Annotated in this window: 145 protein-coding genes, 3 pseudogenes and 2 riboswitches (1 of these 150 cut by a window edge); of the genes and pseudogenes, 50 read left to right on the plus strand and 98 right to left on the minus strand. The window is 71.4% G+C overall.

The features are described 5' to 3' along the window. The 3 genes from ACFYW8_RS16655 to ACFYW8_RS16665 all read right to left on the minus strand — a co-directional run. A protein-coding gene (locus ACFYW8_RS16655; protein WP_355855928.1) for a glutamate synthase subunit beta crosses the window boundary here: on the minus strand, positions 1-167 show its 5' portion. Its footprint begins 1294 nt before the window's first position; only the first 167 of its 1461 coding nucleotides appear in the window; the start codon lies at positions 165-167; the stop codon falls past the left edge of the window. Next, complete coding sequence (gltB, locus tag ACFYW8_RS16660) at positions 160-4755, minus strand: glutamate synthase large subunit (RefSeq protein WP_389074613.1); 4596 nt, start codon at positions 4753-4755, stop codon at positions 160-162. Before gltB ends, ACFYW8_RS16655 begins: the two co-directional genes overlap by 8 nt. Positions 4756-5174: 419 nt before the next feature. Continuing rightward, positions 5175-5906 (minus strand): VIT1/CCC1 transporter family protein, encoded by a 732-nt coding sequence (locus ACFYW8_RS16665; RefSeq protein WP_365874198.1) that lies wholly within the window; start codon positions 5904-5906, stop codon positions 5175-5177. Between the two features lie 272 nt (positions 5907-6178). Between ACFYW8_RS16665 and ACFYW8_RS16670 the strand changes: the two genes are divergently transcribed. From ACFYW8_RS16670 to ACFYW8_RS16700, 7 genes are read left to right on the plus strand one after another with little or no spacing between them, the layout of a single operon-like run. After that, complete coding sequence (locus ACFYW8_RS16670; protein WP_389074620.1) at positions 6179-7309, plus strand: ADP-ribosylglycohydrolase family protein; 1131 nt, start codon at positions 6179-6181, stop codon at positions 7307-7309. Beyond that, positions 7306-8958: an ADP-ribosylglycohydrolase family protein gene (locus ACFYW8_RS16675; RefSeq protein WP_389074624.1), complete on the plus strand. Its 1653-nt coding sequence runs from the start codon at positions 7306-7308 to the stop codon at positions 8956-8958. The genes ACFYW8_RS16670 and ACFYW8_RS16675 overlap by 4 nt, the downstream gene beginning before the upstream one ends. A 7-nt stretch (positions 8959-8965) precedes the next feature. Then, positions 8966-10135, plus strand: coding sequence for an ADP-ribosylglycohydrolase family protein (locus ACFYW8_RS16680; RefSeq protein WP_389074627.1), 1170 nt, complete (start codon positions 8966-8968; stop codon positions 10133-10135). Then, entirely contained in the window at positions 10123-11487 is a 1365-nt protein-coding gene (locus ACFYW8_RS16685) for an ADP-ribosylglycohydrolase family protein (protein ID WP_389074632.1), read from the plus strand. Before ACFYW8_RS16680 ends, ACFYW8_RS16685 begins: the two co-directional genes overlap by 13 nt. Beyond that, positions 11484-12377 (plus strand): ribokinase, encoded by an 894-nt coding sequence (rbsK, locus tag ACFYW8_RS16690; RefSeq protein WP_389074638.1) that lies wholly within the window; start codon positions 11484-11486, stop codon positions 12375-12377. The genes ACFYW8_RS16685 and rbsK overlap by 4 nt, the downstream gene beginning before the upstream one ends. After that, entirely contained in the window at positions 12374-13576 is a 1203-nt protein-coding gene (locus ACFYW8_RS16695) for a CaiB/BaiF CoA transferase family protein (RefSeq protein ID WP_389074643.1), read from the plus strand. The genes rbsK and ACFYW8_RS16695 overlap by 4 nt, the downstream gene beginning before the upstream one ends. Continuing rightward, a complete protein-coding gene (locus ACFYW8_RS16700; protein ID WP_389074648.1) occupies positions 13573-14412 on the plus strand; it encodes an HpcH/HpaI aldolase/citrate lyase family protein in 840 nt (279 codons plus the stop codon). Before ACFYW8_RS16695 ends, ACFYW8_RS16700 begins: the two co-directional genes overlap by 4 nt. 113 nt (positions 14413-14525) lie before the next feature. On the opposite strand, the gene lgt is transcribed toward ACFYW8_RS16700, so the two are convergent. From lgt to hisI, 11 genes are all read right to left on the minus strand, one after another. Next, positions 14526-15671: a prolipoprotein diacylglyceryl transferase gene (gene lgt / locus ACFYW8_RS16705; RefSeq protein ID WP_389074653.1), complete on the minus strand. Its 1146-nt coding sequence runs from the start codon at positions 15669-15671 to the stop codon at positions 14526-14528. A gap of 162 nt (positions 15672-15833) precedes the next feature. Beyond that, positions 15834-16610: a thioredoxin domain-containing protein gene (locus ACFYW8_RS16710; RefSeq protein ID WP_365874179.1), complete on the minus strand. Its 777-nt coding sequence runs from the start codon at positions 16608-16610 to the stop codon at positions 15834-15836. Positions 16611-16832: 222 nt separating this feature from the next. Beyond that, positions 16833-17648 carry a tryptophan synthase subunit alpha gene (gene trpA, locus ACFYW8_RS16715; RefSeq protein ID WP_365874177.1) on the minus strand — a complete coding sequence of 272 codons (816 nt, stop codon included), beginning with the start codon at positions 17646-17648 and terminating at the stop codon, positions 16833-16835. Continuing rightward, positions 17645-18937 (minus strand): tryptophan synthase subunit beta, encoded by a 1293-nt coding sequence (gene trpB, locus ACFYW8_RS16720; RefSeq protein WP_389074662.1) that lies wholly within the window; start codon positions 18935-18937, stop codon positions 17645-17647. Before trpB ends, trpA begins: the two co-directional genes overlap by 4 nt. Positions 18938-19228: 291 nt before the next feature. Continuing rightward, positions 19229-19459: a tryptophan biosynthesis modulator TrpM gene (trpM, locus tag ACFYW8_RS16725; protein ID WP_389075131.1), complete on the minus strand. Its 231-nt coding sequence runs from the start codon at positions 19457-19459 to the stop codon at positions 19229-19231. A gap of 304 nt (positions 19460-19763) precedes the next feature. Further along, positions 19764-20573, minus strand: coding sequence for an indole-3-glycerol phosphate synthase TrpC (trpC, locus tag ACFYW8_RS16730; RefSeq protein WP_389074665.1), 810 nt, complete (start codon positions 20571-20573; stop codon positions 19764-19766). Positions 20574-20738: 165 nt separating this feature from the next. Beyond that, the gene (locus ACFYW8_RS16735; RefSeq protein ID WP_389074670.1) at positions 20739-21191 is read right to left on the minus strand and encodes a DUF2752 domain-containing protein; all 453 of its coding nucleotides are present in this window, start codon (positions 21189-21191) and stop codon (positions 20739-20741) included. A 93-nt stretch (positions 21192-21284) separates the two neighbouring features. After that, on the minus strand, positions 21285-21533 hold the full coding sequence (locus tag ACFYW8_RS16740) for an HGxxPAAW family protein (RefSeq protein ID WP_389074675.1): 249 nt from the start codon (positions 21531-21533) through the stop codon (positions 21285-21287). A gap of 237 nt (positions 21534-21770) precedes the next feature. Further along, positions 21771-22424, minus strand: coding sequence for a TIGR02234 family membrane protein (locus tag ACFYW8_RS16745; protein ID WP_365874165.1), 654 nt, complete (start codon positions 22422-22424; stop codon positions 21771-21773). A gap of 246 nt (positions 22425-22670) precedes the next feature. Continuing rightward, complete coding sequence (locus ACFYW8_RS16750; RefSeq protein WP_389074680.1) at positions 22671-24158, minus strand: anthranilate synthase component I; 1488 nt, start codon at positions 24156-24158, stop codon at positions 22671-22673. An 11-nt stretch (positions 24159-24169) separates the two neighbouring features. Then, positions 24170-24583, minus strand: coding sequence for a phosphoribosyl-AMP cyclohydrolase (gene hisI / locus ACFYW8_RS16755; protein ID WP_365874161.1), 414 nt, complete (start codon positions 24581-24583; stop codon positions 24170-24172). A gap of 142 nt (positions 24584-24725) precedes the next feature. On the opposite strand from hisI, the gene ACFYW8_RS16760 reads away from it, so the two are divergent. Beyond that, positions 24726-25361 (plus strand): TIGR03085 family metal-binding protein, encoded by a 636-nt coding sequence (locus ACFYW8_RS16760; RefSeq protein ID WP_365874159.1) that lies wholly within the window; start codon positions 24726-24728, stop codon positions 25359-25361. Between the two features lie 59 nt (positions 25362-25420). Here the strand turns inward: ACFYW8_RS16760 and ACFYW8_RS16765 are convergent, their stop codons facing one another. The 13 genes and pseudogenes from ACFYW8_RS16765 to hisD form a co-directional block, all read right to left on the minus strand. Next, a complete protein-coding gene (locus ACFYW8_RS16765) occupies positions 25421-26683 on the minus strand; it encodes an MFS transporter (protein WP_389075136.1) in 1263 nt (420 codons plus the stop codon). 70 nt (positions 26684-26753) lie between these two features. Then, positions 26754-27341 (minus strand): ArsR/SmtB family transcription factor, encoded by a 588-nt coding sequence (locus ACFYW8_RS16770; protein ID WP_389074689.1) that lies wholly within the window; start codon positions 27339-27341, stop codon positions 26754-26756. An 80-nt stretch (positions 27342-27421) separates the two neighbouring features. Continuing rightward, the gene (locus tag ACFYW8_RS16775) at positions 27422-28870 is read right to left on the minus strand and encodes a PucR family transcriptional regulator (protein ID WP_389074694.1); all 1449 of its coding nucleotides are present in this window, start codon (positions 28868-28870) and stop codon (positions 27422-27424) included. A gap of 113 nt (positions 28871-28983) precedes the next feature. Further along, positions 28984-30660, minus strand: coding sequence for a LuxR C-terminal-related transcriptional regulator (locus tag ACFYW8_RS16780; RefSeq protein WP_389074699.1), 1677 nt, complete (start codon positions 30658-30660; stop codon positions 28984-28986). 750 nt (positions 30661-31410) lie between these two features. Next, positions 31411-32388, minus strand: a complete 978-nt coding sequence (locus tag ACFYW8_RS16785) for a dienelactone hydrolase family protein (protein ID WP_365874151.1) — start codon at positions 32386-32388, stop codon at positions 31411-31413. Between the two features lie 380 nt (positions 32389-32768). Continuing rightward, positions 32769-33524 (minus strand): imidazole glycerol phosphate synthase subunit HisF, encoded by a 756-nt coding sequence (gene hisF / locus ACFYW8_RS16790; RefSeq protein ID WP_365881947.1) that lies wholly within the window; start codon positions 33522-33524, stop codon positions 32769-32771. Between the two features lie 134 nt (positions 33525-33658). Beyond that, a pseudogene (locus ACFYW8_RS16795) lies at positions 33659-34039 on the minus strand (RidA family protein); the annotation flags it as partial. Further along, positions 34036-34761 (minus strand): bifunctional 1-(5-phosphoribosyl)-5-((5-phosphoribosylamino)methylideneamino)imidazole-4-carboxamide isomerase/phosphoribosylanthranilate isomerase PriA, encoded by a 726-nt coding sequence (priA, locus tag ACFYW8_RS16800; RefSeq protein ID WP_365881951.1) that lies wholly within the window; start codon positions 34759-34761, stop codon positions 34036-34038. The gene priA and the pseudogene ACFYW8_RS16795, both read right to left, overlap by 4 nt. Further along, the gene (gene hisH, locus ACFYW8_RS16805; protein ID WP_389074712.1) at positions 34758-35399 is read right to left on the minus strand and encodes an imidazole glycerol phosphate synthase subunit HisH; all 642 of its coding nucleotides are present in this window, start codon (positions 35397-35399) and stop codon (positions 34758-34760) included. Before hisH ends, priA begins: the two co-directional genes overlap by 4 nt. Then, a complete protein-coding gene (locus ACFYW8_RS16810; RefSeq protein WP_365881956.1) occupies positions 35396-35560 on the minus strand; it encodes a hypothetical protein in 165 nt (54 codons plus the stop codon). The genes hisH and ACFYW8_RS16810 overlap by 4 nt, the downstream gene beginning before the upstream one ends. Then, positions 35557-36150 (minus strand): imidazoleglycerol-phosphate dehydratase HisB, encoded by a 594-nt coding sequence (hisB, locus tag ACFYW8_RS16815; protein ID WP_365881958.1) that lies wholly within the window; start codon positions 36148-36150, stop codon positions 35557-35559. The genes ACFYW8_RS16810 and hisB overlap by 4 nt, the downstream gene beginning before the upstream one ends. Next, positions 36147-37283: a histidinol-phosphate transaminase gene (locus ACFYW8_RS16820; RefSeq protein ID WP_389074720.1), complete on the minus strand. Its 1137-nt coding sequence runs from the start codon at positions 37281-37283 to the stop codon at positions 36147-36149. The genes hisB and ACFYW8_RS16820 overlap by 4 nt, the downstream gene beginning before the upstream one ends. Continuing rightward, entirely contained in the window at positions 37280-38629 is a 1350-nt protein-coding gene (hisD, locus tag ACFYW8_RS16825; RefSeq protein WP_389074725.1) for a histidinol dehydrogenase, read from the minus strand. The genes ACFYW8_RS16820 and hisD overlap by 4 nt, the downstream gene beginning before the upstream one ends. Positions 38630-38803: 174 nt before the next feature. On the opposite strand from hisD, the gene ACFYW8_RS16830 reads away from it, so the two are divergent. The 4 genes from ACFYW8_RS16830 to ybaK all read left to right on the plus strand — a co-directional run bounded on the left by ACFYW8_RS16830 (position 38804) and on the right by ybaK (position 42846). Beyond that, complete coding sequence (locus ACFYW8_RS16830; protein ID WP_389074730.1) at positions 38804-40384, plus strand: oxidoreductase; 1581 nt, start codon at positions 38804-38806, stop codon at positions 40382-40384. Between the two features lie 150 nt (positions 40385-40534). Then, the gene (locus ACFYW8_RS16835; RefSeq protein ID WP_389074735.1) at positions 40535-41575 is read left to right on the plus strand and encodes a hypothetical protein; all 1041 of its coding nucleotides are present in this window, start codon (positions 40535-40537) and stop codon (positions 41573-41575) included. An 11-nt stretch (positions 41576-41586) separates the two neighbouring features. Continuing rightward, positions 41587-42327 (plus strand): LON peptidase substrate-binding domain-containing protein, encoded by a 741-nt coding sequence (locus ACFYW8_RS16840; protein WP_365881968.1) that lies wholly within the window; start codon positions 41587-41589, stop codon positions 42325-42327. Between the two features lie 18 nt (positions 42328-42345). Then, positions 42346-42846 carry a Cys-tRNA(Pro) deacylase gene (ybaK, locus tag ACFYW8_RS16845; RefSeq protein ID WP_365881970.1) on the plus strand — a complete coding sequence of 167 codons (501 nt, stop codon included), beginning with the start codon at positions 42346-42348 and terminating at the stop codon, positions 42844-42846. Positions 42847-43218: 372 nt separating this feature from the next. Here the strand turns inward: ybaK and ACFYW8_RS16850 are convergent, their stop codons facing one another. From ACFYW8_RS16850 to ACFYW8_RS16865, 4 genes are all read right to left on the minus strand, one after another. Further along, positions 43219-43920 carry an AAA family ATPase gene (locus tag ACFYW8_RS16850; protein ID WP_389074744.1) on the minus strand — a complete coding sequence of 234 codons (702 nt, stop codon included), beginning with the start codon at positions 43918-43920 and terminating at the stop codon, positions 43219-43221. Positions 43921-43954: 34 nt separating this feature from the next. Next, on the minus strand, positions 43955-44776 hold the full coding sequence (locus ACFYW8_RS16855) for an ABC transporter permease (protein WP_389074748.1): 822 nt from the start codon (positions 44774-44776) through the stop codon (positions 43955-43957). A gap of 85 nt (positions 44777-44861) precedes the next feature. Continuing rightward, positions 44862-45836 (minus strand): ABC transporter ATP-binding protein, encoded by a 975-nt coding sequence (locus ACFYW8_RS16860; protein ID WP_389074752.1) that lies wholly within the window; start codon positions 45834-45836, stop codon positions 44862-44864. Positions 45837-45985: 149 nt separating this feature from the next. Further along, the gene (locus ACFYW8_RS16865) at positions 45986-47203 is read right to left on the minus strand and encodes an NYN domain-containing protein (protein ID WP_365881979.1); all 1218 of its coding nucleotides are present in this window, start codon (positions 47201-47203) and stop codon (positions 45986-45988) included. A gap of 224 nt (positions 47204-47427) precedes the next feature. On the opposite strand from ACFYW8_RS16865, the gene ACFYW8_RS16870 reads away from it, so the two are divergent. Beyond that, a complete protein-coding gene (locus ACFYW8_RS16870) occupies positions 47428-47607 on the plus strand; it encodes a hypothetical protein (protein ID WP_261709820.1) in 180 nt (59 codons plus the stop codon). Positions 47608-47722: 115 nt separating this feature from the next. Here the strand turns inward: ACFYW8_RS16870 and dnaE are convergent, their stop codons facing one another. Further along, entirely contained in the window at positions 47723-51262 is a 3540-nt protein-coding gene (gene dnaE / locus ACFYW8_RS16875) for a DNA polymerase III subunit alpha (RefSeq protein WP_389074760.1), read from the minus strand. A 266-nt stretch (positions 51263-51528) separates the two neighbouring features. Between dnaE and ACFYW8_RS16880 the strand changes: the two genes are divergently transcribed. From ACFYW8_RS16880 to ACFYW8_RS16900, 5 genes are all read left to right on the plus strand, one after another. Further along, positions 51529-52857, plus strand: coding sequence for a DUF2252 domain-containing protein (locus tag ACFYW8_RS16880; RefSeq protein ID WP_389074764.1), 1329 nt, complete (start codon positions 51529-51531; stop codon positions 52855-52857). A 119-nt stretch (positions 52858-52976) separates the two neighbouring features. After that, a complete protein-coding gene (locus ACFYW8_RS16885; protein ID WP_389074769.1) occupies positions 52977-53663 on the plus strand; it encodes a hypothetical protein in 687 nt (228 codons plus the stop codon). A 177-nt stretch (positions 53664-53840) separates the two neighbouring features. Continuing rightward, a complete protein-coding gene (locus tag ACFYW8_RS16890; RefSeq protein ID WP_389074774.1) occupies positions 53841-54659 on the plus strand; it encodes a thioredoxin domain-containing protein in 819 nt (272 codons plus the stop codon). 92 nt (positions 54660-54751) lie between these two features. Next, complete coding sequence (locus ACFYW8_RS16895) at positions 54752-56410, plus strand: alkaline phosphatase D family protein (protein ID WP_389074778.1); 1659 nt, start codon at positions 54752-54754, stop codon at positions 56408-56410. A 101-nt stretch (positions 56411-56511) separates the two neighbouring features. Continuing rightward, on the plus strand, positions 56512-56862 hold the full coding sequence (locus ACFYW8_RS16900; protein ID WP_365881990.1) for a hypothetical protein: 351 nt from the start codon (positions 56512-56514) through the stop codon (positions 56860-56862). A gap of 120 nt (positions 56863-56982) precedes the next feature. On the opposite strand, the gene ACFYW8_RS16905 is transcribed toward ACFYW8_RS16900, so the two are convergent. After that, positions 56983-57552 (minus strand): dienelactone hydrolase family protein, encoded by a 570-nt coding sequence (locus ACFYW8_RS16905; RefSeq protein ID WP_365881992.1) that lies wholly within the window; start codon positions 57550-57552, stop codon positions 56983-56985. Positions 57553-57826: 274 nt separating this feature from the next. Here ACFYW8_RS16905 and ACFYW8_RS16910 point away from each other — a divergent pair, with 274 nt between their 5' ends. Continuing rightward, on the plus strand, positions 57827-58978 hold the full coding sequence (locus ACFYW8_RS16910; RefSeq protein ID WP_389074786.1) for a mechanosensitive ion channel family protein: 1152 nt from the start codon (positions 57827-57829) through the stop codon (positions 58976-58978). Between the two features lie 47 nt (positions 58979-59025). Here the strand turns inward: ACFYW8_RS16910 and ACFYW8_RS16915 are convergent, their stop codons facing one another. The 5 genes from ACFYW8_RS16915 to ACFYW8_RS16935 form a co-directional block, all read right to left on the minus strand. Then, positions 59026-60612 carry a Na+/H+ antiporter gene (locus tag ACFYW8_RS16915; RefSeq protein ID WP_365881997.1) on the minus strand — a complete coding sequence of 529 codons (1587 nt, stop codon included), beginning with the start codon at positions 60610-60612 and terminating at the stop codon, positions 59026-59028. Between the two features lie 79 nt (positions 60613-60691). Beyond that, positions 60692-61162 carry a GNAT family N-acetyltransferase gene (locus ACFYW8_RS16920; protein ID WP_389075142.1) on the minus strand — a complete coding sequence of 157 codons (471 nt, stop codon included), beginning with the start codon at positions 61160-61162 and terminating at the stop codon, positions 60692-60694. Between the two features lie 38 nt (positions 61163-61200). Beyond that, positions 61201-62145 carry an RluA family pseudouridine synthase gene (locus ACFYW8_RS16925; RefSeq protein ID WP_389074793.1) on the minus strand — a complete coding sequence of 315 codons (945 nt, stop codon included), beginning with the start codon at positions 62143-62145 and terminating at the stop codon, positions 61201-61203. Between the two features lie 174 nt (positions 62146-62319). Next, the gene (lspA, locus tag ACFYW8_RS16930) at positions 62320-62943 is read right to left on the minus strand and encodes a signal peptidase II (protein WP_365882001.1); all 624 of its coding nucleotides are present in this window, start codon (positions 62941-62943) and stop codon (positions 62320-62322) included. Positions 62944-63068: 125 nt separating this feature from the next. Continuing rightward, positions 63069-63938 (minus strand): TraR/DksA C4-type zinc finger protein, encoded by an 870-nt coding sequence (locus tag ACFYW8_RS16935; RefSeq protein WP_389074800.1) that lies wholly within the window; start codon positions 63936-63938, stop codon positions 63069-63071. Positions 63939-64520: 582 nt separating this feature from the next. Here ACFYW8_RS16935 and ileS point away from each other — a divergent pair. Further along, on the plus strand, positions 64521-67664 hold the full coding sequence (ileS, locus tag ACFYW8_RS16940) for an isoleucine--tRNA ligase (RefSeq protein ID WP_389074803.1): 3144 nt from the start codon (positions 64521-64523) through the stop codon (positions 67662-67664). Positions 67665-67980: 316 nt separating this feature from the next. Here ileS and ACFYW8_RS16945 read toward each other — a convergent pair whose 3' ends face one another. From ACFYW8_RS16945 to rsmH, 16 genes are all read right to left on the minus strand, one after another. Beyond that, positions 67981-69285: a DivIVA domain-containing protein gene (locus ACFYW8_RS16945; RefSeq protein ID WP_389074808.1), complete on the minus strand. Its 1305-nt coding sequence runs from the start codon at positions 69283-69285 to the stop codon at positions 67981-67983. Between the two features lie 55 nt (positions 69286-69340). Continuing rightward, on the minus strand, positions 69341-69628 hold the full coding sequence (locus ACFYW8_RS16950; RefSeq protein ID WP_365880094.1) for a YggT family protein: 288 nt from the start codon (positions 69626-69628) through the stop codon (positions 69341-69343). Positions 69629-69682: 54 nt separating this feature from the next. Further along, the gene (locus ACFYW8_RS16955; RefSeq protein WP_365880092.1) at positions 69683-70324 is read right to left on the minus strand and encodes a cell division protein SepF; all 642 of its coding nucleotides are present in this window, start codon (positions 70322-70324) and stop codon (positions 69683-69685) included. A gap of 129 nt (positions 70325-70453) precedes the next feature. Then, positions 70454-71173, minus strand: coding sequence for a YggS family pyridoxal phosphate-dependent enzyme (locus tag ACFYW8_RS16960; RefSeq protein WP_365880090.1), 720 nt, complete (start codon positions 71171-71173; stop codon positions 70454-70456). A gap of 6 nt (positions 71174-71179) precedes the next feature. Further along, the gene (gene pgeF / locus ACFYW8_RS16965; RefSeq protein ID WP_389074818.1) at positions 71180-71887 is read right to left on the minus strand and encodes a peptidoglycan editing factor PgeF; all 708 of its coding nucleotides are present in this window, start codon (positions 71885-71887) and stop codon (positions 71180-71182) included. Positions 71888-71913: 26 nt separating this feature from the next. Further along, on the minus strand, positions 71914-73107 hold the full coding sequence (gene ftsZ, locus ACFYW8_RS16970; RefSeq protein WP_261706882.1) for a cell division protein FtsZ: 1194 nt from the start codon (positions 73105-73107) through the stop codon (positions 71914-71916). Between the two features lie 274 nt (positions 73108-73381). Then, entirely contained in the window at positions 73382-74167 is a 786-nt protein-coding gene (locus tag ACFYW8_RS16975) for a cell division protein FtsQ/DivIB (RefSeq protein ID WP_389074822.1), read from the minus strand. Positions 74168-74192: 25 nt separating this feature from the next. Beyond that, on the minus strand, positions 74193-75284 hold the full coding sequence (gene murG, locus ACFYW8_RS16980; RefSeq protein ID WP_365880084.1) for an undecaprenyldiphospho-muramoylpentapeptide beta-N-acetylglucosaminyltransferase: 1092 nt from the start codon (positions 75282-75284) through the stop codon (positions 74193-74195). 6 nt (positions 75285-75290) lie between these two features. Continuing rightward, positions 75291-76652, minus strand: coding sequence for a putative lipid II flippase FtsW (gene ftsW / locus ACFYW8_RS16985; protein WP_389074828.1), 1362 nt, complete (start codon positions 76650-76652; stop codon positions 75291-75293). Between the two features lie 68 nt (positions 76653-76720). Next, positions 76721-78148: a UDP-N-acetylmuramoyl-L-alanine--D-glutamate ligase gene (gene murD, locus ACFYW8_RS16990; RefSeq protein ID WP_365880080.1), complete on the minus strand. Its 1428-nt coding sequence runs from the start codon at positions 78146-78148 to the stop codon at positions 76721-76723. Next, entirely contained in the window at positions 78130-79203 is a 1074-nt protein-coding gene (mraY, locus tag ACFYW8_RS16995; protein ID WP_365880078.1) for a phospho-N-acetylmuramoyl-pentapeptide-transferase, read from the minus strand. Before mraY ends, murD begins: the two co-directional genes overlap by 19 nt. Beyond that, complete coding sequence (gene murF / locus ACFYW8_RS17000; RefSeq protein WP_365880076.1) at positions 79200-80606, minus strand: UDP-N-acetylmuramoyl-tripeptide--D-alanyl-D-alanine ligase; 1407 nt, start codon at positions 80604-80606, stop codon at positions 79200-79202. Before murF ends, mraY begins: the two co-directional genes overlap by 4 nt. Before the next feature lie 4 nt (positions 80607-80610). Then, complete coding sequence (locus ACFYW8_RS17005) at positions 80611-82131, minus strand: UDP-N-acetylmuramoyl-L-alanyl-D-glutamate--2,6-diaminopimelate ligase (protein ID WP_389075146.1); 1521 nt, start codon at positions 82129-82131, stop codon at positions 80611-80613. Positions 82132-82334: 203 nt separating this feature from the next. Continuing rightward, on the minus strand, positions 82335-84287 hold the full coding sequence (locus ACFYW8_RS17010; protein ID WP_389074840.1) for a peptidoglycan D,D-transpeptidase FtsI family protein: 1953 nt from the start codon (positions 84285-84287) through the stop codon (positions 82335-82337). A 5-nt stretch (positions 84288-84292) separates the two neighbouring features. Then, positions 84293-84865 carry a septum formation initiator family protein gene (locus ACFYW8_RS17015; RefSeq protein ID WP_365880072.1) on the minus strand — a complete coding sequence of 191 codons (573 nt, stop codon included), beginning with the start codon at positions 84863-84865 and terminating at the stop codon, positions 84293-84295. Between the two features lie 215 nt (positions 84866-85080). Then, positions 85081-86088 (minus strand): 16S rRNA (cytosine(1402)-N(4))-methyltransferase RsmH, encoded by a 1008-nt coding sequence (gene rsmH, locus ACFYW8_RS17020; protein WP_365880070.1) that lies wholly within the window; start codon positions 86086-86088, stop codon positions 85081-85083. Between the two features lie 425 nt (positions 86089-86513). Here rsmH and ACFYW8_RS17025 point away from each other — a divergent pair, with 425 nt between their 5' ends. The 4 genes from ACFYW8_RS17025 (at position 86514) to ACFYW8_RS17040 (ending at position 92051) form a co-directional block, all read left to right on the plus strand. Beyond that, positions 86514-87062 carry a carbonic anhydrase gene (locus ACFYW8_RS17025; protein ID WP_365880068.1) on the plus strand — a complete coding sequence of 183 codons (549 nt, stop codon included), beginning with the start codon at positions 86514-86516 and terminating at the stop codon, positions 87060-87062. Between the two features lie 263 nt (positions 87063-87325). Further along, entirely contained in the window at positions 87326-88360 is a 1035-nt protein-coding gene (locus ACFYW8_RS17030; RefSeq protein WP_365880066.1) for a MoxR family ATPase, read from the plus strand. Then, positions 88360-89724 carry a DUF58 domain-containing protein gene (locus ACFYW8_RS17035; RefSeq protein WP_389074852.1) on the plus strand — a complete coding sequence of 455 codons (1365 nt, stop codon included), beginning with the start codon at positions 88360-88362 and terminating at the stop codon, positions 89722-89724. The genes ACFYW8_RS17030 and ACFYW8_RS17035 overlap by 1 nt, the downstream gene beginning before the upstream one ends. Then, entirely contained in the window at positions 89721-92051 is a 2331-nt protein-coding gene (locus tag ACFYW8_RS17040; protein WP_389074858.1) for a transglutaminaseTgpA domain-containing protein, read from the plus strand. The genes ACFYW8_RS17035 and ACFYW8_RS17040 overlap by 4 nt, the downstream gene beginning before the upstream one ends. 323 nt (positions 92052-92374) lie before the next feature. Here ACFYW8_RS17040 and ACFYW8_RS17045 read toward each other — a convergent pair whose 3' ends face one another. The 3 genes from ACFYW8_RS17045 to ACFYW8_RS17055 all read right to left on the minus strand — a co-directional run bounded on the left by ACFYW8_RS17045 (position 92375) and on the right by ACFYW8_RS17055 (position 94650). Then, the gene (locus ACFYW8_RS17045) at positions 92375-92773 is read right to left on the minus strand and encodes a DUF3040 domain-containing protein (RefSeq protein ID WP_365880060.1); all 399 of its coding nucleotides are present in this window, start codon (positions 92771-92773) and stop codon (positions 92375-92377) included. A gap of 274 nt (positions 92774-93047) precedes the next feature. Next, positions 93048-93818, minus strand: coding sequence for a methyltransferase (locus ACFYW8_RS17050; protein WP_389074866.1), 771 nt, complete (start codon positions 93816-93818; stop codon positions 93048-93050). A 277-nt stretch (positions 93819-94095) separates the two neighbouring features. Then, a complete protein-coding gene (locus ACFYW8_RS17055) occupies positions 94096-94650 on the minus strand; it encodes an SAV_6107 family HEPN domain-containing protein (RefSeq protein ID WP_365880056.1) in 555 nt (184 codons plus the stop codon). 150 nt (positions 94651-94800) lie between these two features. On the opposite strand from ACFYW8_RS17055, the gene ACFYW8_RS17060 reads away from it, so the two are divergent. The 5 genes from ACFYW8_RS17060 (at position 94801) to ACFYW8_RS17080 (ending at position 101446) form a co-directional block, all read left to right on the plus strand. After that, positions 94801-95838, plus strand: coding sequence for an ATP-binding cassette domain-containing protein (locus tag ACFYW8_RS17060; protein WP_389074872.1), 1038 nt, complete (start codon positions 94801-94803; stop codon positions 95836-95838). Continuing rightward, a complete protein-coding gene (locus tag ACFYW8_RS17065; RefSeq protein WP_389074877.1) occupies positions 95825-97909 on the plus strand; it encodes a YhgE/Pip family protein in 2085 nt (694 codons plus the stop codon). Before ACFYW8_RS17060 ends, ACFYW8_RS17065 begins: the two co-directional genes overlap by 14 nt. A gap of 35 nt (positions 97910-97944) precedes the next feature. Further along, entirely contained in the window at positions 97945-98574 is a 630-nt protein-coding gene (locus tag ACFYW8_RS17070; RefSeq protein WP_389074881.1) for a TetR/AcrR family transcriptional regulator, read from the plus strand. 552 nt (positions 98575-99126) lie between these two features. Next, on the plus strand, positions 99127-99765 hold the full coding sequence (locus ACFYW8_RS17075; protein WP_389074885.1) for a DUF4126 domain-containing protein: 639 nt from the start codon (positions 99127-99129) through the stop codon (positions 99763-99765). Positions 99766-99895: 130 nt separating this feature from the next. Beyond that, positions 99896-101446, plus strand: coding sequence for a phytoene desaturase family protein (locus tag ACFYW8_RS17080; RefSeq protein WP_389074889.1), 1551 nt, complete (start codon positions 99896-99898; stop codon positions 101444-101446). Positions 101447-101608: 162 nt separating this feature from the next. On the opposite strand, the gene ACFYW8_RS17085 is transcribed toward ACFYW8_RS17080, so the two are convergent. The 6 genes from ACFYW8_RS17085 to ACFYW8_RS17110 form a co-directional block, all read right to left on the minus strand. Beyond that, positions 101609-102640, minus strand: coding sequence for a hypothetical protein (locus ACFYW8_RS17085; RefSeq protein ID WP_389074893.1), 1032 nt, complete (start codon positions 102638-102640; stop codon positions 101609-101611). A gap of 56 nt (positions 102641-102696) precedes the next feature. After that, positions 102697-103620, minus strand: a complete 924-nt coding sequence (gene metF, locus ACFYW8_RS17090) for a methylenetetrahydrofolate reductase [NAD(P)H] (RefSeq protein ID WP_389074897.1) — start codon at positions 103618-103620, stop codon at positions 102697-102699. A 168-nt stretch (positions 103621-103788) separates the two neighbouring features. Further along, complete coding sequence (gene thiE, locus ACFYW8_RS17095) at positions 103789-104448, minus strand: thiamine phosphate synthase (protein ID WP_389074903.1); 660 nt, start codon at positions 104446-104448, stop codon at positions 103789-103791. 91 nt (positions 104449-104539) lie between these two features. Then, complete coding sequence (locus ACFYW8_RS17100; RefSeq protein ID WP_365880038.1) at positions 104540-104911, minus strand: Rv2175c family DNA-binding protein; 372 nt, start codon at positions 104909-104911, stop codon at positions 104540-104542. 64 nt (positions 104912-104975) lie between these two features. Further along, positions 104976-106214: an NAD(P)/FAD-dependent oxidoreductase gene (locus tag ACFYW8_RS17105; protein ID WP_389074910.1), complete on the minus strand. Its 1239-nt coding sequence runs from the start codon at positions 106212-106214 to the stop codon at positions 104976-104978. Positions 106215-106246: 32 nt separating this feature from the next. Further along, positions 106247-106624 (minus strand): hypothetical protein, encoded by a 378-nt coding sequence (locus tag ACFYW8_RS17110; RefSeq protein ID WP_365880034.1) that lies wholly within the window; start codon positions 106622-106624, stop codon positions 106247-106249. A 52-nt stretch (positions 106625-106676) separates the two neighbouring features. Then, a riboswitch (TPP riboswitch) is annotated at positions 106677-106790 on the plus strand. On the opposite strand from ACFYW8_RS17110, the gene thiO reads away from it, so the two are divergent. The 6 genes from thiO (at position 106788) to ACFYW8_RS17140 (ending at position 113003) form a co-directional block, all read left to right on the plus strand. Further along, positions 106788-107954 (plus strand): glycine oxidase ThiO, encoded by a 1167-nt coding sequence (gene thiO / locus ACFYW8_RS17115; protein WP_389074916.1) that lies wholly within the window; start codon positions 106788-106790, stop codon positions 107952-107954. Its footprint overlaps the riboswitch before it by 3 nt. Next, positions 107951-108151, plus strand: coding sequence for a sulfur carrier protein ThiS (gene thiS / locus ACFYW8_RS17120; protein WP_355850470.1), 201 nt, complete (start codon positions 107951-107953; stop codon positions 108149-108151). The genes thiO and thiS overlap by 4 nt, the downstream gene beginning before the upstream one ends. Before the next feature lie 3 nt (positions 108152-108154). Beyond that, complete coding sequence (locus tag ACFYW8_RS17125) at positions 108155-108949, plus strand: thiazole synthase (protein WP_389074923.1); 795 nt, start codon at positions 108155-108157, stop codon at positions 108947-108949. Between the two features lie 361 nt (positions 108950-109310). Next, entirely contained in the window at positions 109311-111248 is a 1938-nt protein-coding gene (gene pknB / locus ACFYW8_RS17130) for a Stk1 family PASTA domain-containing Ser/Thr kinase (protein WP_389074927.1), read from the plus strand. A gap of 181 nt (positions 111249-111429) precedes the next feature. After that, positions 111430-112299 (plus strand): deoxyribonuclease IV, encoded by an 870-nt coding sequence (locus ACFYW8_RS17135; protein ID WP_365880026.1) that lies wholly within the window; start codon positions 111430-111432, stop codon positions 112297-112299. Positions 112300-112382: 83 nt separating this feature from the next. Beyond that, positions 112383-113003, plus strand: coding sequence for a DUF4396 domain-containing protein (locus ACFYW8_RS17140; protein ID WP_389074931.1), 621 nt, complete (start codon positions 112383-112385; stop codon positions 113001-113003). A 52-nt stretch (positions 113004-113055) separates the two neighbouring features. On the opposite strand, the gene ACFYW8_RS17145 is transcribed toward ACFYW8_RS17140, so the two are convergent. Then, complete coding sequence (locus tag ACFYW8_RS17145; RefSeq protein WP_365880024.1) at positions 113056-113688, minus strand: sulfite oxidase-like oxidoreductase; 633 nt, start codon at positions 113686-113688, stop codon at positions 113056-113058. Positions 113689-113843: 155 nt separating this feature from the next. Here ACFYW8_RS17145 and bfr point away from each other — a divergent pair, with 155 nt between their 5' ends. After that, entirely contained in the window at positions 113844-114323 is a 480-nt protein-coding gene (bfr, locus tag ACFYW8_RS17150; RefSeq protein ID WP_266757830.1) for a bacterioferritin, read from the plus strand. Here bfr and ACFYW8_RS17155 read toward each other — a convergent pair. From ACFYW8_RS17155 to ACFYW8_RS17165, 3 genes are all read right to left on the minus strand, one after another. Next, positions 114320-114607, minus strand: coding sequence for a bacterioferritin-associated ferredoxin (locus tag ACFYW8_RS17155; RefSeq protein WP_389074937.1), 288 nt, complete (start codon positions 114605-114607; stop codon positions 114320-114322). The genes bfr and ACFYW8_RS17155 overlap by 4 nt on opposite strands. 160 nt (positions 114608-114767) lie before the next feature. Then, on the minus strand, positions 114768-116120 hold the full coding sequence (locus tag ACFYW8_RS17160) for a class II 3-deoxy-7-phosphoheptulonate synthase (RefSeq protein WP_389074941.1): 1353 nt from the start codon (positions 116118-116120) through the stop codon (positions 114768-114770). A 124-nt stretch (positions 116121-116244) separates the two neighbouring features. Next, complete coding sequence (locus ACFYW8_RS17165) at positions 116245-117462, minus strand: glycoside hydrolase domain-containing protein (RefSeq protein ID WP_365880018.1); 1218 nt, start codon at positions 117460-117462, stop codon at positions 116245-116247. Positions 117463-117613: 151 nt separating this feature from the next. Between ACFYW8_RS17165 and ACFYW8_RS17170 the strand changes: the two genes are divergently transcribed. Both ACFYW8_RS17170 and ACFYW8_RS17175 read left to right on the plus strand, forming a co-directional pair. Further along, positions 117614-117670 (plus strand): trp operon leader peptide, encoded by a 57-nt coding sequence (locus ACFYW8_RS17170; RefSeq protein ID WP_351867684.1) that lies wholly within the window; start codon positions 117614-117616, stop codon positions 117668-117670. A 109-nt stretch (positions 117671-117779) separates the two neighbouring features. Further along, a complete protein-coding gene (locus ACFYW8_RS17175) occupies positions 117780-119681 on the plus strand; it encodes an anthranilate synthase family protein (protein ID WP_389074948.1) in 1902 nt (633 codons plus the stop codon). Here the strand turns inward: ACFYW8_RS17175 and ACFYW8_RS17180 are convergent. From ACFYW8_RS17180 to ACFYW8_RS17200, 5 genes and pseudogenes are all read right to left on the minus strand, one after another. Continuing rightward, complete coding sequence (locus ACFYW8_RS17180; RefSeq protein ID WP_365880012.1) at positions 119633-120628, minus strand: 2-hydroxyacid dehydrogenase; 996 nt, start codon at positions 120626-120628, stop codon at positions 119633-119635. The two genes, ACFYW8_RS17175 and ACFYW8_RS17180, sit on opposite strands and share 49 nt — an antisense overlap. A gap of 102 nt (positions 120629-120730) precedes the next feature. After that, on the minus strand, positions 120731-121759 hold the full coding sequence (locus ACFYW8_RS17185) for a 6-phosphofructokinase (RefSeq protein ID WP_365880106.1): 1029 nt from the start codon (positions 121757-121759) through the stop codon (positions 120731-120733). A gap of 143 nt (positions 121760-121902) precedes the next feature. Next, positions 121903-122550 carry a response regulator gene (locus ACFYW8_RS17190; protein WP_389075156.1) on the minus strand — a complete coding sequence of 216 codons (648 nt, stop codon included), beginning with the start codon at positions 122548-122550 and terminating at the stop codon, positions 121903-121905. A gap of 73 nt (positions 122551-122623) precedes the next feature. Beyond that, positions 122624-123847, minus strand: a complete 1224-nt coding sequence (macS, locus tag ACFYW8_RS17195) for a MacS family sensor histidine kinase (RefSeq protein ID WP_389074956.1) — start codon at positions 123845-123847, stop codon at positions 122624-122626. A gap of 240 nt (positions 123848-124087) precedes the next feature. Then, positions 124088-124852, minus strand: a pseudogene (locus tag ACFYW8_RS17200) (lysophospholipid acyltransferase family protein); the annotation flags it as partial. 159 nt (positions 124853-125011) lie between these two features. Here ACFYW8_RS17200 and ACFYW8_RS17205 point away from each other — a divergent pair. After that, entirely contained in the window at positions 125012-125821 is an 810-nt protein-coding gene (locus tag ACFYW8_RS17205; RefSeq protein ID WP_389074961.1) for an alpha/beta hydrolase, read from the plus strand. Continuing rightward, a complete protein-coding gene (locus tag ACFYW8_RS17210; protein ID WP_389074965.1) occupies positions 125814-126596 on the plus strand; it encodes a hypothetical protein in 783 nt (260 codons plus the stop codon). The genes ACFYW8_RS17205 and ACFYW8_RS17210 overlap by 8 nt, the downstream gene beginning before the upstream one ends. A 51-nt stretch (positions 126597-126647) precedes the next feature. On the opposite strand, the gene ACFYW8_RS17215 is transcribed toward ACFYW8_RS17210, so the two are convergent. From ACFYW8_RS17215 to ACFYW8_RS17240, 6 genes are all read right to left on the minus strand, one after another. Then, positions 126648-127412 (minus strand): endonuclease/exonuclease/phosphatase family protein, encoded by a 765-nt coding sequence (locus ACFYW8_RS17215; RefSeq protein WP_365880004.1) that lies wholly within the window; start codon positions 127410-127412, stop codon positions 126648-126650. Positions 127413-127541: 129 nt separating this feature from the next. Then, entirely contained in the window at positions 127542-128495 is a 954-nt protein-coding gene (locus tag ACFYW8_RS17220; RefSeq protein ID WP_103552096.1) for an ROK family glucokinase, read from the minus strand. A gap of 54 nt (positions 128496-128549) precedes the next feature. Next, positions 128550-129035, minus strand: coding sequence for a DUF5304 domain-containing protein (locus ACFYW8_RS17225; protein WP_389074976.1), 486 nt, complete (start codon positions 129033-129035; stop codon positions 128550-128552). Positions 129036-129127: 92 nt separating this feature from the next. Next, entirely contained in the window at positions 129128-130297 is a 1170-nt protein-coding gene (locus ACFYW8_RS17230) for an ArsA family ATPase (protein ID WP_389074981.1), read from the minus strand. Between the two features lie 480 nt (positions 130298-130777). After that, on the minus strand, positions 130778-131218 hold the full coding sequence (locus tag ACFYW8_RS17235; RefSeq protein ID WP_389074985.1) for an SRPBCC family protein: 441 nt from the start codon (positions 131216-131218) through the stop codon (positions 130778-130780). A gap of 124 nt (positions 131219-131342) precedes the next feature. Then, positions 131343-132140 carry a metallophosphoesterase gene (locus tag ACFYW8_RS17240; RefSeq protein WP_389074989.1) on the minus strand — a complete coding sequence of 266 codons (798 nt, stop codon included), beginning with the start codon at positions 132138-132140 and terminating at the stop codon, positions 131343-131345. A gap of 294 nt (positions 132141-132434) precedes the next feature. On the opposite strand from ACFYW8_RS17240, the gene ACFYW8_RS17245 reads away from it, so the two are divergent. Continuing rightward, entirely contained in the window at positions 132435-134231 is a 1797-nt protein-coding gene (locus tag ACFYW8_RS17245; RefSeq protein WP_389074993.1) for an AMP-dependent synthetase/ligase, read from the plus strand. A 326-nt stretch (positions 134232-134557) separates the two neighbouring features. Here the strand turns inward: ACFYW8_RS17245 and ACFYW8_RS17250 are convergent, their stop codons facing one another. Further along, positions 134558-135700, minus strand: a complete 1143-nt coding sequence (locus tag ACFYW8_RS17250) for a glycosyltransferase family 4 protein (RefSeq protein WP_389074998.1) — start codon at positions 135698-135700, stop codon at positions 134558-134560. A 143-nt stretch (positions 135701-135843) separates the two neighbouring features. On the opposite strand from ACFYW8_RS17250, the gene ACFYW8_RS17255 reads away from it, so the two are divergent. Then, the gene (locus tag ACFYW8_RS17255) at positions 135844-137085 is read left to right on the plus strand and encodes a glycosyltransferase 87 family protein (RefSeq protein WP_389075001.1); all 1242 of its coding nucleotides are present in this window, start codon (positions 135844-135846) and stop codon (positions 137083-137085) included. Here the strand turns inward: ACFYW8_RS17255 and ACFYW8_RS17260 are convergent. Then, positions 137046-138422 (minus strand): MATE family efflux transporter, encoded by a 1377-nt coding sequence (locus tag ACFYW8_RS17260; protein ID WP_365879990.1) that lies wholly within the window; start codon positions 138420-138422, stop codon positions 137046-137048. The two genes, ACFYW8_RS17255 and ACFYW8_RS17260, sit on opposite strands and share 40 nt — an antisense overlap. A 102-nt stretch (positions 138423-138524) precedes the next feature. On the opposite strand from ACFYW8_RS17260, the gene ACFYW8_RS17265 reads away from it, so the two are divergent. Next, a complete protein-coding gene (locus ACFYW8_RS17265) occupies positions 138525-139049 on the plus strand; it encodes a PadR family transcriptional regulator (RefSeq protein WP_389075007.1) in 525 nt (174 codons plus the stop codon). A 13-nt stretch (positions 139050-139062) separates the two neighbouring features. Here the strand turns inward: ACFYW8_RS17265 and ACFYW8_RS17270 are convergent, their stop codons facing one another. From ACFYW8_RS17270 to ACFYW8_RS17290, 5 genes are all read right to left on the minus strand, one after another. Then, positions 139063-140259 (minus strand): hypothetical protein, encoded by a 1197-nt coding sequence (locus tag ACFYW8_RS17270; RefSeq protein ID WP_389075012.1) that lies wholly within the window; start codon positions 140257-140259, stop codon positions 139063-139065. A 75-nt stretch (positions 140260-140334) separates the two neighbouring features. Then, positions 140335-141357 carry an NlpC/P60 family protein gene (locus tag ACFYW8_RS17275; RefSeq protein WP_389075017.1) on the minus strand — a complete coding sequence of 341 codons (1023 nt, stop codon included), beginning with the start codon at positions 141355-141357 and terminating at the stop codon, positions 140335-140337. Between the two features lie 239 nt (positions 141358-141596). Beyond that, entirely contained in the window at positions 141597-142631 is a 1035-nt protein-coding gene (locus ACFYW8_RS17280) for an NlpC/P60 family protein (protein WP_389075161.1), read from the minus strand. 431 nt (positions 142632-143062) lie between these two features. After that, positions 143063-144412 carry an NYN domain-containing protein gene (locus tag ACFYW8_RS17285; RefSeq protein ID WP_365879982.1) on the minus strand — a complete coding sequence of 450 codons (1350 nt, stop codon included), beginning with the start codon at positions 144410-144412 and terminating at the stop codon, positions 143063-143065. Between the two features lie 35 nt (positions 144413-144447). Beyond that, positions 144448-144687 (minus strand): hypothetical protein, encoded by a 240-nt coding sequence (locus ACFYW8_RS17290; protein WP_351539939.1) that lies wholly within the window; start codon positions 144685-144687, stop codon positions 144448-144450. A gap of 153 nt (positions 144688-144840) precedes the next feature. Here ACFYW8_RS17290 and ACFYW8_RS17295 point away from each other — a divergent pair, with 153 nt between their 5' ends. Together ACFYW8_RS17295 and ACFYW8_RS17300 are read left to right on the plus strand one after the other, a co-directional pair. Then, positions 144841-145596, plus strand: coding sequence for a rhomboid family intramembrane serine protease (locus tag ACFYW8_RS17295; RefSeq protein ID WP_389075026.1), 756 nt, complete (start codon positions 144841-144843; stop codon positions 145594-145596). Between the two features lie 42 nt (positions 145597-145638). After that, positions 145639-145920, plus strand: coding sequence for an Lrp/AsnC ligand binding domain-containing protein (locus ACFYW8_RS17300; protein WP_326788250.1), 282 nt, complete (start codon positions 145639-145641; stop codon positions 145918-145920). Positions 145921-145971: 51 nt separating this feature from the next. Here ACFYW8_RS17300 and ACFYW8_RS17305 read toward each other — a convergent pair whose 3' ends face one another. The 6 genes from ACFYW8_RS17305 to ACFYW8_RS17330 all read right to left on the minus strand — a co-directional run bounded on the left by ACFYW8_RS17305 (position 145972) and on the right by ACFYW8_RS17330 (position 153210). After that, the gene (locus ACFYW8_RS17305; protein ID WP_389075032.1) at positions 145972-147333 is read right to left on the minus strand and encodes an aminotransferase class V-fold PLP-dependent enzyme; all 1362 of its coding nucleotides are present in this window, start codon (positions 147331-147333) and stop codon (positions 145972-145974) included. Positions 147334-147521: 188 nt separating this feature from the next. Further along, positions 147522-147638, minus strand: a riboswitch (SAM riboswitch). Positions 147639-147768: 130 nt separating this feature from the next. After that, the gene (trpD, locus tag ACFYW8_RS17310; RefSeq protein ID WP_365879976.1) at positions 147769-148833 is read right to left on the minus strand and encodes an anthranilate phosphoribosyltransferase; all 1065 of its coding nucleotides are present in this window, start codon (positions 148831-148833) and stop codon (positions 147769-147771) included. Positions 148834-149004: 171 nt separating this feature from the next. Beyond that, positions 149005-150645, minus strand: coding sequence for a cytochrome bc complex cytochrome b subunit (locus ACFYW8_RS17315; protein WP_389075039.1), 1641 nt, complete (start codon positions 150643-150645; stop codon positions 149005-149007). Then, positions 150642-151718, minus strand: a complete 1077-nt coding sequence (locus ACFYW8_RS17320; RefSeq protein WP_389075043.1) for a Rieske 2Fe-2S domain-containing protein — start codon at positions 151716-151718, stop codon at positions 150642-150644. The genes ACFYW8_RS17315 and ACFYW8_RS17320 overlap by 4 nt, the downstream gene beginning before the upstream one ends. After that, positions 151715-152524, minus strand: coding sequence for a c-type cytochrome (locus ACFYW8_RS17325; protein ID WP_389075047.1), 810 nt, complete (start codon positions 152522-152524; stop codon positions 151715-151717). Before ACFYW8_RS17325 ends, ACFYW8_RS17320 begins: the two co-directional genes overlap by 4 nt. 65 nt (positions 152525-152589) lie before the next feature. Next, positions 152590-153210 (minus strand): heme-copper oxidase subunit III, encoded by a 621-nt coding sequence (locus ACFYW8_RS17330; RefSeq protein WP_365879968.1) that lies wholly within the window; start codon positions 153208-153210, stop codon positions 152590-152592. A gap of 202 nt (positions 153211-153412) precedes the next feature. On the opposite strand from ACFYW8_RS17330, the gene ACFYW8_RS17335 reads away from it, so the two are divergent. Then, positions 153413-153814 carry a hypothetical protein gene (locus tag ACFYW8_RS17335; RefSeq protein WP_365879966.1) on the plus strand — a complete coding sequence of 134 codons (402 nt, stop codon included), beginning with the start codon at positions 153413-153415 and terminating at the stop codon, positions 153812-153814. A 29-nt stretch (positions 153815-153843) separates the two neighbouring features. On the opposite strand, the gene ACFYW8_RS17340 is transcribed toward ACFYW8_RS17335, so the two are convergent. From ACFYW8_RS17340 to coxB, 4 genes are all read right to left on the minus strand, one after another. Next, a complete protein-coding gene (locus tag ACFYW8_RS17340; protein WP_389075056.1) occupies positions 153844-155115 on the minus strand; it encodes an Ig-like domain-containing protein in 1272 nt (423 codons plus the stop codon). Positions 155116-155245: 130 nt separating this feature from the next. Then, positions 155246-155644, minus strand: a complete 399-nt coding sequence (locus tag ACFYW8_RS17345; RefSeq protein ID WP_365879962.1) for a cytochrome c oxidase subunit 4 — start codon at positions 155642-155644, stop codon at positions 155246-155248. Continuing rightward, positions 155641-157377: a cytochrome c oxidase subunit I gene (gene ctaD, locus ACFYW8_RS17350; RefSeq protein ID WP_365879960.1), complete on the minus strand. Its 1737-nt coding sequence runs from the start codon at positions 157375-157377 to the stop codon at positions 155641-155643. The genes ACFYW8_RS17345 and ctaD overlap by 4 nt, the downstream gene beginning before the upstream one ends. Further along, complete coding sequence (gene coxB / locus ACFYW8_RS17355; RefSeq protein ID WP_389075067.1) at positions 157374-158372, minus strand: cytochrome c oxidase subunit II; 999 nt, start codon at positions 158370-158372, stop codon at positions 157374-157376. The genes ctaD and coxB overlap by 4 nt, the downstream gene beginning before the upstream one ends. Positions 158373-158640: 268 nt before the next feature. Between coxB and ACFYW8_RS17360 the strand changes: the two genes are divergently transcribed. Further along, positions 158641-160023: a cysteine desulfurase/sulfurtransferase TusA family protein gene (locus ACFYW8_RS17360; protein ID WP_389075072.1), complete on the plus strand. Its 1383-nt coding sequence runs from the start codon at positions 158641-158643 to the stop codon at positions 160021-160023. 129 nt (positions 160024-160152) lie between these two features. On the opposite strand, the gene ACFYW8_RS17365 is transcribed toward ACFYW8_RS17360, so the two are convergent. After that, on the minus strand, positions 160153-161127 hold the full coding sequence (locus ACFYW8_RS17365; RefSeq protein ID WP_365879956.1) for a carbohydrate kinase family protein: 975 nt from the start codon (positions 161125-161127) through the stop codon (positions 160153-160155). Positions 161128-161261: 134 nt separating this feature from the next. Here ACFYW8_RS17365 and ACFYW8_RS17370 point away from each other — a divergent pair, with 134 nt between their 5' ends. Together ACFYW8_RS17370 and ACFYW8_RS17375 are read left to right on the plus strand one after the other, a co-directional pair. Then, a complete protein-coding gene (locus ACFYW8_RS17370; protein ID WP_328555959.1) occupies positions 161262-161483 on the plus strand; it encodes a hypothetical protein in 222 nt (73 codons plus the stop codon). Positions 161484-161691: 208 nt separating this feature from the next. Further along, positions 161692-163902 (plus strand): hypothetical protein, encoded by a 2211-nt coding sequence (locus ACFYW8_RS17375; protein WP_389075081.1) that lies wholly within the window; start codon positions 161692-161694, stop codon positions 163900-163902. 182 nt (positions 163903-164084) lie between these two features. Here ACFYW8_RS17375 and ACFYW8_RS17380 read toward each other — a convergent pair whose 3' ends face one another. Then, positions 164085-164441 carry an iron-sulfur cluster assembly accessory protein gene (locus ACFYW8_RS17380; RefSeq protein ID WP_261706957.1) on the minus strand — a complete coding sequence of 119 codons (357 nt, stop codon included), beginning with the start codon at positions 164439-164441 and terminating at the stop codon, positions 164085-164087. Between the two features lie 339 nt (positions 164442-164780). Here ACFYW8_RS17380 and nadA point away from each other — a divergent pair, with 339 nt between their 5' ends. Beyond that, on the plus strand, positions 164781-165965 hold the full coding sequence (gene nadA, locus ACFYW8_RS17385; protein WP_389075089.1) for a quinolinate synthase NadA: 1185 nt from the start codon (positions 164781-164783) through the stop codon (positions 165963-165965). Positions 165966-166039: 74 nt separating this feature from the next. Here the strand turns inward: nadA and ACFYW8_RS17390 are convergent. Beyond that, a pseudogene (locus ACFYW8_RS17390) lies at positions 166040-166126 on the minus strand (chitinase); the annotation flags it as partial.

Genomic DNA, 166126 nt, shown 5'->3' on the forward strand with positions numbered 1-166126 from the left:
TGGCAGAACGGGATGCCGCAGTCCATGCAGCGCGAGGCCTGCTTGGAGATGATCGGGAGCAGTGAGCCCGGAACGTAGACCTCGTTCCAGTCCTTGAGACGCTCCTCGACCGGCCGGGACCTGGCGACCTCACGGCCGTGGTTCAGAAAGCCCTTGGGATCAGCCATTGGTCGCCGCCTCCATCATCTTCTCGGTGATCTCGGACTCGTTGAGTCCGGCTCGCTCGGCGGCGTCCTTGGCGGCGAGCACTGCCTTGTACGTGCTGGGAATGATCTTGCTGAAGCGCTCCACGGCCACGGGCCACTCGGCGATCAGCTTCTCGGCGACCGTCGAGGAGGTCTCCTCCGCGTGGCGGCGCACGACGTCGTGCAGCCACTGCTTGTCGGTGTCGTCGAGTTCCTCGACGGCGTCCACGTTGCCGATGTTCACGTTGTCGCGGTCGAGGTCGATCACGTACGCGACACCGCCGGACATGCCGGCCGCGAAGTTGCGGCCCGTCTCGCCGAGGACGACCGCGCGGCCGCCGGTCATGTACTCGCAGCCGTGGTCGCCCACGCCCTCGGAGACCACCGTCGCGCCGGAGTTGCGGACGCAGAAGCGCTCGCCGGTGCGACCGCGCAGGAAGAGCTCGCCGCCCGTCGCGCCGTACGCGATGGTGTTGCCCGCGATGGTCGAGTACTCGGCGAGGTGGTCGGCGCCCCGGTCGGGACGGACGATCACCCGGCCGCCGGAGAGTCCCTTGCCGACGTAGTCGTTGGCGTCGCCCTCCAGGCGCAGCGTGATGCCGCGCGGCAGGAAGGCGCCGAAGGACTGGCCCGCCGAGCCGGTGAAGGTGATGTCGATGGTGTCGTCGGGCAGGCCCGCGCCGCCGAACTTCTTCGTCACCTCGTGGCCGAGCATGGTGCCGACCGTGCGGTTGATGTTGCGGATCGCGACCTGGGCGCGGACCGGCTGCGCGTCGGCCTGGGAGTCCGCGGCGAGCGCGTCGGCGGCCAGCTTGATCAGCTCGTTGTCGAGCGCCTTCTCCAGGCCGTGGTCCTGCTCGATGACCTGGTGCAGGGCCGCGCCCTCGGGCAGTTCGGGCACGTAGAAGAGCGGGGACAGGTCCAGGCCCTGCGCCTTCCAGTGGGTGATGGCGCGCTCCACGTCGAGGTTCTCGGCGTGGCCGACGGCCTCCTCGATGGTGCGGAAGCCCAGCTCGGCGAGGATCTCGCGGACCTCTTCGGCGATGAACTTGAAGAAGTTGACGATGTACTCGGCCTTGCCGGCGAACCGCTCGCGCAGCACCGGGTTCTGGGTGGCGATGCCGACCGGGCAGGTGTCCAGGTGGCAGACGCGCATCATGACGCAGCCGGAGACGACGAGCGGCGCGGTCGCGAAACCGAACTCCTCGGCGCCGAGCAGCGCGGCGATGACGACGTCGCGGCCTGTCTTGAGCTGGCCGTCGGTCTGGACGACGATGCGGTCGCGCAGGCCGTTGAGCAGCAGGGTCTGCTGGGTCTCGGCGAGGCCGAGCTCCCAGGGGCCGCCCGCGTGCTTGAGGGAGGTCAGCGGGGAGGCGCCCGTTCCGCCGTCGTGGCCGGAGATGAGGACGACGTCCGCGTGGGCCTTGGAGACACCGGCGGCGACCGTGCCGACGCCGACCTCGGAGACCAGCTTCACGTGGATGCGGGCCTTCGGGTTGGCGTTCTTGAGGTCGTGGATCAGCTGGGCCAGGTCCTCGATGGAGTAGATGTCGTGGTGCGGCGGCGGGGAGATCAGACCGACACCCGGGGTGGAGTGACGGGTCTTGGCCACCCACGGGTAGACCTTGTGGCCGGGCAGCTGGCCGCCCTCGCCGGGCTTGGCGCCCTGCGCCATCTTGATCTGGATGTCGTCGGCGTTGACGAGGTACTCGGACGTGACGCCGAAGCGGCCGGAGGCGACCTGCTTGATCGACGAGCGGCGGGCCGGGTCGTACAGCCGGTCCGCGTCCTCGCCGCCCTCACCGGTGTTGGACTTGCCGCCCAGCTGGTTCATGGCGATGGCGAGGGTCTCGTGCGCCTCCTTGGAGATGGAGCCGTACGACATGGCGCCGGTGGAGAAGCGCTTGACGATCTCGGAGACGGGCTCGACCTCGTCGAGGGAGATCGGGGTGCGGTCCGAGGTGAAGCCGAACAGGCCGCGCAGCGTCATCAGGCGCTCGGACTGCTCGTTCACGCGGTCCGTGTACTTCTTGAAGATCTCGTAGCTGCCGGAGCGCGTCGAGTGCTGGAGGCGGAAGACCGTCTCCGGGTCGAACAGGTGGGGCTCGCCCTCGCGGCGCCACTGGTACTCGCCGCCTATGTCCAGGGCGCGGTGCGCGGGCGCGATGCCGGAGGCCGGGTAGGCCTTGGCGTGCCGGGCGGCGACCTCCTTGGCGATGACGTCGAGGCCGGCTCCGCCGATCTTGGTCGTCGTGCCGTTGAAGTACTTCTCGACGAAGGCCGTCTCCAGGCCGACGGCCTCGAAGACCTGGGCGCCGCGGTAGGAGGCGACGGTCGAGATGCCCATCTTGGACATGACCTTCAGGACGCCCTTGCCGAGGGCGTAGATCAGGTTGCGGATGGCCTGCTCGGGCTCGATGCCCTGGAGGAAGGTGTCGGCGCGGACCAGGTCCTCGACGGACTCCATCGCGAGGTACGGGTTGACGGCGGCGGCGCCGAAGCCGATGAGCAGGGCGACGTGGTGGACCTCGCGGACGTCTCCGGCCTCGACCAGCAGGCCCACCTGGGTGCGCTGCTTGGTGCGGATGAGGTGGTGGTGGACGGCCGAGGTGAGCAGCAGCGAGGGGATCGGCGCGTGCTCGGCGTCGGAGTGGCGGTCCGACAGGACGATCAGCCGGGCGCCGTTCTCGATGGCGGCGTCGGCCTCGGTGCAGATCTCCTCGATGCGGGCGGCGAGGGACTCGCCGCCGCCGGAGACCCGGTACAGGCCGGACAGCGTCGCGGCCTTCATGCCGGGCATGTCGCCGTCGGCGTTGATGTGGATGAGCTTGGCCAGCTCGTCGTTGTCGATCACCGGGAAGGGCAGGGTGACGCTGCGACAGGAGGCGGCCGTCGGCTCCAGCAGGTTGCTCGCCGGACCGAGGGAGGAGCGCAGGGAGGTGACCAGCTCTTCGCGGATCGCGTCCAGCGGAGGGTTGGTGACCTGGGCGAAGAGCTGGGTGAAGTAGTCGAAGAGCAGCCGCGGGCGCTGCGAGAGCGCGGCGATCGGCGAGTCGGTGCCCATCGAGCCGATCGGCTCGGCGGCGGCCTTGGCCATCGGCGCGAGGATGATCCGCAGCTCTTCCTCGGTGTAGCCGAAGGTCTGCTGGCGGCGGGTGACCGAGGCGTGGGTGTGCACGATGTGCTCGCGCTCGGGGAGGTCGGAGAGCTCGATCTCGCCGGCTTCCAGCCACTCGGCGTAGGGCTTCTCGGCGGCGAGGCCGGCCTTGATCTCGTCGTCCTCGATGATGCGGTGCTCGACGGTGTCGACGAGGAACATCTTGCCGGGCTGGAGGCGGCCCTTGCGGACGACCTTGGCGGGGTCGATGTCGAGGACGCCGACCTCGGAGCCGAGGACGACGAGGCCCTCGTCGGTGACCCAGTAGCGGCCGGGGCGCAGTCCGTTGCGGTCGAGGACCGCGCCGACCTGGGTGCCGTCGGTGAAGGTGACGCAGGCCGGGCCGTCCCAGGGCTCCATCATCGTGGAGTGGAACTGGTAGAAGGCGCGCCGGGCCGGGTCCATGGAGTCGTGGTTCTCCCACGCCTCCGGGATCATCATCAGCACGGAGTGCGGGAGCGAGCGGCCGCCGAGGTGCAGGAGTTCGAGCACCTCGTCGAAGGAGGCCGAGTCGGAGGCGTCGGGCGTGCAGACGGGGAAGATCCGCTGCAGCTTGTCGTTGTCGCCGAAGAGCTCGGAGGCGAGCTGGGACTCGCGGGCGACCATCCAGTTGCGGTTGCCCTTGACCGTGTTGATCTCGCCGTTGTGCGCGACGAAGCGGTACGGGTGGGCGAGCGGCCAGCTCGGGAAGGTGTTGGTGGAGAAGCGGGAGTGCACGAGCGCGATCGCGGAGGCGAAGCGGCGGTCGGACAGGTCCGGGAAGAAGGGCTCCAGCTGGCCGGTGGTCAGCATGCCCTTGTAGACGATGGTCCGCGCGGACAGCGAGGGGAAGTAGACGCCGGCCTCGCGCTCGGCGCGCTTGCGCAGCACGAACGCGGTGCGGTCGAGGTCGATGCCCTGGCTTTCGCCGTCGCTCACGAAGATCTGGCGGAAGGCGGGCATCGTCGAGCGGGCGGTGGCACCGAGGAGTTCGGGGGCGACCGGGACCTCACGCCAGCCGAGGACGGTGAGGCCCTCTTCGGCGGCGATCGTCTCGATGCGTGAGACGGCGTCGGCCGTGCCGTCCTCGGGGAGGAAGGCGATGCCCACCGCGTACGCGCCGGCTGCGGGAAGTTCGAATCCGGCCACCTCGCGGAAGAAGGCGTCCGGGACCTGGGAGAGGATGCCCGCGCCGTCACCCGAGTCGGGCTCGGAGCCGGTGGCACCGCGGTGTTCCAGGTTGCGCAGAACGGTGAGCGCCTGCTCGACCAGCGCGTGGCTCGCCTCGCCGGTGAGGGTGGCCACGAAGCCGACGCCACAGGCGTCGTGCTCGTTGCGGGGGTCGTACATACCCTGCGCAGCAGGGCGAGCATCCATGAAGGACCACTTCTGGTCGTTCACGGAATGCTGGGACGGCTGGCGCGGCGTACGCATCGGCTCTCCCGTCGTCGTCGGGGCGGGGGGTCCCTCCCAGGCTCTTGATGCTCAGGGGGGAGACAGCTGCCGAGGGACGACGTTGGCCCTCTGTTGGTGCAAAATTTCGTGCAGGTTACATGATGGAGCGATTCTCGGGAACCGGATACCGCGTTCCAACATGCGGACACCACGGGGTCGCGGCGGGGTACCGCGCTCGGCGGTGGAAGGTACGGGAACCCGAGTGGGACCTAAGCGGGGCCTAAGCGGACAGATCAATGACCGTCGGCCGGTTCGCGGCAGAGATCGTGATCCGCCGCGAGAAAGTGCGGAGCAGGCGTCATTGCCTGCGGCGCTTACGGCTCATGCCCAGTGGTTAAGGAATCGAAACCGCCGGGTAACGACTACTTATGCAGTCCCGTGCATAGGTGATCGAGGCCTCATCCTACGGCCGCGCCGAACAGACTGCCCAGGGCGTACGTCACACCCGCCGCGGCACCGCCGAGAGCGAGCTGCCTCAGTCCGCTGAACCACCAGGACCGCGCCGTCACCTTGGCCACGACGGCACCGCACGCGAAGAGCCCGAGCGCGGCGAGCAGCAGCGCCGGCCACAGGACGGTCGCGCCCAGCAGATACGGCAGTACGGGGAGCAGCGCGCCGAGCGCGAACGAGCCGAAGCTGGACACGGCGGCGACGGCCGGGGAGGGCAGGTCGCCGGGGTCTATGCCGAGTTCCTCGCGCGCGTGGATCTCCAGGGCCTGCTCGGGATCGCGGGAGAGCTGCCGGGCGACCTCCTGGGCCAGCTCGGGGTCGACCCCGCGGGACTCGTACAGCGCGGCCAGCTCGCGCTCCTCGTCCTTGGGGTGCTTGCGCAGCTCGCGGCGCTCGACATCGAGTTCCGCCTCGACGAGCTCGCGCTGCGAGGCGACGGAGGTGTACTCGCCGGCGGCCATCGAGAAGGCGCCGGCCGCGAGGCCCGCGAGTCCGGTGATGACGATCGTCTGCTGGGAGACGGACCCGCCGGCGACACCGGTCATCAGGGCGAGGTTGGAGACCAGGCCGTCCATCGCGCCGAACACGGCGGGGCGCAGCCATCCGCCGTTCACGTCACGGTGGGTGTGGTTGTCCCGGTGCGCCACGTGCAGCGCGGCCTCGGTCTCGATGATCGCCATGCGGGTCCCCCGGAGTACTTGATTGGACTGTTTCCACTTTTCGACAACTCCGAAAGTACGCCTCGAAATTCCTCGCCGCCAGCAAGGAAAGGCTGCGCTAACCTGCGCTTTTACCTCTCGACGCTCATCCGTAGCATGTCATGCACATATGTCGACCGGGTGACAGTGCGGTCCGTAAGGCTCCTGTCAACCGCCAAGGTGGGACAGATTCGCAAAGGGTTCCGCGCTCCGCACTCCGCGCTCCGGCAGGGGCCCTGAGAGGAGAGGCACGTATGGCTTCCATCGCCTGCATTCCCTCGGCCCCGGCACCCGGGAACGCCGCCGGTCTCCGCGACCGTGCCCGCGGCGCACTGCTCGGACTCGCCGTCGGGGACGCGCTGGGCGCACCCGCCGAGAACATGCTGCCGTCGGAGATCCGCGCCAAGTGGGGCCGGATCACCGGATACGTCGCCGAGCATCCGGCCGGGACGGACGACACCGAGTACGCGATCTTCTCCGGGCTGCTGCTGGCACGGCACGGCTCGGCGCTGACCGTGGCCCACGTCGAGTCGGCCTGGCACCAGTGGATCGCGGACCGCGACGAGGGGCCGTTCCGCGGGGCCGGATTCAGCGAGCGGGGCACGCTGGAGAACCTCCGACGGGGGCTCGTGGCGCCGATCTCCGCCCAGCACCGGCACGCCTGGAGCGACGGTCTCGCCATGCGTGCGGCGCCCTTCGGCGTGTTCGCGGCGGGCCGGCCCGCCGAGGCGGCCAGGCTCGTGGCGATCGACGGCTCGGTGAGCCACGAGGGCGAGGGCATCTACGGCGGCCAGGCGGTCGCGGCGGGGGTCGCCGCCGCGATGGCGGGGGCTCCCACCATCGCGGTCGTGGCCTCGGCCCTGGCCGTCGTCCCGGACGACTCGTGGACGGCCCGCTCGCTGCGCCGCGCGGTCGCGGTGGCCCACCGCGGCGAACGCGCGGTGCGCTCGGCCGTGGTGATCGGCGGCTACCCGTGGACCGACCTGGCACCCGAGGCCGTGGCCCTCGCCTTCGGGGCGTACGCGGCGGCGGACGGGGAGTTCACCGAGGCGGTGCTCACCGCGGTGAACATGGGCCGCGACGCCGACACGACGGCCGCGGTGGCCGGAGCGCTGGCGGGCGCGACCCGGGGGATGTCCTCGATCCCCGCCGACTGGGCGGCGGGGATCGGACCGGCCCGCGGCAGCTGCCTCCCCTCGATGGAGGGCCACCACATCCTGGACGTGGCGGAACTCCTGACCCCGGAGAACGAGGAGAAGTGGGGCGCCGGGGGACGCGTTCTTCCGGCCCCGGACGCCTGCGCCGTGCCCGCCACGCACACCTGCGTCCGCCCGGACACGGACGACCGCGAGCCGGCCGCCGGTGGCGACGCGGTGTGGTCATGAAGCCCGGCCTGGCCGGCGACGAGTCCGGCCCGACACCGGGCGAGGGCGCCTCGTCGGCCTCGTCCCCCGAACTGGCACCGCCCGACCCGGCGGAGGCCTGCGGACCGTCCCGAAGCACCCTCGCGACGCACACACCGACACCCGTCGGCCCGTCGGCACCGGCGGCACCGGCGGCACCGGCGACACCCGCCGAGGGCACCCGGAAGCAGGGGCTGGTGGGACCCTCGACAGTGACGGCACCGACGGCACTCGCCGAAGGCGGGGGGCGTGTGGCACTCGCCAACGGCGGGGGGCCTGCCGCAGCCGCAGAAGGCAGGATCCCCACGGCACTCGCCGAAGGCGGGAGCCCCACGGCACTCGCCGAAAGCGGGGGGCCCGTGGGGTCTGCCGTACTGGCCGCCGCGTGGCCGGACCCGGTGGTGGTCGGCCGGGCCGCGGAGTGCCTGGTGCTCGCGGAGGGGGCGCAGGGGCTGGGGATCTCCTCGGTGGAGGTGCCCGCGGGTGCTGGTGCGCGCCGCATCGAGGGGCTGCTCCTCGGGCTGGCCGCGGGGGATGCCGCGGGGTGGCCCGCCGCGCGGCACCGGGCCGCGCGGATGCCCGAGTGGACCCGGCGGCTGACCCGCGAGCTGGACACCTTCGCGGAGCAGAACGCGACGACGACCCTGCCCGTGCCGATCGCGCTGAACCAGCCGCCGGAACCGTTGCGGCTCGGCCCCTCGGACGACGCCGAGTGGGCGGCGTTCGCGGCGGAGGCCGTGCTGCGGGCCGGGGAGACCACCGCACTCGGCGACCTGAGCCTCGAACGCAGGATGCGCGCCTCCATCGACCTGTCCTGGAACGCAGTCGCCAGCGAGGTCGCCGCCGCCGCGGACCGCGCCCCCGAGGTCGAGTCCGCCCTGCTCCCGCTGCGCGCCCGGATCTCCGTGCGCGCCGGGCTGGGCAACCTCGCCACCGGTCTGCGCCCGCCCGCCACCGGCCACGACAACCCGCACTACTTCGACGACGCGGCCTGCGTACGGGCCTGCGTCCTCGCCGTGGCACACCCGGGAGACCCCCGACTCGCCGCGGAACTGGCCGAGTTCGACGCCCGCTACACCCAGGACGGCGACGGGGTGCACGGCGCCCGCGCGATGGCCGCGGCGGTGGCGCTCGCCCTCGCCGGGCACGGCGTCGACACCTGTGTGGGGGCGGCCCTGGCCGAACTGCCCGCCGCGACGGAGATCGGCCGCAACGCCCGGCACGCCCTCGCGCTGGCGGAGGGCAGCGAGAGCACCTTCGCCCTGGTGCCCCTGCTGGAGCACCAGATCGTCGACCACGTCTACAGCTACGGCATCGCGGCCGCCGAGACCGTCCCCGTCGCCCTGGCCCTGGCGCTGGCCGCGCGCGGCCGGATCGCCGAGGCCGTGCCCGCCGCCGCGTGCCTGTCCCGCGTCGCCGACTCGGCCCCCGCGCTGGCCGGCGCGCTCACCGGGGCCCTCGGCGGCGCCGCCGCGATCCCCGCCCCCTGGCGCGACGCCTGCCGCACCCTGTCCGGCTGCGCGCTGCCCCGGCTGACCGGGACGGATCTCATCGCGCTCGCCGAACTCCTGGAGGCGGCAGGACTCGCCGACCCGCTCGATTCCCCGGAACCGGTGACCCCGGAGGGATGATTCGGGCATGACGCCCAAAGGAGAAGGAACGGGAACCCTCGACGAACGGATCAGCGGAGCCCTCGTCGGGGCCGCCGTCGGCGACGCCCTCGGCGGCCCCGTCGAGGGGTACTCCCCCGAGCAGATCACCGAACGCCACGGCGGCCGGGTGCACGGCGTCGTCGGCCCCTGGAACGGCGACGACTGGCCCACCGCCCGCCCCATCGCCCCGTACCACAAGGGCGACGGACACGTCACCGACGACACCCTGATGACCCACGCTCTGGTACGGGTGTACGCCACCGTCCGCGACCACCTCGACGCCTACGCCGTCGCCGAGCACCTGGTCCCCGACCTGATGACGACCCCCCGCTGGATCCCGGAACTGGAGGCCGAGGCCCTCCCCCTCCAACGGATCTTCCTCGCCGAGAAGTGGCTGGTCGCCCGCCTCCACTACGGCCATGTCGACCCCCGGGAGGCCGGGACCGGCAACATCGTCAACTGCGGTGCCGCGATGTACATGGCCCCGGTCGGCCTGGTCAACGCGGCCAACCCGGCGGGCGCGTACGCCGAGGCGCTCGACATCGCGGGCGCCCACCAGTCCTCGTACGGCCGCGAGGCCGCGGGCGTCTTCGCGGCGGCGGTGGCGGCGGCCTGCTCACCCGGCGCGACCCCCGACTCGGTCGTCGCCGCGTGTCTGTCGCTGGCCGAGGACGGCACCCGCGCCGCCGTCGAGGCGGTCTGCGAAGTCGCCTCCCGCCACACGGACTTCGAGTCGGCGCTTCTCCCGCTGCGCCGGGCGGTGGCCCCGTACGACACGGTCGGACCCGACTACCGCTCCCCCTCCCTCGGCGCCCGCCGCCCCTCCCGGCTCCACTCCATCGAGGAACTCCCCGTCGCGCTCGGCATGTTGGTCGTCTCCGGCGGCGACTTCCGGCACGCGGTGCTCGGTTCGGTGAACTACGGCCGCGACTGCGACTCGATCGCCACCATGGCCGGCGCCCTCGCGGGCGCGCTGGGCGCCGGGGTACCCCATGACTGGGCCAAGACGGTGGCGGAGTCCAGCCGCCTCGACCTGGACGCCCCGGCGCGTACGCTCGCCGAGGTGACCCGGGAGATCTTCGGCCGCGACGTCCACCGCCGCCGGGCCCACGAGGCGGCGTACGCCGCGCTGGCGGGAACACCGTGCTCCGACTGACCTGGGTCCAGCCCGAGGACCTCCTCGGCCACGAGCTCCACCAGGCCGTCCAGGACGGCCGCGAGCCGGCCCGCGTCGCCGCCCGCTGGCACGCGGCGGGCGGCAGGCCCGCCCCGCTGCGCGCGGGCGCCTCGGCGACCCCGGCCTCGCCGTCCCTGCGCTGGCTCGCGGCCGATCTCCTCGACGAACTCGCCGCCCTGCCGGGCGGGTTGGCGGACGACGAACCGACGGATCTGGCACTGATCAAGGCGCAGTGCCCCGCCTGGCCACCCCCGCGGTACGCGCCCGTACCCGCTCCCGACCGGGCCCGCCTCGAAGCGGCGTGGCTCGGCCGGGCCGTGGGCTGTCTGCTGGGCAAACCCGTGGAGAAGCTCCCCCTCGACGCGATCCGGGCACTGGCCGGAGCCTGCGGCAACTGGCCCCTGCGCACCTGGTTCAGCGAGCGGGGCGTACCCCGGGAACTCCTGGACGCCCACCCCTGGAACCGGCGCTCCGCCGCCACCTCCCTGGCCGAGAACATCGACGGCATGCCGGAGGACGACGACCTCAACTACCCTCTCCTGAACCTGCTGCTGCTCCAGCGGTACGGCCGGGACTTCACCACCGCGGACGTGGCCCGCCTCTGGCTGGACGAACTCCCGGCCGGCCGCACCTTCACCGCGGAGCGCGTCGCCTACCGCAACCTCCTCAGCGGCGTCGAGCCCCCGGACACCGCCCGCCGTCACAACCCGTTCCGCGAGTGGATCGGCGCCCTGATCCGCGCGGACGTGCACGGCTGGACCAACCCGGGCGACCCGGCGCGGGCCGCGGAACAGGCGTACCGCGACGCCGTCCTCACCCACACGGCCAACGGCGTCTACGCGGCCATGTTCACGGCGGCCGCCATCGCCGAGGCGGCCACCGCGACACGTGACGTCCACGACTGCCTGCGCGCCGGACTGAGAGTCGTCCCGCCCGGCTCCCGGCTGGCCCGGGCGGTCCGCCACGCGATCCGGCTCGCCCGTACGACAGCGGACTTCGACACGGTGGTCGACGAACTGCACGCCACCCACCGCGACTGCCACTGGGTCCACGCCGTCCCCAACACCGCGCTGATCGCCGCCGCCCTCACCCACGCCGACGGCGACTTCGGCGGCTCGATCTGCCGCGCGGTGTCCGGCGGTCTCGACACCGACTCGAACGGCGCGACGGCCGGAAGCATCGCCGGCCTGCTCACGGGCGACCCCGCCAGACTGCCCGACCGCTGGACGGGCCCCCTCAAGAACCGGCTCGCCACCTCCGTCGCCGACTTCAACGGCATCGGCTTCGACGCCCTCGCCCACCTCACACAACGGGAGACCGTTCGCCCATGACCCATATCGCCGTGCTCGGCAGCACGAACATGGACCTCGTCGCGTATGTCGCCAAAGCCCCACAGCGCGGAGAGACCGTCACGGGACGGGAGTTCCGAACGATCCCCGGTGGCAAGGGCGCGAACCAGGCGGTGGCCGCCGCGCACGCGGGCGCCGACGTCTCGCTGGTCGGCGCGGTGGGCGCCGACTCCTTCGGCAGCCAGCTCCGCTCCACTCTGGAGCACTTCGGCGTGAACACCGACCATCTGCGCACCACCGAGGGCCCGTCGGGCACCGCGCACATCGTGGTGGACGACGAGGGCGGCAACGCGATCGTCGTCATCCCCGGCGCCAACGGCACCGTCACCTCCCTCGCCCCGGGCGACGAGGGCCTCATCGCCAGCGCGGACGCGCTTCTCCTCCAGCTCGAAATCCCGCTGGAAGCCGTGCTCGCCGGCGCGGAGGCCGCACGCCGGCACGGCGTCCGGACGATCCTGACCCCGGCGCCGTCCCAGTATCTGCCGCCCCAACTGCTCGCCACCATCGACCTGTTGGTGCCCAACCAGCACGAGGCCACCGCGCTCACCGGCTTCACCGACCCGCGCGGTGCCGCCGCCGCGCTGCTCGAACAGGTCCCCGAGGTCGTCGTCACACTGGGCGCGGACGGCAGCCTGTACGCGGCCCGGGGCGCCGAACCCATCACGGTTCCCGCGCCGAAGGTGACCGCCGTCGACTCCACCGGAGCGGGCGACACCTTCGTCGGCACCCTCGCGGTGGCGCTCGCCGAGGGCCGGGAGATGTCGGAGGCCATGGTGTGGGCGTCGGCCGCGGCCTCGATGTCGGTACAGCGGCCCGGAGCGACGTCCTCGATGCCGTACCGCTCCGAGATCGACACCCAGGCCGGCGCGTGAACGGGCACACCGGGGGCGGCTCCCTCGGCGGCCTGCGCGTCCTCGACCTCGCGACCCTGTTCGCGGGACCGCTCGCCGCCACCCTGCTCGGCGACTTCGGCGCGGAGGTCGTCAAGGTCGAGCACCCCGCCCAGCCCGACCCGTCCCGCGGACACGGCCCCTCGAAGGACGGCATCGGCCTGTGGTGGAAGCTCCTCGGCCGAAACAAGCGCACGATCACGCTCGACCTCTCGAAGCGCGGCGGCCGCGAGACCCTGCTCCGGCTCGCCGCCGACGCCGACGTGATCATCGAGAACTTCCGTCCGGGCACCCTGGAGAAGTGGGACCTCGGCTGGGAGGAACTGTCCGCGGCCAACCCTCGTCTGATCCTCGCCCGGGTCACCGCCTTCGGCCAGTTCGGCCCGTACGCGCACCGCCCCGGCTTCGGCACCCTCGCGGAGGCGATGAGCGGCTTCGCGGCGATCACCGGCGAACCGGACGCACCACCGACCCTCCCGCCGTTCGGCCTGGCCGACTCGATCGCCGGACTGGCCACCGCGTACGCCGTGCTGACCGCGCTGACCGCGCGCGAGCGCACCGGCGAGGGCCAGGTGATCGACATGGCGATCATCGAGCCGATCCTGACCGTCCTCGGCCCGCAGCCGATCTGGTACGACCAGCTGGGCCATGTCCAGCCCCGCACCGGCAACCGCTCGGCCAACAACGCGCCCCGCAACACCTACCGCACGGCGGACGGTTCCTGGGTCGCGGTCTCGACGTCGGCGCAGTCGATCGCCGAGCGGGTGATGCGGCTGGTGGGCCGCCCGGACGTGATCGACGAGCCGTGGTTCGCGACCGGCGCGGACCGGGCGCGCCACGCCGACGTCCTGGACGGGGCTGTCGGCGCGTGGATCGCCGAACGCTCCAGGGACGAGGTCCTCGCCGCCTTCGAGAAGGCGGAGGCGGCGATCGCCCCCGTCCAGGACGTCCGGGACGTCATGACCGACCCGCAGTACCAGGCCCTGGACACGGTCACCACCGTCGACGACCCCGAACTCGGCCCGCTGCGCATGCAGAACGTCCTCTTCCGGCTCTCCGCCACACCCGGCGCGATCCACTGGGCGGGACGCCCGCACGGCGCGGACACCGACGCCGTGCTCACCGAACTCGGCCTGACGGGGCCCGAGATCGAGACGCTGAGAGCGGAGGGCGCGCTGTGACCGCGGACCTCCTGCCCCTCACCTGGCTGTACGCGCCGGGTGACCGCCCCGAGGTGGTGGCCAAGGCCCTGGCATCCGGCGCGGACGTCGTCCTCGTCGACCTGGAGGACGCGGTCGCGGCGCACCGCAAGGAGTACGCCCGCTCCGCCACCGCCGACCTGCTCGCCGAAGCGCCGCCCGTCCCGGTGCACGTCCGGGTCAACGCCCTCGACGGACCCTTCGCCGACGCCGACCTGAAGACGCTCTCGCCGCTGCCCGGCCTGTCCGGCCTGCGGCTGCCGAAGGTGACCTCGCGCTCCGACGTCGTACGGGTGGCGGAGAGCGCGACCCCGGCGGAGGGCGGCGCGATCCCGCTCTACGCCCTGCTGGAGACCGCTCTGGGCGTGGAGCAGGCCTTCTCCATCGCCTCGTCCCATCGCTCGCTGCGCGGTATCGCGCTCGGTGAGAGTGATCTACGGGCCGATCTCGGCGTCCGCGACGAAGCGGGCCTGGACTGGTCCCGGGCCCGCCTGGTCGTGGCCGCCCGAGCCGCCGGGCTCCCGCCGCCGGTCCAGTCGGTCTACCCCGACATCCGCGATGTGGAGGGCCTGGCCTCGTCCTGCGCGCACGGCCGCGTTCTCGGCTTCCTCGGACGCGCGGCGATCCATCCCCGTCAGCTTCCCATCATCGAGCGGGCCTACCTCCCCACCCCCGCCGAGGTCGACTCCGCCGAGGCCGTCATCCGGGCGGCCGCCGCCGATCCGGGTGCCCAGGCACTGCCGGACGGCCGCTTCATCGACGCGGCGGTGGTCACGGGCGCCCGCCGCACCCTCGCTCTCGCCCAGCGCCTGGCCTGAGACGGGACGGCCTGAGGGACGGTCCGAGGGACGGCCTCGTTCGTGACGGCCCGGGACAGCACGAAGGGGGCGCCGCGTCCCGGACGCGGCGCCCCCTTGTACGACGGGAGAACTCAGCTCTTCTTGGCCGACCCGGCCTCGTCCCGCGACACGGACTCCGTCCCGGACTCGGCGTGGGTCTCGGTCTCGGATGCCGGCTCGGACGCCGCCTCGGACGCGGATCCGGCGGACTCCGGGGACTCGGCGGACTTGCCGGACCCGGCGACGGCCGGCTTGCCGAGGTCGACGGAGTCGCCCTCGGCCCCGGCGACGGCAGCGCCCTCGCCCTCGCCCTGGTCCCCGCTCTCGCCCTTGTCGTCGGCCTTGTCGTCGGCCTTGTCCTCGGCCGCGTCCTTGTCCTCACCGGAGGCGGTCTCGTCGCCCTCGGACGACGCGTCCTCGTCGGCGTGCGGCTCCACGATCTCCTCACGCCCCGGACGCAGCCGGGCCGAGAGCACGAAATAGAGCACCGCGAGGAGGAAGACCACCAGCGCGGTCCAGTCGTTCAGACGCAGGCCCAGGATGTGGTGGGCGTCGTCGACACGCATGTACTCGATCCAGCCCCGGCCGACGCAGTAGGCGGCGACGTACAGGGCGAAGGCGCGTCCGTGGCCGAGCTTGAAACGGCGGTCGGCCCAGATGACCAGGAATCCGACGCCGACGCACCACAGGGACTCGTACAGGAACGTCGGGTGGTAGTAACCGGGGACCCGCCCGTCCGTGGAGGACGTGATGTGCAGCGCCCACGGAAGGTCCGTGGCCCTGCCGTACAGCTCCTGGTTGAACCAGTTGCCCCAGCGCCCGATCGCCTGCGCGAAGGCGATGCCCGGCGCGAGGGCGTCGGCCCAGGCGGGCAGGGGGATACCCCGGCGACGGCACCCGATCCAGGCGCCCAGCCCACCGAGGGCGATGGCGCCCCAGATACCGAGCCCGCCCTGCCAGATCTTGAAGGCGTCCACCCAGTCACGGCCCTCGCTGAAATACAGCTCGTAGTCCGTGATCACGTGGTAGAGCCGGCCGCCGACGAGACCGAAGGGCACGGCCCAGACCGCGATGTCGGCAACAGTGCCGGTCCGCCCTCCCCGGGCGATCCAGCGCTTGTTGCCGAGCCAGACGGCTACGAAGACGCCGATGATGATGCAGAACGCGTAGCCGCGCAGCGGAATGGGGCCGAGGTGCAGCACACCGTGCGACGGGCTGGGAATGTAGGCAAGTTCCATGGCAGGGTCGACGCTACCGTGCCGGACGCCGCCGACGGCGGGCAGCCCCGCAACGGGTCCATAACGTGCGGCGCCCCCGGGCTGTGAACAGGCGGGGACGCCGACCTGTGAACAGGCCGGGCGCCGGAGCGCGCGGACGGGTGGCCGGAGCGCGCGGACGGCTCAGCCCTTGTTCGCCGCCTCCACCATCTGCTTGAGCTTGGCGGGGGTCATCGTCTGGTCCGCGGAGATGGTCTTGCCGTCCAGGAGCACGGTCGGGGTGCCCGTGAGGCCGTTGCTCTGGAACGCGGCGTGCGACTTCTGGACCCAGCCGTCGTGCGTACCGTTGTTGACACAGCTGCGGAAGGCCGGGGTGTCCAGGCCGCCGACCTTGCCGGCGAGCTCGATGAGCTTGGCGTTGTCGGCGAAGGCGTCGTCGGTCTCCTTGGGCTGGTTCGCGTACAGCACGTCGTGGTAGTCGCGGAACTTCCCGGCGTCCTGCGCGCAGGCCGCGGCGTTGGCCGCCTTGAGGGAGCCGCTGCCGCCCAGGTTCCCGTCGATCAGCGTGACGAGGTGGTACTCGGCCTTCAGCTGTCCGGAGTCGGTCAGCTCGTGGATCGTCGGTCGGTAGGCCGTCTCGAATGCCTGGCAGGCCGGGCAGCGGAAGTCCTCCCACACCGTGAGGGTCGACTTGGCGCTGTCCTTGCCGACGGGGATCGCGAGGCTGTCCTTGCCGGTGGCGCCCGAGGGCGACACGACCGGGCCCGAGGCGCCGCTCTTCTTGTCCTTGCCTGCGTTGGCGGCCACCACGCCGATCACGGCGGCCAGACCGAGGACGCAGACCACCGACGCCCCCACGATCAGCGCGCGACGGCGCTTCTCCCCGGCCTTCTGCTTCTCTCGCTCGACCGCCAGCCGCTCGCGGGCGTTGCGCTTTCCGTCACGGTTCTTCTCGCTCACATCCGGCAGAACGAACCGGGGAGGCACAGCGCGCCTCCCCGGTCCAAGGTCCACTCGTTCGGGTGAGCGGATTGTCCGGTACATACCGGATCCGCGTGGGGCGTACGCACCGACCCGCGCGGGGGCGTACGTACCGACCCGCGCGGGGGCTACGCGCGGATCCGGGCCGTGGCGTACGCGCGGATCCGGGCCGTGGCGTACGTACGGATCCGCGTGACGGCTCTACGCCGTTCCGCGCACGCCCTTCGCGAGGTCGGCCGCGAGCGCCCGTACGGCTTCGAGGCCGGCCGCCTCGTCCGGGGCGTCCAGCATCCGCTTCACGAACGCCGAGCCGACGATCACGCCGTCGGCGAAGCCGGCCACCTCGGCGGCCTGCGCGGCGCTGGAGACGCCGAGGCCGACGCAGACGGGCAGCTCCGTGGTGGCCTTGGTGCGCGCCACCAGGTCCTGGGCCTGGTTCCCGACAGACTCCCGGGTTCCGGTGACCCCCATCAGCGAGGCCGCGTACACGAACCCGCTGCCCGCCGCGGTGATCTCGGCGAGCCGGGCGTCCTTGCTGCTGGGCGCGACGACGAAGACGGTCGCGAGGCCGTGCTTCTCCGCGTGCTCCCTCCACAGCCCCGACTCCTGGACGGGCAGGTCGGGCAGGATGCAGCCCGCGCCGCCCGCCTCGGCGAGCTCGGCGGTGAAGCGCTCGACGCCGTAGCGGTCGATCGGGTTCCAGTACGTCATCACGAGGACGGGCTTGCCGGTGGCCGCGACGGCCTCCCGGACGGTCCGCATGACATCCGCGATCTTGACGCCGCCGCGCAGGGCGATGTCGTCGGCGGTCTGGATGACAGGACCGTCGAGGACCGGGTCGCTGTGCGGCAGTCCGACCTCGACGATGTCGGCGCCGCCGTCGAAGACGGCCTTGACGGCGGCGATGCCGCCGTCGACGGTCGGGAACCCGGCGGGCAGGTACGCGATGAGGGCGGACCGCCCCTCCGTCCTCGCCGCGGCGAGCGTGTCGCTCAACAGCCGGATGTTGCCGCTCACTTGGCGTCCCCCTCGATCTCGGCGTTCTCGCTGTCGGCGTCCGCGGCGACGACGGCGTCGACGCCGTTGTCGTAGAGGCCGAAGTAGCGTGCGGCCGTGTCCATGTCCTTGTCGCCGCGTCCGGACAGGTTGACGACGATCAGCCCGTCCTTGCCCAGTTCCTTGCCGACCTCCAGGGCCCCGGCGAGCGCGTGGGCGCTCTCGATCGCCGGGATGATGCCCTCGGTGCGGGAGAGCAGCCGCAGGGCCTGCATCGCCGCGTCGTCGGTGACCGCTCGGTACTCGGCGCGGCCGCTGTCCTTGAGGTAGGAGTGCTCGGGGCCGATGCCGGGGTAGTCGAGTCCGGCCGAGATCGAGTAGGGCTCGGTGATCTGACCCTCCTCGTCCTGGAGGACGTACGACCGTGATCCGTGCAGGATGCCGGGCTCGCCCGCGGTGAGGGTCGCCGCGTGCTCGCCGGTCTCCACGCCGTGGCCACCGGGCTCGCAGCCGATCAGGCGGACACCGCTGTCGGGGATGAAGGCGTGGAAGAGGCCGATGGCGTTCGAACCGCCGCCGACACAGGCGACGGCGGCGTCGGGCAGCCGGCCGGCGCGCTCCAGGATCTGCCGCCGGGCCTCGACGCCGATGACCCGGTGGAAGTCGCGGACCATGGCGGGGAAGGGGTGCGGGCCCGCGACGGTCCCGAAGAGGTAGTGGGTGTGGTCTACGTTGGCGACCCAGTCGCGGAACGCCTCGTTGATGGCGTCCTTGAGGGTGCGGGAGCCGGACTTCACGGCGATGACCTCGGCGCCGAGCATACGCATCCGGGCCACGTTCAGCGCCTGGCGCTGGGTGTCGATCTCGCCCATGTAGATGGTGCATTCGAGGCCGAAGAGCGCGCAGGCGGTGGCCGTGGCGACGCCGTGCTGGCCGGCGCCGGTCTCCGCGATGACGCGGGTCTTGCCCATGCGCCGGGTGAGCAGGGCCTGGCCGAGCACGTTGTTGATCTTGTGCGAGCCGGTGTGGTTGAGGTCCTCGCGCTTGAGGAAGATCCGCGCGCCACCGGCGTGTTCGGCGAAGCGGGGCACCTCGGTGAGGGAGCTCGGGCGTCCGGTGTAGTGGACGAGCAGGTCGTCGAGCTCGCGGGCGAACTCGGGGTCCGCCTTGGCCTTGTCGTACTCGACGGCGACCTCGTCCACGGCGGCGACCAGCGCCTCCGGGATGAACTTGCCGCCGAACGCGCCGAAGTAGCCTTCGGCGCTGGGGACTTGACCGTCGGAGTCGGGAATGAAGAACTCGCTGGGCATACGGATACCTCGCAGGGGCGACAGCCCCGGTTACGGGATCGGACAGGGGTCACGGAAAGCCGGACGCACCCACGCTCCGCGGTGACCGACGGACCTGTCGGTGACACCGCCCGCCCTGCCGCCGGTCCGCCCGGGGCCGCGACGGACGTGCCGTCGCGAGGACCGGGGTGTGCCGGACTCGGCTGGATCCCCCGTGCCAGGTGGATCCGGACCGGCCCCTCGGGGGGTCCGGACGGGTGCACGGGTGGAGTCGAGTGGAGTCGACCCGGTCCGGTCCGCCCGAGAGCGGGACTAGGCCGGGGAGGGCGTGAGCGCGCGTACGCGCTCGGGCCATCGCATGCCGTTGACCTGACCCGGCTCGTCGCCGATGACGTAACGGACCCGGCGCCCGTGCACACGGCGTGCGGGCGCCCGGCAGCCGCGCGGGCGGCAGCCGCGGGCGAGCCGGGCGTAGGGATCACGCGCCGCCGAGGGCACCGGGAGCGCTGCGGCGGGCGGCACACAGGGGCGCCCGGCGTACAGGCCCCCGGGCAGGGAGAGGTGGGCGCCGGACGCGACGGGCGGGTACGAGTACCCGCAGTCCACCCTCACCGCGGGCGATCCGGCACGCGACGACGGGACCGGACCTCCCGAAGCCGGTACGGCCGGAGCCGTGGGTCCTGAAGCCGGTACGCGTACGGCCGGACCTGGCACAGCCGGAGCCTGTTCGGCCGGACGGGATACGGCCGGACGGGGTACGGCCGACCCCGCGCGCGCCGGTACGCCGTCGGGGCGGTGGCCCGGACGGGGTACGGCGGGGGCGAGGGTCGGGACGGACACCGGCAGGTCAGTCCCGTCCGTGCCGCAGGGCCGGGTGGGCGCCTGCCGCGACCAGGTCGGAGACGGCGGTCTTCGGGTCGCGGCCGGTGACGAGGGACTCGCCGACCAGGACCGCGTCGGCGCCCGCGTTGGCGTACGCGATGAGGTCGTGCGGGCCACGGACACCGGACTCGGCGATCTTGACGATGCCGTCGGGGATCTCGGGGGCGACCCGCTCGAAGGTCGTACGGTCGACCTTCAGCGTCTTCAGGTTGCGCGCGTTGACACCGATGATCTTCGCGCCGGCGTCCACCGCCCGCTCGACCTCGTCCTCGTCGTGTACCTCGACGATCGGCGTGAGCCCGATGGACTCGGCACGCTCGATGAGGGACTCCAGGGCGGGCTGTTCGAGGGCCGCGACGATGAGCAGCGCCAGGTCGGCGCCGTACGCGCGGGCCTCCCAGAGCTGGTACGACGTGACGATGAAGTCCTTGCGCAGCACCGGGACGTCCACGCGGGCGCGGACGGCCTCCAGGTCGGCGAGCGAACCGCCGAAGCGGCGCTGTTCGGTGAGGACGGAGATGACGGCCGCGCCGCCCGCCTCGTAGTCGGCGGCCAGGGCCGCCGGGTCGGCGATCGCGGCGAGCGCGCCCTTGGACGGGCTGGACCGCTTGACCTCGCAGATGACCTTGACGCCGTCACCGCGCAGGGCCGCCACGCCGTCCTTGGCCGCCGGAGCCTTCGCCGCGCGCTCCTTGAGCTCGTCGAGGCTGACGCGCGCCTGCCGCTCCGCGAGGTCGGCACGGACTCCGTCGATGATCTCGTCGAGCACACTCACGCGAGCGGCCCCCTTCCTGCGGTGGACGGTTGAAGCTGTCGGGCATCCGACCCGGGTTCGCTGTCCCTGACGGAAAAGTCGGGTCACTGCGATGGTATCCGGAGGAAGGCGTAGGCCTCGCATCCGGTTGACGCCGGTCCCATTACCTGGACATTTGTCATTTGATCAAGGGTGCAGCCAGCCGCCGGACGGCAGGTTCCGGACAACGGTGAAGACCAGCACCAACGCGCCCAGACTCCACAGGTGGACCGGTCCGAGATCGAGCCGCGCGGGCCGTCCGCGCACCGCGCGGATCACCCAGACGGCCCACAGCACCGCGAAGGCCAGGTAGCCGCCGACGGCGAGCGCGTTGTCCGTGAGGGCGGTGGCGAGGTCCCCGTGCACGAAGGCGTGCGCGCTGCGCAGACCGCCGCAGCCGGGGCAGTACACGCCCGTGAGGCGCAGCAGCGGGCAGACGGGGTAGTGGCCGGGCTGGTTGGGGTCGACGGCCCCGACGTACGCGAAGGCCCCGGCGACGGCCGCGAGTGTCCCGCCGGGAGCGGTGAGCCGCCGCAGCAGGACGACGGCGCCCGGCCCGGCCTGCGTCACCCTCTGGGTTTCGGCGTTCACGCGACGCATTCTGCCTCGCGCGCGGGGCGGGCGCTCGCCCGGGTACACGGAAGGCGGCCCCGGCGGGTGTGCCGGGGCCGCCTTCCGTGAAGCCTCAGTGGGTCAGGCGTCGGCGCTCACGGTCGAGCGCGTCGTGTTCGCGGGGTGCGCCTCGGAGGTCTTCGGCTGGCCGAGACCCATGCTCCGCATGACCATGCCCACGACACCGCCGAGGACGACGACGACCATGCCGGCCCAGAAGCCCAGCGGTTCGGCCATCACCATGTAGGCACCCGCGATGCAGAAACCGATGAAGGCGATGATGACACCGGTCCAGGCGGCCGGGGTGTGACCGTGGCTGCTGCCCGCCATGACTTGCTCCTCGTTGCTGTATGCGTGTGTGAGTCGGACGCTCATCGTCCATTGTCCCGTACGCGCGGGCCCGCCGTGAGCGGGGGGTCGCCCCTCGCGCGTCGGTCGGCCGGGCGGGACGGGGACCCGGGCCACGGAACAGCGTGGGCGCCGGGGCAAGGGCGTGTCCGCCGATTCCCGCCGGGTCCGCGGCGCCCGGCGCCGGGGACCGATCCGACGCGAAGGGGCGGCCGGGCCCTAGGTTCCGGCCGGGTCGGGACCGGTGGGGTCCTCGCCGCGGTCGAGTGCCTTCCAGATGTCCTCGGGGCGGTCCGGGTCGACCGGCTTGACCTTGCGGGGCCGGGGCCTGCCGTCCCGCTCGTAGCGGCCGGACATGGCGGGCCACAGGCGTCCGTAGCGCAGGGCGAGCAGCCCGGCGAACAGGATGAGCGCGCCGCCCGCCGCGGCCGCGTACGGCCAGACGGTGTGGCCGATCCCGGCCGCGGTGGCGGCGGTGTTGCCGGAGGCGGCGGCGGCCCGCTCGTCGAGGGCGGAGCTGTCGCTCGCGCCGAGGACGGCGGCGACGACCGTGCCGGCGCCGGAGAGCGCGAGCAGCGCGGAGACCAGGAGGCGGCCGGAGCGGCGGACGGCGAAGACGGCGACGAGCGCGGCGAGGCCCACTATCGCGAGCGCCGCGGGCACACCCGTGATGTCGCTGCCCTTGACGGTCAGCGGGAAGGCGCCGCCGGCCACGGTCGCGGTCCCCTGTGCCCAGTTCTGCCGGGTGGACAGCAGGGCCACGGCCGCGCCGAGCGCGCCGCTCAGCAGGGTCACAGCGAGGCTGCGGCGGCCGGACCGGGAGGGTCCCGCGGCTTCGGATCGGGGGTGAGGTACAGCAGTCACAGACCCCACTATCGCCTGAACCCCGGCCGAACCCTCATTCGGGGTTGCGTGAGCCTCGTCCTATTGCTCGCGATTCGACCACGATTCACCCCAGGGTCGTACGGCCCGGAGCGGTCCGGGGAGCGTCGGGCGGTACGTCAGCCGCCCGGACCGACCCGTCGCCCCGTCGTCCCGCCGCCCGCCCGGACCGGCCCACCGCCCGGCTCCGCGAGCCGGCCCCGTACCGGCACACCGCGCCGGAGCCGGCCCACCGCGCTACCGTCCGAGCCGGTTCGCCGTGTGTACGGCGCGCAGGACCGCCGCCGCCTTGTTGCGGCACTCGTCGTCCTCCGCGGCCGGGACCGAGTCGGCGACGATGCCGGCGCCGGCCTGGACGTACGCCGTACCGTCGCGCAGGAGGGCCGTACGGATGGCGATGGCGGTGTCGGAGTCGCCGGCGAAGTCGAGGTAGCCGACGCAGCCGCCGTACAACCCGCGCCGGGACGGCTCCAGTTCGTCGATGATCTGCATCGCGCGCGGCTTGGGCGCCCCGGAGAGGGTGCCGGCGGGGAAGCAGGCGGTGAGCACGTCGAAGGCCGTACGGCCGGCCGCGACCCGGCCGGTCACCGTGGAGACGATGTGCATCACGTGCGAGTACCGCTCGATGGACATGAAGTCGACGACCTCGACGGAGCCGGGCTCGCAGACCCGTCCGAGGTCGTTGCGCCCGAGGTCGACGAGCATGAGGTGCTCGGCGCGCTCCTTGGGGTCGGCGAGCAGCTCGTCAGCCAGGGCCTGGTCGTCCTGCACGGTCGCGCCGCGCGGCCGGGTGCCCGCGATGGGGTGCACCATCGCCTGCCCGCCCTCGACCTTGACCAGGGCCTCCGGGGAGGAGCCGACGACGTCGAAGCCGTCGAAGCGGAACAGGTACATGTACGGCGACGGGTTGGTCGCCCGCAGGACCCGGTAGACGTCCAACGCGCTTGCGGTGCACGGCGTTTCGAAGCGCTGGGAGGGCACGACCTGGAAGGCCTCGCCGGCCCGGATCCGCTCCTTGATGTCCTCCACGGCGTCCTGGAAGTCGGGGCCGCCCCAGAGCGCGGTGTACTCGGGGAGTTCGGAGGGCGGGAGCGCGGCCGGCGGCTGTGACACCGCGCGGGAGAGGTCTGCCTCCATGGCGTCCAGACGGGCGACGGCGTCCGCGTACGCCTCGTCGACGCCTGTCTCCAGGTCGTTGTGGTTGATCGCGTTGGCGATGAGCTGGACCGAGCCGTCCCAGTGGTCCAGGACGGCCAGGTCGCTGGTGAGCAGCATGGTCAGCTCGGGCAGTTTCAGGTCGTCCTGCTCGCCGGGGCCGATCTTCTCCAGGCGGCGCACGATGTCGTAGCCCAGATAGCCGACCATGCCGCCGGTGAACGGGGGCAGTCCCTCGCCCTGCGGGGTGTGAAGCGCCTCGATGGTGGCGCGCAGGGCCGCGAGGGGATCGCCGCCCACGGGGACGCCGACGGGCGGGGTGCCGAGCCAGTGCGCCTGTCCGTCCCGCTCGGTGAGGGTGGCGGCGGAGCGGACGCCCACGAAGGAGTAGCGGGACCAGGACAGGGAGGTGCGGCCGTTCTCCGCGGATTCGAGGAGGAACGTGCCGGGGCGTTCGGCGGCCAGCTTGCGGTAGAGCGCGACCGGCGTGTCGCCGTCCGCGAGCAGTTTGCGGCTGACGGGGATGACACGGCGGTCGGTGGCCAGCTTGCGGAACGTCTCGAGGTCCATGGCGGCTGACCTTACTGATTCCCGGCCGGTGCAACGGAATCGGCGCCGTCGGACCGCTCGCCGGTGTCCTTCAGCAGCACGTCCTCGTCGAAGCAGGTGCGGGCTCCGGTGTGGCAGGCGGCGCCCACCTGGTCGACCCGCACCAGAACGGTGTCGGCGTCGCAGTCCAGGGCCACGGACCTGACGTGCTGGAAGTGGCCGGAGGTGTCGCCCTTGACCCAGTACTCCTGGCGGCTGCGCGACCAGTAGGTGCAGCGGCCCGTGGTGAGGGTGCGATGCAGCGCCTCGTCGTCCATCCAGCCGAGCATCAGCACCTCACCGGTGTCGTACTGCTGGGCGATGGCGGGGACGAGTCCGTCGGCGCTGCGCTTGAGGCGGGCGGCGATCTCGGGGTCCAGGCTGCTGGGCGGAGGCGTGCTGGTCATGGGGGCCATTGTGCCGCGCCCGGCCGTCGCACCCGGTTGTCGTCCACAGGCCGGACCGGGCGGTTGTCCACAGGCCGGACCGGGCCGGATCCGCCGCGCTCTCCAGTGGGCGCGGCGACCGCCCGGTCGTAGGCTGGCTGGCATGTCGACCCATGCGAAGCGCGAACGGCTCCTCCTCGCCGATCTGTTGGAAGCCGTGGGACCGGACGCCCCCACCCTGTGCGAGGGGTGGACCAGCCGGGATCTCGCCGCACACGTGGTGGTGCGTGAACGCCGCCCCGACGCCGCCGGCGGTCTCGTCGTCAAGCAGCTCGCGTCCCGCCTGGAGCGGGTGATGGCGGAGTTCGCCGAGAAGCCGTACGAGGAGCTCGTCCAGCTGATCCGTACCGGGCCGCCGCGCTTCTCGCCGTTCGCTCTGAAGCAGCTCGACGAGGCGTCGAACGTGGTCGAGTACTACGTCCACACCGAGGACGTGCGGCGCGCGCGGCCGAACTGGACGCCGCGCGAGCTGGACGCGGTGTTCCAGGAGGCTCTGTGGTCGCGCCTGGACCGCACGGCCCGGCTGATGGGCCGCGGCGCCCCGACGGGTGTGGTCCTGCGTCGGCCGAACGGCCAGACGACGGTCCTGAACAAGGGCACGCCGGTAGTGACGGTGACCGGCGAGCCCTCGGAGCTGCTGCTGTTCGCCTTCGGCCGGCAGAGCGTGGCGGACGTCGAGCTGGACGGCGACAAGGACGCGATCACCAAGCTCCACGAGGCGAAGCAGCTGGGGATCTAGGTCTTCCCGCCACCGCCGGTCCCGCCGCCCACAGGCCGTCAGGTCCGCTCCGCCGCCGGTCAGCGAGGCAGCTCGGCACGGCGCAGATCCCGTACGCACAGGGCGAGGACCCCGGCGAGGCCGGACACGGCGGCGCTGGTGGCGAAGACCGGACCGGTACCCCACCAGCCGATCGCGGCGGCCGTCAGCGGCATGCTGAGGGGCGCGAGGCCCAGGCTGACGATGCCGGCGACGGCGGTGACCCGGCCCAGGTAGGCGGGGTCGGACTGGGTCTGGAGGAGTGCCCCGCACAGGGATCCGCTGAGCCCGGCGAGCAGGCCGATGACGAGGGCGACACCGACGGCCGCGGCGACGCTCGGCGCGAGGGCGAGCGCGCCGATCGCCACGGCGCCGCCCAGGATGGCCACGGCTGCGACGGTCCCCGCGCGCGGCAGCCGTCCGCGCAGCGTCAGCAGCAACCCGACGGCTCCGGCACCGACGCCGAAGGCGGCGAGCACCCAGCCCATCCCGGACGCGCCCCAGCCGCGCCGGTCGGCGAGCAGGGCCAGTCCCACGTTCAGCGGCCCCACGAAGCCGAGGTCGCCGAGGGCGATGGCGGCGATGAGCGGGGCGAGGACGCGGTGGCCGCGGATGTAGCGCAGCCCGTCGCCGAGGTCGCGCCAGGCGGTGCGGTCCGCCGGGTCCGCCGCGTCGTCCGGGGGCAGTTCCCGCATGCGTACGGAGATCAGCAGCGGCACCGACACGGCGATGAGCCCGCCCGCCAGCGCGAACGCCGTCGCCGAGCCGCCGAGGGCCACGGCGAGGCCGCCGAGCGGGGCGCCCACCACATGGGCGAACCGGATCGCGAGACCGCGCATGCCCTGTACCCGGGCGAGCTGGTCCCGGCCGGTGACACGGGCGGGGAGGGCGCCCACGGCGGGCATGAACACGGCGTCGACGATGCCGAAGACGACGGCGAGCAGGGCCAACAGCCACAGCCCGGGACTGGCCGCGAAGAGCAGCGCGGCGACCGTCAGCACGGCCGCGCAGCGCACCGCGTCGCTGCCGATGACGACCCTCCTCGGCCCGAACCGGTCGGCGACCACTCCCCCGCCCAGCATCAGCAGGGCCCTCGGCACGGCGCTGACGGCCATCACGAGCCCGGCCTGGGAGGGCGTACCGGCCCGGACGGCCGCCCAGGACAGCGCCATGTAGAAGACGTTGTCGCCCATCATCGACGAGGTGTAGGCACCGAGCCAGCGCAGGACGTTGCCGTCACGGTGGGCGGACCTGCCGGGGGCCGGGGCCTGGGTGGCGGCCGAGGTGGGGGCCGGTACGGCCACCGGGGTGGGGGCCGGTACGGCGGTCGCGGCCACGGGACCGAGTCCTCTCGGGTCGGGCTTGCTCTCGGGATCAGACACGGAACGGGAATCCGTAGGTGTGCAGCGCGACGTTCTCGCGCCCCGCGGTGTCACCCGCCGCTTCGTCCGCGCGGCCCTTCTCGTCGTACTTCTGGATGACGGTGAGCAACTCCTCGTTGAGCTCGGCCAGTTCGGCCGATGTCAGGCGCAACACGGACTCGGAGTCGGAGGAAGCGCCGGTCCACTCGGCGCCCCAGGCGTGCCGCTCGTCCAGATAGCGTCGGTAGAGGTCGGCACGCTGGTCGACGAGGAGCCGGGCGAACGCGGTGTGGGCGGCGTACGTCTCCGGCGCGCTCCGGAAGTCCTCGTCGTGGACGTGCAGCCCTTTCGCCGCCGGCCGCCACCAGCGCTCGCGGCCGTCCCCGGTGCGCGGCTCCGCCTCCACGATCAGCCCGTGCTCGGCGAGCTTGCGCAGGTGGTAACTCACGAGAGAGGGCGCCTCGTCGACCTGCGCGCCCAATTGGGAAGCGGTGGCCGCTCCCGCGACGTACAGGGCGCGGTAGAGCCGCATCCGCAGCGGATGGGCGATCGCCTTCAGCGCGCCCATGTCCGTGATTCGACGGCTGTCCTCGTGTGGCATGCCCTCACGCTAGACATGAAAGAAAAGTTGCGCAACTAAAGTTGCGCAACTTTTCTTTCGCGTCTGCGCCGTCCACCGGGTCAGGGGTCGAGCAGGGAGTGGGCGGCCAGGGCCAGGGACAGTTCCACGACGTCCGCGGGCCGGGTCAGGGAACGGCCGGTGAGCTGTTCGCAGCGGCGGAGCCGGTTCAGGACCGTGTTGCGGTGGCAGTAGAGGCGGCCGGCGGCCCGCTGGGCGGAACCGTCGCAGGCGAGCCAGGCCGTCAGCGTGTCCAGCATGACGTCCCGGTCGGACAGGTCCAGCCGCAGCAGCGGCCCGAGAACCCGCTCGGAGAGAGCCGCGCCGAGGACCGGCGCGGAGACGACGAGGGCGGCGGGCAGATGCTCCTCCAGTACGACGGTTCCGCCGGAGCGCGGGCAGGTCCGTAGCGCCGTATCGGCCAGACGACGGGCGTCGCCGATCGCCGCGAGACCGTCGACCACCGCGCTCACACCGACCCGGGCCACCTGCGGGGCGGTCAGCCGACGGGCGATCCCCACGGCGTCCATGACGAGCCCGGACGTCCGGGGGCGCTCCCCGTCGCGGCCGTCTCCTTCCCCCGGACAGCCCTCGGCCGCCGGGCCGGGCGTCGGCCCGGGGCCGGCGCCGGGGAGGTCGCTCGCGTGATCGTGGCCGTGGCCGTGGCCGTGGCCGGTCCGGTCTCCGTGGCCGGTCCGGTCTCCGTCGCAGGGGTGGCCGCCGAGCAGGACGATGCCGTAGCTGCCCTCGCTGTCCCGGTCGCGGTACCAGAGGACCCGCAGGCCGGAAAGGCGCACCTGGCCCCGTACGTCCGCGAACGCCCGGCCGACGGGCAGCCGGGCCAGCACCACCGCGTACCGGCCCTGTTCGGGGAGCCCGAGGGCCGCGGCGGTGGCCGGCAGATCGGCGATCCGGGCGGTGCCGTCGAGCAGCGCGGCCGTCATCAGCCGCAGCCGGTTCTCCCGGCGCCACATCAGCTCGCGCTCCGTCTGGCGGTAGGCGTCCGCGGCGACGGCGCAGTGGTCGTCGACGAAGTTCCAGACGTCGGCGGCCACATGCACGAGCAGCCGGGCGTCGGACGGATGACGGCGGGTCGTCTCGTCGACGAGTTCCTGCCAGATCATGCCGCCGCCCAGCCGGAAGGCGCGCAGCAGGGCGTCCAGCGGGAGGCCCCGTTCGGCGCGGGCCCTGCCGATGGTCCAGGAGCAGCGGTGCGCGGCCTCGCGCAGTTCACCCGGTTGGATCAGGGATCCGACGTTGAGCCGCAGCGAGCGCCGTATTTCGTCGCGCACGCTCTCCGCGTCGGCCTCCATGGCCGTGCGGTACGCGGGTTCGCGCTCCCTCAGGAGCTCCATCAGGCGTTCGGTGAGTTCGGGCAGCCCCGCCATCAGCGCCCTGGCGGCGCGGTGCAGTACCGAGAGGGCCTCCGCGTCGACGGCCGGGCGCGCGGCCGGTACCGGGGGCCGCGGTCCGGGCTGGGACCGGACGTGGGCGGGTACGAGGTGCTGCATCGCTGTCCTCCACCGGAGTCGGCTCGGCCCGGACCGCCCGGCGGGCCGACGCGCGGCACACGGGTGCTCCGGACCTCCTGATCCCGCAGGATGACATACCGCCCGGTCGGTACCTAGGGGTGTGCGGCGGTCTTCTCGGCCCGGTCCACCAACCGGGAGAGCTCGACGCGTGAACGGACCCCCAGGGTGGCGAAGACATTGCGCAGGTGGTGGTCCACGGTGCGGGGACTCACGGACAGGCGCAGCGCCACTTCGCGGTTGGTCGCCCCCTCCGCCACACAGCGGGCGATCCGCAGCTGCTGGGGCGTAAGAAGCGTGAGCTGACCGGCCGGTTCACCCGGTCCGCCGTCTCCGGTGGCCCGCAGTTCGGCCCTCGCCTGTGTGGCCCAGCCGAGCGCACCGCCCCGCTCGAAGGACACCAGCGCGTCCCGCAGACGACCGCGGGCCTCCCCCGGTCTGCGCCGGCGCCGCAGCCAGGAGCCGTAGAGGAGTTGGGTGCGTCCGCGTTCGAAGTCCCCGGCCACTTCGTCGTGTCGGTCGAGCGCCGCGGCGAACAGCGCCTCGCATTCCTCGGGATCACTCAACAGCGCACGGCAGCGGGCCAGTTGGGCCGGGGCCTGGGGATCGGCGCCCTGCCCGGCCCACCGGGCGAACTCGGCCACCGCGGACCGGGCGGCTTCCGCCTGGCCGGTCCGGAACGCCGCTTCCACGAAGCAGGGCACGGCGAGCATCCGTACCGCGAAGTGGCCGCGGCGCGGGCCGGCCCCGACCAGCGGGCCGAGCCGCGCGGCGGCCTCGGGGAGCCGGCCGCGGGCCAGGTCGGCGCGGGCCCGCGCCCACTGGGACAGTGTGGCCGCCTGGGCGAGACCGTGCGGTGCGGCGACACGTTCGGCGGCGTCGGCATGCTCCGCGACACCCTCGTGGCAGCCCTCGACCGACGCCACCAGCGCGAGGATCGCGTGGTGGTGTGCCGCGAGGTTGCGCTGCCCGGCACCGAGGGCCGTACGCAGGCCGTCCTCGGCGTGGGCACGGGCGCGGGCGTGGCGGCCGGCCCGCAGTTCTCCGTAGGCCAGCCGTTCCAGCGCCCGGGCGACCAGGATGTACGGGCCGCGGGCCCTGGCGGCCGCGAGCGCACGGGAGTTGGCACGGCAGGCGGCGGTGAGGTCACCGACCACGAGGGCGGCGCCCCCGGCCCGCAGCAGGGCTTCCGGGCCGTCGAGGACGCCGGCCTCCCCCGCTCCCGAAACCACCTCCCGCAACGGCCGCCGTCCGGCGTCCGGACGCCCGTGCAGCACGGCGGACATCCCCGCCCGGTACGCCGCGAGCCGTCGGTCGGGTTCCGGCGGCGCCGGGGTGTTTTCCGGCCGCGCCGGGATGTGACCGGGCCGCGCCGCAACGCCGCCCGGCCGCGCCAGGGTCTCGTCCAGGGCTTCCACGCACGCCGCCGCGTCGCCCATCGCCCAGGATGCCTCGACGGCGGCGAGCCGGGCGGCCAGGGCGCGGTGCGGGTCGGTGGAAGCCAGTGACTCGGCGGCCAGCAGCAGCACTTCGCGGGCGTCGGCGACCGGGCCGTCCTGCAGGGCGAGCTGCCCGCTCACCAGCTGGGCCGCGCCGCGCACGGCGCCGTGCGGACCCTCGCACCCGGCCGACGCGAGCAACTCCCGTGCCCGGTGCGGCAGTCCCGCCAGCCGGGCCTGATCGGCGGCGTCGATCAGGCGGACGGCACGCGGACCCTCACCGGCGGCGAGTTCGGCCGACCGCGCCCACGCCGCCGAGCGCGCCGCGTACATCACTCCGCCGTCGACCGCACCAACGGCACTGACCGCACCAGTCGCACCAGTCGCACCAGTCGCACCAGTCGCACCAGTCGCACCAGTCGCACCAGTCGCACCAGTCGCACCAGTCGCACCAGGGTCGTATACCGCGGGGGTGTCGGAGCGTACGGCCGTCGTACGGCCGCGGTCGGCCCGGGGCTTCGCGTGCGCGGGGCGCTCCGGCCACCGGCGTCGGCTCCCGTCGCCGCGAACGGCGGCGCGGAGGACTGTCGTCACGCCCGGCACGGTGGGCGCCGACGCCGTGGAACCCGGCGCGGAGGCAGTTTCCGGCTCGTGGCCGGGGGCGGGCGGGTGACCGGGGCCGCGGCTCTGGCCCGGGTCGTTCGACGTGCCCCGGGCGGACGGCGGTAACGAGCTCCGGCCGGCCGCCCGACGGGGACTTCGCGCAGTCGCGTTTCCAGTCACGACCGTCACGTTACTTCCGCGTAAACGAAGGCGGAAGTCCCGCGTTCGCTTGTCCCAGCGGACCCGGATACCCCCTCCGACCTGGGCGGACAGGGCTTCTGCGAGGACGGCGGCTGGGCGCGCTCCCAGGCCCGGCGGGCAAGGCTTGTGCGCCCGCACAACCACCGCGCTCCGAATACCGCACCGCGGTGGCCCGCACACACCCGCAGGTGACGGCCACCGGGAACGGCGGCCGTCACCTGCGCACGGGTCGGACCGTGCGGGGTGGGTCAGGGTGGGTCGGGGTGGGTCAGGGTCGGGTCACGAGGTGTGCGGGCAGTTGCCCCGGTACTCGGCGATCGTCGACGAGACCTGCGGCAGCGGGCAGAGGAACTGCTCGTAGCGGGTGTCATTGTCGATGAACCGCTTCAGCCACGAAATGCTGTACTTCGCGATCGTCGTGTTCGAGCTGTTGGGCGTGAAGTGGGTGGCGCCCCTGAGTTCCAGGTACGCCTTGTCGAGCGTGCTCGGCAGACTCTGGTAGAAGGGCTCGGAGTGCGTGGCCACCGGGGCGATCGTGTCACCGTCGGCGCCCACGATCAGGGTCGGTGTCTTGATCTCCGGCCAGGTGGTGTCCAGGTTCCAGCCGGTGAGCGGGATCGCCGCCTGGAGCGAGGGGCGGCTCTTCGCGGCCTCCAGCGTGCCGCCTCCGCCCATCGAGTGGCCCATGACCCCGAGCCGGCTGCTGTCGATCCTGGTCCGCACGGAACTGCTCTGGGTCAGGTAGTCGAGCGCGGCCAGCAACTGCTGTCCGCGGCTGGCGGGCTGGTCGAGAGTGGTGAGGGTGTCGATGGTGAACACCACGAAGCCCTGGGAGGCGAGCCGGGGCCCGAGCCAGGCGATGGACGACTGGTAGGCGGTGTATCCGGGTGCTATGGCGACCGCGCCGAAGGTGCCGTCGCCGGTCGAGGTCGGGTAGTAGACGGTTCCGCCGCCGAAGCCGCTCACGGACAGCGCGGAGACGGTGGTCTGGGAGACGGCGTACGACCCGCGGGCGGCCTCGATACTGGCGACCGTGGGGGCGGGGCCGCGCTCGTACGGGTTCGTGGCGGCCCGCGCCGAGACGGCCGGTGCTCCGACGGCCTGCGCCCCGGTGGCCTGCGCGGCGACGAGGCCGCCCGCGGCCAGGAGCACCGCGAGGCCGGCCCGCACCAGACGGCTCGTGAGCCGGTGCGGGCGGCGGGGGGACGGGTCGGGGCCGACGGGTGCGGCGGGGAGTGCGCGGTTCGGGTGCTGCACGGTGGGTGCATCCTCTCGGTGAGGGAGGACGGACCCGCGCCGCGGTCGAAGCGCCGCCCTGGCATGGGGTGTTGAAGGCGCACGCCGCGAAACGGCGGGGGTTCGTCTCGGTGGTTGCGGTGGCAACTGTCCGCCCCGGACCCGGCGCGCACATCGGCAGAATCACCGGTCTTGGCCCGGCGCGCCCCGTCGTGCCCGCCGCCCCGCACCGAACCCGCGCGTCGACCACCCGAACGACGGACGCCCCTTCCCACGGACCCGGCTCCCCCTGCAGACCCGGCTCCCCCACGAAACACGCCTCCCCCACGAAACACAGGACACGGCCCGCGCCCGGCAGCGAACGCCGCCGGGCGCGGGCCGTGAACAGTGGTGCGGGATCGTCAGCGGACGGGATGCCCCGCTCCTCGCAGGGTCTCCTTGACCTCGCCGATGCGCAGGTCACCGAAGTGGAAGACGGACGCGGCCAGCACCGCGTCGGCGCCCGCCTCGATGGCCGGCGGGAAGTGGTCGAGCCGGCCCGCACCGCCGCTGGCGATCAGCGGAACGGTGACGTGCTTGCGTACGGCCTCGATCATCTCGAGGTCGTAGCCGTCCTTCGTGCCGTCCGCGTCCATCGAGTTGAGCAGGATCTCGCCCGCGCCCAGCTCGGCCGCCCGGTGGGCCCACTCGACGGCGTCGATGCCGGTGCCCTTGCGTCCGCCGTGGGTCGTCACCTCGAAAGAACCGTCCGCGGTCCTGCGCGCGTCCACCGACAGCACGAGCACCTGCCGCCCGAACCGCTCCGCGATCTCCCGGATGAGGTCCGGCCGGGCGATGGCGGCCGTGTTGACACCGACCTTGTCGGCGCCGGCCCGCAGCAGCTTGTCGACGTCCTCGGCGGTGCGGACACCGCCGCCGACCGTCAGCGGGATGAAGACCTGCTCGGCCGTACGGCGCACCACGTCGTACGTGGTCTCACGGTTGCCCGAGGACGCGGTGATGTCCAGGAACGTGAGCTCGTCGGCGCCCTCGGCGTCGTACACCTTGGCCATCTCGACGGGATCGCCCGCGTCGCGCAGGTTCTGGAAGTTGACGCCCTTGACGACCCGGCCGTTGTCCACGTCCAGGCAGGGAATCACTCGGACCGCCAGGGTCATGACTGTGCTTCTCCCTGCTCCGTGCGGCCTTCGCCGGACTGTTCCGTGTGGTCTTCGCCCGGCTGACCGGTGTGGTCCTCGCCCGGCTGTTCCGTGCCGCCCGCGCCGGACGGTTCCGCGTGGTTCCCGCTCGCGCGGAACGCCTCCACCTCGATCTCGACCACCAGACGCGAGTCCACCAGACCCGCGACAATGATCATGGATGCGGCGGGGCGGACGCCGTCGAACAGTTCCTTGTGCGCGCGGCCGACGGCCTCCACGTCCCGGGCATGGGTGATGTACATACGCGTACGGACGACGTCGTCGCGGCCGAGGCCGAGCTGCCCCAGCGCCGCGAACGCGGCGTTGAAGGAGTTGAGCGCCTGCTCGTACGGGTCGCCCTCGGCGATCTGGCCGTCGATCACGGAGGTGCAACCGGACACCAGCACCAGGCCGTTCGGCAGCTCCACCGCACGGGAGTACCCGAAGGTCTCCTCCCAGGGCGCGCCGGTCACGACGCGGCGTACGGCGCTCACAGGGCTACCGCCGCCAGCGCCTCTTCGAGGGTGAACGCCTTGGCGTACAGGGCCTTGCCGACGATGGAGCCCTCGACGCCGAGCGGCACGAGTTCGCCGATGGCGCGCAGGTCGTCCAGCGACGACACTCCGCCGGAGGCGACCACCGGGCGGTCGGTCGCCGCGCACACGTTGCGCAGGAGCTCCAGGTTCGGGCCCTGGAGCGTGCCGTCCTTGGCGATGTCCGTCACGACATAGCGGGCGCAGCCCTCGGAGTCGAGGCGCTCCAGCGTCTCGTAGAGGTCGCCGCCGTCGCGGGTCCAGCCGCGGCCGCGCAGGGTCGTGCCGCGGACGTCGAGGCCGACCGCGATCTTGTCGCCGTGTTCGGCGATGACCTTGGCGACCCACTCGGGGGTCTCCAGGGCGGCGGTGCCGAGGTTGACCCGGGTGCAGCCGGTCGCGAGGGCGGCCGCCAGGGAGGCGTCGTCGCGGATGCCGCCGGACAGCTCGACCTTGATGTCCATCGCCCGGGTGACCTCGGAGATCAGGTCCCGGTTGTCGCCGGTGCCGAACGCGGCGTCCAGGTCGACGAGGTGCAGCCACTCGGCGCCCGCGCTCTGCCAGGCCAGGGCGGCCTCCAGCGGGGAGCCGTAGGAGGTCTCGGTCCCGGACTCGCCGTGCACGAGACGGACGGCCTGGCCGTCGCGGACGTCGACGGCGGGGAGGAGTTCGAGCTTGCTCACAGTGTTCCGATCCAGTTGGTGAGGAGCTGGGCTCCGGCGTCGCCGGACTTCTCGGGGTGGAACTGGGTGGCCCACAGTGCGCCGTTCTCGACGGCCGCCACGAAGGGCTTGCCGTGCGTCGACCAGGTCACCAGGGGGGCGCGCAGCAGCGGGTTGCCGACTTCCAGGGACCAGTCGTGGACGGCGTAGGAGTGGACGAAGTAGAAGCGCGCGTCGGCGTCGAGGCCCGCGAATGCCTGCGAGCCGGCCGGGGTCTCGACGGTGTTCCAGCCCATGTGCGGCACGATGTCGGCCTGCAGCGGCCCGACCGTGCCCGGCCACTCGTCGAGGCCCTCGGTCTCCACGCCGTGCTCGATGCCGCGCGAGAAGAGGATCTGCATGCCGACGCAGATGCCCATGACGGGGCGGCCGCCGGACAGCCTGCGGCCGATGATCCAGTCGCCGCGGGCCTCCCTGAGGCCCTTCATGCAGGCGGCGAAGGCACCGACGCCCGGCACCAGCAGGCCGTCCGCGTTCATCGCGGTGTCGAAGTCACGTGTTATCTCGACCTCGGCGCCCGCGCGGGCGAGGGCACGCTCGGCCGACCGTACGTTTCCGAAGCCGTAGTCGAAGACGACGACCTTCTTGGGTGCGCTCACGTCCACACCTCCAGCCGCATGACGCCCGCGACGAGACACATCGCGGCGCCGATGGAGAGCAGCACGACCAGGCTCTTCGGCATGTCCTGCTTGACGAAGGAGTAGATCCCTCCGAGGAGGAAGAGTCCGACAACGATCAGGATGCTCGACAGGCCTGTCACAGCGCGCCCTTCGTGGAGGGGAGGATTCCGGCGGCGCGCGGGTCGCGCTCGGAGGCGTAACGCAGGGCACGGGCGAGCGCCTTGAACTGGCACTCCACGATGTGGTGCGCGTTGCGACCGTAGGGTACGTGCACGTGCAGGGCGATCTGGGCCTGGGCGACGAAGGACTCCAGGATGTGCCGGGTCATCGTCGTGTCGTACTCGCCGATCATCGGCGCCATCTTCTCGGGCTCGGTGTGCACGAGGTAGGGGCGGCCGGACAGGTCGACGGTCACCTGGGCGAGCGACTCGTCCAGCGGGACGGTGCAGTTGCCGAAGCGGTAGATCCCCACCTTGTCGCCGAGTGCCTGCTTGAAGGCGGCGCCCAGCGCGAGGGCGGTGTCCTCGATGGTGTGGTGCGTGTCGATGTGGAGGTCGCCCTCGGTCTTCACGGTCAGGTCGAACAGACCGTGCCGGCCGAGCTGGTCGAGCATGTGGTCGTAGAAGCCGACGCCGGTGGCCACGTCGACCTTGCCGGAGCCGTCGAGATCGATCTCGACGAGGACCGACGTCTCCTTCGTCACCCGCTCCACGCGTCCTACGCGGTTCATGCGTTCTGCTCCTTCGGGGGCGTGGGGGTGTCCCCCACGGAGCCCAGTAGTTCACGTACCGCGTCGAGGAACGCGTCGTTTTCCTTCGGGGTTCCGGCGGAGACCCGCAGGAACCCCGGTACGCCGTTGTCCCGGACCAGGACGCCCTGGTCGAGGATCTTCCGCCAGGCGGCGTGGGCGTCGGCGAACCGGCCGAACTGCACGAAGTTGGCGTCGGACTCGGTCACCTCGCAGCCCATCGCGCGCAGTTCGGTGACGAGCCGGTCCCGCTCGGCCTTGAGCTGCTCCACGTATCCGAGCAGGGTGTCGGTGTGTTCAAGGGCGGCCAGCGCGGTCGCCTGGGTGATGGCCGACAGGTGGTACGGCAGCCGTACGAGCTGGACGGCGTCGACCACCGCCGGGTGGGCGGCGAGATAGCCGAGGCGCAGCCCCGCCGCGCCGAAGGCCTTCGACATCGTCCGGGAGACGACGAGATTCGGCCGTCCTTCGAGCAGCGGCAGCAGCGAGTCGCCGTGGCTGAACTCGATGTACGCCTCGTCGATCACGACCATCGACGGCTTCGCGGCCTGCGCGGCCTCGTAGAGCGCGAGGACCGTCTCGGGCGGGACCGCGTTGCCCGTGGGGTTGTTGGGGGTGGTGACGAAGACGACGTCCGGCCGGTTCTCGGCGATCGCCCGTTCGGCGGCGGCGAGGTCGATGGTGAAGTCCTCGTTGCGCGGGCCCGAGATCCAGGCCGTGCCCGTGCCGCGCGCGATGAGCGCGTGCATCGAGTACGACGGCTCGAAGCCGATCGCGGTGCGGCCGGGTCCGCCGAAGGTCTGGAGCAGTTGCTGGATGACCTCGTTGGAGCCGTTGGCGGCCCAGACGTTGTCGGCGGTGACCGGGTGCTTGCCGGTCTTCGTCAGATAGGCGGCCAGCTCGGTGCGCAGCTCCACCGCGTCCCGGTCGGGGTAGCGGTTGAGTCCGCGGGCGGCCTCACGGACCCGCTCGGCGATCCGCTCGACGAGCGGCTCGGGCAGCGGGTAGGGGTTCTCGTTGGTGTTCAGGCGTACGGGGACGTCGAGTTGGGGCGCCCCGTAAGGGGTCTTGCCGCGCAGTTCGTCGCGTACGGGGAGATCGTCGATGCCGGTCACTTGCCCTCGGGTACCTTCCAGCCACGCGAGACTTGTTCGTCTCCGACGAAACGTGCCTTGATCGCCGCACCGTGCGCGGGCAGGTCCTCCGCCTCCGCGAGCGTCACCACGTGATGGGCCACGTCCGCGAGCGCGTCCTTCGTGTAGTCGACGATGTGGATGCCGCGCAGGAAGGACTGGACGGACAGGCCCGAGGAGTGGCAGGCGCAGCCGCCGGTGGGCAGGACGTGGTTGGAGCCCGCCGCGTAGTCGCCGAGGGAGACCGGGGCCCAGGGGCCGACGAAGATCGCTCCGGCGTTCCTGACCCGGTCGGCGACCGCGGCCGCGTCCGCCGTCTGGATCTCCAGGTGCTCGGCGCCGTAGGCGTCGACGACCCGCAGGCCCTCGTCGACGCCGTCGACGAGGACGATCGCGGACTGCCTGCCGCGCAGGGCCGGCACGATGCGGTCGTCGATGTGCTTGGTGGCCGCGACCTGCGGCTCCAGCTCCTTCTCCACGGCGTCCGCGAGGGCCGGCGAGTCGGTGACCAGGACGGCGGCGGCGAGGGGGTCGTGCTCGGCCTGGCTGATCAGGTCGGCGGCGACGTGCACCGGGTCGGCGGTGTCGTCGGCGAGGACCGCGATCTCGGTCGGGCCGGCCTCGGCGTCGATGCCGATCCGGCCGGTGAAGTAGCGCTTGGCGGCGGCGACCCAGATGTTGCCCGGACCCGTGACCATGGGGGCCGAGGGGCAGGACTCGGTGCCGTACGCGAACATCGCGACGGCCTGGGCGCCTCCTGCCGCGTACACCTCGTCGATGCCGAGCAGTGCGCAGGCGGCGAGGATCGTGGGGTGCGGGAGGCCGCCGAACTCCTTCTGCGGCGGGGACGCCAGCGCCATGGAGGGGACGCCGGCCTCCTGTGCCGGGACGGCGTTCATGATCACGGACGACGGGTACACCGACCGGCCGCCGGGCGCGTACAGCCCCACCCGCTGGACCGGCACCCATTTCTCGGTGACCGAGCCGCCGGGCACGACCTGGGTGGTGTGGGTCGTGCGCCGCTGTTCGCGGTGGACGAGACGGGCGCGCCGGATGGACTCCTCCAGGGCCGCGCGCACGGCGGGGTCGAGCCGCTCCAGGGCCTCGGCGATGGCCTGGGCCGGAACGCGCACGGACTCCAGCCGTACTCCGTCGAACTTCTCCGCGTAGTCGATCAGCGCCGCGTCGCCCCGATGATGCACGGCCTCGCAGATCGGTCGCACCTTCTCCAGGGCGGCCGAGACGTCGAAGTCGGCTCGGGGCAGCAGGTCGCGCAGGGCGGGGCCCTCGGGGAGGGCGTCGCCGCGCAGATCGATTCGAGAGATCACGGGGACAATTCTCTCAGACGGCGCCGAGGCGTCGGACGCGCGTATCAATGGCTGATACAAGCCACCTTCGGTTCCACGGAAGATCCTCGTCACCAGTAGCGTTCGGGCCGTCACTGAGCGGGCATTGCACGAAGGTACGAAACCCGCGAGTAGTTGGGGAGGAAGGGACGTGCCGTGACCGAGGGTGCCGGCCTCCGCACCGGGGACCTGCCGGACGAACTGACCGCCGCCGAGGCCGGGATGTGGCAGGCCTTCCGCAACGGCAGCGTGTACGACCTGCGCAGCGGGGACACGACCGTCGACGATCCGCACGGCGGCCATCCCTGGGGACCCGAGCGCAGTGTCCGGGCCCGGATAGTGGCCTGGCTGCTGCTCGACGGGCCGCCCGCCCTCCAGGGCCGGGTCGCCTCCCTGAAGCTGACCGGCGTACGGATCACCGACGTGCTCGACCTCGCGGGCGGCACGGTGGTGCCGTACGTGGAGCTGAAGGGCTGCCGGTTCGAGAAGGAGGTCCTGCTGCCGGAGACCCGGTTCACGACCGTACGGCTGGTGAACTGCGCGGTGCCGCGGCTGGAGGCGGCCCGGCTGCACACCGAGGGCGATCTGCATCTGCCGCGCTGCCACTTCCACAACGGGGTACGGCTGACCGACGCCCACATCGGCACGGACCTGCTGCTCAACCAGGCCGTGGTCTACCGGGACCGGCGCGGGTGTTCGATCACCGGCGACGGCATGACCGTCGGGCAGGACCTCCAGGCCGAGATGCTGGAGTCGCACGGCGAGCTGAGTCTGCGCGGCGCCACCGTCGGCGTGTCGCTGAGCCTGCGCGGCAGCAGGCTGAACAACCCGTACACCCGGCTCGCTCTCAACGCCCCCCAGCTGACCGTCAACCGCACGCTCTACATGACCCCCGCCGGCCTCGGCAATCCGCTGACGACCAGCGGCACCACACCGGCGCGCGGCACACTGGTGCAGCGGTTCGAGTGCCGGGGCGGCATCCGCCTGGACGACGGGCGGTTCGGTGACGCGGTGGACTTCGACCGGGCCCACTTCACCTTCGAAGACGACCAGGGGTTGTCTCTGCTCCGGGTCCAGACGCCCGAGCTGCGCTTCCTCGGCGAGCGGCCCGAGCGCGGCACGGTCGTGCTGTCCGGCGCGCGGATCGTCAACCTGGTCGACCGGGCGTCGAGTTGGCCGGGGCCCGGCAGCCTGCACATGGGCGGCTTCACGTACGAGAACCTGGTCCCGCAGGGGGCCTTCCCGCTGACCCGGCGGCTGGAATGGGTGGCGGCGGCGACCGCCGAGTACGCCCCGGAGCCGTACGAGCGCCTCGCCGCCGTGCTGCGCGACTCCGGTGAGGACGAGGACGCCCGCGAGGTGCTGCTCGAAAAGCAGCGCCGCCGCCGCGAGACCCTGCCGCTGGCCGCCAAGCTCTGGGGATACGCGCAGGACTGGACGGTCGCCTACGGGTACCGGCCCGGCCGGGCCGCCCTGTGGATGGCGGTGCTGTGGGCGACGACGTCCGTCGCGTTCGCGCACGCCGGTCATCAGCCGGTCAACCGCGACGGGCACCCTCCGTGGAACGCCTCGCTCTACGCCCTGGATCTGCTGCTGCCGGTCATCGACCTGGGCCAGGCCGGCTCCTGGCAGCTGCGCGGCGGCTGGCAGTGGCTGGCCGCGGTGGTGATCCTCCTCGGCTGGATCCTGGCGACGACGGTGGCCGCGGGGGCCACCCGGCTGCTGCGCCGGGGCTGAGGAACACCCACGCACCGGCCTCGCACACGGGATCCTCACGACCCTTTTACTCACCCTTGACCGCATACCGTACAACCAAACGGCATTTACAAAAGCGTCACCGCATACCCCTGGCACAGCTCCGACCTGCGGTTTTCAATGGTCGACACCATGGCACTGCTGCGCGCGATCCTCCGTACGGCCCGGATGGCACGAAACACCTCATGCCTCGCCGCCGGACTGCCGGCCGACGAGGAGGTGCTGCTCGACGCCCCCGACCACCGGCTGGGCCCCGCGCTCGTCGCCGCGGCCCGGGGCGAGTACGCCCCCGCCGCCGAACTGCTGGCCACCACCCGCGAGTCTGCCCAGTGGGAGAACCGCGACCGGTACGCCATGCGCCTCGCCGCCTTCGCGCGCTCCCGCGGCGAATGGCTCAGGGAGTGGCAGGCCGCCGACCCGCACGACCCGGACGTCCTCCTCGTCAGGGCCGAACTGGCGGTCCGCCGCGGCTGGGAGTCGCCCGCACGGGTGGAACTGCTGCGCGAGGTCGGCCCGCTGATCATGTCCGCCGCCGAGGGCGATCCGCGCGACCCGGTGCCGTGGCGGATCGCGCTCGACCACGCCCGCGGGACCAACGTCGGCCACACGGAGTTCGAGCAGCTGTGGACGGAGGCCGTCCGGCGCTCCCCGCACCACTACGGCTGTCACGTGGCCGCTCTCCAGTACCTCTCGGCCGCCTGGTACGGCTCGCACAGCGAGTGCTTCGACTTCGCCGAGCCGGCCGCGCAGGACGCGCTCGCGGGCTCCCTGGTCCAGGCGCTGCCGGTGCGCGCGGCCTTCGCCTATCTGACCGAGGGCGGCGGTCCCGAGGTGCCGCGCGAGCGCCTGGACGCCGCGGCCGACCTCGCGATCTCGGTCTCCGCGGCCTACGCGGCCGCGGACCCGTGGCCCGCCGAGGTGCGCAACCTGCTGGCGTACGTCCTGGTCCGGCTGGAACGCTGGCAGGACGCTCTGGAGCAGTTGCGTCTCATCGGCCCGTACGTGACCTCGTTCCCCTGGGACCGGGTCTCCGAGGACCCGCTCGACCGGTTCCTGGAGCTGCGCGACGGCGTCCGTATGGAGGTCGCCTCGGGGCTCTCGCTGCGCGATCGCGTCCCCGATCGGCATCCATGGAGTGGGCACCGCGGACGCGTCCCCTCCTTCGACCATTAGGCTTTCGCGTCGTGACCACCGTCCGGCTCCCGCTCTTCCCCCTGAACTCGGTGTTGTTCCCCGGGCTCGTGCTTCCTCTGAACGTGTTCGAGGAGCGTTATCGCGCCATGATGCGCGATCTGCTCAAGACGCCCGAGGACGAACCACGCCGATTCGCCGTCGTGGCCATCCGCGACGGCCATGAGGTCTCGCCCAGTGCGCCCGGCATGCCGGACGGGACCGCCGTGGCCGAGCGCGGGCCCGCCGCCGGCTTCGGCGACGATCCGCTCAAGGCCTTCCACGAGGTGGGCTGCGTCGCGGACGCGGCGACCGTGCGTGAGCGCGCCGACGGCAGCTTCGAGGTACTGGCGACCGGTACGACTCGGGTCCGGCTGCTGTCGGTGGACGCCTCCGGCGCGTTCCTGACGGCCGAGCTTGAGGAACTCCCCGAGGACCCGGGGGACGAGGCCGGCGCGCTCGCCGAGGGCGTTCTGCGCGCCTTCCGCCAGTACCAGAAGCGGCTGGCCGGAGCGCGGGAGCGTTCACTGTCGACCGGCGCGGACCTGCCGGACGAACCGGCGGTCGTCTCCTACCTCGTCGCGGCCGCCGTGATGCTGGACGTCCCGGCCAGACAGCGGCTGCTGCAGGCCTCCGACACGGCGTCCCGGCTGCGCGAGGAGCTGAAGGTGCTGCGCGCGGAGACGGCCATCATCCGAAATCTGCCGTCGTTGCCCGCGTCGGACCTGACGCGCGGCCCGACGAGCCTGAACTGAACGCTTGCGAGAAGGTCGATGGCCAAGAAGGCGAAGAAGCAGCAGTCCGGCGGCACCCCGGCGACGGTGGCGCTGACGGAGGCGGGCGTCCCGTTCACCGTCCACGCCTACGAGCACGACCCGTCCCACCCGTCCTACGGCGAGGAGGCGGCCGAGGCGATGGGCGTGTCGCCGGAGCGGGTCTTCAAGACCCTGGTCGCGGACGTGGACGGGGCGCTCGTGGTCGCGGTCGTCCCGGTGGCGGGCTCCCTGGACCTCAAGGCCCTGGCCACGGCGGTGGGCGGCAAGCGGGCGGCGATGGCCGACCCGGCGGCGGCGGAGCGCACGACGGGGTACGTCCGCGGTGGCATCTCACCGCTCGGCCAGCGCAAGAGGCTGCGCACCGTGCTGGACTCCTCGGCCTCGGGCCACGCCACGATCTGCGTCTCGGCGGGCCGCCGCGGCCTGGAGGTCGAACTCTCCCCCACCGACCTGGCGGAACTCACGGAAGCTGTGTCCGCGCCCGTGGGGCGCGCGTAGTCCTTCGCCTCCGGCACCCACCCGTGGCACATGGAACCCCTCGGCGCCGCGCCGGCATCCGTCGGACGGACGTTCCCCGACGCCGTCCGACCGTCGGACGTACGGAACCCTTCGGCGCCGACGCCCGGCCAGGGGCGTAGCCGCTCGGCGTCCGCGCCCGGCGTGGCGTGTATGACCCCTCGACGGATGTCGCGCCCTCGGTTAAGCACGAGTGACATGTCGAAGAAAACGCGGAAACGCAAGTGGCGCATCAGGAAGGGCCGCTCGAACCACGGCCGCCGTCCGGCATGACCGACACCCCGCACCGAAGCGAAGGGCCGGCCGGGCGGCCTCTCCCGAGGCGCCCGGCCGGCCCTGTCCCGCCCCGCCCGCTCAGGCGGCGGGAGGTCCCGGCGGTGCGGCCGGGTACGGGTTCTGCTCGTACGGGTCGGGGTCCCGGGGACCGAACAGGGCCATCAGGCCGAGGTGGACCACCAGGGCGCTCAGGGACCAGGCCAGCAGCGCGCCGTGGGCCCCGAGCTTCAGCGGCGCGGAGAACGTGACGCCCTTGCCCACGGCCTTGGCGTGCGCGACCACGTTCTGCATGGGCCCGAGCCAGATGCCGACCCGCCAGGCGAGGAGGGATCCGAGCAGGCCTCCCAGGGCGAGCGCGATCACCAGGGGCACACCGCCGCGCCGTCGTACGAGGAACACGACCAGGGCACTCAGCGCCCCGAAGCCCAGCGCGAGCAGAGTGAAGGTCCCGTCGACGCCGATGGCCTGCTCGCCCTCGGTGTCCTTGAGGTACACCGCGGTGGCGTCCGCGACCAACGGCACGTGCGGCGCCAGCCAGGCCCAGAGCACCCCGAGCAGAGCTCCCGCGAGGGCGACCGCGACGGTGATCAGGGCGGCTTCCCGCAGTTCGGTCTTCATCCCGGGCCCGTCCTGTCCGTAGGAGACCTCGTACGCGGCCGGATACACGGGGTGACCCGCGAGCCCTGGGGCGTGCGGAGCCTGCCAGGCGGGGTGCGGTTGCCACCGGTCCTGGGGGGACTGTTCGTGCGGCGGCGGAGGCGGAGTCAGCGGAGCGGTCACCCTGCCATCGTGCCAGGCCCCGCTTGCGGCCGCGTCACCGGACAGCCGCCCGGCGGTAGGCCCAGGCCGCCAGGGCCAGCGAGGCCACCCCGACGCCGGCGCAGACGGCCAGATCGCCGAGGACGACAGCCCAGTCGGGATGCGCCCCGAAGGTGCGCGCGAAGGCCTCGACACCGTACGTCGACGGCAGCAGATCCCTGGCGTACTGGACCACGGCCGGCATCCGGTCGGCCGGGAGGACGCCCAGCAGCAGGGCCGCGGACATGCCCAGCTGGCCGAGCAGGGTGGCGAGCTCGGGCCGCGGGGCGAGCAGCCCGAACGCGGCCCCGAGCCCGGCGAGCGCGGCGCCCGCGACCGGGACGACCGCGGCGAGCACCCACAGATGGGTCAGCGGCAGCCCGAAGAGCAGGGAGCCGAAGACGGCGGTGACGACGGTGCCGGGCACGGTGAAGGACGCGTACGCGCCCGCGGCGCCGAGCACCACGGCCGCCGGCGGCACCGGCAGCGTCGCGTAGTGGTCGAGCCCGCCGCTCGCCCGCAGCTGCCCGAAGTACTGCGCGAGCAGATTGAGGGCGACGAAGGCGACGACCAGGACCGTGGACCCGGCCACCACGGCGCGCGCCTCGGCACCGCCGTCCACCACCCCGCGCATCATGATCATGATGCCGACGGACTGGAAGGTGGCCACGAACAGCAGCGGGATCCGCGCGACGCGGGCCCGGGAGAGCTGTGCCCGGTACACGGCGGCCAGCGAGGGCCACAGCCGCGCACGCGGCCCCAGCTCCGCGGCGGCACCGGCGTCCCCCGCCAGCGGCAGCGCGCTGCCCGGCAGGACTCCAGCGGGTACGACACTCACGTCGAACTGCTCCCCTTCACTCCGGCAGCCGTCCTGTTCCGAACACGTACGACGCCCCTCCGTACGGATTCTCCACCCCGGACGCTCACGCCTTCACCAGTCCCTGCGTCGCGTGGCCGCCGAGGGCGAGGTAGACGTCCTCCAGGCTCGGTGTGGCCAGCGTGAAGTCGTCGAGCGCCGCGAAGGCGGCCCCGCCGGTGACCGTGGCCACGGCCGCGCGGGCCTCCTCGGGCGCGAGCCGCAGCGTCCAGCGGCGGCCCGACTCGACGGCGCGGGCACGCAGCGCGGCGACCTCGGGGACGTGCAGCGGGGCGCTCTCGCGCCAGACGAGTTCGACGCGCACCTCGCCCGCGACCCGTTCCTTGAGCCCGGCCGGGGTGTCGCAGGCGATGACCCGGCCCTCGTCGAGGACGGCGACCCGGTCGAGGACCGTCTCGGCCTCGATGACGTTGTGGGTGACCAGCAGGACCGTGGCGCCGTGCTCCGCGCGGCGCCGGTCGACGGCGGCCCAGACGGCGCGCCGGGCGACGGGGTCCATGCCGGTGGTGGGCTCGTCGAGGACCAGCAGCGGGCGCCGGCCGACGAGCGCGGCGGCGAAGCAGGCGAGCCTGCGCTGCCCGCCGGAGAGCTTCTTCAGGGGGCGGGAGGCGAGCGGGGCCAGGCCCAGTTCGTCGAGGACGGCGTCCCGTTCGGCCCGCGCCGCACGCAGGTCGAGCCCGCGCAGCCGCCCGGTCGTCTCGGCGGCCAGGGACACCGTCAGCTCGTCCAGGGCGGTGGACTCCTGCCCGAGGTAGGCGAGGATCCTGGCCGCCCGCTCGGGGTGGCGCACGATGTCGTGCCCGAGGATCTCGACGCTGCCGCTGTCGGGACGCATCAGCCCGGTCAGCTGGCGCACCAGGGTGGACTTGCCGGCGCCGTTCGGCCCGAGCAGTCCGAAGATCTCGCCCCGGCGGATGTCCAGACGTACCCCGTCGGTGGCCCTGACCTCGGGTGCCGCGGGGGTGCCACGACGGCCGCGGACCGCCGGATAGGTCTTGGTGAGACCTCGCACGGCGCACACGACATCGCCCCTGTGCCCCATTCGGACTGCCTGTGCCGTGCGCGTACTCACGAAGGACGAGAGTACGTGGTCCGATGCCCTGTTACGCGATCGGGGCCGGGGCGGACCCCGGGCGAAGGCCTTCGCGGACCTCCGCCGACGGCTTCGGATCACTCCCCGACGGGCGCGTGCTCCGTCGCGGTGCGCACATCGATCTCCCGCCAGAATCCGGCCCGGATCGCGTAGCGGTCGTGCTCGTCGATCTGGTCGTCCTTGTGCGCGAGCAGGCCGAAGCGGGCCGCGTAGCGCAGCAGCTCGCCGTCCACCCGGTGCGGGACCCGCGGGTACATCGCCGACAGCTTCTGCACATGGCTCGGGTCGGTGAGGCGTCCCATCCAGCGGCGCGCGAAGACCTGCCCGACCTCGTAGGGGTCACCGCCGACGGTGGTGATGTCCTCCTCGCGGTCGGCCCACCGCTGCTCCGCCGAGGTGAGCTGGGCCAGCGTGGGCAGCGCGGCGGCCTCCGGTGACTCCATGGCACCGCCGGGCCGGTCGACCCAGCCCTTGTCCGAGGACCAGCGCAGCGTCGCGTTCGTGGGGTGCTGGGCGGCCTGGGTGCCCGGTCCGCGGAGCGCGGCCAGGTCCTTGGGCGTGGGGACACCCTTGGGGGTGGGCACCCGCTCCTGGGTGCCGTTCTGAGATTCGGCCGCCTGGTGGTGCTCGGTCTCCCGGGCGGAACGCTCGGCCGCCGCCGCGAGCGCCGACTCGGGCAGCGGCGCGGAGAGGATGGCGGCGATCTCCGGGCGCGGCACCGGCGACGGGGCGCAGATCCCGCCGATCTCCTTGGCGCGGACCGCCTTGGTGATCCAGGCGCGGTCGAGCACCCGCCGCTCGTCGGCCTCGGCCACCAGGTCCTCGGACTGGTTGTAGTCACCGTCCGCGGCCTGCACGGCCCACAGGTGTACGGCCACGCCGTGCTCCTTGGCGGCCATCATGCCCGGCAGCAGATCCCCGTCGCCGGTCACGAGGACCACGTCGGAGCAGGCGCGGTTGCGCGCCAGCTCGGTCAGCTCGGCGTGCATGGCGGCGTCCACGCCCTTCTGTGCCCACCGTCCGTCGCTGCGGGTCAGCGCACCCAGGCGCACGGTCACCCGTGGCATGACGCGCAGCCTGCGGTGCTCCGGCTGCGGCACGCGGTCCGGGGCGCCGTCGAACCAGTAGATGCGCAACAGGGGCCGCTCGGTGTCGGACTCGGCGCGCTCGCGCAGACCCTGGATGAGGGCGGTGTGGTCGACGGTGATCCGGGATCGCGACGGCTCCCCGGCGAGCAGACTGGCAGCGGCCCCGAGCAGATACCCGGCGTCCACCAGGACGATGCAGCGGTCCACGCGATCCACCCTCTTTCCGGGAGGTTTGCTTCGGGCTTCCTTGGAGTCTGCCCGACCCTGCGGAGGTTAACGGCCGGAACTCGATCTTCGGCGTGGCGGATCGGAGGAACACCTGCCGACAGGTCTTGTTACGCACGGTAATTCTACGAAATGCGCCACTTCTCAGCGTATGTGAATCTGGTCGCGGCCCTGGCCCCTAGATCCCCCTCAGGAGGCAGATCACCATGGCCAAGAACAAGAATCGCAAGCAGGGCGGCCAGCAGGACCGCTCCTCGCAGGCCGAGCGTGCGCAGGAGCAGGCACAGCGGTCATCGGCGCAGGCACAGCAGTCGCCGATGTCGCAGGCCCAGGGCAGCCCCGCTGATGTTGCCCGTAAGCACCAGAAGCGCTTCGGCCACAACTGAGGCCGCCGCGCGGGCTGTTGAGGCCCAGGCACGCACCGAGGGGCGCATCCGGTACCGGATGCGCCCCTCGGTGCGTGGTGTTCCCCTTGTACGGCCCCGCCCGGCCGTGCGGTCGTCAGCCGGCCAGGCAGGACGGGCCGAGCAGCACCTTCAGATCACCGAAGAGGGCCGGGTCCGGCTTCACCCGGTGCCGGTCGAGGCGCAGCACCGTGGTCTTGCTCGGGCCCTGGAGCCTGATGCGGACCTCGCTCTCGCCCTTGTGGTGGCTGAGGATCTCGCCGAGTCGGCTGACCATGGGCGGGGTGACCTTGAGCGCCGGGATGGTGAGGATCACGGGTGCGTTGGTGCCCGCGTTCGACAGGTCGGGGACCTGGAGCTCCATCGCGACCAGCCGCGGCACGTCCTCGCGCTTGTCGAGGCGCCCCTTGACGAAGACGACCGCGTCCTCGACGAGCTGGGTCGACACCAGCTGGTACGTCGCCGGGAAGAACATGCACTCGATGGAGCCCGCGAGGTCCTCCACGGTGGCGATCGCCCAGGCGTTGCCCTGCTTGGTCATCTTGCGCTGCAGGCCCGAGATGATGCCGCCGATGGTCACGACCGCGCCGTCCGCGTGCTCGCCCCCGGTGAGCTGGGAGATGCCCGCGTCCGCCTTGTCGGACAGGACGTGCTCCAGGCCGAAGAGCGGGTGGTCGGAGACGTACAGGCCGAGCATCTCGCGCTCCTGGGCGAGCAGGTAGACCTTGTCCCACTCGTCGGTGGTGAACTCCACGTCGAGTCCGAAGCCGGGCTCGCTGGTGTCCTCGTCACCCATGCCGCCGAAGAGGTCGAACTGGCCCTCGGCCTCCTTGCGCTTGACCGCCACCACGTTGTCGATCATCGGCTCGAACTGCGCGGTGAGGCCCTTGCGGGTGTGCCCCATCGTGTCGAACGCGCCGGCCTTGATCAGTGATTCCGTGGTGCGCTTGTTGCAGGCGACCGCCTCGACCTTGTCGAGGTAGTCGGGGAAGGAGGCGTACTTCCCCTTGGCCTTGCGGCTGCGGATGATCGACTCCACCACGTTCGTACCGACGTTGCGGACGGCGGAGAGGCCGAAGAGGATCACGTCGTCGCCCTGGGCGGCGAAGTTCTGCTCGGACTCGTTCACGTTGGGCGGCAGCACCTTGATGCCCATGCGCCGGCACTCGTTCAGGTAGACGGCCGACTTGTCCTTGTCGTCCTTGACCGAGGTGAGCAGCGCGGCCATGTACTCGGCCGGGTAGTTCGCCTTCAGATAGCCGGTCCAGTACGAGACCAGTCCGTACGCGGCGGAGTGCGCCTTGTTGAAGGCGTAGCCGGCGAACGGGACCAGCACGTCCCACAGGGCCTGGATCGCCTCGTCGCTGTAGTCGTTCTTGCGGGCGCCCTCCTGGAAGAGGACGAAGTTCTTCGCCAGCTCGTCGGGCTTCTTCTTGCCCATCACGCGGCGCAGGATGTCGGCCTCGCCGAGCGAGTACCCGGCGATGATCTGGGCGGCCTTCTGGACCTGCTCCTGGTAGACGATCAGGCCGTAGGTGACGGCCAGGACCTCTTCCAGCGGCTTCTCCAGCTCCGGGTGGATCGGGGTGATCTCCTGGCGCTTGTTCTTGCGCTCCGCGTAGTTGATGTGCGAGTTCATGCCCATCGGGCCCGGCCGGTACAGGGCCGAGACGGCGGAGATGTCCTCGAAGTTGTCGGGCTGCATCTGGCGGAGCAGCGAGCGCATCGGGCCGCCGTCGAACTGGAAGACACCGAGGGTGTCACCGCGGCAGAGCAGTTCGAACGTCTTGGGGTCGTCCAGCGGGAGGGCGAGCATCTCCAGGTCGACGCCCTTGTTGGCCTTCACCATCTTGATGGCGTCGTCCATGATCGTCAGGTTGCGCAGACCCAGGAAGTCCATCTTCAGCAGGCCCAGTGACTCGCACTGGGGGTAGTCCCACTGGGTGATGGTCACGCCGTCGGTGTGCCGCACCCAGATGGGCGCGTGGTCGACGATGGGCTCGCTGGACATGATCACGCCGGCGGCGTGCACGCCCATCTGCCGGACCAGGCCCTCGACGCCCTTGGCGGTGTCGATGACCTTCTTCACGTCCGGCTCGTTCTCGTACATCCCGCGGATCTCGCCGGCCTCGCTGTAGCGGGGGTGCGAGGAGTCGGTGATGCCGTTCAGGTCGATGCCCTTGCCGAGGACGTCGGCGGGCATCGCCTTGGTGAGCCGGTCACCCATCGCGTACGGGTAGCCCAGCACGCGCGCGGAGTCCTTGATGGCGTTCTTCGCCTTGATCTTGCCGTACGTGCCGATCATGGCGACCTTGTCGGCGCCGTACTTCTCGGTCACGTACCTGATCACCTCGACGCGCCGACGCTCGTCGAAGTCGATGTCGACGTCGGGCATGGAGACGCGCTCGGGGTTCAGGAACCGCTCGAAGATCAGGCCGTGCGGGATGGGGTCGAGGTCGGTGATGCCCATGGCGTACGCGACGATCGAGCCGGCCGCGGAGCCACGGCCGGGGCCGACCGCGATGCCCTGCTTCTTGGCCCACATGATGAAGTCGGCGACGACGAGGAAGTACCCCGGGAACCCCATCTGGATGATGACGTCCATCTCGTACTCGGCCTGCTTCTGGCGGTCGTCGGGGACGCCGCCGGGGAAGCGGCGCTCCATGCCGAGGCGCACCTCCTCCTGGAACCAGGTGACCTCGGTGAAGCCGTCCGGGATGTCGAACTTCGGCATGAGGTTCTTCGCCTCGAACATGCCGGTGGTGTCGATCTTCTCGGCCACCAGGAGGGTGTTGGCGCAGCCCTCCTGCCAGGCGTCCGAGGAGTCGACGGCGTACATCTCGTCCGTCGTCTTCAGGTAGTAGCCGGTGCCGTCGAAGCGGAAGCGGTCCGGGTCCGAGAGGTTCTTGCCGGTCTGGATGCACAGCAGGGCGTCGTGGGCGGTCGCCTCGTGCGCGTACGTGTAGTGCGAGTCGTTCGTCACCAGGGGCGGGATGCCGAGCTTCTTGCCGATGTCCAGGAGCCCGTCGCGGACCCGGCGCTCGATCTCGATGCCGTGGTCCATCAGCTCGAGGAAGTAGCGGTCCTTGCCGAAGATGTCCTGGTATTCGGCGGCCGACTTCAGTGCCTCGTCGAACTGGCCGAGGCGGAGCCTGGTCTGGAGTTCGCCGGAGGGGCAGCCGGTGGAGGCGATGAGCCCCTCCGACCACTTGGAGATCGTCTCCTTGTCCATCCGGGGCCACTTCTGGAGCCAGCCCTCGGCGTACGCGTCCGAGGAGAGCTTGAAGAGGTTGTGCAGGCCGGTCCGGTTCGACGCCCAGATCGTCTTGTGCGTGTAACCGCCCGAACCGGACACGTCGTCGCGCTTCTGGTGCGGCTGGCCCCACTGGATCTTGCGCTTGTTGCGCCGGGACTCCGGGGCGACGTACGCCTCGATGCCGATGATCGGGGTGACACCCGCCTTCTTCGCCGTGTGGAAGAAGTCATAGGCCCCGTGGAGGTTGCCGTGGTCGCTCATCGCGATATGGGTCATGCCCATCTCGTTGCAGGCGTCGAACATGTCCTTGAGCCGCGCGGCACCGTCCAGCAGCGAGTACTGGGTGTGGACGTGCAGGTGCGTGAACGGCGGCTTCGACACGGTTTCGGCCTCCAGGAAGAACCATGGGTGACAGGCTGCGAACAGTCTGGGGGGTCAGCGTCGAAGTCTATGACGCCGGACTGACACTCGGCGGAGGATCATCCGTACCTTCATGCGGGGGCGCGTGATCCGGGTGGGCGTTCGCCGCCGGAACCCGGGCACTCCCGCGTATCTTCGTCCGTTGGAAGTGGACGGACCCCCTTGTCCCCGGGGCGGCGCGCCCGCCCTGTCAGCCACGCACCACCTGCACCAGGAGGCACCCAGCGATGTCGGTCCCGCAGCTCAGCGCCGAGCAACGCGGCGAGCAGATCCTCGCCGTCTTCGACACCGCCTTCGGCGAGCTCCTGGCCGCCGACCCGGCCGCGTTCCGCGTGAAGTTCCGCAAGATGGCGGCCTCCGCGTTCGCGTTCTACCGCGGCACCGCGGCGCTCTTCTACCACGACCTCGACCAGGACCGGCGGGGCGGCCCGTACCTGGACGAGCGCACCTCGCGCGTGTGGATCCACGGCGACCTGCACGCGGAGAACTTCGGCACGTACATGGACGCCCAGGGCCGTCTGATCTTCAACGTGAACGACTTCGACGAGGCCTACGTCGGCCCCTTCACGTGGGACCTCAAGCGCTTCGCCGCCTCCGTGGCCCTCATCGGCTACGCGAAGGCGCTCAGTGACGAGCAGATCACCGAGCTGGTGCGGGTGTACGCGGCCGCCTACCGCGAGCGCATCCACGCGCTCGCCACCGGCGCCAAGAGCGACGAGGTGCCGCCCTTCACGCTGGACACCGCCGAGGGCCCGCTGCTGGACGCGCTGCGCGACGCCCGGTCGCTGACCCGCTTCGGGCTGCTCGACTCGATGACGGAGATCCGTGACTTCGAGCGCCGCTTCGCGCCGGGCGGCGGCTCCATCGAGCTGGACGCCGCCACCCGGTACAAGGTCCTCGCGGCCTTCGACGGCTATCTGGAGACTCTGCCGGAGTCCTCGCTGACCCGCCCGGACTCGTACCGTGTGAAGGACGTCGTGGGCCGCCGCGGCATCGGCATCGGCTCGGCCGGCCTGCCGTCGTACAACATCCTCCTGGAGGGCAACAGCGACGCCCTGGAGAACGATGTGGTGATCTACATCAAGCAGGCCCAGACCCCGGCCGTCTCCCGGCACATCACGGACTCCGCGATCCGCGGCTACTTCCAGCACGAGGGCCACCGCACGGTGATCTCGCAGCGCGCCCTCCAGGCACACGCCGACCCGTGGCTGGGCTGGACCGAGCTGGACGGGGCCGGCCAGCTGGTCGCCGAGGTCTCTCCGTACGCGGTCGACCTGGACTGGGGCGACATCGACGACCCCGAGGAGATCGCCGCGGTCGTCGCGGACCTCGGCCGGTCCACCGCCACGATGCACGCCGCGGCGGACGACGAGAGCGGCCACTCGGAGCTGGTGCCGTTCTCCACCGAGCGGGCCATCGACGCGGCCATCGCGGCCGACGAGGACGGCTTCGCCGACCTCCTGGTGGACTTCGCCCACGGCTACGGCACCCGCGCGCGCGGTGACCACCAGATCTTCGTGGACCTGTTCCGCAACGGACGGATCCCGGGACTGTAGGCCGCACGGCCGGCCGCGGGGCTGTGATCCACGCGACCGGTCGTCTCACAACGCTCCCGTAACGCACAGGAACCCTTTAGGGGGCGCTTACGGGAGCACGTGGGAGACTCGCCTCCGCTATGGACATATCCGGGACCCAGCTCAGAGCCGTACGCGCGGCCGTGTTCACGGCCGTCGTCGTGACGCTCTCCGCCGCGTCGCACGTGCTGCTGTCCCGGATGCCGCTGCCGCTGACCACCGTGGCCACGATCACCGCCGCCGTCTTCGCGCTCTCCTTCGCGCTGGCGGGCCGTGAGCGGGGATTCGGCCGGATCGCCGCGCTGCTCGTCCCGCTGGAACTGGCCGCCGACACCGTGTTCACCACGGGCCAGCACGTCTGTTACGGCAGGACGGGCGGCCCGGTCGCGGGCCCGCTGCGCTCGGTCGGCCTCGACGTGCTGTGCGGCGGCGGCAGCGTGGGTTCCCCGCTGTCCCGGGTGACCGGCGGCGCCCCCGACCGTGCCGCCGCCCTGCTCGCGCACGCCGACCCGGCGGCCGCGTGGCTGCTGCTCGGCGCGCATGTCAGCGTCGGTCTGCTCGCGGCCGCCTGGCTGCGCCGCGGCGAGCGCGCCCTGGACCAGTTGCTGCGCGCGGTGGCCGCCTCGACCTTCCGGCCGCTGCTGCTCGCGGTCGCCGCGGTGACCGTACGGCTCGCCCCGGTCCGTCCGCTGCCGCGCACCGAACGCCGGCCGACCGCCGCCCGTACCCGCCTGTTCGTGCACTCCCTGGGACGCCGCGGACCGCCCCGCCCGGCCGTTCTCGTCTGAGCGACGACTCCTGAGCCACGCCCCCTTGAGCGACCGCCCCAGGGCCACGGCTCACCCGCCACACCTCCGTGCGACGGCGTCTGAACGAAACGTTCCCGAGAACAGCCCTGAGCACCAGCAGCCCCCCTTACGTATTCCGCGTACCACGTGTGCGCGTCCCCGATGGAGATCACCACTATGAGCAAGCGGAACAGCCAGGCGTCGAAGACGGCGGCGCGCGAGAAGCTGCGCGTCGAGCGCGAGCGGCAGGCCAAGCGCGACAAGATCAAGCGCCAGGCGATCGTGGCCGGCTCCCTCGTCGCGGTCCTCGCGATAGCGGGCGGCATCGGCTACGCGGTCGTGCAGAACAACAAGCCCAGTTACTGGGAGGGCCTGAAGGACGCCAAGGTCGTGGCGCCGGCCAACTCCACGGGCACCAAGGGCACCACCGTCGTCATCGGCAAGGCCACCGCCAAGAAGACCCTCAAGGTCTACGAGGACCCGCGCTGCCCCGTGTGCGCCAGCTTCGAGCAGACCGTCGGCGCGACCGTCAAGAAGGACCTCGCCGACGGCAAGTTCAAGATCCAGTACGTCGGCGCCACCTTCATCGACAGCAAGGACAACGGCCAGGGATCCAAGAACGCCCTGAGCGCCCTGGGCGCCGCGCTGAACGTCAGCCCCGAGGCGTTCGCCGAGTACAAGAGCGCGCTCTACTCGGCGAAGTGGCACCCGGAGGAGACGACGGACAAGTTCAAGGACGACGCCTACCTCATCAAGGTCGCGAACACCGTCTCCGCACTGAAGAACAACACGCAGTTCCAGGACGCGGTCAAGAAGGGAACCTACGACGCCTGGGCCGTGGCCATGTCGAAGACCTTCGACGACAACAAGGACGGCGTGACCGGCACCCCGGGCTTCGTCATGGACGGCAAGCAGCTCACGGCCGACGGCCAGAGCACGCCGCTCCTGACGGTGGCCGACTTCGACAGGGTGGTGGGCGCGGCTCTCAAGGGCTGACGCCGGCAGGGAATCCAGCCTCCGCGTGAAGAGCGGGCGAACTTTCCGGGTTCGCCCGCTCCGGCGTGTACTGATCAGTAACCTGATCGCTCGTGACCAGTCGACTCAGATCTTCCCAGAGCGCCAACTCCCTCTCGCCCCGCCGCCGTACGGTCGTCAAGGCCGCGGCCGCGACCGCCGTCCTGGCCGGCCCGCTGGCCTCCGCGCTGCCCGCCCGCGCCGCCGAGGCGCCCGCCTTCCTGCACGGCGTCGCCTCCGGTGACCCACTGCCCGACGGCATCCTGCTGTGGACCCGGGTGACGCCCGCCTCCGAGGCGGTACCGGGATCCGGCCTCGGCCCGGACACCGAGGTGAGCTGGACCGTCGCCAGGGACAAGGCGTTCACCACGATCGTCGCCAAGGGTTCCACCCTCGCGACGGCCGCCTCCGACCACACCGTCAAAGCGGACATCCGCGGTCTCGCTCCGGCCACCGACTACTGGTTCCGGTTCTCGGCGGGCGGCACCGACTCGCCTCCGGCGCGCACCCGCACCGCGCCGGCGGCGGACGCCGCCGTGCCGGGACTGCGCTTCGGCGTGGTCTCCTGCGCCAACTGGGAGGCCGGCTACTTCTCGGCGTACCGTCACCTCGCGGCGCGGGGCGACCTGGACGCCTGGCTGCACCTCGGCGACTACATCTACGAGTACAAGTCCGGCGACTACGGGACCCGCGGCACGGTCGTACGGCCGCACTCCCCCGCCAACGAGATCCTCACCCTCGCCGACTACCGCACCCGGCACGGCCGTTACAAGACCGACCCGGACCTTCAGGCCCTGCACCACAAGGCGCCGGTCGTCGCGATCTGGGACGACCACGAGTTCGCGGACAACTCCTGGTCGGGCGGCGCGGTCAACCACACCGAGGGCGCCGAGGGCGCCTGGACGGACCGTCAGGCCGCCGCGAAACAGGCCTACTTCGAGTGGATGCCGGTCCGCCCCGCCATCGCCGGCACCACCTACCGCAGGCTGCGCTTCGGCAAGCTCGCCGACCTCGCGCTGCTCGACCTGCGCTCCTTCAGGTCGCAGCAGGCGTCCACGGCGAGCGGATCGGTCGACGACCCGGACCGTACGATCACCGGCCGCGCCCAGCTCGACTGGCTGAAGTCCGGGCTCAAGGCCTCGGACACCACCTGGCGGCTGGTCGGCAACTCCGTGATGATCTCGCCGTTCGCGGTGGGCTCCCTCTCCGCCGACCTGCTCAAGCCGCTCGCCAAACTGCTCGGTCTCCCGCAGGAGGGCATCGCCCTCAACACCGACCAGTGGGACGGCTACACGGACGACCGCCGCGAACTGCTCGCACACCTGCGCTCCAACGCCATCCGCAACACGGTCTTCCTGACCGGTGACATCCACATGGCCTGGGCCAACGACGTGCCGGTGGACGCCGGCACGTACCCGTTGTCCGCCTCCGCCGCCACGGAGTTCGTGGTCACCTCGGTGACCTCCGACAACCTCGACGACATCGTCAAGGTCCCCGAGGGCACCGTCTCCGCCATCGCCTCCCCGGTCATCCGCGCGGCCAACCGTCACGTCCACTGGGTCGACACCGACCGCCACGGCTACGGCGTCCTGGACATCACCGCCGACCGCGCGCAGATGGACTACTACGTGCTCTCCGACCGCACGAACCCGAACGCGACCTCGTCCTGGGCCCGTTCGTACCGCACGCGCAGCAACACGCAGAAGATCGAGCGGACATACGACCCGGTGTAGAGAAAAATCTTGGGTTCCGCCGAAATGGTCTTGATAGTGTCGAACGCGCTGGCGGATCACCGAACTGGTGTTCCGTCAGCTCTACCCACGATTGGAGTCAAATGGCCACCCCCCAAAGTGTCCTGACGAAGACCGCGGTGCTCGGCGCCGCCCTGGCACTCGCCGGAGTCACCGCCACATCCGCCGAAGCCCAGGAGGCCAAGGCGGCGGCACCGGCGTACGTCAACCTGACCACGGCGGAAAGCTCCCCGATCTACGCCCAGCCCACTTCCTCTTCGACCAGGTTCCGCACGGAGCCGCGGGGCACCACCCTGCGGATCCAGTGCTCGACCACCAAGACCCCTTCGGGGGAACGGTGGTTCAGGATCTACAACTCCAAGCCGACGAGCTGGGTGTGGTCCGCGCACTTCCCGTCACAGGTGCACCCGCCCAAGGAATGCTTCCCGGGCTAGGGTCTCCGACGTTGCGCGGCGCCGTCGCAGCCGGTCGGCGGTGAACAGCCAGGCCCGGGTCGTCCGACGGACGACCCGGGCCTGGCTGTCGGAAGACTGTCGCCCCGTCGCGGTGAACCGCTAGAGCGACTCGAGGAAGCCGAGTGCCACCTTCCAGGTGGCCTCGGCCGCCTCGGCGTCGTAGTCGGGCAGGCCTGGGTCGGTGTAGAGGTGCCCGGCGCCCGCGTAACGGTAGATCTCCACGTCGGCGCCGGTTCTCTGCATCTGGAGGTACCAGGCGCTCAGCCAGTCGTCCGTCTCGAACTGGTCGGGCTCGGCGACATGCAGCTGGACCGGGAGTTCGTCCACCGACGCGCTCTCGGCGATGTCCGACGTGCCGTGCAGCAGGAGCAGCCCGCGGGCCTTCTCGTCGCCGAGTGCCAAGGTCTGGCCGATGGAGGCGCCGAGGGAGAAGCCGGCGTAGACCAGGCCGCGCTCGGAGTAGGGCGCGGCGGCCAGGACCGCCCGCTTGAGCAGCTCGTCCTTGCCGGTCTCGTCGCTGAAGGCCATGCCCTCCTCGACGGTCTCGAAGGTGCGCCCCTCGAAGAGATCGGGCGTCCACACCTCGTGTCCCGCGGCCCGCAGCCGGTCCGCCGCCGCGCGCACCGCCGGCCGGAGACCGTAGGTCGAGTGAAAGAGCATGATGTTCATGCGTCCCATTGTCCCCGTCACCCGGCCCGGACAGCGCCGGCGGCCGTCAGGGCCCGTGCCGGACGAGGGGACAATGCCCGTGCCGGGTACCGAGGACCGGCCCGTGCCGGGTACCGAGGACCGGCCCGTGCCGGGTGCCGAGGACCGGCCCGTGCCAGGTGCCGAGGACCGGCCCGGCCCGTGGTGGAGACACCCCGCGCCGGGTCGCGCTGATACCCCGTTCCGCTCGGAGAACACATGTTCATGACGCCCATGGCCGGTTACGTTCTCAGGCATGGAGAACGTACTGCGCCCGGTGATCGTCGTCGGCGGCTCGGTCGTGCTCACGCTGCTCATCGGGTGGTCCGTGGACCGCCTGTTGCGTCGGGCGGACGACCGGCACAGCGAGACCTCCCTGTGGGGTCTGCTCCGCCGCGGCCGTGTCCCCTTCCAGCTGGTCCTGTTCGCGGCTCTGCTCAGAGGCTCGTACGACCAGGCGAAGCTGCTGGTGGAACACCGGATCGGCATCGGCCGGACACTGACCCTGATCCTCATCGGCGCCGCCGCCTGGCTCGTGGTGAGCATCGCCACGGCGGTCGTCGAGACCTCGTACACCCGCTACGCGAACGCGCACCGCGATCCGGCGCGGGTCCGCCGGGTCCGCACCCAGGTCGCGCTGATCCAGCGGGTCGTCACGGCGGTCGTCGGCGTGGTCGCGATCGCCGCGATGCTGCTCACCTTCCCGGCGATGCGCGCGGCCGGGGCCTCGCTGCTGGCCTCGGCCGGGATCCTCGGCATCGTCGCCGGTGTCGCCGCCCAGTCCACGCTCGCGAACCTCTTCGCCGGACTGCAGATCGCCTTCGGGGACATGGTGCGGCTCGGCGACACCGTGGTGGTCGACGGCGAGTGGGGCACGGTGGAGGAGATCACCCTGACGTTCCTGACCGTGCGGACGTGGGACGAACGCCGGATCACCATGCCGGTGTCGTACTTCACGTCCAAGCCGTTCGAGAACTGGTCGCGCGGCACCCCGCAGATGACCGGCATCGTCTTCCTGCACGTCGACCACTGCGCTCCGGTGGAGGCGATGCGCGGGAAGCTGCGCGACATCCTGCGCGAGTGCCCCGCCTGGGACGGCCGCGACTACGGCCTCGTCGTCACCGACTCGACGCCCAACACCATGCAGGTGCGCGCCCTGGTCACCGCTAAGGACGCGGACGACATCTGGAAGGTACGGGTCACCGTCCGCGAGGGGCTGATCCGCTGGCTGACCGAACAGCACCCCTACGCGCTGCCCCGCGTCAACACGGCCGACGCGGTGCTGCCCCCGGGGCGGATCGGCCGCCAGGAGCGCGCGGAGCCGGACGGCGCGGACGGCGTGGCGGCCCGCGCGAACCACGGCCGCCACACCCACGAACCACCCCGGACGGGCCCGGGCCGCGGCTGACCCCCGGATCCCGGGGACCGAGGGCCGCCCTCCGGTCCCCGGCCGGATCAGCGGAGGCTGCGGACGTCGAGGTGTCTGAGGACCCGGTCCACGATCTCCGGGTCGGCCCCGGGCTCGCTCCGCGCGGACAGCACCTCGTGCCGGGCCGCGCTCATCATCTCCCCCTGGATCCGCCGCATCCGCTTCATCCGCCTCACCCGCTGCAGGTGTGCGTCGCGCCGCTCCTCGTCCCCCATGTCGGGGCTGATCCGCACGCCGATCTCGAAGGCCCGGCGCAGCAGTTGCTCGGAGACCTCCTCCGGCAGCTCCTCCACCTCCTCGATCTCCCGCAGCCGCCGCTTCGCGGCCTTGGCGGCCCGTACCGCCAGCTCCTTCTCGAAGGCCTTCTCCACGTCCTCGTCGGCCCGCACCCCGAGCCTTCGGACCAGCCACGGCAGGGTGAGCCCCTGGATCACCAGGGTCGCCATGATCACCCCGAACGCGATGAACACGATCTCGTCCCGGTCGGGGAACGGCGACCCGTCGTCCATCTTCAGCGGGATCGCGAGAGCCAGGGCCACGGAGGCCACCCCGCGCATCCCGGCCCACCACATGACCACGGTCTCCCGCCACGACGTCGGGATCTCCTCGTCGTAGTCCCGCTTGGCGTGCAGCCGTTTGGTCAGCCAGGTCGCGGGCAGCAGCCACGCCAGGCGTACGAGCACGACCACGACCACGATCGTGGCGGCCCAGCCGAGCATCTCGCCCCAGCGCCCCGCCGCCGTACGGATCGCGTTGTGGAGTTCGAGCCCGATGAGCCCGAAGGCGACGCCGGTGACGAGCGTGTCCACCACGTCCCAGACGGTCGACCCGGCGAGCCGGGTCATGACGTCGTCGGCGTCGGTGGCGTACTCCGCGAGGAACAGCGCGGTGGTGAGCACGGCGAGCACCCCCGACCCGTGCAGTTCCTCGGCCAGCACGTACGCGGCGTACGGCACGAGCAGGGTCAGCCCGATCTGGAGGGTGGCGTCTCCGACGATCGTCATCAGTCTGTTCGCCGCCCATCCGAGGGCGACTCCCATGGCGAGCGCGACGACGGCGGAGAGCACGAGGTCGAGTCCGGCCCGCCACGGCGAGAAGCTCCCGCTGACCGCGGCGGCGATCGCGACGTGGTACAGCACGATGGCCGTCACGTCGTTGAAGAGCCCCTCGCCCTCCAGGATCGACACCAGCCGGCGCGGCAGGCCCAGCTGTCCCGCGACGGCGGTCGCCGCGACCGGGTCGGGGGGCGCCACCAGCGCGCCGAGCGCGAAGGCGGCGGCGAGCGGCAGGCCCGGCACGATCGAGCTCGCGACCGCGGCCACGGCCAGCGTGGTGACGAACACCAGAGCCACGGCGAGCAGGAAGATCGGACGTCTGTTCGCCGCGAACTGTCTCCACGAGGTGCGCCGCACCGCGGCGTACAGCAGCGGCGGCAGCAGCGCGGGCAGGATGAACTCCGGCGGGATGTCCACGTTCGGGACGAAGTCCAGCACGGCAAGCACCATGCCGAGCAAGGTCATCAGGACCGGCGCGGGAAGCCCGAACCGCTCTCCCACCGGGACACTGATCACGGCCCCGAGCAGCAGCACGAACAGCAGGGCCAACTGATCCACGGTCAGCGCTCCGGCGGGGTCTAGACGATCACAGGCGAACCAGACCCCAAGCGTGCCACGCGCCTACGGCAATCCCCGCTCACAGGGCCTTGCGCATCGCGCGGTGCGGCATTCCGGCGTCCGCGAACTCCGGGCCGTACGCCACGTACCCGAGCCGCTCGTAGAACCCCAGCGCGTGGGTCTGCGCGTGCAGGTCCACGGCGGCCAGGCCACGCGCGCGGGCCGCGATCTCGATGGCACGGACGAGCGCGGCGCCGACGCCGAGCCCGCGCGCCTCGCGCGTCACGGCGAGCCGCCCGAGCGAGCCGACGGTCAGGTCCCCGCCCGCCTTCGCCGCGGCCGCCGCACCCTCCAGGAGACGCCCGGTGCCGAGCGGTACGCCGTCCTCGCGGACCGCCAGCACGTGCAGGGCGCCGGGGTCGTACGCGTCGTACTCGATGTCCTCCGGGACGCCCTGCTCGCCGACGAAGACGTCCTTGCGCACCGCGAAGCAGGCCTCACGGTCGGCGGCGTCCTCGGCGACCCGCACCTCGTACGCGATGCCTCGCACCACCGGGGCGACGTCCGCCGCCCCGTCCGGACCGCCGCTCACGCGTAGCTCTCCTCACGGACCCTGTCGAGCGCCTTCTGCAGGTCCTCGGGGTAGTCGCTCTCGAACTCCACCCAGCGCCCGTCCCCGGGGTGCTCGAAGCCGAGCCGCACCGCGTGCAGCCACTGGCGGGTGAGACCGAGGCGCTTGGCGAGCGTGGGGTCCGCGCCGTAGGTCAGGTCGCCGACGCAGGGGTGGCGGTGGGCGGCCATGTGGACGCGGATCTGGTGGGTGCGCCCGGTCTCCAGCTTGATGTCGAGCAGGGAGGCGGCACGGAACGCCTCGACCAGGTCGTAGTGGGTGACCGAGGGCTTGCCCTCGGCCGTGACCGCCCACTTGTAGTCGTGGTTCGGGTGGCGTCCGATGGGTGCGTCGATGGTGCCGCTGGTCGGGTCCGGGTGGCCCTGCACGAGCGCGTGGTAGCGCTTGTCGACCGTGCGCTCCTTGAACTGGCGCTTGAGCGACGTGTACGCGTACTCCGACTTGGCGACCGTCATCAGGCCCGAGGTGCCCACGTCGAGGCGGTGCACGATGCCCTGGCGCTCGGCGGCGCCGGAGGTCGAGATCCGGTAGCCGGCGGCCGCGAGACCGCCGATGACGGTCGGTCCCGACCAGCCGGGGCTGGGGTGCGCGGCGACACCGACGGGCTTGACGATCACGAGCACGTCGTCGTCGTCGTGGATGATCTCCATGCCCTCGACGTGCTCGGCGACGATCTGGACGGGCGCGGGGGCCCCGGGCATCTCGACTTCGAGCCAGGCGCCGCCGTGCACCCGCTCGGACTTGCCGACCACCGAGCCGTCGACCGTGACCTTCCCCGCCGCGGCGAGCTCTGCGGCCTTGGTACGGGAGAAGCCCAGCATGCGGGAGATGGCGGCGTCGACACGCTCGCCCTCCAGGCCGTCGGGCACGGGCAGGGTGCGGATCTCGGGAACGGTGCTCACCCGTCGAGTATGCCGGACTGCTCGGACACCACCGGACCACGGACCGAACGCCAGTGCCCGGGGAGGGCCGCCCGACGGCCGGTACGCGGGCCGCGAGCGCCCGGCCGGCGGGTCTGTCCGACGGCCCGTGCGTCAGTCCTTGTGGACCGCGTCTCAGTTTTTGCGGACCGCGTCTCAGTCCTTGTGGACCGTGCCGTCCGGGTCGAGGCCCCGGAAGGAGAGCAGAACGATCAGGATGCCGCCGCAGACGATCGCCGAGTCGGCGAGGTTGAAGACGGCGAAGTGCTTGGGCGCGATGAAGTCCACGACCGCGCCCTGGAACACGCCGGGCGAGCGGAAGATCCGGTCGGTCAGGTTGCCGAGCGCGCCGCCCAGCAGCAGGCCCAGGGCGATGGCCCACGGCACGCTGTACAGCTTGCGGGCGAGCCGGGCGATGACGACGATCACCGCCGCCGCGATCACCGTGAAGATGATCGTGAACGCCTGACCGAAGCCGAAGGCGGCGCCCGCGTTGCGGATCGCCTCCAGCTTCAGCCAGTCCCCGATGATCTCGATCGAGTCGTGGTGCTCCAGCTTCGCCACCACGACCATCTTGCTGACGAGGTCAAGGGCGTACGCCAATACGGCCACCGTGAAGAGCACGGCGATCCTGCGCTTGCCCCTGGGCCGCTCGGCCGGGGCCGGCGCGGCGGCGCCGGACCGGTCGCCGGACGCCGCGTTCCCGTCGGACTGCTCCGGCCCGGCCCCCGCCGCCCCTGGAATGTCCGGCGTACCGATGATGCGCTCCGCCTCTGCCACGTGAGTGAGTCCCTCGACCTAGGTTCCTGACTGAGGACGAGGGTACGGCACACGCTCCCGGGCCCACAGGCTCAGGAGCTCCCGCCGAACGCGAGGCGGTGGCGTTCCCGCGCGGTCCCCGGGATTCAGTGCCTGCGTTCCTGCTTCTGCTTGCACTCGACGCAGAGGGTGGCGCGCGGGAAGGCCTGCATACGGGCCTTCCCGATGGGGTCGCCGCAGTTCTCGCAGAGCCCGTAGGTGCCCGCGTCGAGGCGGTCCAGGGCGCGCTCGGTCTGCTCCAGCATTTCGCGCGCGTTCGAGTTGAGCGCCATCTCGTGCTCGCGCGTGATGTTCTTCGTACCGGTGTCCGCCTGGTCGTCACCCGCGCCGTCGCCCGAGTCCCGCATCAGGCCCGCGAGAGCCTCCTCGGACGACGAGATCTCGGTACGCAGCCGCAGCGCCTCCGACTGCAGCTCCGCGCGGGCCTCCCCGGCCTCCTCCGGGGTCCACGGGTCCTCCCCCGGGCGTACCGCGAGCTCTCCGGGCTCCACCGCGGCGATCCTCGCCTTGGGGACCGCGGTGGCCTTCTTGGCGGCCGTGGCCGTGCCATGGGTCTTCTTCGCAACCACCGTCGTGGCTCCCGTCGTGTTCGCGGCCTCGGCCGCACCCTGGGCCGCGGAAGCGGCCGTCTTCTTGGCCGTGCCGGTGCTCTTCCTCGCCGTGCCGGTGCTCTTCTTGGCCGCGGACTTCCCGGGCGCGGGCTTCCTCGCCGCTGCCGCCGCCTTCTTCGCGGTGGTCTTCCTGGCGGCCGGCTTCTTGGCCGACGCCTTCGGGGACGCGGTTTTCAGGGACTCGGTCTTCGGGGACGCCGATTTCGTGGCAGTCGTCTTCAAGGACGTCGCCTCGGCTGTCGCGGGGGCCGTCCGCGCGTTCTTCTTCCCACCCTCGTTCCTGGCCGCCGCACTCGTGGATCTGCCGGACGCCGACTGCTGTACGGCGGTCTTCTTCGCCACCATGGCCGCGGCCCCTTCACATATTGTGATCTTGCTCGCGAATCGTGCTGGGACGATAAATCGACTTCTGGCCCGCGGCAACGGGGCCCGCCCACGATTCGCCCGCCCCGCGAGCCCCGCGCGGCGAGTCTGCATGCGTTGTGCCCAGCTCCCCGCCGGGTAATCCGCCGGGCCCGCCGTCCCGGGATCCGGACCCGCTCGCCTCGCCATTCGGGTCACCGCGCAGGCCACGGAGGTGCCCGGGAAAACCGGTCGGCCGCCGTCCCCGGGGCGCCGTACACTGGGCGGAGCGAGAAGCGTGGATGGGGACGAGTAGCGGCGTAAGCGGCCAGGAGCGACCCGGGGGCGGTGGAAGCCCGGGGGCCGGCGCGACGCGAAGATCACCCCGGAGCCGCCGGAAGAACACCCCTCTGGGGCCAGTAGACCCGGCATCGCGACCCCAATGAGGGGGCTCACCGATGCGAACGGCGCACCGGGGAGCCAAGGAGGGTGGTACCGCGGGAGCGCGCCGCACACGGCGTCCGTAGCAACACGGCTCTCGTCCCTCCGACGGAAGGCAGAAAGTCCGTTGGAGGAAGCTCGCCGATGACAGCGCCGACGTACCGCCAGGTGCCCGCCCAGGTCGACCTGCCCGCCCTCGAGCACGCCGTGCTCGACTTCTGGCGCGAGCAGAAGATCTTCGCCAAGAGCCTTGAGCAGTCCGAGGGCCGACCGGAGTGGGTGTTCTACGAAGGTCCGCCCACCGCCAATGGCATGCCGGGCGCCCACCACATCGAAGCGCGCGTCTTCAAGGACGTCTTCCCGCGCTTCCGCACCATGCGCGGCTATCACGTGGCCCGCAAGGCCGGCTGGGACTGCCACGGCCTCCCGGTGGAGCTCGCGGTCGAGAAGGAGCTCGGCTTCACCGGCAAGCAGGACATCGAGGCGTACGGCATCGCCGAGTTCAACGACCGGTGCCGCCAGTCCGTGACCCGCCACACGGACGCGTTCACCGAGCTGACGAACCGCATGGGCTACTGGGTCGACCTCGACGACGCCTACCGGACCATGGACCCCGAGTACATCGAGTCCGTGTGGTGGTCGCTCAAGGAGATCTTCAACAAGGGCCTGCTGGTCCAGGACTACCGTGTGGCGCCCTGGTGCCCGCGCGACGAGACGGGCCTGTCGGACCACGAGCTGGCCCAGGGCTACGAGACCATCGTCGACCCCTCCGTGTACGTCCGTTTCCCGCTCACCTCCGGTCCGCTGGCCGGCCGGGCCGCGCTCCTGGTGTGGACGACCACGCCGTGGACGCTGGTCTCCAACACCGCGGTCGCCGCCCACCCGGGCGTCACCTACGTCGTCGTGACGAACGGCGAGGAGCAGCTCGTCGTCGCGCAGCCGCTCGTCGAGAAGGCGCTCGGCGAGGGCTGGGAGACCACGGGCGAGTCCTTCACGGGTGCCGAGATGGAGCGCTGGACGTATCAACGTCCGTTCGAGCTCGTCGAGTTCCCCGAGCCCGCCCATTTCGTGGTCAACGCCGAGTACGTGACGACCGAGGACGGTACGGGTCTGGTCCACCAGTCCCCCGCCTTCGGCGAGGACGACCTCAAGGTCTGCCGCGCGTACGGCCTCCCGGTCGTGAACCCGGTCCGCACCGACGGCACCTTCCAGGAGGACGTACCGCTCGTGGGCGGCGTCTTCTTCAAGAAGGCGGACGAAAAGCTCACCGAGGACCTCCAGAACCGCGGCCTGCTCTTCAAGCACGTGCCGTACGAGCACAGTTACCCGCACTGCTGGCGCTGCCACACCGCGCTCCTGTACTACGCGCAGCCCTCCTGGTACATCCGCACCACAGCCGTCAAGGACCGTCTCCTGGAGGAGAACGAGGGGACCAACTGGTTCCCGGAGTCGGTCAAGCACGGCCGCTTCGGCGACTGGCTCAACAACAACATCGACTGGGCGCTCTCACGCAGCCGTTACTGGGGCACCCCGCTTCCGCTGTGGACCTGCGAGGAGGGCCACATCACCTGTGTCGGCTCGCGCGCGGAACTGTCCGAGCTGACCGGCACCGACCAGTCGGAGCTGGACCCGCACCGCCCGTACATCGACGCGGTGACCTTCCCGTGCCCGCAGGACGGCTGCGGCGTGACGGCGACGCGCGTCCCGGAGGTCATCGACGCCTGGTACGACTCGGGTTCGATGCCGTTCGCGCAGTGGGGCTACCCGTACAAGAACAAGGAGATCTTCGAGAGCCGCTACCCGGCGCAGTTCATCTCCGAAGCCATCGACCAGACCCGCGGCTGGTTCTACACACTGATGGCCGTCGGCACCCTGGTGTTCGACAAGTCCTCGTACGAGAACGTGGTGTGCCTCGGCCACATCCTCGCCGAGGACGGCCGCAAGATGTCCAAGCACCTGGGCAACATCCTGCAGCCGATCCCGCTGATGGACCAGCACGGCGCCGACGCGGTGCGCTGGTTCATGGCGGCCGGCGGCTCCCCGTGGGCGGCCCGGCGCGTGGGCCACGGCACCATCCAGGAGGTCGTCCGCAAGACGCTCCTCACCTACTGGAACACCGTCGCCTTCCAGGCGCTGTACGCCCGCACCACCAACTGGGCGCCCAGCGAGGCCGATCCGGCTCCGGCCGACCGCCCGGTCCTCGACCGCTGGCTGCTCTCCGAACTCCACGCGCTCACCGACCAGGTGACGCAGGCTCTGGAGGCGTACGACACCCAGCGCGCCGGAAAGCTCCTGTCGGCGTTCGTCGACGATCTCTCGAACTGGTACGTCCGCCGTTCCCGCCGGCGCTTCTGGCAGGGCGACAAGGCCGCGCTGCGCACGCTGCACGAGGTCGTGGAGACGGTCACACGGCTGATGGCCCCGCTGACCCCGTTCATCACCGAGCGGGTCTGGCAGGACCTGGTGGTACCGGTCTCCCCCGACGCCCCCGAGTCCGTGCACCTGTCGACCTGGCCGGAGGCGGACCTGTCCGTCATCGACCCGGAGCTGTCGCGCCAGATGGTGCTCGTACGCCGTCTCGTCGAGCTCGGGCGGGCCACGCGCGCGGAGTCGGGCGTCAAGACCCGGCAGCCGCTGTCGCGCGCGCTGATCGCCGCGACGGGCTTCGCGACGCTCGACACCGAGCTGCACGCGCAGATCACCGAGGAGCTGAATGTGAGTTCGCTCGCCTCACTCTCCGAGGTCGGCGGCTCACTGGTCGACACCACGGCGAAGGCGAACTTCCGCGCGCTGGGCAAGCGCTTCGGCAAGGGCGTCCAGGATGTGGCGAAGGCCATTGCCGGGGCCGATGCCGCCGCCCTGTCGCTCGCCCTGCGCGAGGGCACCGCGTCGGTCGAGGTCGGCGGCGAGACCGTCACCCTGGCCCCGGACGAGGTCATCATCACGGAGACCCCGCGCGAGGGCTGGTCGGTGGCCTCCGACTCCGGCGCGACCGTCGCCCTCGACCTGGAGATCACCGAGGAGCTGCGGCAGGCGGGCCTGGCCCGTGACGCGATCCGGCTGATCCAGGAGGCCCGCAAGAACAGCGGCCTCGACGTCGCCGACCGCATCGCGCTCCGCTGGACCTCCACGGACCCGGCGGTCGTCGCGGCACTCGGCGAGCACGCCGGTCTCATCGCCGACGAGGTCCTCGCCACGGACTTCGCCCAGGGAGAGGCCGACGGCGCCTACGGGGAGCCGTTCACGGACGAGGGCCTGTCCCTGGTGTTCCGCCTCCGCAAGGCGTAACGAGGACCGGCACACCCGCACCGAAGGCCCGGTGCCACCAGGATTTCCTGGTGGCACCGGGCCTTCGGCGTTGTGCGCCTCTGTGACGAGCGCCGCGCACACCCCGGCGCCGCGCACACCCCGTACGAGCGCGGCCACCAGGGACCCCGCAGGAGCACGGCTCCGCGCCCCGAGTGCACGCCTCCACCCATTCCCGTACAGGCGCCGCCCCCGGACTCCGTACCAGCCCCTGGTGGACCGCGCAAAAGGGCGAGGCCCCCGGAATCCGGGGGCCTCGCCCTGAACGCTGCCGACGCCTAAGGCGTGCTCATGGCCGTCAGTTGTCGTCCTCGTCGATGAGGAACCCGCGCATCGGCGAGGGCGCCTGCTGCATCGGCGACGGGCCCTGGGGCCGCACCGGAGCCATCGGCTGGGTCATCGCGGGCGACATCTGCTGCTGACCGCCGTAGGACGGTCCCGCCTGAGACGGTCCACCCATGCCCGGGTTGCCTCCGTAGGACGGCGCACCGGCGCCTGCGGGAGCCATGGAGGGCGCGGAGGACGGCGGCAGGGACGCCGTGGCCGGGTTACGCGGCGGGGCGAGCGAGTCGTCCGCCTGCGTCTCCAGCTGGCGCAGCTGCGACTCCAGGTAGGACTTCAGACGCGTGCGGTACTCGCGCTCGAAGCCACGGAGGTCCTCGACCTTGCGCTCCAGCGTGGCGCGGGCGGACTCCAGGGAGCCCATCGCGACGCGGTGCTTCTCCTGCGCGTCCCGCTCCAGGGCGTCGGCCTTGGCACGGGCGTCGCGCTCCAGACCCTCGGCGCGGCTGCGGGCCTCACCGACGATCTTGTTGGCCTCGGAGCGCGCCTCGGCGATCGCCTGGTCGGCGGTCTGCTGAGCCAGCGAGAGGACACGGGCGGCACTGTCGCCACCGGGGCCCTGCTGCGGCATCTGCTGACCGTGACCGCCCATGGGACCGCCCATCGGGCCACCCATGGGACCGCCCATCGGGCCGCCCATCTGCTGCATCTGCTGCATCTGACCGGGGCCCTGGCCCATCGGGCCCTGACCCATCGGACCCTGGCCCATCGGGCCCTGACCCATCGGACCCTGACCCATCGGACCCTGACCCATGGGGCCCTGGCCCATCGGACCCTGACCCATCGGACCCTGACCCATGGGGCCCTGGCCCATCGGACCCTGACCCATGGGGCCCTGGCCCATCGGACCCTGACCCATGGGGCCCTGGCCCTGCTGACCGCCCTGGCCGCTGGGGCCCGCGGGCAGCTGCGGCGCACCGCTCGGGAGCTGAGGCGGGCCACCCATGGGGCCGCCCATTCCCTGCGGCGGGCCCGATATGCCGGCGGGCACAGGAGCGCCGGGCCCCCGCATACCCTGCGGCGGGCCCTGCTGGTCCTGCTGCTCGGGCGGTTTGCGCATACCCTGCTGCTGCTGGTTCTGCGCGGCCGCGCGCGTGGCGGCGGCCAGCTTGGCGCGCAGGTCCTCGTTCTCGCGGAGCAGGCGAGTCAGTTCGGCTTCGACCTCGTCGAGGAAGGCATCGACCTCGTCCTCGTCATAGCCTTCTCGGAGGCGGACGGTCGTGAACTGTTTGTTCCGCACGTCCTCGGGGGTCAACGGCATCTCTTCACCTCAACGTAGTCGTCGGCATTCGGCAAGACCGTATCGTTCACATCGCTCACATCACGTTCTGCGCAAGTCTGATCAGGATGTAGACGATGATCATCAGTACGAAGAAGGACAGGTCAAGCGCCACGCCCCCGAGACGCAGCGGCGGAATGAACCGCCGCAGAAGCTTGAGCGGTGGATCGGTGACAGTGTAGGTGGCCTCCAGAACGACCACCATCGGCTTGCCGGGTTGCCATGAGCGGGCGAACTGGAAGACGTAGTCCATGACCAACCGGAAAATCAGCACGATGAGGAAGCACATCAGCGCGAAGTAGAAGACCTGCCCGACCACGCTCATGATCTCGTGCTTCCCTCTCCCCTGTTTCCCATGCGGTGTTTCCGGTCATGCGTCTCAGCTCTGGTTGAAGAACCCGCCCTCTGCGATGCGGGCCTTGTCCTCCGCCGTGACATCGACGTTAGCAGGCGACAACAGGAACACCTTCTGCGTCACCCGCTCGATGCTGCCGTGGAGACCGAACACCAAACCGGCGGCGAAGTCGACAAGTCGCTTGGCGTCAGTATCGTCCATCTCCGTCAGGTTCATGATCACCGGGGTGCCCTCGCGGAAGTGTTCCCCGATGGTACGGGCCTCGTTGTAGGTCCGGGGGTGCAGCGTGGTGATCCGGTACGGCTCTCGTTCCGACACGACCTTGGGCATGATCACCGGGGCGTTCTTCTCCAGGCTCTGACGTTCTTGTGTGATGGACGCCACGGGGGCGATGCGCGCCGGACGCCCGGACTCCGCGGCGAGCGAGGCGGAATGCGGCACCGGGTCACGCTGCGCCGGGGGCTGTACCACTCGTACCGATTCATCCCGTTGGGGCGAGTGCGCCTGATGTGACTGGTGCGGCGGTTCATGCCGTCGCCGGTCCCGCTCGGGTTCCGGGTCGAGCTCGGGCTCGAAGTCGTCGTCGGGGTCGAATCCTCTGCCGTCGTACCCATCGTCCTCCACGAGGCCGAGGTAGACCGCCATCTTGCGCATCGCGCCGGCCATGCTCTGAGTCCTCCGCTCTGTGGTGGATCGGCTGACGAATTGCCAAGTGCCCGCGATCCACGAGGTCGTTATGCCCGCCTTTGGCGGAAATGACCATATTTTCTGCTGTGGTCCGACTTCTTGGCGACGTTACCCGAGGCCGGGTCGGACTCCGAGTACCGCAGTACCGACGCGTACATGTGTCGCTCCGGCCGCCACAGCCTGTTCGAGGTCCGAGCTCATCCCTGCCGAGACCATGTTCGCAGCCGGATGGGCCCTGCGCAGGACAGTCGACAAATCCATCAGCCGCTCGAACGCCAGTTGCGGGCGCCCCGCGTACTCGCCGGTGAGCGGAGCGACGGTCATCAGTCCGTCGAGACGGAGTCCCGGGGCCCTCGCGACGAGGTCGGCCAACTCCCCGACACCGCCGACCCCTACACCTCCGCGCTCACCCCGGCCGCTCTCCTGCGCGTCCAGCGCGACCTGGATGAGGCACCCCACTTCGCGTTCCGCCCGCACCGCTTCCTTCGACAGGGTCGCAACGAGCCGGGAGCGGTCGACGGACTGTACGAAATCCGCATAACCGACCACAGAACGCACCTTGTTGGTCTGCAATTGACCGACAAAATGCCACAACAGCGGCAGATCCGAGCACTCCGCGGCCTTGGGTGCCGCGTCCTGGTCCCGGTTCTCGGCCACGTGACGGACGCCGAGTTCCGACAGGATCCGCACATCACTCGCGGGATAGGTCTTGGTGACCACGACCAGGGTCACCTCTTCGCGCTTGCGTCCGGCGGCCGCGCAGGCCGCCGCGATACGTTCTTCCACTTTCGCCAGGTTCGCGGCGAGTTGAGCCTTACGGTCCGTCATGCCCCATCAGTCCAGCCAGACATAGCCCGCGAGCCGCCCTGTGGTGCGGTCCCGTCGGTAAGAGAAGTGGTCCCCGGATTCGAGCGTGCACACCGGCGACTGCTCCCGGTCCCGCACTCCGAGCCGTTCCAGTTGCGCGTGCACTCCCGCGGTCACATCGACCGCGGACGTCCCCCGCCTTGTCTCGGCGTATGCCGCGGGCTCGACGGCGGCGACCTCGGCGCGCATGGCGTCCGGCACCTCGTAGCACCGTCCGCAGACCGCGGGTCCGGTGCGGGCGACGATCCTGGCCGGATCGGCGCCGAGTCCCACCATGGCCCGTACGGCCGCGGGAACCACGCCGGCGACCATGCCGGGCCGTCCCGCGTGTGCGGCGGCCGCCACACCGGCGACGGGGTCGGCCAGCAGGACGGGCGTGCAGTCGGCGGTGAGGACGGCGAGCGCGAGCCCCCGTCGCGCCGTGACGATCGCGTCGACGGCAGGGATCTCCGAGGAGCCCCAGGGCGCCTCGACGACCGCCACGTCCGGCCCGTGCACCTGGTTCATCCAGACGACCCGGGCAGGGTCGAGCCCGAGCGCCTCGGCGGCCAGTTCCCGGTTCGCGCGTACGGCGCCGGGGTCGTCGCCGACCGCTCCGCCGAGGTTGAGCTCCTCGTACGGAACGGCGCTCACCCCGCCCCACCTGTCGGTGAAGGCGAAATGGGCGCCGCTCACGGTGCTCGTTTCGGAGCGCTCTCCTATCACTTCAGGAAGTCCGGCACGTCCAGTTCCTCGGCCGCGCTGTCCGAGTAGGAGCGGGACGGCGGGACCGGCGGGGACACCGGCAGCTCGCTGACCGGCTCCGGAGCGGGCTCCGGGGTGACCTCCTTGGGCGTGACGCTGCCGAGCGACCCGAAGGAGGGGCGGCTCTCGGCGGGACGCGACTGAACGGGCTCCTCGCGTCGCGTGGAGGTCGAGCCGAGGACGTTGTCCCGCTTGGCCGGCGGCTGGCCGCCGTCGAAGCCGGCGGCGATGACGGTGACCCGCACCTCGTCGCCGAGGGCGTCGTCGATGACCGCGCCGAAGATGATGTTGGCCTCGGGGTGCGCGGCCTCGCTGACCAGCTGGGCGGCTTCGTTGATCTCGAACAGGCCGAGGTCGGAGCCGCCGGAGATGGAGAGCAGCACGCCGCGGGCGCCGTCGATGGAGGCCTCGAGGAGCGGCGAGGAGATCGCCATCTCGGCCGCCGCCACCGCGCGGTCGTCGCCGCGGGCCGAGCCGATGCCCATGAGCGCCGAACCGGCCTCGGACATCACGGACTTGACGTCGGCGAAGTCGAGGTTGATCAGACCGGGCGTGGTGATGAGGTCGGTGATGCCCTGAACACCGGAGAGCAGGACCTGGTCCGCCGACTTGAAGGCGTCGAGGACCGAGACCTGGCGGTCCGAGATGGACAGCAGCCGGTCGTTCGGGATGACGATGAGGGTGTCGACCTCTTCGCGGAGTTCCGCGATGCCGTCCTCCGCCTGGTTGGCGCGGCGCCGGCCCTCGAAGGTGAACGGGCGGGTGACCACGCCGATGGTGAGGGCGCCGAGCGAGCGGGCGATGTTGGCCACGACGGGCGCGCCGCCGGTTCCGGTGCCGCCGCCCTCTCCGGCCGTCACGAAGACCATGTCGGCCCCCTTGAGGACCTCCTCGATCTCCTCACGGTGGTCCTCGGCGGCCTTGCGGCCGACTGCCGGGTTGGCTCCGGCCCCGAGGCCGCGCGTGAGTTCCCGGCCGACGTCGAGCTTGACGTCGGCGTCGCTCATCAACAGCGCCTGCGCGTCGGTGTTGATGGCGATGAACTCGACGCCCTTGAGACCGACCTCGATCATCCGGTTGATGGCATTGACACCACCGCCGCCGACACCGATGACTTTGATGACTGCGAGGTAGTTCTGCGGTGCTGCCACGTCGAAGGCCTCTCGCCTCGAGTTACGTGTCGTCGCCTCGCACGTTCGCGATCCGACGACTGATGCCGAATGGGACGGTCCGAACGCCGACCCGAACCCTAACGCTGAAGTTTAGGGTTACCAGTGTGTCTGTTCCTTGGACTCTCCGAACAGGACACTAAGTCGACAAGCGGCGCACGTTCAACGAACACGCCGAACCTCCCGTTTTTCTTTTCACCCTATGTGATCAGGCGCAGCACTGCCCAACCAGGGTGCTGGCCTGCGCCGATGCGAGTCAACTGCCCGACGATGCGGGTGCGGTGGGGGCACTTACGTCGAAGTACCGGGCCCCGGGATCGGCTTTCATGAGAGCAAGGAGTGTCCTGGCCTTCGCGCGGCCCTTCTCGACGCTGCCCCACTCGACGGTCCGGCCGCCCGTCAACTCCAGCGAAACGGCGTCGTAGGAACGGACCTTCACGGTACGGGTGTCACGGGCGACGGCGTCCGGAATGTCCCCGGCGATCCGCACCGCCTCACGCACCAGCCGGTCGGCGGTGAAGCGGCGCAGCGCGGCACGCTTCGACACCGTCAGTTCCAGCACGGGCACGCCCTCGGGGGCATCGGAAACGGTGGCGAACCGCACGCCCTTGGCGTCCACTTCGATGAAGTTTCCGCCTTTTTCGACAATCAGGACCGGGGTACGTTCGGTCACTTCCAGACTGATTCCATGCGGCCAGGACCGGACGACGTCAACCGAGTCGATTCGGGGCAGCTTTCTGAGCAATCGCGCCTCGATGGCGTCCGTGTCGACGGAGACCAACGGGGATCCGACCGGAACGTCGGCCGCCTCCCGCACCTGCCCGGCCGTCAGCACCTTCGTCCCGGAGACCGATACGCGCTCCGTGCGCAGATAGGGGGAACCGTAGACAATCCACACCGCGGCGGCCCCGGCCAACACCACCGCGGCCAAAAGGACAATGAGCCTACGAAGGCGACGGAGCCGCCCGATGAGGGGCGGCCGGGGCGGGCCGGACTCCAGCTTCTGCCGTTCACCGCGCTCGGCGGTCGTCGGTCCGGCCACGCTCCCTGCCTTCCCTCATGCGGTCCTAGTGGTGGCGCGAGGCGATCGCCTCGTACACCATGCCGACGAGCAGGTCGTCGGCGTCCCGGCGGCCGAACTCGCTGGCGGCGCGCGACATCTCGTACAGCCGGTGCGGATCGGCGAGCACCGGCAGCACGTTCTGCTGCACCCACTGCGGGGTCAGCTCCGCGTCGTCGACCAGCAGTCCCCCGCCGGCCTTGACCACCGGCTGGGCGTTCAGCCGCTGTTCGCCGTTGCCGATGGGCAGCGGGACGTAGGCGGCGGGCAGTCCGACGGCGGAGAGCTCGGCGACGGTCATCGCGCCCGAGCGGCAGAGCATCATGTCGGCCGCGGCGTACGCGAGATCCATCCGGTCCACGTACGATACCGGGATGTACGGGGGCATTCCCGGCATCTGGTGCACCTGCGGCAGTTCGTTCTTCGGACCCACCACGTGCAGGATCTGGATCCCGGCCTGCTGGAGGTACGGAGCCGCCTGCTGGACCACCTCGTTGAGGCGGCGGGCGCCCTGCGAGCCGCCCGACACGAGGAGCGTCGGCAGGTTCGGGTCGAGCCCGAACGCGGCGCGCGCCTCGGGCCGTACCGCCGCGCGGTCCAGGGTGGCGATGGAGCGGCGCAGCGGGATGCCGATGTAACGGGCCCCCCGGAGCTTGCTGTCGGGCGTGGAGACGGCGACCTGGGCCGCGTACCGCGATCCGATCTTGTTGGCGAGACCGGGGCGGGCGTTGGCCTCGTGGACGATGATGGGCACGCCGAGGCGCTTGGCCGCGAGGTAGCCGGGCAGGGCGACATAGCCGCCGAAGCCGACGACCGCGTCCGCCTTGGTCCGCTCCATGATCTGCTCGACAGCCTTGATCGTGCCGCGCAGCCGTCCGGGGACGGTGATCAGCTCGGGGGTGGGCTTGCGCGGCAGCGGTACGGCGGGGATCAGCGCGAGTTCATAGCCGCGCTCGGGTACGAGCCGGGTCTCGAGTCCGCGTTCCGTGCCCAGGGCCGTGATCCCCACGGTCGGGTCCTGCCTGCGCAGGGCATCCGCGAGGGCGAGCGCGGGCTCGATGTGGCCGGCGGTCCCCCCGCCGGCGAGTACGACATGCACCGAAATTCACCGCTCTCCGGACGAACGCGCCGCAGAGGCACGCCGTCGCATCGTGTTCCATCTCCGGGGCCCCGCGGCCCTTGCGGACTCTCTCACCGCACCCCGCTTTCTGCCAAAGCGGGGTTGCCGCATCGCGAGAGCCGCCCGCGCAGCGGGGTCGTCACGCGCGAAGGCGATCAGCAACCCGATGGCGAACATGGTCGGCAGCAGGGCGGAACCCCCGTAGGAGAACAGCGGGAGCGGGACACCGGCGATCGGCAGCAGACCGAGCACCGCACCGATGTTGATCACGGCCTGGGCCGTGATCCAGGTGGTCACGCCTCCCGCGGCATACCTCACGAAGGGGTCCTCCGTGCGTCCGGCCACGCGGATACCCGCATAGCCTAGAGCCGCGAAGAGGGCGAGCACCGACAGCGTCCCCGCGAGGCCCAGTTCCTCCCCAGTGATGGCGAAGATGAAGTCGGTGTGCGCTTCGGGCAGTTGGCCCCATTTCTCCACACTGGCGCCGAGGCCGGAACCGAAGAGTCCGCCGGAGGCGAGGGCGTAGATGCCGTGCACGGCCTGCCAGCAGGTGTCGTTCGGGCCCGGCTCGGTCGCGCCGATGCAGGCCAGCCTGGACATGCGGTTGGGGCTCGTCTTGATGAGGATGAATCCGATGGCCAAAGCGATGGACAGCACGCCCACGAACAGCCGGGTGGGCGCTCCGGCCAGCCACAGCAGCCCGAAGAGGATGGCGGTCAGGATGATCGCCGTGCCCATGTCGCCGCCGAGCATGATCAGGCCCAGCAGCATGAAGGCGACGGGCACGAGCGGCACCAGCATGTGCTTCCACTGGGTCAGCAGCCGCTTGTCCTGTTTGCGGGCGAGCAGATCGGCGCCCCAGAGCACGAGCGCGAGCTTGCCGAACTCGCTGGGCTGGATCTGGAAGGAGCCGCCGAGGGAGATCCAGTTCTGGTTGCCGTTGACCGAGAGCCCTATCCCGGGCACCTGCACCAGGGCCATCATGAAGACGGCGCCCGCCAGTATCGGGTAGGCCAGCGCCCGGTGCAGCTTCACCGGCATCCGTGAGGCGGCCGCCAGCAGCACGCCGCCGATCAGGGCCGCCAGGAACTGCTTGCGGAAGAAGTACGACCCGGGCAACGACAGCTGGAGCGCCGTGATCTGCGAGGCCGAGTAGACCATCACGAGCCCCAGCACGGTGATCAGCAGGCTGCCGCCGAGGATCAGGTAGTACGCGGTCAGCGGCCGGTCCCAGGCCTTGCGGGCACGCGTGAGGAGGCGGCGTACGGGGTTGTCGCGCGGCACCCCGGCGGCCGGCCGCCGGCCGGCCCGCCGCACGGGAGGCCGGCCGGTGCGGCTAGTGGGCATCGGCGTCTCCGGGCCACAACGATGTCACGCGTCCGTCCCTCCCAGGTTCGCCCGGCCAGGCAACCGGGTCAGGCGCCGAGTTCGCGGACCGCCTCCGCGAACGCGTCACCGCGCTTGTTGTAGTTGGCGAACATGTCCATGGACGCACAGGCCGGAGCCAGCAGCACCGTGTCCCCGGGCTCGGCGAGCCTCCTGGCCTCCTGAACCGCCGCGAGCATCGCCCCAGTGTCGGTCCGGTCGAGGTCGACTACGGGTACTTCCGGCGCGTGTCGCGCCAGGGCTTCACGGATCAGCGCGCGGTCCGCGCCGATCAGGACGACGCCCCTCAGCCGCTTCGCCGACCTGGCGACCAGCTCGTCGAAGGTCGCGCCCTTGGCGAGCCCGCCGGCGATCCAGACGATCGACTCGTAGGCCGCCAAGGAGGCTTCCGCGGCATGCGTGTTGGTGGCCTTGGAGTCGTCGACATAGGCGACCTCGTCCACGTCGGCCACGTGCGCGATGCGGTGGGCGTCAGGGGTGAAGTCCCGCAGTCCGTCCCGTACGGCCCGCGCAGGCACCCCGTAGGCGCGCGCGAGGGCCGCCGCGGCAAGGGCGTTGGCGATGTTGTGCGGGGCGGGCGGAGTGACGTCGGAGACCTCGGCGAGCTCCTGGGCGTTCTTCTGCCGGTTCTCGACGAAGGCGCGGTCGACCAGGATGCCGTCCACGACGCCGAGTTGGGAGGGCCCGGGGGCGCCGAGGGTGAAGCCGACGGCCCGGCAGCCCTCCTCGACGTCCGCGGCGCGCACCAGGTCCTCGGTGGCCTTGTCGGCCACGTTGTAGACGCACGCGACCCGATTGCCCTCGTAGATACGGCCCTTGTCGGCGGCGTACGCCTCCATGGAGCCGTGCCAGTCGAGGTGGTCGGGCGCGAGGTTCAGTACGGCCGCGGAGTGGGCGCGCAGCGAGGGCGCCCAGTGGAGCTGGTAGCTGGAGAGTTCGACCGCGAGGACGTCGTACTCCTCCTCGCCGAGGACGGCGTCGAGGAGGGAGACGCCGATGTTGCCGACGGCCGCCGTGCGCAGGCCCGCCGCCCTGAGGATGGAGGCCAGCATCTGGACGGTCGTGGTCTTGCCGTTGGTGCCGGTGACCGCGAGCCAGGGCGCGGCCTTCCGGCCGTCCAGTTCCCGCAGCCGCCAGGCGAGTTCGACGTCGCCCCAGACGGGGACGCCCGCCGCGGCGGCCGCGGCGAACAGCGGTTTGTCCGGCTGCCAGCCGGGCGCTGTCACGATGAGCTCGGTGCCCTCGGGCAGGGTCGCGCCGTCACCGAGGCGCACGGTGACGCCGAGCGCCTCCAGGTCCGCGGCCTGCGCCCGGCTCCGTTCGTCGTCGCCGTCGTTGACGACCGTGACGAGCGCGCCCAGGCCGTGCAGCACCTTGGCGGCCGGGATGCCCGAGACGCCGAGGCCGGCGACGGTGACGTTCTTGCCCTGCCAGTTGGTCACTTCTTGGCTGCCCATCCTGCGTAGAAGAGGCCGAGTCCGACGATCACGCACATGCCCTGGATGATCCAGAAGCGGACCACGACAAGGACTTCGGACCACCCCTTTAGTTCGAAGTGGTGCTGAAGTGGGGCCATTCGGAAGACACGCTTCCCGGTCAGCTTGAAGGAGCCGACCTGGATGACCACCGACATGGTGATGAGGACGAAGAGGCCGCCGAGCAGGGCGACCAGGATCTCGGTGCGGGAGCAGATCGCCAGACCGGCGAGCGCGCCGCCGAGGGCCAGCGAACCGGTGTCTCCCATGAAGATCTTGGCAGGTGAGGTGTTCCACCACAGGAAGCCGAAGCAGGCGCCCATGAGGGCGGAGGCGACGACCGCGAGGTCGAGTGGATCTCGCACCTCGTAGCAGGCGGCCGGGTTGGTCAGGGTCTGCGCGTTGGCGCAGGACTCCTGGAACTGCCAGACGCCGATGAAGGTGTAGGCGCCGAAGACCATCGTGGCGGCGCCGGTGGCGAGGCCGTCCAGACCGTCCGTCAGGTTCACGCCGTTCGACATGGCGAGGATCATGAACAGCGCCCAGACCACGAAGAGCACCGGGCCGATGGACCAGCCGAAGTCCTGGACGAAGGAAAGCTTCGTGGAGGCGGGGGTGTTGCCGCGGTTGTCGGCGAACATCAGCGCCAGCACCGCGAAGGAGATACCCACGATCAGCTGTCCGGCCATCTTCGCCTTGGCCCGCAGGCCGAGCGAACGCCGCTTGATGATCTTGATGTAGTCGTCCAGGAAGCCGACCAGGCCCATGCCCGCCATCAGGCCGAGCACCAGCAGGCCCGAGAACGTGGGCGGGTAGCCCGTGATCACCTTCGACATGAAGTACGCGATGATCGTCGCGAGGATGAAGGCGATACCACCCATGGTCGGCGTACCGCGCTTGCTGGCGTGCTCGCGCGGGCCGTCGTCACGGATGTACTGGCCGTAGCCCTTGCGGGCCAGCAGCTTGATCAGCAGCGGAGTGCCGACCAGGGTCAGGAACAGGCCAATGACTCCCGCGAACAGGATCTGCTTCATCATCGGGCGGAAACCTCACCCTCGGTACCGTCGGCGAGCAGCGCGAGCGCCACCCGTTCCAGCCCGACGGACCTGGACGCCTTCACGAGCACGACGTCACCTGGGCGCAGCTCACTGCGCAACAGGTCGACAGCCGCCTGTGCGTCGGACACGTGCACCGACTCCTCACCCCACGAACCCTCGTTATATGCGCCCAGTTGCAGCCAGGACGCTTCCCTGCCCCCGACCGCGACGAGCTTGCCGACATTGAGCCGGACGGCAAGCCGTCCGACCGCGTCGTGCTCGGCGAGCGCCTCGTCCCCGAGCTCGGCCATCTGACCGAGCACCGCCCACGTACGACGTCCCTTGCCCATCGCCGCGAGCGCGCGCAGGGCGGCTCGCATGGACTCGGGGTTCGCGTTGTAGGCGTCGTTGACGACCGTCACGCCGTCCGGACGCTCGGTGACCTCCATCCGCCAGTGGGAGAGGGAGCCCGCCTCGGAGAGCGCGCGGGCGATCTCGTCTGCGGACATGCCCAGCTCATGGGCGACGGCGGCCGCGGCGAGCGCGTTCGACACGTGGTGCTCACCGTACAGGCGCATGGTCACATCACCGCACCCGGAGGGTGTGCGAAGGCTGAAGGAAGGCTGTCCGCTCTCCGTGAGCCGGACGTTCTCGGCCCGTACGTCCGCTTCGTCGGACTCTCCGAAGAGGATCACGCGAGCCTTCGTGCGGGACGCCATGGCGCGTACGAGGGGATCGTCGGCGTTGAGGACCGCCGCGCCGTCCTCGGGGAGGCTCTCGACGAGCTCACCCTTTGCTTGCGCGATCTGCTCGCGGCCGCCGAACTCGCCGATGTGGGCGGTGCCGACGTTGAGGACGAGACCGATCTTCGGCGGGGTGAGGCCGGCGAGATAGCGGATGTGGCCGACGCCGCGGGCGCCCATCTCCAGCACGAGGAACTTCGTCTCCTCGGTGGCGCTGAGCGCGGTGAGCGGCAGTCCGATCTCGTTGTTGAGGGAACCCGGCGTGAAGACGGTCGGCGCCTTGCTCCGCAGTACCTGGGCGATCAGGTCCTTCGTGCTCGTCTTGCCGGCGGATCCGGTGAGCGCCACGAGGGTCGCGCCGAGCCGTTCGACGACATGGCGGGCGAGGGCACCGAGAGCCGCCTGCACGTCGTCGACGACGATGGCGGGCACGCCGACGGGGCGGGACGCCAGGACGGCGGCCGCGCCGGCTCCGATCACCGCCTCGGCGTAGTCGTGGCCGTCGACCCGTTCGCCGACGAAGGCGACGAAGAGACTGCCGGACTCCACTTCACGGGAGTCCCTGACGACCGGTCCGGTGACCTGCACCGCCGGATCCGGTATGTCGTACGTCTGCCCGCCGACGACTGCTGCGATCTCGGCGAGGGAGAGGGCGATCACAAGTTCATCCCTGGGTCTGCTGGATAGCTTCGCGAAGCACCTGGCGGTCGTCGAAGGGACGCACCACCCCGGCGATGTCCTGGCCCTGCTCGTGGCCCTTGCCCGCGACCAGCACGGTGTCGCCCGGCTTTGCGCGCGCGACGGCCGCGGCGATGGCGGCGGCCCGGTCCTCGAAGACCTGGACCTCGCCGCGCTCGTGCGCCGGCACCTCGGCGGCGCCCGCGAGCATCGTGGCGAGGATCGCCAGCGGGTCTTCGGAACGGGGGTTGTCGGACGTCAGGACAGCGGTGTCGGCGAGCCGGGCCACGGCCGCTCCCATCGGCTTCCGCTTGGTCTTGTCACGGTCGCCGCCGCAGCCGAGCACCACGTGCAGGCTGCCCTCGGTCACCTTGCGCAGGGCGCGCAGGACGGATTCGACGGCGTCCGTCTTGTGGGCGTAGTCGACGACGGCGAGGTACGGCTGGCCCGCGTCCACGCGCTCCAGCCGGCCCGGGACCCCGGGGACGGAGGCGACGCCGTCCGCGGCGGTCTGCGGGTCGAGTCCGGCGGCCGCGAGGGCGACGATCGCGGCGAGGGTGTTGGCCACGTTGAAGGGGCCCGCGAGCGGCGAGCGGGCGGTGACCCGCTCACCCTTGGGGCCGACCGCGGTGAATGTCGAGTCCATCGGGCCGACTTCGACGTTCTCGGCGCGCCAGTCGGCGTCCGGGTAGCCCTCGGCGGAGAAGGTGACGACCGGGACGGTGGCCTCCCCGGCGAGCCGGCGGCCGTACTCGTCGTCGAGGTTCACGACGCCGAGCCGGCTGCGTCTGGCCGTGAACAGCTGCGCCTTGGCCTGGAAGTAGTCCTCCATGCCGGTGTGGAACTCCATGTGTTCCGGGCTGAGGTTGTTGAAGACGGCGACGTCGAAGACGCAGCCGTCGACGCGGCCGAGGACCAGCGCGTGGCTGGAGACCTCCATCGCGACCGATTCGACCCCGCGCTCGCGCATGACGGCGAACAGGGCCTGGAGGTCGGTGGCCTCGGGCGTGGTGCGCTCGGACTTGATGCGCTCGTCGCCGATGCGCATCTCGACCGTGCCGATCAGGCCGGTGGAGCGGACCGTCTTCAGACCGCCCTCGACGAGATAGGCCGTCGTGGTCTTGCCGGAGGTGCCCGTGATGCCGATCTGGAGGAGATCGCGCCCCGGGTGGCCGTAGATGGTGGCCGCGAGCTCACCCATCGATCCGCGCGGGTCCTCGACGACGAGGACCGGCAGACCGGTGGCCGCGGCGCGCTCGGCGCCGGTCGGGTCGGTGAGTACGGCGACGGCGCCGAGGCCGGCCGCCTGGGTCACGAAGTCGGCGCCGTGCAGTCGCGCGCCGGGCAGGGCGGCGTACACGTCACCGGGTCGCACCGCTCGGGAGTCATGGGTGATGCCCGTGACCCCGACGTCGCTCTCCGGCTTCTCGGCGCCCAGCTGATCGGCCAGCTCCGCGAGGTGGGTGGCGGAGACGTGAACCGGACGCGGCGGTCCCGGATATGTCACAGGAGCGCCCTTCTGGGTGGTTTGGGACTGATCAGCGTGTGGCACGGCGCGAGCGTACCCGGCTCACCCCCGCCGGGGCGAAGCGAGGGCGGGGACGGGGCGCGCGGGGAGGAGTGGTTCCCTGGGTCCGGGGTGTTCGTTGTCACGAGTGGTTCCTGGTCCGTTGTGCGTGGGGGCTGATCACGGCATGCGGTCGAAGTCGGTCACGGCTTGAACTCCACGGGCAACCGGGCCGCGTGAGCGCCGGTGGGCGGGACCTGAAGGGTCTTCAGGGCGAACTCCATCACCTGCTTGAAGACGGGTCCGCAGATCTGGCCGCCGTAGTGGCTGCCCTTCGTGGCGTTCTGGATCGCGCAGTAGACGGTGATCCGGGGCTTGTCCGCGGGGGCGAATCCGGCGAACGACGAGGTGTAGCCGTTGTACCTGCCGGTGGCCGGATCCACGCGGTTGGCCGTACCCGTCTTGCCCGCGACCCGGTACCCGGGGATGCGCGCCTTGATGCCGGTGCCCTGTTCGTCGTCCACCACGGACTCCAGCATCTGGGCGAGGGTCTTCGCCGTCTTCTCGCTCACGACCCGGGTCTTCCTGGGCGCGGCGGCGGGTGTGAAGCGGCCGTCGGGTCCCTTCGCGCCGCGCACCAGGGTCGGCTCGATCCGTACGCCGCCGTTGGCGATCGTCGAGTAGACGGACGCCGCCTGCATCGCGTTGAGCGACATGCCCTGGCCGAAAGGGATCGTGTACTGCTGCGAGGTCGACCACTTGTCCGCGGGGGCGAGGATGCCCGCCGTCTCGCCGGGGAAGCCGAGCCCGGTGTGGCTGCCGATGCCGAACTTGCGCAGATAGGAGTAGAGGACCTGGTTGGCCTGTTTCTGGGTCCTGCCGAGCTGGCCGGTCGCCATGATCGTGCCGATGTTGCTGGACTTGGCGAGCACACCGTTGAGCGTGAGGTTCCAGGTGGCGTGGTCGACGTCGTCCTGGAAGAGCCGGTCCCCTCGGTGCAGCCGGTTGGGCACGACGACATGGGTCCCGGGAGTCGCCGCGTTCTCCTGGAGTACGGCGGCCATCGACATCACCTTGGCGGTGGAGCCGGGCTCGTAGACGTCCTGGAGGGCCGCGTTGCCCATGGCCGCCGCGTTGGCCTGGGTGAGGTCGTTGGGGTCGAAGCCCGGCGAGTTGGCCATGGCGAGGACCTGGCCGGTCCGGGTGTCCTGCACTATCACGTAGCCGCGGTCCGCCCCGGACGTCTTCACCTGCTGGGTGATGGCGTCCTGCGCGGCCCACTGGATGTCGCGGTCGATGGTGAGCTCGACGTCGGAACCGGCCACGGCCGGTGTCTCGGTGGAGCCCACGGTCGGCACCTGGCGGCCCCCGGACTGGGCGTAGCGGATCTTGCCGTCCTTGCCGGTGAGCTCCTGGTTCAGCTGCTGCTCGATGCCACCGCCGCCCTTGCCGTCGGCGTTGACCCAGCCCAGTATCCCGGCGGCGAGATCGCCGTTCGGGTACACGCGCTTGCTGGCGGGCACCGCGAGGACGCCCGCGAGGACGTTGACCGTGTTCTTGTCGGTCTCCGCCTTGGTCCCGAGCGTGCTCTTCAGGTCCTTGATCTGCTGCCAGACCTGGGGGGTGCGGCGGTGCGCGAGGAGCGTGTAGCGGGTGTTCCTCGTCCGCAGCTTCCTGGCGACGGTGTCCACGTCCTGGCCGATGATGGGGCCGAGGAGCGCGGCGGCCTGTTCGGGAGCGTCCCCCACCCCGGTGGCCGCGCGCGTGAACATCGTCGGGTCCGCGGTGATGTCGTACGCGTCCACGCTCGTCGCCAGCTCGACGCCGTCGCGGTCGGTGATCCCGCCGCGCTCGGCGGCCAGCGTGCGCCCGACGTACCGGTTCTGCTCGGCCTTCGCGGCGTAGGTGCTCGCGTCCACGGCCTGCACCTGGAGCAGCCGCACGACGAACGCGATCATCACCAGCGTCAGCGCGAGGCTGACCATGCGCAGGCGGGGGCGGGGGCTGCCGAGCCGGATGACGCGCGGGCCTTCGGAGCGGTCCGCGGCCGGACGGCGCACGGGGCGGCCACCCGGACCGGGGCGGCTCCGGCCGCCGGGACGTACGGGCCTGGCGGGGCCGGGTACTCGGCGGCGCGGCGGTTCCCTGTCGGACACTTCCGTCACCTGCCGGGGGTTGTGGAGGGCTGCGTGGACGGGGCGGGGGCCCGGGTGGTGGGCGTGCCCGGGGACGGCCGCCGTCGGGCGGACGTCGGGACGGGAGAGGGCGCCGCACTCCGCACCGGGCTCGCGGCCGGGCTCGGTGCACGGGCCGGGACCGGGGCGAGGACCTCGGGCGGGGGGATCATCGGCGCCCGCGCGGCGGACTGGCTGCCGGCGGCTCCGGGAACGCCCTTGACCGTGCCGTCCGGGTCGAGGAAGGCCGGGTCCCCGCCGGGGACCATGCCGAGTTCGCGGGCGCGGCGCTGGAGGGCGTCGGGGGCCGAGTAGGCGTCCACGTCCCGCTGGAGGGCCTGTTCCTCGTCGGTCAGGCTCTTGGTCTGCTTCTGGAGGTCGTCGAGCCGGAACGCCCCTTCGCTGAGCGCCGAGTTCAGCACGAGGAGCCCGATGAGGCCGCCGCCGAGGAGAAGGACGACCAGGAGGACGAAGGGGGTACGGGCCGCCTGCCCGGCCCCGGCCGGAAGGAGCCGCGCGAGCCGGGCGGCCCGCCCCCTGAGTTCGGGTCTGCCGCTCACGCGCCCTCCCTTTGGGTCTGGTGTGCCGGCGTCACGGCCGCTCCATGGGTCCGGTTCCCCAACTCACGAAGCCGTCGCGGGTTCGGTTCCCGGACTCACGAAACCGTCGCGGGCCAGGAATCCCGGCCCCCGCCGTCCGGCGGGCCCGGAGAACGGCTCCACGGCGTTTCGCGAGTTCGGGTTTCCGACTCACGACCCCTCCTTCTCCCCGCGCCTCACTCGGCGGCTTCCTCGCGGATGCGCTGTGCCCCCCGCAGCCGGGCGGGAGCCGCTCGCCGGTTCTCGGCGACCTCTTCCTCGGTGGGAAGTTCGGCACCGCGGGTGAGGAGCTTGAGCCGGGGCTGGTAGCGCTCGGGGACGACCGGCAGTCCGGGCGGCGCGGTGTTGGCGGCGCCGGCCGCGAACACCTGCTTGACCAGCCGGTCCTCCAGCGAGTGGTACGACAGCACGGCGATGCGTCCGCCGACGGCGAGCGCCTTCACGGCCGCGGGAACCGCCCGCTCCAGGACACTCAGTTCGCCGTTGACCTCGATGCGCAGCGCCTGGAAGGTGCGCTTGGCGGGATTGCCCCCGGTGCGCTTGGCCGCCTGGGGCAGGGCGTCACGGATCAGCTCGACGAGCCGGGCGCTGTTGGTGAAGGGTTCCTTCTCGCGCTCGCGCACCACCGCGGAGACGATCCGCTTGGCCTGCTTCTCCTCGCCGTACGCCCGCAGGATCCGCACCAGTTCACCCGGCGGGTAGGTGTTGAGCACCTCGGCCGCGCTCATCCCGGTCGTCTGGTCCATGCGCATGTCGAGCGGGGCGTCCTGCGCGTACGCGAACCCCCGGTCCGCCTCGTCGAGTTGCATGGAGGAGACGCCGAGGTCGAACAGGACACCCTGGACGCGCGGGATGCCCAGGCGGTCGAGCACGTCGGGGAGTTCGTCGTAGACGGCGTGGACCAGGCAGGCGCGGTCGCCGTAGGGGGCGAGCCGCTCTCCGGAGAGTCGCAGCGCCTCCTTGTCACGGTCCAGGGCCACGAGCCGCACTTCGGGGAACCGGGTGAGCAGTGCCTCGCTGTGACCGCCGAGCCCGAGCGTGCAGTCGACGACCACGGCTCCCGGCTCGGTGAGGGCCGGGGCCAGCATGTCCAGGCACCGCTTGAGCATGACCGGAACGTGTCGGCTCTGCCCCTCCGGCCGCCCGCTGTCACCCTCGTCGGTAAGCGCTTCGCGCCCTTTCATTCCGGGCCCTCTCAGGTCCGGCGCGGCCATACGCACTGCCGGGTCCCCACCCGCTCGGGAAGGGGGGTCTGCTGGCGCCGGATGACTGGCGTCAGCCGACCGGGAGCGGGAGGAGGCCGAGCCGTACGTACGCGCCGCGCACGCGGGGAAACTCCGGAAAGTCGCCGGGTCTCCAGGGGAAAACAGTCCAGCGGGGAGAGCCTCGCCTCCCGCTTCGCGTCACTTTAGTCCACGGTGTCTCGCGGTCAATCAACCGGCATGCGCGTCGTGGACCGCGCTCGGACCGAAGCCGTGGATCCGGAAGAATCACCCGAACGGGCACGTCGTCACCCCCCGTGTGGATTACCTCACAACAAGCCGCGATGACATTCTTTGTCCCCTCTCACAGCAGGACCGCTCCATAGGTGACCAGTACCGTCATGGGTATGACGACTTCCGCATCTGTTCCCACCGAACCCGAAGGCGCCATAGCGGCGGATCGGACGGTCACCGACCGTCTCGTCGACGCGAACGAGAAATACGCCGCCGCCTTCACCGACCCCGGGATGGACGCCCGCCCCGTGCTGCACGTCGCCGTGGTGGCGTGCATGGACGCCAGGCTCGACCTGCACTCCGCGCTCGGCCTGGAACTGGGTGACTGCCACACCATCCGCAACGCGGGCGGCGTGGTCACCGACGACGTGATCCGCTCCCTCACCATCAGCCAGCGGGCGCTCGGCACCCGCAGCGTGGTCCTCATCCACCACACCGGCTGCGGTCTGGAGTCCCTCACCGAGGACTTCCGGCACGACCTGGAGATGGAGGTCGGCCAGCGCCCCGCGTGGGCGGTCGAGGCCTTCCGGGACGTCGAGCAGGACGTACGGCAGTCGATGCAGCGCGTGCGCACCTCCCCGTTCCTCGTGCACACGGACGACGTGCGCGGCTTCGTCTTCGACGTCACGACCGGCCTGCTGCGGGAGATCGACCCGTCCTGACCGGCCCCGTCCGACCCCCCGGTCGCCCGCCCTCCGCGGCTCGTGGGACCCTCTCCTCACAAAAAACCCCGGCCGCCCGGTGGCCAAAGGGCCGTAAGAACAGACATATCGCGGCCACTTATCCACAGCCGAGTGACACGAACCGGTAACGGCAACAAGAATGCGGGTGTGGCGTCACGCGGAACCTTTCGCGCGTGGTGCCCGTGTTTCGGGGTGGGCCGGTCCGCACAGGGCGTCGGCCCGAACGGGCCGAGGAGGGCCGGGTGACGACCTATGACGATCGAGCGAGCCTTACAGATCTGACCGCCACTGCGGAGCGTGTCCGCAGTTCGGTGGAAGGAGTGATCGAAGGCAAGCCTGAGGTCGTACGGCTTTCGCTGACCGTGCTGCTCGCCGAGGGTCATCTTCTGATCGAGGATGTCCCGGGCGTCGGCAAGACCATGCTCGCCAAGGCACTGGCACGGTCCATCGACTGTTCGGTGCGGCGCATTCAGTTCACGCCCGACCTGCTGCCCTCGGACATCACGGGTGTGTCCATCTGGGACCAGCAGCGCCGGGACTTCGAGTTCAAGCCGGGCGCGATCTTCGCGCAGATCGTGATCGGCGACGAGATCAACCGCGCCTCGCCCAAGACGCAGTCCGCGCTCCTGGAGTCGATGGAGGAGCGGCAGGTCACCATCGACGGGCAGACCTACGAACTGCCCAGCCCGTTCATGGTGGTGGCCACCCAGAACCCGGTCGAGATGGAGGGCACCTACCCACTGCCGGAGGCCCAGCGCGACCGCTTCATGGCCCGTGTCTCCATCGGCTACCCCAGCGCGGAAGCCGAACTGCAGATGCTGGACATCCACGGCGGGGTGAACCCGCTGGACGACCTCCAGCCGGTCGCCCACGCGCACGACATCGTGAAACTGATCGACGCGGTCCGCACGGTGCATGTCGCCGACCCGGTGCGCCGTTACGCGGTGGAACTGGTGGCGGCCACGCGCACCCACCCCGACCTCAGACTCGGCGCCTCGCCGCGTGCCACGCTGCATCTGCTGCGCGCGGCGAAGGCGTCCGCCGCTCTGAGCGGCCGGGAATACGCGCTGCCGGACGATGTGCAGGCACTCGTCGTCGCGGTCCTGGCCCACCGCCTGCTGCCCACGGCCCAGGCGCAGTTGAACCGCCGCACGGCCGAGCAGGTCGTCGAGGAGATCCTCCAGCACACCCCGGTGCCCGCCGCTCCCCAGCAGTCCGGCCTCTCGATGGGCCTGGGCGCGCCCACGTACGGTCAGCAGCCGCCCCGGAGGCTGTGATGACACAGGCGAGCACGGGGCAGACCGCCGAGACGGACAAGGGCGGGCCGCGCACCGCGCTCGCCGGGCTCACCACCCGCGGCCGCTCGTTCCTGGCCGCCGGAGTGGCCGCCGCGATCTGCGCGTACGTCCTGGGGCAGACCGATCTGCTCCAGGTCGGCCTGCTCCTCGCGGTCCTGCCGCTGGTCTGCGCGACCGTGCTGTACCGCACCCGCTACCGGGTCGCGGGCAGCCGCAGGCTCTCCCCCGGGCGCGTGCCCGCGGGCTCCGAGGCCCGCGTCCATCTGCGCATGGACAACATCTCGCGGCTGCCCACGGGCCTGCTGATGCTCCAGGACAAGGTGCCTTACGTCCTCGGTCCGCGCCCACGCTTCGTGCTGGACCGGGTGGAGGCGGGCGGCCGCCGCGAGGTGTCCTACCGGGTGCGCTCGGACATGCGCGGCCGCTACCCGCTGGGTCCGCTCCAGCTTCGGCTGGCCGACCCCTTCGGCATGTGCGAGCTGACCCGCTCGTTCTCGACCTACGACACCCTGACGGTCATCCCGCGCGTGGAGGCGCTGCCGCCGGTGCGGCTGGCGGGCGAGGCGAAAGGGTACGGCGACGGGCGGCAGCGCTCACTGGCCCTGGCCGGCGAGGACGACATCATTCCGCGCGGGTACCGCTACGGCGACGATCTGCGCCGCGTGCACTGGCGGCTGACCGCCCGCTACGGCGAACTGATGGTCCGCCGCGAGGAACAGCCCCAGCGCTCCCGCTGCAGCGTCCTGCTCGACACCCGGGGCATCGCCTTCCGGGGCACAGGCCCGGACTCGGCCTTCGAATGGGCCGTCTCGGGCTCGGCGTCGGCGCTGGTGCACATGCTCGAACGGGGCTTCTCCGTCCGTCTCCTGACGGACACCGGCACCTCGGTGCCCGGCGAGGGCACCGACGGGTTCGCGGGCGCCAGCCAGGAATCGGCGGACGCCGCCGGAATGATGATGGACACGCTCGCCGTCGTCGACCACTCGGACGGGTCGGGCCTGTCCCGGGCGTACGACGCGCTGCGCGGTGGCAACGAAGGACTGCTGATCGCCTTCCTCGGCGATCTCGACGAGGAGCAGGCGACGGTGCTCGGCAAGATGCGCCAGCGCAGCGGCGGGGCCGTCGCGTTTTTGCTGGACAGTGAGTCCTGGGTGCGGGAACCGGCCGAGGTGCCCGGCCCGTTGGACGGGAGTGCGAACCAGCTGCGCATGCTGCGCGAGGCGGGCTGGACCGCCGTGATGGTGCCTCGGGGGGCGTCGCTCGCCGACCTGTGGCGCGAGGCGGACCGTCAGCGCACCCAGATGGTGTCGACAGGACCTACCGCGGGGGGTGGTGGCGTATGAGCGGGCGAGCCCGGCTGACACTGTGCGCGGCGGCCGCCACGCTGACGGCCTCCGGCACGCTGTTGCTGCTGGTGAGCCCAACGACGTGGATCTTCCAGGCGGCGTTCCTGCTGGCCGTGCAGACCGGTGTGGGCGCGCTGACCCGGCGGGTTCCGCTCCCCCGGCCGCTGACCGTGGCGGCGCAGGCGCTGGTGACGCTGATGCTGCTGACGCTGATCTTCGCCCGGCATCAGGCCGTCGCCGGGATCGTCCCCGGGCCCGAAACCTTCCAGCACTTCTCGGAGCTGCTCCAGGCGGGCACCGACGACGTGGGCAGATACTCGATTCCGGCCCCGCTGTCGGACGGGATCCGGCTGATGTTGATCGGCGGCGTCCTGGTGATCGGGCTCGCGGTGGACGCGCTCGCGGTGACCTACCGCAGCGCCGCGCCCGCGGGACTTCCGCTGCTCGCCCTGTACTCGGTCGCCGCGGGCCTCTACGGCGGCGGCGGCGCGGCATGGCCGTGCTTCCTGCTCGCAGCCTGCGGCTATCTGATGCTGCTGCTGGCCGAGGGCCGGGACCGGCTCTCTCAGTGGGGTCGTGTCTTCGGCGGCGGAGCGGCCCGCGCATCCGGCCCGGATCGCGCGGACGGCACCGTCGCGACCGTCCGCACGGGGTGGCTGATCGGCGCGGTCACACTGAGCGTCGCCGTGGTCGTGCCGTTCGTCCTGCCGTTCGGCGGCGGTCTGCTGGACGGCGCGGGACGGGGCGTGGGCAACGGCACCGGGGGCGGTGGCAAGATCTCCACGGTGAACCCGCTGGTCTCGCTCCGCGACAGTCTGAACGTGGACGAGGACCGCACGGTCCTGACGTACCGCACCAACAGCACACAGACGCAGGACCTCTATCTGCGGATCGTCTCGCTGGACGACTTCGACGGCACGGCGTGGAAGCCGGCCCAGCGCCACATCGTGGACGTGCCGAGGAAGCTCCCGGAGCCGGTCGGCCTCTCCGGCCAGGTCAAGCGGGCGACGATCCAGACCAGTATCGCGGCGGCCGACTGGTACGCCCAGGACTGGCTGCCGATGCCGTATCCGGCCAGCAAGGTGGACATCAGCGGCAGCTGGCGCTACGAACCCGTGGGGCGCACCCTCGTCGGGGACCACGGACAGAACACGCGCGGTGTGCGGTACCAGGTCACCAGCCTGATGCTGAAGCCGACGGCGCAGGAACTGGCGAGTGCCCCTGAGCCCTCGCCCGCGATGAAGCGCGAGTACACCAAGGTTCCGGAGTCGCTGCCCGCGGTGGTGGCGAAGACGGCCCGCGAGGTCACCGCGGGCTCGGCCAACCACTACGAGCAGGCGGTCAGGCTCCAGGACTACTTCGCCGTCAGCGGTGGCTTCCGGTACAACACCCAGGTGGAGGCCGGCAGCGGCTCGACAGCGATCGCGAACTTCCTGAGGGACAAGGAGGGCTTCTGCGTCCACTTCTCCTTCGCGATGGCCTCGATGGCGCGGACGCTAGGCATTCCGGCCCGTGTGGCGGTGGGCTTCACGCCCGGGACTCCGCAGGCGAACGGTTCGATGTCGGTGGGGCTGCGGGACGCGCACGCCTGGCCCGAGCTGTACTTCGAGGGCGTGGGCTGGACCCGCTTCGAGCCGACCCCGAGCCGGGGCACGGTGCCGTCGTACACCCAGACGAACACGCCGGGCAACGACGTGTCCGCTGCGCCCAAGCCGACCTTGTCGACGTCGGCGGCGCCCTCCGCCGGGCCGTCGGCCGGCGGGAGCTGCTCGGCTCTGCAGCGGAGACTGGAAGCCTGCCCCAGCCAGTCCTCGGCGGCGGTGGCCGCCCCCCAGGGCGACGACTGGTTCTGGTCCACGAGCTTCTGGATCACGCTGGCCGCGCTCCTGATTCTGGTGCTGGCACTGCTGCCCATGCTGTGGCGAATGCGGGTACGGGCCGTGCGGCTCGGCGGCCACGGCCGCACCGCGGCGGACGTGGCGGCGTACACACTGGGGGCCTGGCTGGAGGTGACCGATACGGCGTGGGACTACGGGATCGCGCCGGAGAAGTCGCAGACACCGAGGAGGACCGCCGAGCGGATCGCCGGGGTCGGGCGCTTGGATGCGGGCGCCGCGGCCGCGGTGCACCAGCTGGCCGCGGCTGTGGAGCAGGTTCTCTACGCTCCGCGTCCCCAGCCGGTGGCGGGTCTCGCGAACGACGCGCGCCATGTCGTGGAGGCTTTCAGGACCTCCGCGAGCCGTCCCGCCCGTCTGCGTGCTCTCCTCGCCCCCCGTTCGGCCGTCCGGGTGATCTGGGGGCTCTCGGCCCCCGGCCGACCCTGAGAACCCGACTGTCGGCCCGTGGGCGATCCCTGCTCCACCGTCCGTCGAGCCACAACGGCCGACGGACGCCGGGCCGGCTGCCGCCCTCGCCAGGCCTGACCGGCTTTCGGCCTGGCGAGGACCGGCGGCTGAGGGCCTGCTGACGTCGGGCGGTCAGGGGCGGTCCGGTGCCCGTGACCTCTGTGGACGGCGGGCCCCGGCCCGCGGCCGGTGTGGGCGGCGGCTGTCCGAGACTCCGACCGCACATACGCGTGAGGGGGCGTCCACCCGGATCCGGGTGGACGCCCCCTCACGCGTATGTCTGCGGCTGCGACGCCGGAGGCTCAGTTGCCGCCTTGTTCGTCGCGACGGCGCTGCCAGCGCTGTTCGATTCGATCCATCACGGAACGGCGTTGCCGGCCCTGCTGGCGGGCAGCGGGCGAACCCGACGCGGCCGGCTGTTCACCCGGCTTGGGAGCTTTGCGCCAACCGGTGACGGCGAGCGCCGCGCAGCCCAGCATGACGAGGAAGCCCACCACGCTCAGCCAGATCTGAATCGTGGCCATTCCAGCAATGAGGAGCGCGATACCCACCAAGAAGCCCGCGACCGCCTGGTAGACCCGTCGCCGGGTGTACGTACGCAGCCCGCTTCCCTCAAGCGCTGTCGCGAACTTGGGATCTTCGGCGTACAGCGCTCGCTCCATCTGCTCGAGCATTCGCTGCTCGTGCTCCGAGAGCGGCACGGAGTCCTCCTCATCGTGCAGTCGCCGGGGCGACCGGGGGTCCCCTTCAGGATAGGCAGGGAATCGCCCCCGTGAAACCCGCCCCTCTACGCCAATTCGCCAACCGGAACCCGTCATGGCACCCCGAAGCGCTGAGGCGTGCATTCCCCAGCGAACGGTCCGTCATGCCGGACGGTCTCCCCCGATCATACGGCGCCGAGCACTCGATCGGGTGGTCTGTGGCGTACTCCATCTGCTGCCGAGCCCCTGATCAGCGGCGCACCACGGGAGCAGCTCAGCCCCCGGCAGCCCCTCGGGACTCACCGAGCACATGCAGTTGTGTGGCCACGGAGTGGAACGCGGCGAGTTCGGCCGCCGCCGCCTCCAGCTTCAGCAGGGCCTCCAGGGCGCCCGGCTCGGTGTCCACCAGGACGCCGGGCACCAGGTCCGCGAAGACCCGTACACCGTGCACGGCCCCGACCCTCAGCCCGGCGCCCGCGACCAGGGAGGTGAGCTGCTCGGCGGTGAAACGGTGCGGAACAGGATCGCCCTCGCCCCAGCGTCCGTCCGGGTCGCCGAGGGCGTGCCGGGCCTCCTTGAAGTGCCCGGCGAGGGCGCGGGCCAGCACGGCTCCGCCCAGGCCCGCGGCGAGGAGGCTGAGCACGCCCTCGGGCCGCAGCGCGTCCACCACGTTGCGGACGCCCTCGGCCGGGTCGTCGACGTACTCCAGGACACCGTGGCACAGCACCGCGTCGTAGCGGCCGCGCTCGACCACGTCGAACAGGCCGTGCGCGTCGCCCTGGACACCCCGCACGCGGTCGGCGACGCCGGCCTCGGCCGCGCGGCGCTCCAGCGCGAACAACGCGTTCGGGCTGGGGTCGACGACGGTGACACGGTGGCCGAGTCGGGCCACGGGCACGGCGAAGTTGCCGCTGCCGCCGCCCGTGTCCAGTACGTCGAGCGACTCGCGGCCGGCGGTCTTGACCCGGCGGTCCAGGGCGTCCTTGAGGACTTCCCAGACGACGGCGGTACGGAGAGAAGCGCGGGGGCGCATCGGGTCCGACACGGCAGTTGACTCCTCGGCGCGGCACCGCCTCTTGAACGGCGGAGCGATCTTCGAGCCTCCCGACAGGGAGGCAGCAGGAGTCTCCACCCTATTGCCTCCGCCGCCGCGGCTGATCCCCGTCTCACGTGCGGCGGATCGTGTGATGAGCGTGCGCCGTACCGTGCGACGAATGGGTGCCGTGCGGCGCGACGAGCGGGTGCCGGATCGCGCGGCGAGGGGGTGCCCGGCGGACGTCGAGCCGTTGTCGGCCCTGCGCTTCGCCCGAGGCTCCTCACGGTCAGCCCGCGTCCGGAACCCCCCTGTCCACCCGGTCCAGGTCCCCTTCCGGCCGAGGCTGGGGCAGGACGGGTTGCAGCACCAGCATCCGCTCGACGAGGCGCAGGAACATGGCGACGTCGCGTATCAGGTCGTCGGCGTCGCGGATGGTGGCCGCTCCCTGGATGCCCGCCTCCGCGCGGGCACGGCGGGTGGCACCGGAGGCGAACAGCGCGCTCCACTCGGTCAGTTCGGGCGCGATCTCCGGGAGCACTTCCCAGGCGCTGCGGATACGGGCCCTGCGCCGGGACGAGGGCTCCGGGCGGGCTCGCGCGGCGAGGACGGCGGCGGCGGTGCGCAGCGCGGCCAAATGGGCCGTCGCGTACCGCTCGTTGGAGGTTTCCAGAGCCGTCGCCTCGTCGAGTCCGGCGCGGGCCTGGGAGAGCAGGTCGAGGGCGGCGGGCGGGGCCGTGGCCCGGCGGAGCACGGGGTGCACGTCGCCCGCCGGTCCGGTCGGTGAGGGGGCAGGGCCGGTGGCGCGGCGCCGACGGGCGGCGGCTGCGGATGAGTTGGCCATGACGAACCTCCTGTCGTCGTGTGACGGCACTGTGGCCGTATGTGCCCATCGTGCGGTATGCCACTGACAATCCGTTCTGACCTGCACTTTTGCTTCGATCGAAGGTTCGAGATAGTTTTTGCACTGACCAGTCAGTTCAAAAGCAGTTCGATGGTGTTCAGGGATGGGGGAGCTGTGGACGGTCCGCACGGACTGGGCGTCACGGCCGAGGACTTCGGACTCAAGGGGCCACGCGGGTGGGCGTTCCGCGGGGTTCGCCTCGACGCGGAGCCCGGATCACTCATAGCGGTCGAGGGGCCGTCGGGGTCCGGCCGCACGTGCCTGCTGCTCGCCCTCACGGGCCGGATGAAGGCCACCGAGGGGACGGCGGCCGTGGGTTCGTGGAGGCTGCCGAAGCAGCTGGCCGCGGTTCGCCGGGCGAGCGCGCTCGCCCACGTGCCCGGGGTCACGGACCTCGACCCCGCCCTGACCGTCGGGGAACACCTGCGGGAACGGGCGCTGCTGCAGCGGCGGTTCGGGGGTTCACTGCGCGCCCTGCTGCGGCCTCGCGGCGAGCGGGTGAGCGAGACCGAGCTGCGGATCGGCGCCGCGTTGACCGCCTCCGGACTCGACCCCGAGACGCTGCCCAAGGGGCCGAGAACGGCCGTACGTGATCTGGAACGGCTCGAAGCGCTGCGGCTGTCCCTCGCGTTGGCGCTGATCGGCCGGCCACGGCTGCTCGGAGTCGACGACACCGACCTCAAGCTCTCGGACGCCGAACGGTCCGAGGTCTGGGCCCTATTGGCCTCCGTCACCGAGTCGGGCACCACGGTCGTGGCGGTGTGCAGCGAGGCCCCCGAGGGCGCCGTCGTCGTGGCCACCGCACCCTTCGGCACGTCGAAGTCCGCCGACGGAGAGGGATCCGACGGCACCCGCGCGACCGGAGCCGGAGCCGGTGCCGGAGCCGGTGCCGGTGCCGGAGCCGGTGCCCGAGGAGGAGGCGGGAGCACCGCCGAGATCACCGGCAACGCCGTAGTTGCCGCCGAGGCCGACACCGACGCCACCGCGGATGCCGCCGCCATCGCCGACGCCGACGCCGAAACGGACGCCGACGCCGACGCCGACAGCGACAGCGACAGCGACAGCGACAGCGACAGCGACAGCGACAGCGAGAACAACGACAGGGAGGCGGCCGATGCGCTCGCCTGAATTGGCCCTTCTCGAACTCCGTCGCTTCGGCCGGGGCAAGCTACCGCGTGCCGCGCTGGTCGCGCTCCTGCTGCTGCCCCTGCTGTACGGCGCCCTCTACCTGTGGTCGTTCTGGGACCCGTACGGCCGTCTCGACCGCATCCCCGTGGCGCTGGTGAACGACGACAAGGGGGCGACGGCCGACGGCCGGAAGGTCGCGGTCGGGGACACCATCACCAAGGGGCTGCGGGACAGCGACACCTTCGAGTGGCACGAGGTGAGTTCCGCCGAGGCCCACCGGGGCGTGGAGGACGGCACGTACTACCTCTCACTGACCATGCCGGGCGACTTCAGCAAGAGGATCGCGTCCAGTTCCGGGGCGTCACCCGAGACGAGTGCGCTCCAGGTGAGGACCAACGACGCGAACAACTACATCGTCGGGCAGATCTCCCGCTCGGTCTTCAGCGAGGTGCGGACGGCCGCGTCCACGAAGGCCTCCCGTTCCTTCCTCGACAGGATCTTCGTCTCGTTCTCGGACATCCACGGGAAGACCGTGCGGGCCGCCGAGGGCGCCGACGAGCTCAACGGCGGCATCGGCAAGGCGAAGAAGGGCTCCAAGGACCTCGCGGACGGTCTGGAGGAGGCCAAGAAGGGCAGCGGAAGGCTCTCCGGAGGCCTGCGGAAGCTCAACACGGGCGCGGGCGACCTGGAGGACGGTTCACGCCAGGTCGCGGACGGCACCCGGGCGCTGGCCGGCAAGGTCAACGGGGTCGCGGACAAGGTGGGCCCGTTCCTGAAGGACAACGAGAAGTCGATCGGCGACACCGCCCGGCTGGTCGCCGACTCGGCCGCGGGTATCCGCCACAACCTCGACACCCTGGTGAAGACGGCTCCGGCCGCGGCCAAGGGCGCGCGCACCGCGTCCGACGCGCTGAACGCCGTCCACCGGGCACGGTGCGAGACCCTGCCGGTTCCCGACGCGGCGTGTCCCGAGCTGGCGAAGGCCGCTGAGGCGGCCGCGGACGTCGTCAAGGTCACCGACGACGTGAACGCGCTGATCGACGACCAGGACGGCGATCTCGACAGGCTGGACAAGAGCCTGGCGACACTGGAGAAGCAGGCACAGGCCCTCGCCGATCGCTCGCCGCATCTCTCCGAGGACCTCGACGACGCAGTCTCCAAGATCAACAAGTTGAACGACGGGGCCTCCGCGGTCGCCAAGGGCGCGCGGCGGCTGCACTCCGGTATCGGCACCGTCAGGACCGGCGCGGCGGACCTCGACAAGGGCGTCGGCCGGCTGAGGACCGGCGCGAGCGATCTCGACGGAGGCCTGTACAAGCTCGTCGGCGGTTCCGGGAAGCTGGCGGGCGGACTGCACGACGGCGCCGGGCGGATCCCCGACTACGACAAGCCCGACCGCGACCTGCGCACCCAGGTCATGGCCGACCCGGTGCAGATGGCCTCCAGGGACCTGCACAAGGCGCCCAACTACGGCACGGGATTCGCCCCGTACTTCATTCCGCTGTCCCTGTGGGTCGGCGCGATGGTGGCGTACATGCTGATCCAGCCGCTGAACCGGCGCGCGCTCGCGGCGGGCGCCTCGGCCTGGCGCATCGCGCTGGCGGGCTGGCTGCCGGTGGCCGCCGTCGGCGTGCTCCAGACGGCCGCCCTGATGGCGGTGCTGCACTGGGCGATCGGCCTCCAGATGGTACGGGCGGCCGGAACGGTCGGCTTCCTGTTCCTGGTGACGGGCTGCTTCGCGGCGATCGTGCAGTGGCTGAACGCGCGCTTCGGAGCGGCGGGCCGGATCCTCGTCCTGGCCTTCCTCATGCTCCAGCTGACGTCGGCGGGCGGCACCTACCCCGTCCAGACCAGTCCGGCCTTCTTCAACGCGATCCACCCCTTCCTGCCGATGAGTTACGTCGTCGAGGCCCTCCGCAGGCTCATCACCGGCGGCGGCCTGGAGCCGGTACGGACGGCGTGCGTCGTACTGACGGCCTTCACCGTGGGCGCCCTCGCGCTCACCGCCCTGACGGCACGCCGCAAGCAGGTGTGGACCCTCGACCGGCTGCATCCGGAGCTGAGCCTGTGACCGCGCGCGCGGATGCTCCTGTGACAATCGGAGCCATGGAAAGCAGCAGCACCACGGCGGGCGGCGGCGGCCGCCGCGAGGCGACCCGGCAGAAGCTCTACGAGGCGGCCGTCACCCTGATCGCCGAACAGGGTTTCTCCGCCACCACGGTGGACGAGATCGCCGAGCGGGCCGGGGTCGCGAAGGGCACGGTCTACTACAACTTCGCGAGCAAATCGGTCCTCTTCGAAGAGTTGCTGCGGCACGGCGTGGGGCTCCTGACCGCCTCGCTGCGGGAGGCGGCGGAGAAGACCGACCGGGACGGCGGCAGCAGGGTCGACGCGCTGGACGCGATGATCCGGGCCGGGCTCGTCTTCATCAACCGCTATCCGGCGTTCACCCAGCTGTACGTGGCGGAGCTGTGGCGCACCAACCGGGCCTGGCAGTCCACCCTCATGGTGGTACGGCAGCAGGCGGTGGCGGTCGTCGAGGGCGTTCTGCGCGACGCGGTGGCGGGCGGTGAGCTCAGCGACGAGATCGACATTCCGCTGACGGCGGCGGCACTGGTCGGGATGGTCCTGGTGGCCGCCCTGGACTGGCAGGCCTTCCAGCCGGAGCGCTCCCTGGACGACGTCCACGCGGCGCTGTCCCGGCTCCTCCAGGGTCGCGTGAGCGGCCGCCGCTGAGCCGGGGGTCCCACCGGACGAGGGCCCGCGCCCGAGAACCACCCGCTCGCCGGCCCTCGTCCGCCTGCCCGGGCGCCGGTCCGGCGAAGCCGAGCTCCGCGGGCCACTCGCCGTGTCCGCCGACGCCGGACGGGAAGCGACACGCGTCGCTCCGAAGCACCGCGTGTGCGCGCCGCGCGCCGCGCACACGAAAGCGCCGGTACGGACGGCCGCGTCCCCCGCGGGCCGTCCGTACCGGCGCTTCGTCGTGCTCCCCCGTACCCCAGTACCCCCGTACCCCCCGTTGGGCCCCCGTTCGGTCGTCCCCCGGGTTCCCCCGTGTCTCGCTCCCGCCGAGCGGGTCGGCGGAAGGAGCGGCCAAGGGCGCGAGTTCCGTTCCGCCGCCCCGTGTCGGCGGTGCCGGAGCCGCGCCCCTTTCCGTGTCTCCACTCTCTCGTTCGCGCAGGTCGGACCCATCCGTGCGCCTACTCATCTCACCCTGTAGGTACGGATACTCAGGCATACGCGCTCAGACCCAGGACGCCCCGCCGCCCACTGGTTACGATCGCCTCCGTGTCCGTACTCCCCCTGGTCTTCACCAGCGGCTGGGCCAGCGGCATCAACGCCTACGCGGTGGTGCTGCTCCTCGGCCTCTTCGGCGCGACCGGGCTGAGCGACGACGTCCCGGAGTCCCTGCAACGCCCTGAGATCCTGGTCACAGTCGGTGTCCTCTTCCTCTGCGAGGCCGTCGCCGACAAGATCCCGTACGTCGATTCGGTGTGGGACGCCGCGCACACCGTGATCCGGCCGGCGGCGGGGGCGTGGGTCGGGGCACTGCTCGCCGGACAGAGCGGCTCGGTCTCGGATCTGGCGGCGGCCCTGGTCGGCGGTTCGACGGCGCTGGCGAGCCACACGGTCAAGGCGGGGACACGGATGGCGATCAACACCTCGCCGGAGCCGTTCAGCAACTTCGTGATGAGCACCGCCGAGGATCTCGGGGTCGCGGGTCTCCTCACCCTCGCGATGTTCCATCCCGTGGCCGCCGCGGTCATCGTCGGTGTCCTGCTGTTCGGCGGACTCGTGGTGCTCTGCTTCCTCGTCTCGCGGATCAGACGGTTCCTGCGCCGCCGGGCACGGCGCCGGGAGGAGCGGCGGACCGCGTCGGCGGCGGGGCAGCCGCCGGGCCGGGCGCCGTGGGCGGACCCCGACTGACCGCGACTGACCGCGACGGGCCGCCGCGGAAGGGCCGGGCGGCGGGCGGAGCCGCGACGCGGCCGAGCCGGAACCACCCCGCCGGGCCCGCGGGACGGGACTGTCGGTGGGGGCCGATAAAGTCGCCGGCATGGGACGGATTGCGGTGATCGGCGCCGGGATGGGCGCGATGGCGGCCGCCGCCCGGCTGGCCGTCGCGGGCCACCGGGTGGTGGTGTACGAGCGGACGGAGACGTACGGCGGCGCGGTGCGCCGCTTCGAGCGGGACGGCTTCGCCTTCGACACGGGCCCGGGGCTGCTGCCGGTGCCCGCGGTCTTTCGCGACCTGTTCGTCAAGACGGGAAAGCGGCCCCTGGAGGAGTGCGTCGAGCTGGTGCAGGTCGACCCGTCCACCGAGCACGTCTTCGCCGACGGCACGCGGGTGTCCCTGCCGAACGCATCGCGGGCGGGCGTGGTCACCGCGCTGGACGAGGCGCTCGGCGGAGACGCGGGAGCACGCTGGGGCGACTTCCTGGTGCGGGCCCGCGAGGCCTGGGACCGCGCGCGCAGACCGCTCCTGGAAGAGCCGCTGTGGCCCAACTGGGCGGTGCTGGCCGATCGCGAACCGTATCCCTCGGTGCCGCACAAGAAGCTGCTGCGCACCCGGCGCGCCGGCACCCTGGCCGAGGTCGGCGCCTGGGAGCTGCGCGACGCGCGTCTGACGGCTCTCCTGGAGAGCCACGCCCTGGTGTACGGGCTGGACCCCCGCGTCACCCCGGCGAGCGCCGCCGTACTGCCGTACATGGAGCACGCCTTCGGCACCTGGTACGTGCGCGGCGGCATCCGGGAGCTGGCGCGCGCCGTGTACGAGCGGTGCCTGGAGCGCGGGGTCGAGTTCCGTTTCACCACCTCCGTCGAGCGGATCGTCGAGAAGGACGGCCGGGTCGTCGGTGTGGAGCTCTCCGGGGGCGGCTCCGAGTCCCCCGTCCCCGAGGGCACCCCCGGGACCCGCGGACCGGGGGGCGGCACGTTCGCGGAGGCGGACTTCGTGGTCGCGGGCGTGGCGCCGGGCGTCCTGGGCGCCCTCCTTCCCGGAGCGGCGCTCCGGAGCGGTGACGAGGTCCCGCCGCAGCCCGGGGCGTCCAGCCGGCTGACCGTGCTGCTCGCGCTGCGCGGCGGACGGCCCGGCGGGGCGGCGCATCGGACGGTGGTCCACACCGTCGACCGCGACGGCGAGCTGGACCGGCTCTTCGGCGAGCGTCCCGGGGTGCCCGCGGCGCCCACCGTCGTGGTGTCACGCCCCGACGACCCGGCGCTGGTCCCGGACGCGGAGCACGAGGCGGTCGTACTGACCGTCACGGTGCCGTCGGGCGCTCAGGTGTCCGAGGCGGACGTGGAGCGGGTCCTCGTCGCCGCCGAGCGCTCCCTGCCGGGTCTGCGCGACCGGCTCCTTTGGCACGAGGTCCGTACCCCGGCCGACATCGCGGCGGCGACGGGTGCGGAGGGCGGCGCGGTCCCCGCCCCGGCGCTCGCGGCGGCGGACGGCCGTCTGCTGCACCCTTCGAACAGCACGCGGATCCCCGGGCTCTTCGCGGCCGGGGGCTGGGCGCACCCCGGCGGCGGTCTGCCGCACGCGGGCATGTCGGGCGCGCTGGTGGCCGGGCTGATCGTGGAAGGACCGGAGTTCCAGGGCTCGCGGTGAACGGTCCGGCGGGCGGGAACGGCGGGCCGGGACACGGCCAGGCGGCAGGGCGCGACGCTCCGGTGGCGGCTGAGGCTCCGGTACGACGGGCAGCGGTACGGCGGCCGTGACTCCGGGTACGGGGCAGCGGTGCGGGGAGACCCTCAGCCGCTGTCCGGTCGGTCAGTAGCGGTACTGCTCGTCGAACCCGGCGTTGCCGTTGTTGCCCTGACCGTTGCCCTGGTACGGGTACTGCTGCTGCTCGGGCGGGAGTTCGGCGCCGTACTCGTCGGTGCGCTGCTGCGGCACCCAGACGCCGCCGGCCGGGGTCTCGCCGCCGTACGTGCCGGTGGCGTACTGGTCCTGGCCGTAGTTCTGCTGTTGCTGCTGGTACTGCTGGTCGCCACCGTTGTAGGCGGTGTTGTCGTACGAGGCGCCCGTGTAGCTCTGCTGGCCGATGTACGGGTCCGAGTAGGCGGCGTACTGCTGCTGGCTGTTGTCGTAGCCGTACTGCTGCTGTTGCTGTTGCTGGTCGTAACCCGTGTAGCCGTCGTACGCGTAGGCCTGCTGGCCCTGGTCGCCCGCCGCGTAGGCCTGCTGGTCCTGGGCCGTGGCGTAGGCCTGCTGGTCCTGGGACGGGGACGCGCCGGCGTAGGACTGGTCGGTGGCGGCGTAGCCGGCGGCGTTGTAGACACCGTAGGAGCCGGTGTCCTCGGGCAGGGGCTGCGGTTCGTACACCGAGGTGGACTCGGCGGCCGTGGGCTCGGCCGGCTCCGGGGGCATGAACCGGTCGGACGGGGCGGGTGTGAACACGTCGTCCTCGGCGGCGGCGTACTGGTCCTCGCGCCGGTAGGCCGCCTCCTCGACCTCGTCGAGGTCCGCGCCCTCGAGCGCCGGGTCGCCGCTCTCCGGGTCCTCCGGCTCGCCGCGGCGGCGCTTGCTGAGCTTGGCCGGCACGGAGGGGCCGTTGATGGCCCAGCCCTGCGCGAAGCCCTGGCGGAACGAAAGCGTCACGTACGTCTGGCCGACCGTGAAGGCGGCCGCGCCCAGGCCGATGACCGGAATCGAGTGCATCAGGACGCCGAGGACCACACCGAGGAAGCCGACGAACGCGAGCAGCCGGAAGCGCAGCCGCGCCTTGTACTGCAACAGCACCTCGCCGAGCAGCCACAACGCGACAATGCCGAATGCCAGATAGAGGACCGTCAAGCCCATGTACGCCCCTCTCCCAGTGGCCGCTACGCAGTGTGTCGTACGTGGGTGCGACCGGTCTAGGCCTGCTGCGGGTGGTGCAGGCCCAGATTCTCGTAGATTTCCAGCGTCGCCGTGGAGTTGTTCAGCGTGATGAAGTGCAGTCCGGGGACTCCCTCGGCCAGCAGCCTCGCACAGAACTCCGTCGCGAACTCGATCCCAATGGAGCGTACAGCCGCCGGATCGTCTTCGACTGTGAGGATCCGCTCTTTCAGGACGTCCGGGAACGAAGCGTTCGAGAGTTTGGGCAGCCGTTCCAACATCTTCACACTTGTCACTGGCATGACTTCCGGGATGACCGGCGTCGCGCAGCCCGCCGCGTCGACGCGGTCACGCAGGCGGAGGTAGGACTCCGGCTGGAAGAACATCTGCGTGATCGCGTAGTCGGCGCCGGCGCGGCACTTGTCGACGAAGTGGGAGACGTCCAGGTCCCACGCGGCGGACCGGGGGTGCATCTCCGGGAAGGCCGCGACCCCGACGCAGAAATCGCCGGATTCCTTGATGAGACGCACGAGTTCGGCCGCGTAGGTCAGACCCTTGGGGTGGGGGACCCACTCGCCCATGGGGTCGCCGGGCGGGTCCCCGCGCACGGCGAGCATGTTGCGGATGCCGGCGTCCGCGTACTGCCCGATGATGTTGCGCAGTTCCGCGATGGAGTGGTTGACCGCGGTGAGGTGCGCTACCGGGGTGAGGGTCGTGTCGAGGACGATCTGCTCGGTCTCCTTGACCGTGCCGGCCCGCGTGGAGCCACCGGCTCCGTAGGTCACGGAGACGAAGTCGGGCGCCACGGCCTCGACCCGCCGCAGGGCGTTCCACAGGTTCCGCTCGCCCTTGGGGGTCTTCGGCGCCGAGAACTCGAAGGAAAAGGTCTGTTTGCCGGTCGCGAGCATGTCGCGCACGGTGCGTGCGCGATCAGTCCTGGTGGAAGCAGATCCGAGGGCCATACTCGCAGGTTAGCCAGAGGGCGTCGGCCCCCCAACCGAACCGCTGGCATTTGTCCGATCTGTCGATTTCTTGTCCACCCCTCGGACACGCGCGGACACGCACGGGCACCCCTGGACAGCCTTGGGCAGCGGCCCTGCCGCGAGGCTCCGTGCGGGCGGCCGCCGCGTCTACGCCCCGCGCAGCCGCTTCGCGAACTCCGCCGCCGCCGCGCCCGGGTCGTCCGCCTCGGTGATCGCCCGTACGACGACGACGCGGCGGGCGCCCGCTTCGAGCACCTCGTCGAGCCGGCCGAGGTCGATGCCGCCGATCGCGAACCAGGGGCGGTCCGTGCCGAGCGCGGCCGTGGCGCGGACCAGGTCCAGACCGGGTGCGTGCCGGCCGGGCTTGGTGGGGGTGGGCCAGCATGGGCCGGTGCAGAAGTAGTCCACGCCCTCCTGGACCGCGGCGGCCGCGGCCTCGTTCGCGGCGTGCGTGGAACGGCCGATGAGCACCTCGTCACCGAGGATCGCGCGGGCCGCGGGAACCGGGAGGTCCCCCTGGCCCAGGTGCAGTACGTCGGCGCGGACGGCGTGCGCCACGTCCGCCCGGTCGTTGACCGCGAGGAGCTTGCCGTGCCGGGCGCAGGCGTCCGCGAAGACCCGGAGGTGTTCCAGTTCCTCCCCCGCCTCCATGCCCTTGTCGCGCAGCTGCACGATGTCGACGCCGCCCGCCAGGACCGCGTCGAGGAACCCGGCGAGGTCGCCCTGCCGCCTGCGGGCGTCCGTGCACAGGTAGACGCGGGCGTCGGCGAGCCGGCCCTGTCTGGTCGTGGCGGCGTTCTCGGGCATTCGTGGATCCCCCGTTGGTCGGTGCGCGGGGAGTGCGGCGGCCGGGATGGTCCCGCCGCCGCGCTCCCCGTGCCGGACGGTCGCGTTCAGGTCAGACGGCGAGCGCCTGGGCGCGGCGCTTCACCTCCGTGCCGCGATTCTCGCTCAGAGCCTGCGCGGGGGTGCCGGGCAGGCTCGGGTCGGGGGTGAAGAGCCACTCGAGGGCCTCTTCGTCGGAGAAGCCGTCGTCCCTCAGGAGCGTCAGGGTGCCGGCCAGGCCCTTGACGACCTTCTGCTCGTCCGCGTCGATGAAGTCGGCGGGGACGTGCAGCGCGCGGTTCTCACCACGGCGTACGGCGATCAGCTGGCCGTCCTTGACCAGCTGCCGGACGCGCGTCACCTCGATGCCGAACTGTTCGGCAATATCGGGGAGGGTGAGCCAGGCGGGGACGAGAGCATCGATCTTTGCGTCAATCTCGGTCACGGGACAAGCCTGCCATCCCGGACCGACAGTCGGAAGCCAAGGGCGTCCGACCTGGGGTGACGGATCAGGCCGTGGCGCCCTTCAGCGGCCTCGACGGGTCCGCGAGCAGCTCCGGATCCATGAGGGCGCCCGCCTCGATGAGCCGGCGGCCCTGGGCGAGATCCCTCGGGCGGCCCACCGCCAGGAGGGCGACCAGACGGGTCTCGCGGAGCCAGCACACCGACCAGGAGGCACCCGAGGGGTCGCCGCGCCACGCCAGGGTGTCGTCGGGCGCGTGGTGGCCGACGTACTGCACGAAGCGGCCGAACTGCTCGGACCAGAAGTACGGCACGGGGTCGTAGGCGGCGGGCGCCTCTCCGACGATGTTCAGGGCGACCGTGCGGGGGCCCTGGAGGGCGTTGTCCCAGTGGTGGACGAGGAGCCGGTCCTCGTAGCGTCCCGACGGGAAGGAGGCGCAGTCGCCGACCGCGTAGACGTCCGGCAGGGAGGTGCGCAGGTGGTCGTCGGCGACGATCTCGCGGTGGGCGCCGAGTTCGATGCCGGAGCCGGCGATCCAGGCGGTCGCGGGCCGCGCCCCGATCCCGACCACGACGGCGCCCGCGGGCACCCGGGAGCCGTCGTCCAGGATCACCGCGCCCGGCTCGATGCGCTGCACGCGCGCGTGGGTGCGCAGCGTGGCCCCGCTGTCCGCGTACCAGGCGGCCATCGGGGCGGCCACCTCGGCGGGCAGGGCGCCGGCGAGCGGCCGGTCGGCGGCCTCGACGACGGTGACCGCGCAGCCCGCCTCGCGGGCGGCCGTGGCGAACTCGGCGCCGATCCAGCCCGCGCCGACCACCACGATGTCGTGCTGCCGGGTGAGAACGGGACGCAGCCGGTCGGCGTCGTCCAGGGTGCGCAGCAGATGCACTCCGGGCACGCCTTCGGCGCCGGGCAGCTGGATCGGTTCGGCGCCGGTGGCGACGACCAGGACGTCGTACGGGACGGGCCCCGCGGCCGTGTCCAGTTCGTGGTCGCCGGGGCGCACGCCGAGCGCCTCGCGGCCGAGCCACAGGTCGATGTCCAGTGCCTCGAAGTCGATGTCGAAGGCGGAGCCCTCGGCCTTGCCCAGCAGGACGGCCTTGGACAGCGGCGGCCGGTCGTACGGCTGATGCGGCTCAGCGCCGATCAGCGTGACGGTGCCCCTGAAACCCTGCTCGCGCAGGGCGACCGCGGTCTGCACCCCGGCCATGCCCGCGCCCACCACGACGACCCGCCGTGCCGTGGGCCCCTGCGACTGAGACCGTGCCTGCGTCTGCTCACTCACCTGATCACCATAGACACCTGACCGTTCGTCAGTCAGCGGACGTGCTCGGTGACCTGTTCCACACGGCTCGTCTCGCGCAGCTCTTCCACCACGCTCGTCCCCGCGCCCTTCCGCGACTCCCACGTCCAGGTCTCCTCCAGCCGCACGCGTCCGTCGGGCAGTTCCACGACGAGGGACACGCAGTGGCCCGAGGCGGTGGTCCCGTCGCGCTTGAGCTGTACGTACCGGAAGTCGAGGCGGTCGCCCTCACGGGTGCCCACGAGGTGCCCGCGGACGATGTCGCCGCCCGCGTAGTCGGCCCAGACCGTGCCGTCCCGCTCGTGGTAGGCGAACCGGGTGCGGGTGCCGACCTGGCCCGGCGCCTGGTCGGCGACGGGGGCGAGGACGAGGCCGTCGAGCGGTCGTGCCATGGGCGGAGGCTCCCTTACTGAGACGGAGCGGGGCGGGCTAGGGTGGCCAACGTAAAGCACTCGCGGGAGCCCGGACGCACCGGGCTGAGAGGGAGGCTGGGGCGGCCTCCGACCGTACGAACCTGATCCGGGTCATGCCGGCGAAGGGAGGGGCTGGACGCCCATGTCGCCCACGCGTTCGTCAGACGTCCTCGTCATCGGGGGCGGAATCATCGGTCTGGTGACGGCCTGGCGGGCCGCGCAACGCGGGTTCACCACCGCGCTCGTGGACCCGGAGCCGGGGGGCGGGGCCGCCCAGGTCGCGGCCGGAATGCTCGCCGCCGTCACGGAACTGCACTTCGGCGAGGAGACCCTGCTGGGTCTCAACCTCGCCTCCGCGCGCCGCTATCCGGACTTCGCCGCCGAACTGACCGAGGCGACCGGCCAGGATCTCGGATACCGCCGGTGCGGCACGCTGGCCGTCGCGCTGGACGCCGACGACCGCGCCCACCTGCGGGAACTGCACGCTCTGCAGGTCCGGTCGGGGCTGGAGTCGGAGTGGCTGAGCGGTCGTGAGTGCCGCCGCCTGGAGCCGATGCTCGCACCGGGCGTGCGCGGGGGTCTTCGGGTCGACGGTGACCACCAGATCGACCCGCGGCGCCTCGCGGCAGCCCTGGTCACGGCGTGCGAGCGGGCCGGAGTGGTCCTGCACCGGACCTGGGCGGAGCGCCTGGCGCTCGCGGGGGACCGGGCCGCGGGAGTGGTCACCACGGACGGCACCGAACTCACCGCGGGCCAGGTGGTGCTCGCCGGCGGCAGCCTCAGCGGGCGGCTGGCGGGCGTCCCCGACGACGCCCGGCCGCCGGTGCGCCCGGTCAAGGGGCAGGTGCTGCGATTGACCGTGCCCCAGCGGTACGCGCCCTTCCTCAACCGCACCGTGCGGGCCGTGGTGCGCGGCAGTCACGTCTACCTCGTGCCGCGCCGGAACGGCGAGCTCGTGGTCGGCGCGACCAGCGAGGAGCTGGGCTGGGACACCACCGTGACGGCGGGCGGCGTCTACGAGCTGCTGCGCGACGCCCACGAGCTGGTCCCCGGGATCACCGAGCTGCCGCTCACCGAGACCCGTGCCGGGCTGCGCCCCGGCTCCCCCGACAACGCGCCGCTGCTCGGTCCGACGGCACTGGACGGACTGCTGCTGGCCACCGGGCACTTCCGCAACGGCGTGCTCCTGACACCCGTCACCGGCGACGCGATGGCCCATGCCCTCGCCACCGGCGAACTCCCCGCCGAAGCCCGCCCCTTCACGCCCCTGCGCTTCGGCGCCACCGCCCTCACGGAGCAGCCCGCATGAACATCGTCGTCAACGGGGAGCGGCAGCGGATCGCCGCGGGAACCGCTCTCGACGCGCTCGTCGCGACGCTCACCCCGGCACCGGCCGGAGTGGCCGCCGCCCTGAACGAAACCGTCGTCCCGCGCGCGCAGTGGTCGTCCACCTCCCTCACCGAGGGCGACCGCGTGGAAGTCCTCACCGCCGTCCAAGGAGGCTGACCCATGGCCGACGATCCCTTCGTCCTCGGTGGTACGGCCTACGCTTCCCGGCTGATCATGGGGACGGGCGGTGCGCCCAGCCTCGACGTGCTGGAGCGCTCCCTGGTGGCGTCCGGCACGGAGCTGACGACGGTCGCGATGCGGCGCGTGGACGCGTCCGTGCACGGCTCGGTCCTGTCGGTGCTCGACCGGCTGGGCATCCGCGTCCTGCCGAACACGGCCGGCTGCTACACCGCCGGTGAGGCCGTGCTGACCGCCCGGCTGGCGCGCGAGGCGCTGGGCACCGACCTGGTCAAACTGGAGGTCATCGCCGACGAGCGCACCCTCCTGCCCGACCCGATCGAACTGCTCGACGCGGCGGAGACGCTGGTCGACGACGGCTTCACCGTGCTGCCGTACACGAACGACGACCCGGTGCTGGCGCGCAAGCTGGAGGATGTCGGCTGCGCGGCGATCATGCCGCTCGGCTCACCCATCGGGTCCGGGCTCGGGATCCGCAACCCGCACAACTTCCAGCTGATCGTCGAGCACGCGCGCGTGCCGGTGATCCTGGACGCGGGGGCGGGTACGGCGTCGGACGCGGCGCTCGCGATGGAGCTGGGGTGTGCGGGGGTCATGCTCGCCTCGGCGGTGACGCGGGCGCAGGAGCCCGTGCTGATGGCGGAGGCCATGCGGCACGCCGTGGAGGCGGGGCGCCTGGCGCGGCGGGCGGGGCGCATCCCCCGGCGGCACTTCGCCCACGCGTCCTCTCCCGTGGAGGGCACGGCGGCGCTGGACCCGGAACGCCCGGCGTTCTGATCAGCTGCCGACGTACCGCCGGAACGTCGGTTTCCGGCCGGACGGGCGCGGCGGGCCCCCCGCGGGGGCGGGCGCCGCGGGTGCGTGGTGTCCGCGCGCTCCCGAGTGCGCCCCTTGCGACGTGCGTCTGGTGTCATGCGCGGACCGCGCGGTGGTGAACGCGGCGGCCGGTCGTGGACGGGTTCCGTGACGGCGCAGGTTGTCGCGTTGTGGCCTTGCGGTGGCGAACGGGACCTGATCGGACATCTGCGCGATGAACGGACCTTCGTGCGTGCGATGTGCGTCACAGCTCGGCTGCAGTCGGGCCCCGGTATCCGCCGAACGGGGCGTCGTGACGGTGGCGGCTCGTAGACTCACCTGCGTGGATACGACCCTTCAGGACCCCCTTGTCGGACACGTGCTCGACGGCCGTTACCGCGTCGACGCACGGATCGCGGTGGGCGGGATGGCCACGGTCTACAGGGCCCTGGACACCCGCCTCGACCGCGTGCTCGCCCTCAAGGTGATGCACCCGACGCTGGCCGCCGACGGTTCCTTCGTCGAGCGGTTCATCCGCGAGGCCAAGTCGGTGGCACGGCTGGCGCACCCCAACGTGGTGCAGGTCTTCGACCAGGGTGCGGACGGGTCGTACGTCTATCTGGCCATGGAGTACATCGCAGGGTGCACCCTGCGGGACGTGCTGCGCGAGCGCGGCGCCCTGCAGCCCCGGGCCGCTCTCGACATCCTGGAGCCGGTGCTCGCCGCGCTCGGTGCCGCGCACCGCGCCGGCTTCGTGCACCGCGACATGAAGCCGGAGAACGTCCTGATCGGGGACGACGGCCGGGTCAAGGTCGCGGACTTCGGCCTCGTCCGCGCCGTGGACACGGTGACCAGCACGACGGGCGCCGTCCTCGGCACCGTGTCGTACCTCGCCCCCGAGCAGATCGAGCACGGCACCTCCGACACCCGGGTCGACGTCTACGCCTGCGGAGTCGTCCTCTACGAGATGCTCACCGGCGCCAAGCCGTACACCGCGGACTCCCCCGCACAGGTCCTCTACCAGCACCTTCACGCCGACGTGCCACCACCGTCGGCCGTCGTGCCGGGCATGGCGTACTCACTGGACGAGCTGGTCACCGCGGCGACCGCACGCAATCCCGAGGTCCGCCCGGCCGACGCCGTGGCGCTGCTCGGCCAGGTCCTCGAAGCGCGCGCCGGCCTCACCGCCGAGCAGCTCGACGCGGTGCCGCCCGGTGCCCTGTCGGTGGGCCACGACAACGCCGACGACCGTACGAGCGTGATCCCGCGCTCGCTGTCCGTACCCCGTCCGCTGCCCGTGAACGACGACGACGCCCTGCACCGGACCAGCAGGTTCGAGCAGAGCAGCCCCTTCGGTGCCGCGCCGGCCATGCCGCCGCAGTCTCCGGGGACGCGTCCGCGGCGCGGGATGCTGATGGTCGTCGCCGCGATCGTGCTGGTGCTCGGCCTCGGGGGCGGTGTCTGGTACATCAACTCGGGCCAGTTCACCAAGGTCCCGCCGGTCCTGGCGAAGACGGAGCAACAGGCCAGGTCCCAGCTCCGGGAATCCGGGCTCGACGTCAAGCAGGTCAAGCACGCCTACAGCGACACGGTGAAGCGCGGCACGGTCATCAGCACCGACCCCGGTGTCGGCGAGCGGATCCGCGACAACGACTCCGTGACGCTGACCGTCTCCGACGGCCCCCAGACGGTGAAGGTGCCCGACCTGAACGGCCTCGCCCTGTTCAAGGCGAGAGAGGTGCTCAAGGGCGACGGGCTCGCCGCGGGCATGGTCACGCGTGAGTTCAGCGAGGACGTGACCAAGGGCTTCGTGATCGGTACGGTTCCCGGCGCGGGTACCCCGCGGCACTCGGGCTCGGCGATCGCGATCGTCGTGAGCAAGGGCGCCCGGGTGAAGCTGCCCGACGTGACCGGCTCTTCGGTCGAGGACGCGACCGCCCAGCTGGAGGGCGCGGGCCTGAAGGTGAGGATCGCCGCGGAGCGGGTCGAGTCGGAGTTCGACAAGGGCCAGGTCGCCGTGCAGACGCCGGGCGCGGGCCACGAGGCGGCGACGGGCGACACCGTGACGCTGACGGTTTCCAAGGGCCCCCAGATGGTCGAGGTCCCCGACGTCGTGGGCGACAGCGTGAGCGACGCGAAGCAGGCGCTGGAGGATGCCGGGTTCCAGGTCGACGAGGACCGGGGCCTGCTCGGGCTGTTCGGCGACACGGTCAAGAAGCAGTCGGTGCACGGCGGCGGCACGGCGCCCAAGGGCTCGACGATCACGATCCAGATCCGCTGAGCGGATCCGCCGGACGACACGGACTGGACGACACGGACGCACGGCCTCCGACCGGGCAGCCGCTCGGGGGCCGCTCCCCCGAGCGGCCCGTGAGGTGCACGAGACCCCTGAAGCCCGCGCGTGAGGTCCCCCATGAGGTCCGCCCGCGGGACGCCCGGCGGCGCGTGACACCCTGACGGGTGTGACCAGCAAGCAGCTCCGCAACCCCGTCGGCGGCCATGTCCCCGTGGCCGGCGGCCTCGCCTCCGTCGGCCTGGCCTACGCCCGTGACCTCGCGGCCGAGACCGTCCAGGTCTTCGTCGCCAACCCGCGCGGCTGGGCGACCCCCGTCGGGAACCCGAAGCAGGACGAGGACTTCCGTGCCGCCTGCGCCGCCGGGTCGATCCCCGCGTACGTCCACGCCCCGTATCTGATCAACTTCGGCTCGCACACCGAGGCGACGGTCGAGAAGTCGGTGGAGTCGCTGCGGCACTCGCTGCGGCGCGGGCGGGAGATCGGCGCCCTGGGTGTCGTCGTGCACACGGGGAGCGCCACCGGTGGCCGGGAGCGGTCCGTCGCGCTGAAGCAGGTGCGCGACCGTCTGCTGCCGCTACTGGACGAACTGACCCACGACGACGACCCGTTCCTCCTGCTGGAGTCGACGGCAGGCCAGGGTTCCTCGCTCTGCTCCCGCACCTGGGACTTCGGACCGTACTTCGACGCCCTGGACGCCCACCCCAAGCTCGGCGTCTGCCTCGACACCTGCCACATCTTCGCGGCGGGCCACGATCTGACCGGGCCGAGCGGTATGCACCAGACCCTCGACCTGCTGGTCGACACCGTCGGCGAGGGGCGGCTCAAGCTGATCCACGCCAACGACTCCAAGGACGTGGTCGGCGCGCACAAGGACCGCCACGAGAACATCGGCTCCGGCCACATAGGCGAGGACCCGTTCCGCGCCCTGATGACGCATCCCGCCACGGAGGGCGTACCGCTGATCATCGAGACACCCGGCGGGAAGGAGGGGCACGCGGCGGACGTGGAGCGACTGAAGAAGCTCCGCGACGGATAGTCCCGCCAACACTCGGGAATACCCCATAGGGGTATACGGTTCCTTCTGTGCGAAGGAGCCGTGACTCGACACCGGGGGATCTCATGCAGCACGAGACACACACCCACGCCGACCCGCAGGCACCCGCACACGCTCACCCCCACGCGGACCCGCAGGCACCCGCACACCCTCACCCCCACGCGGACCCGCAGGCACCCGCACACCCTCAAACCCACGGGGACCCCCAGGCACCCGCACACGCTCACACCCGCCGGCACGAGCCGGCCAAGGCCACCTGGTCCATGGCCGCCCTGGCCACCCTGCACTGCCTCACCGGCTGTGCCGTCGGCGAGGTGCTCGGCATGGTGGCGGGCACGGCGTTCGGGTGGGGAAACCTGCCGACGACGGTCCTGGCGATCGCGCTGGCCTTCTTCTTCGGTTACTCGCTCACGCTGCGCGGGGTGATGAAGGCGGGTGTCGACCTCCGCACCGCCTTCCGGGTGGCGCTGGCCGCGGACACCCTGTCCATCGCGGTGATGGAGCTGATCGACAACGGCGTCATCGTCCTGTGGCCAGCCGCGATGGACGCGCAGTTGGGGGACCCGCTGTTCTGGGGCTCGCTGCTGATCTCGCTCGCCGCGGCCTTCGTGGTGACGACGCCCGTCAACAAGCGGCTGATCGGCCGGGGCAAGGGGCACGCGGTGGTCCACCGGTACCACCACTGACACACCCGGAGCGGAACGCCGGGACAGGACACCCGGGCGGGAACGCCGGGACTCAGAGCTCGGGGCCGTCCCCGGGCTCCTCCTGGTAGGAGTAGCGCTGCTCGCGCCAGGGGTCACCGACGTTGTGGTAGCCGCGCTCCTCCCAGAAGCCGCGGCGGTCGGCGGTCATGTACTCGACGCCGCGCACCCACTTGGGCCCCTTCCACGCGTACAGGTGCGGGACCACCAGGCGCAGCGGGAAGCCGTGTTCCGCCGTCAGCAGTTCGCCGTCCTTGTGGGTGGCGAAGATGGTGCGCTCGGAGGCGAAGTCCGCGAGGCGCAGGTTCGAGCTGAAGCCGTACTCGGCCCAGACCATCACGTGGGTGACGGTGGGCGCGGGCGGGGCTATCTCCAGGATCGTACGAGCGGGGACCCCACCCCATTCGGCCCCCAGCATGCTGAACTTCGTGACGCAGTGCAGATCGGCGACGACGGAGGTGTACGGGAGGGCGGTGAACTCGTCATGGGTCCAGCACTGCTTCCCGCCGTCGGCGGTGGCGCCGAAGACCCTGAATTCCCAGCGTTCGGGGCGGAACTTGGGGACGGGTCCGTAGTGCGTGACCGGCCAGCCGCGCTGAAGTCGCTGTCCCGGCGGAAGCTCCGACTGTGCCGTTTCTCCAGATTCGCGCTCCACCGGCTGACCCATGACTCCATCCTGACAGACCCGGAACAGTGCCCGTGACCAGCGCAGGCCGGAATCGGGCAACTCGTAGTAAGCATGCACTTACTGGACGCTCTCGGGCGCCGGTGCGAGGATTCGGCGCAATCTGCCCAGTCCCCCGCTTGGAAGGAGCCTCTGCGATGCAGGGCGACCCCGAGGTCATCGAATTCCTCAACGAGCAGCTGACCGGTGAGCTGACCGCGATCAACCAGTACTTCCTGCACGCGAAGATGCAGGAGAACTTCGGCTGGACGAAGCTCGCGAAGTACACCCGGCACGAGTCGTTCGACGAGATGAAGCACGCGGAGGTGCTCACCGACCGCATTCTCTTCCTGGACGGACTGCCGAACTACCAGCGGCTCTTCCATGTCCGGGTGGGGCAGACCGTCACCGAGATGTTCCAGGCCGACCGGCAGGTGGAGGTCGAGGCGATCGACCGCCTCAAGCGCGGGATCGAGGTGATGCGGGCGAAGGGCGACATCACGTCCGCGAACATCTTCGAGTCGATCCTCGAGGACGAGGAACACCACATCGACTACCTGGACACCCAGCTGGAACTGGTCGAGAAGCTCGGCGAGGCGCTCTACATCGCGCAGCTCGTCGAGCAGCCGGAGAGCTAGGCGGCCTCGCGCCCGGCGGTCCCGTACCCGACGGCCTCGCGGCGGTCGGCCTCGACGGTTCCGAGGACGTCGGAGAGCACCGGCATGCCCTGGTCGGCCAGCTCGCGGCGCGGACAGGAGCCCCTGCCCAGCAGTGCCTGGATCCGGCGTACGCACGAACCGCAGTCCGTGCCCGCCTTGGAGGCCGAGGCTATCTGCCGAGGAGTACAGGCGCCGTTCTCCGCGTGCTTCTTCACCTGCTGCTCGGTGATCCCGAAGCAACTGCAGACGTACACGCGGTTCACCTCCCGCCGGAATCGTGGGGTCGTGCCGTCCCGATGATCGGTGAGGCTAACCTAACCTTACCCGTGACACAGGAACCACAAAAGTGGTGCGGGGCGCGGATCGTATGTGATCCGCGCCCCACTTCAGGTACCGGTAACAGGCGTCCCGCCTGTTGATCTGCTACTGGTCGCGGTACATCTCGGCGACGAGGAACGCCAGGTCAAGGGACTGGCTGCGGTTCAGACGGGGGTCGCAGGCCGTCTCGTAGCGCTGGTGCAGGTCGTCGACGAAGATCTCGTCGCCGCCGCCCACGCACTCGGTGACATCGTCACCGGTGAGCTCGACATGGATGCCGCCCGGGTGCGTGCCGAGGCCCTTGTGGACCTCGAAGAAGCCCTTGACCTCGTCGAGCACGTCGTCGAAGCGGCGGGTCTTGTGGCCCGAGGCCGCCTCGAAGGTGTTGCCGTGCATCGGGTCGGTCACCCAGGCCACGGTCGCGCCGGAGGCGGTGACCTTCTCGACCAGCTCGGGCAGCTTGTCGCGGACCTTGTCGGCGCCCATGCGCACGATGAAGGTCAGCCGGCCCGGCTCGCGGTCCGGGTCGAGGCGCTCGATGTACTGCAGCGCCTCCTCGGCCGTCGTCGTCGGGCCCAGCTTGATCCCGACCGGGTTGCGGATCTTGGACGCGAACTCGATGTGCGCGCCGTCCAGCTGACGGGTGCGCTCGCCGATCCACACCATGTGGCCCGAGACGTCGTACAGGTGGCCGGTGCGCGAGTCGACGCGGGTCAGCGCCGACTCGTAGTCCAGGAGCAGCGCCTCGTGGGAGGCGTAGAACTCGACGGTCTTGAACTCCTCCGGGTCGGTCCCGCAGGCCCGCATGAAGTTCATCGCGTTGTCGATCTCACGCGCGAGCTGCTCGTAGCGCTGGCCGGACGGGGACGACTTCACGAAGTCCTGGTTCCAGGCGTGCACCTGGCGCAGGTCGGCGTAGCCGCCGGTGGTGAAGGCGCGCACCAGGTTGAGCGTGGAGGCGGACGCGTTGTACATCCGCTTCAGGCGCTCGGGGTCCGGGATCCGGGACTTCTCGTCGAAGTCGAAGCCGTTGACCGAGTCGCCCCGGTACGTCGGCAGGGTCACGCCGTCGCGGGTCTCGGTGCCCTTGGAGCGCGGCTTGGAGTACTGGCCGGCGATCCGGCCGACCTTCACCACCGGCACCGAGGCGGCGTACGTGAGGACGGCGCCCATCTGGAGCAGGGTCTTGAGCTTGTTGCGGATGTGGTCGGCCGACACGGCGTCGAAGGCCTCGGCGCAGTCGCCGCCCTGGAGAAGGAACGCCTCTCCCTTGGCGACGGACGCCAACCGGGCGCGCAGCTGGTCGCACTCGCCCGCGAAGACGAGCGGCGGATACGACGCGAGGTCCGCGATCACATCGCGCAGAGCCTCGGCATCGGGGTACTCGGGCTGCTGCGCCGCGGGCAGGTCTCGCCAGGTGTTGCCAGCGCTCGCGCTGGACTTAGCGTTCACGGTCACCCCGACAACATTACGGGGTCGTGTCCGGCGTCCATTCACATGCTCATCAATTGAGACGAACCCCGCTCGATCGGCACCTCTCCGGGCGGCGGTACGACACGTCGCCGCCCGGAGGGGGGAACCGCTAGTCCACGTCGAGGCGGTCGCGGTCGATGGAGATCCTCACACCGCCGTGGGTCTCGGTCGTGTCGCCCACGTACTGGTGGACGCGCTGGTGCTTGCCCCACAGCGTCGAGGGGATCGAGGAGTCGGACGTGCTCGACGCGCCGTTCCAGCGGGCGAAGTGGATCACGTCGGGCAGGGTGACGTCCGCCCGGTTGGCGATCAGGTCGGAGACCAGGGACGAGGTGTTGCCGTACGCGCCGGAGCGGTAGCCGAGTGCGTGCAGGCGCACGGTGTAGGCGTCGAGGTAGGCGAGCACCTGGTCGGTGACCTTGCCGCCGGGCTCGTAGTGCTCCAGGTCGTCGTAGATCACCGTGCCCTTTCCGAAGCCCAGCGCGGCGGCCTGCTTGACCGCGTCGTCGGCCGCCGCGGTGCCCTGCGGCACCGGGCTGGTGATCGCCGAGCAGCCGCCGCCGCAGCTGCCGCCGTCGGCGGAGGGCTGCCGGCCGACGTACAGCGGGAAGAACCGCCAGCCGTGCGTGTACTGCGTACGTACCCATTCGGCGGTGAGGTGCTGCTGGGCGCAGGCACGGTTGAGGCCGCCGATGTAGACGCCGATGGCGCCGTACGGGGAGTCGTCGCGCCAGGCGTCCATCGCCGACTGGCTCGGGGCGGTGCAGGCGTCGAACCCCTCGCCGCGGTACGAGGTCGCGTCCGTCGGCACCGGGGCCGCCGCCGGCCGTTCCGCGGGTCCCTCGGCCCGTGCGGCGGCGACGGGCAGTCCGGCGCTGCGCAGGACGTCCTGGATACGGGTGCGGTCGTAGCCGTAGGCGGCCGTGACGGCGATGCGGTCGGCGGTGGCCCGGTAGGTGCGGGCCGTGGGGTTCTCGGTGACGGTCCGGTCGGCGGCCGGAGCGGGCTCGACGAGCAGTGCCTCGGTACGTCCGCTGGCCCTGGCCGGGCAGTTCTGGTCGCTGCCGGGTGTGCCGAGGTAGACGGCGTGCCGGTCGAAGCGGACGCAGGTGTCGGGATGCTTCTTCAGGTCCACGATCCGCCAGGAGGAGGGGACGGTGAAGATGTGACCGCGGTAGGCGACCTGGGTCAGGTCCTCGGAGTCGCTCGGGCGCGGGGCCGAGCTCGCGGGGCCGAGCGGTCCGGCGGCGAGGGCGGCGGCCGCGAGGAGCACGGTCAGGGCGCGGGTGCCGGTCCGGCGGGTCTGGGGCGAACGGACTGCGTGCATGACTCTCGTTTCCACGGTGGGTTCGGACTGTCCGGCCGTCCGCGGCCGGTGATCTGTCTGGCCATCCATGGCCGGTGACCGGGCGGTCGGAACGCCCTGCGGGAACGGTTCACGCTGTTGCGCACCCCTCACGTCGGGTAATGTGCGGCGCATGTTCGCGCATTCGAACCAGAACTGGTGGTGGACCGCTCATCCGGCGGCCCGCTGACTGCGCGTAGACACGACTTCGCGAAGGCCGCCCGAGGGGCGGCCTTCGGTGTTTGCGGACCCGGGCCGTTCCTCTCCGAGATGCACGATTCGAGAGAAGGACCGCACCGATGAATCTGCTCGACCTGCTGGACGATCCCCGCCCCTTCGCCCTGCTGCGCCGCCGCACCCCGGGCCGCGACCACGATGTGGTGGAACTGCTGCTGGGGCCGGTGCGCGAGGTGGAGCGCCTCGCCGACATCCCCGACGAGGGCCTCGCGCTGATCCCGTTCCGGCAGATCCGGGAGCGCGGTTTCGACGTACGCGACGACGGGACCCCGCTTTCGGTGCTCGTCCCCGAGGAGCGCCACGAACTGCCGCTCGTACAGGCGCTGGCCGAGCTGCCGGCGCACGAGGTCCGGGTCGAGGGCGGCGGCTTCGACGTCGGCGACGAGGAGTACTCCGGGATCGTCGAACGGGTGCTGCGCGAGGAGATCGGGCGCGGCGAGGGCGCCAACTTCGTGATCCGGCGGACGTACGAGGGCCGGATCCCGGGGTTCGGACGGGCCGACGCGCTGGCGCTGTTCCGCCGGCTGCTGGTCGGCGAGCGGGGCGCGTACTGGACGTTCGTCGTGCACACCGGGGAGCGGACGCTGGTCGGGGCGAGCCCGGAGGTGCATGTCCGGATGTCCGCCGGGACGGTCGTGATGAACCCGATCAGCGGGACCTACCGCTACCCGGCCGGGGGCCCGACGCCCGAGGACCTGCTCGCGTTCCTCTCCGACGGCAAGGAGATCGAGGAGCTCTCGATGGTCGTCGACGAGGAGCTCAAGATGATGTGCACGGTCGGCGACATGGGCGGGGTGGTGATCGGGCCGCGGCTCAAGGAGATGGCCCATCTCGCCCACACCGAGTACGAGTTGCGGGGCCGCTCCTCGCTGGACGTGCGGGAGGTGCTGCGGGAGACGATGTTCGCGGCGACCGTCACCGGCTCGCCGGTGCAGAACGCCTGCCGGGTCATCGAGCGCCACGAGGTCGGCGGGCGCGGCTACTACGCGGGGGCGCTGGCGCTGGTCGGGCGGCAGCCGGGGGACGGGCCGGACGCAGGGCCCGGGGCGCAGACGCTCGACTCCCCGATCCTCATCCGGACCGCCGACATCGACGCGGACGGGCGGCTGCGGGTGCCGGTCGGCGCCACCCTCGTACGGGGATCGGATCCGGCGGGCGAGGTCGCCGAGACCCATGCCAAGGCGGCGGGTGTGCTGGCGGCGCTGGGGGTGCGGCCCGGCAGTCCGCGCCCGGACGGCGCCCGGACGGGGCTGGGCGACGATCCGCGGGTGCGGGCGTCGCTGGACGGGCGGCGGGCCTCGCTGGCGCCGTTCTGGCTGCGGATGCAGGAGCGGTCCCGGGAGCTCGCCGGGCACGCGCTGGTCGTGGACGCCGAGGACACCTTCACCGCCATGCTGGCGCATCTGCTGCGGTCGTCCGGACTCGATGTGACGGTGCGCCGCTACGACGAACCGGGGCTGCGCGGGGCGGTCCTCGCGCACGAGGGGCCGGTGGTCCTCGGCCCCGGTCCCGGCGACCCCTCCGATCCGGCGGACCCCAAGATGCGCTTCCTGCGGACACTGACCGCCGAGGTGCTCCGGGGGCACCGGCACGGCGTCCTCGGTGTCTGCCTCGGGCACGAGCTGATCGCGGCCGAACTGGGGCTGGACATCGTCCGCAAGGACGTGCCGTACCAGGGCGCGCAGACCCGCATCGACCTCTTCGGGCAGCCGGAGACGGTCGGTTTCTACAACAGTTTCGCGGCGCGCTGCGACGACGACGCGCTGGTGGAGCTGTCGGCGCACGGCGTCGAGGTCAGCCGCGCCGCGAACGGCGAGGTGCACGCGCTGCGCGGTCCCGGGTTCGCCGGTGTGCAGTTCCACCCGGAGTCGGTGCTGACGCTGAACGGCGCGGCGGTCGTAAGGGAGCTGACGGGTCAGCTGCGGGGCACCAGCACGTTCTCCGAGCGGCGGCCCTCGGTGTAGTCGAGGACGTTCCCGACGGTGGCGTCGACGATCTGGCCCACGGCGTCGCCGGTGTAGTACGCCTGGTGCGAGGTGACCAGGACGTTCGGGAAGGTGACCAGGCGGGCCAGGGTGTCGTCCTCGACGGTTTCGAGGGACTTGTCGAGGAAGAACAGTCCGGCCTCCGCCTCGTACACGTCGAGGCCGACGCCAGTGAAGCGGCCCTCGCGCAGCTGGGCGACGAGGGCCTGGCTGTCGATCAGGCCGCCGCGGCTGGAGTTCACCAGGATCGCGTCGTCCTTCATCGCGCGCAGGGCGTCGGCGTCGATGAGGTGCTGGGTCTCCGGCATCAGCGGTACGTGCAGGGTGACCAGGTCGGACTCGGCGAGGAGGCGCTCCTTGGAGACGTACTCCATGCCGAGTCCGACGCAGGCCGGGTTCTCGGCGATGTCCCAGCCGAGCAGGTTCATGCCGAAACCGTGGGCGATCCGGGTGAAGGCCTCGCCGATCTTCCCGGTGCCGATGACGCCCGCGGTGCGGCCGTGCATGTCACGGCCCATCAGTCCGTCGAGGCGGAAGTCGAAGTCGCGGGTGCGGTTGGCGGCGCGCACGATACGGCGGTTGACGGCCATGCCGAGGGTCCAGGCGAACTCGGCGACCGAGTAGGGCGAGTAGTACGAGACCCGGGCGACCGTCATGCCGAGGCGCTCGGCGACCTCCAGGTCGATGTTGTTGAACCCGGTGGAGCGCTGGGCGACGAGCTGGGTGCCGCCGGCCGCCAGGGTCTGCAGAACCCGGTGTCCCAGGCCGCAGTTGACGCTGGTGGAGACGACCTCGTAGCCGGCCGCGATGGGCGCGGTGTCCTCGGTGAGGAAGACACCGAGGCAGCGGACCTCGTGGCGTCCCGCGAAGGCCTTCTCGATCAGGGGCTTCTCGTCGGACTGGACGCCGAACGCCAGAATCTCCACCGGTTTCTCCCGTTCTGGGGGTATGGGCCGAATATACGGCCCATACCCCGAAGACACGGAGACGTGGAGGTGCAGAGACGCGGAGACGCGCAGGCGCCGCCGTCAGCCGAAGAAGACTCCGACCTCCTCGTAGAGCTTCGGGTCGACCGTCTTCAGCTTGGCGGTGGCCTCCGCGATCGGAACGCGGACGATGTCAGTGCCGCGCAGGGCCACCATCTTGCCGAAGTCGCCGTCGCGGACGGCCTCGATGGCGTGCAGGCCGAAGCGGGTGGCGAGCCAGCGGTCGAAGGCGCTGGGCGTCCCGCCGCGCTGGACGTGTCCGAGGACCGTGGTGCGGGCCTCCTTGCCGGTGCGCCGCTCGATCTCCTTGGCCAGCCACTCGCCGACCCCGGAGAGCCGGACATGCCCGAAGGAGTCCAGGGTGCCGTCCTTGAGGACCATGTCGCCGTCCTTGGGCATGGCGCCCTCGGCGACGACCACGATCGGCGCGTACGACGCCTTGAAGCGCGAGGTCACCCAGGCGCAAACCTGCTCGACGTCGAAGCGCTGCTCGGGGATGAGGATGACGTTCGCGCCGCCGGCCAGGCCCGAGTGGATGGCGATCCAGCCCGCGTGGCGGCCCATCACCTCGCAGACGAGGACGCGCATATGTGATTCGGCGGTGGTGTGGAGGCGGTCGATGGCCTCGGTCGCGATGTTGACCGCCGTGTCGAAGCCGAAGGTGTAGTCGGTGGCGGAGAGGTCGTTGTCGATGGTCTTCGGTACGCCGACGACGTGGATGCCGTACTCGTCGCCGAGTCGCGCGGCGACGCCGAGGGTGTCCTCGCCGCCGATCGCGATGAGGGCCTCGACCTCCTGTTTGGCGAGGTTCTCCTTGATCCGGCGGATACCGTTCTCGTGCTTGAGGGGGTTGGTGCGCGAGGATCCGAGGATGGTGCCGCCGCGCGGCAGGATCCCGCGCACGGCGGGGATGTCGAGCCGTACGGTGTCGCCTTCGAGCGGCCCCCGCCAGCCGTCGCGGTAACCGACGAAGTCATAGCCGTACTCCTGCACGCCCTTGCGGACGACGCCCCGGATGACGGCGTTGAGCCCGGGGCAGTCGCCGCCTCCGGTCAGTACTCCGACCCGCATGGAAAGTCCCTTCGCCATGGTTGGCTGATGGACTCACGCTAATAGTGATCCAGGTCACTTCGGCATGGTGCGGATGGTCTATTCCGGTGAATTGTCGGCCAGTTGATCAACGCAGATCACCCGAAGGGTGGCCGCTGCCCGGGTCAGGCCTCGTCCAGTCCGCGCTCTATGGCGTAGCGGACCAGCTCGACACGGTTGTGCAGCTGGAGCTTGCCCAGGGTGTTCTGCACATGGTTCTGGACGGTGCGGTGGGAGATGACCAGACGCTCGGCGATCTGCTTGTAGCTCAGACCCTTGGCGACCAGGCGGAGCACCTCGGTCTCACGGTCGGTCAGCTGCGGGACCCTCGGCTCGCCGGCGCCCGTGGCGGTGGCGGGCTCCGAGGCCAGCCGGCGGTACTCGCCGAGGACCAGGCCCGCGAGGCCCGGCGTGAACACCGGATCACCGACAGCCGTCCGGCGCACCGCGTCGGCCAGCTCCTCCGCGGACGCCGACTTCAGGAGATAGCCGGTCGCGCCGGACTTCACCGCCTCCAGCACGTCGGCGTGCTCTCCGCTGGCCGACAGGACCAGGACGCGCAGGGTCTGATCGGCGCCGACCAGCTCCTTGCAGACCTGGACACCGGGCTTGGCGGGCAGGTTCAGATCGAGGACGAGTACGTCGGGCGCCGCCGCCAGGGCGCGGCGCACGGCCTGTTCGCCGTCGCCCGCCGTGGCGACCACGTCGAACCCGGCGGCCGCCAGGTCCCGGGCCACGGCGTCGCGCCACATGGGGTGGTCGTCCACCACCATGACCCTGATGGGTGCCTCGCCCGAACGCGGCTCCGCCGCCGTCCCGCCCGTCATCGCCGCACCGTCGCCTTCGTCATCGCGTCCTCGCCTTCCCCCGCACGCCCTTCGGCACCTTCAGCTCGACTTCCGTGCCCTGCCCCGGGACCGAGATCAGCTCGGCCGCGCCGCCCAGCTCGCGCAGCCTGCCGCGGATCGACAGCGCCACCCCGAGCCGCCCCTCGCCCTCGGCCTGGGCGAGCCGCCCCTCCGGGATGCCGGGGCCGTCGTCGCGCACCGTCACGATCACCGCGTCCGGCTCGTCCTCGACCAGGATCCAGGCGCGGGCGTCGGGGCCCACGTGCTTGCGGACATTGTCCAGGGCGGCTCCGACTGCAGCGGCCAGTTCCAGCGCGACGGGCGGGTCGAGCGGCACCGGGGCGCCGGGCTCGGAGAGGGTCACGCGCGCGGTGGTGTACCGCGCGAGCAGGGCGCGCAGGTCGACGGGACCCGCGGGACCCTCGTCGTCGGGTTCGTCGACGGCGCGTACGACCGCGCCGAGCGCGGCGTCCTCCGACACCCGGGAGACGGGCACCAGACCGCCCGACACCAGGGTGCGCAGCGCCACCTCCTGCTCACCGGCCATCCGGCCGAGCTCCGCGGCCTCGCCGCCGAGCGCGCTGCCGCGCCGCTGCACCATGGCGAGGACCTGGAGCACGCCGTCGTGGATGTCCCGGGCGAGGCGCTCGCGTTCGCGGGTGGTCGCCTCGATCTCCAGGGCGCGGGCGAGGGTGCGCTCGGAGGCGCGGGCGACCTCGACGACGTAGCCGATGGCGATGGAGGCGACCCAGACGAGGACGACGTTGTGCACGGTGTCGCGGGCCGGGGCGCCGCGCTCGACGAGGTTGGCCGCGGCGACGAGCGTGGAGGCGAAGGCCGCCCACCGCCAGCCGCCCTTGATCGCGAAAGCCAGGACGGCGCCGGCCGTCCATATCGACGGCAGCGTCGGACCGCCCGAGTCGATGCGCGAGGCGGAGTCGGCGACGCGGGTGAGCATGATGCCGACCAGCGCGACCGTGAGGTCGGCGGCGAGGAAACGCTTGGTGCATTTGGCCGCCCCGGAGACTCTCGGGAGCGTGGCCAGCGTCCAGACGAGCAGGAACGCGAAGAACCCGACGGCCACCCAGGGGCGGGCGAACCTGTCGTACGCGGTGGCGAAGAGCCCGATCGCGTACAGCACGGTCAGCACCCGGTAACCGGTCAGCGCACGCCACAGCGGCTGCTCGACCGACATCCTCATGACTCTCACGCGCTTGGCCATGCCCCCCACCCCACACTGCCGACGTCCTGACGGACGCTTTCAGGAGCCGGACCGTTGCGTGTCGGTCGGTTCGGCTTTCCCGGCGGTCTGCTGACCGGCCGCCGGATCGGCCGGCTCCCCGACCCGCCCCTCGACAGCCTGCTCCTCGTTCTGCTCCTCGGCCGCCAGCTCCTCGGCCGCCTGCTCCTCGGACAGCTCTTCGGCCGCCAGCTCCTCGGACAGCTCTTCGGCCGCCTGCTCCGCGGCCAGCTCTTCGGCCTGTTCCTTGGCCGCCTGCTTCTCCGCCTGGGCGAGTGCCGCCCTGGCGGCCTTCTCCGCGTCCTTCTCGGCCTTCGCCGCGTCCGCGATCTGCCGCTTGGCGGCCGTCGCGTACATGTCGACGTACTCCTGGCCGGAGAGCTTCATGATCTCGTACATGACCTCGTCGGTCACCGCGCGGAGCACGAACCGGTCGTGCTCCATGCCGCTGTAGCGGCTGAAGTCCAGCGGCTTGCCGATGCGGATGCCCGGGCGCATCAGCTTGGGCATCACCTTGCCCGGCGGCTGGATCTTCTCGGTGTCGATCATCGCGACGGGGATGACGGGCGCACCGGTGGCGAGGGCCACGCGCGCGAGGCCACCGGGCTTGCCCCGGTAGAGCCGGCCGTCGGGCGAGCGCGTGCCCTCCGGGTAGATGCCGAACAGCTCACCGCGCTCGATCACGTCTATGCCGCTCTTGATGGCCGCCTCGCCCGCGCCGCGCGCGCCGGAACGGTCCACCGGCAGCTGGCCGACGCCCTTGAAGAAGGCGGCGGTCATCCGGCCCTTGATACCCGGGGTCGTGAAGTACTCGGCCTTCGCGATGAAGGTCACCTTGCGGTCGAGGACCGCCGGCAGGAAGAAGGAGTCCGAGAACGACAGGTGATTGCTCGCCAGAATGGCCGGGCCCTCGGCGGGGATGTTCTCGAGGCCTTCCACCCAGGGCCTGAAGGCGAGCTTCAGTGGCCCTCCGATGGAAAACTTCATTGCGCCGTAGATCACCCGAGTGCCTCCTGTGTCGTAGATCAGACCTTAACCCGGAGCGCCCTCAAAGGACCCGACGACCCTGGTCGGTGTCAGTACGGTCGCGTACGGTGAGGCACATTCGGAGTCGTTTTCCGCCCAACTCATGAACAGGAGACCGAGGTGCCGGTCCTTCCTGGAGCCGAGCCGTTCCGCCACGACGGCGGAGAGGTCGGCGTCCTTCTCTGCCACGGTTTCACCGGCTCCCCGCAGTCGCTGCGCCCCTGGGCCGAGTATCTCGCCGAGCGCGGTCTCACTGTGGAACTGCCCCTGCTGCCGGGACACGGCACACGCTGGGAGGACATGCAGCTCACCGGCTGGCAGGACTGGTACGCGGAGGTGGACCGCGCGCTGCGTGCCCTGCGCGAGAGCTGCTCCCAGGTCTTCGTCCTCGGGCTCTCGATGGGCGGCGCGCTGGCCCTGCGGCTCGCGGCCAAGCACGGCGACGAGATCAGCGGCGTCGTGGTCGTCAACCCGCTGAACAAGGTGCAGGGCCTCGCCGCGCACGCCCTGCCGGTGCTCCGTCACCTCGTTCCCTCGACGAAGGGCATCGCGAGCGACATCGCGAAGGAGGGCTCGGAGGAGGTCGGCTACGACCGGGTGCCCCTGCACGCCGCTCACTCGATGCGAAAGCTGTGCGCGGTCGTGGACGCGGAGCTGCCGCAGGTCACCCAGCCGCTCCTGCTGCTGCACAGCCTCCAGGACCATGTAGTCTCCCCCGCCGACTCGGCGCGCATCCTCGGCCGGGTGTCGTCCACGGACGTGACGGAGATCGTGCTGGAACAGAGCTACCACGTCGCGACGTTGGACCACGACGCGGACCGGATCTTCGAGGAGAGCTACTCCTTCGTCACCCGGCTCGCACCCGGTGCCGGCAAGGAGGCCGACGCGGGTCAGGTGGGTCGGCAGGAAGGGACGGCAGCCGGTGGCTGAGCACGACGCGGACCGCGGCGATTCCGAGGAGAAGGGCGTACCCGTCGGCGAGCCGCTCGACGGGACCCTCGGTGACGGGCGCGCCGACGCGCTCGGAGAGTCCGCGGGGGACCCGCTCGGAGAGTCGCCCGGTGATGCCCGCGGGGAGTCTCCCGGCGACGAGCAGAGCGTGCCCTTCGACGAGGACGCCGCCTGGCAGTCGATCGTCGAGGGATACGGCGAACAGCCGCCGGACCCGCCCGGCGCACGGCCGTTCCGGTCGGTGGAGGACCTCGCGCTCCCCGAGCCCGGTCCTGACGCGGGACCCGAGACCGGCGGCAGGAGCGTCGGCGGCACCGGGGACGGCGCCGGCGATGACGACGACGCCCCGGCTCCCGGGGCAGCGCCCGAGCCGGAGGCCTCCTCCGGCGACCGGCCCTCCGCCGCCAGGCCCCTCGGCAGCTCGATCGCCTTCGCGCCCGGTGTCGGCGGTCCGCGGGACTACCGTGCGGCCGAGCCGTCCGAGGACGACTTCGACGAGGACGACGAGGGCCACTTCGTACCGCCCGAGCCGCCGCCGCTGCCGGCCGCGGACACGACCGCCAAGTTCGCCTGGCTCGGCGTGCTCGGTGGCCCCGCCCTGCTGCTGCTGGCCGTCCTGCTCAGCTGGGACATGACCTGGTGGCTGACCACCCTCGGCATCGGCGGTTTCCTCGGCGGCTTCGCCACCCTGGTGGCGCGCATGAACGCCGATGACGACGACCTCGACGACCCGGGGCGCGGCGCGGTGGTCTGACCCTGACCCCAGGGCACGTATTCAGGACGCGGGGCCTCAGGACGCGGGCACTCAGGACGCGGGGACTTTGAGGGCGGCCAGCACGGGCAGGTGGTCCGTGGCCGCCCTCAGGTCCGCCCCCGTGACGCCGGGAAGGCCGAGCGGCACCCCGCAGCCGAGGACCTCGATACCGGGCGTGGCGAAGATCGCGTCGATGCGCCGGTCCGGCCCCGCGAACGTCCAGGTGTGCTCCCCGCCCCAGGGACGGGTCGCCCAGCCGTCCTGGAGTGTGCCCGCGAGACGGCGGAACGTCGGTCCTGTCGGGCGTTCGTTGAGGTCACCGCCCGCGACGGCGTGCGGGGTGCCGAGACCGGCGAGCCGGTCCAGGAGCATGCCGCTCTGCTGGTGGCGCTCGTCCTTCTGGAGCGAGAGATGGCAGCTCAGTACGCCGAGCCGGGCGCCCCCGAACCGCACGACCGCCGTGGCGAAGCCGCGCCGGTGCAGGCCGGGGGTGAGCGGGAGCAGCACGTCCTCGGTGCGCTCCACGGTGGCCCGCAGGGTGCACAGCAGGGCGGGGCCGGAGGCGGTGGCGCCGCCGGACAGGACGACCAGGCCGGAAGCGGCGGACAGACGCGCGAGCTTCTTGCGCCAGCGGAAGAAGCGCGGCGCCTCCTGGACCAGGACGAGGTCCGGTGCGCAGGCGCTGATCACACGGGCGAGCGCGGCGGTGTCGTCGCGCATCGAGCGGATGTTGTAGCTGAGCACGCGGATGACGGCCGAACCGTCGGATTCGGTACGGGACGCGGGCAGCGGACTGGCGGAGGGGCTGGTCGGCATGGCGATCAACATACGCGCTGAGAGCCTCCCGGAAGGGGAAAGCCCCAGCGTGGCCGGACCGGGATACGGCGGCGCCCGCCGTCCCGTGGGGGTGCGGCGGGCGCTGCCGTGCGACAGGATGCGCGGGCGCTACATGATCGGGTCGGGCTCCCGGGCCAGGTCCGCCGCTCCGACGAGACCCGCCTTGTTGCCCAGCTGGGCAGCGATCACATCAGCGACCGGGCGCCAGTTGCCGCCGACCAGCCAGCGCTTGTACGACTTGCGGATCGGGTCGAGGACCAGCTCGCCCTCGTCCGAGAGGCCGCCGCCGACGATGAAGGCGGACGGGTCGAAGAGCGAGGCGAGGTCGGCCAGACCCGCGCCGGCCCAGCGGGCCAGCTCGCGGTAGGAGTCCACCGCGACATGGTCGCCCTGGCGGGCCGCCATGGAGATGTGCTTGCCCTCGATGCCGTCGGGGGTGCCGTCGCCGAGGCCCAGCAGGACCTCCGCGGCCTCCGGGGTCGCGTTGGCCCGCTGCTTGGCGTAGCGGACGAGGGCGCGCCCGGAGGCGTACTGCTCCCAGCAGCCCTGCGAGCCGCAGCCGCACAGCAGACCGTCCGGCACCATCCGGATGTGGCCGAACTCGGCGGCCACGCCGAAGTGGCCGCGGCGCAGCTTGTTGCCGATGATGATGCCGCCGCCGAGACCCGTGCCCAGGGTGATGCAGATGACGTTGCGGTGGCCCTTGCCGGCGCCGAACTTGTACTCGCCCCAGGCGGCCGCGTTCGCGTCGTTCTCGACGACGACCGGCAGGCCCACGCGCCGCTCGACCTCGGCCTTGAGCGGTTCGTTGCGCCAGTCGATGTTCGGCGCGAAGTAGACCGTCGAGCGCTGGCGGTTCACGTATCCGGCGGCACCGATGCCGACACCGACGATGTCGTGACCGGCGCGCGCGCCCTCCACGGCCGAGGCGATGGCGTCCACGATTGCCTGCGGCGTGCTGGGAGTCGGCACCTTGTGCGTCGAGAGGATATTGCCTTCCTCGTCGACCACACCGGCCGCGATCTTAGTGCCGCCGATATCGACGCCGATGGTGAGTCCCATGAATCCCTCAGTTTCGGTCGAGCCCCGCTACGGCCAACCGTACCCGAGGGGCGATTAGTCCAAGTCGATGTGTTCGCCCGGACCCGGCTCGTCTTCGCGGGATCCGGTGCCGCGGGCGGTCCAGCGGCGCTCCTGGTTCTCGACGGCCGAACGGTAGGCGGCGAGCAGTTCGGAGCCCGCCGCCGCGAGGTGGTCGAAGACCTCGGGATTGCGCTCCAGTACCGGTTCGACGGCCGCCTTGGCCTGCTGCACGACCTGGCTGACCATCTGCTGGGCGGTGCCCGAGGCGACCGCGCCGAACAGCGGCGACTGGAGCCCGGAGAGCTTGTCGGCGACGGCGTCGACGAGTTTGCGCAGTTCCTCGGCGGCCGAGCCGGGCGGCGGGCCGTGCTGGGCGCGGCGGCGGGCCTTCTCCGCGGCGAGGTCCTCCGCGCAGGCCGTCGCCCAGGCGTCGGCGTCGGTGGCGTGCGTCTCCTCGACGTGCACCTCGTCGGCCGTCTCCTCCTGAGCGGCGTCGGATGTGGGGCGCTCTTCGCTCATGGCGGGACTCCTGCCTACTTTTTCGTGCCTTCGACGTTACCCGAACGGGGGTATCCCGTTCACCGTGTCCGGCGCACCGGATCACGGCTCGGTCACTTATCGCGCGGCCACAGCCCGGGATCGGGCGTGAAGCGGACGCGCAGCTCGCCCTCGCGCAGCGCCGCGCCCGCGACCGTGCAGCGGCGCAGCGCGGAGGGGAGCGGGACGATCCGGTGGAACTGGCCGACGGTGACGACGAGTTCGTCGCCCCGCCTGATGAGGTCGAGTTCGTCGCGTATCGCGCCGGGCAGCGGGATGTGCCAGACGAGCACGCCGTCCTCGGCGAGGTGGTCGGTGACGGGCCACTCGACGGGGGTGGGCGCGGTGTTGACGCCGGGCACGGGGAGCGCGACGAGGTCGTCGGTGCCGCGCGGGTCGTGACCGCGGTGCGCGACCTCGTGGACCTCGTACGTCTCCTGCCACTCGTCCAGGGCCTTGCGCTGCTGGGCCGCGAGGGCCCCCAGCCAGGCGTCGGTGGTGGCGCCGGGCAGCACCCGGTTCGCGACCAGGCCGTCGACGGGCAGGCCCCGCAGGGCGAGGGCGGTGGCGGCGGTGCGGACGGCGTCGGCGCCGGCCGGTCCGGGCTCGGCGACCAGTCGTACGGTCGTGGCGCGGTCCTCGACGACGGCCTGCACGGCGGCCAGCTCGACGTCCCAGCGACCCGCCGTCTCGTACAGCCACTCGGCGGGCATGGGCACGCCCGCGAGCCGCCCGAGGACGGGACGCAGGGCGCGGGCCGCCTGGCGCTCCGGCGGGAGCAGGCGGCGCAGATAGCGGCGGAGCTCCTCGGGCAGGGCGAGGAGGGCGAGTGCCTGGGGGGCCGGCGGAAGGTCCACGACGAGCAGTCCGTACGCCTCCGACAGCGCGGCGTCGCGCAGGGCGCGGAGCAGGGCGAGTTCCTCGGCGCCGGGGAGCGGGGTGACTTCCTCGGCGTCCAGACGGGAGGCGCCGAGCAGGTCGAGGGCGGTGGTGGCGCGCCGCTGGAAGGCGGTGAGGTCGTCGCGGAAGCGGGCGGCGGCGTCGGGGCGCCAGGCCGTGAGACCGGGGGCGACCTCCACGGGGTCAGGACCGGTGGGGACGCCGAGGACGGCACCGAGGGTGTCGGTGCGGTCGGCGGTGAGCACCAGGGTGCGGGTGCCTTCCCTCGCCGCCCGCAGAGCGGTGGCCGCGGCGACGGTGGTACGGCCGGTGCCGCCTTGGCCGGTGATCAGGATGGTGCGCATGGAGGTGAACGCTACCTGTGCGGGGGCCTCGGCGGTTTTCGGGTTCCGGTCCGGTGGGTGGGTCGGGGCCGCGCCGGTACGTCCGCCCGCATCCGAACGGATCCCAGCGGCGTCGCGAAGTGGGCGTGGGTGCCGATCCGTCCGGCCTGCGGGCATTTGATGTACCAGCACGTCCCCTCCCGCCGGATCCCGGCTGCGGGTGCGTCGTGGTGGCCCTTCCGGCCCCGGCCGGGGAAAGTTCAGCCCCTCCCGCCCACCGTTCGGGCACGGGAAGGCTTCAGCCCTCCGGCGTCAGAGGAGCGGGGTCCGGGGTGGCGCCCCAGGCGCGGGAAGGGCAGGGGCGGCGGGGCGGAAGAAGGTTGTGGCTCCGGCGGGCGCCTCGTGGGGCTCGCCAGGGTCGTCGTCGCCCGGGATGCGGGGCGCGTCGCGAGGGCTCGCCGGCCTGACGCCCCGGGGTGTGGGGCGGGCGCACGCGGGTGGCTAGACCGTTTCCTCGACGCGCTTCTTCAGGCCTGCGAGCGCGCGGTCGATGATGACCTTCTCGGCCTTGCGCTTGATCATGCCGAGCATGGGGATCTTGACGTCGACGGTCAGCCGGTAGGTGACCTCGGTGGCGCCCTCGCCCGCGGGCTTGAGGAGGTACGAGCCGTCCAGGGAGCGGAGCATCTGGGACTTGACCAGGGTCCAGGAGACCTCGTGATCGCCGGTCCAGGTGTAACCGAGGGTCTGGTCGTCCTTGATGGCGCCGGCGTCCATGACGAGGCGGACCTGTTCGGCGCGGCCCTTCTCGTCCGTCCCGAGCACCTGTGCCTCCTTCACCTCACCCGTCCAGTCCGGGTAGCGGGCGAAGTCGGCGATCACCGCCATGACGTCAGCCGGTGCCGCCTCGATCGTGATGCTCGAACTGGTGTGTTCCGCCATCGCGGTGGCTCCTCCAGATGAGGTCCGGTGAGGGAGGGTGGTGCGCACGTGTGTGCAGCGTGAAGGCTACCCCGCACCGCCGCGGGCGCCGTCACCCCACCTGGCGTTCACCGCGGCCTCCGGCTCACCACTCCAGCGCCCAGGGCCGGCCCGACCCGGCGAAGTGCCCCACATTCACGCATTCCGTCGCCCCGACGCGCATCCGGCGGACGAGGGGCTGATGTACGTGGCCGAAGAGCGCGTAACGGGGGCGCGTGCGCCGGATCGCGTCCAGCAGGGCACGGGATCCGCGCTCGAAGCGGCGCGCCACGGTGTCGTACACCAGCTCCGGCACCTCGGGCGGAATGTGCGTGCACAGCACGTCGACCTCGCCCACCGCCTCGATCTTGGCCGCGTACTCCTCGTCACTGATCTCGTACGGCGTCCGCATCGGTGTCCGCAGTCCGCCGCCGACGAAACCGAAGACGCGGCCGCCGATCTCGACCCGCTCGCCGTCGAGGACGGTGGTGCCGGGCCCGGCGTACTCCTGCCACAGGGTCGGCATGTCGACATTGCCGTAGGTCGCGTACGTCGGTGTCGGGAACGCGGCGAACATCTCGGCGTACTGCTTGCGCACCGCCTTCTCGATCGCGGCGGCCCGGTCGGTGCCGATGCCCGCCCACAGCCGGGCGCCGAACGCGCGCGCCTCCTCGAAGCGGCGGGCCGTGCGCAGCTCGACGATGCGGTCGGCGTTCTCCACTCCGAACAGGTCCGGGAAGATGCCGCGCGCGTGGTCGGCGTAGTCGAGGAAGAGGACCAGGTCACCGAGGCAGATCAGGGCGTCGGCGCCGTCGCCGGCCCGGGCCAGGTCGCGGGCGTTGCCGTGCACGTCACTGACCACATGAATGCGCGTCCTCGGACGGCCGACCGGTGTGAATGCCATGACGATCAAGCGTAGGCCTGTGCGGCAGACGTGAACAGAGGCGGCCGGACCTGCGATTACTGGCTAGTCGGGAAGGGCGTGGACTACTGTGCGCGAAGGAACGCCAACACGTGTGACGCATAGAACATCTCGCCGGGACCCCCTGTCGAAGAAGCCATACCGGCGGGTAACGTCCGGGCAGTCCAGTCGTACTCAGGATTTCAACAAGCGATCTTGAGTACCTGCCCGAGCCTTGGACCGCACCGGCGCGTCACACAGAGTCGTGGCGTCGGCGCCCTATGAGGAGCAGCAGTCTTGCGCGAGTTCAGCCTTCCGGCTTTGTACGAGGTCCCTGCGGACGGAAATCTCACCGACATCGTCCGCAGAAACGCCGCGCAGCATCCCGACGTAGCCGTGATCGCCCGCAAGGTGGGCGGATCTTGGACGGACGTCAGCGCCACCACCTTCCTCGCCGAGGTGCGGGCCGCGGCCAAGGGCCTGATCGCCTCGGGCGTGCGGCCCGGCGACCGGGTCGCCCTGATGTCCCGTACCCGCTACGAGTGGACGCTGCTCGACTTCGCGATCTGGAGCGCGGGCGCCGTCACCGTGCCGGTGTACGAGACCAGCTCAGCCGAGCAGGTGGCGTGGATCCTCGGCGACTCGGGCGCGACCGCCTGCATCGTGGAGCTGCCGTCGCACGCGGCCTCCGTGGAGTCGGTGCGCGACGGGTTGCCCGCGCTGAAGGACGTCTGGCAGATCGAGGCCGGCGGCGTCGAGGAGCTGGGACGCCTCGGCAAGGACGTCAGCGACGCCACCGTCGAGGAGCGCGGCTCGCTCGCCAAGGCGGACGACCCGGCGACCATCGTCTACACCTCCGGGACCACCGGCCGGCCCAAGGGCTGCGTCCTCACCCACCGCGCCTTCTTCGCGGAGTGCGGCAACATCGTGGAGCGGCTGCGCCCGCTGTTCCGCACGGGCGAGTGCTCCGTCCTGCTCTTCCTCCCGCTCGCGCACGTCTTCGGGCGACTCGTGCAGGTCGCGCCGATGATGGCACCGATCAAGCTGGGCTGCGTCCCGGACATCAAGAACCTCACCGACGAGCTGGCCGCGTTCCGGCCGACGCTGATCCTCGGTGTGCCGCGCGTCTTCGAGAAGGTCTACAACTCGGCGCGCGCCAAGGCGCAGGCGGACGGCAAGGGCAAGATCTTCGACAAGGCGGCGGACACGGCGATCGCGTACAGCCGCGCGCTGGACACCCCCGCGGGCCCGTCGCTCGGTCTGAAGATCAAGTACAAGACGTTCGACAAGCTCGTCTACAGCAAGCTGCGCGCGGTCCTCGGCGGGCGCGGCGAGTACGCGATCTCGGGCGGCGCCCCGCTGGGTGAGCGGCTCGGCCACTTCTTCCGCGGCATCGGCTTCACGGTCCTGGAGGGCTACGGCCTCACCGAGTCGTGCGCGGCCACCGCCTTCAACCCGTGGGACCGTACGAAGATCGGCACGGTCGGCCAGCCGCTGCCCGGCTCCGTGATCCGCATCGCGGACGACGGCGAGGTGCTGCTGCACGGCGAGCACCTGTTCCAGGGGTACTGGAACAACGAGGCCGCCACCGCCGAGGCGCTCGCCGACGGCTGGTTCCACACCGGTGACATCGGCACCCTCGACGAGGACGGCTACCTGCGCATCACCGGCCGCAAGAAGGAGATCATCGTCACCGCGGGCGGCAAGAACGTCGCCCCGGCCGTGATCGAGGACCGTATCCGCGCGCACGCGCTGGTCGCGGAGTGCATGGTGGTCGGCGACGGACGTCCGTTCGTGGGCGCGCTGGTCACGGTCGACGAGGAGTTCCTGGCCCGCTGGGCCGAGGAGCACGGGAAGCCGGCCGGCTCGACCGCGGCGTCGCTGCGCGAGGACGCGGACCTGATCGCCGCCATCCAGGACGCGATCGACGACGGCAACGCGGCGGTGTCCAAGGCGGAGTCGGTACGCAAGTTCCGCATCCTCGCCCACCAGTTCACCGAGGAGTCGGGGCACCTCACGCCGTCCCTGAAGCTGAAGCGCAACGTGGTCGCGAAGGACTACGCGAACGAGATCGAGGCACTTTACCGGGGCTGATGCCCGAGCGACCGGGTTCTGCCCCGGCCGGGAACAGACGGCTCGGCCCCCTCCGGTGGAGGGGGCCGAGCCGTTTTCCGTCCCGGGTTCGTTCGCCTTCGGCCGCGGGGTGGGGGGTCCGGCTCCCGCCCCGGGGAGGGTCCACTACCGCCGTAGGGGTTCCGGCTCCCGCCGTAGGGGGTCCGGCTCCCGCCGTAGGGGGTGGGGTTCATCCCGGGCGGGAGGTGTGTCGTGGTTGCTCGCGCAGTTCCCCGCGCCCCTACGGGCGCGGTCCCGCAGGCGCCGGAAGTCGGCGAGCGGCGCTCCGGTAGGCGCGCCCGGTGACGCTAGAGCAGCTCCCGCAGCCGCTCCGCCAAGAGGTCCCAGCGCCATTTCTCCTCGACCCAGGCGCGTCCCCGCTCGCCCATCCGGCGGCGCAGTTCGGAGTCGCCGAGCAGGGTGACGATACGGTCGGCGGCCTCCTCCGCGGAGCCGCCGCGTACGACCCAGCCCGTCTCGCCGTCGAGCACGGCGTCGGGCGCGCCGCCCGAGTCACCGGCGACCACCGGAAGGCCCGTCGCCGACGCCTCCAGGTACACGATGCCGAGCCCCTCCACGTCGAGCCCGCCCCTGCGGGTCCGGCACGGCATCGCGAAGACGTCGCCGGCCCCGTAGTGCGCGGGCAGCTCCGACCAGGGCACCGCCCCGGTGAACCGGACCGAGCCGGCGACACCGGTGTCGTGCGCGAGCCTCCGCAGCTCCTTCTCGTACGGGCCGCCGCCGACGATCAGGAGCACCGCGTCCGGCTCCTTGGCCAGGATCCGCGGCATCGCGAGCACGAGGGTGTCCTGGCCCTTGCGCGGCACCAGGCGGGAGACACAGACGACGACCGGCCGGTCGGAGAGGCCGAGCCGGGCCCGCACCTCCTCGCCGCCCGAGCCGGGGTGGAAGGTCCGCTCGTCGACGCCGGGCGGCAGCTGGACCATGCGCGCGGCCGCCTCGGGGGTCAGCGCGGCGGCGATCCGCGAGCGCGTGTACTCGCCGAGGTAGGTGATCGTGTCGGTGGACTCGCCGATCCGGCGCAGCAGCGTGCGGGCGGCGGGCAGCTGGGCCCAGCCGGCCTCGTGGCCGTGGGTGGTCGCCACGACGCGGGTCGCGCCCGCCTTGCGCAGCGCCGGGGCCATCAGACCGAGCGGTGCCGCCGCCCCGAACCACACCGACGTACAGCCGTGTTCGCGCAGCAGGCCGACCGCCCGCCGGGTGGCGCCCGGTGTCGGCAGCAGCATGGTCGTGCGGTCCCGTACGACGGTGAAGGGCTGCTCGGCGTCGAACGCGGCGGTCGCCTCGGCGCCCTCGCGGCCGCGCTTCCACGTCGAGGCGTGGACGACGAATTGCCCGGGGTCCAGGCGCAGCGCCATGTTGTGCAGAAAGGCCTGGATGCCGCCGGGGCGGGGCGGGAAGTCGTTCGTCACGATCAGGGTCTTGTGCATCGTGTTCGACACTATCGAACCTATACTCACAGCTCCGCACGGCCGCGCTCGACGGCTCGCACACAGACCGGCGCGTCACCCTGGGTCCGCGAAGAGCACGGCGGCGACACACATCGTTACCGGACGAAGAGGGCCAGGTGGGCATGACGGGGGCACGGAGCACGAGGTTCCCGTTCGGCGTGGCCGCGCTGCTGGGAACCTGGGGCCTGACCAGGCTGATGCTGCTCCTCTTCGTGGCCAAGGTGTACGTGTTCCCCGGTCCGGACGTCACCAGTGACGTCGCCGTGATCTACCACGGCTGGTACGACGTCTTGCGGCACGGCACCTTCCCGCTGAACGACGTGACCTGGCAGTATCCGCCGGCCGCCGCCCTCGCGATCCTCTCCCCCGGTCTGCTGCCGTTCCTCGACTACCCGCACGCCTTCTTCGTGCTGGCCTTCGTCGCCGACCTGGTGGTGTTCGGGCTGCTCCTGTACGCGGGCTCGCGCTCCGGCAAGACGCGGCGCGGGGCCTGGGTGTGGATGATCGGGGTTCCGCTGCTCGGGCCGACCGTGTACGCCCGCTACGACGTGATGGTGACGGCCGTCGCGGTCGCCGCGCTGCTCGCCGGAGCCCGCCGTCCCCGGGTGATGGGGGTGCTCACGGGCATCGGCGCGATGGTGAAGGTGTGGCCGTTGCTGCTGCTGCTCGGCGCCGTGCGCCGCCGGGCCTGGGTCTCGGCCGCGGCGACGGTGGCCGGGATCGCCGCGTTGTTCTGGGCGACGATGCCGGGCGCGTTCGGCTTCCTGACCGCCCAGCGCGACCGCGGCACCGAGGTGGAGTCGCTCGGCTCCCTCGTCTTCCACGTGGCCCGGCACCACGGCTGGAACGGGCGGGTGCTGCTCAACTACGGCTCGGTGGAGTTCGTGGGCCCCTACGTCGACCTGGTGAGCACGGCGGCCCTGTTCCTTAGCGCGCTCGCCTTCGGCTGGCTGCTGCTGTGGCGGCTGTGCGCCAAGCGGTTCCTGCCGCACACGCTCGCCGACGCCGCGTTCGTCGGCGTCCTGATGTTCACCGCCACCAGCCGGGTCATCAGCCCGCAGTACCTGGTGTGGCTGGTCGGTGTCGCGGCCGTCTGTCTGTGCTTTCGCGCGAGCCGGATGACGGTGCCCGCCTGCCTGGTCCTGATCGCGTGCCTCGTGACGGTGCTGGAGTTCCCCACCTGGTTCGGGGACGTCGTGGGCAGCACCACGCTCGGCGTCACTCTGCTCGTCGTCCGCAACGGCCTGCTGGTGATCGCGGCACTGCTCGCCGCCCGGCAGCTGTGGCGGAGCACGGTCTCCGAGCCGGCGCCGGCGCTCCCCGCTCAGGCGGCCCGCACCAAGGAGACCCTGGCGTCCTCCTGACGCCGGATCCGCCGGGTCCACAGCCACAGGGCGGCGCACTGCACCGTCATGGACAGCGCGAGGGCCAGGCAGACACCCGGCAGCCCCAGTCCGGACAGGGCGAGGGCAACGGGGAGCTGGACCGCCGTGCCGGTCAGCGTCACCCGCAGCAGCACCGGCGCTCCCCCACTGCCCTCGAACACGCCGCCGAGGGCGATGAAGCAGGCCATCAGCAGCAGGTAGGGGCCGACGCAGCGCAGGAACAGCACGCCGTCGTGGGCGACGGCGGGGCCGGCGCCGAAGGCCCGCATGATCCAGGGCGCCAGGGCGCACAGGAGCCCCGCGGCGAGCAGGCCGACGGTCCCCGAGACCAGGACGGCCTGCCGCCCTATGGCGCCCCGCTCGTCGCGGCCCGCGCCCCGGGTGTGCGCGGTGTGGATGGAGGCGGCCTGCCGGACCGAGTAGAACGCCATGGTGGCGATGTACATGACTTTGTACGCGATCGCGTAGGCCGCCACCGCCGTCGTCCCCAGGCGGGCCACGATCGCGACCAGCGCCAGGGCGCCGCCCTGCCGCACCGTGAAGTCGGCGGACATGGGCAGACCGGTGCCGAGGGTGCGGCGCAACGCGGCACCGGTGGTCTCGGCGGGTATCGCGGTCGCGGCCTCGGACAGCAGCGTGTTCCGGCGCAGGGCGCGCAGGCCGACGACGAGGGTCACCGAGCGGCACAGGACGGTCGAGAGGGCGGCGCCCCGGACGCCGTAGGCGTGGATCAGGAACGGGTCGAGGCCGAGGATCAGGCCGTTGGCCAGCAGGGCCAGGCGCATCGGGGTGCGGGTGTCGCCGGTGCCCTTCAGGATGCCGTCGACGAGGGTCTGCGCGAAGAACACGGCGATCCCGGGCAGCGAGACGGCGAAGTACTGGACGGCGAGGGTCAGCGCGCGTCCGTCGCCGCCGAGCACCAGCCGGGCCAGCGGCTCGCGCAGCAGGTAGCCGCCGAGGGCGGTCACCGGTGTGACCGCGGCGCACAGCGCCCAGCCGCCGCGTACGGCCGCCCGGACCGCGCCCGGGTCGCGGGCGCCGCGGGCGTGCGCGACCAGGACTGTGGTGCCGGAGGCGAAGACCAGGGCCACGCCGAGCAGCACGTTCTCGGTGTTCGTGGCGACGGCGACGGCGGCCACGGCGTCGCCCCCGAGCCGGGAGACCCAGACGGTGTTGATGACTCCCGCGGCGACGGAGGCGAGCAGCGAGAGATAGACGGGGTGGGCGAGCGCTATGAGCTGTTTGCGATGGGCGTTCACACGGCCTCCCTCGATACGAGCTATCTCGAATCGAGATAGCTCGATAAGAGGTACCATGGCCGTCCGGACCGCACAAGCACCGGGATCGCCGGGCACGGACGCCCCGCACGCTCGGGGTGCGCCGGGACCGCGATGACCCACGAGTGAGGAGCCGGCCGGATGCTGGAGCTGTCGATCCTGGGCTTTCTGTACGAGGAGCCCCTGCACGGCTACGAGCTGAAGGAGCGCATCAAGGCCCTCAGCGGCCATGTCCGCCCGGTCAGCGACGGCTCCCTCTATCCGGCGATCACCCGCCTGGTCGCCGCGGGCGTGCTCGACCAGCACACCGAGCCCGGCAGCAGCGCGGCCCCTCGGCGCGTCCTGGCGCTCACCGACAAGGGCCGTGAGGGCCTCCTGGAGCGGCTGCGCCACCCCAAGCAGACCGAGATCACCGACCAGGTCCGCTTCAACGCCCTGCTGGCCTTCCTGCGCCACCTGGACGACCCCCGCGAGCAGGCCGCGGTGCTGCGCCGCCGCCTGGAGTTCCTTCAGACCCCGGCGAGCTTCTTCTACCGGGACGGCCGGCCCGTGCGCGCGGAGGAGGCCGACGACCTGTTCCGGCAGGGCATGCTGCGGGTGGCGCGGGCGACCGGTGAAGCCGAGCGGGCCTGGCTCGCGGAGGCCATCCACCGGCTCGATGGGTGAACAGCCCTGCGCGTCAGTGGAGTTGGTCCCTGAGGTACTGCCGCCACAGCTGGGTGAACCGCTCCGGCGTCGTCTGCAGCACGTCCCGCAGCGCGCCCTCGACCGCTCCCGCCCGCTCCCGGTGGTCGCCCACCGCCCGGTAGAAGTCGTTCAGCCGGACCTCGCCCCAGTGGTCGGCGATCAGCCGGCAGGCCATCCAGCCGCCCTCGTAGGCCCGCGCCAGCCGGCCCGGGTCCGAGGCGAACCCGAAGTCCCCGTCGTCGGGCAGCGCGGCCGGAACCTGGCCCCCGGCCACGGCGCGCTCCAGCTCCGGCGCGACCTGCCCCGGCGCCCGCCCGCTGCCGCGGTAGCCGGCCCAGTCCGCGTACCCCTCGGAGAGCCACAGCGGGGTGGCGGCCGTGGTGTGGGCGCGCGTGGCGACATGCGTGGTCTCGTGGGTGAGCACGACCTGCTTGCCGAGGTCGCCGAGGACGCCGTACGCGTCCGGGTTGACGATGATCCGGTCCGCGGGCGCCTTCGCCGAACCTCCCGCCTCCCCGGTGGTGACCGCCGCGATCCCCCGGTACCCGGAAGCCGGAGCGCCGAGCAGCCCCGCCATCCCCTCCAGCGACTTCGGTACGAGGACGACGACGTGCCGCGCCCAGTCCGTGCCCCAGGCCTCCGACACGGCGGGCACGGCACGGTCCGCGAGATCCGCGAAGGAACGCAGGCGCTCGCCGGGCTGCCCGACCCCGAGGACGAGGCTGCGCTCACCCCGTACGGCCGTCACGGCTCCCTGGTCCCAGAGCTGGGCGCCGCCCTTGCCCGCGGGCTCGTCGGAGGTGACGCGCCAGGTTCCACCGGCGCGGGTCAGCCGCAGGGTGCGGTCCGCCTCGACCGGCGCGGTGTCGTAGCCCTCGACGCGATAGCGCAGTTCGGCGTCGGCGGTGGCCCGGTCGCCGGAGCGGCGCAGATCGGTCAGACGGTAGGACCAGCCCGCGAGCGGCACGTCGCGCAGGTTCGCGAGGCCGGTTCCGGCGCCGGCCGCCGCCCCGGTCGCCCGGAACGCCGCCTCGTCCCGGTCCAGGACCGCGCTCGCCCGCCGGTCGAGGACCCGCTGCACCTCGGCCGCCGCCCTGTCCGACGGCGCCCGGCCGCCGCAGCCGACGAGCACGGCGAGCAGCAGCACCAGGGAGAGACCCGCTCGCGACGCACACCTTCGACCAGCCATCCTCCCGATCGTACGGGGCCCGCGCCCGCCCGCAGGACCGCGCGGGGGCCCGCCCGGCGCCGGCCGCGCGCCCCGTCAGACCCGGGTGACGGACGAGATCGGCATCATCCCGACCGGGTCGTAGCGCACCGGGGCACCGGGGTAGGGCGCGTGGATCACCTGGCCGTTGCCCACGTACATCCCGACATGGCCGGCGTCGGACCGGTAGGTGACCAGGTCACCGGGCCGCGCCTGGGAGAGCGGCACCTGACGTCCGGCGTACCGCTGGGCCTGCGAGGTGCGCGGCAGACCGACCCCGGCGTGCGCGTACGCCCACTGCATGAGGCCCGAACAGTCGAAGCCGCCGGGCCCGTTGGCGCCCCACACATAGGGGCGGCCGAGCGCCGAACGGGCCGCGGCGACGGCGGCGGCCGCGCGCGACGAGGACGCGACGTTGTCACCCAGGCCGGGCAGATCTGCACGCGCCGAGCGCGACGCCCGGCCGTAGGCGGCGCGCTCGGCGTACGGCAGCGAGTCCAGCAGCTGCCGCGCCCTGGCCAGTTTGCCCTCGATCACCCGCTTGTTCCGGGCGACGACCGTGCGGCTGCGCTCCAGTTCGGCGAGTTTCCCGTCGGCCTCCTCGCGAACCTGGGCGAGGTCGCGCAGGGCCAGCCGGAGGTCCTTGAGTTCGCCGGCCTGGCGGGTGCTGATCCGGTCGAGCGCGGAGGCCTTGTCGAGATAGTCGTCCGGGCTGTCGGAGAAGAGCAGCGCGAGGGAGGGGTCGAGGGCGCCGGAGCGGTACTGCGCCCCGGCGAGCGAACCCACCGCGTCCCGCATGGTGTTGACGCGCTCCTGCTGCCGGGCGATCTCGTCCTGTGCCGTGCCGATCTGCTCGCGCAGCGCGTCGCCGCGCTCGTCGGCCTCGTCGTACGCCTCGGTGGCCTGCTCCGCCTGGGCGTAGAGGCGGTCCACCTCGGCCCGGGTGTCGTCCCGCGGTGCCGCGGAGGCGGGCAGGGCGCCGAGTGCGGCGGCCGCCGCGGACATCACGCAGGCGGCGACGCCGAAGGCGCCGGCGCCCCGGTCGAAGCCGGTCGGTACAAGGCGGCGATGGAACCCCACGGGTGGCCGCTCTCCCTTCCGCTGACGGTCCCCCGCCGTCGGGGGATCGCGCCAGACAGTAGCCGCGCGACTACGCACCGGCCAAAGGCCCCGGCGGGCACACAAAGTGACGCCCCGCCGGAGACGCAGGTCACCGACGGGGCGTGAGGTCAGGGGGAGTTGTCGCAATTCGCCCGTTTGGGCGGCGCGACACGAGGTCCCTGGGGGCGGCGGACGTCAGTACCGACCGCCCGTCCGGATCAGATCCGGACGCCGAACTGGAAGGGCATGTTGGCGATCGACTCGTAGCGGACGACCGCGCCGGTGTGCGGGGCGTGCAGGACCTGGCCGTTGCCCGCGTAGAGGCCGACGTGGTGCTGGTCGCCGTAGAAGATGACCAGGTCGCCGACCTGCAGGGCGCTCTGCGAGTAGATGCGGGTGCCCGCGTTGGCCTGGGCCTCCGAGGTGCGCGGTATGGTCACGCCGGCCTGGGCGTACGCCCAGGAGGTGAGGCCCGAGCAGTCGAAGGAGCTGGGGCCGGAGGCGCCGTAGACGTACGGTGAGTTGATCACGCTCTGGGCCGCGGCGAACGCGGCGCCGGCGCGGCCAGAGGCGGCCGGGGTGTTGCCGAGGTCGACGCGCTCGCTGGCGCGGGTCGCCCTGTCCTGCTCCTGGGACGCCAGCGCCGCCTTCTCCTGCGCGGTCAGCGAGTTCAGGAGCTTCTGGGCGGTGCCCAGCTTGCTCTGGACTTCCTTCTTCTTCTTGGCGAGCTCGGTCCGGGTGTCGGCGAGGTCCTTGAGCTTCGCGGACGCCTCGGCGCGCTGCTGCGCGAGCGAACGCTGCTTCTCCTGGACCTTCTTGAGCGACCCGACCTGCTGGGCGCTCAGCTGGTCCATGGCCGAGGCCTTGTCCAGGAAGTCGTTCGGGTCCGAGGAGAGGAAGAGCGCCACGGAGGGGTCGATGCCGCCGGTGCGGTACTGGGCGCTCGCCATCGAACCGAGGCCGTCGCGCAGGTCGTTGAGCTCCTGCTGGCCGCGGGCGACGTTGTCCTGGAGAGTGCCGATCTGCTTCTGCAGCTTCTGCTGCTTCTCCTTGGCGCCGTCAAGCTTCTCGGTGGCCTGCTCGGCCTCCTGGTAGAGCTTGTCGACCTTGGTCTTGACCTCGTCCTTGTTGGGCTTCTCGGACGGCGCGGCATTGGCGGCGTTGGCGCTGAGGACAACGGCGGCAGCGGCGGCTGTGGTGAGCACGGTCACACGGGTGCGGCTCGGCTGCTTGGGTCGACGGTGGGACGCCACGAAGGCGAGCTCCTTCTTCCTCCAGCCGCCTGCCGAGAACGCCGACGGGCGGTGCCCCTCCACCGTCACTCCTCATGAGTGATCACCCTAGTTGGAGGTTCGAGGCATGACCCTAGTGACCTACTTGTGATCAGTTCAAATCCAAACCTGAAAATTCTTTGTCACCGAGCGCATTCTTTGCAATCAACTCACCTGCAGTGATGTCCGCTTGACACTACGTCGCGTGAAGGTCCGACTAATTCGGGCATCAGGCCCAGAGGTTACGCATGGTACGTAGGTGGCTCATGCGACTTAGGCCGCGGAACGCCGCCGACGCGAAACCCTAGGTCGGCAGCGGGAAATGACACTCCTCAAGATGCACCAAAGATGAACGAAAAGGGCACTAGGGGGCGCCAATTGACACAAGGGCGAAAGGGGATGAAAGGGATCGCTCAGCCGCGCGAGAAGCGCTTGAGGAGCACCACGGACGCCACCGGCCGGGCACCCGCCTTGGCGATCCCGTCGGCCACCTCACGGTCGGTGGAGACGACGATGACCGGCCGGCCGGGCGGTTCGGCCCGCACGAGCTGACGGATCAGCTCGTCCGCCGTGACACCGGGCTTGGAGAACAGCACCCGCACCCCGCGCGGCGGCGCGAGCAGGACCGGAGCGGCCAGCTCGGCCCCGTCGAAGACACAGGTGACCTCGGCGCCGGTCTGCGCGGCCAGCTGCGAGAGCTGCCCGAGCAGCCTCAGCCGCTGCTTCTCCAGCGGCATCTGGGGATAGCCGGTCTTGGTGACGTTGTAGCCGTCGACGACCAGATGCGCCTGGGGCAGCGCGAGCAACTGGTCCAGGATCGCGGGGTCGTTCTCGGACAGCGCGCGGGCGGCGATGTCCTTCGGCGTCATCCGTCCCGGTTCGACCGCCTCCACGGTCTCCGCGGGCCGGACCGAGACGGGGGGCAGCGCCAGTTCCCGGCGCAGGCCCTGGGCCGCGTCCAGCACGGTGTCGAGCAGCAGCCGCACGCGCATGTCCTCGACGCTGCGCCCCTCGCGGGCCGCCTTGCGGGTGGCCTCCAGGGCGGCCTCGGCCTCCGAGAGGCGTGCCTTGAGCCGCCGGGTCTCGCTCTCGGCGGCGGACACCTGGGTCTGGCTCTCCGCCTTCGCCACGTCCGTCTCGGTCTGGAGCTTGCGCAGGGCCGCCTCACCGCGCTTGACGTCACTGAGGGCACTGCGCAGCTTGCGGTGAAGCGATTCCGCTTCCTTCCGGGCCGACTCCAGTTCCGTGCGCAGCCGCTCGGTCTCGCTCCGCGTCTGCCCGCGGGCCTCCGCCAGTTCCGTGCGCAGCCGCTCCAGCTCGGCGCGGCTCTCCTCGTCGGCGCGCTCGGCGTCCGCCCGCAGAGCCTCCTCGCCCGCGGCGGTCACCAGCTTCACCCAGCCCGCGGGGCGCAGCACGTAGGCCGCGGCCGCCACGTCCAGCGGATCCGCGGCCGGCGGCGGCGCGCCCGAGTCGAGAGCTCCGACGATCTCCGGCTGGGCCTCTCTGAGCTTCTCGGCGATGCGCTGCCGGAAGAGCGGGTCCGTCTCCAGCGCCGCGGCCATGGCGTTGCCCGCGAACTTGGCCCGCCGGCTCGGCGTGAACCGGGCGTACTGCCTCAGCTGGGCGGGCAGTTCGGCCATGGTCAGCCCGCCGAAGCCGTCCGAGACGATCTGCACGACGCGCCGGCGCACGCCGTCGGGCAGCGGACGGTCGAGCACCTCGGCGGTGCCGTCGTCCGGCTCCCCGCCTGTGGTCTCCACCATCCGTTCACCCCAATATCCGTGCGGGGCCCGCTCCCTCAGGAGCCGGCGCCCGGCCTGTCCACGAGTTCGACCTGATCCACCGCGTTGCACCAGCGGCACCGCACCGACTCGATGGTCTCATTCACCACCTCGCGCTCCTCGACCTTCGGCTCACCGGCCAGGTCGAGGTGTACGTACTCGACGACCTTCGAGGAGCGGGTGACGTCGAAACGCGTGAGGTTGCCGCAGAGGGCGCAGCGCCAGCGGGTCTTGGCGTCGGGCAGGGGAACTGTCATAGGGCGGTCGCTTTCCTTCTAGTGTCCGTCCGGCGCCGGTCTCCCGGTGCATGTGGCTCGTAACCCTACGGCCTGGCGGGTACTCGACGCTCGGCTGTCCACGGCGGCGAGGCGGTCTGCGTGCATCGGTGCGGTTACGTCATGCTCTGCACCATGATCGGCAATTGGAGTACGGCGGTCGGCAGGGCGCTGCGGGGTCGGCCGGCGCCGGTGACGTACGGGCTGATCGTCCTGTGCTGTCTGATCTTCGTGATCGGTCCCGCCTCGGGCCTCGATCCCGCGTACGGCACCGGGGACGAACTGCTGCTCGCCCAGCGGGCGTACTTCCGCCGCTGGGGCGTGGTCCCGGCCGAGTTGTTCGGCGGGGCCCCGCGTGGGGTGCTCACCCCCGCCACCGCCCTGTTCATCCACGGCAGCTGGCTCCATCTCCTGGGCAACATGCTCTTCTTCTACGTCTTCGGGCTGATGACCGAGGAACGCATGGGCCACCTGGAGTTCGCCCTCTTCTATCTGGGCTGCGGATATCTGGCCCTGCTCGGTTACGCCGCCGCCAACGCCGGTTCGCAGCAGTCCCTGGTCGGGGCCTCCGGGGCGATCTCCGCGGTGCTCGGGGCGTTTCTGTACCTGTTCCCCAAGGCCCGGGTGACCAGTCTCTTCCCGTTCCTGTTCTTCCTGCCGCTGCGGTTCCCGGCCTGGGTGGTGCTGCCGTTCTGGTTCGCCCTGCAGTGGCTGGCGGCGGGCCGCAGCACCTCGGGACCGGGAGTCGCCTATCTGGCCCACCTCGTGGGCTTCTCCCTGGGCTTCGTCTACGCGTGGGCGCGGTTCCGCCGTCGCGGGACCGCGACGCCCGCTCCGGGGGTGCTGCGGGGGCCTCAGGTGGATCAGCCGGGCCAGGTGGACCGCGAGTAGGGTGAGATCCCCAGCAGCGGCCCCCTAGGGAGAGAACCAGCCGTGATCACCGCGATCGTCCTCATCAAGACCAGCGTGGACCGGATCCCAGAGATCGCCGAGTCGATCGCGTCGCTGGAGAGCGTCAGCGAGGTCTTCTCCGTCACCGGCACCTACGACCTGATCGCGATGGTCCGGGTCAAGGCCCACGACGACCTCGCGGACGTCATTCCGGGCAAGATCAGCAAGATCCCGGGCGTCGAGGCGACGGACACGCACGTGGCGTTCCGTACGTACTCCCAGCACGACCTGGAGGCGGCGTTCGCGATCGGTCTCGACTCCTGACCGACGCGACACCGCCTCCGGACACCTCCTCCGGGCGGACGGCTCGGGGCGTCAGACCGCCGGGACGCAGCGGCCGCCCTCGGTGCGGTACTGCCAGCGAGCGCCGTCCCTGACGAGCTCGCGCACCGCGCGGACGAACCGCTCGACGTGCTCGTCGGGGGTACCGGCCCCGAAGCTGACGCGGATGGCGTTGAGGGACTTCTCGCCGGGGGCCGCCTCGGGGGCGCCGCACTCCCCCTGGCTCTCCGGGGCGCTGCCGAGCAGCGTGCGGACCAGCGGGTGGGCGCAGAAGAGGCCGTCACGGACACCGATGCCGTACTCGGCGGAGAGCGCCGCCGCGAAGTGCGAGCTGTTCCAGCCCTCGACGACGAAGGAGATGACGCCGACCCGCGGGGCGTCGTCACCGAAGAGCGAGAGGACCCGGACCTCGGGGACCTCGGCGAGGCCCGCGCGGACGGTACGGATCAGGTGCTGCTCCCGGGCGACGAGCTGGTCGAAGCCCTCCTCGGTGAGCGCCTTGCAGGCCGACGCGATCGAGTAGGCGCCGATGACGTTCGGCGAGCCGGCCTCGTGCCGGGCGGCGCTGTCGTGCCACTCCACGTCCACGCCGCCGTCCGCGCGCCGGGTGACCTTGCGGCTGGCGCCGCCGCCCGCGAGGTAGGGCTCGGCGGCGAGCAGCCAGTCGGAGCGGCCCGCGAGGACTCCGGAGCCGAAGGGCGCGTACAGCTTGTGCCCGGAGAAGGCGACCCAGTCGACGTCGAGGTCCTTCACCGACACCGGGTGGTGCGGGGCGAGTTGCGCGGCGTCGAGGACGATGCGGGCTCCGTGGGCGTGCGCGGCGGCGGCCAGCTCGCGCACCGGCCACAGCTCCCCGGTGACGTTCGAGGCGCCGGTGACACAGACCAGGGCAGGTCCGTACGGGTCACGGTCGGCGAGGGCGCGCTCCAGCGTCTCGACGGCCTCGTCCGGGGTGCGCGGGGCGTTCAGGTAGGTCACCCGGGCGTCGCGCCAGGGGAGCAGCGAGGCGTGGTGCTCGGTCTCGAAGACGAAGACCTGGCAGTCGGCCGGGAGCGCGGCGGCGAGCAGGTTGAGCGAGTCGGTGGTGGAACGGGTGAAGACCACCTGGTCGCCGGCGCGGCAGTCGAGGAACTCCTCGACGGTCCTGCGGGCGTTCTCGAAGAGGTCGGTGGACAGCTGCGAGAGGTAGCCGGCGCCCCGGTGGACGCTGCCGTAGTACGGCGCGTACGCGGCCACGTCGTCCCACACCCGCTGGAGGGCGGGCGCGCTGGCGGCGTAGTCGAGGGCCGCGTAGGTCACCTCGCCGCCGGTGACGAGCGGGACGGTGACATCCCGGCCCAGAACGGCCAGGGGGGCACAAACGGACTGGTCGGCGGCAACGGTGGAGACAGACATGGCGAGCTCCTGTGAGAGGCAGGCGGGATCACCGCGCGAGGCGGCCGCCCGCAGGCAGCGCTCAACGCAGGGAAAGGTGAAAAGGGTGTGCGGGGGCGGGGCTCTACGCCCTATCGCATTCGCTTGCTCACAGAAGGCTCCCTCGAACGACCAGGACCCCTGGTTGCGTCCGCCCGGAGGGCGGGAGGGGTCCGCGCTTGCCGTAGGCCTCGCTGCCTACGACCTGGTCTTCACCCGGGGCACCCCGCCACGGACGGAGGGTTGCCGGACAGCCGGCCGGGGCCTGATGGCTGTCACTCATGACCTGGTACAGCATCTTGCCAGAGGATCTTCCACGCGCAAGGCGCAGTCCGGATCCTGGACTGCGCCTCGCTCCGTGTCTCTGGCGGATCAGGCGGATCCGGCGGATCAGGCGGATCAGGCGGATCAGGCGGATCAGGCGTTGCTGGCGGCCACCCAGCGCTCCAGGGTGCGCTTCGCGGCGCCGGAGTCGATCGCCTCGGCCGCCTTCTCCATTCCGTCGCGGAGCTGGTCCGCGAGCGGCGCGCCGGTCGGCGACAGGGCCACCAGGGCCGCCGCCGAGTTCAGCAGGACCGCGTCCCGTACGGGGCCCTTCTCGCCGTCCAGGACGCGCCGGGCGACCTCCGCGTTGTACGAGGCGTCGGCGCCGCGCAGGGCCTCCACCGGGACGATGCCGAGCCCGACGTCGCGCGGGTCGAAGCGCTCCTCGGTGACCGAGCCGTCGCGGACCACCCAGACGTGGGAACCCGCGGTGGTGGTCAGTTCGTCGAGGCCGTCGTCGCCGCGGAAGACCAGCGAGGAGTTGCCGCGCTCGGCGAAAACGCCCGCCACGATCGGCGCCATCCGGGGATCGGCGACACCGACCGCCTGGGCCTTCACCCGTGCCGGGTTCGTCAGCGGGCCGAGCACGTTGAAGGTCGTCCGGATGCCCAACTGGCCGCGCGCCGCCGCCACATGACGCAGCGCCGGGTGGAACTTGACCGCGAAGCAGAAGGTGATCCCGGCTTCCTCCGCGACCTCGGCGACCCGCTTCACCGTCAGCTGGAGATTGACGCCGAGCTTCTCCAGGACGTCGGACGAACCGGACGCGGAGGACGCGGCCCGGTTGCCGTGCTTGACGACCTTGGCGCCGGTGCCGGCCACCACGATCGAGGACATCGTGGAGATGTTCACCGTCTTCGCGCCGTCGCCGCCCGTGCCGACGATGTCGACGGTGTGTCCGGGCACCTCGATCACATTGGCGTGCTCGTACATCGCCCGGACGAGTCCGGTGATCTCCTGGACGGTCTCGCCCTTGGCCCGCAGGGCCACCACGAACCCGGCGATCTGCGCGTCGGTCGCCTCGCCGCGCATGATGCGGTCCATCGCCCAGGCCGTGTCGTCCGCGCTCTGGTCGCGGCCTTCGAGCAGTCCGTTCAGTACCGCGGGCCAGGAACGGCCCGCCGCGGTGTCGCCTCCAGCGGGGTTCACAGCGCTCATGGTCGCTCCTGGGTTCGTGGGTCACGCGGTCGCGGGTGACACGGGTCGTGGGGTGACGCGGGGTGGATCGCCCCGCACCACCGGGTGAGTCCACCCTATCCAGCCCCGAGGACGGCAAAGAGCCCCGTCCATGTCATGGACGGGGCTCCAGCCGTGGCGAACAGCAGGGGATCAGTGGTGGCCGTGGCCGCTCGTGATCTCCTTGTACTCCTCGACGGTGGGCTTGGGGATCTGGCCTTCGTCCCCGTAGAAGCCCTCGCTCATCCTGGCGCGCAGCTTCTGCGCGCCCGAGACCTTGCGCTCGACACCGTTCTCGTCGACCGTCGGGCCGATCTCGGCCGGCTTGTACTGCTCGTGCGCGGTGAGCGTGTGCAGCGCGTCCTGGCTGAGCGGCTCGTGGACCTCGATGAACTCACCGTGCGGCAGGCGCTTGATGATGCCCGACTCGCGGCCGTGCAGCACCTTGTCCCGGTCCCGGCGCTGGAGGCCGAGGCAGATCCGCTTGGTGGCCATGAAGGTGAGCACCGGCACGACGAAGAAGGCGATCCGCACGAACCAGGTGATCGAGTTGATCGCCAGGTGGAAGTGCGTGGCCCAGATGTCGTTGCCGCCGCCGACGAGCAGCACGAAGTACCAGCTGATCCAGGCGGCACCGAACGCGGTCCGGGTCGGGACGTTGCGCGGGCGGTCCAGGATGTGGTGCTCGCGCTTGTCGCCGGTGACCCAGGACTCGATGAACGGGTAGACCGCGATCGCGACCAGGACCAGCGGGAAGATCACCAGCGGGATGAACACGCCCAGGACGAGCGTGTGACCCCAGAGGTTGATCTCCCAGCCCGGCATGACACGGATCAGGCCTTCGGAGAAGCCCATGTACCAGTCGGGCTGGGCGCCCGTGGACACCATGTCCGGACGGTACGGACCCATCGACCAGATCGGGTTGATCGAGGCGATCGCCGCGACGGCCGCGATGACACCGAAGACCAGGAAGAAGAAGCCTCCGGCCTTGGCCATGTAGACCGGCAGCAGCGGCATGCCCACGACGTTGTTGTTCGTCTTGCCGGGGCCCGCGAACTGCGTGTGCTTGTGGTAGAAGACCAGGATCAGGTGGCCCACCACGAGGCCGAGCATGATGCCCGGCAGCAGCAGCACGTGCACCGAGTAGAAGCGGGCCACGAAGTCGCCGCCCGGGAACTCGCCGCCGAACAGGAAGAACGACAGGTACGTGCCCACGATCGGCACGGACAGGACCGCGCCCTCCATGAAGCGGACACCGGTGCCGGAGAGCAGGTCGTCCGGGAGCGAGTAACCGGTGAAGCCGGTGAACATGCCGAGGACGAACAGCAGGAATCCGAAGACCCAGTTGACCTCACGCGGCTTGCGGAACGCACCCGTGAAGAACACGCGCATCATGTGCACGAACATGCCGGCGAGGAAGATCAGCGCCGCCCAGTGGTGGATCTGCCGGATCAGCAGACCACCGCGCACATCGAAGGAGATGTGCATGGTCGAGTTGAACGCCTCGGACATCAGCTGGCCCTGCAGCGGGATGTAGCTGCCGTGGTACTCCACCTCGTTCATCGACGGGTGGAAGAACAGCGTCAGGTACACACCCGTGAGGATGATGATGATGAAGCTGTAGAGGCAGATCTCACCCAGCATGAACGACCAGTGGTCGGGGAAGATCTTGCGCATGTTGGACTTGGCCAGGGAGTAGATCCCCAGACGGCCGTCGGCCCAGTCTGCGACCCGCTCACCGGCGGGCGCCTTCTCGCGCGAGGAGCGCGAGTCGGAGGTCGTGGTAGTGCTCATCCGCGCTCCCAGAATGCAGGACCGACGGGCACCTCGAAGTCGCTGAGCGCCTCGAGGTAACCCTCAGCGTTCACACCGATGCGCAGCTGCGGCAGGGCGTGACCGGCCGGGCCGAAGATGACTCGGGCACCGTCGGAGAGGTCGAAGGTGGACTGGTGGCACGGGCACAGCGCGTGGTGCGTCTGCTGCTCGTACAGGGAGATCGGGCAGCCGACGTGGGTGCAGATCTTCGAGTAGGCCACGATGCCGTCGTAGGACCACTCGAGTTCCTGCTTGTCCTTGATGTTGTCCGGCTGGAGCCGGATGACCATCAGGGCCGCCTTGGCGATCTCCTTCTGGAAGTCCTCGTCGTCCGTCTCCAGGCCATCGGGCTTGGCGAAGGTGAGCGAGCCGACGGCCACGTCCGAGGGACGCAGCGGCTCGTTCGTGTTCATGTTGACGAGGAGCTTGCCCTTGGACCACAGCGTGTGGCGCAGCTTCGTGCCGGGCAGCGGGCCGAGGTCGCGCAGCAGCATGACGCCGGAGAGCGGGAACAGGGCCAGCGCGCCGAACATCGTGTTGCGGATCAGCTTGCGGCGGCCGAGCGCGGACTCCTTGGCACCGGCCTTGAAGTCGGCCATGACCTTGGCCTTGACCTCGGGCTCCGCCTCGATCGCGTGACGCTCGTCGGCGATCTCCACGTCGGACATCAGGGTGCGGGCCCAGTGGACCGCGCCCGCGCCGATCGCGAAGAGCGCCACACCGAGCGACATGCCCAGCGCGAAGTTCATCGCGCTGATGTGCCCGAGCGGGAAGACGAAGATCGACTTGTCGTTCGGGATCGCCACGTACGAGGCGATGAAGCCGACGGTGGCCACCATCGACAGCACGAAGAGCATGGCGACAAGTCGCTCGGACCGCTTGGCGGCCCGCTCGTCGATGTCCTGGATGCGGTGCTCGTGGGGCGGCAGCCCCGGGTCCGCGAACGGGTTCTGCTCGTCCGCGACGGCTACCGCGCCATGACCGTGCTCGGCGTGGTCTTCGGAGGCCCGCTCCGCGGGCACGTTCTCTTCTGGAATGTCTTGGCTACTCATGACTTCTTGGCCTTTGCGGTCCGAGCGGCGACCCAGACGGCGACGGCGACCAGGGTTCCGAGACCGAAGACCCAGCCGAACAGGCCCTCGCTGACCGGCCCGAGGCCGCCCAGCTCAAGACCGCCCGGGCTCTCGGTGTCGTCACCGTTGACCGCGTCGAGGTACGCGATGATGTCCTGCTTGTTCTTCTCCGTCAGCGTGGTGTCGGGGAAGGACGGCATGTTCTGCGGGCCCGTCTGCATGGCCTCGTAGATGTGCTTCGGGTCGACACCCTCCAGGCTCGGCGCGTACTTGCCGTGCGTCAGCGCGCCGCCCTTGCCGGTGAAGTTGTGGCACTGGGCGCAGTTGGTGCGGAAGAGTTCACCGCCATTGGCGATGTCCGCGCCCTCGGGGCTGACCTGGCTCTTGGTCGGAACCGTGGGGCCGGCGCCGAGCGTGGCGATGTAGGCCGCCATCTGGTCGATCTGGGCCTGCGTGTAGATCACCTTCTTGCGCGGGATCTGAGCGCCCGGCTGCTGGGCCGGCATACGGCCGGTGCCGACCTGGAAGTCGACCGCCGCGGCGCCCACACCCACCAGACTCGGCCCGTCGGAGCTGCCCTGACCGCCGGTTCCGTGGCAGCTTGCGCAGCCCACGGAGTACAGCTTCTTGCCCTCGGTGATACCGAGGGACTGGGCGGTTTCATCGGCCTGCGCCTTGCTCGCGGGTGCGAACGCGGCGTACAGCCCCCCGGTGGCCGCCAGCGCGAGGAGTAGGACGACGACCGCCGCCAGCGGATGGCGTCGTCGTGCGGAGAGCTTTTTCACGGATTACCCCGGTGTCAGGATCTTCTGCGTCGGTGCTTCTGGATGTTTCGGGCGGTGGGCCCGAATTACTTGATCAGGTAGATCGTGGCGAAAAGGCCGATCCAGACGACATCGACGAAGTGCCAGTAGTAGGACACGACGATGGCGGCGGTTGCCTGCTCGTGAGTGAACCTCCGAGCCGCGTAGGTGCGACCGAGGACCAGCAGGAAGGCGATGAGGCCGCCCGTCACATGCAGTCCGTGGAAGCCGGTGGTCAGGTAGAACACCGAGCCGTACGGGTCGGAGGAGAGCGAGAGCCCGTCCTTCTTGACCAGTTCGGTGTACTCGAAGACCTGACCGCCGATGAAGATCGCACCCATGACGAAGGTGACGATGAACCACATCCGGAGCTTCTTCACGTCCCCGCGCTCGGCGGCGAACACGCCGAGCTGACAGGTCAGGGAGGAGAGCACCAGGATCGTGGTGTTCGTCGCCGAGAACGGAAGGTTGAGATGGCTCGCCATCTCCTTCCAGTGATCCGGCCCGGTCACCGATCGCAGGGTGAAGTACATCGCGAAGAGGGCCGCGAAGAACATCAGCTCGGAACTCAGCCAGATGATGGTTCCGACGCTGGTGAGGTTCGGCCGATTGACCGACGGGTGCGCGTGCCCGGTTTCTACTGTCGTTGCTGTCGCCACGACCGACATTATGTCGGTCGCTTATCCCGCCCTCACCCCGGGGGGTGCCGTTCGGGGTGTTGACGGGGTGTGTCCAGCCCGTATGGCCCATCGAAGCCCTGTCCGAACCGGTGTTGACGAGGTGTTCAAGGGAGTAGCATCCGCGCATCGGGCCGGGGACGATCAGCCCGATCGCTTGCTGTCCGTACGACGCTGACGTCTCGGAGGAAGAATGCAGCCGACCGCCACGGTGCTGGTCTACAGCGACGACTCCAACACCCGCGCACAGGTGCGGCTCGCCACCGGGCGCAGGCCCGCACCGGACGTGCCCCTCGTCGAGTTCATCGAGTGCGCGACGCCGGCCGCCGTCATCAAGGAGCTCGACAAGGGCGGCATCGACGTCTGCGTGCTGGACGGCGAGGCGGTGCCGATGGGCGGCATGGGGGTGTGCCGGCAGATCAAGGACGAGATCTTCAACTGCCCGCCCGCGCTGGTGCTCATCGGGCGCCCGCAGGACGCCTGGCTGGCCACCTGGAGCCGCGCCGACGCCGCGGTGACCCTGCCGGTCGACCCGGTGGAGTTCGCCGCCTCACTGGCCGCCCTGCTGCGTCGCAGGAACCTTCTGAGCGCCTGAGGGGCCCGCGCCCCTCGCGGGGCGCGGCCTCACACGCTCTCGGGGCGCAGCCTGGCGCGCTGGGCCGGGCTCGGGGCGTCCGGGGAGCCGCCCACCAGGGCGCTGCCCGCGCGCCAGTTCTTCCAGCCGAGGTTCCAGTCGCCGAAGCCGTTGCCGAACGCGTCCATCGTCTTGCCGTCGGAGTTGACGACTTTGACTATGTCGCCCTCGTTGAACGTGTTGAAGAACCACTCGGCGTTCTCGGTGCTCATGCCGGTGCAGCCGTGGCTGACGTTGGCGTACCCCTGGGAGCCGGTCGACCAGGGCGCGGCGTGGACGTACTCGCCGCTCCAGGTGACCCGCGTGGCGTAGTACACGGGCAGGTCGTAGGAGTCCGAACTGCCCTCCGCGATACCGATGCTGGTCCCGCGCATCTGTACGAAGTACTCCTTGCCGAGCACGACCTTGACACCGTTGCGCGTGTCGAAGCCGGGCTTGCCGGTGGTGACGGGGATCTCCTTGATGTCCTGGCCGTTGCGGTAGACCGTCATGGAGTGGGTGGCTGCGTCGGTCAGGGCGATCAGACGGTCGCCCGTGGTGATCTTCACAGGCTTGGCGTCGCCGCCCCAGAGACGCTCGGCGATCCTGACGCCGGCGAGGTTGCTGTGCGCCGTGACGGTGGCGTGGACGGGCCAGTAGTCCTTGGGGCGGTAGTGCAGCGTCTTGTCGTCCACCCAGTGCCAGGCGCCGTCCACCGCCGGGGTGGAGTCGACCCTGAGGGCGCGTTCGACGACGGTGCGGGCCGCCTTGTCCTTGACGGGGGCGCTGAGTTCGGCCGTGATGGGCTGGCCGACACCGTACTTGCCCGTCTTGGGGCCGAATTCGACGTTCAGCAGCTTCTTGGTCCTGGGCGTGCTGGTGTCGAAGCCGATGACCTTGCGGCCGGGGGCGCCGTCCTCGTCCTCGGTGCTCACGCGCACCGTGTAGTGGGCGCCTGCGGCCAGCGGCGAGGTGCTGCGCCAGTGACTGCCGTCGGCGGCCAGTTCGCCCGCCACATAGCGTCCTGACGCGTCCGTGGCCGTCACGTCGGTGATGCGCCCGGCGTCACTCTCGGAGGTGATTTCCAGGGGCTTGTCGGGGTCGATCCTGGTCGACTTCTTGCTGTCTCCGGAGAGGCCCTTGAACGAGATCTGTCCCGCCGCGTCGTACGGCTTCGCCGAGAGCGGGTGGCCGTCGGAGCCGCAGGCGGTGGCGCCCGCTCCGAGGGCGACCACCAGCGCGGTGCAGCTGACGACCGTGCGGATTCGCGGTGAGTGGTTCATGAGCTCACGTTATGAACGCTCGTCAAGCACGGCGCGCCGAGTGAGCCGAGTGAGGGACGGAAGTCGCGGCAAACGAGGGAGCCCGGACTCTCCTGACGGAGTGTCCGGGCTCCCGGGCGTTCAGCGCGTGCTACTGGGTGCGGTTCTCACCGTGGTAGTACTCGAAGACCCAGCCCCACAGGCCGAGCACGATGAGCGGGGCCGAGAAGTAGAGCAGCCACCAGCCGAAGACGACCGCCGTGAAGGCGAGCGCGCCACCGACGCCGAGCGACAGCGGCTGCCAGCTGTGCGGGCTGAAGAAACCCACCTCGCCGGCCTCGTCCGCGACGTCGGCCTCCTTGTTGTCCTGCGCGAGCTGGTCGACCCGCCGGGCCGTGAAGGCCAGGTAGTAGCCGATCATCATGCTGAGGCCGAAGCCCATGAAGAGGGCCGTGGTACCGGCCGGCTCCTTGGACCACACGCCGTAGACGATCCCCATGATGAGGATGAACACGGCCAGCCAGAGGAACATCTTGCCCTGGACCTTCACTTGCCGGCCTCCTTGCCACCAGCGAGGGACGCCGAACCGTGACCGGCGTTCTCGAGCTGGTCGAGAGCGGCGATCTCCGGGTGGTGCAGGTCGAACGCCGGGGATTCACTGCGGATCCGCGGCAGGGTGAGGAAGTTGTGCCGCGGCGGCGGGCAGGAGGTCGCCCACTCCAGCGAACGGCCGTAGCCCCACGGGTCGTCGACCTCGACCTTCTTGCCGTACTTGGCCGTCTTCCACACGTTGTAGAGGAACGGCAGGATCGACAGGCCGAGCAGGAACGAGCTGATCGTCGAGATCGTGTTCAGCGCCGTGAAGCCGTCCTGCGCGAGGTAGTCCGCGTAACGACGGGGCATGCCCTCGGCACCGAGCCAGTGCTGCACCAGGAACGTGCCGTGGAAGCCCACGAACAGCGTCCAGAAGGTGATCTTGCCGAGACGCTCGTCGAGCATCTTGCCGGTCATCTTCGGCCACCAGAAGTGGAAGCCGGAGAACATCGCGAACACCACGGTGCCGAAGACGACGTAGTGGAAGTGCGCCACCACGAAGTAGGAGTCGGACACGTGGAAGTCCATCGGCGGCGAGGCCAGGATGACGCCGGTCAGACCACCGAAGGTGAAGGTGATGAGGAAGCCGACGGCCCAGAGCATCGGTGTCTCGAAGGACAGCGAGCCCTTCCACATCGTTCCGATCCAGTTGAAGAACTTCACGCCGGTCGGTACGGCGATGAGGAACGTCATGAAGGAGAAGAACGGGAGCAGTACGCCACCGGTGACGTACATGTGGTGCGCCCACACGGTCACGGAGAGACCGGCGATCGCGATGGTCGCGCCGATCAGGCCCATGTAACCGAACATCGGCTTGCGCGAGAACACCGGGATGACTTCGGAGATGATGCCGAAGAACGGCAGGGCGATGATGTACACCTCTGGATGGCCGAAGAACCAGAAGAGGTGTTGCCAGAGCAAGGCTCCGCCGTTTGCCGCGTCGAAGACATGTGCCCCGAATTTTCGATCCGCCTCCAGCGCGAACAGCGCCGCCGCGAGGACGGGGAAGGCCAGCAGCACCAGAACCGCGGTGAGCAGCACGTTCCACACGAAGATCGGCATACGGAACATCGTCATGCCGGGAGCCCGCATGCAGATGATCGTGGTGATGAAGTTGACCGCGCCGAGGATGGTGCCGAAGCCGGAGAAGGCCAGACCCATGATCCACATGTCGGCGCCGATGCCCGGCGAGCGGACCGCGTCCGACAGCGGGCTGTAGGCGAACCAGCCGAAGTCGGCCGCACCCTGCGGGGTGAGGAAGCCGCCGACCGCGAGCGTCGAGCCGAAGAGGTACAGCCAGTAGGCGAACATGTTCAGCCGCGGGAACGCCACGTCGGGCGCGCCGATCTGCAGCGGCATGATCCAGTTCGTGAAACCGGCGAACAGCGGCGTCGCGAACATCAGCAGCATGATCGTGCCGTGCATCGTGAACGCCTGGTTGAACTGCTCGTTCGTCAGGATCTGCAGTCCGGGACGCGCCAGTTCCGCACGCATCAGCAGCGCCATGACGCCGCCGATGAGGAAGAACGCGAACGACGTCACGAGATACAGCGTGCCGATCGTCTTGTGGTCAGTGGTGGTGAGCCACTTGATCACGACGCTGCCGGGCTGCTTGCGCCGTACCGGCAGCTCGTTCTCGTACGAGTCTTCGGCCGCCGCGGCACCCTGGGGTTCGTTGAGGATGCTCACAGGTTGTTCGTCTCCCGGTTCTTCTCGTGGCCCGTCTGCTCAATGCCGGCCGGGACGTAACCGGTCTGTCCCTTGGCCGCGAGCTGCTTGAGGTGGGCCTCGTAGCGCTCGGGGGAGACGACCTTCACGTTGAAGAGCATCCGGGAGTGGTCGACGCCGCACAGCTCGGCGCACTTGCCCAGGAAGGTGCCCTGACGGTTCGGGGTCACCTGGAAGGAGTTGGTGTGCCCCGGGATGACGTCCTGCTTCATGAGGAACGGCACCACCCAGAAGGAGTGGATGACGTCACGCGAAGTGAGGACGAACCGGACCGTCTTGCCCTCGGGGAGCCAGAGGGTCGGACCGGGGTTGCCCGTCTGCGGGTTCCGCGTGGCGGGCGTGCCGACGTCGTAGACACCGCCGGCGTTCGCCGGGAAGTCCTTCTTGAACCGGTCCGGAATGGCGGCCAGGTTCGGGTCCGTCTTGGCGTTCCCGGAAGAACCGGGGACGTCCGCGACGTAGTTGAAGCCCCAGCTCCACTGGAAGCCGACCACGTTGACCGTGACGTCGGGCTTCGGGCTGAGACTGAGGAGCTTCGTCTCGTCTCGGGCGGTGAAGTAGAACAGCACCGAGACGATGATGAGCGGGACCACTGTGTACAGCGCCTCGATGGGCATGTTGTACCGGGTCTGCGGAGGAACTTCGACCTTGGTCCGGCTGCGCCGGTGGAAGATGACGCTCCACAGGATCAGGCCCCAGACCAGCACGCCCGTAGCGAGCGCGGCCGCCCACGAGCCCTGCCAGAGGGAGAGGATCCGCGGAGCCTGCTCCGTGACCGGGGTGGGCATACCAAGGCGGGGGAAGTCTTCCCAGTTGTACGAGCAACCAGTGGCTGTCGCCAGGACCAGGCCCGCAGTCATTGCCTGCAGCAGCTTCCGCCGCATCGGGCGCCGCGGCGTGGGGGTACCGCCCGCGCCCCCCAGGGCGTGGGGGAGGTCGGAGCCGTTGGGACTCACGTAGCGCCTTCCCGAGAGTCTCGCCCGCGCTGTTGGCTGCGGCCTTCTCGCTGGTCGGTCGCCGCCCTGCGTCGGGCAGGGGTTTGGATGTTTATGCGGACCAAACCCTACTGGACGCTATTTGGGGTCGCGCGGGGAGGGTGCCCAACGCGCCGCCCGACTCCCCGAAGGAGTGCTGTTTCGCCCGCAAGGCCATGTCAGGACACCTGGAATGCCCCAGTCCGCTGGCTTCTGACGCCCCCTTGGGAGCACGGGCTAGCGTGGTGACGTGTCCTACTTCGACGCCGCGTCCGCGGCTCCGCTGCATCCCGTCGCCCGACAGGCCCTGCAGGCCTCGCTCGACGAGGGGTGGGCCGATCCCGCCCGTCTCTACCGTGAGGGCCGACGGGCCCGGCTGCTCCTCGACGCGGCGCGCGAGGCCGCGGCCGACGCGGTGGGCTGCCGCCCCGACGAACTGGCCTTCACCGCCTCCGGCACCCACGCGGTGCACGCCGGGATCGAGGGCGCCCTGGCGGGCCGACGGCGCGTCGGATCCCACCTGATCGTGTCAGCCGTCGAACACTCGTCGGTACTCCATTCGGCGGACGCCCACGAGGCGTCGGGCGGTGCGGTGACCCGGGTTCGGGTCGACCGCGCGGGCAGGGTCTCCCCCTCCTCCTGCGCCGCGGCCCTGCGCCCCGACACCGCGCTGGCCTGTCTCCAGTCCGCCAACCACGAGGTGGGCACGGAGCAACCCGTGGCCGAGGTGGCACAGATGTGCCGGGAGGCGGGAGTGCCCCTGCTGGTGGACGCGGCGCAGTCGCTGGGCTGGGGGCGGGTGGAGGGCGACTGGTCCCTGCTGACGGCGAGTGCCCACAAATGGGGCGGCCCTTCGGGCGTCGGACTGCTCGTCGTGCGCAAGGGGGTACGGTTCGCGCCCCAAGGGCCCGCGGACGAGCGGGAGTCGGGGCGGGCGGCGGGGTTCGAGAACATCCCGGCGATCGTGGCCGCGGCGGCTTCGCTGCGCGCCGTCCGCGCGGAGGCGGCCGTGGAGGCGGTACGGCTGCGAGAACTGACGGAACGGATCCGCGCGCGGGTGCCCGCGCTGGTGCCGGACGTCGAGGTGGTCGGCGACGCGGTCCGCCGGCTCCCGGGGATCGTCACCTTCTCCTGTCTCTATGTCGACGGAGAGACCCTGCTCCACGAACTGGACCGCGCGGGCTTCTCGGTGTCCTCGGGCTCGTCCTGCACGAGCAGCACCCTCACCCCCAGCCATGTCCTGAAGGCCATGGGCGTCCTGAGCGAGGGCAATGTGCGGGTGTCCCTGCCGCCCGGCACCCCGCAGGAGGACGTCGAGCGCTTCCTGTCGGTCCTCCCGGGCGTGGTCTCGGGGGTCCGCGAGAAGCTGGGAGCGCCGACGGCGGTGACCAAGGTCCCCGCCTCGGTCGACGCGCTGGTGGTCGACGCGCTGGGCAGGCGCTGCCCGATCCCCGTCATCGAGCTCGCCAAGGTCATCGGGGACGTGCCGGTCGGCGGCACGGTCCGGGTCCTGTCCGACGACGAGGCGGCCCGCCTCGACATCCCCGCGTGGTGCGAGATGCGGGGCCAGGAGTACGTCGGGGAGGAACCGTCGGACCACGGCTCGGCGTATGTCGTCCGCCGGCTGTCCTAGGACGGGTCCTGGGCTCCGGCCCGGTGTCGCGGTCCGGGCCCGGACATCCAGCAGGGCGGATCGGGCTCCCGCCTCCGCCCCGGCGGCCGGGCCCGCCCCCGTCCGGCGGAGGCGGGCCCGGACCCTTGCCTAGGAGAGGTGCACCCGGACCTCGGTGGCGGCCTCGTGGCCGTACGCCTTGGTGAAGCGGTCCATGAAGTGGGCGCGGCTGAGCTGGTACTCCTGGGTGCCGACCGTCTCGATGACCAGGGTGGCGAGCATGCAGCCGACCTGGGCGGCGCGCTCCAGGGAGACGCCCCAGGCGAGACCGGAGAGGAAGCCCGCGCGGAACGCGTCGCCGACGCCCGTCGGGTCCGCCTTGAGCTCCTCCTCGGGGCAGCCGACCTCGATCGGGTCGTCGCCGGCGCGCTCGATGCGGACACCGCGCGAGCCGAGGGTGGTCACCCGGTGGCCGACCTTGGAGAGGATCTCCTCGTCGGTCCAGCCCGTCTTGGACTCGATGAGCCCCTTCTCGTACTCGTTCGAGAAGAGGAACGTCGCGCCGTCCAGCAGGACCCGGATCTCGTCGCCGTTCATACGCGCGATCTGCTGCGAGAAGTCGGCGGCGAACGGGATCGCCCGCGTGCGGCACTCCTCGGTGTGGCGGAGCATCCCCTCGGGGTCGTCCGCGCCGATCAGGACGAGGTCGAGACCGCCGACCCGGTCCGCGACGGCCTTGAGCTCGATGAGACGGGCCTCGCTCATCGCGCCCGTGTAGAAGGAGCCGATCTGGTTGTGGTCGGCGTCCGTCGTGCACACGAAGCGCGCGGTGTGCAGCACCTCGGAGATGCGCACGGAGGCGGTGTCGACGCCGTGCCTGTCCAGCCAGGCGCGGTACTCGTCGAAGTCGGAGCCCGCCGCCCCGACCAGGATCGGACGGGTACCGAGCTGGCCCATGCCGAACGCGATGTTCGCACCGACCCCGCCCCGGCGGACATCGAGGTTGTCGACCAGGAAGGAGAGGGAGACCGTGTGCAGCTGATCGGCGACCAGCTGGTCGGCGAAACGGCCGGGGAAGGTCATGAGGTGGTCGGTGGCGATGGAGCCGGTGACTGCGATACGCACGGCTAGGACACGCTCCTGCGAGGGGAGGGGGATTGACACTTAACGCTACCGGGTCGGCACACGACCCCTGAAGGGCCAAAACTACCCGATAGTAGATCTTTCTTCGTGACGGCAACGGTGCATACGGTTCCGGTATGACGAACCTCAAGGTCCATGACACCGCTCCGCTCGGCCCGGTCAGTGACCTGGAAGGCGATCTGGCGTCGCTGCGCGGCGACTGCGCCCGGATGGCCGGCCACTGGTCGGCTCCCGCACCGGTCCCTCCCCTCCACGTCTCCCTCTCCCTCATCCACGGGGTGACCGTTCCGCCCACCTCGGCACGGCTGCTCGACGCGATGTCCGACTACGGCGACTGACCGGCGGCGGCCCGAGCGGTGCCGCCGTACGGGTGAGAGCCCGGCGGCGCCGAACGGGTGAAGACGGAGCGCGCCGGCAGGGAACCGTGCGCTCCCCCGCTGCGTCCCACCGCTGTCCCCCGTAAAGGGGATGCGCCGTACGACCCTGGAGAGCCTGTCATCGGCAGGGCCGGGTCATGGACAGCAGTGGAGCCGAAGGAGCGATGCGGTGAGCACCGAGCGACCCGACAACGACGCGACCGATCCCGTCGAGGGTCCTGCCAGCGGTCCCGTCGAGGACACCGTCACGGGTCCCGCCGGAGACGCCGTCACGGGTCCCGCCGGGGCTGCGGCCGACGGATCTGTCGGCGGCCCCGCCGAGGGAACCACGGACGGGACCACCGCGGCTTCCGCCGGGGCGCCCGGCGAGCATTTCCCCGAGGGGACGGTCGAAGGCCCCGGCGAGGGGACGGTCCAGGGTTCCGGCGAAGGTCCTGCCGAGGGGACGGTCGAAGGTGCTGCCGAGGGCGGCGCCGAAGGCCGCGCCGCGGGTCCGGGCGAAGGCGGCGTCGAGGGTGCCGCCCAGGGTCCGGGCGAAGACGCCGACCAGGGTTCTGGCGCGGGTCCGGGCGCGGGCGCCGTCGAGCGTCATACGTCGGGCCCCGACGAAGTGTCCGGCGAGGACCCCGGCGAGGGTGACAGCGGGAGTCCCGGCGTCGGTCCCACCGAAGCGACACCCGCTAAGAGTCCACTCGAAGACGGTGCCGCCGCGAGTCTCCTCGAAGCCAGTGGCGCGGGCCTCGCCGAGGGCAGTGCCGCCGAGGGTCCCGTGGCGGGCAGCCCATCCGAGGGCTCCCCCGACAAGCACGCCGACGGCTCTCTCGGGGGTCCCCTCCAGGGGATCGTCGGAGGTCATGTCGAGGGTGCCGGGGCGGGCAGGGCGCGTCGGCGGCACACCCCGGCGGTCGTCGCCTCGGTCGTCGCCGCCGTGCTGCTCGTCGGGGGCGGCGGCGCGTACTTCGCCGCGACCGCGTCCGGCGGCGGCCGTTCCGGTACACCCGGCGCAGACGGCACTCCCCCGCGACTCGCCCTCGACGGCTACGTCGCGAACACCTCGGGCACCGGGGCCACGGGCGGTACCGCCGGCATCGCGCCCGGCGAGCCCAACCCCTACGGCGTGACCTACCGCGCGGACGGCGCCCTCCCCACGGGACCGGGCTCGGCGCACATCCGGTGGGCCGAGGGCAGGGTGACCCGGGCCGAGGTGGCCCGGCTCGCGAAGGCCCTGGACCTGGCGGGCACACCCCGGCTCGTCGGGGACGCCTGGACGGTCGGCACCGCCGGGGACGGCGCGGAGCCCAACCTGCGGGTGAACGCGGACGCCCCGGGGACCTGGACCTTCAGCTCCTACATCCTGGGGACCGACAACTGCGCCAAGGGCAAGACGTGCCGGCCCGTCGACTCCGGCTCCCTGGCCGGGACGGGGCCGGGCCCGGTGAGCGAGGCCGCGGCCGAGAAGGCGGCGGCGCCCGTGCTGAAGGCGGTGGGCCAGGGCGGCGCGAAGCTGAGCGCGAGCCAACTCATGGGCCGCGTACGGGTGGTGAACGCCGACCCGGTGGTGGGCGGACTGCCCACGTACGGTTGGACGACCGGACTCCAGGTCAACGGTGAGGGTCATGTCATCGGCGGCAGCGGCCAGTTGAAGACGCCGGTGGAGGGCGACGCGTACCCGGTCGTCCCCGCGCGGAAGACGCTGGACCTGATGAACGGGCCGGCGTCGGCGACGGGCGACCGGCGCATGGGCATCGGCGGCTGCGCCAGTCCCGTACCGCTCAAGGACCGGGACGAGATGCCGTGCGAGCACCCCTCCCCGGCACCGAAGCCGGAGTCGGCGACCGTCGAGAAGGCCACCTTCGGACTGGCGGCGCACCTCGCGAACGGGCGGCAGGCACTGGTGCCGTCCTGGCTGTTCGAGGTGCGGTCGCCGGGCGCGGACGACACGTACACCGTGACGCATCCGGCGGTCGACCCGAAGTTCCTGGCCTCCGCCTCAACAGCTTCAACGGCTTCGCCGACGCAGCCGAGCACGGCTCCGACCACGCCGCCGGACGAGCCTTCCTCGCCGGCCGCCACCCGTGACGTCGACGTCCAGGGCTACACCGCGGACGGCAGGAACCTGACGGTCGGCTTCACGGGCGGTGTGTGCGCCGACTACACGGCGTCGGCGAGCGAGAGCGCCGGCAAGGTCACCGTGACCGTGACGGAGAAGCCCTGGAAGAACAGGATCTGCATCTTGATCGCCAAGATCTACGAGAAGACGGTGCGCCTGGACGCGCCGCTCGGCGGCCGCGAGGTCGTGGGGACGGACGGCAAGGCGGTCCACCACGGCAGCGTCGAATTCCCCGAGAACTCCGGAACGACATCACCGGCCGCCCGGTAGCGGCTGCCAGGTCCCGGATACGCGAAGGCGGCGTCCCCGTCGGAGGGGGACGCCGCCTTCGTCCGTACTCGGCGTGTACGTAGACGCTCGGCCGGAGCCGTGAACCGCGGGCTCGGCTCGGTGGCAGTCGGGGCCGGCCGAACACGGGCCCGGAATGATCTCGGGCCCCCGCCGGTCCCGGACTAGCTGAAGGAGTCGCCGCAGGCGCAGGAGCCCGTCGCGTTCGGGTTGTCGATCGTGAAGCCCTGCTTCTCGATGGTGTCCACGAAGTCGATCGAGGCGCCGCCCAGGTACGGGGCGCTCATGCGGTCGGTGACGACCTTCACACCGTCGAAGTCCTTGAGGACATCGCCGTCGAGCGAGCGCTCGTCGAAGAAGAGCTGGTAGCGCAGGCCGGAGCAGCCGCCGGGCTGAACGGCGACGCGCAGTGCCAGATCCTCGCGGCCTTCCTGGTCGAGCAGGGCCTTGACCTTGGCAGCGGCGGCGTCGGACAGGATGATGCCGTCGCTCACGGTGGTGGTCTCGTCCGATACGGACATCTGCTTCTCTCCCGGGTTGTACGGAGACTGCTTGCCGACGGTTGCAACCGGCGGGGCCGCGGATTCATTCCGGGGCCGAGCTCATGTCTTCTGCCTTCTCTCTTCATGCTCGCACATACGCCCGCGCACGAACACCGACCTGTGGACAACCCCACGGACACCCGGGTGTCACCCGCCGGAGAGGCGACCGGGATTCACGTCACATGGACGCTATGGCCATCGTCAACGTGACGTGAAGCGGTTATGATAGATAGCGTCAATTCGACGAAAAGGCTTCGTTCCGCCGGGCCCGCTCCCTTACGAGCCCGGCGAGCCGCAGAAACAGAAAGGGTGCGTGTCGTGACCACCGCCCAGACCCAGGACCTCGACGTACAGCCGACGCCCCTCGCCCTGCTGCTGCTCGGCCGCCAGGCCGACCCGAAGAGCGAGCGGGGCGTGGAGTGCCCCGGCGACCTGCCCTCGCCGTCCGACCCGGACCTGGTCGAGCGCGCGCGGGCGGCCAAGGAGAAGCTCGGCGACAAGGTCTTCGTGCTCGGCCACCACTACCAGCGCGACGAGGTCATCCAGTTCGCGGACGTCACGGGTGACTCGTTCAAGCTGGCCCGCGACGCGGCGGCCCGTCCGGAGGCCGAGTACATCGTCTTCTGCGGTGTGCACTTCATGGCGGAGTCCGCCGACATCCTCACCGGCGACGCCCAGAAGGTCGTCCTGCCGGACCTCGCCGCGGGCTGCTCGATGGCCGACATGGCCACCGCCGAGCAGGTCGCCGAGTGCTGGGACGTGCTGACCGAGGCCGGCATAGCCGAGCAGGTCGTGCCCGTCTCGTACATGAACTCGTCGGCGGACATCAAGGCGTTCACCGGCAAGCACGGCGGCACGATCTGTACGTCGTCGAACGCCCAGCGGGCCCTTGAGTGGGCCTTCGAACAGGGATCGCAGGTGCTGTTCCTGCCCGACCAGCACCTCGGCCGCAACACCGCGGTCCGCGACCTGGGCATGTCCCTGGACGACTGCGTGCTCTACAACCCGCACAAGCCGAACGGCGGGCTGACCGCGGAGCAGCTGCGCGACGCGAAGATGATCCTGTGGCGCGGCCACTGCTCGGTGCACGGCCGCTTCAGCGTGGACTCGGTGAACGACGTGCGCGAGCGCATCCCCGGCGTCAACGTCCTCGTGCACCCCGAGTGCAAGCACGAGGTCGTCGCGGCGGCGGACTACGTCGGTTCCACGGAGTACATCATCAAGGCCCTGGAGGCCGCCCCGGCGGGCTCCAAGTGGGCGATCGGCACGGAGCTGAACCTCGTACAGCGCCTCGCGAACCGTTTCGCGCCCGAGGGCAAGGAGATCGTCTTCCTCGACAGGACCGTCTGCTTCTGCTCGACGATGAACCGCATCGACCTGCCGCACCTGGTGTGGACCCTGGAGTCCCTCGCCGAGGGCAACCTCGTCAACCGCATCGAGGTCGACAAGGAGACCGAGGCGTTCGCGAAGCTGGCGCTGGAGCGGATGCTGGCGCTGCCGTAGACCCGACGGCACGACACCGCGAGGGGCGCCCCTCATGACCGAGGGGCGCCCCTCGCCGTATCGCCGTCGGGCCGTCAGCAGTAGAGGTTGGCTCCCGGCGCGACGCCGAGGATCGACGTGAAGCGCTGGTAGGCGTCCACGCGGCTCTGCACCTGAGCCGG

Source organism: Streptomyces sp. NPDC002742 (assembly GCF_042888885.1).
Taxonomy (GTDB): Bacteria; Actinomycetota; Actinomycetes; order Streptomycetales; family Streptomycetaceae; genus Streptomyces.

Coding starts and splice junctions, on each gene's coding strand:
- ACFYW8_RS16680 (WP_389074627.1), top strand. CDS start 8,966: ATGACGCCCAAAGGAGAAGGAACGGGAACCCTCGACGAACGGATCAGC.
- ACFYW8_RS17335 (WP_365879966.1), top strand. CDS start 153,413: ATGCAGCCGACCGCCACGGTGCTGGTCTACAGCGACGACTCCAACACC.
- ACFYW8_RS17185 (WP_365880106.1), bottom strand. CDS start 121,759: ATGCGGGTCGGAGTACTGACCGGAGGCGGCGACTGCCCCGGGCTCAAC.
- ACFYW8_RS16960 (WP_365880090.1), bottom strand. CDS start 71,173: ATGACGGACCGTAAGGCTCAACTCGCCGCGAACCTGGCGAAAGTGGAA.
- ybaK (WP_365881970.1), top strand. CDS start 42,346: ATGGCCAAGAAGGCGAAGAAGCAGCAGTCCGGCGGCACCCCGGCGACG.
- ACFYW8_RS17270 (WP_389075012.1), bottom strand. CDS start 140,259: ATGGCTGGTCGAAGGTGTGCGTCGCGAGCGGGTCTCTCCCTGGTGCTG.
- ACFYW8_RS17110 (WP_365880034.1), bottom strand. CDS start 106,624: ATGGCACGACCGCTCGACGGCCTCGTCCTCGCCCCCGTCGCCGACCAG.
- ACFYW8_RS16735 (WP_389074670.1), bottom strand. CDS start 21,191: ATGCGTCGCGTGAACGCCGAAACCCAGAGGGTGACGCAGGCCGGGCCG.
- ACFYW8_RS16670 (WP_389074620.1), top strand. CDS start 6,179: ATGGCTTCCATCGCCTGCATTCCCTCGGCCCCGGCACCCGGGAACGCC.
- ACFYW8_RS17085 (WP_389074893.1), bottom strand. CDS start 102,640: ATGGGCTTGACGGTCCTCTATCTGGCATTCGGCATTGTCGCGTTGTGG.
- ACFYW8_RS17340 (WP_389075056.1), bottom strand. CDS start 155,115: ATGAACCACTCACCGCGAATCCGCACGGTCGTCAGCTGCACCGCGCTG.
- ftsW (WP_389074828.1), bottom strand. CDS start 76,652: ATGCCCACTAGCCGCACCGGCCGGCCTCCCGTGCGGCGGGCCGGCCGG.
- ACFYW8_RS16740 (WP_389074675.1), bottom strand. CDS start 21,533: ATGGCGGGCAGCAGCCACGGTCACACCCCGGCCGCCTGGACCGGTGTC.
- ACFYW8_RS16675 (WP_389074624.1), top strand. CDS start 7,306: ATGAAGCCCGGCCTGGCCGGCGACGAGTCCGGCCCGACACCGGGCGAG.
- ACFYW8_RS16890 (WP_389074774.1), top strand. CDS start 53,841: ATGAGCAAGCGGAACAGCCAGGCGTCGAAGACGGCGGCGCGCGAGAAG.
- ACFYW8_RS17040 (WP_389074858.1), top strand. CDS start 89,721: ATGAGCGGGCGAGCCCGGCTGACACTGTGCGCGGCGGCCGCCACGCTG.
- ACFYW8_RS16955 (WP_365880092.1), bottom strand. CDS start 70,324: ATGGCCGGCGCGATGCGCAAGATGGCGGTCTACCTCGGCCTCGTGGAG.
- hisB (WP_365881958.1), bottom strand. CDS start 36,150: ATGAACCGCGTAGGACGCGTGGAGCGGGTGACGAAGGAGACGTCGGTC.
- ACFYW8_RS16905 (WP_365881992.1), bottom strand. CDS start 57,552: ATGAACATCATGCTCTTTCACTCGACCTACGGTCTCCGGCCGGCGGTG.
- ACFYW8_RS17080 (WP_389074889.1), top strand. CDS start 99,896: ATGGGACGGATTGCGGTGATCGGCGCCGGGATGGGCGCGATGGCGGCC.
- ACFYW8_RS17025 (WP_365880068.1), top strand. CDS start 86,514: ATGACGACTTCCGCATCTGTTCCCACCGAACCCGAAGGCGCCATAGCG.
- ACFYW8_RS17320 (WP_389075043.1), bottom strand. CDS start 151,718: ATGAGTAGCCAAGACATTCCAGAAGAGAACGTGCCCGCGGAGCGGGCC.
- rsmH (WP_365880070.1), bottom strand. CDS start 86,088: ATGAAAGGGCGCGAAGCGCTTACCGACGAGGGTGACAGCGGGCGGCCG.
- ACFYW8_RS17215 (WP_365880004.1), bottom strand. CDS start 127,412: ATGCCGACCAGCCCCTCCGCCAGTCCGCTGCCCGCGTCCCGTACCGAA.
- ACFYW8_RS16945 (WP_389074808.1), bottom strand. CDS start 69,285: ATGCCGTTGACCCCCGAGGACGTGCGGAACAAACAGTTCACGACCGTC.
- ACFYW8_RS16760 (WP_365874159.1), top strand. CDS start 24,726: ATGTCGACCCATGCGAAGCGCGAACGGCTCCTCCTCGCCGATCTGTTG.
- murD (WP_365880080.1), bottom strand. CDS start 78,148: ATGGGCAGCCAAGAAGTGACCAACTGGCAGGGCAAGAACGTCACCGTC.
- ACFYW8_RS17225 (WP_389074976.1), bottom strand. CDS start 129,035: ATGAGCGAAGAGCGCCCCACATCCGACGCCGCTCAGGAGGAGACGGCC.
- ACFYW8_RS16775 (WP_389074694.1), bottom strand. CDS start 28,870: ATGCAGCACCTCGTACCCGCCCACGTCCGGTCCCAGCCCGGACCGCGG.
- ACFYW8_RS17165 (WP_365880018.1), bottom strand. CDS start 117,462: ATGCACGCAGTCCGTTCGCCCCAGACCCGCCGGACCGGCACCCGCGCC.
- ACFYW8_RS16750 (WP_389074680.1), bottom strand. CDS start 24,158: ATGGACCTCGAGACGTTCCGCAAGCTGGCCACCGACCGCCGTGTCATC.
- metF (WP_389074897.1), bottom strand. CDS start 103,620: ATGGCCCTCGGATCTGCTTCCACCAGGACTGATCGCGCACGCACCGTG.
- rbsK (WP_389074638.1), top strand. CDS start 11,484: ATGACCCATATCGCCGTGCTCGGCAGCACGAACATGGACCTCGTCGCG.
- ACFYW8_RS17255 (WP_389075001.1), top strand. CDS start 135,844: ATGACGGGGGCACGGAGCACGAGGTTCCCGTTCGGCGTGGCCGCGCTG.
- ACFYW8_RS16770 (WP_389074689.1), bottom strand. CDS start 27,341: ATGCCACACGAGGACAGCCGTCGAATCACGGACATGGGCGCGCTGAAG.
- trpD (WP_365879976.1), bottom strand. CDS start 148,833: ATGAGCGCTGTGAACCCCGCTGGAGGCGACACCGCGGCGGGCCGTTCC.
- thiO (WP_389074916.1), top strand. CDS start 106,788: ATGTCGCCCACGCGTTCGTCAGACGTCCTCGTCATCGGGGGCGGAATC.
- ACFYW8_RS16870 (WP_261709820.1), top strand. CDS start 47,428: ATGGCCAAGAACAAGAATCGCAAGCAGGGCGGCCAGCAGGACCGCTCC.
- ACFYW8_RS17235 (WP_389074985.1), bottom strand. CDS start 131,218: ATGGCGGAACACACCAGTTCGAGCATCACGATCGAGGCGGCACCGGCT.
- ACFYW8_RS17250 (WP_389074998.1), bottom strand. CDS start 135,700: ATGCACAAGACCCTGATCGTGACGAACGACTTCCCGCCCCGCCCCGGC.
- ACFYW8_RS16950 (WP_365880094.1), bottom strand. CDS start 69,628: ATGAGCGTGGTCGGGCAGGTCTTCTACTTCGCGCTGATGTGCTTCCTC.
- ACFYW8_RS17305 (WP_389075032.1), bottom strand. CDS start 147,333: ATGTCTGTCTCCACCGTTGCCGCCGACCAGTCCGTTTGTGCCCCCCTG.
- trpB (WP_389074662.1), bottom strand. CDS start 18,937: ATGCCCAGCGAGTTCTTCATTCCCGACTCCGACGGTCAAGTCCCCAGC.
- mraY (WP_365880078.1), bottom strand. CDS start 79,203: ATGATGAAGCAGATCCTGTTCGCGGGAGTCATTGGCCTGTTCCTGACC.
- ACFYW8_RS16910 (WP_389074786.1), top strand. CDS start 57,827: ATGGAGAACGTACTGCGCCCGGTGATCGTCGTCGGCGGCTCGGTCGTG.
- ACFYW8_RS17145 (WP_365880024.1), bottom strand. CDS start 113,688: ATGGGTCAGCCGGTGGAGCGCGAATCTGGAGAAACGGCACAGTCGGAG.
- ACFYW8_RS17060 (WP_389074872.1), top strand. CDS start 94,801: ATGGTGTTCAGGGATGGGGGAGCTGTGGACGGTCCGCACGGACTGGGC.
- ACFYW8_RS16900 (WP_365881990.1), top strand. CDS start 56,512: ATGGCCACCCCCCAAAGTGTCCTGACGAAGACCGCGGTGCTCGGCGCC.
- thiS (WP_355850470.1), top strand. CDS start 107,951: ATGAACATCGTCGTCAACGGGGAGCGGCAGCGGATCGCCGCGGGAACC.
- ACFYW8_RS17065 (WP_389074877.1), top strand. CDS start 95,825: ATGCGCTCGCCTGAATTGGCCCTTCTCGAACTCCGTCGCTTCGGCCGG.
- ACFYW8_RS16835 (WP_389074735.1), top strand. CDS start 40,535: ATGGCACTGCTGCGCGCGATCCTCCGTACGGCCCGGATGGCACGAAAC.
- ACFYW8_RS17265 (WP_389075007.1), top strand. CDS start 138,525: ATGCTGGAGCTGTCGATCCTGGGCTTTCTGTACGAGGAGCCCCTGCAC.
- ACFYW8_RS17175 (WP_389074948.1), top strand. CDS start 117,780: ATGAATCTGCTCGACCTGCTGGACGATCCCCGCCCCTTCGCCCTGCTG.
- ACFYW8_RS17290 (WP_351539939.1), bottom strand. CDS start 144,687: ATGACAGTTCCCCTGCCCGACGCCAAGACCCGCTGGCGCTGCGCCCTC.
- ACFYW8_RS17230 (WP_389074981.1), bottom strand. CDS start 130,297: ATGCGCACCATCCTGATCACCGGCCAAGGCGGCACCGGCCGTACCACC.
- gltB (WP_389074613.1), bottom strand. CDS start 4,755: ATGCGTACGCCGCGCCAGCCGTCCCAGCATTCCGTGAACGACCAGAAG.
- ACFYW8_RS17055 (WP_365880056.1), bottom strand. CDS start 94,650: ATGGCCAACTCATCCGCAGCCGCCGCCCGTCGGCGCCGCGCCACCGGC.
- ACFYW8_RS17240 (WP_389074989.1), bottom strand. CDS start 132,140: ATGGCATTCACACCGGTCGGCCGTCCGAGGACGCGCATTCATGTGGTC.
- ACFYW8_RS16880 (WP_389074764.1), top strand. CDS start 51,529: ATGTCGGTCCCGCAGCTCAGCGCCGAGCAACGCGGCGAGCAGATCCTC.
- ACFYW8_RS16935 (WP_389074800.1), bottom strand. CDS start 63,938: ATGGTGGCGAAGAAGACCGCCGTACAGCAGTCGGCGTCCGGCAGATCC.
- ACFYW8_RS17380 (WP_261706957.1), bottom strand. CDS start 164,441: ATGTCCGTATCGGACGAGACCACCACCGTGAGCGACGGCATCATCCTG.
- ileS (WP_389074803.1), top strand. CDS start 64,521: ATGACAGCGCCGACGTACCGCCAGGTGCCCGCCCAGGTCGACCTGCCC.
- macS (WP_389074956.1), bottom strand. CDS start 123,847: ATGGCCAAGCGCGTGAGAGTCATGAGGATGTCGGTCGAGCAGCCGCTG.
- hisI (WP_365874161.1), bottom strand. CDS start 24,583: ATGACCAGCACGCCTCCGCCCAGCAGCCTGGACCCCGAGATCGCCGCC.
- ACFYW8_RS17220 (WP_103552096.1), bottom strand. CDS start 128,495: ATGGGACTCACCATCGGCGTCGATATCGGCGGCACTAAGATCGCGGCC.
- ACFYW8_RS17070 (WP_389074881.1), top strand. CDS start 97,945: ATGGAAAGCAGCAGCACCACGGCGGGCGGCGGCGGCCGCCGCGAGGCG.
- ACFYW8_RS17125 (WP_389074923.1), top strand. CDS start 108,155: ATGGCCGACGATCCCTTCGTCCTCGGTGGTACGGCCTACGCTTCCCGG.
- thiE (WP_389074903.1), bottom strand. CDS start 104,448: ATGCCCGAGAACGCCGCCACGACCAGACAGGGCCGGCTCGCCGACGCC.
- ACFYW8_RS16780 (WP_389074699.1), bottom strand. CDS start 30,660: ATGTACGCGGCGCGCTCGGCGGCGTGGGCGCGGTCGGCCGAACTCGCC.
- ACFYW8_RS17370 (WP_328555959.1), top strand. CDS start 161,262: ATGACGAACCTCAAGGTCCATGACACCGCTCCGCTCGGCCCGGTCAGT.
- ACFYW8_RS17295 (WP_389075026.1), top strand. CDS start 144,841: ATGATCGGCAATTGGAGTACGGCGGTCGGCAGGGCGCTGCGGGGTCGG.
- ACFYW8_RS16885 (WP_389074769.1), top strand. CDS start 52,977: ATGGACATATCCGGGACCCAGCTCAGAGCCGTACGCGCGGCCGTGTTC.
- ACFYW8_RS17140 (WP_389074931.1), top strand. CDS start 112,383: ATGCAGCACGAGACACACACCCACGCCGACCCGCAGGCACCCGCACAC.
- hisF (WP_365881947.1), bottom strand. CDS start 33,524: ATGACCCTGGCGGTCCGAGTGATTCCCTGCCTGGACGTGGACAACGGC.
- ACFYW8_RS17190 (WP_389075156.1), bottom strand. CDS start 122,550: ATGGTGGTGGACGACCACCCCATGTGGCGCGACGCCGTGGCCCGGGAC.
- ACFYW8_RS17035 (WP_389074852.1), top strand. CDS start 88,360: ATGACACAGGCGAGCACGGGGCAGACCGCCGAGACGGACAAGGGCGGG.
- ACFYW8_RS17285 (WP_365879982.1), bottom strand. CDS start 144,412: ATGGTGGAGACCACAGGCGGGGAGCCGGACGACGGCACCGCCGAGGTG.
- lgt (WP_389074653.1), bottom strand. CDS start 15,671: ATGGAACTTGCCTACATTCCCAGCCCGTCGCACGGTGTGCTGCACCTC.
- ACFYW8_RS17315 (WP_389075039.1), bottom strand. CDS start 150,645: ATGAGCACTACCACGACCTCCGACTCGCGCTCCTCGCGCGAGAAGGCG.
- ACFYW8_RS17330 (WP_365879968.1), bottom strand. CDS start 153,210: ATGTCGGTCGTGGCGACAGCAACGACAGTAGAAACCGGGCACGCGCAC.
- bfr (WP_266757830.1), top strand. CDS start 113,844: ATGCAGGGCGACCCCGAGGTCATCGAATTCCTCAACGAGCAGCTGACC.
- ACFYW8_RS17260 (WP_365879990.1), bottom strand. CDS start 138,422: ATGGTACCTCTTATCGAGCTATCTCGATTCGAGATAGCTCGTATCGAG.
- ACFYW8_RS16665 (WP_365874198.1), bottom strand. CDS start 5,906: ATGGCGATCATCGAGACCGAGGCCGCGCTGCACGTGGCGCACCGGGAC.